197 protein-coding genes, 3 tRNA genes, 1 rRNA gene, 1 other RNA gene, 4 pseudogenes and 1 riboswitch are annotated in these 215,172 nt (G+C 63.5%); of the genes and pseudogenes, 169 read left to right on the top strand and 37 right to left on the bottom strand.

Translation table 11 applies throughout. The features are described from left to right. Positions 1–5: 5 nt before the first annotated feature. From rrf to ACR0R4_RS03845, 21 genes and pseudogenes are all read left to right on the top strand, one after another. Positions 6–122, top strand: a 5S ribosomal RNA gene (gene rrf, locus ACR0R4_RS03945). 135 nt (positions 123–257) lie between these two features. Further along, entirely contained in the window at positions 258–1,250 is a 993-nt protein-coding gene (locus tag ACR0R4_RS03940; RefSeq protein ID WP_433646037.1) for a hypothetical protein, read from the top strand. Between the two features lie 14 nt (positions 1,251–1,264). Next, complete coding sequence (locus ACR0R4_RS03935; protein ID WP_433646036.1) at positions 1,265–2,005, top strand: tetratricopeptide repeat protein; 741 nt, start codon at positions 1,265–1,267, stop codon at positions 2,003–2,005. Then, positions 2,005–3,045: an HAD-IIA family hydrolase gene (locus ACR0R4_RS03930; RefSeq protein ID WP_433646035.1), complete on the top strand. Its 1,041-nt coding sequence runs from the start codon at positions 2,005–2,007 to the stop codon at positions 3,043–3,045. Before ACR0R4_RS03935 ends, ACR0R4_RS03930 begins: the two co-directional genes overlap by 1 nt. A gap of 10 nt (positions 3,046–3,055) precedes the next feature. Next, the gene (locus ACR0R4_RS03925; protein ID WP_433646034.1) at positions 3,056–3,226 is read left to right on the top strand and encodes a hypothetical protein; all 171 of its coding nucleotides are present in this window, start codon (positions 3,056–3,058) and stop codon (positions 3,224–3,226) included. An 11-nt stretch (positions 3,227–3,237) separates the two neighbouring features. Continuing rightward, positions 3,238–4,125, top strand: a complete 888-nt coding sequence (locus ACR0R4_RS03920) for a TlyA family RNA methyltransferase (protein ID WP_433646032.1) — start codon at positions 3,238–3,240, stop codon at positions 4,123–4,125. Continuing rightward, positions 4,122–5,078, top strand: a complete 957-nt coding sequence (locus tag ACR0R4_RS03915; RefSeq protein WP_433646031.1) for an NAD kinase — start codon at positions 4,122–4,124, stop codon at positions 5,076–5,078. The genes ACR0R4_RS03920 and ACR0R4_RS03915 overlap by 4 nt, the downstream gene beginning before the upstream one ends. Then, positions 5,075–6,763, top strand: coding sequence for a DNA repair protein RecN (gene recN / locus ACR0R4_RS03910; protein WP_433646030.1), 1,689 nt, complete (start codon positions 5,075–5,077; stop codon positions 6,761–6,763). The genes ACR0R4_RS03915 and recN overlap by 4 nt, the downstream gene beginning before the upstream one ends. A 29-nt stretch (positions 6,764–6,792) precedes the next feature. Further along, positions 6,793–8,061 (top strand): AI-2E family transporter, encoded by a 1,269-nt coding sequence (locus ACR0R4_RS03905; RefSeq protein WP_433646029.1) that lies wholly within the window; start codon positions 6,793–6,795, stop codon positions 8,059–8,061. Positions 8,062–8,126: 65 nt separating this feature from the next. After that, positions 8,127–9,803: a CTP synthase gene (gene pyrG / locus ACR0R4_RS03900; RefSeq protein ID WP_433646028.1), complete on the top strand. Its 1,677-nt coding sequence runs from the start codon at positions 8,127–8,129 to the stop codon at positions 9,801–9,803. 11 nt (positions 9,804–9,814) lie between these two features. Beyond that, complete coding sequence (locus ACR0R4_RS03895; protein ID WP_433646027.1) at positions 9,815–10,813, top strand: site-specific tyrosine recombinase XerD; 999 nt, start codon at positions 9,815–9,817, stop codon at positions 10,811–10,813. A gap of 83 nt (positions 10,814–10,896) precedes the next feature. After that, entirely contained in the window at positions 10,897–11,751 is an 855-nt protein-coding gene (locus ACR0R4_RS03890) for a ParA family protein (protein WP_433646026.1), read from the top strand. Between the two features lie 7 nt (positions 11,752–11,758). After that, positions 11,759–12,613, top strand: a complete 855-nt coding sequence (locus ACR0R4_RS03885; RefSeq protein ID WP_433646025.1) for a segregation and condensation protein A — start codon at positions 11,759–11,761, stop codon at positions 12,611–12,613. Next, the gene (gene scpB / locus ACR0R4_RS03880; RefSeq protein ID WP_433646024.1) at positions 12,606–13,181 is read left to right on the top strand and encodes an SMC-Scp complex subunit ScpB; all 576 of its coding nucleotides are present in this window, start codon (positions 12,606–12,608) and stop codon (positions 13,179–13,181) included. The genes ACR0R4_RS03885 and scpB overlap by 8 nt, the downstream gene beginning before the upstream one ends. A gap of 94 nt (positions 13,182–13,275) precedes the next feature. After that, positions 13,276–14,025: pseudogene (locus ACR0R4_RS03875) on the top strand (pseudouridine synthase); the annotation flags it as partial. Positions 14,026–14,192: 167 nt separating this feature from the next. Continuing rightward, on the top strand, positions 14,193–15,293 hold the full coding sequence (locus tag ACR0R4_RS03870) for a prephenate dehydrogenase (RefSeq protein WP_433646023.1): 1,101 nt from the start codon (positions 14,193–14,195) through the stop codon (positions 15,291–15,293). Beyond that, entirely contained in the window at positions 15,290–16,018 is a 729-nt protein-coding gene (gene cmk, locus ACR0R4_RS03865) for a (d)CMP kinase (RefSeq protein ID WP_433646021.1), read from the top strand. The genes ACR0R4_RS03870 and cmk overlap by 4 nt, the downstream gene beginning before the upstream one ends. A gap of 122 nt (positions 16,019–16,140) precedes the next feature. After that, positions 16,141–17,556, top strand: a complete 1,416-nt coding sequence (gene der, locus ACR0R4_RS03860; RefSeq protein WP_433646044.1) for a ribosome biogenesis GTPase Der — start codon at positions 16,141–16,143, stop codon at positions 17,554–17,556. Positions 17,557–17,856: 300 nt separating this feature from the next. Beyond that, positions 17,857–18,339 carry a hypothetical protein gene (locus ACR0R4_RS03855; protein ID WP_433646019.1) on the top strand — a complete coding sequence of 161 codons (483 nt, stop codon included), beginning with the start codon at positions 17,857–17,859 and terminating at the stop codon, positions 18,337–18,339. 13 nt (positions 18,340–18,352) lie between these two features. Further along, on the top strand, positions 18,353–19,948 hold the full coding sequence (locus tag ACR0R4_RS03850) for a serine hydrolase (protein WP_433646018.1): 1,596 nt from the start codon (positions 18,353–18,355) through the stop codon (positions 19,946–19,948). A 9-nt stretch (positions 19,949–19,957) separates the two neighbouring features. Next, entirely contained in the window at positions 19,958–20,317 is a 360-nt protein-coding gene (locus ACR0R4_RS03845; RefSeq protein ID WP_433646017.1) for a hypothetical protein, read from the top strand. 9 nt (positions 20,318–20,326) lie between these two features. On the opposite strand, the gene ACR0R4_RS03840 is transcribed toward ACR0R4_RS03845, so the two are convergent. Both ACR0R4_RS03840 and ACR0R4_RS03835 read right to left on the bottom strand, forming a co-directional pair. Continuing rightward, positions 20,327–21,868: an MFS transporter gene (locus ACR0R4_RS03840; RefSeq protein WP_433646016.1), complete on the bottom strand. Its 1,542-nt coding sequence runs from the start codon at positions 21,866–21,868 to the stop codon at positions 20,327–20,329. Then, positions 21,865–22,503 carry a TetR/AcrR family transcriptional regulator gene (locus tag ACR0R4_RS03835; protein ID WP_433646015.1) on the bottom strand — a complete coding sequence of 213 codons (639 nt, stop codon included), beginning with the start codon at positions 22,501–22,503 and terminating at the stop codon, positions 21,865–21,867. The genes ACR0R4_RS03840 and ACR0R4_RS03835 overlap by 4 nt, the downstream gene beginning before the upstream one ends. A gap of 162 nt (positions 22,504–22,665) precedes the next feature. On the opposite strand from ACR0R4_RS03835, the gene rraA reads away from it, so the two are divergent. Next, positions 22,666–23,139, top strand: coding sequence for a ribonuclease E activity regulator RraA (gene rraA, locus ACR0R4_RS03830; RefSeq protein WP_433646014.1), 474 nt, complete (start codon positions 22,666–22,668; stop codon positions 23,137–23,139). A gap of 116 nt (positions 23,140–23,255) precedes the next feature. Here the strand turns inward: rraA and ACR0R4_RS03825 are convergent, their stop codons facing one another. Next, on the bottom strand, positions 23,256–24,137 hold the full coding sequence (locus ACR0R4_RS03825; protein WP_433646013.1) for an NUDIX domain-containing protein: 882 nt from the start codon (positions 24,135–24,137) through the stop codon (positions 23,256–23,258). Positions 24,138–24,323: 186 nt separating this feature from the next. On the opposite strand from ACR0R4_RS03825, the gene infA reads away from it, so the two are divergent. The 13 genes from infA (at position 24,324) to ACR0R4_RS03760 (ending at position 34,413) form a co-directional block, all read left to right on the top strand. Continuing rightward, the gene (gene infA, locus ACR0R4_RS03820; protein ID WP_025133723.1) at positions 24,324–24,545 is read left to right on the top strand and encodes a translation initiation factor IF-1; all 222 of its coding nucleotides are present in this window, start codon (positions 24,324–24,326) and stop codon (positions 24,543–24,545) included. 69 nt (positions 24,546–24,614) lie between these two features. Continuing rightward, a complete protein-coding gene (gene rpmJ / locus ACR0R4_RS03815) occupies positions 24,615–24,728 on the top strand; it encodes a 50S ribosomal protein L36 (protein WP_009199219.1) in 114 nt (37 codons plus the stop codon). Positions 24,729–24,889: 161 nt separating this feature from the next. Next, positions 24,890–25,258, top strand: a complete 369-nt coding sequence (rpsM, locus tag ACR0R4_RS03810) for a 30S ribosomal protein S13 (protein WP_433646012.1) — start codon at positions 24,890–24,892, stop codon at positions 25,256–25,258. Between the two features lie 45 nt (positions 25,259–25,303). Further along, complete coding sequence (rpsK, locus tag ACR0R4_RS03805; protein WP_218114936.1) at positions 25,304–25,702, top strand: 30S ribosomal protein S11; 399 nt, start codon at positions 25,304–25,306, stop codon at positions 25,700–25,702. Between the two features lie 132 nt (positions 25,703–25,834). Continuing rightward, the gene (locus tag ACR0R4_RS03800) at positions 25,835–26,821 is read left to right on the top strand and encodes a DNA-directed RNA polymerase subunit alpha (RefSeq protein WP_433646011.1); all 987 of its coding nucleotides are present in this window, start codon (positions 25,835–25,837) and stop codon (positions 26,819–26,821) included. Between the two features lie 46 nt (positions 26,822–26,867). Beyond that, entirely contained in the window at positions 26,868–27,434 is a 567-nt protein-coding gene (gene rplQ / locus ACR0R4_RS03795; RefSeq protein WP_433646010.1) for a 50S ribosomal protein L17, read from the top strand. 102 nt (positions 27,435–27,536) lie between these two features. Next, on the top strand, positions 27,537–28,376 hold the full coding sequence (gene truA, locus ACR0R4_RS03790; RefSeq protein WP_433646009.1) for a tRNA pseudouridine(38-40) synthase TruA: 840 nt from the start codon (positions 27,537–27,539) through the stop codon (positions 28,374–28,376). A 136-nt stretch (positions 28,377–28,512) separates the two neighbouring features. Next, a complete protein-coding gene (gene rplM / locus ACR0R4_RS03785; protein ID WP_433646008.1) occupies positions 28,513–28,959 on the top strand; it encodes a 50S ribosomal protein L13 in 447 nt (148 codons plus the stop codon). Between the two features lie 34 nt (positions 28,960–28,993). Continuing rightward, the gene (rpsI, locus tag ACR0R4_RS03780) at positions 28,994–29,470 is read left to right on the top strand and encodes a 30S ribosomal protein S9 (RefSeq protein ID WP_433646007.1); all 477 of its coding nucleotides are present in this window, start codon (positions 28,994–28,996) and stop codon (positions 29,468–29,470) included. Positions 29,471–29,484: 14 nt separating this feature from the next. Then, a complete protein-coding gene (gene glmM / locus ACR0R4_RS03775) occupies positions 29,485–30,834 on the top strand; it encodes a phosphoglucosamine mutase (RefSeq protein WP_433646006.1) in 1,350 nt (449 codons plus the stop codon). A 7-nt stretch (positions 30,835–30,841) separates the two neighbouring features. Then, positions 30,842–31,387, top strand: coding sequence for a hypothetical protein (locus ACR0R4_RS03770; RefSeq protein ID WP_433646005.1), 546 nt, complete (start codon positions 30,842–30,844; stop codon positions 31,385–31,387). 3 nt (positions 31,388–31,390) lie between these two features. Continuing rightward, on the top strand, positions 31,391–33,538 hold the full coding sequence (locus ACR0R4_RS03765) for an ATP-binding cassette domain-containing protein (protein WP_433646003.1): 2,148 nt from the start codon (positions 31,391–31,393) through the stop codon (positions 33,536–33,538). Beyond that, positions 33,535–34,413 carry an ECF transporter S component gene (locus ACR0R4_RS03760; RefSeq protein WP_433646002.1) on the top strand — a complete coding sequence of 293 codons (879 nt, stop codon included), beginning with the start codon at positions 33,535–33,537 and terminating at the stop codon, positions 34,411–34,413. The genes ACR0R4_RS03765 and ACR0R4_RS03760 overlap by 4 nt, the downstream gene beginning before the upstream one ends. A gap of 86 nt (positions 34,414–34,499) precedes the next feature. On the opposite strand, the gene metH is transcribed toward ACR0R4_RS03760, so the two are convergent. Together metH and coaA are read right to left on the bottom strand one after the other, a co-directional pair. Beyond that, positions 34,500–38,063: a methionine synthase gene (gene metH / locus ACR0R4_RS03755; protein WP_433646043.1), complete on the bottom strand. Its 3,564-nt coding sequence runs from the start codon at positions 38,061–38,063 to the stop codon at positions 34,500–34,502. 45 nt (positions 38,064–38,108) lie between these two features. After that, entirely contained in the window at positions 38,109–39,077 is a 969-nt protein-coding gene (coaA, locus tag ACR0R4_RS03750) for a type I pantothenate kinase (RefSeq protein ID WP_433646001.1), read from the bottom strand. A gap of 31 nt (positions 39,078–39,108) precedes the next feature. On the opposite strand from coaA, the gene glmS reads away from it, so the two are divergent. The 6 genes and pseudogenes from glmS (at position 39,109) to tsaD (ending at position 45,461) form a co-directional block, all read left to right on the top strand. Further along, positions 39,109–40,959: a glutamine--fructose-6-phosphate transaminase (isomerizing) gene (gene glmS / locus ACR0R4_RS03745; protein ID WP_433646000.1), complete on the top strand. Its 1,851-nt coding sequence runs from the start codon at positions 39,109–39,111 to the stop codon at positions 40,957–40,959. 6 nt (positions 40,960–40,965) lie between these two features. Next, a pseudogene (locus ACR0R4_RS03740) lies at positions 40,966–41,316 on the top strand (holo-ACP synthase); the annotation flags it as partial. Positions 41,317–41,450: 134 nt separating this feature from the next. Then, positions 41,451–43,118, top strand: a complete 1,668-nt coding sequence (gene alr / locus ACR0R4_RS03735; protein ID WP_433645999.1) for an alanine racemase — start codon at positions 41,451–41,453, stop codon at positions 43,116–43,118. Then, the gene (gene tsaB / locus ACR0R4_RS03730; RefSeq protein WP_433645998.1) at positions 43,118–43,912 is read left to right on the top strand and encodes a tRNA (adenosine(37)-N6)-threonylcarbamoyltransferase complex dimerization subunit type 1 TsaB; all 795 of its coding nucleotides are present in this window, start codon (positions 43,118–43,120) and stop codon (positions 43,910–43,912) included. The genes alr and tsaB overlap by 1 nt, the downstream gene beginning before the upstream one ends. Next, on the top strand, positions 43,909–44,385 hold the full coding sequence (rimI, locus tag ACR0R4_RS03725; RefSeq protein WP_433645997.1) for a ribosomal protein S18-alanine N-acetyltransferase: 477 nt from the start codon (positions 43,909–43,911) through the stop codon (positions 44,383–44,385). Before tsaB ends, rimI begins: the two co-directional genes overlap by 4 nt. Next, on the top strand, positions 44,382–45,461 hold the full coding sequence (gene tsaD / locus ACR0R4_RS03720) for a tRNA (adenosine(37)-N6)-threonylcarbamoyltransferase complex transferase subunit TsaD (protein WP_433645996.1): 1,080 nt from the start codon (positions 44,382–44,384) through the stop codon (positions 45,459–45,461). Before rimI ends, tsaD begins: the two co-directional genes overlap by 4 nt. A 66-nt stretch (positions 45,462–45,527) precedes the next feature. On the opposite strand, the gene ACR0R4_RS03715 is transcribed toward tsaD, so the two are convergent. Beyond that, a complete protein-coding gene (locus ACR0R4_RS03715; RefSeq protein ID WP_433645995.1) occupies positions 45,528–45,935 on the bottom strand; it encodes an arsenate reductase ArsC in 408 nt (135 codons plus the stop codon). A gap of 12 nt (positions 45,936–45,947) precedes the next feature. Beyond that, a complete protein-coding gene (locus tag ACR0R4_RS03710; RefSeq protein WP_433645994.1) occupies positions 45,948–46,943 on the bottom strand; it encodes a metalloregulator ArsR/SmtB family transcription factor in 996 nt (331 codons plus the stop codon). A 197-nt stretch (positions 46,944–47,140) separates the two neighbouring features. On the opposite strand from ACR0R4_RS03710, the gene ACR0R4_RS03705 reads away from it, so the two are divergent. Further along, a complete protein-coding gene (locus ACR0R4_RS03705) occupies positions 47,141–47,845 on the top strand; it encodes an MIP/aquaporin family protein (protein ID WP_433646042.1) in 705 nt (234 codons plus the stop codon). Between the two features lie 193 nt (positions 47,846–48,038). Here the strand turns inward: ACR0R4_RS03705 and ACR0R4_RS03700 are convergent. Beyond that, a tRNA-Arg gene (locus ACR0R4_RS03700) sits at positions 48,039–48,111 on the bottom strand. A gap of 82 nt (positions 48,112–48,193) precedes the next feature. Here ACR0R4_RS03700 and argS point away from each other — a divergent pair. From argS to ACR0R4_RS03660, 8 genes are all read left to right on the top strand, one after another. Continuing rightward, complete coding sequence (gene argS / locus ACR0R4_RS03695; protein ID WP_433645993.1) at positions 48,194–49,855, top strand: arginine--tRNA ligase; 1,662 nt, start codon at positions 48,194–48,196, stop codon at positions 49,853–49,855. A 2-nt stretch (positions 49,856–49,857) separates the two neighbouring features. After that, positions 49,858–50,643, top strand: a complete 786-nt coding sequence (locus ACR0R4_RS03690; protein ID WP_433645992.1) for an LmeA family phospholipid-binding protein — start codon at positions 49,858–49,860, stop codon at positions 50,641–50,643. 42 nt (positions 50,644–50,685) lie between these two features. After that, positions 50,686–52,083, top strand: coding sequence for a diaminopimelate decarboxylase (gene lysA / locus ACR0R4_RS03685; RefSeq protein ID WP_433645991.1), 1,398 nt, complete (start codon positions 50,686–50,688; stop codon positions 52,081–52,083). 60 nt (positions 52,084–52,143) lie between these two features. Beyond that, on the top strand, positions 52,144–53,484 hold the full coding sequence (locus ACR0R4_RS03680) for a homoserine dehydrogenase (RefSeq protein ID WP_433645990.1): 1,341 nt from the start codon (positions 52,144–52,146) through the stop codon (positions 53,482–53,484). Further along, positions 53,481–54,404: a homoserine kinase gene (gene thrB / locus ACR0R4_RS03675; protein WP_433645989.1), complete on the top strand. Its 924-nt coding sequence runs from the start codon at positions 53,481–53,483 to the stop codon at positions 54,402–54,404. The genes ACR0R4_RS03680 and thrB overlap by 4 nt, the downstream gene beginning before the upstream one ends. A gap of 192 nt (positions 54,405–54,596) precedes the next feature. Continuing rightward, complete coding sequence (gene rho, locus ACR0R4_RS03670) at positions 54,597–56,639, top strand: transcription termination factor Rho (RefSeq protein ID WP_433645988.1); 2,043 nt, start codon at positions 54,597–54,599, stop codon at positions 56,637–56,639. A 42-nt stretch (positions 56,640–56,681) separates the two neighbouring features. Next, positions 56,682–57,755: a peptide chain release factor 1 gene (gene prfA, locus ACR0R4_RS03665; protein WP_433645987.1), complete on the top strand. Its 1,074-nt coding sequence runs from the start codon at positions 56,682–56,684 to the stop codon at positions 57,753–57,755. A 76-nt stretch (positions 57,756–57,831) separates the two neighbouring features. After that, complete coding sequence (locus ACR0R4_RS03660; RefSeq protein ID WP_433645985.1) at positions 57,832–59,235, top strand: MFS transporter; 1,404 nt, start codon at positions 57,832–57,834, stop codon at positions 59,233–59,235. 25 nt (positions 59,236–59,260) lie between these two features. Here the strand turns inward: ACR0R4_RS03660 and cysE are convergent, their stop codons facing one another. Next, on the bottom strand, positions 59,261–59,830 hold the full coding sequence (gene cysE / locus ACR0R4_RS03655) for a serine O-acetyltransferase (RefSeq protein WP_433645984.1): 570 nt from the start codon (positions 59,828–59,830) through the stop codon (positions 59,261–59,263). Between the two features lie 100 nt (positions 59,831–59,930). Continuing rightward, positions 59,931–60,866, bottom strand: coding sequence for a cysteine synthase A (cysK, locus tag ACR0R4_RS03650; RefSeq protein ID WP_433645983.1), 936 nt, complete (start codon positions 60,864–60,866; stop codon positions 59,931–59,933). A 127-nt stretch (positions 60,867–60,993) separates the two neighbouring features. Between cysK and ACR0R4_RS03645 the strand changes: the two genes are divergently transcribed. From ACR0R4_RS03645 to ACR0R4_RS03580, 14 genes are all read left to right on the top strand, one after another. Continuing rightward, positions 60,994–61,968 (top strand): N5-glutamine methyltransferase family protein, encoded by a 975-nt coding sequence (locus tag ACR0R4_RS03645; RefSeq protein ID WP_433645982.1) that lies wholly within the window; start codon positions 60,994–60,996, stop codon positions 61,966–61,968. Between the two features lie 42 nt (positions 61,969–62,010). Next, on the top strand, positions 62,011–62,676 hold the full coding sequence (locus ACR0R4_RS03640) for an L-threonylcarbamoyladenylate synthase (protein WP_433645981.1): 666 nt from the start codon (positions 62,011–62,013) through the stop codon (positions 62,674–62,676). A gap of 1 nt (position 62,677) precedes the next feature. Next, the gene (locus tag ACR0R4_RS03635; RefSeq protein ID WP_433645980.1) at positions 62,678–63,847 is read left to right on the top strand and encodes an MraY family glycosyltransferase; all 1,170 of its coding nucleotides are present in this window, start codon (positions 62,678–62,680) and stop codon (positions 63,845–63,847) included. Next, complete coding sequence (locus tag ACR0R4_RS03630; protein WP_433645979.1) at positions 63,844–64,311, top strand: Cg1360 family ATP-synthase-associated protein; 468 nt, start codon at positions 63,844–63,846, stop codon at positions 64,309–64,311. The genes ACR0R4_RS03635 and ACR0R4_RS03630 overlap by 4 nt, the downstream gene beginning before the upstream one ends. Positions 64,312–64,494: 183 nt before the next feature. Continuing rightward, positions 64,495–65,316, top strand: coding sequence for a F0F1 ATP synthase subunit A (gene atpB / locus ACR0R4_RS03625; protein WP_433645978.1), 822 nt, complete (start codon positions 64,495–64,497; stop codon positions 65,314–65,316). Between the two features lie 49 nt (positions 65,317–65,365). Then, the gene (gene atpE / locus ACR0R4_RS03620; protein ID WP_433645977.1) at positions 65,366–65,590 is read left to right on the top strand and encodes an ATP synthase F0 subunit C; all 225 of its coding nucleotides are present in this window, start codon (positions 65,366–65,368) and stop codon (positions 65,588–65,590) included. Between the two features lie 37 nt (positions 65,591–65,627). Beyond that, positions 65,628–66,179 carry a F0F1 ATP synthase subunit B gene (locus ACR0R4_RS03615; protein ID WP_433645976.1) on the top strand — a complete coding sequence of 184 codons (552 nt, stop codon included), beginning with the start codon at positions 65,628–65,630 and terminating at the stop codon, positions 66,177–66,179. Next, a complete protein-coding gene (locus ACR0R4_RS03610) occupies positions 66,179–66,958 on the top strand; it encodes a F0F1 ATP synthase subunit delta (protein ID WP_433645975.1) in 780 nt (259 codons plus the stop codon). Before ACR0R4_RS03615 ends, ACR0R4_RS03610 begins: the two co-directional genes overlap by 1 nt. A gap of 54 nt (positions 66,959–67,012) precedes the next feature. Further along, the gene (gene atpA, locus ACR0R4_RS03605; RefSeq protein ID WP_433645974.1) at positions 67,013–68,641 is read left to right on the top strand and encodes a F0F1 ATP synthase subunit alpha; all 1,629 of its coding nucleotides are present in this window, start codon (positions 67,013–67,015) and stop codon (positions 68,639–68,641) included. A gap of 84 nt (positions 68,642–68,725) precedes the next feature. After that, positions 68,726–69,616 (top strand): F0F1 ATP synthase subunit gamma, encoded by an 891-nt coding sequence (locus ACR0R4_RS03600; RefSeq protein WP_433645973.1) that lies wholly within the window; start codon positions 68,726–68,728, stop codon positions 69,614–69,616. 24 nt (positions 69,617–69,640) lie between these two features. Then, positions 69,641–71,086 carry a F0F1 ATP synthase subunit beta gene (gene atpD, locus ACR0R4_RS03595; protein WP_433645972.1) on the top strand — a complete coding sequence of 482 codons (1,446 nt, stop codon included), beginning with the start codon at positions 69,641–69,643 and terminating at the stop codon, positions 71,084–71,086. 3 nt (positions 71,087–71,089) lie between these two features. After that, on the top strand, positions 71,090–71,359 hold the full coding sequence (locus tag ACR0R4_RS03590; RefSeq protein ID WP_433645971.1) for a F0F1 ATP synthase subunit epsilon: 270 nt from the start codon (positions 71,090–71,092) through the stop codon (positions 71,357–71,359). Positions 71,360–71,436: 77 nt separating this feature from the next. Continuing rightward, the gene (locus ACR0R4_RS03585; protein ID WP_433645970.1) at positions 71,437–72,246 is read left to right on the top strand and encodes a YaaA family protein; all 810 of its coding nucleotides are present in this window, start codon (positions 71,437–71,439) and stop codon (positions 72,244–72,246) included. Positions 72,247–72,281: 35 nt separating this feature from the next. Further along, the gene (locus ACR0R4_RS03580; protein WP_433645969.1) at positions 72,282–73,157 is read left to right on the top strand and encodes a PP2C family protein-serine/threonine phosphatase; all 876 of its coding nucleotides are present in this window, start codon (positions 72,282–72,284) and stop codon (positions 73,155–73,157) included. Here the strand turns inward: ACR0R4_RS03580 and ACR0R4_RS03575 are convergent. After that, entirely contained in the window at positions 73,154–74,488 is a 1,335-nt protein-coding gene (locus ACR0R4_RS03575) for an aminotransferase class III-fold pyridoxal phosphate-dependent enzyme (RefSeq protein WP_433645968.1), read from the bottom strand. The genes ACR0R4_RS03580 and ACR0R4_RS03575 overlap by 4 nt on opposite strands. Before the next feature lie 76 nt (positions 74,489–74,564). Between ACR0R4_RS03575 and ACR0R4_RS03570 the strand changes: the two genes are divergently transcribed. The 11 genes from ACR0R4_RS03570 (at position 74,565) to ACR0R4_RS03520 (ending at position 86,093) form a co-directional block, all read left to right on the top strand. Continuing rightward, a complete protein-coding gene (locus ACR0R4_RS03570) occupies positions 74,565–75,032 on the top strand; it encodes an OsmC family protein (RefSeq protein WP_433645967.1) in 468 nt (155 codons plus the stop codon). A 42-nt stretch (positions 75,033–75,074) separates the two neighbouring features. Next, entirely contained in the window at positions 75,075–76,652 is a 1,578-nt protein-coding gene (gene metG / locus ACR0R4_RS03565) for a methionine--tRNA ligase (protein WP_433645965.1), read from the top strand. Next, positions 76,649–77,560: a TatD family hydrolase gene (locus tag ACR0R4_RS03560; RefSeq protein ID WP_433645964.1), complete on the top strand. Its 912-nt coding sequence runs from the start codon at positions 76,649–76,651 to the stop codon at positions 77,558–77,560. Before metG ends, ACR0R4_RS03560 begins: the two co-directional genes overlap by 4 nt. Continuing rightward, positions 77,557–78,417: a 16S rRNA (adenine(1518)-N(6)/adenine(1519)-N(6))-dimethyltransferase RsmA gene (gene rsmA / locus ACR0R4_RS03555; protein WP_433645963.1), complete on the top strand. Its 861-nt coding sequence runs from the start codon at positions 77,557–77,559 to the stop codon at positions 78,415–78,417. The genes ACR0R4_RS03560 and rsmA overlap by 4 nt, the downstream gene beginning before the upstream one ends. Before the next feature lie 30 nt (positions 78,418–78,447). Further along, positions 78,448–79,377 (top strand): 4-(cytidine 5'-diphospho)-2-C-methyl-D-erythritol kinase, encoded by a 930-nt coding sequence (locus tag ACR0R4_RS03550; RefSeq protein WP_433645962.1) that lies wholly within the window; start codon positions 78,448–78,450, stop codon positions 79,375–79,377. A gap of 73 nt (positions 79,378–79,450) precedes the next feature. Further along, positions 79,451–80,128, top strand: a complete 678-nt coding sequence (locus ACR0R4_RS03545; protein WP_433645961.1) for a DsbA family oxidoreductase — start codon at positions 79,451–79,453, stop codon at positions 80,126–80,128. Positions 80,129–80,235: 107 nt separating this feature from the next. Beyond that, a complete protein-coding gene (locus ACR0R4_RS03540; RefSeq protein ID WP_433645960.1) occupies positions 80,236–80,421 on the top strand; it encodes a hypothetical protein in 186 nt (61 codons plus the stop codon). A 69-nt stretch (positions 80,422–80,490) separates the two neighbouring features. Next, a complete protein-coding gene (locus tag ACR0R4_RS03535; protein WP_433645959.1) occupies positions 80,491–82,338 on the top strand; it encodes an ABC-F family ATP-binding cassette domain-containing protein in 1,848 nt (615 codons plus the stop codon). A gap of 88 nt (positions 82,339–82,426) precedes the next feature. Next, a complete protein-coding gene (locus ACR0R4_RS03530; RefSeq protein ID WP_433645958.1) occupies positions 82,427–83,479 on the top strand; it encodes an extracellular solute-binding protein in 1,053 nt (350 codons plus the stop codon). Positions 83,480–83,535: 56 nt separating this feature from the next. Continuing rightward, positions 83,536–85,071: an ABC transporter permease gene (locus ACR0R4_RS03525; protein WP_433645957.1), complete on the top strand. Its 1,536-nt coding sequence runs from the start codon at positions 83,536–83,538 to the stop codon at positions 85,069–85,071. After that, positions 85,068–86,093 carry an ABC transporter ATP-binding protein gene (locus tag ACR0R4_RS03520; protein WP_433645956.1) on the top strand — a complete coding sequence of 342 codons (1,026 nt, stop codon included), beginning with the start codon at positions 85,068–85,070 and terminating at the stop codon, positions 86,091–86,093. The genes ACR0R4_RS03525 and ACR0R4_RS03520 overlap by 4 nt, the downstream gene beginning before the upstream one ends. A 9-nt stretch (positions 86,094–86,102) precedes the next feature. On the opposite strand, the gene ACR0R4_RS03515 is transcribed toward ACR0R4_RS03520, so the two are convergent. Continuing rightward, a complete protein-coding gene (locus tag ACR0R4_RS03515) occupies positions 86,103–86,786 on the bottom strand; it encodes a TetR/AcrR family transcriptional regulator (protein ID WP_433645955.1) in 684 nt (227 codons plus the stop codon). A gap of 176 nt (positions 86,787–86,962) precedes the next feature. Between ACR0R4_RS03515 and ACR0R4_RS03510 the strand changes: the two genes are divergently transcribed. Beyond that, positions 86,963–88,186 carry an acyl-CoA dehydrogenase family protein gene (locus tag ACR0R4_RS03510; protein WP_433645954.1) on the top strand — a complete coding sequence of 408 codons (1,224 nt, stop codon included), beginning with the start codon at positions 86,963–86,965 and terminating at the stop codon, positions 88,184–88,186. 36 nt (positions 88,187–88,222) lie between these two features. Here ACR0R4_RS03510 and ACR0R4_RS03505 read toward each other — a convergent pair whose 3' ends face one another. Next, positions 88,223–88,735, bottom strand: coding sequence for a MarR family winged helix-turn-helix transcriptional regulator (locus tag ACR0R4_RS03505; RefSeq protein WP_433645953.1), 513 nt, complete (start codon positions 88,733–88,735; stop codon positions 88,223–88,225). 64 nt (positions 88,736–88,799) lie between these two features. Between ACR0R4_RS03505 and ACR0R4_RS03500 the strand changes: the two genes are divergently transcribed. The 6 genes from ACR0R4_RS03500 (at position 88,800) to mfd (ending at position 96,651) form a co-directional block, all read left to right on the top strand. Beyond that, positions 88,800–88,871, top strand: a tRNA-Gln gene (locus ACR0R4_RS03500). A gap of 229 nt (positions 88,872–89,100) precedes the next feature. Next, entirely contained in the window at positions 89,101–90,534 is a 1,434-nt protein-coding gene (glmU, locus tag ACR0R4_RS03495) for a bifunctional UDP-N-acetylglucosamine diphosphorylase/glucosamine-1-phosphate N-acetyltransferase GlmU (protein WP_433645951.1), read from the top strand. Further along, positions 90,531–91,508 (top strand): ribose-phosphate diphosphokinase, encoded by a 978-nt coding sequence (locus ACR0R4_RS03490; RefSeq protein ID WP_433645950.1) that lies wholly within the window; start codon positions 90,531–90,533, stop codon positions 91,506–91,508. Before glmU ends, ACR0R4_RS03490 begins: the two co-directional genes overlap by 4 nt. Positions 91,509–91,754: 246 nt before the next feature. Beyond that, positions 91,755–92,339, top strand: a complete 585-nt coding sequence (locus ACR0R4_RS03485) for a 50S ribosomal protein L25/general stress protein Ctc (protein ID WP_433645949.1) — start codon at positions 91,755–91,757, stop codon at positions 92,337–92,339. An 89-nt stretch (positions 92,340–92,428) separates the two neighbouring features. Beyond that, complete coding sequence (pth, locus tag ACR0R4_RS03480) at positions 92,429–93,049, top strand: aminoacyl-tRNA hydrolase (RefSeq protein WP_433645948.1); 621 nt, start codon at positions 92,429–92,431, stop codon at positions 93,047–93,049. Continuing rightward, a complete protein-coding gene (mfd, locus tag ACR0R4_RS03475; RefSeq protein WP_433645947.1) occupies positions 93,046–96,651 on the top strand; it encodes a transcription-repair coupling factor in 3,606 nt (1,201 codons plus the stop codon). Before pth ends, mfd begins: the two co-directional genes overlap by 4 nt. A gap of 37 nt (positions 96,652–96,688) precedes the next feature. Here the strand turns inward: mfd and ACR0R4_RS03470 are convergent, their stop codons facing one another. Then, complete coding sequence (locus tag ACR0R4_RS03470) at positions 96,689–97,192, bottom strand: hypothetical protein (protein WP_433645946.1); 504 nt, start codon at positions 97,190–97,192, stop codon at positions 96,689–96,691. Between the two features lie 85 nt (positions 97,193–97,277). Between ACR0R4_RS03470 and ACR0R4_RS03465 the strand changes: the two genes are divergently transcribed. The 6 genes from ACR0R4_RS03465 to ACR0R4_RS03440 all read left to right on the top strand — a co-directional run bounded on the left by ACR0R4_RS03465 (position 97,278) and on the right by ACR0R4_RS03440 (position 103,257). Then, a complete protein-coding gene (locus tag ACR0R4_RS03465) occupies positions 97,278–98,015 on the top strand; it encodes a MazG nucleotide pyrophosphohydrolase domain-containing protein (protein ID WP_433645945.1) in 738 nt (245 codons plus the stop codon). 6 nt (positions 98,016–98,021) lie between these two features. Continuing rightward, positions 98,022–99,323: a histidine--tRNA ligase gene (hisS, locus tag ACR0R4_RS03460; protein ID WP_433645944.1), complete on the top strand. Its 1,302-nt coding sequence runs from the start codon at positions 98,022–98,024 to the stop codon at positions 99,321–99,323. A gap of 75 nt (positions 99,324–99,398) precedes the next feature. Next, positions 99,399–100,682, top strand: coding sequence for a phosphopyruvate hydratase (eno, locus tag ACR0R4_RS03455; RefSeq protein ID WP_433645943.1), 1,284 nt, complete (start codon positions 99,399–99,401; stop codon positions 100,680–100,682). 60 nt (positions 100,683–100,742) lie between these two features. Next, positions 100,743–101,255 carry an FtsB family cell division protein gene (locus ACR0R4_RS03450; RefSeq protein ID WP_433645942.1) on the top strand — a complete coding sequence of 171 codons (513 nt, stop codon included), beginning with the start codon at positions 100,743–100,745 and terminating at the stop codon, positions 101,253–101,255. Beyond that, positions 101,252–101,758, top strand: coding sequence for a DUF501 domain-containing protein (locus tag ACR0R4_RS03445; RefSeq protein WP_433645941.1), 507 nt, complete (start codon positions 101,252–101,254; stop codon positions 101,756–101,758). The genes ACR0R4_RS03450 and ACR0R4_RS03445 overlap by 4 nt, the downstream gene beginning before the upstream one ends. A gap of 167 nt (positions 101,759–101,925) precedes the next feature. Beyond that, the gene (locus ACR0R4_RS03440; protein WP_433645940.1) at positions 101,926–103,257 is read left to right on the top strand and encodes an NAD(P)/FAD-dependent oxidoreductase; all 1,332 of its coding nucleotides are present in this window, start codon (positions 101,926–101,928) and stop codon (positions 103,255–103,257) included. 11 nt (positions 103,258–103,268) lie between these two features. On the opposite strand, the gene ACR0R4_RS03435 is transcribed toward ACR0R4_RS03440, so the two are convergent. Further along, the gene (locus ACR0R4_RS03435; protein ID WP_433645939.1) at positions 103,269–104,738 is read right to left on the bottom strand and encodes a helix-turn-helix domain-containing protein; all 1,470 of its coding nucleotides are present in this window, start codon (positions 104,736–104,738) and stop codon (positions 103,269–103,271) included. 139 nt (positions 104,739–104,877) lie between these two features. Here ACR0R4_RS03435 and ACR0R4_RS03430 point away from each other — a divergent pair, with 139 nt between their 5' ends. The 7 genes from ACR0R4_RS03430 (at position 104,878) to ACR0R4_RS03400 (ending at position 112,829) form a co-directional block, all read left to right on the top strand. Continuing rightward, the gene (locus ACR0R4_RS03430) at positions 104,878–106,701 is read left to right on the top strand and encodes a phosphoenolpyruvate carboxykinase (GTP) (RefSeq protein WP_433645938.1); all 1,824 of its coding nucleotides are present in this window, start codon (positions 104,878–104,880) and stop codon (positions 106,699–106,701) included. Positions 106,702–106,936: 235 nt separating this feature from the next. After that, positions 106,937–107,010, top strand: a tRNA-Leu gene (locus ACR0R4_RS03425). A 168-nt stretch (positions 107,011–107,178) separates the two neighbouring features. Next, positions 107,179–108,429 (top strand): alanine racemase, encoded by a 1,251-nt coding sequence (locus tag ACR0R4_RS03420; RefSeq protein ID WP_433645937.1) that lies wholly within the window; start codon positions 107,179–107,181, stop codon positions 108,427–108,429. Beyond that, on the top strand, positions 108,426–109,727 hold the full coding sequence (locus ACR0R4_RS03415; RefSeq protein WP_433645936.1) for a D-arabinono-1,4-lactone oxidase: 1,302 nt from the start codon (positions 108,426–108,428) through the stop codon (positions 109,725–109,727). The genes ACR0R4_RS03420 and ACR0R4_RS03415 overlap by 4 nt, the downstream gene beginning before the upstream one ends. Before the next feature lie 57 nt (positions 109,728–109,784). Next, positions 109,785–110,354 carry a LemA family protein gene (locus ACR0R4_RS03410; RefSeq protein ID WP_433645935.1) on the top strand — a complete coding sequence of 190 codons (570 nt, stop codon included), beginning with the start codon at positions 109,785–109,787 and terminating at the stop codon, positions 110,352–110,354. 12 nt (positions 110,355–110,366) lie between these two features. Further along, positions 110,367–111,233 (top strand): M48 family metallopeptidase, encoded by an 867-nt coding sequence (locus ACR0R4_RS03405; protein ID WP_433645934.1) that lies wholly within the window; start codon positions 110,367–110,369, stop codon positions 111,231–111,233. A 132-nt stretch (positions 111,234–111,365) separates the two neighbouring features. After that, the gene (locus tag ACR0R4_RS03400) at positions 111,366–112,829 is read left to right on the top strand and encodes an aspartate ammonia-lyase (RefSeq protein ID WP_433645933.1); all 1,464 of its coding nucleotides are present in this window, start codon (positions 111,366–111,368) and stop codon (positions 112,827–112,829) included. Between the two features lie 12 nt (positions 112,830–112,841). Here ACR0R4_RS03400 and ACR0R4_RS03395 read toward each other — a convergent pair. Beyond that, positions 112,842–113,690: pseudogene (locus ACR0R4_RS03395) on the bottom strand (fumarylacetoacetate hydrolase family protein); the annotation flags it as partial. Positions 113,691–113,853: 163 nt separating this feature from the next. Between ACR0R4_RS03395 and ACR0R4_RS03390 the strand changes: the two are divergent. The 12 genes and pseudogenes from ACR0R4_RS03390 to ACR0R4_RS03335 all read left to right on the top strand — a co-directional run bounded on the left by ACR0R4_RS03390 (position 113,854) and on the right by ACR0R4_RS03335 (position 125,433). Beyond that, the gene (locus ACR0R4_RS03390) at positions 113,854–114,225 is read left to right on the top strand and encodes an FKBP-type peptidyl-prolyl cis-trans isomerase (RefSeq protein ID WP_433645932.1); all 372 of its coding nucleotides are present in this window, start codon (positions 113,854–113,856) and stop codon (positions 114,223–114,225) included. 148 nt (positions 114,226–114,373) lie between these two features. Beyond that, positions 114,374–115,214, top strand: a pseudogene (locus ACR0R4_RS03385) (solute carrier family 23 protein). A gap of 72 nt (positions 115,215–115,286) precedes the next feature. Next, positions 115,287–116,009: a GntR family transcriptional regulator gene (locus tag ACR0R4_RS03380; RefSeq protein WP_433645931.1), complete on the top strand. Its 723-nt coding sequence runs from the start codon at positions 115,287–115,289 to the stop codon at positions 116,007–116,009. Then, positions 116,006–117,544: an MmgE/PrpD family protein gene (locus tag ACR0R4_RS03375; protein ID WP_433645930.1), complete on the top strand. Its 1,539-nt coding sequence runs from the start codon at positions 116,006–116,008 to the stop codon at positions 117,542–117,544. Before ACR0R4_RS03380 ends, ACR0R4_RS03375 begins: the two co-directional genes overlap by 4 nt. Positions 117,545–117,554: 10 nt before the next feature. After that, a complete protein-coding gene (gene prpB, locus ACR0R4_RS03370) occupies positions 117,555–118,454 on the top strand; it encodes a methylisocitrate lyase (protein WP_433645929.1) in 900 nt (299 codons plus the stop codon). Between the two features lie 19 nt (positions 118,455–118,473). Continuing rightward, a complete protein-coding gene (locus ACR0R4_RS03365; protein ID WP_433645928.1) occupies positions 118,474–119,592 on the top strand; it encodes a bifunctional 2-methylcitrate synthase/citrate synthase in 1,119 nt (372 codons plus the stop codon). 210 nt (positions 119,593–119,802) lie between these two features. After that, a complete protein-coding gene (locus ACR0R4_RS03360; RefSeq protein WP_433645927.1) occupies positions 119,803–121,182 on the top strand; it encodes a trimethylamine monooxygenase in 1,380 nt (459 codons plus the stop codon). Positions 121,183–121,200: 18 nt separating this feature from the next. Continuing rightward, entirely contained in the window at positions 121,201–121,350 is a 150-nt protein-coding gene (locus ACR0R4_RS03355) for a hypothetical protein (RefSeq protein ID WP_433645926.1), read from the top strand. Positions 121,351–121,431: 81 nt separating this feature from the next. Continuing rightward, entirely contained in the window at positions 121,432–122,556 is a 1,125-nt protein-coding gene (locus ACR0R4_RS03350) for an ABC transporter substrate-binding protein (protein WP_433645925.1), read from the top strand. 69 nt (positions 122,557–122,625) lie between these two features. Beyond that, positions 122,626–123,462, top strand: coding sequence for an ABC transporter permease (locus ACR0R4_RS03345; protein ID WP_433645924.1), 837 nt, complete (start codon positions 122,626–122,628; stop codon positions 123,460–123,462). After that, positions 123,450–124,313, top strand: coding sequence for an ABC transporter permease (locus tag ACR0R4_RS03340; RefSeq protein WP_433645923.1), 864 nt, complete (start codon positions 123,450–123,452; stop codon positions 124,311–124,313). Before ACR0R4_RS03345 ends, ACR0R4_RS03340 begins: the two co-directional genes overlap by 13 nt. Next, complete coding sequence (locus ACR0R4_RS03335; protein ID WP_433645922.1) at positions 124,306–125,433, top strand: ABC transporter ATP-binding protein; 1,128 nt, start codon at positions 124,306–124,308, stop codon at positions 125,431–125,433. Before ACR0R4_RS03340 ends, ACR0R4_RS03335 begins: the two co-directional genes overlap by 8 nt. Here ACR0R4_RS03335 and ACR0R4_RS03330 read toward each other — a convergent pair. Genes ACR0R4_RS03330 through ACR0R4_RS03320 form a run of 3 tightly spaced genes read right to left on the bottom strand, consistent with a single transcriptional unit; the run spans position 125,430 to position 127,517 of the window. Further along, entirely contained in the window at positions 125,430–126,701 is a 1,272-nt protein-coding gene (locus tag ACR0R4_RS03330; protein ID WP_433645921.1) for a THUMP-like domain-containing protein, read from the bottom strand. The two genes, ACR0R4_RS03335 and ACR0R4_RS03330, sit on opposite strands and share 4 nt — an antisense overlap. 4 nt (positions 126,702–126,705) lie before the next feature. Next, on the bottom strand, positions 126,706–127,137 hold the full coding sequence (locus ACR0R4_RS03325; protein ID WP_433645920.1) for a DUF4190 domain-containing protein: 432 nt from the start codon (positions 127,135–127,137) through the stop codon (positions 126,706–126,708). A gap of 35 nt (positions 127,138–127,172) precedes the next feature. Continuing rightward, the gene (locus ACR0R4_RS03320) at positions 127,173–127,517 is read right to left on the bottom strand and encodes a DUF4190 domain-containing protein (RefSeq protein ID WP_433645919.1); all 345 of its coding nucleotides are present in this window, start codon (positions 127,515–127,517) and stop codon (positions 127,173–127,175) included. 296 nt (positions 127,518–127,813) lie between these two features. Here ACR0R4_RS03320 and groES point away from each other — a divergent pair, with 296 nt between their 5' ends. The 8 genes from groES (at position 127,814) to guaA (ending at position 136,872) form a co-directional block, all read left to right on the top strand. Further along, positions 127,814–128,110: a co-chaperone GroES gene (gene groES, locus ACR0R4_RS03315; RefSeq protein WP_433645918.1), complete on the top strand. Its 297-nt coding sequence runs from the start codon at positions 127,814–127,816 to the stop codon at positions 128,108–128,110. Between the two features lie 91 nt (positions 128,111–128,201). Beyond that, positions 128,202–129,155 carry an EamA family transporter RarD gene (rarD, locus tag ACR0R4_RS03310; protein ID WP_433645917.1) on the top strand — a complete coding sequence of 318 codons (954 nt, stop codon included), beginning with the start codon at positions 128,202–128,204 and terminating at the stop codon, positions 129,153–129,155. A 113-nt stretch (positions 129,156–129,268) separates the two neighbouring features. Further along, a complete protein-coding gene (guaB, locus tag ACR0R4_RS03305) occupies positions 129,269–130,771 on the top strand; it encodes an IMP dehydrogenase (protein ID WP_433645916.1) in 1,503 nt (500 codons plus the stop codon). 42 nt (positions 130,772–130,813) lie between these two features. Beyond that, positions 130,814–131,935, top strand: coding sequence for a GuaB3 family IMP dehydrogenase-related protein (locus ACR0R4_RS03300; protein WP_433645915.1), 1,122 nt, complete (start codon positions 130,814–130,816; stop codon positions 131,933–131,935). A gap of 5 nt (positions 131,936–131,940) precedes the next feature. Further along, on the top strand, positions 131,941–133,668 hold the full coding sequence (locus ACR0R4_RS03295) for a glycerol-3-phosphate dehydrogenase/oxidase (protein WP_433645914.1): 1,728 nt from the start codon (positions 131,941–131,943) through the stop codon (positions 133,666–133,668). Between the two features lie 211 nt (positions 133,669–133,879). Then, on the top strand, positions 133,880–134,740 hold the full coding sequence (locus ACR0R4_RS03290) for an SURF1 family protein (RefSeq protein ID WP_433646041.1): 861 nt from the start codon (positions 133,880–133,882) through the stop codon (positions 134,738–134,740). 45 nt (positions 134,741–134,785) lie between these two features. Further along, the gene (locus tag ACR0R4_RS03285) at positions 134,786–135,289 is read left to right on the top strand and encodes a DUF3817 domain-containing protein (RefSeq protein WP_433645913.1); all 504 of its coding nucleotides are present in this window, start codon (positions 134,786–134,788) and stop codon (positions 135,287–135,289) included. Then, positions 135,286–136,872: a glutamine-hydrolyzing GMP synthase gene (guaA, locus tag ACR0R4_RS03280; protein ID WP_433645912.1), complete on the top strand. Its 1,587-nt coding sequence runs from the start codon at positions 135,286–135,288 to the stop codon at positions 136,870–136,872. Before ACR0R4_RS03285 ends, guaA begins: the two co-directional genes overlap by 4 nt. A gap of 220 nt (positions 136,873–137,092) precedes the next feature. Here guaA and ACR0R4_RS03275 read toward each other — a convergent pair whose 3' ends face one another. Continuing rightward, the gene (locus tag ACR0R4_RS03275; protein ID WP_433645911.1) at positions 137,093–137,932 is read right to left on the bottom strand and encodes a Bax inhibitor-1/YccA family protein; all 840 of its coding nucleotides are present in this window, start codon (positions 137,930–137,932) and stop codon (positions 137,093–137,095) included. A 158-nt stretch (positions 137,933–138,090) separates the two neighbouring features. Between ACR0R4_RS03275 and ACR0R4_RS03270 the strand changes: the two genes are divergently transcribed. Then, complete coding sequence (locus tag ACR0R4_RS03270; protein WP_433645910.1) at positions 138,091–139,128, top strand: glycerophosphodiester phosphodiesterase family protein; 1,038 nt, start codon at positions 138,091–138,093, stop codon at positions 139,126–139,128. Here the strand turns inward: ACR0R4_RS03270 and ACR0R4_RS03265 are convergent. Then, positions 139,125–140,123 carry an asparaginase gene (locus tag ACR0R4_RS03265; protein ID WP_433645909.1) on the bottom strand — a complete coding sequence of 333 codons (999 nt, stop codon included), beginning with the start codon at positions 140,121–140,123 and terminating at the stop codon, positions 139,125–139,127. The genes ACR0R4_RS03270 and ACR0R4_RS03265 overlap by 4 nt on opposite strands. Before the next feature lie 62 nt (positions 140,124–140,185). Here ACR0R4_RS03265 and ACR0R4_RS03260 point away from each other — a divergent pair, with 62 nt between their 5' ends. From ACR0R4_RS03260 to ACR0R4_RS03200, 13 genes are all read left to right on the top strand, one after another. After that, positions 140,186–142,783, top strand: a complete 2,598-nt coding sequence (locus ACR0R4_RS03260; RefSeq protein ID WP_433645908.1) for an ATP-dependent helicase — start codon at positions 140,186–140,188, stop codon at positions 142,781–142,783. 155 nt (positions 142,784–142,938) lie between these two features. Further along, positions 142,939–143,973: a GGDEF domain-containing protein gene (locus ACR0R4_RS03255; RefSeq protein WP_433645907.1), complete on the top strand. Its 1,035-nt coding sequence runs from the start codon at positions 142,939–142,941 to the stop codon at positions 143,971–143,973. Further along, complete coding sequence (locus ACR0R4_RS03250; protein WP_433645906.1) at positions 143,970–144,983, top strand: GGDEF domain-containing protein; 1,014 nt, start codon at positions 143,970–143,972, stop codon at positions 144,981–144,983. Before ACR0R4_RS03255 ends, ACR0R4_RS03250 begins: the two co-directional genes overlap by 4 nt. Before the next feature lie 111 nt (positions 144,984–145,094). Continuing rightward, positions 145,095–146,258: an ADP-forming succinate--CoA ligase subunit beta gene (gene sucC / locus ACR0R4_RS03245; protein WP_433645905.1), complete on the top strand. Its 1,164-nt coding sequence runs from the start codon at positions 145,095–145,097 to the stop codon at positions 146,256–146,258. Between the two features lie 31 nt (positions 146,259–146,289). Continuing rightward, the gene (gene sucD, locus ACR0R4_RS03240) at positions 146,290–147,192 is read left to right on the top strand and encodes a succinate--CoA ligase subunit alpha (RefSeq protein ID WP_433645904.1); all 903 of its coding nucleotides are present in this window, start codon (positions 146,290–146,292) and stop codon (positions 147,190–147,192) included. A gap of 96 nt (positions 147,193–147,288) precedes the next feature. Continuing rightward, positions 147,289–148,821: a cell division protein PerM gene (locus ACR0R4_RS03235; protein ID WP_433645903.1), complete on the top strand. Its 1,533-nt coding sequence runs from the start codon at positions 147,289–147,291 to the stop codon at positions 148,819–148,821. A 5-nt stretch (positions 148,822–148,826) separates the two neighbouring features. Further along, positions 148,827–148,939, top strand: a riboswitch (TPP riboswitch). Between the two features lie 18 nt (positions 148,940–148,957). Then, on the top strand, positions 148,958–150,079 hold the full coding sequence (locus ACR0R4_RS03230) for a thiamine ABC transporter substrate-binding protein (RefSeq protein ID WP_433645902.1): 1,122 nt from the start codon (positions 148,958–148,960) through the stop codon (positions 150,077–150,079). Then, positions 150,055–151,761 carry an ABC transporter permease gene (locus ACR0R4_RS03225; RefSeq protein WP_433645901.1) on the top strand — a complete coding sequence of 569 codons (1,707 nt, stop codon included), beginning with the start codon at positions 150,055–150,057 and terminating at the stop codon, positions 151,759–151,761. Before ACR0R4_RS03230 ends, ACR0R4_RS03225 begins: the two co-directional genes overlap by 25 nt. A gap of 2 nt (positions 151,762–151,763) precedes the next feature. Next, entirely contained in the window at positions 151,764–152,456 is a 693-nt protein-coding gene (locus ACR0R4_RS03220; protein WP_433645900.1) for an ABC transporter ATP-binding protein, read from the top strand. Then, the gene (locus ACR0R4_RS03215) at positions 152,453–152,989 is read left to right on the top strand and encodes a nucleoside/nucleotide kinase family protein (protein WP_433645899.1); all 537 of its coding nucleotides are present in this window, start codon (positions 152,453–152,455) and stop codon (positions 152,987–152,989) included. Before ACR0R4_RS03220 ends, ACR0R4_RS03215 begins: the two co-directional genes overlap by 4 nt. A 9-nt stretch (positions 152,990–152,998) precedes the next feature. Continuing rightward, positions 152,999–153,607, top strand: a complete 609-nt coding sequence (purN, locus tag ACR0R4_RS03210) for a phosphoribosylglycinamide formyltransferase (RefSeq protein ID WP_433645898.1) — start codon at positions 152,999–153,001, stop codon at positions 153,605–153,607. 81 nt (positions 153,608–153,688) lie between these two features. Further along, positions 153,689–155,347, top strand: coding sequence for a bifunctional phosphoribosylaminoimidazolecarboxamide formyltransferase/IMP cyclohydrolase (gene purH, locus ACR0R4_RS03205; RefSeq protein ID WP_433645897.1), 1,659 nt, complete (start codon positions 153,689–153,691; stop codon positions 155,345–155,347). A gap of 19 nt (positions 155,348–155,366) precedes the next feature. Next, positions 155,367–155,720, top strand: a complete 354-nt coding sequence (locus ACR0R4_RS03200) for a hypothetical protein (protein WP_433645896.1) — start codon at positions 155,367–155,369, stop codon at positions 155,718–155,720. Positions 155,721–155,781: 61 nt separating this feature from the next. On the opposite strand, the gene ACR0R4_RS03195 is transcribed toward ACR0R4_RS03200, so the two are convergent. Next, positions 155,782–156,156 carry an META domain-containing protein gene (locus tag ACR0R4_RS03195; RefSeq protein WP_433645895.1) on the bottom strand — a complete coding sequence of 125 codons (375 nt, stop codon included), beginning with the start codon at positions 156,154–156,156 and terminating at the stop codon, positions 155,782–155,784. Positions 156,157–156,198: 42 nt separating this feature from the next. Further along, positions 156,199–157,719: an aldehyde dehydrogenase (NADP(+)) gene (locus ACR0R4_RS03190; RefSeq protein ID WP_433645894.1), complete on the bottom strand. Its 1,521-nt coding sequence runs from the start codon at positions 157,717–157,719 to the stop codon at positions 156,199–156,201. Positions 157,720–157,942: 223 nt separating this feature from the next. On the opposite strand from ACR0R4_RS03190, the gene ACR0R4_RS03185 reads away from it, so the two are divergent. The 4 genes from ACR0R4_RS03185 (at position 157,943) to ACR0R4_RS03170 (ending at position 162,285) form a co-directional block, all read left to right on the top strand. Further along, complete coding sequence (locus ACR0R4_RS03185) at positions 157,943–159,067, top strand: LLM class flavin-dependent oxidoreductase (protein ID WP_433645893.1); 1,125 nt, start codon at positions 157,943–157,945, stop codon at positions 159,065–159,067. Then, positions 159,067–159,549, top strand: coding sequence for a MarR family winged helix-turn-helix transcriptional regulator (locus ACR0R4_RS03180; protein WP_433645892.1), 483 nt, complete (start codon positions 159,067–159,069; stop codon positions 159,547–159,549). The genes ACR0R4_RS03185 and ACR0R4_RS03180 overlap by 1 nt, the downstream gene beginning before the upstream one ends. Positions 159,550–159,930: 381 nt before the next feature. After that, positions 159,931–161,427, top strand: coding sequence for an APC family permease (locus tag ACR0R4_RS03175; RefSeq protein ID WP_433645891.1), 1,497 nt, complete (start codon positions 159,931–159,933; stop codon positions 161,425–161,427). Between the two features lie 72 nt (positions 161,428–161,499). Next, on the top strand, positions 161,500–162,285 hold the full coding sequence (locus ACR0R4_RS03170; protein ID WP_433645890.1) for a gamma-glutamyl-gamma-aminobutyrate hydrolase family protein: 786 nt from the start codon (positions 161,500–161,502) through the stop codon (positions 162,283–162,285). Between the two features lie 155 nt (positions 162,286–162,440). Here the strand turns inward: ACR0R4_RS03170 and ACR0R4_RS03165 are convergent, their stop codons facing one another. Both ACR0R4_RS03165 and ACR0R4_RS03160 read right to left on the bottom strand, forming a co-directional pair. Next, positions 162,441–162,899: a flavodoxin domain-containing protein gene (locus tag ACR0R4_RS03165; protein WP_433645889.1), complete on the bottom strand. Its 459-nt coding sequence runs from the start codon at positions 162,897–162,899 to the stop codon at positions 162,441–162,443. A 45-nt stretch (positions 162,900–162,944) separates the two neighbouring features. After that, positions 162,945–164,219: an FAD-dependent oxidoreductase gene (locus ACR0R4_RS03160; RefSeq protein WP_433645888.1), complete on the bottom strand. Its 1,275-nt coding sequence runs from the start codon at positions 164,217–164,219 to the stop codon at positions 162,945–162,947. A gap of 219 nt (positions 164,220–164,438) precedes the next feature. Between ACR0R4_RS03160 and ACR0R4_RS03155 the strand changes: the two genes are divergently transcribed. From ACR0R4_RS03155 to ACR0R4_RS03135, 5 genes are read left to right on the top strand one after another with little or no spacing between them, the layout of a single operon-like run. Beyond that, a complete protein-coding gene (locus ACR0R4_RS03155; protein ID WP_433645887.1) occupies positions 164,439–165,659 on the top strand; it encodes a cytochrome P450 in 1,221 nt (406 codons plus the stop codon). 56 nt (positions 165,660–165,715) lie between these two features. After that, positions 165,716–167,137 (top strand): glutamine synthetase family protein, encoded by a 1,422-nt coding sequence (locus ACR0R4_RS03150; RefSeq protein ID WP_433645886.1) that lies wholly within the window; start codon positions 165,716–165,718, stop codon positions 167,135–167,137. Further along, positions 167,134–167,841, top strand: coding sequence for a substrate-binding periplasmic protein (locus tag ACR0R4_RS03145; RefSeq protein WP_433645885.1), 708 nt, complete (start codon positions 167,134–167,136; stop codon positions 167,839–167,841). Before ACR0R4_RS03150 ends, ACR0R4_RS03145 begins: the two co-directional genes overlap by 4 nt. A 2-nt stretch (positions 167,842–167,843) precedes the next feature. Continuing rightward, positions 167,844–168,557, top strand: a complete 714-nt coding sequence (locus ACR0R4_RS03140) for a gamma-glutamyl-gamma-aminobutyrate hydrolase family protein (RefSeq protein WP_433645884.1) — start codon at positions 167,844–167,846, stop codon at positions 168,555–168,557. Continuing rightward, positions 168,554–169,282 (top strand): type 1 glutamine amidotransferase, encoded by a 729-nt coding sequence (locus ACR0R4_RS03135; RefSeq protein ID WP_433645883.1) that lies wholly within the window; start codon positions 168,554–168,556, stop codon positions 169,280–169,282. The genes ACR0R4_RS03140 and ACR0R4_RS03135 overlap by 4 nt, the downstream gene beginning before the upstream one ends. A gap of 52 nt (positions 169,283–169,334) precedes the next feature. Here ACR0R4_RS03135 and ACR0R4_RS03130 read toward each other — a convergent pair whose 3' ends face one another. From ACR0R4_RS03130 to ACR0R4_RS03120, 3 genes are read right to left on the bottom strand one after another with little or no spacing between them, the layout of a single operon-like run. Next, positions 169,335–170,075 (bottom strand): cache domain-containing protein, encoded by a 741-nt coding sequence (locus ACR0R4_RS03130; protein ID WP_433645882.1) that lies wholly within the window; start codon positions 170,073–170,075, stop codon positions 169,335–169,337. Continuing rightward, the gene (locus ACR0R4_RS03125; RefSeq protein ID WP_433646040.1) at positions 170,072–170,842 is read right to left on the bottom strand and encodes a FadR/GntR family transcriptional regulator; all 771 of its coding nucleotides are present in this window, start codon (positions 170,840–170,842) and stop codon (positions 170,072–170,074) included. The genes ACR0R4_RS03130 and ACR0R4_RS03125 overlap by 4 nt, the downstream gene beginning before the upstream one ends. Before the next feature lie 36 nt (positions 170,843–170,878). Continuing rightward, positions 170,879–174,619: a multifunctional oxoglutarate decarboxylase/oxoglutarate dehydrogenase thiamine pyrophosphate-binding subunit/dihydrolipoyllysine-residue succinyltransferase subunit gene (locus ACR0R4_RS03120; protein ID WP_433645881.1), complete on the bottom strand. Its 3,741-nt coding sequence runs from the start codon at positions 174,617–174,619 to the stop codon at positions 170,879–170,881. A 233-nt stretch (positions 174,620–174,852) separates the two neighbouring features. On the opposite strand from ACR0R4_RS03120, the gene ACR0R4_RS03115 reads away from it, so the two are divergent. After that, entirely contained in the window at positions 174,853–176,226 is a 1,374-nt protein-coding gene (locus ACR0R4_RS03115) for a hemolysin family protein (RefSeq protein WP_433645880.1), read from the top strand. Next, positions 176,223–177,269 (top strand): hemolysin family protein, encoded by a 1,047-nt coding sequence (locus tag ACR0R4_RS03110; protein ID WP_433645879.1) that lies wholly within the window; start codon positions 176,223–176,225, stop codon positions 177,267–177,269. Before ACR0R4_RS03115 ends, ACR0R4_RS03110 begins: the two co-directional genes overlap by 4 nt. A 16-nt stretch (positions 177,270–177,285) precedes the next feature. Here ACR0R4_RS03110 and metX read toward each other — a convergent pair whose 3' ends face one another. Together metX and ACR0R4_RS03100 are read right to left on the bottom strand one after the other, a co-directional pair. Continuing rightward, positions 177,286–178,491 carry a homoserine O-acetyltransferase MetX gene (gene metX / locus ACR0R4_RS03105; RefSeq protein ID WP_433645878.1) on the bottom strand — a complete coding sequence of 402 codons (1,206 nt, stop codon included), beginning with the start codon at positions 178,489–178,491 and terminating at the stop codon, positions 177,286–177,288. A gap of 129 nt (positions 178,492–178,620) precedes the next feature. Continuing rightward, positions 178,621–179,946 (bottom strand): bifunctional o-acetylhomoserine/o-acetylserine sulfhydrylase, encoded by a 1,326-nt coding sequence (locus ACR0R4_RS03100; RefSeq protein ID WP_433645877.1) that lies wholly within the window; start codon positions 179,944–179,946, stop codon positions 178,621–178,623. A 304-nt stretch (positions 179,947–180,250) separates the two neighbouring features. Here ACR0R4_RS03100 and ACR0R4_RS03095 point away from each other — a divergent pair, with 304 nt between their 5' ends. The 5 genes from ACR0R4_RS03095 to ACR0R4_RS03075 all read left to right on the top strand — a co-directional run bounded on the left by ACR0R4_RS03095 (position 180,251) and on the right by ACR0R4_RS03075 (position 184,379). Further along, positions 180,251–180,634 carry a PLDc N-terminal domain-containing protein gene (locus ACR0R4_RS03095; protein ID WP_433645876.1) on the top strand — a complete coding sequence of 128 codons (384 nt, stop codon included), beginning with the start codon at positions 180,251–180,253 and terminating at the stop codon, positions 180,632–180,634. A 290-nt stretch (positions 180,635–180,924) separates the two neighbouring features. Next, on the top strand, positions 180,925–181,854 hold the full coding sequence (locus tag ACR0R4_RS03090; RefSeq protein ID WP_433645875.1) for a DUF559 domain-containing protein: 930 nt from the start codon (positions 180,925–180,927) through the stop codon (positions 181,852–181,854). 237 nt (positions 181,855–182,091) lie between these two features. Beyond that, the gene (locus ACR0R4_RS03085) at positions 182,092–182,877 is read left to right on the top strand and encodes an SDR family oxidoreductase (protein ID WP_433645874.1); all 786 of its coding nucleotides are present in this window, start codon (positions 182,092–182,094) and stop codon (positions 182,875–182,877) included. Positions 182,878–182,898: 21 nt separating this feature from the next. After that, positions 182,899–183,582, top strand: coding sequence for a uracil-DNA glycosylase (locus ACR0R4_RS03080; RefSeq protein WP_433645873.1), 684 nt, complete (start codon positions 182,899–182,901; stop codon positions 183,580–183,582). A 38-nt stretch (positions 183,583–183,620) separates the two neighbouring features. After that, a complete protein-coding gene (locus ACR0R4_RS03075) occupies positions 183,621–184,379 on the top strand; it encodes an enoyl-CoA hydratase/isomerase family protein (protein ID WP_433645872.1) in 759 nt (252 codons plus the stop codon). Between the two features lie 13 nt (positions 184,380–184,392). On the opposite strand, the gene ACR0R4_RS03070 is transcribed toward ACR0R4_RS03075, so the two are convergent. Continuing rightward, complete coding sequence (locus ACR0R4_RS03070) at positions 184,393–185,040, bottom strand: antibiotic biosynthesis monooxygenase (RefSeq protein ID WP_433645871.1); 648 nt, start codon at positions 185,038–185,040, stop codon at positions 184,393–184,395. Positions 185,041–185,157: 117 nt separating this feature from the next. On the opposite strand from ACR0R4_RS03070, the gene coaBC reads away from it, so the two are divergent. Together coaBC and ssrA are read left to right on the top strand one after the other, a co-directional pair. Next, a complete protein-coding gene (coaBC, locus tag ACR0R4_RS03065) occupies positions 185,158–186,432 on the top strand; it encodes a bifunctional phosphopantothenoylcysteine decarboxylase/phosphopantothenate--cysteine ligase CoaBC (protein WP_433645870.1) in 1,275 nt (424 codons plus the stop codon). 93 nt (positions 186,433–186,525) lie between these two features. After that, positions 186,526–186,897: a transfer-messenger RNA gene (gene ssrA / locus ACR0R4_RS03060) on the top strand. 104 nt (positions 186,898–187,001) lie between these two features. Here the strand turns inward: ssrA and ACR0R4_RS03055 are convergent. Continuing rightward, positions 187,002–187,781: a TIGR00645 family protein gene (locus tag ACR0R4_RS03055; RefSeq protein WP_433645869.1), complete on the bottom strand. Its 780-nt coding sequence runs from the start codon at positions 187,779–187,781 to the stop codon at positions 187,002–187,004. 220 nt (positions 187,782–188,001) lie between these two features. On the opposite strand from ACR0R4_RS03055, the gene ACR0R4_RS03050 reads away from it, so the two are divergent. The 8 genes from ACR0R4_RS03050 to ACR0R4_RS03015 all read left to right on the top strand — a co-directional run bounded on the left by ACR0R4_RS03050 (position 188,002) and on the right by ACR0R4_RS03015 (position 196,548). Further along, positions 188,002–189,045 (top strand): TerC family protein, encoded by a 1,044-nt coding sequence (locus ACR0R4_RS03050; protein ID WP_433645868.1) that lies wholly within the window; start codon positions 188,002–188,004, stop codon positions 189,043–189,045. A gap of 221 nt (positions 189,046–189,266) precedes the next feature. After that, entirely contained in the window at positions 189,267–190,736 is a 1,470-nt protein-coding gene (leuC, locus tag ACR0R4_RS03045) for a 3-isopropylmalate dehydratase large subunit (RefSeq protein WP_433645867.1), read from the top strand. 2 nt (positions 190,737–190,738) lie between these two features. After that, positions 190,739–191,341 carry a 3-isopropylmalate dehydratase small subunit gene (gene leuD / locus ACR0R4_RS03040; protein WP_433645866.1) on the top strand — a complete coding sequence of 201 codons (603 nt, stop codon included), beginning with the start codon at positions 190,739–190,741 and terminating at the stop codon, positions 191,339–191,341. Positions 191,342–191,347: 6 nt separating this feature from the next. Beyond that, a complete protein-coding gene (gene murA / locus ACR0R4_RS03035; RefSeq protein WP_433645865.1) occupies positions 191,348–192,769 on the top strand; it encodes a UDP-N-acetylglucosamine 1-carboxyvinyltransferase in 1,422 nt (473 codons plus the stop codon). Between the two features lie 98 nt (positions 192,770–192,867). After that, complete coding sequence (locus ACR0R4_RS03030; RefSeq protein ID WP_433645864.1) at positions 192,868–193,572, top strand: lysophospholipid acyltransferase family protein; 705 nt, start codon at positions 192,868–192,870, stop codon at positions 193,570–193,572. Next, positions 193,569–194,690 carry an NAD(P)H-dependent glycerol-3-phosphate dehydrogenase gene (locus ACR0R4_RS03025; protein ID WP_433645863.1) on the top strand — a complete coding sequence of 374 codons (1,122 nt, stop codon included), beginning with the start codon at positions 193,569–193,571 and terminating at the stop codon, positions 194,688–194,690. Before ACR0R4_RS03030 ends, ACR0R4_RS03025 begins: the two co-directional genes overlap by 4 nt. Next, complete coding sequence (locus ACR0R4_RS03020; RefSeq protein ID WP_433645862.1) at positions 194,687–195,808, top strand: D-alanine--D-alanine ligase family protein; 1,122 nt, start codon at positions 194,687–194,689, stop codon at positions 195,806–195,808. Before ACR0R4_RS03025 ends, ACR0R4_RS03020 begins: the two co-directional genes overlap by 4 nt. After that, the gene (locus ACR0R4_RS03015) at positions 195,805–196,548 is read left to right on the top strand and encodes a gamma-glutamyl-gamma-aminobutyrate hydrolase family protein (RefSeq protein ID WP_433645861.1); all 744 of its coding nucleotides are present in this window, start codon (positions 195,805–195,807) and stop codon (positions 196,546–196,548) included. Before ACR0R4_RS03020 ends, ACR0R4_RS03015 begins: the two co-directional genes overlap by 4 nt. Here ACR0R4_RS03015 and ACR0R4_RS03010 read toward each other — a convergent pair. Next, positions 196,545–197,027 carry a DUF3515 family protein gene (locus ACR0R4_RS03010; protein WP_433645860.1) on the bottom strand — a complete coding sequence of 161 codons (483 nt, stop codon included), beginning with the start codon at positions 197,025–197,027 and terminating at the stop codon, positions 196,545–196,547. The genes ACR0R4_RS03015 and ACR0R4_RS03010 overlap by 4 nt on opposite strands. A 64-nt stretch (positions 197,028–197,091) precedes the next feature. Here ACR0R4_RS03010 and thiL point away from each other — a divergent pair, with 64 nt between their 5' ends. Beyond that, positions 197,092–198,246, top strand: coding sequence for a thiamine-phosphate kinase (thiL, locus tag ACR0R4_RS03005; protein WP_433645859.1), 1,155 nt, complete (start codon positions 197,092–197,094; stop codon positions 198,244–198,246). A 120-nt stretch (positions 198,247–198,366) separates the two neighbouring features. Here thiL and ACR0R4_RS03000 read toward each other — a convergent pair whose 3' ends face one another. Then, positions 198,367–199,950 (bottom strand): PucR family transcriptional regulator, encoded by a 1,584-nt coding sequence (locus ACR0R4_RS03000; protein ID WP_433645858.1) that lies wholly within the window; start codon positions 199,948–199,950, stop codon positions 198,367–198,369. A 197-nt stretch (positions 199,951–200,147) separates the two neighbouring features. Here ACR0R4_RS03000 and gabT point away from each other — a divergent pair, with 197 nt between their 5' ends. Together gabT and ACR0R4_RS02990 are read left to right on the top strand one after the other, a co-directional pair. Further along, entirely contained in the window at positions 200,148–201,494 is a 1,347-nt protein-coding gene (gabT, locus tag ACR0R4_RS02995) for a 4-aminobutyrate--2-oxoglutarate transaminase (RefSeq protein ID WP_433645857.1), read from the top strand. Between the two features lie 74 nt (positions 201,495–201,568). After that, the gene (locus tag ACR0R4_RS02990) at positions 201,569–203,035 is read left to right on the top strand and encodes an NAD-dependent succinate-semialdehyde dehydrogenase (protein ID WP_433645856.1); all 1,467 of its coding nucleotides are present in this window, start codon (positions 201,569–201,571) and stop codon (positions 203,033–203,035) included. 389 nt (positions 203,036–203,424) lie between these two features. Here the strand turns inward: ACR0R4_RS02990 and rsmD are convergent, their stop codons facing one another. Then, on the bottom strand, positions 203,425–203,997 hold the full coding sequence (gene rsmD, locus ACR0R4_RS02985; protein WP_433645855.1) for a 16S rRNA (guanine(966)-N(2))-methyltransferase RsmD: 573 nt from the start codon (positions 203,995–203,997) through the stop codon (positions 203,425–203,427). A 114-nt stretch (positions 203,998–204,111) separates the two neighbouring features. Between rsmD and ACR0R4_RS02980 the strand changes: the two genes are divergently transcribed. The 7 genes from ACR0R4_RS02980 (at position 204,112) to mutM (ending at position 210,575) form a co-directional block, all read left to right on the top strand. Further along, positions 204,112–206,454, top strand: a complete 2,343-nt coding sequence (locus tag ACR0R4_RS02980; RefSeq protein ID WP_433645854.1) for an ATP-dependent DNA helicase RecG — start codon at positions 204,112–204,114, stop codon at positions 206,452–206,454. A gap of 58 nt (positions 206,455–206,512) precedes the next feature. Continuing rightward, positions 206,513–207,010, top strand: a complete 498-nt coding sequence (gene coaD / locus ACR0R4_RS02975) for a pantetheine-phosphate adenylyltransferase (protein ID WP_433645853.1) — start codon at positions 206,513–206,515, stop codon at positions 207,008–207,010. Between the two features lie 25 nt (positions 207,011–207,035). Continuing rightward, positions 207,036–207,968, top strand: coding sequence for an NYN domain-containing protein (locus tag ACR0R4_RS02970; RefSeq protein WP_433645852.1), 933 nt, complete (start codon positions 207,036–207,038; stop codon positions 207,966–207,968). Between the two features lie 61 nt (positions 207,969–208,029). Further along, positions 208,030–208,572 (top strand): YceD family protein, encoded by a 543-nt coding sequence (locus ACR0R4_RS02965; RefSeq protein WP_433646039.1) that lies wholly within the window; start codon positions 208,030–208,032, stop codon positions 208,570–208,572. Positions 208,573–208,585: 13 nt separating this feature from the next. Next, positions 208,586–208,789: a 50S ribosomal protein L32 gene (rpmF, locus tag ACR0R4_RS02960; RefSeq protein WP_433645851.1), complete on the top strand. Its 204-nt coding sequence runs from the start codon at positions 208,586–208,588 to the stop codon at positions 208,787–208,789. 109 nt (positions 208,790–208,898) lie between these two features. After that, the gene (gene rnc, locus ACR0R4_RS02955; RefSeq protein ID WP_433646038.1) at positions 208,899–209,594 is read left to right on the top strand and encodes a ribonuclease III; all 696 of its coding nucleotides are present in this window, start codon (positions 208,899–208,901) and stop codon (positions 209,592–209,594) included. Between the two features lie 3 nt (positions 209,595–209,597). Then, positions 209,598–210,575: a bifunctional DNA-formamidopyrimidine glycosylase/DNA-(apurinic or apyrimidinic site) lyase gene (gene mutM, locus ACR0R4_RS02950; protein ID WP_433645850.1), complete on the top strand. Its 978-nt coding sequence runs from the start codon at positions 209,598–209,600 to the stop codon at positions 210,573–210,575. A gap of 52 nt (positions 210,576–210,627) precedes the next feature. On the opposite strand, the gene ACR0R4_RS02945 is transcribed toward mutM, so the two are convergent. Continuing rightward, entirely contained in the window at positions 210,628–211,917 is a 1,290-nt protein-coding gene (locus ACR0R4_RS02945) for a hypothetical protein (RefSeq protein ID WP_433645849.1), read from the bottom strand. Positions 211,918–212,134: 217 nt separating this feature from the next. Between ACR0R4_RS02945 and ACR0R4_RS02940 the strand changes: the two genes are divergently transcribed. From ACR0R4_RS02940 to ACR0R4_RS02925, 4 genes are all read left to right on the top strand, one after another. After that, a complete protein-coding gene (locus ACR0R4_RS02940) occupies positions 212,135–212,383 on the top strand; it encodes a type II toxin-antitoxin system Phd/YefM family antitoxin (RefSeq protein WP_433645848.1) in 249 nt (82 codons plus the stop codon). After that, entirely contained in the window at positions 212,380–212,634 is a 255-nt protein-coding gene (locus tag ACR0R4_RS02935; RefSeq protein WP_433645847.1) for a type II toxin-antitoxin system RelE family toxin, read from the top strand. Before ACR0R4_RS02940 ends, ACR0R4_RS02935 begins: the two co-directional genes overlap by 4 nt. Positions 212,635–212,643: 9 nt before the next feature. Continuing rightward, on the top strand, positions 212,644–213,333 hold the full coding sequence (locus tag ACR0R4_RS02930) for an SDR family oxidoreductase (RefSeq protein ID WP_433645846.1): 690 nt from the start codon (positions 212,644–212,646) through the stop codon (positions 213,331–213,333). A gap of 106 nt (positions 213,334–213,439) precedes the next feature. Then, entirely contained in the window at positions 213,440–213,673 is a 234-nt protein-coding gene (locus ACR0R4_RS02925) for a type II toxin-antitoxin system ParD family antitoxin (RefSeq protein WP_433645845.1), read from the top strand. Positions 213,674–213,811: 138 nt separating this feature from the next. On the opposite strand, the gene ACR0R4_RS02920 is transcribed toward ACR0R4_RS02925, so the two are convergent. Next, positions 213,812–215,059, bottom strand: a complete 1,248-nt coding sequence (locus ACR0R4_RS02920) for an IS256 family transposase (protein ID WP_433645844.1) — start codon at positions 215,057–215,059, stop codon at positions 213,812–213,814. Between the last annotated feature and the right edge of the window lie 113 nt (positions 215,060–215,172).

Raw genomic sequence — 215,172 nt, 5'->3', positions numbered from 1 at the left:
AGTGTTACGGTGGTTATAGCGTCAGGGAAACGCCCGGTTACATTCCGAACCCGGAAGCTAAGGCTGACTGCGCCGATGGTACTGCACTCGGGAGGGTGTGGGAGAGTAGGACACCGCCGGACCTCTTCATAGAGAAGGGTCGTTCAGAGAGAAGTTACCAAAGTTGGTGCTTCGATCTGGGCGGCCCTTTTCGCATTTAAACTTCAAATCTGAATAGTGATACTGGGCACCCGCCCACCCAGGAGGAAATAGTATGAGTGACCGTTTCGAGTCGAACCGCGAAGGCAGTGATCGCGGACGCAGCGGTCGCGATGACCGCAATCGTGGGGGGCAGGGAAACCGAGACCGCAGTTCACGCAATCAGGGTGACGATCGCGCGCGTCGTGATGGTGGGTACCAGGGTCGGAACGATACTCCGCGTCGTGAAGGTTCCGGTTACCAGGGGCGTTATGACGGACCGCGTCGTGAGGGTGGGTACCGGGGTCGGAGCGATGCTCCGCGTCGTGAGGGTTCCGGATACCAGGGTCGTAACGATGGGCCTAAGCGTGAGGGTGGCTACCAGGGGCGTAATGACGGACCGCGTCGTGAGGGTGGCTACCAGGGTCGTAATGATGCTCCGCGTCGTGAAGGTTCTGGGTATCAGGGTCGTAACGATGGGCCTAAGCGTGAGGGTGGCTACCAGGGGCGTAATGATTCCCCGCGTCGTGAGGGCGGCTACCAGGGCCGTAATGACGGACCGCGTCGTGAGGGCGGCTACCAGGGTCGGAAAGATGCTCCGCGTCGTGAAGGTTCTGGGTATCAGGGTCGTAACGATGGGCCTAAGCGTGAGGGTGGCTACCAAGGTCGGAACAATGCCCCGCGTCGTGAGGGCGGCTACCAGGGCCGTAATGACGGACCGCGTCGTGAGGGCGGCTACCAGGGTCGGAACGATGCTCCGCGTCGTGAAGGCTCCGGGTACCAGGGTCGTAACGATGGGCCCAAGCGTGAGGGTGGATACCAGGGTAGAGAAGGTCGGCCTGAGCGAACAGGGAAAGATCTCGGGCGCGGGGGTACCCGAGGCGGCGGTCGCAGCGACCGCGGCGGTGCCGATCGCGAGTTTACCGACGCAGAGCGTCTGGCTCACGAGCTTCGACCGGTGCGCACCGAGCACTTTGATCCCGAGATTCCCGACGATGTCCGTGCCAAGGACCTGCACCCTTCAGCTCGGAATGAGCTCAAGACTCTGCAGGAGGCTGTTCAGGAACGTGTAGCCAGGCATCTGGCGATGGTTGGCCAGCTCATTGACACTGACCCGGAGCTCGCTCACCAGCACGCGATTTCAGCAAGCCGGAGAGCTGGGCGGATCCCAGTTGCTCGCGAGACGCTCGCTATTACTGCATACCGAACCGGCGACTTTGCTCTTGCTCTGCGCGAGCTGCGAACCTACCGCCGACTCAGCGGCTCTCATGGGCATCTCGCGCTGATGGTCGATTGCGAACGCGGACTGGGCCGTCCCGAGAAGGCGATCGAGACCGGTCTCGACGCCGACGCACAAAATCTTGACACGGAACAGCGAGTGCTTCTTGCCATTGCGATGTCAGGTGCCAGGCTCGACCTCGGTCAGACACAGCAAGCGCTCTTCGAATTGGAGATCCCCGAGCTCGATCCCAAGCGTGCATTCAGCTGGAGTCCCGATCTCTTCACCGCATACGCGAATGTGCTTGAAGACCTCGGTCGTGACGCCGAGGCAGCCACATGGAGTGCTCGTGCGGCCCAGGCAGATGTGGCGCTTCAAGAGCACTACGGCGCCGACGGTTCAGAAGAGGTCTTTGAAGTCTGGGAGGAGCCAGGTGAGGCTGATTCAGACGAATTCGATGCCAACTACTTTGAGGCAGACGCAGATGCAGATGCAGACGCAGACGCAGAAGCGAAGGTCGAGAATACGGTGACCCACGTGGACGAGTCAGATGCCCAGCCGAACGACGTGGTGTCGAACGAAAGTGGGCCAGAGGGCGGCGAGCGCTAATGGCGTGGTTCGGGAAGCGAGGGACTGCTCTCGGCCCGGCCCCACTGTCGGGCCGGGAGCTTCTCCTCGTCGACCTCGATGGGGTTGTCTACCGTGGCGAGGGTGCGATCCCTGGCGCGATTGAACACCTCAATCGAGCTGGTCGGGATGCGCAACTTGGGTACGTCACCAATAACGCTTCCCGAACCGATCGCGATGTTGCCGCGCACCTGCGCGGCCTCGGGCTTGAGGCCAGCCCTGAACACATTGTGACCTCCCCGCAGGCTGCGGTGCAGTTACTCGCCCGAACGGTACCCGCTGGATCACTGGTGCTCGTTGTGGGTGGTGATGGCCTGGTCGACGAACTCGAGAAGGCCGGCTTTGGCATCACCAGGAGCGCCGCAGACGCCCCCGCCGCAGTGGTGCAGGGGTTCGCACCGCACGTCGGGTGGGAACACCTCGCTGAGGCTGCTTTTGCGCTTGCGGAGCAGCCTGGGGGTGAGGTGCTTCCGTGGATCGCGACGAATACCGATTGGACGATTCCGGTGGCGCGCGGTCTCGCGCCGGGAAACGGCACACTCGTGTCCGCGGTACACACTGCTGTGCAGCGGCTTCCGGTGTTTGCGGGCAAGCCAGAACCCGCGATTTTCGAGACCGCTTTCGGTCGATTCGGCACACGCAATGCGTTGATGATTGGCGACCGTCTCGACACCGATATCAAGGGGGCGGTGGCCGCCGGGATACCTGCGCTACACGTGTTGACAGGCGTGGATCGCCCGAAGCAGCTCGTTGCCGCCAGTGCTGACATGCGCCCCGATTTCATTGTGGCCACGCTTGCAGAGCTGCACGAGCAGTACCCTGCCACCGAGGTCAGCTCCGACGGTACCGCGCGGGTCGGTGCGGCGCGAGTTCGCATGACTGGCAATGTTGTTGAGATTGTGGATCGCGGCCCTTCGCCCATCGATCTGCTCCGTGCTGGCTGTGCGGCGATCTGGGCCTCCGGCCTCGCGATCTACGGACTCCAGGTTCCTGCAGAACTCTACGAAGACCACTGGCGGTAGTCTGAATCGCATGAGCGAGAGGCAAGCGAATACTGATGAGGGAAGTCTGCTGGGGCGCATCGAGGTCATCGAGGCACAGCCGCTCGAGCGGCGATCCACTGGGTACGACCAACTCGCTGAGGAGTTGCTCTCAGAACTGCAGCGAAGCGACCACGAACCTGGGTTGAGCGACTCAAGGTGAGCGATATTCCGATGGAATCGGGACGTGCCGCAAGGTGGTCCGGTGAGCGCTCGCGCTTGGACCTGGTGTTGCCTGAACTCGGACTCGCGCGTTCGCGAAGTCAAGCCGCAGAGTTGATTTCCGCGGGTGTGGTGCGGGTGGACGGCACGCAGGCCGCGAAGGCAGGGCTCCGAGTGGCCGCGGGATCCACTGTTGAAGTCACACGGCCAGACCTCTACGTGAGCCGTGCGGCACACAAACTTATAGCCGGGCTTGACGAGTTCGACGTGCAGGTGAGGGGCAAGCTGGCGCTTGACTTGGGGGCATCTACTGGTGGGTTTACTCAGGTGCTGCTTGAGCGGGGAGCCCGCGAGGTATTCGCGATTGATGTCGGCCACGGGCAGCTCGTTGCGGAGCTTCGCGCAGACACGAGAGTGCAGGTCGTGGAGGGATGCAACGCACGCGAACTCACCCCAGACACTCTTGCCGCGGTCACCGGGGGTACTGAGAAGCCGCAGGTGGTGGTGGCGGATCTCTCGTTCATCTCACTGACGCTGGTACTCCCGGCAATTGCAAGAGTTTCCGACCCTGGCGCCGACCTGGTGCTGCTCGTAAAGCCGCAATTCGAGGTCGGTCGACAGGGAGTGCGTGACGGCATTGTTGTCGATCCCCGTGCCGCGGCTTCCGCGGTGCTCGAGGTACTCCGGGCTGCGGCGGAGCTCGGGTTTGTCACTCGCGGACTCATTCCGTCGCCGATTACGGGCGGCAGCGGGAACCAGGAATATGTTGTGCATTTCGGGGCGGGTGAACCTGCCGATCCGACAGAATGGGAACAGCGGATACGTGAACTCACCATGGGCGCAGCCCGAGAAGAGGCCACGGAGAAACTCACGACCGGACTCAACGGGGGAGATCGATGACTGAGGGCAGTGCTGAGACCAGGCGGATCCTGGTTGTATCGCATACGGCGCGTCCCGAAGCCATCGCCGCAACGGTGAGTGTGGTGCATCGGCTTCGTGAAGCCGGGGTCATCGTGGTCATGCCAGCGAGTGACCGCGAGGACTTCGAGCCGCATCTCGACTCGGCGCTCACGGCCAAGCTCGGACGCGATGTCGCGCCGGACACTCTTGAGATCGCGCTGGTACTCGGGGGTGATGGAACGATTCTTCGCGCCGCTGAACTCCTGCGAGGAGTCTCTTGCCCCATCCTGGGGGTGAACCTCGGTCACGTCGGCTTTCTCGCTGAGACCGAGTCGCACAGCCTCGATTTCACGGTTGAACGAGTACTCGCCGGGGCATACACCGTGGAGGAGCGGTTCACCCTCGACGTTCGTGCGACAGCCGACGGGGAGCTACTCGCCGAGACCTGGGCCCTCAACGAAGCCAGCGTAGAGAAACGGCAACGCATGTTGGAGGTCGCGATCGGAGTGGACGGGCGTCCGCTGTCGTCGTTCGGCTGCGACGGTGTCGTGCTCGCGTCCCCCACGGGATCGACCGCGTACTCATTTTCGGCTGGCGGTCCCATTGTCTGGCCGAGTGTGCAAGCGATGCTTCTCGTTCCTATTGCGGCGCATGCACTCTTCAACCGCCCGCTCGTGGTCGGTCCTGATTCGGTGCTGACGGTCGAAATCTTGCCCGAAAACGTGGGACTGGGCGTGCTGTGGTGTGATGGACGACGTCGCACGGAGTTGCCCGCCGGAGCGGTGGTGCAGGTGAGCCGGTCAACGCTCCCTGTGCGGCTTGCGCGCATCGACAAAGCGGTATTCACAGAGCGTCTCGTGAACAAGTTTCACCTTCCCGTCGCCGGCTGGCGCGGGAGTCGTGCGTCTTCGACCCAGGAAGCATCCTCCCCGAACGAGAAGGCGGCACCGTGATCGAAGAGCTGCGCATTCGGGATCTGGGAGTCATCGCTGACGCCACGCTTGAGCTTGGCCCCGGGTTCACCGCAATCACTGGCGAGACCGGTGCGGGAAAGACGATGATCGTCACCGCACTGGGGCTCCTCATGGGTGAGCGCTCTGACGCGGGCGCGGTCCGCACCGGCGCTGACGCGGCACGCGTGGGCGGTCTCATTCGCACCGCTGATCCATTCGTTGCGAAGCTTGTGGAGGATATCGGCGGAGACATCGCAGACGGAGACCTTGCGCTCACTCGAACAGTAAGCTCCGAGGGCCGTAGTCGTGCGAGTGTGGGAGGGTCGGCGGCACCAGTCGGGGCGCTCACCAGGCTAGCTGAGCGGCTGTTTGCCGTACACGGGCAGAGTGAGCAACTGCGGCTTCGCAGCGCGGCGGCCCAGCGGGAGATGGTCGATCGCTTCGGCGGCGGGGAACTGCAGGCTCTGCTTGCTGAATTTCAGGCTGCGCACGCAAAGCGGCGCGAGCTCGCTGCCGAAGTCGCCGATCTCACGGCATCGCGAGATGAGCGTTCCCGGGAGGCGGCCCAGCTGCGCGAGGAACTCGAAGAGATCGCCTCTGTTGATCCTCAGCCAGGAGAAGAAGACGAGTTACGGCGACACATCGCCAGGCTGAGCAATCTTGAGGAATTGCGATCAGCCACCGCGGCTGCCAATCTCGCGCTCTCCGCAGATTCGAGTGACCCGTTCGGAGCAGACGCAAGTTCGCTCATCGATACCGCTCTGCGGCAGCTCGACCGAGTCTCTGCGAGCGACGCGCAGCTCTCCTCGCTCGCAGACACGCTTCGCAGCTTGAGCGCGCAGGTCAACGACGCGGCCAGAGAACTCGCGGTGTACGCCAGCGATCTCGATCAAGAGGGTCCGGGGGAGCTTGCTCGGGCGAACGAGCGACTCGCGCTACTTCACGGGCTCCTTCGCAAGTTCGGCACCGATGCGGCCGGGGTAATTGCGCACTCGCGAGCGGGAATAGAGCGTCTCACCGAGCTCGAGGGCGACGACGAACGCATCGACCAGCTCCAGGAGCGCGCGCGCGAGCTCGGCGCGAGGGAACAAGAGTTGGCGCAGGCGCTATCGGCCGCCCGGCATGCCGCGGGATCCACCCTCAGCGAATTGGTCAGCAAAGAACTGCGCGAACTCGCACTTCCTGATGCCCGGTTCATTGTCGAGATTATTCCCGCAGAGCCCAGCCGGACCGGCGCAGACGAGGTGCAACTCTTGTTGCAGCCACACCCAGGGGCTGCCCCGCGGCCGCTCGCTAAGGGTGCCTCAGGTGGCGAACTTTCTCGAGTCATGCTGGCTCTCGAGGTGGTTGTGGCGGCCGTGGATCCGGTGCCCACGTTCGTGTTTGACGAGGTGGATTCGGGGGTTGGAGGAGCCGCGGCTATCGAGATTGGCAGGCGCCTTGCGCGGCTTGCGCAAACCTCTCAGGTGATCGTCGTGACGCACCTCGCTCAGGTCGCGGCGTTCGCAAACAACCACTTACAGATTGCGAAGGATTCTTCGGGCGGGTTCACGGAGAGTTCGTGTCGCCGACTGAGCGGAAATGAGCGACTTGCCGAAATGGCGAGGTTGCTGTCGGGCCTCTCGGATTCCCAGAGCGCGCTTGAGCATGCCGCCGAACTGCTCGAACTGGGTACCTCCGTCTGAATGACTGAGGGCGGTGCTACGCTCCCAACATGAAGATGTTTTGGCGCCGCGAGCGCGGTGCAATCGGGCTCGGCGGCGAACTTCCTGTGACGGCTGAGGAGCGTGCCGATTATCTCGACACCCACCCAGATGTGGTGCACGCAGATCTCGAGCAGCTCGATGCAGAAACGCGTGCGCTGTATCGCGATGCGCGGGCTGCGGCCAAGGAAGACGCGGAGGGCGAGGCTGGGCGGCAGGTGAACGTGCGTGAGTTTGTCGTGCGCAGCCCATTCCAACTCGGTTTCGTGATCACCCTGGGTGCTCTCGTGGCAATTCTGTTCGGTCAGATGATCGGGCAACTCAGCGTGATCATCATGTATGTGGTTGGTGGTCTCTTTATTGCTCTGGCTCTCGACCCTGTCGTGCGCTGGCTCGAGAGGCGGAAGGTCAAGCGTCCCCTCGGTATCGGAATCGTATTTGGCGGGTTCCTCTTGGTCGTGGGCGGAATCCTCGCCGCGGTTATCCCGATGCTGGCGACTCAGATTGGGCAACTTGTCAGGACCGCTCCCAGCTACTTCGTTGACGTGCAGAATCAGGAGTGGTACCTCACCCTGCAAGACACCTTCGGGGCGTACGTCGATTTCGAGGGACTGCTCGGCATGGCACAGGACTTTGTTGGGAAACCTGAGAACTGGGCGCAGGTTGCGGGGGGAGTTTGGGAGGCCGGTATCGGAATCGCCAATGGATTGACCGCCATGATCGTGGTGCTCATTCTGAGCCTGTATTTTCTTGCGTCTTTGCATGCAACGAAGCGCGCCTTCTACAACATCGTTTCGCGAAGCAACCGCGCCAAGGTGATTGACATCACTGAACAGATCACCAAGTCCGTCGGCGGATATGTGAGTGGCATGGTTGTTCTGGCGCTCACAAACTCAATTCTCGGTTTCGTCATGATGTCAATTGTCGGAGTGCCCTTCGCAGGACTCGTCGCGGTGGGTGTCTTCTTGCTCGCCATGATTCCACTCATCGGTTCTGTGATGGCGACCATCTTGGTCTCGACTGTGGCGCTCTTCGAATCGCCCACCACCGCACTCATCGCCGCGATCTACTACCTCATCTACATGCAGATTGAGTCGTATGTGCTGACCCCGCGCATTATGAATCGCGTCGTCTCGGTGCCGGGTTCGCTGGTGGTCATCGGTGCACTGGCGGGCGGCACCCTGCTCGGTCTGTTGGGGGCTCTCATCTCGATTCCCGTCACCGCGATGGTGCTGATGATCATCAAACAAGTGTGGGTGCCGAGGCAAGAACTCAAGTAGACCACAGGTCTGGGTTCTGTGACTTGGCAACCGGCGGCGCATAAGGAGTGATAGGATTGAAGCCCGTGGGAGTAGAGCGGAATACAGCCGGAATAACGAAACATATCTTCGTGACCGGGGGTGTGGTCTCCTCTCTTGGCAAAGGGTTAACGGCGGCGAGTCTCGGCAATCTGCTGACAGCTCGAGGTTTGCACGTCGTCATGCAGAAGTTGGATCCGTATCTCAACGTCGATCCAGGCACGATGAACCCGTTCCAGCACGGAGAGGTTTTCGTGACCGACGATGGGGCAGAGACCGACCTTGACATTGGCCACTACGAGCGTTTCCTCGGAATCAATCTCTCGCAGGCGGCGAACGTCACGACCGGTCAGATTTACTCGACGGTGATCGCCAAGGAGCGTCGAGGGGAGTATCTCGGCGACACCGTTCAGGTGATTCCGCACATCACGAACGAGATCAAGCGACGCATGCGCCTGCAGTCGGAAGAGACTCCGCAGCCAGATGTCATTATTACCGAGATCGGTGGCACGGTCGGCGACATTGAGTCGCAGCCGTTTCTCGAATCAGCCCGTCAGGTGCGCCACGAACTCGGACGTAAGAACGTCATCTTCGTTCACGTCTCTCTGGTGCCCTATATGGGGGCCTCGGGCGAGCAGAAGACGAAGCCCACGCAGCACTCGGTGGCGGCGTTGCGCTCAATCGGCATCCAGCCAGACGCGCTCGTGCTTCGCAGCGATCGGCCCGTCACGCAAGACAATCTCCGAAAAATTGCTCTGATGTGTGATGTCGATGAAGCGGCGGTGGTGAATGCCATCGATGTGAAGAGCATTTACGACCTGCCAAAGCTCCTGAACGACCAGGGACTCGATCAGACGATTGTCGAGCATCTCGAACTCACCGATCGCGTCACCGAGGTCGACTGGTCTGGTTGGCAGCCGGTGCTTGACGCTGTTCATCACCCCAAGGGTGAGGTGACCATTGCCCTCGTGGGCAAGTACATCGATCTTCCAGATGCCTACTTGTCGGTCACCGAGGCACTCCGGGCAGGGGGCTTCGCGCACTCGACCAAGGTCAACATCAAGTGGGTGGCCTCCGATGACTGCGAAACGGTTGAAGGTGCCCGTGCCGCACTCGGCGATGTCGACGGCATCTGTGTTCCCGGTGGGTTCGGCATTCGAGGAATTGAAGGAAAGCTCGGGGCCCTTCGATTCGCGCGCGAAAACGCCATCCCGACTCTGGGTCTCTGCCTCGGGCTACAGTGCATGGTCATCGAGTACGCCAGAAACGTCGCTGGCCTCCCTGGAGCCTCCTCAACCGAATTTGATCCCGACACAGACGTGCCAGTTATCGCGACCATGGCCGAGCAAGTTGAGATCATCGACGGCGGTGATCTCGGCGGCACGATGCGCTTAGGCCTGTATCAGGCGCGGCTTGCAGAGGGATCGCTGGCGGCCGAGCTGTACGGGGCAAACAGTTCCGAAGAGCGCCACCGTCACCGCTACGAGGTGAACAACCGCTATCGCGACGAGATTTCTGCCACAGGTCTCGTATTCTCGGGCACGAGCCCCGACGGTCAACTCGTTGAATACGTTGAGCTGTCACGCGAGGCGCACCCTTTTTATATTGCTACGCAGGCACATCCTGAACTTCGTTCGCGGCCAGGCACCCCGCATCCGCTCTTTGCGGGTCTCGTTGATGCCGCGATCACGCGCCGAGAATCCACTCGGCTGTTTGACGCCTAGGGCGAAGCGGAATGCGGCCGGAAGCGGGATCCGCCCGCTACTTGCGCCACATCACCATTGAGCGCGGACTTTCTCAGAACACACAACAGGCCTACCGACGCGACCTTGCAGCCTACGGGGCCTGGCTTTCGGGGAGAGGCATCGAGAGCCTCGAACAGGTGACCCCTGACACGCTTGCCGACTACGTAGCCGAGCTCAACGGCGGCGAGCGACAGCGCGGGCTCGTGGGGGAGGACGTTTCGCCTGCCCACACACGTGCGCTCTCTGTGGGAACGATTACCCGACGCCTGTCGACCGTGCGAGGGATGCACCGCTTTTTGTTTGAAGAAGGGGATCTGCAGACTCACGCAGCTCGCGGGGTACGCACACCCAAGCCGGGCTTGCGGCTCCCGAAGGCGCTCTCGATTGAGCAGGTAGAGGCGTTGCTTTCTGCCACAGTGGGAGAGGGCGTAGTTGAACTCCGGGATCGTGCCCTGCTCGAACTCCTCTACGCAAGTGGGGCGCGCATCAGCGAAGTTACCAGCCTCGATGTGGATGATCTCTTGGCAGCGTCCGGTGAGGGGGATGCCTGGGCGAACCCAATGCAGGCACTCGAGGGTGGTGGGTTGCTCCGCGTATTGGGTAAGGGATCGAAGCAGCGAATCGTGCCCTACGGGAGCTACGCGGGCCGCGCGCTCTCGGCCTACCTCGTGCGTGCGAGGCCCATCATGATCGCCGCGGGGAAGGGCACACCTGCCCTCTTCGTCGGGCCGCGAGGGGGGCGACTCTCAAGGCAGAGCGCCTGGCTTGCGATTCGTGCGGCCGCTGACCGGGCACAGATCTCGGGCGACGTGTCACCACACACGCTCCGGCATTCGTTTGCCACCCACCTCTTGGCAGGCGGTGCCGACGTGCGCAGCGTGCAGGAACTGCTTGGTCATTCCTCGGTGACCACCACCCAGATCTACACTCACGTCACCGCAGAAACGCTTCGAGAGCACTATTTGTCTGCGCATCCGCGGGCGAGATAGGGGTGTTACGTGACACGAAGTTCTGACGAGGGCCCGGCGCGATAGGATTGCGTGTTAGGGCAGCGAACGAAAGGGGCACCCGGGTGGCACAGAGTGCGTCAAAGCTGGGACCGACAGGTCGGCCCGAGCGCTTCTTCCCGGTACCGAAAACGCTTGATCGCCACGGGCCAGCGCGCATCATCTCGATGTGCAACCAAAAGGGTGGCGTGGGGAAGACCACAACAACGATCAACCTCGGCGCAGCCCTCGCGCGATACGGTCGACGAGTTCTGGCGGTGGATTTCGACCCGCAGGGTGCCTTGTCCGCAGGTCTGGGCGTTGCCGCGCACGACGTGCCGACGATCTACGACCTGATGCTGGGTCACGAAAAGGATCCGTCGGTCGTGATTCAGCGCACCGAAACTCCGAACCTCGACGTGATTCCGGCGAACATCGATCTCTCTGCCGCGGAGGTTCACCTGGTCAGTGAGGTGGCGCGGGAGCAGATCCTCGCGAGCGTATTGCGCAAGGTCGCTCCTGACTATGATGTCATCCTGATCGATTGCCAGCCGTCGCTCGGCCTCCTCACCGTCAACGCACTTACGGCCAGTCACGGGGTTCTCATTCCGCTGGCCTGTGAGTATTTTGCCCTGCGCGGGGTGGCGCTGCTGATCGAAACGATTGAGAAGGTCAAAGACCGCCTCAACCCGCAGCTTGAGCTCGATGGCATCGTCGCAACCATGTACGACTCACGAACCCTGCACGCGCGCGAGGTCTTGGAACGGGTAGTCAACACCTTCGACGACAAAGTCTTCGACACGGTGATCGGGCGCACGGTCAAACTCCCCGATGCCTCTGTGGCTGCGAAGCCGATCCTCGACTACGCGCCCAGTAACCCGGCCTCTGAGGCGTATCTGCAGCTCGCTCGTGAGTTGGTTGCTCGCGGCACGATTGCCTGACTCTGTCATGACCGCGCTATCAACGGATCTCGAAGAGCCGGGCGCGCACGACGCGCACGACGGCTCAGGACTGCCCGAGGATGCCTTCCGGGTGTCGCTTGAGGTCTTCGACGGCCCATTCGATCTCTTGCTGAATCTCATCTCGAAGCATGAACTCGACATCACTGAGGTATCGCTCAGCCTGGTGACGGACGAGTTCATCGCATACCTCTCTGACATTGAGGGGAGCGATCTGTCGCAGCTTGATCGGGCCTCCGAGTTTCTCGTTGTCGCCGCGACGCTGCTTGATCTCAAGATCGCGAGCCTGCTGCCGCAGGGAGAAGTCGTCGATGCGGAGGACGTGGCGCTCCTCGAAGCCAGGGACCTGCTCTTCGCGCGGCTGCTCCAATACCGAGCTTTCAAACAGGCGAGCGATTGGTTCAAAGCGCGACTCGAGGCTGAGGAGGCGCGTCATCCTCGGCAAGTGCCACTTGAGGCTAAATTCCGTCGGCGCGGCCCCGAGCTCAGGTGGACCCTTTCAGTCGAAGATTTCGCGGCCCTCGCGCTTCTGGCATTCACCCCTCGTGAGATCCCGATGGTCGGTCTCGATCACCTGCATGCCCCGCTCGTGTCGATCCGCGAACAGGCGGCGATTGTGGTCTCATTGTTGCGCACGGGTGGCGCACACACCTTCCGCGAGCTCGCCTCGGGAGTGACCGAGCGCGGAGTCATCGTCGCGCGGTTCCTTGCGATCCTCGAGCTATATCGGCGCGATGCCGTGATGTTCGAGCAGGCTGAGCCGCTGGGTGAACTGCGTGTCGAGTGGGTTGGCGAGAGCTGGTCGGACGACGAGTTGGCAACGCTGGGTGGAGACTATGACTAAGAACGACGATCATACGCTTCACGAGCAGTTAGAGGCACTACTGCTTGTCACCGACGAACCGCTCAGTGTGGTCGCGCTTGCCACCGCGACCGATCGCCCGGTTCGTGAGGTTCGGGAGGCCATCGCTACCCTGGTGGCCGACTATGACGGGCGAGGGGAAGGCCCGCGGCGGGGCTTTGAACTCCGCGAGATCGCCGGTGGCTACCGCTACTTCGTGCGAGAGTCTCTCGACGCTGTCGTATCGAACTTTGTGGATCAGCACAGCCCGCAGAGGCTGTCACAGGCTGCGCTCGAAACTCTTGCCGTGATCGCCTACCGGCAACCGGTTTCTCGCGGTGCCATCGCCTCTATTCGTGCGGTCAATGTCGATTCTGTTGTGCGAACGCTTGTCAGCCGCGGGCTGATTACCGAAGCCGGGCATGACTCGGAAACCGGGGCAGTTCTGTACGGCACAGGCGACGCGCTGCTTGGTCACCTGGGAATCGCGAGCATCGACGAATTGCCGCCGATCGCTCCGTTCCTGGACGACCCGAACGAAGGGTTTGAGAGTGAACAATTCAGAGCGTGATTCTGGCCGCGAGTCGGTGGGATTCGGCGGATCCTTCTCGGTTGACGGGCAGTCGGTCGAGATTGATCTCGCCGAGTTTGGTTGGGATCGCCCGGTGTCTGGCGGATCCACTGATTTTGACGACGACGGACGTGTGCGGCTGCAGAAGGCGCTCGCACACGCTGGCGTTGCCTCGCGGCGAGCCTGCGAGGCGCTCATCACTGGAGGGCGGGTGACGGTCAACGATGAGGTTGTGCGCGAGCTCGGCACGCGCATCGATCCGGAGCTTGACGTCGTGAGTGTCGACGGCGTTCCCGTGCAACTTGACGTATCGAAACTGTACTTTGTGCTGAACAAACCGCGCGGTGTCGTCTCCACGATGTCTGACGAGCAGGGTCGGCCAGACCTCCGCGAATTCGTTGAGATCGTTGGTGAACGGCTCTACAATGTGGGGCGTCTCGACACAGATACCTCAGGTTTGCTTGTGCTGACGAATGACGGCGAGCTCGCACATCGGCTCGCTCATCCGAAGTTCGGCGTGCAGAAGACCTACATTGCGAAGGTGCGCGGACTCGTGACCCCGGCGACGATCCAGAAGCTGCGCGACGGCATCGAGCTCGATGATGGCCCAATCAAGGTCGACTCCGCAAAGCTGTTGCCCGGAGCGGGTCCGAAGCATTCGCTGGTGGAAGTCACACTTCATTCCGGGCGAAATCGGATTGTTCGTCGCATGCTCGCCGACGTCGGCCATCCGGTCGAAGAACTGGTGCGGCGGCAGTTTGGGCCACTGCACCTGGGCACACTACGCGTGGGCGACATGCGTGAGTTGTCGCACGCCGAGCGAGGAGCCTTGCTCAACGCCTCTGTGGGTGGCAGCGAATCAGTGACAGGTGGTCGCCCGGGCGACGGGAAGGGAGCCCGCGGTATGCGGGGAGTCGCCGCGAAGGGCAACCCGCACTCGCGCGCCTCGCGTGCGGGTGCCGGTAAGGGCCAGAAGGGCGGCACAGCTGGCCGCGGTGTGGAAGGGAAGCGATGAGTTTTGGAGGCGAAGGACTAGCCAGCCGGGTGAACGGGCAGGTGCACGTCATCGGTGCAGGCCTGCTTGGTGCCAGTATCGGCCTCGGGCTGCGTGACCGAGGGGTCACGGTGACGCTTGAGGATGCTTCGCCGACCACCGTCGCGCTGGCCACCGACTACGGTGCCGGGCGTGCTCGCCTCCCGAGCGACCCTGAGCCCGCGTTGGTTGTGGTCGCAACTCCGCCCGATGTCACCGCGGACGTGATCGAACGCGCGCTTCGCACGTTTCCCACCTCAGTGGTCACTGACGTCGCGAGCGTCAAACTCGCTCCGTTCGTCGATTTGCAGCGACGGGGTGTGGATCTCACCCACTACGTGGGTTCCCACCCCATGGCAGGCAGGGAGCGTGGCGGCGCAATTATGGCTCGCGCCGATCTGTTCACCGCGAGGCCATGGGTGATCTGTCGGGATGAGGAGACGCCTCCCGAGGCGCTCGCAATTGTTGAGGCCGTGGCGCTCGAACTCGGGGCCACCCCCATCGAGATGACCCCACAGGAACATGATCTTGCGGTAGGTCTGGTGTCTCATCTCCCGCAAGCCGTCGCGAGCCTCCTTGCCGGTCGGCTCGTTTCTGCGAGTGAACAGGCGATCGGGCTCGCCGGTCAAGGGTTGCGAGACACCACTCGGATCGCCTCGGGTCAGCCAGAATTGTGGGTGCAGATTCTGGGAGCCAACCGGGGCCCAGTGGTTGAGGCACTTGACGCGTTTCGCGGCGATCTTGATGCCTTCACCGAGGCTCTTCGCGCGCCGGATAAGCCAGGAGCGAGACGCCAGCTCGCCGATCTTCTCGCAGCCGGAAACCGTGGGGTCGCGCGGATTCCCGGAAAGCACGGCTCAAGCGACCGATTCGTGACGCTGACCGTGCTGATTGACGATCGGCCCGGTCAACTTGCCAGCCTTCTCACCGAGCTCGGAGACCTAGGCATTAACATGGAAGACTTGCGCCTCGAGCACTCGCCGGGCGCCCAGATCGGCTTCGCCGAGATCGCGGTTTTGCCCGACGTGGCCGAACAAGCCATCACTGACCTGACCGAGCGCGGCTGGAGGACGCTATGAACGCTGCGAACACAGCACCACCAGCCCCGATCCTCGTGGCGATCGACGGGCCCGCAGGGAGCGGAAAGTCGAGCGTTTCGCGAGAAGCCGCCAAGAGACTCGACTTTGGGATTCTCGATACCGGCGCGGCCTATCGTGCGTTGGCCTGGGCCGCTCGTGAAGGGGGGCTTGACCTTGACGATGAGTCGGCGCTTGCAGAACTGTTAAACGGATGGAAGTTCTCCATCACGATGCGGGGGGAACCGCGAGTGGCGGTCAGGCTGCCGGGATCGAGGGACGACAGCGATGTGACTGCGGCGATCCGCGATCCGGATATCACGAGTCGAGTGAGTCAGGTCTCGCGGCACCCGAGGGTCAGGGAAATGCTGAATGAGTTGTTTCGGCACATCGTGGCGACATCTGGGCTGCCAGGGGTAGTGATCGAGGGGCGCGACATCACCACCGTCGTGGCTCCCCACGCGCCCGTGCGCCTACTCCTCACCGCGGCACCGGAGGTACGCGCGGCCCGTCGCGCGGGCGAGCTCGCGGGTGCATCGCTCGAGCAAGTATTGAAAGATCTGCGCGTGCGTGACGCGAAGGATGCCCTGGTGGTTGATTTCCACACTCCCGCGGCCGGCGTGACGCAGATCGATACGAGCAACTTGGATTTTGGGCAGTCGGTACAGGCTGTCATTGATGTGGTTACTTCGGCGCATGCCGTGGCCACGGGAGGAGCATCGCGATGAGCGAGCACAACGACAACGGAATTTCAGATGAGGAATTCGACCCTGAGTCATCCCCAATGATCGGGGAAGACGCTGGGGTCGTCATCGACGATGGCGTGACAGACGAAGAGCGACTGAGGGCGATGAAGTCGAACCTCGATGCTTTCGAGCTTGAAGATGAGGATCTCAACCTCATCGGCGAAGACGGGGAGTTTCTCGGTTTCACCGAGTCGCAGCCTGAGGCGCTCCCGGTGGTGGCTATTGTCGGCAGGCCGAATGTCGGAAAATCCGCTCTCGTAAACCGGATCATCGGGCGACGAGAAGCGGTCGTTGAAGACGTTCCGGGCGTGACTCGCGACCGTGTCAGTTATCCGGCTGAGTGGAACGGCACACGCTTCACGCTCGTCGACACCGGCGGCTGGGAGCCGGATGCAAAGGGCATCGATGCGTCCGTTGCCGCTCAGGCTGAGGTCGCAATCGAACTGTGCGATGCCGTGATGTTTGTCGTGGATTCCAGAGTTGGGCCGACTGCAACTGACGAGCGAGTCGTGCAGTTGCTTCGTCGCACAAACAAACCGGTGTTCCTGCTCGCCAACAAGGTTGATGACGCGGTGCTGGAACCCCAGGCTGCGGCGCTGTGGTCGCTGGGCCTCGGCGAACCGTACCCGGTTTCTGCGCTGCACGGACGTGGTGTCGCAGATCTGCTCGACGTAGTTCTGAAGGCATTGCCTAAAGAGTCAGCTGTGGCGAAACCAAAGCTCGACGGCCCCAGGCGTGTGGCTATTTTGGGCCGACCCAACGTTGGCAAATCGAGCCTCCTGAATAAGGCTGCAGGCGAAGAACGGGTGGTGGTCAATGACATCGCTGGCACTACCCGTGACCCGGTTGACGAACAGATCGAGCTTGCTGGCAGGGTCTGGACGTTTGTTGACACCGCTGGAATTCGTCGTCGCGTGCACATGCACCAGGGCGCTGATTTCTACGCGTCACTGCGCACCGCCGCGGCGCTCGAAAAAGCAGAGGTCGCAGTCGTCATGCTCGACGTGACCGAGCCGATCAGTGTGCAAGACGTGCGCATCATCGATCTCGTTCTTGAGTCGGGGCGCGCTCTCGTGCTCGCATTCAACAAGTGGGATCTGCTTGATGATGAGCGTCGTCGCGACCTGGAACGTGAAATCGAGACTGACCTGGCGCACATCGCGTGGGCTCCGAGGGTCAACATATCTGCGCGCACCGGCCGTCATCTCGAAAAACTCGTTCCTGCACTCGAGACCGCCCTCAACTCATGGGACACCCGCATTCCGACGGCGAAATTCAATGCCTTCATTGCCGAGTTGGTGCAGGAGCATCCACACCCACTGCGTGGTGGAAAGCAGCCACGGATCCTCTTCGGCACTCAGGTGCAGAATCGTCCGCCGACCTTCGTGCTCTTCACGAGCGGCTTCCTCGATCCGGGCTACCGCCGGTTCATCCAGCGTCGGCTTCGCGAGCGCTACGGATTTGAGGGCAGTCCAATCGTTCTCAACATGCGCATCCGGGAGAAGCGTCAGCGACGCTGATGCTTCTCTGAGGAAGCCATTTCTGGCTTCCGAAAGGATGCGCGGCGCGGCTCTGTCCGCGCTGTGAGTTGTGCGACGACCGCGGGTCGGAGTAGCTCCCGTGATTCCGGGAGAAGCGTCAGCGACGCTGATGCTTCTCTGAGGAAGCCATTTCTGGCTTCCGAGAGGATGCGCGGCGCGGCTCTGTCGGTGTTCCCACGGGCTCATCGTTCACAAACCGTTATCGGCCCGGACTGTCCGAGGCCTGGACTGGCTGGCATGATGTGACTCAGACAGGTCCATGTTGAGACGGAGTTCACAATGCAGGCTGCGCGATTCACCACATTTCTTGCCTCTGCGACAGTTGGTTCACTCCTACTCCTGGGGCTCACGGGCTGCGCCAACCCCATAGATCAGTTGGTACAACAGGGCACTGAACAGGCGATTGAGCGCCTCGCTGAAGAGTCAACCGGTGGGCAGGTCGATATCAATACCGGGGGCGGCGCGGCACTCCCGGAGGGATGGCCAGACATTCCCACTCCTGACGGTGAAATCCAGATGTCATTGAAGTCGGCAGACACCATGACGGCAACCTTCCTCACTGACCAGGCCGAGGTTGACCGGTTGCTCGAAGAATTTCGCTCAGCGGGGTACGAGGGTGAATCCACGATGGACATGGGGGACATGAAGGTGTATTCCTTCACCGGCCAAGAGTGGTTTGTTGGCTTTACTGTCATCGTCGACTCGGACGACAGCTCGAAGGTCTCGGTCTCGTACGTCGTTAGTCCGGCAGCCGGGCAGTAGCCTCGTCCTGAAATTGCGTATCCGTCCGGCATTTGCCGTTACCATCCTTGTCGCACTCGTGCTGACCGGCTGCGGATCACCGGCCACGAGGCCCGTCGCGGTGACCGTCGGAGACACGCCCAGTTCTGACGCGGTCACTCTCCCGGGCGCGCTCGACGAACAGGTTCAGCGTGCGCTCGAGCAGCTTCCAGAGATCGCGCAGCAGGGGCTGGACGCCACAGGTGTTCCGGGCATGTCAATTGCCGTCGTGTTTCAAGACGAGGTGGTCTTCGCTGACGGATTCGGCGTGCGCGAGGTTGGATCGAACGAGGAGATCACCCCCGATACCGTCTTCCAGATTGCTTCTCTGTCGAAACCGCTGTCGGCGACCGCTGTCTCGGCAGCAATCGCCGAGGGTGATGTCTCGTGGGAGACCCCAATTCGTACGTTCTTGCCCGAATTCGAGTACTCTGACCCCACGCTGACCGAGCTGGCCACCATTGGTGATGCGTTTTCGCATCGAACGGGACTCATCACGGGCGCGGGCGACGATCTCGAGGATCTGGGTTTTGACCGAGACACGATTTTGCAGCGCCTCCGTCTACAACCCCTTGACGACTTCAGATCCACCTATCACTATTCGAATTTTGGCCTCACCGTTGGTGCCGAAGCTGTCGCGGCCGCCCGCGGCCAGGAATGGGAGGAGCTCGTCGCCGAGCTCGTATTTGACCCGATCGGCATGGAATCGACGAGTGCCCGCCACGACGACTTTCTCTCGCACCCCGATCGTGCCCTCTTGCATGCCGTGATTGATGGCGAGTATGTCGCTGAGTTCGATCGCGACCCCGACGCTGAAGCTCCCGCAGGCGGAGTCTCGTCGACCGCAAACGACCTCGCACAGTGGCTGCGAGTACTGCTCGGCGAAGGTGAACTTGAGGGCACTCAGATCGCGGATCGCGAGGCACTCATCGCTGCGATGAGCCCGCAGATCGTGTCGAGTCACCCGGCCACGGGCATTGAGCGCCCCGCGCACTACGGCCATGGTTTCAACGCGTCGCCACTGGTGAGTGGCCGGATGTCCATCTCTCACTCAGGGGCATTTGTGCTGGGTGCCGCAACGAATTTCCAGGTCGTTCCCGAACTCGACCTGGGCATCGTGGTGCTCACGAATGGAGCCCCGATCGGTCTGCCCGAGGCAGTCTCCGCCTCATTCCTCGACATCGTGCAATTCGGAGATGTGACCCGCGACTGGGTCGCCGATTTTGGGGCCTTCTTCGGACCAATGATGGGACCGGTTGGCGATTTGGTCGATGTGGATCGCCCAGCGAACCCTGAGGCGGCCCCGTCAGACGCGAGTCTGATCGGCGACTACGTGAGCCCCTATTTCGGGCCACTCACGGTTGAACGTGACGGCGAAATGTTGATGGCGCGGCTCGGTGTCGACGGGAGCGTCGCGCTCGAACTCGAGGAATGGGACGGCGCGACGTTTGCCTACTCGCCAATTTCGGAAAGTGCTCCGTGGGGTTCGCGAGCCACTGCGACCTTTGAAGTCGGTGGCGACGGGGCGGCATCGCGACTGCGGCTCTCCTCGTTTGACGGCACGGGGCTGGGCACCTTCACCCGGATATAGTCTGAATCTATGACGTCGACTGCGCCGCTGACCCACGTTCCCCAAGCGCCTCCCTTTCGCGGGCTGGGGATCACGGCCCTCACCATGGGAATCATCGCGTTCGCCGTGCCGGTGATTGCGATCGGACTGGGGCTGCTCTCAGCGGCGAGCGGGGATCCCGGGTGGTCGATGGTGACAGCTCTTCTCGTGTTACCCGTAGCGGGGATAGCTGCGGTGCTCGTGGGGCTCGTTGCGGTCATCCTCTCGATCGTGTTGCTTATTCGCTCCCACGCCAAGAATCTGCGGTGGATCCCGGCACTCGTGCTTGGGATTGTGGGTGCGGTCACCATTCCCGGATTTATTTTGGTGCTCAGCGGCACGAACTTCTAGCCACTCACCTCATGCGTGACGCACCGCTGACACGTCGGTGCCACGTGGAGTCAGTGCAAAGGTTGTTGCGGCAATTCCGAGCATGATACAACCGCCGACGAGCCCGGTCAGTTGCAGCGCGTGGGTAAACGCGATACCCGCATCGGTGGCGAGAGATTCCAGCCCGAGTTCCCGGCTGATGGCGACGGCAGAACCGAGTGATTCAGCTGCACTTGCCGCTAGCGCGGGGTCGATGGGCGTTGCCGCGAGCACTCGTGCAAACTCGGCGCGATAGAGCAGCGCCGCGATACTTCCGAGGACCGCCACTCCCAGCACGCTGCCGAGTTCGTAGGAGGTCTCCTCCAGGGCCGCGGCGCTTCCGGCCTTCTCCTCGGGGGTCTCATACATGATCATGGCAGAGCCGATTGCCAGGGCTCCGGAACCCGCGCCGATCAGCACGAGGGCGACAAACACGGTGCTCTGAGACAGAGCGCCGGGCTGCAGGCCCACGGCGATGAGGCCGAGCCCCGCTGCGGCGACACCGCCGGAGAGGACGGCCCGGGCCCCGATCCTCCGTGCGACAGGTGGGGCCGCAAGCGAGGCGACGGCACCGGCGATTGCGGCAGGAAAGAGGCGGATGCCAGCCTCGACCGGGCTGGTCCCGTCGACGAGTTGCATCCACTGCGCAAGGAGCAGGAGGGCCGCTCCCATCGCGAACATGGAACCCAGCGCCGCAATGATTCCTGCCGAAAACGTCCGGCTGCGAAACAGTCGCATGTCGAGCAGCGGATCTGCGCGACGCAAGCATCGCGCGCCGAACCAGGCGAGCAGCGCCACCCCGGCGAGCAGCGCGATCCACCCCTCGAGAGCCAGAAAGCTCGCAGCTTTGCCGAAGATCTTGATGGCCCAGACCAGCAGGATCATGCCTGAAAACGAGAGGATTCCCCCGATCCAGTCCCAACGCCCGGGCTCGGCAACCCGAGATTCCGGAAGGAGCCATAGGCCTGCGATGAACGCAATGAGCATGAGTGGGACGTTGACCAGGAACGCCGCATGCCAGCTGAAGTGCTCGAGGAGCAACCCGCCCACGAGCGGGCCCACCGCGGCCCCGAGTGAGGACACCGCAGCCCAAATACCGAGTGCCGAGGCCCGCTCGCGCGGGTCGGTGAAAACCACGCGGATGAGCGAGAGGGTCGTGGGCATGATCATGGCACCCCCCACCCCCAGGAGCGCACGCAGGGCGATGACAGTCTCAGCGGATGTCGCCCACAGAACGAGAGCGGAGGTGATGCCGAAGAGGACATAGCCGAGCATGAGCATCCGCTTGCGCCCCCAGCGGTCGGCAACGGCGGCCCAGGAAACCAGGAGTCCGGCCAGAACCAGGGAATAGATGTCGACGATCCACAACAGTTGGTCGGATGTGGGCCGGAGAGATGCTGCCATGTCTGGAATTGCGATGTTGAGGATCGTCATATCCATCATGAGTACGAGCAGACTGGCGGTGAGCACCGCGACAGCGGCCCAACGCCGCACACGAGAACCACGGACAATCTTAAGCGAGGGGAAAGTCATGATGGGGAAGCCTCCGTCGGGGCCTTCTCCTGTGTGTCAGCTGCCAGGGGGGCAGGCTCGGGCATGCGGGCGATGGTGCGAAACAGGCGTGCGAGCTGCTCAGCGCTCAGCGGAACGTCGTGCAACGCTGCGTGCATCGTGGCGCCGTCGAAGAAGATAGCTGCGAGCTCTGCGCGCTCCGGTCCGAGGTGGGCGGACAGGAGTTCGACCAAGCCGTCGTACCAGCGCAGTGCAATGGCACGCAATCGCGGATCTTGGGTGGCGCTCGTAACGAGGGCCATGTCGGCGTGAACCTGCCTGGGGTCGCTCAGAAAGCGATGCATGAGCTGAGCGAGTTGCTCTGGCGCCGAATCGAACTCGGCGAGGGCCGACTGTGCCTCGACGAGGCCCTCCTCGATTTCGTCGGCCAGGAGTCGAAGCGCAGCCTCCCTGAGCTCATCAATCGAGACAAAGTACTGCGTCGTGGAGCCCAGCGCGACCCCCGCCCGTGCCGCGACCATCCGGTGAGTGAGTCGTGAGGGCCCCACCTCCACGATCAGTTCAGCGGCAGCAGCAACGATCGCCTGGCGGCGCGCACGTGGATCTCGGCGATGCGGACGAAGCGGTGCGGGTTCTGGGGCGGTGAGCGCAGCCATCGGAAATGTCGCCTTCGAGCTCGGAACGGAGTGATGTACATTTGTACATGTACAGATGTACATCATAAGTGGGCGCTTCTGCAACTCGGCCGATCAGGCACTGTAACGTGGAGCTGGCGGCCCGAGGACTTGGACCGCGGTCCGAAGAAATGGGGTACCCGAGTGAGCGACACAATCAGCACGGCCGATCTGTATGACGAGCGGGGGGAGCAGTTGCAGTCCGTATCGCTACAGTTTCGAGATTTTGGAGGTGTGACTGGCTTTGCCGGCCCCATTCGCACGGTCAGCTGTCACCAAGACAACGCGCTCTTGAAGTCCGTGTTGGCGACCCCGGGCGAGGGGGCGGTGCTGGTCGTTGACGGTGGCGGATCGCTTGCCACCGCGCTGGTCGGGGATCTGATCGCCGCGCTTGCCGTCGATCACGGCTGGTCTGGTGTGATTGTCAATGGTGCCATTCGCGACAGCGCCGCCATCGGCACGCTCCCGCTTGGCGTGAAGGCTCTCGGCACGAACCCGGCAAAGTCGACGAAGACTGGCAGTGGGGCCAGCGATATTGTCGTCACTTTCGGGGGAGCGTCATTCCGCCCCGGCGCTTGGGTCTGGTGCGACGGAGACGGTATCTTGGTCGAACGCTGAGTCTGCTCGGCGCGCGCCGAGGATCACGAGGTCAGGACGGCGCCGTTCGAGTAAGGAAGAGCGAGATGGCCCGACTGTAAATTGCGCGCTGCGTGCGCGAGCAAATTTTGGGAAGGTCACGCCGGGAGGTGTCGCAGAAGCGTCTGTGGGCTCCGCAGGATAGCGCCCGCAGCGGACACCCGTTCCCGGAGTTCTTCGTCGGCGGTTACCACGGTGACACGGCGCCCTTCCGCGATGAGACGGCACGTCTCGGCGACGATGGTGTCGTCGCCGAGGAGTGGTGCGTCAACGAGGTTGACCCCGGGAACCGACGGTACGCCGCGTGCGCCACCTTCCGATACCAGTGTCCATAGCGGGAAAACACGATCGATTCCTGGGTAGTCGCTCTGCGTAAGGGCGAGCATGCCCGCCGGAATTCCCGTTCCTAGAACATTCGCCACGCGATCGCGCAGCCGCTCCTGTGCACCTCGTCGATCCTTCCACCAGCCGTTCGGCACTGAACCGATGACATTCGCCGAGTCAACGACGATGGCGGGGCGGTGTCCGACGAGAGATTGCAAAAACCTCCAGCTCTGTGCAAAACCCGGGTGCAGCGGGTACGCGCCGACCTGATTGAGCGCGACCCACCTGAGCTCGTGGCTCTCGGCATCGGTGATCTCCGGCTCAAACGGCCTGGTGACCTCTGCGATGACTGTCGTGTACCTCCACCCGCCGCGATCGAGCACGTGCGTGAACATTGCGGCAGTTGACTGAATGGGTGCCCCGGCTTCTTCGAGCGACTCGCGTTTGGCGCCGTCGATAGCGCTTTCGCCCTCGTGTCTTGCGCCGCCTGGGATTCCCCAGGTGCCCCCGTGGTCACTCCAGTTCACGCGATGCTGCAGCAAGATGCCCTTGCTGGGATCGTACGCAAGCAGCCCCGCAGCACCGAAGCGCCCCCAGTAGCGCTGCCCGTCAGCCGCGGTGACCCAAGCATCCCCCGTGTTTCTCGTGTCACTCATAAACTTCAGCGTATCGGGCACCATTGGAGATCCGGGTGAGTGATTGTGCGATGCTTCAGCTTGAAATTCAGCGGGAAGCGAGATAGGATTTCTCTTTGGTGCTTTGCGCCTGTTTTCGCGTTCCCGCGAGGAGGGGTCTGAGCATTCGCAAGATCAGCATTCACCCACTGAAGCGATAGTGAGGCTATGGCCAAGAAAGACGGCGTCATCGAGATCGAGGGCCAGGTAGTCGAGGCTCTTCCCAACGCGATGTTTCGCGTTGAGTTGACCAACGGACACAAGGTTCTCGCCCACATTTCGGGCAAAATGCGTCAGCACTACATCCGTATCCTCCCTGGAGACCGCGTGATCGTGGAGTTGACCCCCTACGATCTGACCCGTGGCCGTATCGTCTACCGCTACAAGTAGGTCGCTGAAAAGTAACGGCCCGCGGCATCCCACGGGTACGAGGACAGCGAACACACAGAAGGAAACATCATGAAGGTCAAGCCCAGCGTTAAGAAGATCTGCGACAAATGCAAGGTCATCCGCCGCCACGGTCGTGTCATGGTGATCTGCGAGAACCCGCGTCACAAGCAGCGCCAGGGCTAAGTCCCTCGTTCTGCCGGGTGCGGGGCCGTAGGCCCGATCCACAACTGAATATCTGAATCAGCGCATCGAAGAACCCACAGTCGCAGACTGAGGGGGACACCTCGGGCGGAGGCCCGAACCCCCGGTGCGCACCACACCTCCACACCACGCAAGGAGCCAGAATGGCACGTCTCGCAGGAGTAGACATCCCACGCGATAAGCGCGTTGAGATTGCACTCACTTACATCTATGGCGTTGGTCGCACCAGCGCACTCAAGACTCTCGCCGATACCGGCATCGACGGGAATATCCGCGTAAAAGATCTCACCGACGAGCAGCTCGTAGAGTTGCGCGATTACATTGAAGGCAACTTCAAGGTAGAGGGCGATCTGCGACGCGAGGTCGCCGCAGACATCCGTCGCAAGGTCGAGATTGGAAGCTACCAGGGTCTCCGCCACCGCAAGGGGCTGCCTGTGCACGGTCAGCGCACCAAGACGAACGCTCGTACCCGCAAGGGACCGAAGCGCACCGTCGCCGGTAAGAAGAAGTAACCGTAGGTTCCGCGACCACTACACAGAGCTTTCAGGAGAACATAAATGGCTGCACCAAAAAGCGCGGCGCGCAAGCCGCGTCGTAAGGACAAGAAGAACGTTGCTGTGGGCCAAGCCCACATCAAGTCGACGTTCAACAACACGATCGTTTCGATTACTGACACCACCGGTGCCGTAATCAGCTGGGCATCGTCGGGTGGCGTCGGCTTCAAGGGCTCGCGTAAGTCGACCCCCTTCGCCGCTCAGCTCGCTGCAGAATCCGCCGCGCGCAAGGCGCAGGAGCACGGCATGAAGAAGGTCGACATTTTCGTCAAGGGTCCGGGATCGGGTCGTGAAACCGCGATCCGTTCGCTGCAGGCTGCTGGGCTTGAGGTCGGTTCTATCACCGATGTGACGCCACAGACGCACAACGGTTGCCGCCCGCCCAAGCGCCGTCGCGTGTGAGTTTTTCGACTGCGCATCACCGAGGCCGTCTCGGCCCCGGTGATGCGCAGTCGAAACTCCATAAGCAGTTACACCCCACCTCCCCACACCGCATGAGTCATATAGCGGACTCCAGCGAAAGGAACCACCACAGTGCTCATTGCACAGCGCCCCACTCTGACGGAAGAGTCAATCTCCGAGTACCGCTCGCGCTTCGTGATCGAACCCCTTGAACCGGGTTTTGGCTACACGCTCGGCAACTCCCTCCGTCGCACCCTCCTCTCATCGATCCCTGGCGCCGCTGTAACCAGCGTCCGCTTCGAGGGCGTCGCACACGAGTTCAGCACGATCGCCGGTGTCACCGAAGACGTCACCGAGATCATCCTGAACATCAAGGCGCTTGTCGTCTCGAGCGAGCACGACGAGCCGATTACTGCGTACCTGCGCAAGACCGGTGCAGGTGAGGTCACCGCGGCCGACATCTCAGCACCCGCTGGCGTCGAGGTCCACAACCCGGAACTCGTGATCGCCACTCTGGGGGACCAGGCTCAGTTCGAGCTTGAGCTCACCATTGAGCGCGGTCGCGGCTACGTCTCCGCAGCGCAGAACCGAAACGAAGATGCCGAGGTCGGCCGGATTCCGGTTGACTCGATCTACTCGCCCGTGTTGAAGGTCACCTACCGCGTGGAGGCCACGCGTGCCGGTGAGCGAACCGACTTCGACCGCCTGGTGGTCGACGTTGAATCGAAGCCCGCCATCACGCCGCGCGACGCCATCGCTTCGGCCGGTTCCACACTGGTCGAACTGTTCGGCTTGGCGCGCGAACTCAACACCGCAGCAGAAGGCGTCGAGATTGGCCCGGCTCCGGCAGAGGTTGTCGTTGATGGAGAGCTCTCAATCCCCATTGAGGATCTCGACCTTTCGGTTCGCAGCTACAACTGCCTGAAGCGTGAAGGTATCAACACGGTCAGCGAGCTCGTTGCACTTTCCGAGGCCCAGCTGATGAACATTCGTAACTTCGGCCAGAAGAGCGTTTTCGAGGTGCGCGACAAGCTCACCGAGATGGGCCTTTCGTTGAAGGACGCCGTGCCCGGCTTTGACGGTGCACAGTTCTACAGCTACGAAGACGACGTCAACTAGTACTCGGTCGTTTTCGACCCACACTTTTCATTCAACGGAGTAAACAATGCCAAAGCCCAACAAGGGGCCCCGCCTCGGAGGCGGACCCGCCCACGAACGCCTGCTGCTCAACCAGATGGCTTCACAGCTGTTCGAGCACAAGCGCATCCAGACGACCGAAACGAAGGCGAAGCGGCTGCAGCCCGTCGCTGATCGCTTGGTGCAGTTCGCCAAGCGTGGTGACTTGCACGCTCGTCGTCGTGTCATGCGACAGATTCTCGATAAGTCGATCGTGCACGAGCTCTTCACTGAGATTGCGCCGCTGGTTGAGCACCGACAGGGTGGGTACACTCGCGTCATCAAGACCGGATTCCGCAAGGGTGACAACGCCCCGATGGCCGTGATCGAGCTGGTGCTTGAGCCCGTCAACCCGAAGCCCAAGAAGGCCAAGAAGGAAGAGTCGGCCGAGGCCGTCTCGCCCGTCGAGGTCGAAGAAGTTCTCGAGGCCGAAGAGGCCGAGGCGCCCGCTGCGACGGACGAGGCCGAGGTCTCGGAGGCTGAAGCTGGCGAAGAGACCGCTGCTGCTGAAGCTGCGTCAGACGCTGCCGAAGAAGCTGCAGCTGACAAGAAGTAATTCCACTTGGCGAAAGCCGAACGCTCCGAGGGTGCTTGCGCCCCGGGGCGTTCGGTGTTTCTAGGCGCGGAAGATGACCACGGACGGAAGGGAGCGCCGGTAGTGCATCGCAACGGCAATAGCGTTCGCCTCAGACTAGACATTGGATACGACGGCGCCGATTTTCACGGGTGGGCAGCGCAGCCTGGGCTGCGCACGGTGCAGGGGGAGCTGGAGTCGGCGCTGGCCGTTGTGCTTCGCCTGTCTGAACAGTTCGTCGCCCTCACTGTCGGTGGGCGCACTGACGCTGGGGTACACGCCCGCGGCCAGGTCGCTCATATCGATGTTCCGCACGAACTCGCAGATGGGCTTACCGAGCGGAGGCTCAACGGTGTGCTTCGGCGCGGTGCCCCAGACATAGCGGTCCATGCAGTGCGTGAGGTGCCGTCTGTGTTCGACGCGCGTTTCTCGGCACTCCGCCGTCGCTATGAGTACCGCGTGCGCGACCCGAGAGTCAGGCGTGATCCACTGACCGCTCGATTCACCGCAGACGTATCGCGACCGATCGATCCTGCGCTGTTGCAGGTTGCCTCGGATGAGTTGCTCGGGCTCAATGACTTCACCTCCTTCTGCAAGGCACGTGAAGGTGCCACTGCGATTCGCGAATTGATCCAGTTCGACTGGAGTCGTGCCGACGATGGTGTTTTCGTCGCTCGGCTCGAGGCTGATGCGTACTGTCACTCAATGGTGCGATCTCTGGTCGGGGCCGTGGTCGCTACCGCGAGCGGGCGCATCGGCATCACGGAGCTCGTGGAGTTACGAGAGGCCCGGGCGCGCACGAGTCGGTTTACCGTCATGCCAGCCCACGGACTCAGCCTGGAGGAGATCAGCTATCCGGCCGACGCCGATCTCGCAGCCAGAGCAGCGCTCACCCGCGCGAAGCGTGATCCACTGGAGAACTGAGCTGTGCTAGAGTTGATCTTTGGTGCGTCAGCATCCGAATTGTTGAGCCCTCCACGGTCGCTGAACTCGGGAAATCGAGACAGGGCATCGGAGCGGGATTCACGACACCTCCATTTCGATAGAAAGCAGCACGCTAGTGACTCGTACGTATTCGCCGAAGGCCGCTGAGCAGAAGCACGACTGGCTCATTATTGATGCCACCGACGTGGTTCTCGGCCGCCTCGCTTCCCAGGCAGCTGCGCTTCTGCGCGGCAAGCACAAGACCACCTTTGCTCCTCACATGGACATGGGTGATCACGTGATCATCATCAACGCGGCGAAGGTCGTGCTGACGGGCAACAAGGCAGCTCAGAAGAAGGCTTACCGTCACTCCGGTTACCCCGGTGGCTTGCGTTCGGTGACCTACAGCGACCTGCTCGAGAAGAATCCTGATCGCGCGGTCGAGAAGGCCATCCGCGGCATGCTTCCCAAGAACTCCCTCGGGCGTGACCAGTTCCGCAAGCTGAAGGTCTACTCGGGCCCTGAGCACCCGCACGCGGCGCAGCAGCCGACCCCCTTCACCATCGGCCAGGTCGCGCAGTAACGCGGCTCGAAAACTTTAGAAAAGAGAACTTCAAGTGACTGAAGAGACTGTGGCCGTCGAGAGCTACACCACCGAAACACCTGCAAACCAGGCTGCCGAGAAGGCACCCCGCCCCGCACTCACCGTTCCCGGTGCAGCCGTGGGTCGCCGTAAGCAGGCAATCGCTCGCGTTCGCCTCATTCCCGGTGCGGGCACCATGACCGTCAACGGGCGTGAACTGGCCGAGTACTTCCCGAACAAGCTGCACCAGCAGCTCATCACCGACCCGTTCACCGTGCTTGATCTCGTCGGCTCGTACGACGTGATCGCTCGCATTGATGGCGGTGGCCCCTCCGGACAGGCAGGTGCACTGCGCCTCGCCATTGCCCGCGCGCTCAACGAGATCGACGCAGAGCACAACCGTCCGACGCTGAAGAAGGCTGGGTTCCTCAGCCGCGATGCGCGCGTGATCGAGCGTAAGAAGGCCGGCCTCAAGAAGGCTCGTAAGGCTCCGCAGTACTCGAAGCGTTAGTCAACGCCCGAACTATGGTTCGCCTATTTGGCACGGACGGGGTCCGGGGCCTGGCTGGGGTCGATGTGACCGCCGAGCTGGCCCTGGGCCTCGCTCAGTCTGCGGCATTCGTGCTCGGTCGCGCCGCGCGTGCGGAAAGCCGCCGCGCGGTCGCCGTTGTTGCCCGCGACCCCCGAGTCTCGGGCGAGTTCATTTCAGCCGCGGTGGCGGCGGGGCTCGCTTCTGCGGGCGTCGATGTGCTCGAGGCTGGCGTGATTCCAACCCCCGCTGCGGCATACCTGGTCGCAGACTCTGGGGCTGACTTTGGGGTGATGGTTTCGGCCTCCCACAACCCGGCGGCAGATAACGGGATCAAATTCTTCGCCGCGGGCGGGCGCAAGCTCGCCGACGAGGTGGAAGACGAGATCGAAGCCGAGTTGGGGCGCCCGCACGGAGGATTCACTGGCCGCGAGGTCGGGCGGATCCGCCGATTTGCAGATGCCGAGGACCGCTACCTGGTGCATCTTCTGGGCACACTGGATGGTCTTAGCCTGGCAGGCATTCACGTGGTGCTCGACTGTGCCCACGGAGCAGCCGCAGGCATCTCACCCGATGTCTTCACTGACGCGGGTGCTCGCGTCACGGTGATCGGCAACGCCCCTGATGGTTTCAACATCAACGATGGGATTGGTTCCACCCACCTCGGCCCACTGATCGCCAAGGTTCGCGAAACCGGTGCCGACCTCGGGATCGCACACGACGGCGATGCAGATCGGTGCCTTGCTGTTGACGCCGATGGTGAAGTGATCGACGGTGACCGAATCATGGCGATTCTTGCCCTTTCCATGGCAAGCCGCGGCAAGCTCGTGCAGAATACGTTGGTCGCCACGGTAATGAGTAATCTTGGCCTCAGACTCGCGATGGCGAACAACGGCATTGACGTGGTCGAGACCGGGGTCGGTGATCGATACGTGCTCGAAAAACTGAACGCGCACGGCTATTCGCTGGGCGGTGAGCAGTCCGGACACGTCATCATGAGTGACTACGCCACCACCGGAGATGGGATCCTCACCGGTCTTCACCTTGCCGCGGAGATCGTGCGCACCGGAAAGACGATCGCCGAGCTGGCAGGCTGCATGACCGTGTACCCCCAGGTTCTTGTGAACGTACGCGGGGTGGATCGCAGCAAGGTTTCGGCAGATGACGTGCTGCAGCGAGCGGTGACGCAAGCAGAGATAGCGTTGGAAGGTCGAGGTCGCGTTCTGCTGCGCCCCTCGGGCACCGAGCCCGTTGTGCGCGTCATGGTCGAAGCAGAGAGCGAGTCGCAGGCACAAGAGCTTGCCGACGACCTCGCCGAGATCGTTCGTACCCGTCTCGCAATCTAGGAGAACCATGACCACCTCATCTTCGCGGCGCCCCTATCGGGTATTCGGTGCCGTTGCACTTCTCGGGGCATCTCTTGCGCTGACGGGCTGTGGCGCGGGCTCTGCTGGGGTGACCGCTGACTCCGAGCCCATCTCAACGACCGGGCCCGCAACCGAGGAATGCGCAGGTGTCTCGGTAGTTGTCGAATTTGGCAGCCTCGACATCGACGGCATCACGGAATGCGTTGATACCGACGAGCCCATTACCGCGGTGCAGGCATTCGAGCTTGCAAGCGTCGAACTCACTGAGGGTCAGGCATTTCCCGGATCGATTTGTCGAGTCGGAGGCGCGCCCGCGGCTGACCTTCAGCTGAGCTATTCCGGGCAAAGCTATACCGAGGACTGCACGGCCATGGGTCCGGTGTGGGCCTACTGGGGCCTATTTGTGGATCTGGGCAATGGGTGGGATTACGCGCAGGAGGGCGCCGCAACCCAACAGGTCGAGCCGGGCCAAGGCATCGCATTCTCGTGGCAGTTCGGTGACACCACCGAGCCGCAACTTCCCGCAGCCTAGGTGATGCGCGCCTCCCCGGCTGTCGATACTGGCGCGGGGTCGCTGCCTCCACGCGGCGCCGAATTGGCCCGACCCGGGCTCATCTGGGCGCTGGCTACGTTCGTCGCAGTCGCAGGTGCGATCGCACCCGTGCCCTGGTGGCAGCTCGGCATTATCACTGTCGCCCTGCTCGCGTGCCTCGCCACCGGACGAATTCACGCCCCCGCGCTCAGGCTCGGCGTGTGGGGTGCGATTATCTTTGTCGCTCTGCGGGTTGCCTACCGAGTGCTGTTCGCTCCAGTTCTGCCGCCGCCCGAATCCGCGATCGTGCTGCTCAGCCTCCCGGTGATCCCACTCGGAGGGCCGTTTGCGGGTGTCTCGCTCTTCGGTGCGCTCACGCTCGACCAACTCCTCACCACATTGACCGATGCGACTCGATTCGCCGTGGTCTTTGTGGTCTTTGGGGCGGCCAATGCGCTGGCAGATGCGCGCACTCTCCTGGCACGCTCGCCGCAAGCGTTCGTGCCGATCGCTACCACGCTTGCGCTTGCCCTCGGCAGTGTGCCAGCTCTGCTGGTCGCAGGTCACCGAGTGGATCGTGCAGCTCGCATGCGGGGGGAGCGACGGGGGCCGAGACTGCTCATTCCTGTGCTTGAGCAGGCGGTCGAGCGTGCGACCACCCTGGGTGCCTCGATGGAGCTGCGCGGGTACGGGGCAAAGCCCCGTTCTCTAGTCCGAGCTGAGCAAGGTGTTGATCCGCTCGTGGCCGTCGAGGAGGTCAGTGTGCGGTATGGGGAACGGGAAGTTCTCGTTCGGGCCTCACTTGAGCTCCGCGCGGGGGAGCTCACCTTCATCACCGGGCCCACGGGGTGCGGAAAGTCGAGTCTTCTCGCGGTGCTTGCTGGGCTCACTCCCGGCTACACCGGCGGCGAGGTCACGGGGACCGTGCGTATTGCTGGTGTCACCGTGCTGGGCGAAGGAGTGGATCCGCGCCCCGCCCGGGTCGCGGGGGACCTCGCACACGTGCCGCAGCGTGTTGAACACTCGTTTCTCGCGGAGACAGTGCGAGCTGAGTTGGAATTCGGCCCTCGAAGCCAGGGCCTCACTGGTGCCGCGCTTGCGGAGGCAGTCAACTCGTCACTGGGCCTGTTCGGGCTTGAGCCTTTGTCTGGACGAGAACCGGGTACGCTCAGCGCGGGTGAGGCGACGCGACTCGCGCTTGCCGCTGCGGTGGCGGTCAGGCCGCGGGTGCTCGTGCTCGACGAGCCAATCGCCGACCTCGACCCGCACTCGGTCACAGTGGTGCGGAGCGCGTTGCATGCGCTGCTCGGGCAGGGGTGCGCGGTGCTGATTGCCGAGCACCGCCAGGCCGCCCTCGCTGATCTCCCGACCGCGATGCCTACACAGTGGCTTCGCCTTGACCGCGGGCGGGTGGTCGCCGTGAAGCCTGGTCTCAGTTCTGCCGATTCGGCGCAGATGGCTGACCTCGTTGTGCCGACTGCGGGCCCGAGCGCTTCGGGTGCCGCGAGTATGGGTAACGCCCCACCTCGACTTGATCCGATCCTACTCGCGCGCGACCTGGTGGTCTCGCGCGGAGGGAACGAGTTGTTCCGACTTGACGACCTCGCCGTGCACCCGGGTGAAATCGTCGTATTGCGGGGCGCGAACGGGAGCGGGAAGACCAGTCTGCTCGAAGACATCGCACTTCCGCCGGGGGCACGCGGCGGCAGTCGGGCGGCCGGTGTCGCCCTGGTGCCGCACCGGGTCGATGACCTCCTGATTCGTGAGACCATCGAAGCCGAGTGTGACTTTGCTGATCGTCGAGCGGGTGCGCCGCGGGGCACCACATCGCGCCGATTCGCCGCGCTGATTGCCCGGCCCGCGGTGCCCCCCGCGCCTCACACCCACCCTCGGGACGCTTCGGCGGGTACCCGGCTCGCCTTGGCCATTGCGGTGCAACTCTCTGCTGCGCCGCGAGTGCTGCTGCTCGATGAGCCGACGCGCGGTCTTGATCTTGCCGCTCGGCGACGTCTGGCCGAACTCCTGACAGCGCACGCCTCCACGGGCGCCGCGGTGCTCCTCGCGACCCACGACGACGAATTCGCAGGCTTGCTGGCACGCGCTGGGGCCTCGGTTCGCGGGCTGCGCCTGGCTGACGGGAAGATCTCGTGAGCGGCCGCGTGCCCGAGGCCTCGTCAACGGAGAAGCCGCTGCGGGGCCGACACGCCTCTGGCCGTCGGGCACCGGGCGCTCGCACCTTCAGGCACCCCCGGCCGCTATCTCGGGTGTTTGCCGCAGCGCTCCTCGTGCTGGTCAGTCTCGGTGCACTGGCCGCTTTCACCTGGCCGTTTCTGGCGGCGGCCGTGCCCGGAGACGCGCGTGGCGCGATCCCTGCTCTCGCACTTGCCATGATTGTCGTGCTTGCGGCGGCGGTGATCGTTGCGCTATCTGACGGTGCCTCCGGCGCGATGTTCGTTGCCATGCTCGGAACCCTGACCGCGGTTGGGATGGTCATGCGTTTCCTCGGAACAGGGTTCGGTGGTTTCGAGACCGCTCTCATCCTGCTGATTCTGGCTGGCCGCGCGTTTGGGCCCCGCTTTGGGTTTCTCCTCGGAGCCACAGTAATGATGGGCTCATCGCTGCTATGGGGTGGTGTCGGCCCGTGGCTGCCGTTTCAGGTGTTTGCCGCAGGCTGGGTAGGGGCAGTCGCGGGCCTGATCCCCGGCGGGCGGCGGTTCGCCGGATCCCGCACCAGGTGGCCGGAACTAGCCTTGCTCGCGACCTACGGGGTACTCGCCTCATACGCTTTTGGGCTACTCATGAATGTTTGGTTCTGGCCCTTTGCGGTAGGCAGCGACACGAGCATTTCGTATGTTTCGGATGCTGGGGCCGGTGCCAATCTGGTGCGGTTCCTGAGCTACTCGTTCATCACCTCCACGCTGACGTGGGACACGGTGCGCGCGATCACCACGGCCGTGGGCATTCTTCTGATCGGTCGTCCGGTGCTGGCGGCACTGCGCCGCTCCGCACTCGCACGGCGACAGTAACGCCGTCGCTCACATTCTCCCGGTGCCTTGTTCTTCCCAGGGTGCCCTATTTGCACAAATAAGGCACCCTGAGACGAAGATGGGGCTTAGACCGAGAAGTACTTCGCCTCGGGGTGGTGAAACACGAATGCGTCCGTCGACTGTTCGGGGTGCAACTGCAGCTCTTCAGACAGGGTGACGCCGATACGCTCCGGGCGCAGCAGTTCGACGACCTTGCGCCGATCCGCCATATCGGGGCACGCCGGGTAGCCCAGCGAAAACCGGGCACCCCGGTAGCGCAGTTTGAAGTACCCCTCGATGTCGGTGGGTTCTTCCGACCCGAAGCCGAGTTCGGTGCGCACCCGGCTGTGCCAGTACTCGGCGAGCGACTCGGTGAGTTGAACGGCGAGGCCGTGCAGCTCCATGTACTCGCGATACTTGTCGCCCGCGAAGAGCTTCGCCGTGTGCTCGTCGACGCGCGCTCCGACCGTCACGAGCTGGGCGGAGAACACGTCGGTCTCGCCCGATTCCTTCGACCTGATAAAGTCCGCGAGACACAGGTGACGATCTCGCCGCTGCCTCGGGAACGTGAAGCGCAGCCGTTCGGCTCCGGGGGTCCCGCCTGATCCACCGTCGGGGGCCAGCACGCCACCCTGCTCACCGTGATGCAACACCACCACGTCGTTTCCCTCGCTGTAGGCCGGGAAATAACCGTAGACCACCGAGGCATCGAGCATGCCCTCGGTCTGCATGCGGTCAAGCCAGGATCGCAGCCTGGGCCGGCCCTCGCGGGCAACCAGCTCGTCATAGCTCAGACTGCCCTCACCGCGGCCGGACTTCAGGCCCCACTGGCCCATGAACACCGCGCGCTCGTCGAGCAGGGCAGCGTAGTCAGCGAGCGAAACGCCCTTCACGATGCGGGTGCCCCAGAACGGCGGCACGGGCACCGGATTGTCGGTGGCGACATCGCTGCGGGTGGGGAGGTTTTCGGGCTCGGTCAGGGTGAGCTTTGACCCGGCGCGGTGGATCCGCTTCTTCAGAGGTGGGAGCCCGACCTCGCCGGCATCCTCGCCGCGGGCGACACGCACGAGCGGCGCCATGAGATCGAGCCCCTCAAAGGCATCCTTCGCGTATCGCACCTCGCCGTCGAAGAGCTCCGCGAGGTCATCCTCGACGAACGCGCGGGTGAGTGCCGCACCGCCGAGGATCACGGGCCAACGCTTCGCAAGACCGCGAGAATTCAATTCCTGCAGGTTTTCCTTCATCACGACGGTGGACTTCACGAGCAGGCCGCTCATGCCGATCACATCGGCATCGTGCTCTTCTGCTGCCTTGATGATCTCGCTGATCGGCTGCTTGATGCCCAGATTAATGACCGTGTAGCCGTTGTTTGTCAGGATGATGTCGACGAGGTTTTTCCCGATGTCGTGCACGTCGCCCCGCACGGTCGCGATCACCATCGTGCCCTTGGACTGTGCCTTTTCGCCAGCGTCGAGCTTCTCCATGTGCGGCTCAAGCAGCGCAACCGACTTCTTCATCGTCTCAGCCGACTGCAGTACGAACGGCAACTGCATTTCTCCCGCGCCGAAGCGCTCACCGACGGTCTTCATGCCCGCGAGCAGGGTGTCGTTGATGATGCCGAGCGCGGTCTGTCCCTCGGCGAGTGCCAGCTCAAGGTCGCCCTCGAGACCCTTCTGGTCTCCGTCGATGATGCGACGTTCGAGACGTTCGGTCACCGGAAGTGCGGCGAGCTCGGCTGCGCGCTGGTCGCGCATGGAGGCGAGATCCACATCGGAAAAGAGGTCGAGCACGCGCGACAGCGGATCGTAGGTGAGGTTGCCCGCGTCGTCGTATCGACGACGGTCCCAGACGAGGTCGAGCGCGGCCTCGCGCTGCGCCTCGTCGATCTGCGCGAGCGGCACGATCTTCGCCGCGTGCACGATCGCCGAATCGAGCCCGGCCTGCACCGCCTCGTGCAGGAACACCGAGTTCAGCACCACGCGGGCGGCGGGGTTGAGCCCGAACGACACGTTCGAGACCCCGAGCGTCGTGTGCAGCCCCGGGTATTTTGCGGTGAGTTCGCCGATCGCCTCGATCGTCTCGATCGCATCGCGTCGCGTCTCCTCCTGCCCGGTCGCAATCGGAAAGGTCAGCGCATCCACAATGATGTCTCCGACCCGCATGCCCCACTGGCCGACCAGAGTGTCAATGAGCCGCGACGCGATGCGCACCTTATCGGCGCGGGTGCGCGCCTGCCCCTCCTCGTCAATGGTGAGCGCGATAACCGCCGCCCCGTGTTCCTTGACGAGTGGCATGATGCGGGCGAAGCGACTCGTGGGCCCCTCCCCGTCTTCGAAGTTCACCGAGTTAATGACCGGGCGGCCACCGATCAGTTCGAGCCCCGCCTGCAAGACCGCGGGCTCGGTCGAATCCATGACGATCGGCAGCGTCGACGCGCTCGCCAGACGCGACACCACGGCGCGAGCGTCGGCGACACCATCGCGGCCGACGTAGTCGATACACACGTCGAGCAGGTGCGCTCCGTCGCGGATCTGCGCCTTCGCAATCTCGACGCACTCATCCCAGTCCTCGGCGAGCATGGCTTCACGGAACGCCTTCGAACCGTTCGCGTTGGTGCGCTCGCCGATCGCGAGGAACGACGCATCCTGTCTGAGCGACACCGGTTGGTAGAGGCTCGCCACCTCGTCCTCGTGCGTGACCTCGCGAGGAGTCGGGCGCTCGCCGCCGAGCCGTTCGACGACCGCGCGCATGTGCGCCGGAGTGGTGCCACAGCACCCGCCCACGAGGCCGAGCCCGAACTCGCGCACGAACTGCTCCTCGGCGACCGCCAACTCGTCGGGAGTGAGGGGGTAGACGGCACCGTTCGGGCCGAGCTGGGGGAGCCCCGCGTTGGGCATCGCCATCACCGGGATGCCCGCGTGCTTGGACAGATACCTCAGGTGCTCGCTCATCTCGGCGGGGCCGGTGGCGCAATTCAGGCCGATCGCGTCGATGTCGAGCGCCTCGAGCGTCGCGAGGGCAGCGCCGATCTCGCTGCCCATCAGCATCGTGCCAGTGGTCTCGACCGTCACCTCGACGAAAATTGGTAGCCGCACACCGGTACGCTCGATCGCGAGCTTGCACCCGTTAACCGCGGACTTGGTCTGCAGCAGATCCTGGCTGGTTTCAATGAGAAACGCGTCGGTGCCGCCGCGGATGAGTCCCTCCGCCTGCAGCGCGAACGTTTCCTTCAGGTGAGCGTAGGTCGTGTGCCCGAGGCTCGGGAGTTTCGTACCCGGTCCCATCGATCCGAGCACCCAGCGCACACGGCCATCGGCCGCTTCGGCGTGATCCACAGCTTCTCGGGCAATGCGTGCGCCCGCCTCGGCGAGCTCCTCGATGCGATCGTCGATGTCGTAGTCGCTCAGATTCGACCAGTTCGCGCCGAAGGTGTTCGTCTCCACCGCGTCGATGCCGGTGGCGAGGTAGGCATCGTGAATCCGGCGGATCATGTCTGGGCGAGACACGTTCAGGATCTCGTTGCACCCCTCAAGCCCCTGAAAGTCCTCGAGGGTGGGGGCCTCGTCTTGCAGCTGTGTGCCCATCGCGCCGTCGGCAATCACGACCCGGCTGTTGATCGCTTCGATCAAGGCGCTGGATCGTGCGGGCATCTGCGGGGAGGAGTCAATCACCCTGCAAGTCTAGGCTGGTGCCGCTCAGAGCTTACGAAGTAAGACCTTCTGCACTCGGTGGTCGGGTTCCTTGCGAAGCACGAGTGAGGCCCGGGCCCGTGTCGGGCGAATGTTCTCGATGAGGTTCGGTTCATTGATGTTCTTCCAGAACTCAAGCCCCACCGCCCGGGCCTCGTCTTCCTCGAGCCCCGCGTACTGCCGAAAGCGCGAGTGGGGGTTTCGAAATGCGTCTTCCTTGAGTCGCAGAAAGCGTTCGACGAACCAGTGCTCGATGTCGACGGTGCGCGCATCGACGTAGATCGAGAAGTCGAAGAGGTCGGAGACCGCGAGCGGGTGCTGCATCGAGGCTGGTTGCAGCACATTGAGTCCCTCGACGATGAGGATGTCTGGGGAGAGCACCGTCGTAAACTCACCCGGAACGATGTCGTAGATCAGATGGCTGTAGTGCGGGGCCCTGGTTTCAGGAAACCCGGCCTTCACCTGCGAGACGAACCGCAGCAGCGCTCGCCGGTCGTAGGACTCGGGAAACCCCTTGCGATGCGAGATCCCACGGCGCTCAAGTTCGGCGTTGGGGTAGAGAAACCCGTCGGTCGTCACCAGCTGAACGTTCGGGGTCTCGGGCCAACGCGCGAGGAGGTCGCGCAGGATGCGTGCGACGGTCGATTTTCCGACCGCGACTGAACCCGCAATGCCCAGCACGAACGGGGTCGGCTGGTCGTTTCCCCGCCCCAGAAACCGGCGCGTACGTTTGTGGCCCTTGCGCGCGGCGATGGCGTACTGGTTGATGAGTCGGCTCAGTGGTCGATACACCTCGCTCACCTCGGCCATGTCAAGCGGCTCGCCGAGCCCCCGAAATGCGGAGACTTCGGCCTCGGTGAGTGGCATCGGAGTCTCACCTGCAAGCCTCGCCCATTCGTCGCGTCCGATCTCTATAAAGGGAGAGATCCCGTCGACCCGTGTCAGGGCGTGAGTGTCGTTGTTGTACTCAGTCATCGCTCCTCATCGTGCCACTAAACTGGGGCGCATGTGTGGAATCGTGGGATATGTCGGCCTGGGCGACACCGTTGAGGTGCTCGTCAACGGACTGAGGCGTCTTGAATATCGGGGCTATGACTCGGCGGGCATCGCCGTGCTTGATGCCGACGACGAGCTGTTGGTGCGCAAGCGTTCGGGCAAGCTTGCGCGACTGGTCGAACTCCTTGATGAGAATCCGGTGCAGGCGGCGGCCACGGGTATCGGGCACACCCGTTGGGCTACACACGGGGGGCCGACCGATGTGAACGCGCACCCGCACCTGGGTGACGGCGGCAATCTGGCGCTGATCCACAATGGAATCGTTGAGAACTTTGCTGAGCTTCGCGCCGAGGTCGAGACGGACGGCATCGAACTGCTCAGCGAGACAGACACCGAGGTTGTTGCGGCGCTGCTGGGTCGCGAGATTTCTCGAATTGGTGACCTTGAGCTGGCGTTCCGTAACGTGGTCGCCCGTTTGCACGGCACCTTTACACTGCTCGCCATGCACCGAGACACCCCTGAGACCGTGATCGCGGCGCGGCACAACTCTCCGCTGGTGGTCGGGCTCGGCGACGGAGAGAATTTCCTGGGGTCTGATGTTGCCGCGTTTGTGAGCTACACCAATCGTGCGGTGGCGATCGACGAAGACAACATCGCGATCATCACGCCGCAGGAGGTGCGGATCACCGACTTCGCCGGGAACGCCGTCGAGTTCTCGGAGTACGAGGTAGCCTGGGATGCGGGAGCTGCCGACAAGGGTGGCTGGTCCTCGTTCATGGCGAAGGAAATCACCGAGCAGCCGGATGCCGTTGCGAATACGATTCGCGGTCGCGTGGTGGACGGTCACGTCGAGATCCCTGAACTCACTGAGCTGGGCAGCGATGTCCTCACGGGCATCGATCGCATCGTGATTATTGCGTGCGGTACTGCCTCATACGCGGGTCAGATCGGTGCCTACGCGATCGAGCAATGGGCGCGGGTGCCCGTCGAGGTGCAGCTCAGCCATGAGTTCCGATACCGTGACCCGGTGCTAACCTCGCGCACCCTGGTCATCTCGGTCAGTCAATCCGGTGAAACGATGGACACGCTGATGGCGGTCAAGTACGCGAAGGAACGTGGCACGGTCAACGTTTCGGTCTGCAACACGCAGAGCGCTACGATCCCGCGTGAGAGCGACGCGGTCGTGTACACCCACGCGGGCCCCGAGGTCGCCGTCGCTTCGACGAAGGCGTTCACGGCCCAGATCACGGCGCTGTACCTCATCGGGTTGCACCTGGGGCGCGTGCGCGGGGTGCTGTCCGAGATCGATGAGGCCGCCGCTGTGTCACAGCTTGAGCAGTTGCCCGAGCGGATCCGCGAGGCGGTCGACACGCATGAGCAGATCGCTCAACTTGCACACTGGATGGCAGACACCCGCTCGGTGCTCTTCCTTGGCCGACACGTGGGGTACCCCACGGCACTCGAAGGCGCGCTCAAGCTGAAGGAGATCGCCTACATTCACGCGGAGGGATTTGCTGCGGGGGAGTTGAAGCACGGACCCATCGCGTTGATTGATCACGGCCAGCCCGTATTCGTGCTCGTGCCGAGCCCACGCGTGTCACCCATCATGCACTCGAAGGTCGTCTCGAACATTCAAGAGATTCGGGCGCGCGGTGCCCGCGTGATTGCGATCGTGGAGAAGGGGGACACCGCGGTGCTGCCCTACGCCGACGACGTGATTCGCCTGCCGCTCACCGACGCGCTATTCGAGCCGCTGGTGCAGGTGGTGCCGCTGCAGTGGTTCGCGCTTGAACTCTCGACAGCCAAGGGGCTCGATGTCGACCAGCCGCGCAACCTCGCGAAGTCGGTCACGGTCGAATAGCGTCCGATGATCCGCGGCATCGGCGTCGACACCGTTCAGATCGATCGATTTGAGCGGCAGCTTGCGCGCACGCCGGCGCTGGTGGATCGCCTCTTCGTTGGTGAGGAACGAGGCCTGGGGGTGCGCTCGCTCGCGGCGAGGTTCGCGGCGAAGGAGGCCCTCATCAAGGCTCTGGGTGGGTCTGCTGGCCTGAGCTGGCAGGACATGGAGGTGCGGCGAGGGGCAGAGCGCGCGCCGTATTTCCTGCGCACCGCGGCCCTCGAACGTGCGCTGCACGTGCGCGGGGCGCACCGCATTCACCTGTCACTGACACACGACGCGGGGGTCGCCACGGCCTTCGTGGTGGTCGAGTCGGATCTCGAAAGTGGTGGGTCGACGCTGGCCGTCTCGGACGGAGCGAGTACTCTCGAAACACCGAAATCGACATCGAGCCTGGTGTCGACATCAGATACTCCAGAGCACCTGACAATAACCGATCGCGAGGGGGCTGCGTGAGAACCGGCTCAATGCGCACCGCAGAGGTCTCCTTGCCGGCGATTCGGCATAACGTTCGCCGGATTCGCGAGTTCACGGGCGGTCAGGTGATCGCGGTGATCAAGGCCAACGGCTACGGCCACGGATCCGAAATCGCCGCGCGCGCCGCAACCGAGGGCGGCGCGGCGCTTCTTGGGGTCACGGATCTCGAGGAGGCGCTCTCGCTGCGCGACCTCGGGATCGATGCGCCGATCCTGTGCTGGTTACATGGGGTGCGTGCGAACTACGATGCCGCGCTCGAGGGCGACATCGAGATCGGCGTGAGTCACATCTCGCAACTCGAGGCGCTTGCCGCAGCAGCGGAGCGCTCTGGTCGCGTCGCCACCCTGCAGTTCAAGGTCGATACCGGCCTGAGCCGAAACGGCGCATCTGCAGATGAGTGGGAGGCGCTATTCGCGCGGGCTGCCGCGTTGGAATCTGAGGGGCTCGTTCGGGTGAGAGGAATCTTCAGTCACCTCGCGAACGCCGGGGAAGAAAGCGACCGCTCCCAGGCCGCGCGATTCGATCTGGCCATCGAGATGCTGCGCCAGGCGGGGTGCGAACCCGAGCTGATACACCTTGCGGCCTCTGCTGCGACCTTCTCATCTCCGCATCTCCACTACAACACGGTGCGCGTGGGGGTCACGGTCTTCGGGTTGAGCCCATTTGCCGATCGGACATCGGCAGATTTGGGGTTGATCCCGGCGATGACGCTGAAATCTGAAATCGTGGGATTGCGGCCGGTGACCGCGGGGACTGGAGTATCGTACGGGTACAACCACGTGGTGCAGGGCGACACGACGCTCGCACTCGTGCCCGTCGGGTACGCGGACGGTATGCCTCGCGCGCTCAACGGGGCAGGTGCCACTGTCGCGATCGCGGGGCAGCACTGCCCGATCGTGGGCCGAATCGGAATGGACCAGTGCATCATCGATCTCGGAAGCCTCGCCCGGAAGGTGAGCGTGGGAGAATCCGTTGTGTTTTTCGGTGACCCGAGCACCGGCGTTCCTCCGGTGGAGATTTGGGCCGAGCTGATGCGCACCATTAATTACGAGATCATCGTCGGGATAGGCTCCCGCGTGGTGCGCGTCGCCCTGGACGACGTACCCGGCACTGCGGACGAGGACATCTTGGTGCCCAGCGGCCGGGCGGCACTGGTACCCGGCCCAACCTCGCGCCGATTCGAGATCGCCGACCCAGACGACATGCACGCGCTCGGGATGCGGCTGGGTGGGCAACTCGCAGCGGGCGATCTCGTGATCTTGACCGGACCGCTCGGGGCCGGGAAGACGACGTTGAGCCGCGGCATTGGCGAGGGCCTCGGAGTGCGCGGCCCGGTGACCAGCCCCACCTTTGTGCTCGCTCGCACACACCCGTCGCTTATCGGTGGCCCCCCGCTGGTGCACGTCGACGCATATCGGCTCAGCGATGCCGCCGAACTCGATGACCTCGACCTCGATTTTGAGCGATCAGTCGTGGTCGCCGAATGGGGGGCTGGAATGCTCGAGGATCGCGACTCCTGGGTTGAGGTGCTCATCGAGCGCCCTACCGGGGCAGGTGCCGGCGAATGGGACGAATCGGGGATAGAGCCACGCGTCGTTACGGTGACCGGCTACGGCGACCGGTGGAAGGCAGGGGTGTGCTGATGTGCGGGTATGTACCAGGTGTCAATGATCTGGAACCGCTCGATGGCAACACTGACCTCGCCGCACGCACCACGGAATCCGGCAGCCGTGGGTCGAGTTCGATGCCCGCGGAGCTCAGTTCGGCCTCGCCCTCTGAGCGAGTGATCGAAGCGCCCGAGGTCGGCGATCGAGTGCTTCTGGCGATTGACACCTCGCTGGGCACCTCGGTCGCAGTGAGTCACGCGGGTCGAATCGCCGAGGTCGTGAGCGACGATGCCCGCGGCCATGCCGAGGTGATCGGTACCCTGATTGCTCGTTCGTTGGAACTTGCTGGGGTGCGTGGATCCGAAGTAACAGGGGTCGTGGCTGGTATGGGCCCCGGGCCCTTTACCGGCTTGCGCGTGGGGATTGCGGCGGCGCAGGCGTTCGCGGTTGGTCGCGGGGTGCAGCTCTTGCCGTTGCTCGGCCACGAGGCCGTCGCGCTCTCGGTGTTGCAGCTAGGTGCGACGGCATCTGTGCGCGTGGTGCAGGATGCGCGTCGCCGGGAGCTGTTCGTCACGGACTATGGTGTGCTCGACTGGGTCGGGGTGCCGGTGCGCAGGGGAGAGCCATATCTGGTCACCCGTGCCGCGCATGAACCGGTCGCGGGCGAGATCTGGCCCGAGCGGATCCCCGCGGCCAGGCTCGTGCAGCTTGCCGCGCGGCGGCTGGCGAGCGGCCGGGACTTCGAAGCGGATCGGGCCGTCTACCTGCGCGCACCCGATGTGAAACCCTCAGCCGGACCAAAGAGAGTGTCTGGGCTGGCGACACAATGAGCGATGAGCGGCCCGCGGCCTGCACATTACGTGCTGCCAGTTTGGCGGATCTCGACGAGATCTGGGCGATCGAGGCGGCCGTCTTCGGCGACGATGCGTGGAGCCGTGAGCTCATGCGCGAGGAGCTGACCGCAGATCACCGCGCGTACCTGGCGCTGGTTGACGATTTGGGTGTGGTGGTCGGGTATGGCGGGCTGCTGGCGGTCGGAGCAGACGCTGACATTCAGACGATCGCGGTGGTGCCAGGCGCGCGAGGCAGCGGCCGTGGGCGACGCCTCATGGATGCCCTTCTGCGGGCCGCGAGTGAACGCGGAGTGCGTGAGGTATTTCTCGAGGTGCGTGCTGACAACCCCGTCGCGCGCGGTCTGTATGAGTCACTCGGCTTTGAAGAAATCGGTGTCCGGCCCCGCTACTACCAACCAGGCAATGTTGATGCAATTGTGATGCGACGAACGGAACGGGGGAGCGCGTGAGCGTGGCAGAGCCACTGGTGCTCGGTATCGAAACAAGCTGTGACGAGACCGGGGTGGGGATCGTGCGCGGGCGCACGCTGCTGGCCAACACCATCGCTTCCTCGATGGACGAACACGCGCGCTTCGGCGGGGTCGTGCCGGAAGTGGCGGCTCGTGCCCACCTCGAGGCGCTACGGCCCACGATCGAACAGGCCGTGGCCGAAGCGGGGATCCGCCTGGAAGATATCGATGCTGTTGCGGTGACCGCCGGGCCAGGTCTCGCCGGTGCGCTGATGGTGGGTGTTTCTGCTGCGCAGGCCCTTTCGATCGCGCTTGGGAAGCCGATCTACGCGGTGAACCACCTGGTCGGACACGTGGGAGCAGACCTCTTGCAGGGTGAGGGGCTGCGTCAGGTCGCGGGGGCCGTGGGCGAACTCGAGCTGCCGACCGTGGCGTTACTCGTCTCGGGTGGGCACACCTCACTGCTCGTCGTGCGCGACCTCGTGAGCGACGTGGAGCTTCTGGGCGAGACCATCGACGATGCCGCGGGCGAGGCGTTTGACAAGGTCGCGAGGCTCCTCGGTCTGCCCTACCCGGGCGGGCCCCACATCGATCGGGTCGCGGCCGACGGCGATCCTTACGCCATCAGGTTTCCTCGTGGGCTGACCTTGCCGAAGGACCTGGTGAAGCACCGCTACGATTTCTCGTTCTCGGGGCTCAAGACCTCGGTTGCCCGCTGGGTGGAGAAGGAGCAGGACGCGGGAAGGGATGTCCCTGTCGCTGATGTCGCCGCGAGCTTTCGCGAGGCGGTCGCCGACGTGCTCACCGCAAAGGCCATCGACGCGTGTCGCAATCTCGGCGTGCCCCGATTGCTGCTGGGCGGTGGAGTCGCCGCGAACGCTCGCGTGCGCACGCTCGCGGCCGAGCGCGCGGCTGCGGCCGGTGTCGATCTGCGTGTGCCGCCGCTTTCGCTGTGCACCGACAACGGCGCGATGATCGCCTCCCTCGGGGCGCAACTCGTTGCGGCGGGTCACGAGCCGTCAGGCCTCGGTTTCGGCGCCGACTCGACGCTGCCAGTTACCCAGGTGCAGGTATAGCAAAGCGGGGCTGGGATGACCCGGCCCCGCTTTGCTCGAACACTCGGTGAGTGTGCCCCGACGTTCTTACGCGCCTAGGATCTCGGACACGAGCTGGGTGATGCGCGCACGAATGTCGTCGCGGATCGGTCGCACGGATTCGATGCCCTGCCCTGCCGGGTCCTCGAGCGACCAGTCTTCGTAGCGCTTCCCTGGAAAGACCGGACAAACGTCTCCGCAGCCCATGGTGATGACGACATCCGATTCCTGCACGGCTTCGGTGGTCAGTACCTTGGGGGCTTCCGAGGTGATGTCGATGCCCTCCTCACGCATGGCTTCGACCGCGACCGGGTTGATCTGTTCGGCAGGAAGGGATCCTGCGGAGAGCACCTGGATTCGGTCTCCTGCCAGGTGGCGCAGGTAGCCGGCGGCCATCTGAGAACGGCCCGCGTTGTGCACGCAGACGAAAAGAACGGTGGGGGTGGATGTGCTCATTGCGTTGCTTTCCTAATCGTGAGTGGTGAGGGTTGAAATAAGCGCCTGTGCGCGGGCCGCGATATCGTCGCGGATCGCCGCGACGCCCTCGGGAGAGGCGAGGGCCGGATCGCCCACAGCCCAGTCTTCATAGCGAACGCCCGGAATGATGGGGCAGACATCACCGCAGCCCATCGTGACCACGACATCGGCGGCACGCACAGCATCGTCGGTGAGTGGCTTGGGAAATCGCTCATCGGCTCGAACGCCCTCGATCTCCACCAGGAGGTCGTGCACGTGCGGATGGACGTGAGCGGCCGGCGCCGACCCTGCGGAGCGGGCGACCACTTTTCCGGCCGAGAGCTGGTTCACGAGGGCCGCGGCAAGCTGCGAACGGCCTGCATTTTGCACGCAGACGAACAGTACTTGCGGACCGGAATGCTCACGGTCTCGATGCAGATCGGCGATCCGCTGCTTGGCGAATCGTTCGGTGAGGGGAATGAGGTGGGTGGCGACCCGTGCTGTGCGGGCGAGCGAGGCATAGGACTCACGAACGAGCCACAGCACTTCGCTGCGTGGGAGGTCGGGGTGGGCCGATGCGAGCTGCTCTGCGAGATGAGTGACTCGCTCGTCAAGATTCGGCAGGGCTGCCTGGGCATGGGAGCGGGAATCGTCAGCCACCGCAGCCGGCGCAAATGAGTCGAGTAGTGCGGTGACGGCAGTGCGGCGGTCTGCGGGGATGCGGTACCACACCCAGGTGCCGCGGCGGTCGGATTCAAGTAAACCGACATCCTTGAGCACCTTGAGGTGGTGCGAGACGGTGGGCTGCGCGACACTACTGAGTTCTGCGAGATCGCACACGCAGGATTCCCCACGCGGATCTGCGGCAATTGCAGACAGCATCCGTAGCCGCAGCGGATCAGCCAGTCCTTTGAGGGTGGCCGCAAGTGACTGGGCCGCCTCCGTGCCCATGGCGTGCGACTCGGTCGGCGAGCAGGCGAGGTTGGTCTCGGTCGGTGTGGTGCTCATGAGGTGCCCCCTACGGATGCCTGGGTGTGAATGCCAACGCCGCGACGAAGTTATATCGAGATTCGTCTATATCGACACTTATCGATTATAGTCACATGCGTCGCCACACGTCGAAACATCGATGATGCCTACCGTCAAGGTGGGTCGGCGAGACAGCCGCGACCCAGTGAATGAGTATCGACGTGAGTGAGCACAACATGACATCTCTATCTGTCCCATCGCTCTGGCGGCGGCTGCTGGCAGAATTCCTCGGCACCGGACTGCTGGTGACTGTAGTGGTCGGCTCCGGAATCGCGGCCAGCGAGTTGTCGCCGAGTGACATCGGGCTGCAGCTCCTTGAGAACAGCTTCGCTACCGCGCTCGGCCTGGCCGTGCTGATAGTCATCCTTGCATCGGTCTCGGGGGCCCATTTCAACCCGGTGGTCACACTCGCCGACTGGTTTGTTGGTCGTCGCGCTCGGGGCGGGTTTGCGGGTCGGGATCTTGCTCCGTACGTGCTGGCACAGGTCGTCGGAGGCATCGGGGGAGCGGTGCTCGCGAACCTCATGTTTGATCTGCCGACCAGCCTTTCCGCTACCGATCGGGTCACCCCGGGAACACTGCTCGCCGAGGTTGTGGCCACCGCGGGCCTCGTGCTTTTGATCTTTACCCTTGCCCGGTCAGGGCGTGGACCACTCGTCATCGGCCCGGCCGTCGGCGCGTATATTGGCTCGGCCTACTGGTTCACATCTTCCACGTCGTTCGCAAACCCCGCGGTGACGATTGGCCGAATGTTTTCCGACACGTTTGCGGGGATTGCGCCAGTCTCTGTGCTGCCATTCATCGTTGCGCAGCTTGTGGGTGGAGTGGTGGGGGTGTTGTTGGTACTGGCGCTGTTTCCGCAGCGCAGCCCGAGCCGCTGACGGCAGATGCCCGTGGGCCCCACCGCGCGCTTCGCTCCGTGGGCAATCGCAGTGGCGATTGGGTGCACTTCGCGCACGAAGCCATGCTTCGTGCAAATGCTCAGTGCCCCACCGGGCGCTTCGCTCCGTTGGCTGCCGTCGTGGACGGCACGGGACCCTGAATGCGCAGAGCGATGCTCTGCGCATAATTCAGTGCCCCCGGAGGGATTCGAACCCCCGACCTACGGTACCGGAAACCGGCGCTCTATCCCCTGAGCTACGGAGGCGACCTGACAATCCTAGCGCAATTGGAGACCCCGTTTCACGCTCGGAGCTTCCGTCGCGATGCCGCACGTAGAATGGTCACTCGTGACCCCCCAAGAACTTGCCAGCGCTCTCGCCCGTATCCTGAACGATCTCCTCGCCGAACGCGGTGTCGAGATCGTTGTGACCGAATCGGACGCTGAACCAGAGCGACCCAAGAACCGCGAGCACGGTGACTGGGCTTCGAACCTCGCGATGAAGTTCGCGAAGCGGATCGGCACGAACCCGCGTGAACTTGCCGCCGAGATCGTGCAGCGCATCTCCGAAATCGACGGCATCGCGAAGGCCGAGATTGCCGGGCCTGGCTTCATCAACATCACCCTCGATGCGGCCAGCGCGGGCGAGACTGCGCGTCGAATCCTCGAGCAGGGTGAAGGCTACGGGCGGGGCACCGTTCTTGCCGGCCAAAAGATCAACCTCGAGTTCGTCTCAGCGAACCCCACCGGCCCGCTGCACATGGGCCACACTCGCTGGGCTGCGCTTGGCGATTCGCTGTCTCGTGTCCTGCGAGCAGCCGGGGCCGAGGTCACCAACGAGTACTACATCAACGATGCCGGTTCGCAAATGAACAAGTTCGGTCGATCGGTTCTGGCGGCGGCGCTCGGTGAGCCCGCTCCTGAGGATGCCTACCCGGGTGAATACATTCAGTCACTGGGCGCGCACGTGCGCGGCGAGATCCCGAATCTCGCGGATCTGCCGCGAGACGAGGCACTCGAATTGGCGCAGGAAACTGCGTATCAGCGACAGCTCGCTGAGATCAAAGACTCGCTTGAGCGCTTCAACGTGCACTTTGATGTCTTCTTCTCTGAGCGCACCCTGCACACACCCGGCGCGAACGGGGAGCAGAGCCCCATCGAGGCCGCGGTCGACCGGCTGCGCGAGCAGGGGCACGTTTTTGAGGCAGACGACGCGATTTGGGTGCGCACCACCGACTTCGGAGACGACAAGGATCGCGTGTTCACCCGCGGCAACGGCATTTACACCTACTTCGCCGCGGATGCCGCCTACTACCTCACGAAGAAGGATCGCGGCTTCGGCGAGAAGATCTATCTTCTGGGAGCCGACCACCACGGCTACATTGGCCGCCTGACTGCGCTCGCGGGAGCTGCGGGCGACAACATCGAGACCGACATCACGGTCCTCATCGGTCAACTGGTCAACCTCAACGGCGCGAAGCTCTCAAAGCGGGCGAACAACATCATCGAGCTTGACGACCTGCTCGAGTGGCTCGGCAGCGACGCGCTGCGCTACTGGCTCGCGCGCTATCCGGCTGACTCGCCGCTCTCGCTCGAGGGTGAAAAGCTGCGCAGCCGCACGAACGACAATCCGGTGTTTTATGTGCAGTATGCCCACGCGCGCACCTGCGCGGTGGATCGCAACGCCGTTCTCGCGGGTGTGGATCGGAGCACCTTTGAGCCTGCGCTGCTCACCCATGACACCGAGTCAGATCTGCTCGGCAAACTGCAGGAGTACCCGCGCATCGTCGCTGGTGCCGCCGAGCTGCGTGAGCCGCACCGGGTGGCGCGCTACCTCGAGGAGCTGGCGGCCGCCTATCACCGCTGGTATGACAACTGCCGGGTGATTCCGCTCGGCGAGGAGCCGGTGAGCGACCTGCATCGCACGCGCCTGTGGCTGAACGACGCGGCCGGTCAAGTGATCCGCAACGGTCTCGATTTGCTGGGTGTCAGCGCGCCGGAACGGCTCTAGCAATGACCGCGGCTGCGACTGCGGAAACGGCACCACGGAGACCGCGCTGGGCACTGCGGGTGCTGGGTATCGTGCTGGTACTCGCGGCGCTCGCGGGCGCGGCCGAGCTTGCGCTCAGGCTCATTGTTCCCGGCATCGTCGCGAGTGCGGTGAGAGACAGCTTCGGCATGACCGTCGACCACCCAGTCGACGTAACAGTCGAAGGGTCGGCGTTGCTGAGCGCACTCGCGGGCAACGTTGGCGACGTGTCGATCCGGGTGCCGCAGGTGACAGTACTCGAAGGCATCACCGTGACGGTGGCGGCATCGGCCCAGGCTCTGCCGTACGACGCGACTGGTCGCCCAATGGAAGCGGCCGACGCGTCGGTCACGATTCCCGCAGATCAGTTGGGCTCCGTGATCGCGCTCGTGACCTCGGGTGTCGCGAATACGGGCGGAGTCACTGGCGGTGAGCTCCGGCTTGGACGAGACATTTCCATGTTTGGCGTGAGGATACCCATCGAGGCGAGTCTCGCTGTTGCGGTGAGCGATGGCGATCTCCTGGTTGAGCCCACCGCGGTGAGTGCGGCGGGGGCGGATCTCACTGCCGAGCAGATTCGCCAAATCGCGGGTACCTCCCTCGACGGGATACTGAAGCCGCATTCGGTGTGTGTGCGCGACCAACTCCCCGCGGGAGTCACCCTCACTGAGATTCGCTTCTCGTCGACGGGCGCAGTGACCGTGGCCGCGAGCCTCGCTCCTGACATCATCGCGAACCCCGCGCAACTCGAGCTCGGCACCTGCGCGTAGCCGGTCCACGGGGGAGTATGCCGAGGGCGGTAAGCTTGTGGGGTGAGTGCTGCCGTCGACCCGAACGCGATCGATCCACGTGTCTACCCGCCAACTTCGCGTCGAGGGCGCGATTGCGGGAGACTGAAACTTGGGAATCTCACGGCGACTGATCTCGTGGAAGAATATGGATCACCGCTCTACGTCATCGACGAGAACGCGGCCCGGCTCCGGGCCCGTGAAGTGCGCGCCGCGTTGCAGAGAGAATTTGCCCGCGTCGGCACCGAGGCGACTGTTTACTACGCGGGTAAGGCGTTTCTCTGCGTCGAGGTCGCCAGGTGGATGACGGAGGAGGGCCTCAACATCGATGTTGCGAGCGGCGGGGAACTCGCGGTGGTGCTCGCCGCCGACATAGATCCGGCGCGCATCGGTTTCCACGGGAACAACAAGTCGGTCGCCGAAATTGAGCGCGCGGTAGGCGCTGGCGTGGGCACGATCGTGCTCGATAGCGAGCAGGAGATCGAACGGGTAGCGCGGGCCGCGGCAGCCGCGGGGATTCGCCAGCGCGTTCGTCTGCGCGTCAACAGCGGCGTGCACGCCGGGACGCATGACTACCTGGCTACCGCGCACGAAGACCAGAAGTTCGGCCTGCCGCTCCCTCGAGCGACCGAGCTCGTGCGGGCCATCGTCAGCCACGAGAGCCTCGATTTCATGGGCCTGCACTGCCATATCGGATCACAGATTTTCGCGACCGACGGGTTTCGCGAGTCTGCAAGGCGCCTCATCGGTGTATACGCGGACCTGGCGGGTATCACCGGCACCCCGATTGCAGAGCTCAACCTCGGCGGAGGGTTCGGCATCGCCTACACCTCAGCACAGGCGAGCGAAGCTCCAGATGTTGCCACAATCGCGCGGGAACTCGCCGACATCGTGGCAGATACCTGCCGCGCCGCGGGCATCGCGATTCCGAAGCTCGCCTTTGAACCAGGTCGGTCGATCATTGGGCAAGCGGGCATCACCCTCTACACGGTGGGCACGACGAAGCCGGTGCAGCTCGCGGGCAGCGACGCTGAGCGAGAGAGCCTGGATCTGGGTTCTGCCGAGCGGCTGTACGTCAGCGTCGACGGGGGGATGAGCGACAACCCTCGTCCGGCTCTGTACGGTGCCGACTATCAGGTGCGCCTTGCGAACCGGCGCAGCGATGCCGAGCCCGCGCTCGTGCGCGTAGTGGGCAAGCACTGCGAGTCGGGCGACATCGTCGTGAACCGTGATCTGCTTCCCGGTGACGTTGCCCCGGGCGATATCCTTGCGGTGGCAGCGACCGGGGCCTACTGTTGGTCGATGTCGAGCAACTACAATTACGTGCCGCGGCCCGCGGTGGTTGCCGTGAGAGACGGTACATCGCGAGTGATCGTGCGTGGCGAAACCGAGGCCGACCTGCTCGCGCGGAGTGTGTTCTAGGGCGCTCGCACGGAGCGCCGCGCGGCGATTCGCGATCCACCACTTTCCTCGACATCACACATGCCACAACAAATCGAACGGAGTAACGAAGTGAACGGTTACCGCGATCTTCGCGTTGCGCTCCTGGGCTGCGGCTCAGTGGGCGCTCAAGTTGCGAGGCTTATCCTCGACCATGGCGACGAGTTGGCGGCCCGCATTGGGGCCAATCTGCAGCTCACCGGTATCGCCGTGCGCGACATTGACGCGCGACGCGACGTGGAGTTGCCCCGTGAGCTGTTCACGACCGATGCCGAGCAACTGGTGCTCGGTGCTGATGTGGTCGTGGAGCTGATGGGCGGCATCGAGCCCGCTCGCTCGTTGATCTTGCGCGCGATTGAGGGCGGAGCCGACGTGGTTACCGCAAACAAGGCGTTGATTGCCGCGCACGGCCCCGAACTGAGCGAGGCGGCCGAGCAGGTCGGTGCCCAGCTGTCTTACGAGGCTGCGGTTGCTGGCGCGATCCCGATCATTCGTCCGCTGCGTGAGAGCCTCGCGGGTGACCACGTTACTCGGGTGTTGGGTATCGTGAACGGGTCGACGAACTACATTCTCGATCGGATGGATCGCTTTGGCGACAGCGCCGAGGACGCGATGCGCGTGGCTGCCGAGCTCGGCTATCTCGAGGCGGATCCCACGCTTGATGTCGAGGGCTATGACGCGGCGCAGAAGGCGACCATTCTCGCACGCATCGCCTTTCACACTGAGGTGCCTGTCGACTCCGTGTACCGCGAGGGCATCACGCGGGTAACCCTGGCACAGGTCGAAGCGGCTAAACACGCCGGCTATGTGATCAAGCTTCTTGCCATCGCTGAGCGACTCACTGCGGCGGATGGTACCGAGGGTGTCTCCGCGCGGGTCTACCCGGCGCTGATCAGCCGCGATCACCCGCTTGCAGCGGTGCACGGCGGGAAGAACGCGGTCTTCGTCGAGGCAGAGGCGGCCGGGGAACTCATGTTCTATGGCGCCGGCGCCGGCGGTGTCGAGACGGCCTCCGCGGTACTCGGCGACCTAGTCTCGGCCGCGCGCCGGCACGTGGTGGGTGGGCCTGGTATCCCGGGATCCGCGCACGCCGACCTGCCCATTCTGCCGATTGGCGAGGTGACCACGAGCTACCAGATCATGCTCGAGGTGCGTGACGAAGCTGGGGTTCTCGCGACCATCGCCGGGATTCTCGCACAGCACGGTGTTTCCGCGTCGAGCGTCGAACAGTCAGTACCCGAGGGCTCGCGCGGCACCGCGTCGCTCGTTATCGGTACACACCGGGCGCGCGAGGCCGACCTCGCGGCGACCGTCGAGGAGTTGCGCGACAGCGAGGCGGTCACGGCTGTCACGAGTGTGCTGCGCCTTGAGGGCAACTCATGACGCGACTGCGGGTGCACGTACCGGCCACGAGCGCCAACCTCGGTCCAGGCTTTGACACGCTGGGAATTGCGCTGTCACACGGAGACGAGCTCACCGTAGCGACCCGTGATACCCCGGGCGTCTCTGTAGCGGTAAACGGAGTGGGTGCGGGGGAGGTTCCCACCGACGAGACGAATCTCGTGGCCCGCTCGGTACGGCACGTCTTTGACCGCTTGGGCCGCACCATGCCCGGTATCGATATCGTGGCGCACAATCGCATTCCACACGGCCGCGGTATGGGGTCGTCGGGGTCGGCGATCGTGGCAGGTGTGATGATCGCCGCCGGCCTCCTCGCGCACGATGCCACAGACCCGGTGCGCCTCGGCGACGACCAACTCTTGCGATTTGCGACTGAGCTCGAAGGTCACCCAGATAATGTCGCGCCTGCGCTCTTTGGTGGGCTTACCATTGCCTGGACCAATGCCGAGGGTCCGAGGTTCAAGCGGCTCATGGTGCACCGGGGTGTCTCGCCGCTGGTGCTCGTGCCCGATTTCACCATGTCAACCGAGCTTGCCCGCAGCCTGCAGCCGGCACAGGTCCCGCATGAAGACGCGGTGTTCAACGTGTCTCGTTCTGCGCTGCTCGTCGCGGCCCTCACGCAGAGCCCAGAGCTGCTGTTCGAGGCAACCGAAGATCGGCTGCATCAGAACTATCGCGGGGAAGCCATGCCGCTCACTCGCGACCTCATCGGTGCACTTCGTGCGGCGGGGCACGCTGCAGTCGTTTCCGGTGCGGGGCCCTCGATCCTCGTGCTCGCGAGCGGGCCTGCCGAGCGACTCGCGGCAGCGAAGGTGGCAGAGGCTCACGGCGGCAGCTGGCGCGCGTTGTTCCTGGCTGTTGATATCAAGGGTGCTACAGTAGAAGAGATTCCCGCCGCGTAGCCGTGGTTCTCCCGCGTGTGTGAAAGAGTGGATCTCCACCCCGAATGTTATGGGTTGTGGTGAACCCTCCCGGTGGTGGATCGTTTCCTCGCCCGCTTCGTCGGGCGATCCTGACGCACACTCGTGCATCGCCGCGAACATCAGAGCATTGTATCTGAGAGTTCCCGTGGCACCTCTCCCGAAAGGATGACCGTGGAGCACATCTCCAACGAGACCAACGCACCCGCAGCTGGTGCAACCCTGGCTACTTCTGCGCAGGCAGCAGACCAGCCTACGAACGCCGAGGCAGCCCCAGCGCGCCGTCGATCGCGCCGGGCGACCGCAGCTACCGGCGAGGCGGTTGCCCCTCCCGCGGCACAGGCCAACGAGGCATCTGAACCCGCTTCCGAGAACCGTGCCGCTGAAAAGCCTGCCGCCCAGAAGCGTGGCGCTGAGAAGACGGCCGCAGAGAAGCCACGTGCGGCACGTGCGTCGAGCGCCGAGGCCGTTGAAGTTCCCGTAGCAGAAGAGGCGGCAGCGCCGAAGAAGCGTGCGACGCGCAGTCGCAAGAAGCCGGTCGAGGCCGAGCCCCAGGCTCAGCCCCAGTCCAACGAATCCGTGGACGATGGGCAGGCCGCGACAGCTTCCCCAGATGAAGCATCTGCTGATGCCGAGGCTCCCGTCGCGCCCAAGCGTCGTGCGACGCGCAGTCGCAAGAAGCCCGTTGAGGCTGATGCACCCGTTGCCGATGCGCCGGCAAGCGATGCGCCACAAAGCACAGAAGCCGCTCAGTCTGAGCCCGTGCCAGCGGCAGTGACGCAGCCGGAGTCAGATCCCGAAGCGGAGGCTGGCCAAGGCCGGTCGAGTAATCAGCGAGGCCAGGGGAATCAGAAGACCCAGTCAAACCAGCGCAGTCGCTCACGCAACGGTCAGTCGCGCCGCCCCGCCGAGCCCAGTGAGACCGAAGATGGCGAGCAGCAGTCAGAGGGCGCCGAGAGGGGCGGAAGTGACACATCGTCCGCCCGCAACGGGGAGGCTCCTGCGCGGTCGAGTCGCACCCGTCAGCGCGAGCGCAAGCGCCGCGGCCAGCCTGACGATCTTGAGCCAGAAATCACCGAAGACGACGTGCTGCTGCCCGTCGCCGGCATTCTCGACGTGCTCGACAACTACGCTTTCGTGCGCACGAGCGGGTACCTCCCGGGAACGAACGACGTGTATGTTTCACTCGGTCAAGTCAAGAAGTACGGCCTTCGCAAGGGCGACGCAGTTGTCGGCGCGATCCGCCAGCCTCGCGACACCGATGGTGGAGGTCGTCAGAAGTACAACGCGATCGTCAAGGTAGATACGGTCAACTCGCGCCCCGTCGAAGACGAGCAGAATCGAGTCGATTTCCAGGATCTGACACCGATCAATCCCGATCAACGGCTTCGACTCGAAACCGGCAAGGCTGAGCTCACTCAGCGCCTGATTGATCTCTTCACGCCGATCGGGCTGGGGCAGCGCGGTCTCATCACGGGAGGCAGCGGGTCGGGCAAGACTCAGGCTCTCCGGCACATTGCCGCCGGAGTGGCGCACAACCATCCCGAGGCGCACCTCATGCTGGTGCTGCTTGATGCCCGACCCGAAGAGGTCACCGAGCTGCAGCGCAGCATCAACGGCGAGGTCATCTCAGCAACCTTTGATCGTGCTGCAGAAGACCAATCGACCGTTGCCGAGCTCGCGGTCGAACGCGCAAAGCGACTCGTTGAGTTGGGACACGACGTGGTCGTCCTGCTTGATTCGGTGACCGGTTTGGGCCGGGCGCACCACCTCGCGAGTCCTGCTGCGGCCCGCCTCGCAGGCGGCATTCTCGACCCGTTGGTTCTCGCGCCGGTGAAGCGTCTGTTGGGAGCTGCACGCAATCTGGAAAACGGTGGATCGCTGACCATCATCGCCACGGCGAATGCACATTCAACCTCGCGCACCGACGAGCTCATCCTTGAGGAGCTTGCTGGTGTCTGGAACATGGAGCTTCGTCTCGTGGACGAGCTGGCCGCGCGACGCACATTTCCCGCGATCGACCTCGTCAGCTCGGCAACGCGGCGGGAAGAGCTCTTGACGAGTGAGGCCGAGGCAGATGTGCTGGGCCAGGTGCGTCGCTCCGTGGTCGAGTTGGGTCAGCAGAACGGCCTTGAGATGGTCCTGAACAAGCTGCAGGAGACGTCGACGAATGTTGAGTATCTTGCGCTGGTACAGCGCACCTCAGTGCGCGCCTGACGGCACGGCTGAACGCGACGAGTTTCAAGCAGCGGAGGAAAGATGTTCGAACAGGTGGAGTCACTCCTCAGCGAGTTGACGCAACTGCAGGATGAATTGGCCGACCCGGCCCTGCACGCTGACCCTGCTCGCGCGAAGAAGGTGAATAGGCGATATGCGGAGCTCAGCAAGATTAAGGCCGCCCACGAATCGTGGCTGCACACTGCTGACGATCTTGCTGCTGCGCGCGAACTCGCGAAGGAGGACGAAGCCTTTGCCGAAGAGGTTCCCGCCCTCGAAGAGGCCCTCGCAGAGGCTCAGGAGAAGGTGCGGCGGCTCCTCATCCCGCGCGATCCTGATGACGCGCGCGATGTGATCCTCGAGATCAAGGGCGGCGAAGGCGGCGCTGAGTCGGCGCTCTTCGGGGCCGACCTGCTGCGCATGTACATGTACTACGCGGAAAGCAAGGGCTGGAAGACAGAGATCCTCGAGAAGGATGAGAGTGATCTGGGCGGTTACAAAAACGTGCAGGTCGCTATCAAGTCAAACGCCACTGACCCTTCACAAGGAGTTTGGGCGCATCTCAAGTACGAGGGTGGCGTGCACCGTGTGCAGCGCGTGCCCGTCACCGAATCACAGGGTCGTATCCACACCTCTACCACCGGTGTGCTGGTGTACCCCGAGGTAGATGCACCCGACGAGATCGAAATCAATCAGAACGATCTCAAGATTGATGTGTACCGCTCAAGCGGGCCGGGCGGGCAATCCGTCAATACGACCGACTCCGCCGTACGCATTACTCACTTGCCGACCGGCATCGTGGTGGCCATGCAGAACGAGAAATCGCAGCTGCAGAATCGCGAAGCCGGAATGCGGGTGTTGCGCGCGCGCATCCTTGCGAAGCGGCAGGAAGAGGTGGATGCTGAGGCAAGCGCCCACCGCTCGAGCCAGATCCGCACAATGGACCGATCCGAGCGAATTCGCACGTATAACTTCCCAGAGAACCGTATTGCGGATCACCGCACCGGGTACAAGGCCTACAACCTTGATCATGTGATGAATGGGGCGTTGGAGCCAGTCATTGAGTCGTGCATTCGCGCCGACGAGGAAGCTCGGCTCGCAGATCTGAGTTCGTAGCAGAGCGAACCACAGGGCTCTCCGGGCACGTTTCGCGACGCTCAGACCGCCCCCGCGCGGACGATACCATGGCACTATGCGCCGCTCTCATACATTCCTGCCGTGGCTGGTGTGGGGAGTCGCTGCACTGGCGTACGCCGTTGCGGTCATTAATCGATCGTCGCTGTCTGCGCTCGGCCCCGCGGCCCAGGAACACTTCGGCGTAGATGCCACCACGCTTGCGACGTTCGGTACCCTACAACTGGTGGTCTATGCCGGGCTGCAGATCCCGGTCGGTCTCTTCCTAGACCGCTTCGGGCCGACCGCGATGATCCTCACGGGCGGTGTGTTGATGCTCGCGGGGCAACTTCTCATGGCGACAGTCGTTGACGTGTCGTTCGCGATCCTTGCTCGCGTGCTGGTAGGGGCCGGAGATGCATGCACGTTTATAAGCGTCATGCGCATGTTGCCTGCCTGGTTTGCGTTGCGCCAACTCCCGATCGTTGGTCAGGCGACCGGACTCATTGGTCAGACGGGCCAGCTAGTCTCGGTCATTCCCCTCGCGCTCATCGTTGGAGGGCTCGGGTGGATGCCCGGGTTCCTCGGCGTCGCGGCCATCGGGTTTCTCGTAGTGCTGCTTGGCGTGTTTGTGCTTCGCGACTACCCGCACGCGGGTACCGTCTTTGAGCGGGTCACCGGGAGACTGGGGCGTACTAGCAGAGAAGCCAGATCACTTGGCGGCACCGAAAACACCTCAGAACTCGCCGCGCTGGCGCCCCCGGCAACCGCGATGATGGCAGTGGTGGATCCGGGGAAAACGCGACGTGTTCCTGGGCTCGGGTTCATCGACAAGAGTCGTCGGCTGCTGAGTATTCCCGGAGTCAGACTGGCCTACTGGGTGCACTTCACTGCGCCGTTTGCGGCTAACGCTTTCGTGCTGCTCTGGGGTACCCCGTTTCTCACCGGAGGTGTGGGCCTGACCGCGGCAACTGCCTCTGGCCTGCTGAGCTTGATGATTGTATCGTCAATGCTGGGCGGGGTGGTCCTGGGGCCGCTCAGCTCGCGATTTGTTGAACGGCGGGTCCGCATGGTCATGGCTATAGCGGTGACGATTGCGCTTGCCTGGGTGGTCACCTTGCTCTGGCCCGGCACCCCGCCCGTGTGGCTGCTGGCCAGTCTCATGTTCATCATCGCCGTCGGCGGGCCAGCCTCTATGATCGCGTTCGAAGTTTCACGTTCTCATACACCGCGCAGCTTCGCTGGTTTCGCGACCGGGCTTGTGAATACTGCCGGTTTCACCTCGTCGCTGCTCGTGATTTTCCTCATCGGTTTCACCTTGGATGTACAAGGAGCCGGCTCACCCTCCTCTTACTCGCTTGATGCGTTCCGGTGGGCGTTTGCCGTGCAGATCCCCTTTTGGGCCGTGGGCATCACGATGATGCTTATCGAACAGCGACGAACAGCAAGATGGATGCAGCAGCACGGTCGACGCCTGAGCTAGCGGGTGGAAACCCCGTGGGGAAAGCTTAGATCACGTAGAAATCGGCCGTGTCGGGAAGCTCGGCGCGCGGTGCGCCACGGCGCGGTCGCGACACCGCCGGGATACCGGTCAATGTGCTCCAAGGAGGTGCCGAGCTCACCACGACAGCATTCGCTCCAACCGCGCAATCGTCTCCGAGAGTGATATTGCCGAGGAGCTTGGCCCCGGCCCCAATGACCACGCGATTCCCAATAGTGGGGTGCCGCTTTCCTCCGTGGTGTCCCGTGCCACCAAGCGTCACGCCGTGATAGATGAGCACGTCATCGCCGATCACCGCGGTTTCGCCAATGACCACGCCCATGCCGTGGTCGATGAAGAGTCGCCGACCAATCCGTGCACCCGGGTGGATCTCGATTCCGGTGAAGAAGCGGGTGAGCTGAGAGATCGCGCGTGGGGCGAAGCGGAGCCCCCGCTGCCACAGTGCGTGCGACAGGCCGTGCCACCAGACGGCGTGAAGGCCCGAATACACGAAAAACACTTCAGCGGCGCTCCGTGCCGCCGGATCATGGCGCTTCGCTGACTGAATGTCTTCGCGCATTCGGGAAAAGAGACTCACCGTTCAATTGCTTTCGTCGTGTGTGGCCGGGGAAATGCGGCTGCGGGTACGCATCGTTAAACGATGCACACCCGCAGCTGCGGCATGGGAACCGGGCGGGTCAGTCGTTCAAGTCTTCAAACAGAACGGTTGAGAAGTAGCGCTCTCCGAAGTCAGGCACAATGACCACAATCTTCTTGCCAGCGTTTTCGGGGCGTTTCGCGACCTCAATCGCTGCCCAGACGGCCGCGCCCCCGGAGATGCCCGTGAGGATACCCTCGTCGGTGCCGAGCGCGCGCGCCTTCGCGATTGAATCGGGGAGTGAGACATCGATCACCTCGTCGTACACCTCCCGATCGAGGATGTCGGGAACGAAGTTCGCGCCGAGCCCGTAGATCTTGTGTGGCCCAGCGGTGCCTTCTGACAGGAGCGGAGAGTCGAGAGGTTCCACCGCGACAACCTTGACGTTCGGGTTCTGCTCCTTCAAGAAGCCGCCCGCGCCGGTGATCGTGCCGCCAGTGCCGATGCCAGCGACAAAGATGTCAACCTGTCCGTCGGTGTCGTTCCAAATCTCCGGGCCAGTCGTCTTGCGGTGAATGGCCGGGTTTGCCGCGTTGCCGAACTGATTTGCGAGGATTGCACCGGGAGTGCTGGCGACGATCTCCTTCGCCTTATCGACCGCGCCGCGCATGCCGAGGGGACCCTCGGTGAGCACAAGCTCCGCGCCATAAGCCCGCAGCATCTTGCGACGCTCAATGCTCATGGTTTCGGGCATCGTGAGCACGACCCGGTATCCGCGCGCCGCGCCGACTAGGGCGAGGGCGATGCCCGTGTTTCCGCTCGTGCCCTCGACAATTGTGCCGCCCGGCTTGAGTGCGCCCGACTGCTCAGCGGCATCGATGATTGCGACACCAATACGATCTTTCACGCTGCCGGCGGGGTTGTAGAACTCCAGCTTGGCGAACACCTCGGCCTCCGCGCCGTCAGTGACGCGATTCAACCGCACAAGCGGCGTGTTTCCGAGGGCCTCGGTGATGTTGTTCAAAGTGCGTGCCATGGGTATCTTCCTCGCGAATCCTCGTGGTCGTACAAGTCCACATGAAACTATACTCCTTCGTTATCTGACCCCTTTCCGGGGCTTATGAATGTGAAGTGATGTTTCGCAAATGTGCCACAGTGGTGGAATGATCACGGTTGGGGAGTTGCTGCGCGATATCCGAGACACACTCGAGGCCGCTGGCATCGAGCATCCCGGAGGAGACGCGGAGCTCATCGTGGCCCACGTGCTGGGTGAATCGCGCGGTCGCGTGCAGGCGCTCGCGCTGCTCGGGGCTGAGGTCGCTCCCGAGGATCGCGAAGTGATCCTTGATCTCGCCTCAGAGCGGGCCAGGCGAGTCCCACTGCAGCACCTCACCGGGCGGGCCCCGTTTCGCAGCCTGGAACTCCACGTTGGCCCCGGGGTCTTTGTGCCGAGGCCCGAGACCGAAGTCGTGGCTCAGTTTGCGATCGATGCCCTGCAGGCCGTGCCCGATCCACACCCGATCGCGGTGGATCTGTGCACCGGCAGCGGCGCGATTGCTCTCGCTCTCGCAACAGAGGTGCCGACCGCAACCGTCTGGGCCGTGGAGAAGAGTCGCGAGGCACACGCCTGGGCGACTCGCAACGTGGAACTCTTTGGCGATGGGCGAGTCGAGCTTGTGTTGGGCGATGTCGCCGATCTCGATCCGCTCGGGGATGCCCGAATCCCGATTGGCGACGAAACGCGTGCCGAGAGGGCGCGATTCCACCAAGACGAGGGCGTGCGTGGTGGACTTGCGACTCCTCGGACCCTCGAACACGTGCAAGCGCTCGCGGGTCTCGTGCACGTGCTGATCTCGAACCCGCCGTACGTGCCCGACTCGATGGTGCCCCGAGACGCAGAGGTGCGCGATCACGACCCGGCGCTCGCCCTCTACGGAGGGGCAGACGGCCTCGACGTCGTGCGCGTGATCAGCCGGGTGGGCAGAGAGCTGGTGGTGGAAGGCGGCACCCTGGTGCTCGAACACGCGGAAAGTCAGGGAGCGGCGATCCGCTCGCTGCTCGCAGCCGATGGCTGGCGACAGGCCGCGACGCACCAAGATCTCACGCGTCGCGACCGGGCGACCACAGCGATCCGCTGAGGCCCAGCCCAGAAAGCCTCGGGGAGAGTAAGATTCTCGGTTATGGCTTTGGTCTTTGATTGTTCCGACAGCGCCCAGCTGCTCGCGGCTGCGCGCAGTGCGCGACAGGCGCTCGGTAGGGGGCAACTCGTCGTGCTGCCCACCGATACGGTGTACGGGGTCGCGGCCGATGCGTTCGCTCCAGAAGCGGTGCAGCGATTGCTCGACGCAAAGGGGCGCGGCCGGCAGTCGCCTCCACCGGTACTGATTCCGAACACCGCCACGCTTGACGCGTTGGCTGCAGAGGTAGTGGATCCGGTTCGTGCGCTCGCCGATGCGTTTTGGCCGGGTCCGCTGACCATCGTGCTTACGGCCCAGCCGTCGCTGAGCTGGGATTTGGGGGAGACGGGGGGCACCGTCGCGTTGCGCATTCCCGATCTGCCGCTGACGCTTGAGCTGTTGCAGGAGACTGGCCCCCTCGCAGTCTCGTCAGCGAACTCCACCGGCGAACCGGCTGCGCGCGTCATCACCGAGGCGCAAGACATGCTAGGAGATGCCGTGGCAGTGTATCTCGACGCAGGGCCCGTCGCCGGCGACGGCACCGCATCGACGATCGTTGACGTCACGGGTGTGACGAACGAAGGCGGCATCCTCCGTATCCTGCGCGCTGGTGGTGTCTCGCGGGAGTCGATCGCGACGTTACTGCCTCAGGTGACGATCGAAGGCTGAGATGCTGCCATTCCTGGTGGTCACCGCCGTCGCGGCAGGAGTCACCGCTGTCGCCTCAGCCGGAGTGTTGCGACTGAGTCGGAGATTTGGGCTCGCGCCCGAGGTGCGAGAGCGAGACGTGCACAGCGCTCCCACGCCGAGGCTGGGGGGCGTGGCGATGTATCTCGGCATCCTCGCGGCTGCCTTGGTCGCGGCATTTCTCGTCAATTTCGACGAGGTCTTTGCCGAGACGACGCAACTCTGGGCTCTTCTGGGTGCCTGCACCATCATCGCTGTGGTGGGCGTGCTTGACGACCTCCTCGATCTTGACTGGATGGTGAAGCTTGCGGCTCAGCTTGCCGCGGCAGGTCTGCTCGCTTGGCAGGGTGCGCAAATTGTCTCGCTGCCTGTCGGAGACACGCTTATCGTGGGCTCGCCGACGGTGAATTTCATCCTCACGGTCTTCCTCATGACGCTGGTCATGAATGCGGTGAACTTCGTCGACGGCCTCGACGGGCTTGTCGCCGGCGTGGCCATCATCGCAAACTCCGTGTTCTTCATCTATACGCAACTCCTCGTCGCGAGGACGGGAGCTGACCCCTCCATTTCACTCGCCGCGCTCATCGCGGCAATCGTCGTGGGGATTGCGGCGGGCTTTCTCCCGTTTAACTGGCATCGAGCGAAGATGTTCATGGGCGACACGGGCGCCCTGTTGATCGGGCTTCTGATGGCCACCTCGACGGTGTCGGTGACGGGTCAGCTGAACCCAGGTCAACTCGACCAGAAGCTGGTGATTGCCAGTTTCATTCCCATCATTCTTCCCGTCGCAGTGCTCGCGCTCCCGCTCGCCGATTTTTCACTCGCTGTGTTCAGGCGGCTTCGTGCGGGCAAGAGTCCGTTCACGGCGGATCGGCTTCACCTCCACCACCGCCTGCTGAACATGGGCCATTCACCCGTGCAGGCAGTCATCATCTTCTATCTCGGAACGGTGGTCGTCTCGGTGGCGTGCCTGATGGTCTTCACCATGCAGGACTATTTGTGGCCGGCGCTCGTCGCGATCTTGGGGACAGCGCTCTGTGTGGTGGTGACGCTCCTACCTGTGTCACGAATACGTGCAATTCTCATCCAGCGCGGCTTGCTACGGTTGTCGCAGGCAGAACGCGCCACCAACGAGAGGACCACAGTCGAGTGAGTGACGAGACCACGCTTCCCGAAGATCGACGCTTGCCTACCTCTCAGCCCGTACTGCTGAAGGCGCTGGGGTTGGGTGCAATCGCAACAGGTGTGCTCATGGCGGGATTCGGTGCCGTCGGATACTTCGTGTCGGGGGCACCGGGAGCCCTGGGCGGAGTGCTGGGAGCTACGCTTGCGTTTGTGCTCCTCGGGCTCACGATTGGCAGCATTGCCTTCGCGAACGCGAAGTTCATCAACAGTGAAAACTTCGTAGTCATCTTCTTCGCGATCGTCATGGGCGCATGGCTGCTCAAACTGGTGGCATTCATCGTCGTCGTGATCCTCCTCCGTGACGCCACCTGGCTTGACACCAGAATTCTTTTCTTCTCCCTGATCGCGGGGGTGCTTGTCTCGCTCATTATTGACGTGTTGATCGTCACACGCACACGGATGCCCTACGTTTCGGACGCCCGCGGCGCGTGAGCGGCAGCCGCGAGGTTTCTGTGCTGAGCTTCGAATCCGGGGCCTCGGTTTCGCCGAGGGAAGAATCCTTGATAGGATCGTTACGTTCCCTGCCGGGTCGCTATTGGTGCGTGCCTGTGCGTTCTGGGGGCACGACCATCGTTCGCCGCTGTGTGGATGCAATTCACACCCCGAATCAGGAGAATGGCGCTGTTCGCTAACGCTGTGCAACTCGTGACCCCGACCCTCAACTTTATGGCGGATGAATTTCATGCTCCGTCGATTTCGGAGTTTTTTCCCGACATCGTTCTGTTTGAGGGCACACCGTTTGCGATGAACCGGATCATGATGATTCGCGTTCTCATGACCGTGCTGCTACTGGTGCTGTTCTGGCTGGGTACTCGCAAGATGCGAGTCATCCCGACCAGAGGCCAGTCGCTCACTGAAATGGCGCTCGACTTCGTCCGCGTCAATATCGCAGAAGACCTTCTTGGCAAGGTAGATGGTCGCCGCTTCTTGCCGATCCTCACCGCGATGTTCTTCACCGTTCTGGCGTTTAACATCACCGGCATTGTCCCGGGCCTCAACATTGCCGCTTCGGCGGTGATCGGCTTGCCGCTCGTGCTGGCGCTCGTCTCGTACGTCACCTTCATCTACGCCGGAGTAAAGAAGAGCCCCAAGAAGTTCTTCAAGAACTCGCTCTTCCCCGCCGGGGTACCGAAGCCGATTTACATCATCGTGACTCCGATCGAGCTCATCTCGACCTTCATCATTCGCCCAGTCACGCTGACGTTGCGATTGCTGATGAACATGATGGTCGGCCACCTGCTGTTGGTGCTGCTGTTCGCCGCAACTCAGTTCTTCCTCTTCTCCGGAGAGGGATTCTTCAAGCTGTTCGGTATCGGAACCTTCGCCTTCGGCTTTGCGTTTACCCTTTTCGAGATCATGGTCGCAGCTCTGCAGGCCTACGTCTTCACTTTGCTCACCGCTGTCTACATCCAGCTCGCGCTGGCTGAAGAGCACTAATACGGGTTCGGCAACCGCCGCACTCACCATACGGAAGGAAACACCTACTGTGTCTGTTCTCGCTGAAATCTCGGGAAACATCGCGACCGTCGGTTACGGCCTCGCTGCCATCGGCCCCGCCATTGGCGTGGGTATCGTTGTCGGCAAGACAATCGAGGGCGTCGCACGTCAGCCCGAGCTGGCCGGCCGTCTGCAGGTGCTGATGTGGATCGGTATCGCGTTCACCGAGGCACTCGCGTTCATCGCGATTGCAACGCCGTTCATCTTCGTCTAAGCCACTCACCTTTCCTTAGTCTCGAAAGGGAGGCTCGATGATTAACGCAGTGTATGTCGCTGCCGAGGAAGGCGCGACGCAAAATCCGCTCATTCCCGCGACCTACGACATCGTATGGTCGGCAGTTGTCTTCGCGATCATCCTCATTGCATTCTGGAGGGTTTTTCTCCCGAAGATGAAGACCATGCTCGACGAGCGTGCGGCCGCAATTGAGGGCAACATCGCAAAGGCTGATGAGGCTCAGGCAAAGGCCGAGGCTGCGCTGCAGGAGTACAACGCTCAGCTCGCCGGTGCCCGTCAGGAAGCTGGCGATATCCGAGACGCTGCTCGCGCAGATGCCTCGAAGATCGTGGCCAAGGCAAAGGAAGACGCAGTGGCCGAGGCTGCTCGCGTGACCCACGCCGCACAGTCGCAGATCGAAGCTGAGCGCCAGAGTGCCGTTGTGTCACTCCGCCGCGAGGTGGGAACATTGGCTATCGACCTCGCCTCTGGCGTGGTGGGCGAACAGCTGTCGAACGATCAGAAGGCTTCGGCACTGGTCGATCGCTTCCTCGCCGAACTCGAGGCCTCTGAGAAGGCAGCGAACTAGTGGGAAGCGCGTCACGCGAAGCATTGGCACGCGTCAAGTCGACGCTCGGAACCGAGCTGCTTGGCGCTGAGGCTGGCGGAGAATTGCTCTCTGCCTCGGCTCAGATCGACTCGGCTCGGGCACTACTCGCAGCGCTCGCAGATGCCTCGGCCCCCGCATCGGAGAAGGCAAAGCTCGTTGAGCGATTGTTCTCTGCAGCGTCCCCAGGCGCCCGGTCGGTTCTCTCGTCCGCGGTGTCACAAACCTGGTCGACACCGGCAGAGTTTGTTGCGGGCCTCGAAGAGCTCGGGCTTCGCGCGATTGCGAATTCCAATGCCGCGCTCGCCGACGAGTTGCTTTCGGCCGCGGGCGTGGTCGACTCGAGCCATGAGCTTGAGCTCAGTCTCGGCAACAAATTGGGTGATCCGTCGGCCAAGATCGTGTTGGTGGATCGCCTGTTTGCTGGCAAGCTCTCGAACTCCGCACTGAACGTCGTTCGCCACCTGGTGGCGAACCCGCGTGGCCGCAAGCTCAGCGCGGCACTTCGCTCCAGCGCGCGAGTGGCAGCAGACCAGGGTGGAAACGAACTGGCCACTGTGACGATTGCGGCCCCACTGAGTGATGCTCAGCAGGAGCGACTCTCGGTGTTGCTCGCGCAGAACGCTGGCCGTCCGGTTCGTGTGACGACGGTTCTCGACCCCTCGCTGGTCGGAGGAGTCCGTATCCAGATCGGTAACGACGTAATTGACGGCAGCGTCCGCTCACGTCTCGCCGACCTCCGACTCAAGCTCGCAGGCTAGAGCACAACTTTTCACTCCGGGGCCGGCGGCTTCGGTACAGACAGAGGAAACGAAATGGCAGAACTCACAATCAGCCCAGACGAGATTCGCGATGCTCTCAAGGACTTCGCCTCCTCGTACGAGCCGTCGGGTGCAGCGACGACAGAGGTCGGCAGCGTCATCGACGCAGCAGACGGGATCGCCCACGTCTCGGGTCTCCCTGGCGTCATGGCAAACGAGCTGGTGCGCTTCGCAGATGGCACACTCGGACTCGCCCAGAACCTCGAGGAGCACCAGATCGGTGTCGTCGTGCTCGGTGAGTTCACCGGCATCGAGGAGGGCCAGCAGGTTACTCGGACCGGTGAGGTGCTCTCAGTGCCCGTGGGCGAGGGATACCTCGGTCGCGTAGTCGATCCGCTCGGAAAGCCCATTGATGGTCTCGGTGAGATCACCAACGTTGAAGGGCGCCGCGCGCTCGAGTTGCAGGCACCCGGTGTGATGCAGCGTAAGTCGGTTCACGAACCGCTGCAGACTGGCATCAAGGCAATTGACGCGATGATCCCGGTCGGTCGCGGTCAGCGTCAGCTGATCATCGGCGACCGACAGACCGGTAAGACCGCAATTGCTATCGACACGATCATTAACCAGAAGGCCAACTGGGAATCCGGTGATGTCAATAAGCAGGTGCGTTGCATCTACGTTGCCATCGGACAGAAGGGCTCGACGATCGCCTCCGTAAAGGGAGCGCTCGAAGAGGCAGGCGCGATGGAGTACACCACGATCGTTGCGTCGCCCGCTTCTGATCCCGCTGGATTCAAGTACCTGGCCCCCTACACCGGTTCCGCCATTGGTCAGCACTGGATGTATGGCGGCAAGCACGTCCTCATCATCTTTGATGACCTGTCGAAGCAGGCCGAGGCCTACCGGGCAGTCTCACTCCTCCTGCGTCGTCCACCGGGGCGCGAGGCTTACCCGGGCGATGTGTTCTACCTGCACTCCCGTCTGCTGGAGCGTTGTGCGAAGCTCTCCGATGAGCTGGGTGCAGGATCGATGACCGGTCTCCCGATCATTGAAACCAAGGCGAACGATGTCTCGGCCTACATCCCGACGAACGTGATCTCGATCACCGACGGACAGATCTTCCTCCAGTCGGACCTCTTCAACGCGAACCAGCGTCCCGCGGTCGACGTGGGCATCTCGGTGTCTCGCGTCGGTGGCGACGCGCAGGTGAAGTCCATCAAGAAGGTTTCGGGCACGTTGAAGCTCGAGCTTGCGCAGTACCGCTCGCTCGAAGCATTCGCCATGTTCGCCTCTGACCTTGATGCGGCAAGCCGTCGTCAGCTCGACCGCGGCGCGCGTCTCACCGAGCTGCTCAAGCAGCCGCAGTACTCGCCGTACCCGGTTGAAGAGCAGACCGTATCGATCTGGGCCGGAACCAAGGGTCACCTTGATGATGTTCCGGTGGTTGATATTCTTCGCTTTGAGCGCGAGTTCCTCGACTACCTCGGTCGCAATTCCGAGGCGTTGAACACGCTCTGCGAGACCAATGTGCTCGACGACGCGGTACTCGCTGAGATCGAGGCGAAGATCGCAGCCTTCAAGCTGGAGTTCCGCACCTCGGCTGGCCAGGCTCTTCACGAGCAGTTCGATGAACTGCCCGAGGAAGAGATCAAGCAGGAGCAGCTGGTCGTTTCCAAGAAGTAGCGGACGCGGTTGGGGGTCGCCCTTCGGCCCCCAACCATCCAGTCGGAACCAGATCACGCCAGACTTACCAGACACAGGAGAGACATGGGAGCGCAACTTCGGGTCTACCGGCAGAAGATTAAATCTGCCCAGACGACCAAGAAGATCACCCGTGCGATGGAGCTGATCGCGGCCTCTCGCATTCAAAAGGCGAAGGCGCGGGTCGAGGCGACCTCGCCCTACACCAACGCGATCACCCGCGCTGTCTCGGCAGTCGCCACGCACTCGAATTTCGATCACCCGCTGTTGACCGAGCCTGAGACGATTACCCGTGCTGCGGTCGTGATCTTCACCTCGGATCGCGGCCTCGCCGGCGCGTTTAACTCGCAGGTTCTGCGAGAGGCCGAAGAGCTCAGCGAATTGCTGCGCTCCGAAGGAAAAGCCGTCACGTATTACCTCATTGGCCGGAAGGCGCAGGGATACTTCAAATTCCGTAACCGCGCCTCCGAGAGGATCTGGAGTGGCGGAACGGAAAGCCCCGTATTCGAGACTGCGAAGGAAATCACTGACGCTCTGCTCGAGGCGTTCAACACTGACGCAGCCGAGGGCGGGGTCGATGAGATCCATCTCGTATTCAACCGCCTGATCAGCATGGTCAGCCAGGTGCCCCAGGTTCATCGCCTGCTTCCCCTGCAGGTTGTCGAGGGCGTCGCTCAGGCCGAAACGGGCCCGACATCGCTGTACGAATTCGAACCCGACGCGGAAACCGTGCTCGATCGTTTGCTCCCTGCGTACATTGAGTCACGCATCTTCAACGCCCTGCTTGAGTCGGCTGCCGCAAAGCATGCTGCGACGCAGAAGGCGATGAAGTCGGCCAGCGACAACGCCGACACCCTGATCCGCGATTACACCCGCCTTGCAAACAACGCGCGCCAGGCGGAGATCACCCAGCAGATTTCCGAGATTGTTGGCGGCGCAGACGCGCTGTCTGACTAGCCACGCCACGAAGAAAGAGAAACCATGACCGATCAGGCCACCACCAAGGTTGCCGGGCGCATCGCTCGCGTTACCGGCCCCGTCGTTGACATCGAGTTCCCGCATGATGCGATTCCCGGGGTGTACAACGCTCTGCAGACCACGATCGATTTCGGCGATGGACAAGAGCCGCTGAAGCTCGTGCTCGAGGTTGCCCAGCACCTGGGCGACAACGTCGTTCGCGCCATCGCGCTGAAGCCGACCGACGGCCTCGTTCGCGGCCAGGAAGTCTTTGACACCGGCGAGTCGATCACCGTACCCGTGGGTGACGTCACCAAGGGCAAGGTCTTCAACGTGACCGGAGACGTGTTGAACCTCGGCGAGGGGGAGACCATTGAGGTCACCGAGCGCTGGGGCATCCACCGCACGCCGCCCGCCTTCGATCAGCTTGAGTCGAAGACTCAGCTGTTCGAAACCGGTATCAAGGTGATCGACCTTCTGACCCCCTACGTGCAGGGTGGCAAGATCGGCCTCTTCGGCGGTGCCGGTGTGGGCAAGACCGTCCTGATCCAGGAAATGATCCAGCGCGTAGCGCAGGATCACGGTGGTGTGTCGGTGTTCGCCGGTGTGGGCGAGCGCACCCGTGAGGGCAACGACCTGATCCACGAGATGGAAGAAGCTGGCGTCTTCGACAAGACCGCCCTCGTCTTCGGCCAGATGGATGAGCCGCCGGGAACGCGTCTGCGCGTGGCACTCTCGGCCCTGACCATGGCGGAGTACTTCCGCGACGTGCAGAAGCAGGACGTGTTGCTCTTCATTGACAACATCTTCCGCTTTACCCAGGCCGGTTCTGAGGTATCGACCCTGCTGGGTCGCATGCCCTCCGCCGTGGGTTATCAGCCCAACCTCGCCGACGAGATGGGTGTGCTCCAGGAGCGCATCACCTCGACCCGTGGCCACTCGATCACCTCGCTGCAGGCTATTTACGTTCCTGCAGACGATTACACCGACCCGGCTCCCGCGACGACGTTCGCCCACCTCGACGCGACCACTGAGCTCTCACGTGCGATCGCTTCAAAGGGCCTGTACCCGGCTGTGGATCCGCTGACCTCCACCTCGCGTATTCTCGACCCCCGTTACTTGGGCGAGGATCACTACCGCGTCGCTACCACCGTGAAACAGATCCTCCAGAAGAACAAGGAACTGCAGGAAATCATCGCCATCCTTGGTGTCGATGAGCTTTCTGAGGAAGACAAGATCACTGTGGCACGCGCACGTCGTATCGAGCAGTTCCTCTCACAGAACACCTACATGGCGAAGAAGTTCACCGGTGTTGAGGGTTCGACGGTTCCGCTCAAGGAGACCATTGAATCCTTCGACGCGATCGCCAAGGGTGAGTTCGACCACGTGGCAGAGCAGGCATTCTTCAACGTCGGTGGGATCAGCGACGTTGAAGAGAAGTGGGCGCAAATCCAGAAGGAGAACGGCTAAACCATGGCCGAACTACAAGTCAGCGTCGTCTCAGCCGACCGCGAGATCTGGTCAGGCATCGCCTCGCAGGTCATCGCGAAGACGGTCGAGGGCGAAATCGGTATTCTCGGCGGTCATGAGCCCCTGCTCGCCATGCTCGCTCAGGGTGAGGTTCGCGTCACCACGAGCGGCGGCGAAAAGGTTCGGGTCGACGCAGAGGGCGGGTTTCTCTCGGTCGATCACGACGTGATCACCATCGTGGCAAGCCAAGCTTCGATCGTGGCGAACGCCTAGCGTTTCGATTGAGCGTAAGAGGCCGGTCGTAGCTCGTTGAGCAACGGCCGGTCTTTTCGCGTGCCGAGGGGGAATCCATGCAGGTGTTCTTGCCGCCTTCCGAGACCAAGCGGGCTGGAGGTTCGGGGCGTTGGGCAAGCTCAGCGCTCACTCACGCGTCAGTGCTCGCACCCGCGCGGGACCTGGTGATGCGTGCACTTCGCGAGCTGAGCGTTGACGAGGATGCCGCGATCCGCGCACTGAAACTCGGTGCGAAGTCGCGGGCTGAATTGGCGCACAATTTGGAGCTTGAAAGCTCGGGGATGCTGCCGACGATCGAACGATACACCGGAGTGCTCTACGACGCGCTTGACGTGAGCGATCTCGATGGCGCCGCGCGCCAGTGGATCTCGGCGCACGTGTCGGTACAGTCCTCGCTCTTTGGCCTGATCGGCGCCGATGACCCGATTCCTGCGTACCGCCTCTCTGCGAGCTCGCGATTGCAGGTCGATGGTGGCGCATCCCTGCAAGCGTTGTGGCGATCTGCGCACGAGTCTATTGACTGGGGTGGTTTGGGCTGGATCCTTGACCTTCGGTCGAAGGACTATGCCGCACTCGCGCCGTTGCCGCAGGGTTCGGGTGCCACACTGCAGGTGGTTCAGCGTTCCGAGAGTGGTGTGATCAGGGCACTGAACCACTTCAACAAGGCGGCGAAGGGCGATCTGGTGAGGCGACTGGCAAGCACCCAGGCACAACCCGAGAGCGCCGCCCAGTTTGTCGACTGGGCAACCGAGAACGGACTTGAGCTGCGCCTCGGGAGTAATTCTGCCGAGCTGATCCTGGTGACCGACCTGCGTGCCGGGGGCGCTCGCTCTCAGGCGCAGCGTTCGGCACTTCGCGCAGGGTAGGCTGAACAAGTGAATTTTGAGGGAACCCTGTGAGTGTGAGGGGCGCAAGCGCAGTTCGGCGGCGGGTCTCCTATTTCGAGGATGCCGGGTCGTTGATCGAACTGTCGTGGCACGGTCTCACCCACGTGGGGCACCGGCGAGAGGTCAACCAAGACAGTCTCGTCATGTCACCGCCAATTTTTGCGGTCGCGGATGGCATGGGTGGCCACTCGGCCGGCGAAGTGGCATCAGCCGCAGTTGTGCGGCGATTGGCAGAACTTGGCGGCACGGTCTCGATCACTGAGTCTGACATTAACGGCGCGCTCAGCGACGCGGTCGACGACATCGAGCTTGACGCGGGCGAGACCGATCTCGGTGCGGGCACGACGGTCACCGGCGTCTCGCTCGGCGCACTGGGGAACAGCCCAACCTGGAAGGTCTTTAACATCGGCGACTCGCGCGTCTACCAATACTTCAAGGGTGCGCTCACGCAACTCACGGTGGATCACTCCGTGGTGCAGCACCTGCTTGATACGGGCGCGATCACGGCCGAAGAGGCTGAGATCCACCCGCACGCGAATGTGATCACCCGTGCCGTTGGTTTCAATGAGCAGCCAGCCCCCGACTACACCCAATTGGCGGTGGTCGCCGGTCAGCGACTGCTGCTGTGTTCAGACGGACTCACGAAAGAGCTGACCGAGGTGGGGATTCAGCATTTCTTGGCGACGGCCGAGAGTGCCGAAGAAGCCGCACACCAGCTCGTCCAGCGCGCGCTCGACAACGCCGGGCGTGACAATGTCACCGTCATCGTCATCGACGTGCACGCGGTTGGGGATTCCCGAGACACCAGCGACCAGGCGAGCCTGTCAGCGTCGAACCGCGACACGAATTCGAATCGCGATGCCGACACCGCAGAGATTCCGACGCTCTAAGCTGCCTCCGCGGCAAACGCTTCGTCGAGCACTCGCAACACGGTCGCGATGAGCTCATCGGTGAACTGCAGGGAAGGCAAGAACCGAATCACGTTCGAGTAGATACCCGCGCTCAACAGCAGCACGCCCTGCCCCATGGCCCGATCGATTACTCGCGAGACCAGCTCGGGGTCATGCTCAAGTGTGCCCGGCTTCACGATCTCGATCGCGAGCATCGCACCCTTGCCGCGCACCTCAGCGATCGCCGGGTGCTGGGCAGCGAGCTCTCGGAGCCCGGAACCAAACACCTCTTCGATGTGCTGTGCACGTGCAAGCAGACCCTGCGCTTCGATTTGTTCGAATACCGCGACGGCCGCGGCGCAGGACACGGGGTTGCCGCCGAAGGTACCGCCGAGACCGCCGGGTTGCGAGGCATCCATGATCTCTGCGCGACCGGTGATTCCGGCGAGCGGCAACCCACCAGCGATGCCCTTGGCGGTGAGAAGGATGTCGGGCTGTACGCCGAAGTGCTCGATCGAGAAGACTGCCCCAGACCTGGCAATTCCGGCCTGCACTTCATCGGCGATGAACACGATGCCGTTGCTGCGGCACCACTCGGCGAGCGCGGGCAGGTAGCCGTCGGCTGGCACCACAAAGCCGCCCTCACCCTGAATCGGCTCGACGACGAGGCACGCGAGATCTTCGGCCCCGGCCACCTTTTCGAGGTACGCAATCGTGCGAGCGGCGGCCTCGGCACCACTCAGACCGTCTCGCAGGGGGTAGGAGTTCGGCGCCTTGTAGATGTCGCCGACGCGCGGGCCGTAGCCAGCAGCGTATGGGGCACCCTTGAAGTTCATGCTTGAGGTCAAGAGTGTGCGGCCGTGATAGGCGTGCTCGAGCACGGCGACCCCGGGCCTCCCCGTGTACTTGCGGGCGATCTTGACACCATTCTCGACTGCTTCAGCCCCGGAGTTCATCAGCAGCGTCTTGTACTGGCCCTCGCCGGGCACGTGCTTCGCAAGATACTCCGCGACCGCGATGTAGGGCTCGTAAGGCGTCATGGTGAACAGTGTGTGCGTCACCTTGTTCAGCTGGGCAGTCGCGGCGGCGACCACTGCCTCATCCGTGTGGCCAATGGTCGTCACGCCGATTCCACCGCACACGTCAATGATGTGGTTCCCGTCGACATCAACGAGGATCGAGCCGTGGGCGCGCTCGATGTAGACGGGCATCACGCTGTGCACCCCCGGGGGTACAACTGCCTGGCGCCGCACGTGCAGTTCACGGCTGCGCGGGCCGGGAATTTCGGTGACAATGCGGGGTTCCTGAGCGATGGCAGTATCAGCAGACATGTGAACGAGTTTACTCCCGTTCAGGTTTCAACTCCGTTACCGGTCGGCGCGAGATGCGCCCGCGTACACTCGACACATGGGTGACACGCATGAGTATCGGGTGGGCATCGAGTGGCAGGGTAACCGTGGCCGGGGCACCAGCGGATACCGGGACTACGGCAGGCAATTGGTGATCCGCGCCCCGGGAAAGATCGAGTTGCCCGGGTCTGCAGACAAAACTTTTCATGGCGATGCTGACCGCTGGAATCCCGAGGAACTGCTCGTCGCTGCACTCGCGCAGTGTCATATGCTCTCGTACCTCCACATGGCGGTTCGTGCCGGCGTGGTCGTGACGGCCTACACTGACGACGCGCTCGGGGTGATGCGCCAAGAGGGGCTCGGTGGGGCCTTCGAAGAGGTGCTGTTGCGGCCGCTGGTCACGGTAGCGGAGGCTTCGATGGTGGATCGCGCCCGCTCTGCCCACGCTGAGGCCTTCACGCACTGCTTCATCGCCAACTCGGTGAACTTTCCTGTCAGGCACGAGCCCACGATTCGCGTCGGCTGAGCGTCGGGGTGGGCATGTCCGAATCGAAGTAGAATGGAATCCATGGCCAAGTCCCCGTCGTTCTCCATTTCCACGCCGATCTTCTATGTGAACGATGCACCCCACATCGGGCACGCCTACACGGAGGTTGCCGCAGATGTGCTGGCACGGTGGCACCGCCAGGCGGGTGACGATACCTGGTTCCTCACCGGTACCGACGAGCACGGTCAAAAGATCTTGCGCACGGCAACCGCGAACGGTGTCGAGCCCAAGGAGTGGGCGGATCGTTTGGTTGAATCGGCCTGGAAACCCCTGCTCGACACCATCAACATCTCAAACGACGACTTCATTCGCACCACCGACGAGCGCCACGAGCATGGTGTCAAGGTGTTTCTGCAGAAGCTCTACGATGAGGGCCACGTCTACGCCGGCGAGTTCGAGGCGTTGTACTGTGTCGGGTGCGAGGAATTCAAGCCAAAGAGCGAGATCGTCGACGGCGAGGGAGCGTTTGAGGGGGAGAAGGTCTGCGCGATCCACTCGAAACCTCTGGAACTGTTGCAGGAGAAGAACTATTTCTTCAAGATGAGCGCGTTCCAGGAGCGTCTGCTCGCGCTCTATGAGGAGCGCCCAGATTTCGTGCAGCCGGCGAGCGCGCGCAACGAGGTTCTCGCGTTTGTGCAGCAGGGTCTCGACGACCTCTCCATTTCGCGCACCTCGTTCGATTGGGGTATTCCGATTCCGTGGGATAGCTCGCACGTTACCTACGTGTGGTTTGACGCGCTCCTGAACTACATCACGGCCCGTGGCTATGGTGAGGGAGAGATTCGGCACTGGCCCGGCGTGCAGATCGTTGGGAAAGACATTCTGCGCTTTCACGCGGTGATTTGGCCGGCGATGCTGATGGCAGCGGGGCTTGAGGTGCCCCAGCACGTCTTCGCGCACGGGTGGCTGCTCGTCGGCGGCGAGAAGATGTCGAAGTCAAAGCTCACCGGCATCGCGCCGAACGAGATCACCGACACCTTTGGCAGTGACGCGTTCCGCTACTACTTCATGCGAGCGGTGTCGTTCGGGCACGACGGGTCATTCAGCTGGGAAGATCTGTCGGCGCGCTACCACTCGGAGCTGGCCAATGGCTTTGGCAACCTGGCGAGCCGCGCGCTCGCGATGAACAAGAAGTACTTTGCCGGGGTCATGCCGGAGGCGGGTACCGAAGAAGCGCCGGATACCGACATTCGTGAGCTCGCCGCGCGGGTCTCGCGCCTCGCCGACGAACGCATGGAGGCCTTTGCCATCCACGAAGCCATTGCCGAAATCTGGCAGCTCGTCGATGCGCTCAACGGGTATATCACCGACCAGGAGCCCTGGGTGCTCGCGAAAGACGAGGCCCGGCGCGAACGCCTCGCCACGGTGCTCGCCACCGTGACTGAGGGCCTGCGCGTGTTGGCGGAGTTGTTACATCCGGTCATTCCGGAGGCGACCGCAAAGCTTTGGGCCGCGCTCGGCGCGGAGGATGCCCTGGGCTCGCTTGAGGCTCGGCCGCTTCGCGAGGCTGGCGAGTGGGCACAGCTACCAGCGGGCACCGCCCAGCAGCCACTCGCGGCGCTCTTCCCACGCATCGAAACCGAGGGCGCCAAACAGTGAGCGACGCTGCCCCGAGCGGCGGGTTGCGCGCCCGCAGCGCGAGCCCGGGCCGCGATCTCACGAGGCCTCCGGCACCCGAGCCGCTGCCCGTAGCGCTCTACGACAATCACACTCACCTCGAATTTGAAGACGGGGTGGATCAGCTCGACCCGATCGAGTCTCTGGAACGTGCCACGGCTGTCGGTGTGCGCGGTGTCGTGCAGGTGGGTACCGACCTGGAGACGAGTCGTTGGGGTGCGCGCCTGGCGGCGACCGATGCACGCGTGCTTGCGGCCGTGGCGCTGCACCCGAACGAGGCGCCCAAGCTCGCCGCTCAGGGACTGCTCGATGAGCACCTGCGCGGGATAGCTGCGCTCGCCGCCGAGCCGCGCGTGCGCGCGATCGGAGAGACGGGACTCGACTTCTTTCGCACCGGAGAGGATGGCCGCGCAGCGCAGGCTCGTGCGTTCGAAGCGCACATCGAAATCGCGAAGGAGCACGGCCTCGCCTTGCAGATTCACGACCGAGATGCCCACGACGAGGTTGTCGCCACCCTGCTGCGGGTGGGTGCCCCGGAGGGAACGGTGTTCCACTGTTTCTCGGGCGATGCGGCGCTTGCTCGGATCTGCAACGATCACGGCTGGTACCTGTCCTTTGCCGGCACCATGACGTTCAAGAATGCGCCAGCCCTGCGGGATGCACTTGCGGTCGCCGATCCCTCGCGGGTGCTCGTCGAGACTGATGCGCCGTTTCTGACACCCGAGCCGCTTCGGGGTCGCCCAAACGCCCCGTACCTGTTGCCCCACACGGTGCGCCGGATGGCGGAGGTGCTGGGTGATCCGCTCGAGGAACTATGCGGGCGGCTCGCGGAAAACACTGAGCGCGTGTACGGACAGTGGTCGTCAGATACCGAAACGGTGACCCCGTGAGCCTGCTCGGGCCCGCCGAGGTACGGGAACTCGCTGAGCGGCTGGGGGTGACGCCGACGAAGAAGCTGGGCCAGAACTTTGTGATCGACCCCAACACGGTGCGCAAAATTGTGCGTCTGGCGGGTGTGGAGAAGGATGACCGGGTGATCGAGATCGGGCCCGGACTGGGGTCGCTGACGCTCGGAATCACCGAGACCGGGGCCGATCTCACCGCGATCGAGATAGACCATCGGCTAGCGGCAGAGCTCCCGGGAACCGTGGCCGCGATGCAACCGGAGGCGGCTGGCCGCTTTCGTGTCGTGCGCTGCGACGCGCTCGAGCTTGGCCGCGAACACCTGGGCGAACTTCCCGGGGCACCCGAGGTGCTCGTGGCGAATCTGCCCTATAACGTGTCGGTCCCGATCCTGATGCACCTGCTTGAGTTGATTCCCGAGCTTCGCGCGGGCCTCGTGATGGTGCAGGCGGAGGTCGGCCATCGCATTGCCGCGGGTCCCGGGTCGCGCATGTACGGCAGCCCGAGCGCGAAGGCAACCTGGTACGGCGACTGGTCGATTGCGGGCAACGTGAGTCGGCGCATTTTTTGGCCCGTACCGAACGTGGATTCGGTGCTGGTGTCGTATCGGCGGCGCGAAATTCCTTTGGGCAGCGAGGCAGATCGAGTTGCCGTGTTCGACCTCGTGAACGCCGCGTTCGCGCATCGACGCAAGATGCTGCGGCAGTCGCTACAGCCGGTGCTGGGAGATCTTGACCGGGCGACCGCGGTCATGGAGGCTGCGGGTGTGGATCCCACGACCCGCGCTGAGCAGCTCAGCATTCACGATTTTCTGTCGATTTCGCGCGCGGCAGCTGCGGTGTGACGCGCGCGCCAGTTCTAGTACGTTAGAGGCATGGTGGAGACACGTTCGGTGACGGTGCGAGCACCCGGAAAGATCAACGTGTATTTCCGCGTCGGTGCACTACAGGATGACGGCTATCACGAGGTCGCATCGCTCTACCAGGCAGTGTCGCTCTACGAGGATGTCACTGCCGAGCCAGCCCCGAATTTTTCCGTGCGTTTTGTGGGGCCGATAGACACCTCCGGGCTGCAGATCGATGAGTCGAATCTCGCGATCCGTGCGGCCAGGCTCCTCGCCGAACACACCGGGTACACCGGTGGTGTGCAGCTCACCGTGCACAAGCGCGTTCCGATTGCGGGTGGGATGGGGGGCGGATCCGCTGACGCGGCGGCGACACTTCTCGCGTGCGACGAGCTCTGGGGCACCGGGGTGGGCCGTCATGGGCTCGTTCCGCTCGCCGCGCAGCTCGGCGCTGACGTGCCCTTCGCGCTCGAGGGCGGCACCGCGGTGGGCACCGGCCGAGGTGACGAGCTGAGCCCCGCGCTCGCACGCGGCAGCTTTCACTGGGTGCTCGCGTTTTCTGACGCGGGCCTGAGTACCCCCGTGGTATACCGCACCCTTGACCAGCATCGCGCCGATCACGTTGCCGATCTTGCACCCGCGCCCGCTCAGGTGAGCGTCGACACGGCAGTGCTGCAGGCGGTGCGGGCCGGTGACGCAGAGACGCTCGCCGACTCGATGCACAATGACCTCCAGGCGGCCGCGCTCAGGCTCGCGCCCGAACTCACCGAGTTGCTCGAGCTGGGGGAGTCCCGTGGAGCGCTCGCTGGCATCGTCTCTGGCTCCGGGCCGACGGTGGCATTCCTCGTGGCCTCGGCGGTCGCCGCAGCCGAGCTGCAATCGATGCTGACACGAGCGGGAGTGCGCTCGCTCGCGGTGACGGGCCCCGTTGCCGGTGCGCGCCGACTCGACGCGTCGTGATCCACTTCCGCCATGCGGTTCGAGATCTGCAGCGAGAGGGAATACCCGCGCCCGTCGTGTGGTTCACCTTGGTGTGAGTGAAACTATCCGCGTAGATATTTGGTCTGATATAGCTTGCCCGTGGTGCTACATCGGGAAGCACCGATTCGAGGCGGGCGTCGCGGCGTTCACCGCGCAGTATCCCGACGTTGAAATTGAGGTCGAGGGGCACAGCTACGAACTGGCGCCAGACACCCCGGAGAATTTTCAGGGGAGCGAGATCGACTTCCTCGCAAAACACAAGGGCATGCCGCGCGAGCAGGTGGAAGACATGCTCGAGCAGATGACAGGCCTGGCTGCTTCCGAGGGGCTCGTGTTCGACTGGGAGAAGCTGCGCCACGCGAACACCAGTCGCGCGCACCGGGTGCTGCACCTCGCGAAAGAGCAGGGTTTGCAGCTCGAGACGCAGGAGCGGCTGTTTCGGGCCTACTTTTCTGAGGGTGCCGAGATCGCCGACCCCGACACGCTTGCCGCGCTCGGCGAAGAGGTGGGCCTGGACGGCGACGAGGTGCGCGATGCGCTGGAGGACGAGGATTACGCCGACGCGGTGGATCAGGACATCACCCGCGCACGCATGCTCGGCGTCAACGGCGTGCCATACTTTCTCCTCGAGGGGAAGTACGGGGTGTCGGGGGCGCAGTCGGCCGACACGTTCCGCAGCGTGCTCGAACGGGTGCTGGAATTCCAGCGGACCGGCACTGAGCCGGAATAAGCGCACCTGAGCATGCGTCACCTCGGAAGCTGAGTAGAGCAGACGAGGTGGTGGGAGTGACCGTCAGGATCATCCGTTACATTTTCCGTATCAACCAAGGAGTGACCATGTCAGAGCGCATCACCGAGCCCCAGATCCCCACTGAGCAGGCTGAGAGTTTCGAGCAGACCGTGCCCGCCTCGTTCACCGGAGCCGCTTCGTTCGCCGACGCGGAGAGCCGGGAGATTCTGAATCTCTTGGGAGAGGGCGACTCTGCTGGCGCGTGCTGTGGTGGCAGCTGCTGTGCTGCGTAGCGAGTAACGACGCGGCTTCTGCTGCGCTTCGATTCTCGGCACAGGTGGAACGCCTACACTTGAGAGGTTATGGCACATTTGCTTGGGGCTGAGGCCCTCCATCTCGAAGTTCCGACCAAGGTCGTCTTCGATTCCGTCACACTAGGAATCGCCGAAGGCGATCGCATTGGCATCGTCGGCCGCAACGGCGACGGCAAGTCAAGCCTGCTGATGATGCTCGCGGGGAGGCGAAGCCCAGACGGCGGCAAGGTGACCGTGCGCAGCGGCACGACGATAGGCGTGCTCGATCAGGCCGACGTGTTTGCTCCGGGCGAGACTGTCGGCAACGCGGTCGTCGGCAATCTCCCTGAGCACGAATGGGCGGGGAATCCGCGGGCGAGAGATGCCATTGCGGGACTGGTCAGTGACCTAGACTGGGATGCGCCACTCGATGAACTCTCCGGAGGACAGCGCCGCAGGGTCGCCCTTGCCCGGCTGCTCGCTGGCGACTGGGACATTCTCGCGCTTGATGAACCAACGAACCACCTCGATGTCGAGGCGATCGCTTGGCTCGCAGAACATCTGAAGCGGCGGTGGCCGAAGAACCAGGGTGCGCTCCTGGTCGTCACCCACGACCGGTGGTTCCTTGACGAGGTGTGCAACACGACCTGGGAGGTGCACGACCGTATCGTTGAGCCCTTCGAAGGCGGGTACGCGGCCTACATCCTGCAGCGCGTCGAGCGCGATCGGCAGAATGCGACGATCGAGCAGAAGCGCCAGAATCTCGCGCGCAAGGAGCTCGCCTGGCTTCGTCGTGGCGCCCCGGCGCGTACGACGAAACCGAAGTTCCGTATTGACGCCGCAAACGAACTTATCTCGGATGTCCCCGAGATTCGAGACACGGTGGCACTGCAGTCGCTCGCGGTGACGCGACTCGGTAAAGAGGTCGTCAACCTGCTCGACGCGGGCGTAAGTTACGGTGAGCGGGAGGTACTGCGCGACATCGAATGGCGACTGGCACCGGGCGAGCGCACGGGCATTCTCGGAGTCAACGGAGCCGGGAAGTCCACGCTCCTCGGCCTGATTTCGGGGGCAGTGGATCCCACCTCCGGGGTCGTGAAGCGTGGGAAGACGGTGCAGGTTGCCACGCTCACCCAGCGACTCGACGAACTTGAGGCGCACCTCAACGAACCGGTGCGTGAGGTCATCTCTCGCCTGCGCACGAGCTTCGTGGTGGGCAGTGGCTCAAAGGCGCAGGAACTCACCCCGGGGCAGCTCCTTGAACGAATGGGATTCACGAACGCACAGCTCTCTACCCCCGTGAAAGATCTGTCGGGTGGCCAGAAGCGTCGACTGCAGTTGCTCTTGATCCTGCTGTCCCAGCCCAACGTGTTGATCCTTGACGAGCCCACGAACGATCTCGACACCGACATGCTTGCAGCCATGGAAGATCTGCTGGACTCGTGGCCGGGCACCCTCATCGTTGTCTCACACGATCGCTACTTCCTCGAGCGTGTGACCGATCAGCAGTACGCCATCCTCGGCGGGCGTCTGCGTCACCTTCCCGGAGGGGTGGATGAGTACTTGAAGCTTCGGGGTGCCGAGGACCGCGCGCGCGAAGCAGGGGGTGCTCCTTCCGCCACGTTGCGGTCGTCGCAGTCTGATTCGATGGCGGCCGCTGGAGGTGTCTCTGCTCGCGCAGCGGGTTCTGAGCTGAGCGGAGCCGAACGGCGCGCGGCCGAGAAGGAAGTGCAGTCCATCGAGCGCCGTCTCGCAAAGCTTGACAAGCTCATTGCGTCGGTGCACGTGCAGATGGCTGGAGCGGACCCGAGCGACTACGAAGCAGCTGCGCGACTCGGCGACGAGGTCGCGCGGGCAACGTCAGAGCGCTCCTCTCTTGAAGAGCGCTGGTTCGAGCTGTCAGAGCTCACCGGCTGATCCGGGCGCACGCATGCGAGTAAGGTAATCCTTAACTAGTTTTTTCTCTCGGGGCGTGCGCCTCGTTTCTGAACCACGGAGTGTGCTCATGCGCCAGAATCGTCGCCTCCCTCAGATCGTGGCGGCTGCCAGCACCGCCCTCCTCCTCGTCGGATGCGGTACGGGAGCGAGCGGGGGATCCGCCCCCGTGACTGGGGAGCCGGTGAGTGACGGCGTGTTCACGCTCTATTCGGGCCGGAGCGAGTCTTTGGTGCAGCCCCTGATTGACCTGTTTGAAGCGCAGAGTGGGATTTCCGTTGAGGTGCGCTACGGCGACACCGCCGAGCTTGGGGCTCTGCTCCTCGAAGAGGGGGAGAGCTCTCCGGCGCAAGCATTCCTGTCACAGGATGCCGGCGCGCTGGGGGCCCTCGCAGAGGCCGATCTCTTCGCCCCCTTACCATCCGAGATTGCGGATCGGGTTCCCGCAGGTTTCACCTCAACCGATGATTCGTGGGTCGGTGTCACCGGGCGGGCACGCGTGATCGTCTACGACAGCGACGTACTCACGTCAGAACAGGTACCCGCGAGCGTGGAGGCGTTTGCTGCACCGGAATGGTCCGGCAGGCTCGCCATCGCGCCCTCCAACGCGAGCTTTCAGTCGTTCATCACCGCGTACCGGGTGCTCAAGGGAGAATCTGTGGCCGACGAGTGGGTCGCCGCTGTCGCGGCAAATGATCCGCAGCTGTTCGAAAACAACGGCGCGATCCTGACCGCTGTGAACGACGGTGTGGCCCCGGTGGGTCTTATCAATCACTACTACTGGTACAGGCTGGCATCAGAAGTCGGCGACGACCAGATGCGTGCCCAACTTTCGTTTCCGCAGGCTGGCGATCCCGGATCGATTGTGAACGTCACCGGTGCGGGCCTCTTGCGATCAGGTGCCACCGATGCCGATGCACTTGAATTCATCGATTTTCTGGTCTCTCCTGACGCGCAGCAGTACTTCGTCGACGAGACGTTCGAGTACCCGCTGATCTCCGGGGTCGCGGCTCCTGAGGGCTTGCCCAAGCTTGATTCTTTGCTCAATGAGGATCTCGACCTCGCTGATCTGCGGACCCTTGAGGTCACGCAGGCGCTGCTTGCAAAGTACGGTCTCATCTAACGCATGTTGGGTTATCGGGTCGTCTCGTGACGCTGGCGAGAGGTGGGAGGTCTCGCGTGCGGCTAATCTCTCGCGGCGTGGCAAGGCCTCCGCTGTGGCTGCTGGGGTTAGCCACTCTCTGCGCCGGGGCTGCGGCGATCCCACTGGTCTACCTGATTGTTCGTGCCGCGGATGCCGGATTTACAGAGTTTGTCGACACGCTGTTTCGCGCGCGAGTTCTGCAACTTACGCTGAACTCGGTGGCTCTCACCCTGGCGGTGACCGGGACATGCCTCGTGATCGGCATAGCGGTCGCGATCGCACTCAATCGAATCCATCTTCCCGGAGGGCGTGCGTGGGTGCTCGCTGCGGCACTCCCGTTGGCAGTACCTTCCTACCTCGCGGCCTACGGCTGGCTGGTGTTGGCCCCCGCGTTCAACGGATTCTTCGCGAGTTGGCTCGTCATGTCTGCGGTGTGCGTGCCGTATGTGGTCTTGCCAGTGGCTGCGGTGCTCAGAAACACCTCCGGAGATCTCGAAGCGGTGGCTCGTTCGCTCGGGCGCGGTGCGGTCGGTGCCTTCCGCGCCGCAACGTGGCCGAGGGTGCGGGCGGCCGCACTTGCCGGCGCGCTCCTGGTTGCGCTGTACACGCTGTCGGATTTTGGTGCCGTGTCGATGCTGCGTTTTCAGACGCTGACTTGGGGTATCAAATCGGCGTATGGGGCCAGCTTCGATCGGCACCAGGCGGCAATCCTTGCGCTCGTGCTCGTCGCACTCGCACTCGCCGTTGTTGTCGCTGAACGACGAACCCGCAAGCCAGCAGCCTCGGCAGCCGGCCGGAAGATGCCAGTGCGGAAGGCACGCGCGAGCTGGTTGTCGCTTGTACTTGCTCTGGTGCTCCTGTCTCCGATCTCTGCTGTGGGAGTGCCAATGAGCGGGCTCATCATGCAACTCGCGCAGGCGGAAACCATTCGCCGGATCGACGGGCCACGTCTGCTTGAAGCAATCGGTATGACCGTTGCGCTTGCACTCGCTGGCGCGATAGTGGCGGTCGCTCTCGCTCTCCCGATCGCGGCGCTCGCAGCGAGGTACCGCGGGCGCCTGGTCAACACGATCGAGTCCATCGGATATCTCGGGCACTCGTTGCCCGGAATTGTGGTCGGTCTCTCGCTGGTGTTCTTCTCGCTATCAGTGATTCCCGGCCTGTACCAGACCGCTGTCATGTTGGTGTTTGCATATGCGGTGCTCTTCATGTCGAAGTCCATAGGATCCGCGCGCAGTGGGCTCGCGGCGGTTCCCGAGAGTCTCACCGATGTCGCCCGGACCCTCGGACTTTCCGCGCGTGCGGCGTGGTGGCGGGTGACCTGGCGACTCGCAGCCCCGGCAATTGGGGTGGGTGCGTTGCTCGTAGGGATTGCCATCATGAAGGAACTCCCCGCGACCCTGCTCCTGCGCCCGACGGGGATTTCGACGCTCGCCGTCGAATTGTGGAATCGTACCGGTGTGCTCGAATTTGGCAGTGCCGCGCCGTATGCGGCCGCACTGGTGCTGCTTGCGGCAGTGCCAGCGTTTTTCCTGTCGGGTGTTCGGGGCGCGCAGATGGAGGAGACATGAGCTGGGTCACGGTCGAAGGTGTTCGTGTGAACTATGGCCGCCACGCGGTGCTCGATGGGATCGATGTAACCATTCCACAGGGTGAGATCGTCGCGGTACTCGGCCCGAGCGGATGCGGCAAGACGACCCTGTTGCGCTCGATCGCAGGGTTACTCCCGGTCTCTGAGGGCAGCATCTCTCTCGGGGGCCGGGTGATGTCGTCTGCAAAACTCAACGTGGCTCCAGAGCGCCGCGGAATAGGGTGGGTGCCCCAGGACTCATCACTGTTTCCGCACCTGAGTGTTGGTGAAAACATCGGATTTGGCATCCCCCAGGGGAGTGATCGAGCCAGCCGCATCGCGACTCTCGCGGCAATGGTCGGGCTCTCGGAGCACGTGGATCGGGCACCATCTCAACTCTCCGGGGGTCAGGCGCAACGGGTGTCACTCGCCCGCGCACTCGCCATTCGGCCAGCGGTGCTCCTGCTCGACGAACCCTTTGCGGCTCTCGATCCGATGCTTCGCTCGTCGCTGCGCACAGAGGTCGCGGAGTTGCTGCGCAGCCAGAATTCAACCGCCATTCTGGTCACGCACGACCAGGAGGAAGCGCTGTCACTGGCGGATCACGTCGCAGTGATGATGGGCGGGCGAATATTGCAGTGGGGGACGCCGGTGGAGGTGTACGAGCGACCAGCCACCCCGTGGGTTGCGCGCTTCGTTGGCAACACCGTCGAGCTCGCCGGTCGCTGGCTTGGTGGGGAGGTTTCGTGCGCTCTTGGGAACCTTCAAGCGGTGCTCATGGACGAGGAAGTTACGGAGGGCGAGCCCGTGCGTGTCGTCGTGCGACCGGAGTGGATCACCATTGGCGAGGGAGGCGTTGAATCCGTGGTGACTTCTGTCTCGTATTCGGGCCACGATGGAACCGCCACCCTGCAGCTGCCAGATGGCAGCCGAGTGCGGTCACGTCTGGCAGCAACTGAGCTTCCCGTTGTGGGTGATCGCGTCAAGGTATCAGTACGGCGGGGCGCACTTGCCTATCGGTGAACCAGCGCGTCACGCACGTGACTCGAGGGTTCTGCGGAGCGCGTCGATGATCTCATCCGTGCTTGCCTCCGAATCAAACGCGGTCACAACGACGCAAGAGGGAGGGGAATCGGGGGCGCCAAACCATGGTGCGTAGAGCGCTACCAGCTGCCGTAGCTCGGCATCGAGCCCCGCGACGATGCGAGGGTCGGGATCGCGAAGCCACCGCCGAAGCGCGGCGTTGTGCACGGCAACCACGCTCGCCGCAAGCGCAAATGGTGCCCAGCTCGGAGCGCTGGAGGCAGCGATCCCCGCGAGATACTCGGCGAAGACGCGCTCGTAGCGGTGGGAGATAACCAATTCGCGCTCGCGCAAGGAAGGTGTCTGGCGGAGCAGCTCCGATCGCAATCTCGCTGCTTCGGAGTCTCGGGTGAGCAGGAGCAGCACACCGACGGTCGCGCGTCCGATTGCCTCGGCGGGCACAGCGGCACTCCGACCCAATTCCTGGGTGAGTCTCTCAAGGGCGAGGTCGTGATCGATGAAGATGATGTCGTCTTTGCTGCCGAAGCGGCGAAAGAAGGTGCTGCGACTGATGCCGACGGCATCTGCCAAGTCACCCGCCGTCGTTGACTCGTAGCCGCGCTCTGCGAGGAGACGAATGGCGGCCGCGCCGATCGCGGTGGCCTCGGTGCCGAGAGGATGCTGCATACCCATACGGTGAAAGCTACCATCTCGGGTCATTGGTACCGAGTCTCTCGGCAAAATATCAAGCTATTGTGTCAATTACTGTCGATTATGTGGAAATTCGCACTTGCGCTGACACTCGGTCTCAGGCACACTCATGAGGGAACGCGGCCACGACCGGGGGTGCGTTGATCGGAGGGAACCCCATGGGAGAACGAAATCAGCACGTAAGTCTCGGCACCGAGGAGCCGGAGTACGATCTGTGGGAGCCGCTCGATCCAGACGTCGCGGGAGTGTTTCGTGGCCTTTCGGCACCCGACCTGGAGTATCGGGATCGGGCGCGAGCCTTTGTGCAAGACGAAGTCCGGCCGGTCATCGATGGGTACTGGGACCGTGCCGAGTACCCGCTGCACCTGGCGAAGCGACTGGGCGATCTCGACCTGCTGCGTGATGGGATCGACGTGCCGGGGTTTCCCGAGCAAAGCCTTCTGGCGGCGAGCCTCACCACTATGGAGCTCGCCCGCGGTGACGGATCGATCTCGACCATCGTGGGAGTGCAGGGGGCGCTCGCGCTGCGATCCATCGCTTTCTGCGGTTCCGACGAGCAGAAGCAGCGCTGGCTGCCCTCGCTTGCGCGAGGAGAAGAACTCGGCGCGTTTGCACTCACCGAGCCGACACACGGCTCCGATTCCGTGAGTCTCGAAACCAGTGCCCGTGCGGACGGAGACGAATTCGTCATTCACGGGCACAAGAAGTGGATCGGGTCTGGCAGTGTCGGGCAGATCGCAGTGGTGTGGGCTCGAGGTGACGACGGCCGAGTGCAGGGGTTCTTGGTGCCACAGAATGCACCCGGGTATCACGCCATCACAATTGAAGGAAAAATTTCGCTTCGCGCGATCTGGCAGGCTCACATCGAGTTCGACGGTGTGCGGGTCGGCGCTGACGCGAAGCTGCCGGGCGCGAATAGCTTCGCAGACACCGCTCGCGTGTTACAGGCGACGCGGCTCGGGGTCGCTTGGGCAGCTCTCGGACACGCGACCGCTGTGTACGAGACGGCGGTGCACTACGCGAATCAGCGGGTGCAGTTCGGGCGTCCGCTCGCTGCCTCGCAGGTCGTGCAGGGTCGGCTCGCAGAGATGCTGAGCCAGCTCACCAGCCTGCAGACCCTCCTCATGCAGCTCACTCGCGCCGAGGAAACGGGCGACCTCACCGGACCCGGTGCCTCGTTGGGCAAGTACACGGCGACGCGCACCGCTCGCGCCATGGCAGCCCAGGCACGCGACATGCTGGGCGGCAATGGGATCCTGTTGCAGCACCGCGTTGCGCGACACTTCGCCGATATTGAGGCGATCCACACCTATGAGGGCACCGAAACGGTGCAGGCACTCATCATTGGCCGAGAGATCACGGGGATCTCGGCATTCGTGTGAGCCGTCTTGGTGAAGCCTGTCGCTCGTGGGCAGGCTTCACTCGTCGCCGGGACTGAATCTATCCACGCTCAGCGCGAGCTTGCGCAGAAGTGTCGCGAGGCGATCCCGCTCGGCGCGGGGAACGCCGCCGAGTAACTGCTCCTCCGCATCACTCAAACGAGTCATGGCCGCATCGACGAGCGTCTGGCCCTGTTGCGTCATTTCGACGAGCACTCCGCGACCGTCGTTCGGGTCGGTGAGTCGACGCACGAGGCCGCGATTCTCCATACGGTCGATTCGGTTCGTCATCGTGCCGCTGGAGACCATGGTCTGCTGCACCAGGACTTTCGGGCTTTGCCGGAACGGGGCTCCGCTTCGCCGCAGCACCGCTAAGACATCAAACTCCCATGAGGCGAGCCCCGAGCGCTCGAATGCGTGGACACGTGCGCGGTCAATGTGCTTCGTGATTCGTGTCATGCGTGAGAACACTGCCAGTGGGGCCAGATCAAGGTCGGGCCGGGCAGTTGACCAGTCCTGCAGAATACGGTCGACCTCGTCCTCATGCTTCATCCTTCCATTATGGCGCGAGCACCCCTCTCGATCTGGCAAACTAGACGGGTGCCGCACGGCACGATCCGCCTTGGTGTAATGGCAGCACGACAGCCTTTGGAGCTGTTAGGTCCAGGTTCGAGTCCTGGGGGCGGAGCGACCGAAGCAAAGCGTAGCTTTGCGCGGTTGCTCCGAAAGCGGCGCTCACCAGCGCCGTGGAGAACTGAAAAGCGTAGCTTTCCTGTTTAAATGGGAGCGACCGAAGCAAAGCGTAGCTTTGCGCGGTTGCTCCGAAAGCGGCGCTCACCAGCGCCGTGGAGAACTGAAAAGCGTAGCTTCTCGGTCTGTCGGGAGCGAGGAACACGTCTGCAGGAAGGACCGCACCCATGGCAGGACGTTCACTGGCGGTAGTCATACTGGCCGCGGGGCAAGGCACCCGCATGAAATCCGCGCTTCCCAAAGTGTTGCACCCGATCGGGGGTCGGCCGCTCATCTCGCATGTGCTGGATGCCGCAGCGGGCCTGAGCCCCGAATCGATCATCGCGGTCGTGCGTCATGAGCGGGCGAGGGTGACCGAAGTCATCACCAGTCATGCGCCGCACACGACCATCGTCGAGCAAGACGAGGTGCCCGGGACCGGGCGCGCGGTTGAGCAGGCGCTCGCCGCATTACCCGCAAGCTTTGATGGCTCAGTGGTCGTCTTGTCGGGAGATGTTCCGCTCATCGATGTGGCGACGCTCGAGAGACTGACTCGCGGGCACGTCGAGCACGGGCGCGGCATGACGCTTCTGTCGGCGGTCTCCGAGGATCCGACCGGACTCGGGCGCATCTTGCGCGATGGGAACGGCGCGATGCTCGGCATCGTCGAAGAGAAGGATGCCAGTGATGCGCAGCGTCGCATCACCGAGATCAATGGTGGAATCTACGTATTCTCTCGCCGTGCGCTCCAGCGGGCGCTTGCCGAAATCGATACGAACAACGCGCAGGCGGAGAAATACCTCACCGATGCCGCCGCGCGAATTCTCGCGGCGGGAGGCGTGGTTGACGCAGTCGCGACCGATGATCCGTGGTTGATTGCGGGAGTGAACGATCGGGTCCAGCTCGCCGATGCTGGTCGAGAGCTCAACCGCCGCATCATTGAGGCCCATCAGCGCGCCGGTGTCACGATTCAAGATCCCACCACGACGTGGATCCATGCCGATGTCACCATTGAGCCTGATGTCGAGCTGTTGCCGGGCACATACCTACACGGCGCGACGAGCATCGCAACGGGTGCCATCATTGGGCCCGACACAACGCTCGTCGACTGTGAGGTTGGCGAAAACGTGCGTATTCGCCGGAGCGAGGCCACGCTCGCCGTCTTTTCTCCCGGTGCGCAGGTCGGCCCGTTCAGCTACATCCGTCCGGGAACGGAGCTTGGTGCCGGCGGCAAGATCGGCGCGTTCGTGGAAACGAAAAACGCGAAGATCGGTGATGGCAGCAAGGTTCCACACCTGAGTTACGTGGGGGATGCCACGATCGGTGCGGATTCGAACGTCGGTGCCGGCACCATCTTTGCGAATTACGACGGTGTGGCGAAGCATCACACGGAGGTCGGCGATGCCGTGCGAATCGGGTCGAAGAACGTATTGATCGCTCCAGTTACGATTGAGGATGGCGTATATACCGCGGCGGGGACTGTGGTGCGCAAGGACGTGCCCTCGGGTGCACTCGCCATGAACGTGGCGCCGCAGCGCAATGTTCATGGTTGGGTCGCCGAGAATCGCCCTGGAACAAGCAGTGCACAGGCAGCGGAATCGAATGGGAAAGAGCGGGCATGAGCGCAATTCAGATGGTCGGGCAGAAGAAACTGGTCCTCGTGTCAGGCCGGGCGTACCCCGAGCTTGCCGAGCGCGTCGCAGAGGAACTGGGCGCGGAACTCGTACCCACCGATGCGCGTACCTTCGCAAACGGGGAAATTTATGCTCGCTATGACGAGAGCGTGCGAGGCTGCGATGCCTTCGTGATTCAGTCGCACACGCACCCCATCAATGAGTGGCTCATGGAGCAACTCATCATGGTGGACGCGCTGAAGCGGGCCTCCGCAAAACGCATCACCGTCGTCGCGCCCTTCTATCCTTACTCACGTCAAGATAAGAAGGGGCGAGGGCGCGAGCCGATTTCGGCCCGACTCGTCGCCGATCTGTTCAAGGCAGCGGGTGCGGATCGCATCATGTCCGTGGATCTGCACGCTGCGCAGATCCAGGGGTTCTTTGATGGCCCAGTGGATCATCTCTTCGCGATGCCCGTGCTGCTCGAGCACTTCAAGAAGACGATCGATCGCGACGATCTCACGGTGGTCTCGCCCGACATGGGGCGCGTACGCGTGGCAGACATCTGGAGCGACAAGCTCGGCGCCCCCCTCGCGATCATTCACAAGCGGCGCGACCCGTTGGTGCCGAATCAGGTGTCTGTGCACGAGATTGTCGGCGAGGTGAAGGATCGCTGGTGCGTCGTTGTTGACGACATGATCGACACCGGCGGCACGATCGCCAAGGCTGCTGAGGCGTTGAAGGCCGCTGGTGCACGTGGGGTCACCATCGCCTGTACTCACGCGATCTTCTCGGGGAAAGCCACGGAGTACCTGTCGCAGGATTTCATCGACCAGGTGGTCGTGACCGATACGCTGCCCATCCCGCCGGAAAAGCGTTTCGAGAAGCTCACCGTGCTCTCGATCGCCCCGCTGCTCGCGCAGGCGATCCACGAGGTGTTCGAGGACGGTTCCGTAACCTCCATGTTCGAGGGCGCGGCGTAGCCAAAACGCATCGCGTTTTTGCAAGCCGCGGTGCCGCCCTCGGCGGCAGCCCTCGGAGCGTAGCGCGGGGTGGCAGCCTGGAGCGTGTAGACTTACTAGCTGTACTTCGGCGAGGGATGCGCACGCATCCGTAATCGACGCGGGCGAGCCTCCAGTGAGGCCTCTTGCTGCGTCAACTCGGCAAGACATCACACACTGGCGGGTTGCCCCGCCTCGTTTGGGCGAGAGCCCGCAAGGAGAACACTGATGAGCGAGACCTTTAAGCTTGAGACCGTCGCCCGCGAGACCTTCGGCAAGGGAGTCGCCCGTAAGCTTCGCGCTGCCGGTCGCACCCCCGTGGTTGTTTACGGTCACGGCACCGAGCCGATCCACCGTTCGGTTGAAACCCACCCGCTGGGCCTGATCGTTCGCCACTCGAACGCGCTGATCGAGCTCGACATTGACGGTGCGAAGCAGCTCGTTCTCGTCAAGGACGTGCAGAAGGATCACGTGCGTCAGATGATCGAGCATGTCGACCTGGTTGTCGTGAACCAGGGCGAGCGGGTCGAGGTTGAGATCCACCTGAGCATCGTGGGCGAGCCCTTCGCTGGCGCGAACGCGCTGCAGGAGATGAACACCCTGCGTCTGAGCGTAGCCGCAGTTTCCATCCCCGAGTCGCTGGAGATCAATGTCGAGGGCCTCGAAGACGGCACCCAGATCCTCGCCGGTGGAGTGATCCTCCCCGAGGGCGCTGAGCTGCTCGACGACCCGGAGCAGCTCGTGGTAAACATCGTGTCGCCGCGCACGGCTGCCGAAGATGAGGCAGCCGAGGCCGCAGCCGCAGCTGTGTAGCACATTCCGCTTCGCGGGAAACCTCGAGCCCGCCGGGCGACCACACGGTCGATTCCGGCGGGCTCGGTTCGTTCAGTAGGAGAATTGTGATGTGGTGGCGCAAGCACAAAATCGAGGGGGAAGAAGTGTCTGACGCGTGGCTGGTTGTTGGGCTTGGAAACCCGGGCGCGAAGTACGAGGCAACCCGGCACAATGTCGGGCAGATGGTGCTTGATGTGCTTGCCGCGCGCGCGGATGCCCGTTTCGTCTCGCATCGTACGAACTCCCGCGTGGCTGAGGGGCGGGTCGCGCCTGGCGGCCCGAAGCTGATCTTGGCAAAGTCAAACGGTTTCATGAATACCTCTGGCGGCCCGGTGAGCGGGTTGGCCCGGTATTTTGACATCCCGGCCGATCGCACGGTCGTGCTTCATGATGAGCTTGATCTGCCTTTCGATACGGTGAAGGTCAAACAGGGCGGCGGCCACGGGGGCCACAATGGTCTGCGTGATATCGCGAAGGCGCTGGACACCCCCGAGTTCTTGCGCGTACGAATCGGGATCGGCCGCCCGCCCGGTCAGCAGGATCCCGCAGATTATGTGTTGAAGCCCTTTGCCTCTTCCGAACGTGATCTGCTCGCAGTGCTACTCGAAGACGCGGCAGACGCGGCCGAGATGCTGACCACCGATGGCCTGTTGGCGACACAACAGAAGTTTCACGGGAGGGCGAAGTGAGCCTCGCGGGTCTCGAGCGGCTGCTCGAGCGCTCAGAGTCCTTCGTTCGTGCGCTGAACTACGCTGACCGCGACGCGGAATTCGCGATCAGCGAGTCGCTCCGGCCGGCGCTCCTCGCGGGGTTACTGCATCGTAAGCGAGAAAGCGGCGGCTTTGGGCCGCTTCTGCTCATCGCCGCGACCAGCCGCGAGGCAGACTCGCTCCGCGCCGCACTTGCGTCGATCATGCCGGAGGCGCAGACCGTCGAGTTTCCCGCATGGGAGACGCTTCCGCACGAGCGACTCAGCCCGAGCGCGGAGACCGTGGGGAGGCGTGCGATCGTGCTGCATACGCTGCGCGAGCACGATGGCACCCGGCCACTCGTAATCGTCGCCTCGGTGCGCGCGGCGCTGCAACCCGTGTCGCCGCATGCCGCGCACGCGGATCCGATTGTGCTGCGTGCGGGCGAGGAGTCGCTCGGCCTTGACTCCATCTCCCGCGCCCTGGTCGACAGTGCCTACACCCGGGTCGACATGGTGACTCGCCGGGGGGAATTTGCGGTGCGCGGCGGGATCCTTGACGTGTTTCCACCGACGCTTGACCACGCGGTGCGCCTCGATTTCTTCGGAGACGAGATCGACCAGATCCGTCGCTTTGCGGTCTCCGATCAGCGCAGCGCGGGTGAGGCGATCGCCGAGGTGGAATTGTGGCCTGCGCGCGAGCTGCTGCTGACCGATGATGTGCGCGAGCGTGCGGCTGCGCTGCTGCCGCAGTTCCCTGCCCTGAGTTCGCTGCTCGAGAAAGTGAGCCAGGGAATCGCTGTCGAGGGCATGGAGAGTCTCCTGCCCCAACTGGTTCCCGAACTCTCGCCATTCACGGCACTCTTGCCCGCGGGATCCGCTGTGGCGGTCATTTCGCCCGAGCGTGTCGCGACCCGCGCCATCAGCCTCGTTGAGACCAACCGCGAGTTCCTGGAGGCGGCCTGGACGGCCGCAACAGCGGGTGGTGAGGCGCCGGTGCCTACCGATGACCACGGCATGCTCACGATGCGTGAACTGCGAGATGCTGCGGGAGAGAACTCCTGGTGGACACTGTCGAGCTTCGAGCAGGATGAATCGGTTGACTTCAGTCTCGTCACGGTGCGCAGCGAGCAGCTCCCGCGGCCGGTTCCCGGAGCCGAGGCGACAGCCTCGGCGATCCACCATCTGAGCGAACGTCTTGGCGAGGGCTGGACGGTGATCGTCAGTGCACAGGGCGTGGGCCTCGTCGAACGCGCACGCGACGTGCTCGCCGACGCAGGCATCGCCGCACGCATGGTCGATGAGCTTCCCCCGGAGCTGGACGAGCGCGTTGTCTATGTCGTGCCGGGCACGGCCTGGGCCGGCTTCGAAAGCGCCGAGGCGCGGGTGCTCTTCTCGACCGAGGTGGAGTTCTTTGGACGTGCGGTGAGTTCGCAGCAAGGAGCCGGGCAGAAGCTCCCGAAGCGCCGCACGAAGAACGTCGTCGACCCGCTGAAGCTTGTCGCTGGCGACTACGTGGTGCACGAGACGCACGGTATCGGCCAGTTCGTCGAACTGACGCAGCGCATGGTGCCGACCGGCATGGGTCGCGACGCGGGGAAGGCACTGCGGGAATATCTGGTGCTCGAATACGCTTCCTCCAAGCGAGGGATGCCCAGAGACAAGCTCTACGTGCCGACCGACCAACTCGATCAGCTGTCGCGATACGTGGGCGGTGAGGCACCGCCGCTGTCGAAGATGGGCGGAAGCGACTGGTCAAACGCGAAGAAAAAGGCACGCAAGGCGGTTCGCGACATCGCGGTGGAGTTGGTCAAGCTCTACTCCGCGCGTGTGGCTGCGGGCGGCCATGCCTTTTCGCCCGACACGCCCTGGCAGCACGAGCTCGAAGAGGCGTTCCCGTACGTTGAGACAGTGGATCAGCTCACCACGATCGACGAGGTGAAACGTGACATGGAGCGACCGATCCCGATGGATCGACTCGTCTCTGGCGACGTCGGCTTCGGGAAGACCGAGATCGCGATCCGCGCCGCGTTTAAGGCAGTGCAAGACGGCAAGCAGGTAGCGGTGCTGGTTCCCACCACCCTCCTCGTCAAGCAACACCTCGAGACCTTTCAGGATCGTTTCGCCGGGTTCCCGGTGCAGCTGCGCGCGCTCAGCAGATTCCAGACGGAGAAGGAATCGAAGGACACGATCGAGGGGCTCGCCGCGGGCACCGTCGACGTGGTCATCGGAACCCACCGATTGCTGACCGACACAGTGCGCTATAAGGATCTCGGTTTGCTCGTGATTGACGAGGAACAGCGGTTCGGCGTGGAGCATAAGGACAAGCTCAAGAAACTGAAGACCGGTGTCGACATTCTCGCGATGAGTGCCACCCCGATCCCGCGCACCCTGGAAATGGCCGTCACCGGCATCCGTGAGATGTCTACTCTTGCCACGGCGCCGGAAGATCGGCACCCGATTCTCACCTTCGTGGGCCCACGCAGTGACAAGCAGATCACCGCCGCGATTCGTCGTGAGCTCATGCGTGAGGGTCAGATCTTCTTCGTGCACAACCGGGTGCAGTCGATCAATCGCGTGGCAGCTCAGATCTCGGAACTCGTGCCCGAGGCGCGAGTGGCGGTTGCGCACGGCAAGCTCGGTGAGGCACAACTTGAGCAGATCGTGGTCGACTTCTGGGAGCGGAAGTACGACGTGCTCGTCTCGACCACCATCATCGAGACCGGTCTTGACATTGCCAACGCGAACACCATCATCATCGACGCGGCCGACAAGTACGGCCTGAGCCAGCTGCATCAGCTGCGTGGACGCGTCGGCCGCAGCCGGGAGCGGGCCTACGCCTACTTCCTCTACGACCCCGATCGTCCGTTGACCGAACACGCGCACGAGCGGCTCGAGACGATCGCCACGAATAACGAGCTCGGTTCGGGCATGCAGGTGGCCTTGAAGGATCTCGAACTGCGCGGCGCAGGAAATCTGCTGGGCGGTGAACAATCCGGCCACATCGCGGGGGTGGGGTTCGACCTGTACCTGAGAATGATTGGCGAGGCCGTGGCGACGTTCAAAGGCGAGGATGTCATCGGGGCGACAGAGCTCGTGCTCGAGCTGCCGGTCGACGCGCACATCCCGGAGGACTACGTCGAGAGCGAGCGACTTCGACTTGAGGCGTACCAGAAGTTCTCGGCAGCGGCACATCCGCAAGCACCCGAAAACCACGTCGCACTCGTCGTCGAAGAACTCACCGATCGCTACGGGGAGCTTCCCGCAGAGGTGCAGCGACTCGCCGCGGTGTCCGCCCTCAGGCGACGAGCTGCGCGACTCGGCCTGACGAAGGTCGTCGCGAGCGGATCCGCACTGCGTCTCGAGCCGGTGACGCTGATCGACTCACGGCGCATGCGCATGAACCGCATGTACCCGGGTTCGCGTTACACGGAGGCGACAAAGAGTCTGCAGGTGCCCCTGCCTGGCGGCACCGCATCAGCGCGGAGCCCGCTTGCCGGGGTAGGGCAGAAACACATGGGTGACGAGGGCGACATTGCTGCGTGGACCGGTCGCGTGCTCGCCACGCTGCTGGAACCCGACGCTCAGGCGTCTGCGGGGTAGCCGTCTCCCGAGGATGAGCCCGGCCTTTCACAGCTCGCTACTGGAAGTTGCAGAGCGTGCGGAGGTCTTGCCCAGCCTCGGTGAGTGCAGCCAATTGGCCGTTGAGCGCCGCGAGGTAGGCGGGCACCCCCAGAATCGAACCTGGTTGTTCGATGTCTTGAAATCCCGTGAATCCGTCTGTGATCCGCCCGATCGCCGCGGAGACTTCTGAGTTCGTGATGGTCTCTTGCGTCAGCTCAAACGATCCAGACACAGACTGCGTGAGGAAACCAAACGATGGCATTTCGCCGCGCAGGAGATCTTTGCCAGCCTCTTCCAGGCCGGCCTTCACTGATTCCTCCGCCATTACCACCAGACGATCCACTTCGTCGCGAGAGAGCCCGCAAGCCTCACTCACCGACTGCTCGGGGGCCATGGTTGGTGCCTTATAGGGTGCCGCCTCCTGTGCGGCTGGCTCGGCGGCACAGGCCGACACCGACGCGACGAGGGACACCGCAGAGATCGCGAGGGCGAGCCGCGCCACGTTCATTCCCTTGACCATATGGTGATCCTAACGAGCGAAAGATGGCGTTCGCTGAGTGCCCGATGCCACGCGAAGGTGGGTGTGCAGGCGGTAGGGTGCCGCTATGGGCACGCCACAATCCACCCCTGAAGTTCCACCACCCAGTGCCGAACTCGGCGGCATTCGCGCAACCATCCGACAGCTAGTGTGGCCGGGTGGGTGTGCCTGGCACGCCACACAGACTCACGAATCGCTCAGTCCGTTTCTCGTTGAGGAAACCGCGGAGCTGATTGACGCAATCGATCGTCAGCTCCCGCCGAGCGAAATAGCAGGTGAGCTGGGCGACGTGCTCTACCAGGTGTTGTTTCACGCAGCCATCGCCGAGCGAGACGGTGAGGGATACGACTTCGACTCGGTTGCGCAGGCGCTGAACGAGAAGCTCATCGCGAGGCACCCCCACGTGTTTGGTGATCGAGGATACATGTCGGTTGAGGAACTGAACGCCGAGTGGGAGCGCCTGAAGGAGGACGCCGTGGGGGAGCGGCGCGGTTCGCGTGGTGCGCTCGACGGCATCCCCCGTGACATGCCGACGCTGGCCCGCGCCGCGAAGGTGGTGGAGCGGCTGAAGCGCGCTCGATTGTTCGACCCCGGCAGTGCGGTCGCGATCCACACCCCTGCGATGACGGTAGAAGGCTCTGAACCGACGCGAACTGCCGATTCGGTGGATCGCGACGACTCGGGCATGGAGATCGGCGACGCGCTGCTTGCGCTGGTCGTTCGGGCGAACGCGGAGGGGATTGACCCCGACCGTGCGCTGCGGCTCGCGACCGCGCGGCTTGTCGACCGGCACGTGGGAGAATAGGGAACCATGGCCACACAGGTAAACCCGCCCCGCGGGATGCGCGATTTTCTGCCCGCAGATAAGGCGCGGAGGGAGCACGCGCTCGGCGTGATTCGCGGGGTCTATCGCGCCCACGGATTCGACGAGATCGAGACTCCCGTCGTGGAGGACTGGGCGCGCCTACACGCGGGGCTCGGTGGCGACAACGAGAAGCTGTCGTTCTCCATCCTCAAGCGGGGCATCACGTCTGACGCGCTCGCCGCAGCGGCATCGATGGGCACCCCGGATGATCTCGCGGACCTCGGCTTGCGTTTTGACCTCACCGTGCCGCTCACACGCTTCTACGCAAGTCATCGAGCCGAGTTGCCACCAGTTTTTCGTGCCATTCAGATCGCGCCGGTGTGGCGTGCTGAACGGCCGCAGAAGGGGCGATACCGGCAGTTCGTGCAGGCCGACATCGACATCATTGGCGAACCGGGCATGCTGGCCGAGGTCGAACTCATCACGGCCACCTCGCAGGCTCTCTCGGCGCTCGGTCTTGAGGGGTGCGTGATTCGAGTGAATGACCGACGCATTCTGTTTGGTCTGCTCGACTACTGCGGCTTTGCCGCTTCGCTGCATGACCGGGCACTCATCAGTATCGACAAGCTCGACAAGATCGGTACCTCAGGGGTCATCGACGAGCTGACTGAACTTGACGCGACCGGTGCGGCGGCACTGGGTACCGTGCTCTCGCGGGTCGAACCGCTGCTTGCTGGCGACGGTATTGCGTTGACCCGCGAGTCGATTTCATCCGCGTTGCCCGAGGGGGCCGCGCAGGCAGGGGTCGACAATCTGGCCGCGATCGGCGATGCGCTCGTGGGGGCGCTGCCCGTAGGGGTCGAGATTCGCTTCGACCCGACGCTCGTGCGAGGGATGGGGTACTACACGGGCACGATTTTCGAGGTCGCGCACCCTGGGTCGGGGAGTTCCGTCGGTGGCGGAGGTCGCTACGACGGAATGGTGGGTCGCTTCCTCGGTCAGGACGTTCCCGCGGTCGGGTTCTCCATTGGGTTTGAACGAGTCGTCGACCTGATTGAGCTGCCCGAGCACGAGGGGCCCGAGTCGGTTGCGCTCGTCTTCGACGCTGATGCCAATCCGGCCGACCTGTCCGCGTTGAAGCGTCAGCTCATCAGCGAGGGGCATCGGGTGCGGCTGGAGCGTCGACAGAAGAACATGAAGGCGCTGCTCGACCGGCTCTCAGGTGAGGGCTTCACGCGCTTCGCCAACGTCCGGGCGGGCGAGCGTGAACGTGATTCGTTGGAGCTACGCGAGCTTGGGCGCGGTTAGACTTACTCCCGGCGCGCACGCGCCACTGGCTTTGATACACAACGCAACAGCAGCTCAACATGCAAGGAGTGCACGGTGGCATTTATCGACGCGGTAATCGCTCGCGAGATTCTCGATTCGCGCGGCAACCCGACTGTGGAGGTCGAAGTTGGCCTGACCGATGGCTCAGTGGGCCGCGCGGCAGTGCCATCGGGCGCCTCAACCGGAGCCTTCGAAGCGTACGAACTACGTGATGGCGACCCAGCCCGCTACCTGGGTAAGGGCGTCACCCAGGCCGTCGATGCCGTGTTCGACGAGCTCGGCCCGGCGATCGAGGAGCTTGCCGCCGACGATCAGCGGCTGATCGATCAGGCGCTGATGGAGATCGATGGCACCGAGAACAAGCAGCGTGTTGGCGCAAACGCGATTCTCGGCGTCAGTCTTGCCGTGGCGCATGCCGCAGCTGATTCGGCCGATCTGCCGCTGTACCGCTACCTCGGTGGCCCGACCGCACACACCCTGCCCGTGCCGCTCATGAACATCATCAATGGTGGCGCACACGCCGACACCGGTGTCGACATTCAGGAGTTCATGGCGGTGCCCCTGGGGGCAGACACGTTCTCGGAGGGCCTGCGCTGGGGTGTAGAGGTGTACCACTCGCTCAAGGCGCTACTGAAAGAAAAGGGATACGCGACCGCACTCGGTGACGAGGGTGGATTCGCGCCCGACCTGCCACACAACTCCGCAGCCCTCGACCTCATCGTCGAGGCAATCGAACGCGCCGGCTACGTGCCCGGCCGCGACATCGCACTTGCGCTGGATGTGGCGTCGACTGAGTTCTTTGAGGGAGGCACCTATCGCTTCGAGGGTCAAGAGCGCAGCGCCACCGACATGATCGCGTACTACGCAGATCTCATCGAGCGGTACCCCCTCGTGTCGATTGAGGATCCGCTTGCAGAAGACGACTGGGAAGGCTGGCGCCAGCTCACCGCTGAACTCGGGGATCGGGTTCAGCTGGTCGGAGACGACCTGTTCGTGACGAACCCGGCCCGACTGGCCGACGGCATCGCACAGGGCTGCGGAAACTCACTCCTGGTGAAGGTCAACCAGATTGGCACGCTCACCGAGACGCTCGACGCCGTGAAGCTCGCGCAGCGGTCGGGGTACACGGCGATCCTGTCGCATCGCTCGGGCGAAACTGAAGACGTGACCATTGCCGACCTGGCGGTGGCGACCGATTGCGGTCAGATCAAGACCGGGGCTCCCGCGCGCAGCGAGCGTGTGGCCAAGTACAACCAGCTGCTGCGCATCGAGGAAGAGCTTGGTTCCGCGGCACGCTACGCCGGTCGGGGTGCGTTCCCGCGCTTCACCGCGAAGTAACTGGCGGCGGGCCGGTTCACGAAAGCGGCACACAGGATGGTGTGGCGAATATTCGATGAAGTGGGGGACTGGGTTGCCAGTCTCCGCTTCAGCGGGTTCACGATATTGATCGTCGCGTTGATCGCGGTCGGTGCCATTATTGTGAGCCCGACGCTGTCCACCTATGTGCAGCAACAGCGAGAACTTGCCGAGTTGCGCGAGAGCGTCAGACTCAGCCGTGATGCTGTGGCTGAGGCAGATGCCGAGCGTTTGAAATGGCAAGATCCAGCGTATGTGCGCTCGCAGGCGCGAGGGCGCTTGTTCTACGTCATGCCGGGTGAAACTCAACTGAACGTCATCGACGACGTTGTGATTCCCGCGGACTCGGTCGAGGAGACGAGCGAGAAGCTCACACGCATCGAGCGCAACTGGGTGAGTTCGCTTGTCTCCTCGACGCTCATCGCGGGTACGACGAGCGCGAGTCCCGCGGACTTGCCCGGCGCACAGGCGGACCCGGTAGCTCCGGCCGTCACTATTGCACCCGCCGCAGAGAACCCCGCACCACTACCAACCGAAGAGGAGAGTGTCGAGTGAGTCGGCCACCATACACCGAGCCCACAGAGACCGACATTGCCGCGGTGAGCGAGCAGCTCGGCCGCGAGGCGCGCGGGGTTGTGGGAATCGCGGCCCGGACTGCTGACGGAAGCCCCACGGTGGTCGCGACCGCTCCGCGGCTCCAAGACGGCAGTCCGTTCCCCACGTTCTACTACCTGTGCCACCCCGAAGCGGTCGCAGCGGCCTCTCGGCTTGAGGCGGTCGGGGTCATGAACGAGTTCAATGACCTGCTTGCCGAGGACGAGGCCATTCGCGCTCAGTACGCGCGCGCCCACGAGCAATACATTGAGGATCGCAACAGCGTCGGGGAGGTGCCGGAACTCGCGGGGGTGAGCGCGGGCGGGATGCCGAATCGAGTGAAGTGCTTGCACGCGCTGATCGGACACGCTCTCGCGGCAGGACCAGGGGTGAATCCGATCGGTGACCTCGCGCTCGAACGGTGCGGCTGGTCGCCTTCCGCAGAACCTGCGGTCACTGCCTAGGCAGATGTCAAAATCACGCGAATGGTGCAGGCTTGCCGCAGCTTCGGTCGGGACCTCGCGGCAATCGTATTAAGATGTGTGAGTCGGGTGAATGTCGCCCGAATTTTTCTGTGCCCGAAGGCAGTCGGGCACTGATCCTCTGCATCGCGCTCTAGGGAGACAGCTTCGTGGCGAAGAAGATTTTGATCGTTGGTGGCGGATACGCCGGGTTCTACACGGCGTGGAAGCTGGAGAAGTTGTTGCGTGCGGGTGAGGCCGAGGTGACGATTGTGGATCCGCTGCCGTACATGGCGTATCTGCCGTTCCTGCCCGAGGTGGCTTCGGGTTCGATCGAGCCGCGGCACGCGGTCGTCGCGCGGCGTCGGCACCTTGCCAGCACGCACAACATTGCCGGCAAGGTCACTGCGATCTCGCACGCGGCGAAGACCGCGACGGTGACCCCCGAGGTGGGGGAGCCGTTCGAGTTCGCCTATGACCACATCGTGGTCACGACAGGGTCGGTCTCTCGCACCTTCCCGATTCCCGGGGTTGCCGATCAGGCGATCGGGATGAAGACGATTGAAGAAGCGGTGGCTGTGCGCGATCGCATGGTGGGCAACTTCGAGCGTGCAGCGTCACTGCCCAAGGGTTCCGCGGAGCGCGATCGCCTCCTCACCGTCACCGTTGTCGGCGGCGGGTTCGCCGGAATCGAGACGATCAGCGAGCTGCGGTCATTCGCCACGTCGCTGTTGCGCCGGTACCCCGAGATCACGTTTGACGAGACGAAGTTCCACCTCGTCGAGGCCATGGGGCGCATCATGCCCGAGGTGTCGCTCGAAACGTCGGAATGGGTGATCAAGGATCAGACCCGTCGCGGGGTGAACATTCACCTCGACACGCAGCTCTCGAGCGCTCTGGACGGAAAGATCGAGCTCTCCACCGGCGAGTCGTTTGAGAGCGATTTGATCGTGTGGACGGCTGGTGTCATGCCCCGTCCGTTCTTGCGGGGAACCGATCTGCCGATCGGGCCGCGCGGTCACGTGGTGGCGAGCCCGAACCTGAAGATCACGACCGAAGACGGCGCTGAGCTTGCGGGTGCGTGGACCGCGGGCGACACGTCGCAGGTGCCGGATACGTCGGCGACGCCGGGCCCTGGCGGGTTCTGTGTTCCGAACGCGCAGCACGCGGTGCGTCAGGGCAAGCTCCTCGCGAAGAACATTGTCGCGGATCTCCGTGGTGAGGGTGTGCGTGAGTACAGCCATAAGAACGCGGGTGCGGTCGCGGGCCTGGGTATCAACACGGGCGTCTTCCAGTCAGGGAACTTCGCGATGAAGGGCTACTTTGCGTGGCTCGCGCACCGCTTCTATCACGGTCTTGCGATTCCGTCGTGGGAGCGGAAGTGGCGGGTGTTTGGTGGCTGGGCCTCGCACTTCTTCCTGGGTCGCGACGTGGTGAATATCGAAGCGGTGACCGAGCCGCGGGCGATCTTCGAGGAGTTCGCCTCCCGCCCGAAGGCGTAACCCGTTCTGCGTTAGCCCTGGGGCGCGTGGTTGCTCAAGAACTCGTACATCTCGGTGTCGTCGACACCAGGGAAGGTGCCTGTGGGGAGCGGCGAAAGCACGTGGGCGTGCATGCGGGCACTCGGCCACGCCTTGCCATCCCAGCGTTCGAGTAGCTGGCTATCTGGCGTGCGACAACACGTGGGGTCGGGGCAGGTCGACCTGGTGCGGGCAGTGGTGTCGCGCCCACGAAACCACTTCGCGTCGTTGAAGGCCACCCCACAGGCGATCGAGAATTGCCCCTGAGCGGTGTCGCCCGACTGCACGCTCGACCAAAAGGTACCGACCGGGGTATCCGTGTACTGATAGAACTCGCTCGTGCGATTGGTGCGGTCGAACGCGGTGCGGCCCGCCCAGTTGCGGCAGACGACCTGGCCCTCCACCGCTCCGGTATTGTCTTCGGGGAAGGGCGTGCCGTCGTTCTCATAGCCCCGCACGAGCACCCCCGCGGTATCGAGTCGATAGTGGTGCACCCTAAGTCCGAGATGCTTCGTGGCGAGGTTCGTGAAGCGGTGCGCGGCCGCCTCATGGGTGACCCCGAATGCGTCGCGGAGATCCTCGATTGCCAGATTTCGTTCACGCTTCGCGTCTTGGAGAAACGCCGCGGCGTGAGTCTCGGGCAGCAGGCAGGCAGCAGCAAAATAATTGATTTGCAGTCGCTGCTCGAGAAATTCGGCGTAACTTGACGGCCGGTCATGCCCAAGCACCCGGTGCCCCATTGCCTGAAGCGCGAGCGAACGCAGCCCATGGCCTCCTGGAATCGAGGCCGGCGGGAGATAAATTCGACCATTTTCGAGGTCGGTAATGCTGCGGGTATTCGAGGGAAGATCATCGGCAAAAATAAGTGTGAAACCGAGTCGTTCGGCGAGTACCGCAACCTCGCGGTGGGTGACCGCGCTCGTCGAGTGGCCAATGCTCGCCATCAGCTCCTCAGCCACACGCTCGATATCTGGCAAGTAGTTGTCACGCTCACGCATGTGGAGGCGGATCTTCGTGTTCGCACGCCGCGCCTCCTCGGGAGTCGCGGCTGCCGCGCGAGAACGACGGGCGAGTTCCCGATGCAGCCCAACAATTGACTCGAGCGCCTCATCACTCAAGGTTCGCGGTGCCCGCACGTGCGGGAGATTGAGCTGCAGGTACGCCGGTGTGGTCTGCGCTCGTTCGAGTTCGATCTCAAGGGCACTTCGGTGATCTGGCGCCTCCTCCCGGAGCAGGTCGGAGCTGTCGACCCCGAGTTCGCGCGCGATGCTTTGGAGGAGCGTCAGCCGCGGCTCGCGCCGCCCGTTCTCCACCAGGGAAAGCTGACTGCTTCCCACGCCGACCCGCTCGCCAAGCTGGTCAAGAGTGAGGCCCGCGTGAGTTCGAAAATGGCGGATCCGTTTTCCAATGATCAGCCGCTGGAATGCATCATTTCCGAGGTTCGGGGTCGACTCAGGTGCCATGTATTGACTATAAGTCAAAAAAGCCAATTCTTTACTCACTGAATTCACGGGGGAGACACCCGCAGTTCACCCAGAATGGAGGAACAGCAGTTTCTTATCAAGGAGAACGAACGTTATGGGCAGCGCCTCGACTCTCGAGATGAACGATTCGATCGCCGAAAAGGTGGCCGAAGGAGCAACCACTTCCAACCCAGAAGTGGTGCAGTGGGTGACTGAAGTCGCCACGCTGACGCAACCAGACGCGATCGTGTGGTGTGACGGTTCGCAGGACGAGTGGGATCGTCTCACCGCGGAGATGGTCGAAGCTGGATCCCTGATCCCGCTCAACAAGAACCTGCGACCGGGGAGCTACCTCGCGCGGTCTCACCCTGGCGATGTCGCTCGCGTGGAGGATCGCACCTTCATCTGCACCGAGAACGAGGCTGACGCCGGACCCACGAACAATTGGCGCACGCCGGCTGACATGAAGGCCGAGATCATGCCGCTATTCACTGGTTCGATGCGCGGCCGCACCCTCTACGTGGTTCCCTTCTCGATGGGCCCGGTGGGTGGCGCGATTACCCAGCTCGGCATTCAGATCACTGATTCGCCGTATGCCGTGCTGAACATGCGGATCATGACCCGCATGGGTCAGGCCGCCCTCGATGGAATCACGCCGGGCAGCCTGTGGGTGCGCACCGTTCATTCGGTTGGTGCCCCGCTGCTTGACGGCGCGGAAGACGTCGCTTGGCCCTGCAACGACACGAAGTACATTACGCACTTCCCCGAGACGCTTGAGGTGTGGTCGTACGGTTCGGGGTACGGCGGCAATGCACTGCTGTCGAAGAAGTGCTTCGCGTTGCGGATCGCAAGTGTGATGGGCAAGAACGAGGGGTGGCTCGCCGAGCACATGCTGCTCCTGAAGCTCACCAACAGCGACACCGGAAAGTCATACCACCTCTCCGCGGCGTTCCCGTCGGCGTGTGGCAAGACGAACCTCGCGATGCTGCAGCCCACGATACCCGGCTGGACGGTCGAGACGATCGGTGACGACATTGCCTGGCTGCGTCCCGGAGCTGACGGTCGTCTCTACGCGATCAATCCTGAGGCGGGATTCTTCGGCGTCGCACCGGGAACTGGTGAATCGACCAATCCGGTCGCGATGGAGACCCTCTGGGGAAACACCATCTACACCAACGTCGCGCTCACGGACGACGGCGATGTGTGGTGGGAGGGGAAGACCGACTCGGTGCCCGAGCACCTGATCGACTGGCGGGGCAACGAATGGACTCCAGAGTCCGGTCGGGTCGCCGCACACCCGAACTCTCGGTTCACCGTGCCAATCCAGCAGACCCCCACGCTCGCCGATGCCTGGTTCGAGCAAGACGGTGTGCCCATCGATCTCATTCTCTTCGGTGGTCGCCGCGCAACGAACGTACCGTTGGTGGCTCGTTCACTTTCGTGGGAGCATGGCGTCTTCGTGGGTGCGACGATTTCGTCCGAGAAGACCGCCGCTCAGGAGGGAACAGTTGGTGAACTCCGCAGGGATCCCTTCGCTATGCTGCCGTTCTGCGGCTACAACATGGCCGACTACTGGGGTCACTGGCTGAAGATGGGCGAGACGCTCGGCGAGAACGCCCCGAAGATCTTCCAGGTCAACTGGTTCCGTAAGGGCACCGACGGGCGCTACCTGTGGCCAGGCTTCGGTGACAACTCGCGCGTGATCGACTGGGCTATCCGGAGCCTTGAGGGAGAAGTCACCGGTCGCGAGACCGCAATCGGCCTGCTGCCCGCGGAGGGCGAGTTGAACCTTACCGGGATCGAAGAGGTGGCGGAAGATCTAGACGAGATCTTCGCGATCGATCGACAGTCGTGGCTTGATGAGTGCGCGCTGACCGAGGAGTTCTTCGAGCAGTTCGGCGACCGACTCCCGGAGCAGCTCCGCACCGAGCTCCACGCGCTGCGGGAGCGGCTCGGAGCCTAACCAACGCTCGCCATCGCGAGCCCACAGACTGTGGATCCTGGTATCTGCCCAGGTCAGGATCCACACCACGCCGTGAGCCCCGAGTTCTGCCCAACTCGGGGCTCACTTGTGCCCAGGGTAGCCGCAGTTGGTAGGCTCTGAGCTGGCCCGTGCGGTTCGAATGGCACTTCGGGGTGATTGCGACTGATCACCCCCCCCGGCACATTGCACTCGGGTGTTGCGTGAGGCCGAGTTTCCCCCTGTAGCCCAATTGGCAGAGGCAGACGACTTAAAATCGTCGCAGTCTGGGTTCGAGTCCCAGCAGGGGGACTCGCATGATCGAGTCAAACCTCACCGGGTAAGTTGTGAACGTGGCCTTTGCAAAACTCGTCCTCATTATCGTCATCCTGGTGGTCGTCGTGCTTGCGCTGTACCTTCGCGTGCGGCGCTTCCGCGCGCGCCGAGGTCGCCGCGACTAGCCGGTATTAGGCTGCAGGCATGACTGTTGATCTCGCGGCTCCCAGCTTGCGAGCGGTGGCATCGCGTCGCATGTGGACCCGTCCGGCGGAGTTTTGGCAGGGCCTCACCTCGGCAACAGCGCACCTGAGCGCCCCGGTTGTTGCGCTCAGCCTCGACGCGCTACATGCGAATGCGACAGACCTGACGCGGCGGGCCGGCGGTCTGCCGATCCGTATTGCTTCGAAGTCGATCCGGGTGCGGGGAGTGCTCGAGGCTGTACTCGCACTGCCGGGCTATCGCGGCGTGCTTGCCTACACGTTGCCAGAAGCACTCTGGCTCGCCGAGACTATCGACGATGTCGTGCTCGGCTATCCCACAGTGGATCGCGCGGCGATCGCCGCGCTCGGTACCGATGCCCGCGCTGCCAGCAGGGTGACGGTGATGATCGACAGCCTCGAACAGCTCGACCTCATCGATGCCGTCGCCCCCCATCACAAGCGAGCAGAGCTTCGCGTTTGCCTCGATTTTGATGCCTCGTGGGAGGCTCCTCTCCTCGGACACGTCGGGGTGCTGCGTTCTCCGGTGCGAACGGCGGTGGCACTGCGCGAACTCGCCGAACAGGTCGTGAGGCGACCTGGCTTCCGACTTGTGGGGATCATGTCATACGAGGCGCAGATTGCCGGGGTCGCAAACGCCCCGGCTGGTCGTCCACTCCTCGGCACCTTACTCCGTGAAGTGCAGCGTGCAAGTGGCACCGAGCTTCGGGAGCGACGAGCGCAGGCCGTCGCGGCCGTGAGTCAGATTTCCCCGCTTGAATTTGTGAATGCCGGTGGCACCGGCTCGCTTGAGCGCACGGCTGCCGAAGAAGTCGTCACAGAGGTCGCGGCCGGAAGTGGTCTTTTCGGCCCGCATCTCTTTGATCACTACCGCGAGTTCGCGCCTGCGCCCGCCGTGGCATTTGCACTCGACGTTGTGCGCAGGCCACGCGCAGATACCGTCACTCTTCTCGGGGGCGGGTGGATCGCATCCGGACCTCCTGGGGCCGACCGACTACCGCAGGTGGTGTGGCCACAGCACCTGCGGTTTGCACCGCGTGAGGGCGCGGGTGAGGTGCAGACCCCGGTGAGTGGAGCGGCCGCCCGTTCTTTGGCCATCGGCGATCGCGTGTGGTTGCGACACACCAAGTCAGGAGAACCCATGGAACATGTCGATGCGGTGGTGCCGGTGTGCGCTGGGGTCGGGGGCGATCCACTGGCGACTTATCGTGGCGAAGGGCGGTCATTTCTGTGAGCCGGTATTGGACCAATTGGGCGAGAAGCGAACGCTCGGAGCCCGCGCTCGTGGTCGCGCCGCGCAGCGTGGAACAGGTGCGACTCGCGGTGCTGCGCGCACTCGAGACCGGGCACACGATTAAACCCATTGGGGCCTCCCACAGCTTCAGCGGAATCGGCGCGACCGACGGCATCCGCCTCGATATGAGCCGCATGCGCGGGCTCGTTGATGTCGACCTTGAGCGCGGCCAGGTCACCCTGTGGGCGGGCACGCACCTGTGGGAGCTTCCCGCGATTCTGAATCCGCTCGGTCTCGCCCTCGAAAACATGGGCGATGTGGATCGGCAGACCATCACCGGGGCAACGCAGACCGGCACGCACGGCACAGGTTTGCGCTTCGGTGGAATTTCCACACGCATTGTGGGTGCGACGATCGTCACGGGAATCGGCGAGGTGCTTTCGGTGAGTGAAACGCAGCACGCGGAACTGCTTCCGGCCATTGCCCTTGGTCTGGGCGCGCTCGGGGTGGTGGTGACGGTGACCGTGCAGTGTGTGCCGCGCTTCCTGCTGCGCGCGGTTGAGGCACCGGTGCCGCTCGCTGAGGTGCTCGACGCGTTCGAAGAGCGAAACCGGGAGGTGGATCACTTCGAGTTCTACTGGTTTCCGCACACCGAAGGCACGCGCACGAAGACGAACCATCGGATGCCAGTAGAAGATGTTGCCAGGCCACTCACGTCAGTTGCTCGATTTGTCGATGAGGAGTTCGTGAACAACTTCGTGTTCGGCACCGTCGTCGCCGCCGAGCGACGAGTGCCGAGCGCAATCCCCACTTTGAATCGGACAATTCAGTCAATCTCGAGCCGTCGTGACTACAGCGACGAATCCCATCGAATCTTCACCACGCGCAGAAGAGTGCGGTTTCGTGAGATGGAGTATGCCCTTCCGCTCGCAGAAGTTCCCGCGGCGGTGCGCGAGCTACAGACCATGATTGAGCGGCAGAGATTCCGGGTGTCGTTTCCGATCGAGGTTCGATCCGCCGCCGACGACCTATGGATGTCGACGGCGCACGGCCGTGACAGCGGCTATGTGGCGATTCACCGCTACTGGAAAGAGCCGTTTCAGGAATATTTCCGCGCAGCTGAAGCCATTCTTGTTGCTCACGGCGGCCGACCGCACTGGGGCAAGATGCACACGCGAGATGCAGCTCAGCTTTGTGAGTGTTACCCGAGGTTTGAAGATTTCGCTCAGGTTCGCGATCGGCTCGATCCCGAACGGGTGTTCACGAATCCGACCCTAGATCGCACCCTCGGCACGTAGGGTCGGGACAGCCCGACACACAGCGAATTCGGGGAAGACACAGATAGGATTCCGACCATGAGTGGCTCACTGATCGCAATCCTTGTCGCCGTCGGAATCATTGTGATTCTGGGCATCTATGTTTGGGCAACGTATAACTCGCTGGTCACCCTGCGCGTTCGGGTCGACGAGGCGTGGAGTGACATCACGGTGCAGTTGAAGCGTCGTGCCGATCTGATCCCCACCCTCGTTGAGACGGTCAAGGGCTACGCGGCTCATGAGCGGGGCGTTTTCGAATCGGTCACCCAGGCTCGGGCCGAGACGATCTCGGCGCAGGGCCCGGCAGAGGCCTCGGTCGCAGAGGGTCACATGCAGCAGGCCTTGAAAAGCATCTTCGCAGTGGCAGAGGCCTACCCGCAGTTGCAAGCGAGCCAGAACTTTCTGCAGCTCCAGAGCGATCTCGTCGACACGGAGAACAAGATTCAGGCGGCTCGCCGATTCTTCAATGGCGGCGTGCGTGAGCTGAACACGAAGATTCAGATCTTTCCCAACAACATCTTTGCAAAGATGTTTGGCTTCACGGCGCGCGAGTTTTTCGAGGTCGAAGATGTCGCGGCAATTTCGGAACCGCCGCGTATCCAGTTCTAAGCGGAGGCCGCGGTGTATCGCGCAATTCGGCGCAATAAGATCAATAGCGTCCTCATCATTCTGCTTTTCCTCGTAATTATCGCCGGGCTCGGTCTTCTCGCGTCGCACATCTACAACTCGGCAGCAATCGTGATCTGGGTGGTGCTCTTCGCGGGCGGCTACGCGGCCTTCCAGTACTTCTCGGCGGGCAAGCAGGCGATCGCGATGAGCGGCGCTCGGCAGATCACCGAGGCAGATAACCCGAGGCTTTACCGCATAGTTGAGAACCTGGCTATCACCACGGGCACTCCGATGCCGGAGGTCTACCTGGTCACTGACCCGGCACCAAACGCCTTTGCGACGGGCAGAAATCCCGAGAACGCCATGGTTGCGGCGACCACCGGGCTGCTTGAGATCATGACCGATGCCGAGCTTGAAGGCGTCATGGCGCACGAACTCGGTCACGTGCGCAACTATGACATTCGTGTGTCGATGATCGTCTATGGGCTCGTTGTGGCGGTGGGCATGCTCGCAGACATGTTTGTTCGAATTGCCTTCTTTAGCCGCAACAACAGCAACCCGGTGGTCTTGATATTCGGGCTTGTCGCCATGGTCGTAGCGCCGATCGTCGCGAGCATGGTGCAGTTGGCAGTCTCCCGACAACGCGAGTACCTGGCTGATGCAACCGGCGCGCTCACCACGCGCAATCCCGAGGGACTCGCAAGTGCCCTACACAAGCTCTCTGAATACGGGCGACCGCTGCAAAAACAGAGCAGCAGCATGGCTCACCTGTGGATCGCGGACCCGCTGAAGCCCGGGCTCGCGCAGCGGCTGTTTGCGACCCACCCGCCGATTCCTGATCGAATCCGTCGACTGCTCGACATGGGTGGCAAGTTCTAGCATTCTCCCGCGCCAAGTAGTGCTCGGAACAGGCCGCGCGCATGCCCAACTCGGCACCGGAGCCGGGTAGGCTTGGTGCCGTACTGCGGCGGCTCGTTCCGCCGCTCACGTCTATCTTCGGAGCCGAATACCGTGAGTGACTTCCTGTCATCCCAGACCCGCACTGAAACCGACTCGCTTGGCAGTGTTGAGGTGCCCTCCGCCGCGTACTGGGGGGTGCACACCGCGAGAGCGCAAGAGAACTTCTCCATCGCTCGCCGCCCGATCTCGGTCTATCCAGACTTTGTGCGCGCGTTTGCGTGTGTCAAGCAGGCTGCGGCGCGGGCCAACCTCGAGATCGGCGCACTGGACGAACAGCGGGTCACCCTGATTGATCGCGCCTGCGAGGAAGTGAAGAGCGGCATGCTGCTCGATCAGTTCGTCGTTGGAGTCGTGCAGGGCGGTGCCGGCACCTCCACCAACATGAACGCGAACGAGGTCATCACCAACCGCGCGCTCGAGCTTGCCGGCCGTCAGAAGGGTGACTACTCGTTCATTAACCCGAACGATCACACGAACCACAGTCAGTCGACGAACGATACGTACCCCACCGCGATCAAGATCGCGCTTGCTTTTTCCCTCACGAGCTTGCTCGACGAACTTGCACTTCTGGCAGATTCGTTCGCCGCAAAGGGTCGTGAATTTGCCCACATCATCAAGGTTGGTCGCACCCAGCTGCAAGATGCCGTGCCGATGACACTGGGACAGGAGTTCAACGCGTTCGCGGTGACGCTGCGCGAGGACATCGATCGGCTCAGGGAAGCTGTCACCCTCCTGCTCGAGGTCAACATGGGCGCCACCGCAATTGGCACGGGAATCAACGCACCCCGTGGATACAAGGAAGCCGTCGTGCGCCACCTTCGAGACATCACGGGCCTCGAGCTTGTCAGCGCGGGCGACCTTGTCGAATCGACGAGCGACACGGGCGTGTTCATTACCTTCTCTGGTGCGCTCAAGCGCAGCGCACTGAAACTCTCGAAGATCTCGAACGACCTTCGGCTCCTCTCCTCCGGGCCGCAGGCCGGATTCGGTGAAATCAACCTTCCGGCGCGTCAGGCGGGCTCGTCGATCATGCCAGGCAAGGTCAACCCGGTGATCCCGGAAGCCGTCTCTCAGGTGGCCTACTCCGTTGCTGGTGCCGATGTCACCATTTCCATGGCGGTGGAGGCAGGTCAGCTGCAGCTCAATGCGTTCGAGCCGATCATCGCTCACTCGCTCTTCCAGTCCATCACCTGGCTTGAGCGCGCGTGCCAGACGCTCCGAGTCAACTGCGTCGACGGCATCACCGCGAATGAAGACCATCTGGCCGACACCGTCGCTCGCTCGGTCACGGTCATCACCGCCTTGGCACCCGTCATCGGGTACGCGGAAGCTTCGAAGCTCGCAAAGGAAGCTCTCGCCACGAACGCGAAGGTCGCCGAGCTCGTGATCTCACGCGGTCTTTTGAACGCCGAGCAGCTGGCCGAGATCCTGCAGCCAGCCCGCCTCGCGGGGCTCGAGCCTGCTCCAGAGACCGGACCCATCCCGCACATTGAAAGCGAACGCGGCGAGGTCTAACCGCGCACGCACGCAGTGCGAGGTCAGCGAGCCGATACCTTCAATGGTGACGGTCACCTCGGTGCCTGGCATGAGGTACAGTGGCGGCTTGCGCGAGCGGCCTGCACCACCCGGCGAACCCGTCGAGATGAGCGTGCCGGGCAACAGTGTCAACGACTGCGAGATCGCGGCGATGAGCTGGGGGATTGAGCGAATCATGAATTCGGTCGTGGAATCTTGCACCCGCAACCCGTCGACATCTGTGGTGAGGTGCAGCGCATGCGGATCTGGGATCTCATCTGAGGTCACCACGACCGGCCCAACAGGAGAAAAGCCGTCAAACGACTTGCACCGCGACCACTGCGGCTCGGAAAACTGGATGTTTCTGGCGGTGATGTCGTTCACGACGGTGTATCCGAACACGTAGTCGAGCGCATCCTCAACGCGAACGTTCTTCGCCGCTTTCCCGATAATGACCCCGAGTTCGCCCTCGTAGTCCACCTCTTCGCTTAAGTGGGTGGGGATCGGAACATCCTGCCCGTGACCATTCAGCGAATTGGGAAACAGGGAAAACAGCACGGGGCCGGAATCATTGTCGAGGTTGAGTTCGCTCGCGTGCTCGTCATAGTTCAGCCCTACGGCCAGCACGATGGGGGGATCCAGCACCGCGGATGCAAAGGACGCATCGCCGAGCGGCGAGGCAGCGGGAGACTCCGCGGCGCGCGCGCGCACTCGACTCCACGCCTCTGGACCTGCCTCGATCAACTCCTGCAGCGTCGAAAACGGCTCTTCCATATCTTTCATCGCGACGAAACGATCACCTGAAACGATGACGAGTTCCGGCTGACGACTCCCTGCCCGGGTCACATGCGCAAACTTCACGTCCTCAGGCTATTGCATTCGGATGAGAGCCACTTGGTGAACAGGCACTATGGATACCTCACATCGTGTGTGGTTGGCGACAATGGGAAGGACACTCCCGGGCAACTTTCCCTGACAGCGAACGTTCGCCCCGCGATGGTCGGAAACCGGACAGAATGGATGCATGAGTGATTCAGCCTTGACCAAGCCCGAAATCGAGTTTCCCAACGGGCCCGCGCCCACTGAACTGCAGATCATCGAAGTTGTCGAGGGGAACGGGGAAGAGGCGCTCGCCAGTTCAACCGTAGACGTGCACTACCTCGGTGTCGACTTTGAATCGGGCGAAGAATTTGACAGTTCATGGGGTCGTGGCGAATCGATCAATTTCCCCCTCCGTTCTCTGATCCAGGGGTGGCAGCTCGGCATCCCCGGCATGAAGGTGGGTGGCCGACGCAAGCTCATCGTGCCTCCCGCTCAGGCCTATGGTGCCACCGGTGGTCACCCGCTCGCGGGCAAGACCCTCATCTTCGTCATCGATCTGCTCGGTGTGAGTTAACGCAGACCTGTCTCGACGTGTGCCCGCTGCCTACTTGGTGGCGGGCATTCTGCGTTCCAGGGCGTGCACTGAGTGATACCGTCGAATCCTTGACCGGCGGAACTGGGAAACGGGAATTGAAGTGGCAGAGACTGAGCCCACGGCTGATATGCAGGCGGAGACCGCGCTGCCTGGGGATGCCCGAACGGGGCAACTGCGGCAGTCGGGAGGCGTGATTGACCGCTATTTCGAAATCACCGCCCGCGGCTCGACAATCGGGCGTGAGGTGCGCGGTGGCCTGGTCACATTTGTCGCGATGGCCTACATCGTCATCTTGAACCCCATCATCCTTTCTAGCGGTGTCGACATCAACGGAGATTCGTTGCCGTTCGCCGCGGTCAGCGCAGTCACTGCGTTGACCGCAGGGGTGATGACGATCCTCTTCGGTCTCGTCACTCGACTTCCGTTTGCGTTTGCGGCTGGCCTCGGTATTAACGCGTTTCTGGCTTTCTCGGTGGTGGGGCAGGTGACGTGGCCGGAGGCGATGGCGATCGTCGTGATCAACGGCCTGCTGATTGTGTTGCTCGCCGTCACCGGCCTGCGCCGGATGATCTTTGACGCGGTGCCCGTCGAGCTGAAGCTTGCGATCACCGTGGGTATCGGTTTGTTCATCGCATTCATCGGCTATGTTCTTCACGCCGCTCACGCAGATCGTTCCGACCGAGGTTGCGGCGGCGGCGCTCGTGATCGTCGGCGCGATGATGATGTCTCAGATCACTCACATCAAGCTCACCGATTTCACTGTGATGCTTCCCGTTTTTCTCACGATCACCGTCATGCCGATGACCTATTCGATCGCCAACGGCATTGGCGCGGGGTTTGTCTCGTGGGTGATCATCAACGCGCTGTCAGGCAAGTCACGCCACGTGCACTGGCTGCTGTGGGTGGTGGCGGCAGGTTTCGTCGTCTTCTTTGCTCGTGGGCCGATTGAGTCGCTGGTCGCAGGCTGAGCGCACAGGCTCTTGTATACATGGGTAGTCATTTAGTTTGACTAAAGCGACTTTTTGAATCACCATGTATACATGGGACGAGAATTGGCCGAGCGTGCGAGCGATCGCGCCTACCGCATGCTGCGGCAGGAGATCCTCGAACTGGCGCTCTCGCCTGGCGAGGTGATCGCCGAGGTTGAGACCTCAGCCCGGTTGGGGGTCTCCCGGACACCGCTGCGCGAAGCAGTCGGAAGGCTCCTGGCCGACGGACTGATCGTGCCGGAGGGGGCGCGCGGCGTGGCCGTCGCGCCGATTTCGCCGGAAGATGTCACCGCGCTGACTGAACTGCGTGAGGGTCTCGACACCCAAGCTGCCCGGCTCGCCGCACTCCGCGGCGATCCCGAGACCTTCACGCGGCTCGCTGACGAGTTCGCGGTGCTTGCCGCGTCTCTTCCCGGGCCCGATGGTGCGATGGCCGATCGGGAGGCCACCTATGGTCTCGCAGCGCGACTCGACCTGGCGATCGATGCGGCTGCCGCAAGCCCCGCGCTGGCCGCCTCGCTCGCCCAGGTACGGCTGCGGCTTGCCCGGGTACGTCGGCTGGCGCAGGATCGGCCCGCGCGCCTCGCCGAGTCGGCGAGCGAGCACCGTCAGATCGCCGAATCTATCTCGTGGCGCGATCCCGAGCTCGCAGCGAACGCGGTGCGTGTGCATCTGCATCGAAGCCTGGACCACGCACGGAAACGTCTCGCCGAACGGGAAGCCGAACTCTCGTCAGATCACACCACTCTCACCTCTGCAAAGGAATCAGCATGACCGAACTTCACCCCGTGCGCGTCTACCGCAGCGAAGAATCCCTGCCGCGAACCGAACAGCTGGCCTGGAAGATCGCGGAGGTGGCCACGGACCGCGCTCCGCTCGACCCTGAGGCGGTCGACATGGCGGTGAACCGGGTGATTGACAACGCATCGGTGGCAGCAGCATCGCTCACTCGATCTGCGCCCAGCGCAGCGCGCCAGCAAGCGCAGCAGCATCCCGCATCGACGGGTGGATCGGGATCCACTATTTTTGGCCTCGCAGCCAGCGACCGGCACTCGCCCGAGTGGGCAGCGTGGGCGAACGGTGTGGCGGTGCGCGAGCTCGACTACCACGACACGTTCCTGGCGGCCGAGTACTCGCACCCGGGCGACAACATTCCGGCGATCGTCGCCGTCGCCCAGCACCTGGCGGAGGCGCGGTCGCTGACCGGGCTTGACGTCGTGCGCGGAATTCTCACCGGATACGAGATTCAGGTCGACCTTGTGAAAGCGATCTGCCTGCACGAGCACAAGATCGACCACGTGGCCCACCTTGGGCCCTCGGCCGCGGCCGGCATCGGCACCCTGCTGGGCCTCGACACCGAGATCGTCTTCCAGGCGATCGGTCAGGCGCTGCACACCACGACGGCTACCCGGCAGTCACGCAAGGGCGAGATTTCGTCGTGGAAGGCCCACGCACCAGCGTTAGCCGGCAAGGTCGCGGTGGAGTCTGTCGACCGGGCGATGCGTGGAGAAACCAGCCCGACCCCAATCTATGAGGGAGAGGACGGCGTGATTGCCTGGCTGCTGGGCGGCAAGGATGCGCGATACGAGGTGCCGCTCCCGGTGAAGGGTGAAGCGAAGCGCGCGATCCTCGATAGTTACACCAAGGAGCACTCGGCCGAGTATCAGGCACAGGCGTGGATTGACCTGGCGCGGAAGCTGCATCGCGAGTTCCCCGAGATCAGCGACCCGGCGAACGTCGACCGCATCGTGATTGAGACGAGCCACCACACCCACCACGTCATTGGCTCGGGTGCAAACGACCCGCAGAAGTACGATCCGACGGCGAGCCGCGAGACGCTCGATCACTCAATTCCTTACATCTTCACCGTCGCCCTGCAAGACGGCGAGTGGCATCACGAGCGCTCCTACGCTCCCGAGCGCGCGGCACGCCCCGACACCGTTGACCTGTGGCATAAGACCACCACCATTGAGGCCAGCGAATGGACGCGACGTTACCACTCGCTCGACATTGCCGAGAAGGCATTCGGTGGGGCAGTAGAGATTGTGCTCACCGACGGTCGCGTGATCCGCGATCAGATCGCAGTTGCCGACGCACACCCGCTCGGCGCCCGGCCCTTCGCACGCGAGCAGTATGTGCAGAAGTTCCGCATGCTCGCAGAAGAGGTGCTGGAGCAGTCAGAGATCGAGCGCTTCCTCGACCTCGCGCAGCGGCTCCCTGAACTCACCAGCGCTGAGTTGGGCGGTCTCACGATCCAGGCGCGCCCGGGGCTCCTTGACACCGTTCGATCCACTGTCGGAATCTTCTAGGGAGCCACACGTGCTGTATTCAACTCACACAGCCGAGGCCAAGCGGGCGCGGTTTCGCGAGGAGCTTGCGAGTGGGACGCTTTTGCGAGTGCCCGGTGCCTTCAATCCGCTTTCGGCGAAGCTCATCGAGCAGAAGGGTTTCGACGGTGTGTACATCTCAGGTGCCGTGCTCTCGGCCGATCTTGGGCTACCCGACATCGGCCTGACCACGCTGACGGAGGTCGCGGGAAGAGGCGCGCAGATCGCCCGCGTGACCGAGCTGCCGACGCTGATCGATGCCGACACGGGGTTTGGGGAACCGATGAACGCGGCCCGGACGGTGCAGGAGATGGAGAACGCCGGCATCTCGGGCCTCCACATTGAGGATCAGATCAACCCGAAGCGTTGCGGGCATCTCGACGGGAAAGAGGTCGTCAGTATCGATATCGCCGTCCGCCGCATTCGCGCGGCGGTGGAGGGGCGGCGGGATCCGAACTTCCTCATCATGGCGCGCACCGATGTGCGGGCGGTCGACGGGTTGGCCGCGGCGCAGGATCGCGCGAAGGCGCTCGTCGACGCGGGCGCAGACGCAATCTTTCCCGAAGCCATGCGGTCGCTCGAGGAGTTTGCGGCGATTCGTGCGGCGGTCGATGTACCGGTACTCGCGAACATGACGGAATTCGGCAAGAGCGATCTCTTCACCACCGATCAGCTCGGATCGGTGGGCATCAACCTGGTGATCTATCCCGTTTCGCTGCTGCGGATGGCGATGGGGGCCGCTGCGCGTGCGCTCGATACGATCACCGTGGAGGGGTCGCTCACCAGCCGACTCGACGAGATGCAGCACCGCGCTGATCTCTACGAGCTCATCGAGTATGAGAGCTATGCCGGCTTCGACGCGAACATCTTCACCTTCTCGGTCGAAAAATAGGGTTCAAGGAGGAACTGCAATGACTGAACATGCGACAGAAATCAGAAAAGGCCTCGCCGGGGTGGTCGTCGACGAAACGGCGATTTCGAAGGTGAACCCTGAGAGCAACTCGCTGCTGTACCGCGGGTACCCCGTGCAGGAGTTATCGGCCAAGTGCTCATTTGAGGAGGTCGCGTGGCTGCTCTGGCGCGGGGAACTGCCGAGCGCCGACGAGCTTTCCGCGTTCACAGCACGGGAACGTGCGATGCGCGCCCTCGATCCCGCGGTGAAGGCCACGATTGACCTGTTGCCGATTCAGGCGCACCCGATGGATCTCACGCGCAGTGCAGTTAGCGCGATCGGGTCGCTCGACCCTGGCGCAAACGCGGAAGGGCAGGAAGTGAACCTCGCGAAGGCTGAGCGGCTCTTTGCGCAACTCCCGGCCATCGTCGCGTACATTCAGCGCAGGCGTCGGGGGCTCGAACTGGTCGACCCTCGCGACGACCTCGACTACTCGGCTAATTTCCTGTGGATGACCTTCGGTGAGCTCCCGTCCGCCGCGGCGATCGATGTGTTTCGGGTCTCGATGGTGCTCTACGCGGAGCACTCCTTCAACGCGTCGACGTTCACCGCGCGCGTCATCACCTCCACCACGTCCGATCTCTACTCGGCGGTTACCGGGGCGATCGGTGCGCTCAAGGGCGCACTGCACGGGGGAGCGAACGAGGCCGTCATGCACATCTTCACCGAGATTGGCGCAGCCGAGAACGTGAAGTCGTGGCTCGACGAGGCGCTCGCTGCGAAGCGCAAGATCATGGGTTTCGGTCACCGGGTGTACCGTAGCGGTGACTCCCGGGTGCCAACCATGAAAGCTGCGCTTGACGTGCTGATCGCAGAGCGCGGCGCAACCGAGCTGATCGCCCTCTACGACGCACTCGAGGCCGATTTCGTCGCACGCAAGGGGATCTATCCCAACCTCGACTATCCATCGGGCCCGGCCTATCACTTGCTGGGCTTCGATACGGAGGTCTTCACGCCGCTCTTCGTGGCGAGCCGCGTCACCGGCTGGACCGCGCACATCATCGAGCAGCAAGGATCAAATGCGCTGATCCGCCCACTGTCTGCCTATAACGGGGTTGCCGAACGTCACCTCGGGTGACTGCTCTGACCGCGGAGCCATGCTGTGCGTCTGCAGGCACAGTATGGCCCCGTGGTATCCTGGGTATACATGCAGAACAGTACCGAAGCCTCCTAGTCCGCACCCTCGAGTTCTTTGTCGAGGGTTTTTTTGTGCCTCAGCGGTGCACACGGCTCCGGGCTACGCTGCTTCTGCATGCGGACATTGGATACGGAATCGGAGTGAAGTTACGTGAAAAAGCGTGTAGCAATCATCGGAGCAGGCCCGAGCGGAATGGCTCAGTTGCGGGCGTTCGAATCAGCCGAACGGAACGGCCACGACGTGCCAGAGATCGTCTGTTTTGAGAAGCAGTCTGACTGGGGCGGCCAATGGAACTACACGTGGATGACCGGCCTGGACCAGCACGGCGAGCCGGTGCACTCAAGTATGTACCGCAACCTTTGGTCTAACGGGCCGAAGGAAGTGCTGGAGTTCGCAGATTACACCTTCGATGAACACTTCGGCCGCGCGATTTCCTCATACCCGCCGCGCCCAGTGCTATGGGATTACATCTCCGGTCGCGTCGAAAAGACCGACGTGCGGAGGCTTGTGCGCTTCGAGACCGTCGTGCGACTCACATCGTTTGACGAGGATTCGGGCATGTTCACTGTCACCAGCGAACACCTGCCCAGCGGCGAAACCACCGTTGAGGAATTTGATCACGTGGTCGTTGCCAGCGGGCATTTTTCATTCCCCCGAATTCCTGAATTTGCCGGCATCGAGACCTTTCCGGGGATCGTCGGCCATGCGCACGATTTCCGTGGCGCGGAATCACTTGTCGGACAGGACGTGTTGCTGATTGGTGCGAGCTACTCAGCAGAAGACATTGGCTCGCAAATGCACAAGATGGGTGCCCGACAGGTCACCATGAGCTACCGGTCAGCACCCATGGGCTATGACTGGCCCGAGGGCATGGAAGAGAAGCCGCTGGTGGAGCGCTTCGACGGCAACACGGTGCATTTCATCGACGGCACGAGCCGAGTGGTTGCTGCGGTCATTTTGTGCACTGGTTATCAGCACAATTACCCATTCCTTGCAGATGATGCGGCACTCGATTCACCGAACAACGTGTATCCCGCGGGGCTCTACAAGGGCGTGGTGTGGAATGAGAATCCTGCACTGTTCTACCTGGGTGCTCAAGATCAGTGGTTCACCTTCAACATGTTCGATGCGCAGGCCTGGTTGGTGCGTGATTTCATCACAGGGGAGCGCGACATGCCCGCACGTTGGGCTCGCGATGCTGACATCGCCGAGTGGATGCAACGGTTTGAAGCGATTCAGACACCGGCTGATGAGATCCGTTTCCAGGCTGATTACGTGCGCGATCTCATTGAGGCAACCGATTACCCGATGTTCGATCTCGAGCGGGTTGTGGAAATCTTCCTCGCGTGGAAGGCAGATAAGAAGCGCGATATTCTTCGCTATCGAGACGAGGTCTACCGCTCGGTCCTGACGGGAACGCTGGCGGCCAAGCATCACACCCCGTGGCTTGCGGAACTCGATGACAGCGTCGAGCGCTACCTGTCGACTCCAGAGCCGGACGGTGAGAAAAGCAGCCTGAAGGCCGCCTGACATCACGAGACTGCAGACGTGACGAAGTCGCATGATGCGTGTCTGCAGTCTCGGGTGATTCTCAGTGCTGCGTCGCCTGAGCCCGCAGCCTCGCACGGGTGGGCGGCATTCAGATGTCGTTCACTCTTGCGTCAGGTGCAGGCCATGTCGGGGTGGTCGTTCGTTTGATCGGGATCCCTAGGCTCACTCTGGTGCTCGACCCTTTGAGCTTGCGAATCGGCGGGCGGGGCGGGCCACGAGAGGACTACCGTGATTCGTCGCAATCTCATCGCTACCGGAGTAATCGCCACAGTGGCGCTGCTCGGCCTGAGCGCCTGCAGCTCGGGGTCGACCGAGACGCCCGATGCCGGGGCCACCGTCGATGCAGCCACTGCCACGAGCGCCGAGGACTTCGGCGGCTTTGAGGCCTTGGTCGCCGCGGCGCAGGCCGAGGGCGAACTGAATGTGATCGCGCTTCCCGAAAACTGGGCCAACTACGGCAAGATCATCGCCGCGTTCGAGGACGAGTACGGAATCACCGTGAACTCCGCCTCACCCGACGTTTCAAGCGCTGAGGAGATTCAGGCCGCCGAGAACCTCAAGGGTCAAGACACCGCCCCCGACGTGTTCGACCTCGGCACGGCTGTCGCGCTCGACAGCCTCGACTACTTTGCCCCGTACCAGGTGCAGACCTGGGACGACATTCCCGCTGAGAACAAGGAAGCCACCGGCCTCTGGGTAAATGACTACACGGGGTTGATGTCGATCGGCTACAATGCAGATCTGGTCGATGCCCCGGCATCACTCGATGACCTCCTGGGCGAGGGCTACAAGGGTGCCGTGGCGCTCAATGGCGACCCGACCCAGGCCGGAGCCGCGTTCGCGGGTGTGGGCCTCGCCACCGTGCAGGGCGGCGGCAGCCTCGACGACTTCCAGACCGGCATCGACTTCTTCGCCGATCTGAACGCTGCAGGCAACTTCCTGACAGTCGATCCGACCCCCGCGACGATCGCCTCGGGTGAGACCCCAGTGGTATTCGACTGGTCGTACAACAACATCGCCGAGAAGCAGAACGTGCCCACCTGGGAGAACCTGGTGTTGCCCGGTGCTGCGTACGGTGCCTACTACAATCAGGCGATCAACATCGACGCGCCGAACCCGGCTGCTGCCCGCCTATGGCAGGAGTGGATCTTCAGCGACACCGTGCAGAACCTCTACCTCGAAAGCGGCGCCTTCCCGGTGCGTCTTGCCGCGATGGAAGCAGCTGGCTCGGTTGATGCAGACATCCTGAAGGCAGTTGGTGGTCTTCCAGAGGAACTCGTGAGCGCGGATGAGGCGCAGACCACCGCAGCGAACGAGTTGCTCGCCGCTGCGTGGCCCGGCGTTATCGGCTAACTTGCCGAATCGGGATCCTGGTGCCGGGCATCGCCCGGTGCCAGGATCCACCCGCGATTGGACACGCTCATGAAATGGCTTGGTCTTACGCCGTTCGCGCTCTACGTGCTCGTCTTTCTGGCGCTCCCCGCGACCCTGGCGATCGGCACTGGATTCTTCGACTCGGACGGCGAAGTGACGCTCGACAACTTCGCGGTGCTCCTCGAGCCTGCGGTTCAGCAGACCTTCTGGGCATCGATCTGGGTAAGTGCACTCACAGCGCTGCTCGGCGCATCGCTGGGGGCGCTGCTCTGCTATGCCCTGCTTGGCGCGAGAGAGGGCGGTCCGCTGCGTCGTGCGATCGACGCCGCATCCAGCGTGCTTGCCCAGTTCGGCGGGGTCATGCTGGCGTTCGCGTTCATCGCGACTATCGGCATCCAGGGGATCCTCACCGTGTTGCTGCGTGATCAGTTCGGTCTCGATATCTTCGAGAACGGCGTGTGGCTCTACCAACTTCCCGGCCTGATTCTGCCGTACCTCTACTTTCAGGTTCCCCTCATGGTCATTGTGTTTTTCCCGGCGATGCAGGGGCTGCGGCGAGAGTGGGCGGAGGCGAGTGCCACGCTCGGCGGTGGATCGCTGACCTACTGGGGCCGCATCGCGGGACCGATCCTCGCGCCGTCGTTCCTGGGTTCGCTGCTGCTGCTGTTCGCAAATGCCTTTTCGTCGTATGCAACCGCGGCAGCGCTGATCAGTCAGGGCGCTCAGATCGTTCCCCTGCAGATTCGCGCCGCGCTTATCGCCGAGACCGGGGTCAACCGTGCGAACTCGGCTGGCGCACTGGCGCTCGGTATGTTGCTCGTCATGCTCATCGTCATGGTGGGCTACTCCGCGCTGCAGCGCCGCGCCGCGAGGTGGCAGGGTTGAGCGCCGCGACCACCTCCCGCGTGGCAAGATCAGTAAGCGGACTGCCTGCGCCGTGGCTGCGACGCACGATTCTCGTGCTGATCTGCGGGGTGTTTCTCGTTCCGATCGTGTCGATGCTGTGGTTCACCTTCCGGCTGCAGGGTGGCGGCATTGGGGGTGACCATTGGGTGGCGCTCTTCAACCCGGAGAATGAACGCGCCTACCGCAACCTCGTGACGGGCATCACCAATTCGCTCATTCTCGCGTTGATCACCATCGCGATCGTGTGGCTGCTTTTTCTGCCCACCATCGTGCTCGTGCACCTGCAGTTTCCGAAGCTCGCGCGGGCGTTCGAACTGCTTACCGTGCTGCCAATCGCGATTCCTGCCATCGTGCTTGTCGTCGGATTTGCGCCGCTCTACCGGGCCATCGCGCAGGTGGTGGGCAGCGGTGTGTGGACGCTCAGTCTCGCCTACGGCGTGCTGGTCTTGCCCTTCGCCTACCGCGCTATCGCCTCCGATCTGCAGAGCATGAATGCGCAGACCCTTGCTGAGGCTGCCCGCACCTTGGGGGCGAGCTGGCTGACCGTGCTCACACACATCATCGCCCCGGGCTTGCGCTCGGGGCTCACGAGCGCAACCCTGATCACGGCGGCCGTGGTGTTGGGCGAATTCACCGTATCTTCCCTCCTCAACCGCGTCACCATGCAGGTGGCGCTCGTCGAGGTATCCAAGAGCGACCCGTATGCGGCGGTCATCACCTCGCTGCTGTCGCTCATCATCGTTTTCGCGCTGCTATTCACGTTTGCGTCGCTGAACTCAGCGCGCGGCAGGCGAAGAATTCGACCCCAGGAGGTTGGCACGAATGGCTGACACAGCTGCAGCGCACATGCTGAAGGGTACCCGGATCACTTTTGCCGGGGTGACCAAGGCCTACGGCTCGAATACTGTCCTCAATCGAATCGATCTCGACGTGCAGCAGGGCGAGTTCGTCGCGTTGCTCGGCCCCTCGGGTTGCGGGAAGACGACGATGCTGCGCTGCCTCGCCGGGCTCGAGGCGGTCACGAGCGGCGGGATTGCCATTGACGGCGCCGACATCGCCCGAGTCCCGGCCAACAAACGCGACATGGGTGTGGTGTTCCAGGCATATTCGCTTTTCCCGCACATGACCGTCAGGCAGAACGTCGAATTTGGTTTGCGCATGCGCAAGGTCGCTGCGCAGGAGCGCGGAGCCAGGGTGCAGGAGTCCCTCGAACTTGTGGGGCTTGCGCACCTCGGTGGTCGATATGCGCACACGCTCTCTGGCGGTCAGCAGCAGCGAGTTGCGCTCGCCCGCGCGCTCGTTACCAGGCCTCGTGCCCTGCTCCTCGACGAGCCGCTCTCCGCGCTCGATGCCAAGGTGCGGGTGCGTCTCAGAGATGAGATCAAGGCGATTCAAACCGAGCTGGGTATCACCACGATATTCGTGACCCACGATCAGGAGGAAGCGCTCGCTGTCGCCGATCGGGTCGCTGTCATGAAAGACGGAGTGATCGAACAGCTCGGTGCACCGGAAGAACTCTATCGGCGCCCGGCAACCCCGTTCGTCGCTCGCTTTATCGGAGAATCCAACCGCATGCAGGGGACGCTCGCTGGCGACGGTGTGCAGATGCTTGGCACTCAACTCCCGGTCATCGCTCACTCCGGTCTGCGCGAGGGATCCGCTGTACACGCATTTGTGCGACCCGAGCAGTTGTTATTAACGAGGGTACCTGCGGGCGAAGACGCGGGGGATCGGCAGGCACCCCTGGGGCACGGCACCGCCGCGGTCGTGGTCTCGAGCGGTTTTCTCGGTGCCCAGAGACGAACCGTCGTTCGACTATCGACTGGAGAGCTGGTGACGGTGCAGCACCCGGCCAGCGAGAGCTTCTCCGTGGATGACCAGGTCAGTGTTCGACTCGTTGGAGACCCGGTCGCAGTGGAACGCGCTGAGCCTGACCCATCGGCTGTTTAGGCGAGATCGCAGCGTTCCGCGAGCAGCGTGACGTGGCGGCCCTGTGTCCGAGTCAGGATCAGCGTGGCTCGATTTGGCCCGCGGAGCTTGAGTCGAGTGCGCAGGGCTGCCGGGTCAACGTCGGCCCCACGCTTCTTGATTTCGAGAGCACCGATGCCGCGTTCGGAGAGGGCTCGGCGGAGGTGTTTCTCCTGGCCGGGCAGCTCTTCGAGCACGCGAAATGCCTGCGCGAATGGGGTGGCCCGCAGCGAGTCGGCCGTGAGATAGGCAATCCCGTCACTCACCATGCCAGCATCGAGCTGCTCCGCGAGCAAGCCAATCAGTCGCGCCCGAATCACCGCACCGTCTGGCTCGTACAGAAACGCTCCGAGTTCACGCGTCTCGGCATCGGGGAAATCGACTGCCGCTGTGAGCTCGTGCTGCCGGCCGCCGCGCACCACGAGCGCAGCGCGGCCCACTCCCGGGCGAGCGACAGCCCCGAACCACAGCCCGGTCTCGACCACTTGGCCGTCAACCGAGACCCACTGCGCTTCCGCGGACGGCGGAATGAGTTCTCGATCGAATCCCGGGCCTAGCTTCACGCCGGTAGGGAAACGGTCGGAAAGGCCGAACGCGAAGTCAAGCGAGGGGGAATAATCGTCGGGGGAGGAGAGCCTGCGGGTGTCGCGGTGCCCCGCGGTGCGGCGGGCGGGATCCAGGAAGACACCATCGACACTGGTGAGGCTCACCATTTGCGCGTCGGTTACGGAAACCCGAGGGGGCAGTGTTGCGTGAGCGTCGGATGCGATGGCGAGGTTGTGTTCGGCAACCCGGGCAGTGAACGGGTCGATTTCCACGGGCCGCACCTGGACTCCTGCGGCCACGAGTGCGAGTGATTCCGCGCCAATGCCGCAGCCGAGGTCAGCAACAACGCGACAGCCCGCAGTCGCGAAGCGCTGTGCGTGGGTATTTGCCACGACGGCGCGTGTCGCCTGCTCAAGTCCCGCGGGAGTGTAGAGGTAGCGCCTGGCGTGCTCGCCGAATTTCAGGGTGGCCTTCCGGCGCAGATCGGCTTGGCTGAGTAGGGCGGCAGATTCGTCGGGAGGTACTCCCTGAGAGCGTAGCCGCGCTCCCAACTCAAAGGCACCCGATCCGCTCTCAAGCGCACGTTCTACCTCGGCGAGGCGCTCAAGGCCGAGGGAGGTGAAAAGTGTCGACCACCCCGGTGGTGCCTCACGTGAAGCGGGCCCCGGGGTGTTCCCCCGGGGCCCGCTTGTGAATGCTGTCATCCGTTTAGAACGAGTTATCGAATTCGGAAGGATCGAATTCGGAGAAGGCGGCGCCCATGGTTGCGATCATGATGATGATGAACGCAAAGTAGGAAACGACCGCGAGAATCACACCTGCAACCATCACATAGCCGACGATGAGCGCGGTGAGCGCCACACCTCGTCCGGTATCACCGTTGCGCTTGATCTGGCTCATCCCCATGTGGCCAAAGACAATGCCAGCGATTGGCTGCACGAAGGCCAGCACGATGGCGATGAGCGCGAATGCGTTCATGTGAGCCAGCGTGGTGGGTCGAGCTGGAAGCACCGGTTCGGGCTGGTAACTGGCCTGCTGCTCCGAAGCCACCACGGGGGAGCGCTCGTTGCTCTGAAACGGGTCGGTGTCGGGCAGCACCGTGGTGGGCTGTTCCGTTCCGGGCGGGGTGGGTGTTGACATGACTTCTCTCTATGGTTGTGTGGCCAGTGATTCGACTAGTAGCTGACGCCGCTCATGCCAATCGACGCGATGACCGCGATCCAAATGAAAATGCCGATTACCCAGGCGGCAACACCGATGTAGCCGATGATGAGTGCGGCGATCGCGAGACCACGCCCGCCCTCACCGGTCTTCTTGATCTGATTCAGTGCGATGTGACCCAGAATGACACCAACCAAACTCACAATGATCGACGCGATCAGTGCGATGATCGCCATCGTGTTGGTGGGGCGAGGTGCGGGTTGTTGGGGTGCCGCGTACTGCTGCGGTGCCGCGTACTGCGGGGCGGCGGGCTGCTGCGGGGGCACAGGCTGCTGGTTGGGGTCATAGGGGGTCGTCATGTGGGACTCCTCGAATCAAGCTGACGGGCTCTGTTGCCCCGGTCAGTCAGTCATGATTATCCCATAGGGGAGCCAAATATTGGGCGAATTTCAGGGGTGAGGCATCGGAACTTTCAGGGGTCTACTGAGCGGAGTGAGTGGGAAGGAAACGCTACGTCAGTGTTCGCCCGCGGCGATACGAGCCCGCAATGCTGGCACTCACCTTGCGAGAGTGCTAGCGGAGACCATAGAATTCCAACAGGGCGCCCGACCTTGGGCGCAGGTCCAGTTTTCCCGCTTCAAGAAAGAGGTCACCCGTGTCGGTCTCCATCAAGCCGCTCGAAGATCGCATTGTTATCAAGCAGGTCGAAGCAGAGCAGACGACCGCTTCAGGTCTGGTCATTCCCGACAGCGCCAAGGAGAAGCCCCAGGAGGGCGAGGTCGTGGCTGTGGGCCCCGGTCGCATTGATGACAAGGGCAACCGCGTGCCGCTCGACGTCTCCGTGGGCGATATCGTGCTCTACTCGAAGTTCGGTGGCACCGAGGTGAAGTACGGGGGCGACGAGTTCCTCGTGCTCTCCGCTCGCGACATCCTCGCGGTGGTTGTGCGCTAATTTCGCGCGTTACGAGAAGGGCCGGTGCAGTGTACCGGCCCTTCTTTTTTCCCGGAGCGATCGGGCTGTGATCTGGTACTAGGCTGGCGTGGTGACGAATCGTTCGGGCTACTTCTACGGGGTCGCCGCGTACCTGTGGTGGGGTGCGTTCCCCCTCTTCTTCAGCTTGTTGAGCCCGATCAACCCCCTCGAGATCGTGCCCTGGCGCGTGCTGACTGCGGTTGCCTTTTGTGTCATCGCGATCGCGGTCATGCGGTCGTTCGGCCCCGTTGCACGCATTCTTAAGTCCCCGAAACAACTGACATGGTTCGTGGTTTCGTCGATCCTGCTGTACGCCAACTGGCAGATCTTCGTGATCGCGATCGTCACAGGGCAGATACTGGAAGCCTCGCTCGGGTACTTCATCAACCCGCTCATGACGGTGCTGATTGGTGTGCTCGTGCGGCGAGAGAAGCTGCGGTCGGCCCAGTGGGTGGCAGTCAGCATCGCCGGCATCGGGGTGATGATCGGCGCGATTGCCTACGGAACTTTCCCCTGGCTTGCGCTCGGAATAGCGTTGACGTTCGCCCTCTACGGCGCGGTGCGCAAGCAGGTCAGTGAGGAAATTGACCCGCTCTCTGGTCTCACCGTCGAGACCATCATTGCGCTGCCAGTTGCCTTGGCACAGCTTCTCGCGCTCTTCCTCCTGGGCGGGTCGCTCACCGCTTTTACTCACGGTTCAGCAGTGACAATTCCCCTGTTGCTGAGTGGGGTTGCAACCGCGATTCCGCTGCTCCTCTTTGGAGCGGCGAATCGTCGACTCCCGTTGACGCACCTGGGGTTCATTCAGTTCTTGACACCAATCCTGGGTTTTCTCAGTGGGTATTTCATTTTTCACGAAGAAATGCCACTGACGCGCTGGATTGGTTTTGTCGCGGTGTGGATCGCGCTCGTGATCCTCGTGACCGATATGGTCGTGGCGAGTAGGCGCATGCGAGCCCAGTCGCGGGTCAGTATCGAGCCTCCCGCAACCACAGCTCCAATTACCACTCATCCTGCAGCGTAGCCATCCCGGGAACAACCAGCGGGTCGCTGCGATTACACTGGTGACACGGCCACACCCCGGCCACAGGACGGCGTCGTTCGCTCCCACCGCACCGATCTGCAGAAGAGGTCTTCATGGAACAGCGTGATCCGTTCGCCTTCACCGGGCTCACCTACGATGATGTGCTGCTGCTTCCAGCGCACACCGACGTGATTCCCAGCGAGGCGGATACTTCAACGCAGCTAACTCGTCGCATTCGGCTTGGCATGCCCCTCGTCTCAGCTGCCATGGACACGGTGACCGAGACGCGGATGGCCGTGGCGATGGCACGAAACGGTGGCATCGGTATTCTGCACCGCAATCTTTCGATTCAAGATCAGGCCGAAATGGTTGATCGGGTGAAGCGCAGCGAAGCCGGGATGATCACGAACCCGGTCACCACCCATGTCGATGCGACCGTCGCTGAGGTTGACGCGGTGTGTGGTGAGTACCGAGTATCCGGACTTCCGGTGATCGACAAACAGGGCACGCTCGTGGGCATCATCACCAATCGCGACATGCGTTTCATCGATCCGGCGGAGCGTGCGACGCTGCGCGTCGGCGAGGTCATGACTCGCATGCCACTCGTCACCGCACCCGTCGGTATTTCGCGCGCTGCGGCGGCGGAGATCTTTAACAAGCACAAGATAGAGAAGCTGCCGCTCGTGGATGCAAGCGGTAAGCTCACCGGCCTCATGACGGTCAAGGATTTCGATAAGGAAGAGCAATACCCCAATGCCACGAAGGACGATGCCGGGCGGCTCCGCGTGGGTGCCGGTATCGGCTTCTTCGGCGATGCGTGGAAGCGCGCAGGTGAGCTGCTTGAAGCCGGAGTCGATGTGCTTGTCGTGGATACCGCGAACGGCGACAGTCGGGGCGTGCTCGACATCATCTCAAAGCTCAAGGCCGACCCGGCCTTCGCGGCGATCGATGTCATTGGCGGAAACGTTGCGACATATGCTGGCGCGCGCGCCATCGTTGAGGCGGGTGCCGACGCAGTGAAGGTGGGGGTGGGGCCCGGTTCAATTTGCACAACTCGGGTGATCGCCGGGGTCGGGGTTCCGCAAGTCACCGCCGTGTATGAGGCGGCAAAGGCGGCGACGCCAGCGGGTGTGCCCGTGATTGCTGACGGCGGCCTGCAGTATTCTGGCGATATCGCGAAGGCCCTCGTTGCGGGTGCGTCATCGGTCATGCTCGGTTCGCTCTTCGCCGGTACCGATGAGAGCCCCGGTGACCTGGTCTTTGTGGGTGGAAAGCAGTACAAGAGCTACCGTGGAATGGGTTCGCTCGGAGCGCTGCAGACGCGAGGCGAGCGCACCTCCTACTCGAAGGATCGCTATTTCCAGGCCGACGTGCCGAGCGATGAGAAGCTCATCCCCGAGGGCATCGAGGGTCAGGTGCCCTACCGTGGCCCAGCCGGCGCCGTTGCACATCAGCTCATCGGTGGCCTGCGCCAGTCGATGTTCTACGTCGGGGCGCGAACGATCGATGAGCTCAAGGAGCGCGGCCAGTTCGTACGCATCACCGCAGCGGGCCTGAAGGAAAGCCACCCGCACGATGTGCAAATGGTCGTTGAGGCACCGAACTACAAGCGGTAGTGAGTTCACCTCGATGTCACACCGAGCCGGTAGGCTGGTGTGGTGAGTAACGAGATCGAAATCGGCCGCGGAAAGCGCGCGCGACGCGTGTACACCTTCGACGAGATCGGCATTGTGCCGACGCGCCGGACGCGCGACCCCGAGGTGGTCTCGACCCAGTGGTCGATCGATGCGTTCCAGTTCGAGATCCCGGTGCTGGGTGCGCCGATGGATTCCGTCATGTCGCCCCAGACCGCTATCGCGCTGGGGCACCTCGGCGGGCTTGGCGTGCTGAACCTCGAAGGGTTGTGGACGCGGTACGAGGATCCGCAGCCACTGCTTGACGAACTGGCGACGCTGGGCGATGATGCCGAGACGGTCAAGCGCATGCGGGAGATGTACGCTGCGCCGATCCGCCCCGAGCTGATTCGTGACCGACTGGGCGAGATTCGCGCTGCTGGGGTCACGGTCGCGGGTGCACTGTCCCCGCACCGCACCGCAGAGTTTCACGACACGGTGATTAAGGCAGGCGTCGATCTCTTTGTGATCCGCGGCAACACCGTATCTGCCGAGCACGTGTCGGTCGACGGGCGCGAGCCGCTGAATCTCAAGCAGTTCATTTACGAACTCGACGTTCCCGTGATCGTGGGCGGTGCGGCGACTTACCAATCGGCACTGCATCTGATGCGCACGGGCGCGGCCGGTGTGCTCGTCGGTTTCGGTGGTGGCGCATCATCGACCACGCGGGCCACGCTGGGCATTCGCGCACCGATGGCATCGGCGATTGCTGACGTTGCGGGCGCACGATCCGACTATCTTGACGAGTCGGGCGGACGATACGTGCACGTGATCGCTGACGGTGGGCTGGGCACCTCTGGTGACCTCATCAAAGCGGTCGCGTGTGGCTCTGATGCGGTGATGCTCGGTGCGACGCTTGCGCGTGCGACCGACGCCCCCGGGCAGGGTTGGCATTGGGGCCAAGAGGCCCACCACGAAGATCTTCCGCGCGGGAAGCGGATGCGCGTGGGCGGGGTTGCGCCGCTCTCCGAAGTCATCGCGGGGCCCGCGCATGTCGCAGATGGCACGGCGAACCTGATGGGTGCGCTGCGACGGGCGATGGCCACCACGGGCTATTCCGAGTTGAAGGAATTTCAGCGCGTCGGCATTGTGTACGCAGAGCGGTAGGCATCATGGCGCAGCAGGACTCACGAAGTACCGATCGGCTCGGGCCTGCTGAGCGCGACGCAGCGCTCGCCACGCTTCGTGACCCCGAACACGAGCTCGATGTGCTCGTCATCGGTGGAGGCATCACCGGTACAGGGGCTGCGCTCGACGCGGTGACGCGCGGGCTCTCCACGGGAATGGTCGAGTCGCGCGACTGGGGATTCGGTACCTCCAGCCGGTCCTCGAAGCTTGTACACGGCGGGATCCGCTATCTCGAGCAGATGAACTTTTCGCTGGTGCGCGAGGCTCTCATTGAACGCGGCCTACTGCTGCAACGGATCGCGCCGCACCTCGTGCGTCCCGTGCGCTTCCTGTACCCGGTCACGACCCCCGTCATCGAGCGCGTCTACGTGGGTGCCGGAATGATGCTGTACGACCTGTTCGCGCGTTCAGGTGGGCGAGCGCCGGGGGTACCGTGGCATCGCCACGTCTCGCGCAAGGGGTTGCAGCGCGATGCGCCGGGCCTGCGGAGGGGCGCGTTTCGCGGGGGGCTGAGTTACAGTGACGCGCAGGTCGACGATGCCCGATACGTCGCGATGCTCGCGCGGACGGCGGCCTCGTACGGTGCGCACATCGCGAGCAGGGTTCGTGTCGAGGGATTCCTGAAGGTTGGCGAGCGCGTGGTTGGTGTCACCGCGCGCGACCTCATGACCGATGAGACGTTCGAGATTCACGCCAAGCAAGTGGTCAATGCCACGGGTGTGTGGACGAGCGATCTGCAGAAACTCGTGGGGGAGCGCGCCACGTTTTCGGTGCGGTCGTCAAAGGGGATCCATCTGGTCGTGCCGCGCGATCGCTTCCGCTCGAAATATGGTTTGCTGTTGCGCACGGCGAAGAGCGTGCTGTTCGTGATCCCGTGGGGTCGACACTGGCTCATCGGCACCACCGACACTGATTGGGAGCTCGACAAGGCCCACCCCGCGGCGACTGCGGCCGATATCGACTACCTGCTCGAGCAGGTCAACCGTGTGCTGAAGACTCCACTGACCCGCGACGATGTCGAGGGTGTGTTTGCGGGGCTGCGCCCGCTCCTCGCCGGTGAGAGCGATGAAACCTCGAAGCTCTCGCGCGAGCACCTCGTGGCGCAACCGGTGCCTGGTCTGGTGATGGTCGCTGGAGGGAAGTGGACGACCTATCGCGTGATGGCGAAGGATGCCATCGATGCTGCGGCGGACGCGCTCGATGGTCGCGTGCCGGAGTCAATCACGCATGACGTGCCGCTTCTGGGCGCGGAGGGCTACAAAGCGGCCTGGAACCGCCGCAGCCGCGTCGCGCGCGCCTTCGACGTGCACCCCACGCGAATCGAGCACCTGTTGCGCCGGTACGGCTCACTCACCGGTGAGCTGCTTGATCTGATCCGGGAGCGACCCGAGTTGGCGGACCCGCTGCCCGGTGCTGATGACTACATCGGGGCGGAGGTGGTGTACGCGGCGAGTCACGAGGGTGCCCTGCACCTTGACGACGTGCTCGCCCGGCGCACCCGCATTTCCATTGAGGCTTGGGATCGCGGGGTCTCAGCGGCTCCGGTTGCCGCCTCGCTCATGGCGGGGGTGCTGGGCTGGTCGAGGGCTCGCACCGAGACCGAAATTGAGCGTTATCGAGCCCGGGTTGAAGCCGAACTCGCGAGCCAGCAACAACTCACGGACGTGGCGGCGGATCGCGTGCGCCTCGGCGCTCCAGAGCCGTCCGCCTGAGCCCTCCGTCCGTCTGAGCCCTCCGTCCACCTGACTGAGGCCACCACCAGATTCGGTTCAGCCTCGCGGGCTACAATTTGGGGGTGCCGCGCCCCACTTGTGGCGCGCGGAATCCGCACCAGTCCCATTCAAGGAGCGCTGCACCATCAGCACCACACTGCCCGCCTCCCGGCGCCCCCAGTACGCGGGGAAGCCCACACTCGGGCAGGTGATGCGCAGACCACAGTGGATCGGCGCGCTCCTGTTGGCGCTCGTCGTCGCGGGCGCGTTCGCCTGGCTCGGGCAGTGGCAGTTGAGTTTTGCCGTACAGGCAGAGAACGATGACGCAGCGAGCAGCGAGATTGCGCGCCCCATATCCGAGGTGACCGATGCCGGCACCTCGGTAGCCGACACCGCCGCGGGCATGGTCGTGACCACCTCAGGCGAATTCGTGCCCGGCGATTTTCAGATCATTGAGCAGCGAATGCACGGCGGCGAGCTGGGTGTATGGGTGAGCGGTCACCTCGCTTCTGATGAGGGGCACCTTGCCGTTGCGCTTGGGTGGGCGCGAACCGATGCCGATGCCGCGCGAGCGATCGACGCGCTTGATGCCCTCAGTGCCGAGTCGGGATTGAGCGTCGGGGTTGAAGGGCGGTATATGCCTCCCGACGGGGCGATGCTACCGAGACCGGACGAAGACCCAATGAGCATCACGAGCATGGCCCCGGCGCAACTTGTCAATCTTTGGCAACCCTTCGATGGGTCCGCCTACGCGGGGTTCCTCGTCATGCATCCAGGGGAGGGTGAGAGCCCGATCGACAGCTCGACGATGACGAAGCTCGGTCTCGTCGCGATCGATTCGGTTCCGCCGCTTCCCGTGGAAAAGATCAACTGGCTCAACCTCTTCTACGCAGTCGAGTGGGTCGTGTTCGCGGGCTTCGCGATTTTCTTCTGGTACCGACTCGCCCGCGACGCATGGGAGAAGGAGCACGAGCTTCGACTGCTTGCCGCAGCCGGGCCGGATGCCCACGAAGCCGGGATCCGCGGAACGGGCGCCTCGAGCGGGTCACCGGCCGAACAGGGTTCGCCCTAGTGCAACCGCCGATCCACCATCTCGCACTCGAATAGAATGGACCCCATGGTTCTGCAGCCCAAGCCAGCCGACTACCCGCGGATTCGTCGGGCGCTCAAGGTCTACAAGGTCACGTCGGTGATCACCGGCACAATGCTGTTACTGCTGTGCGCAGTGATGGTCATGAAGTATGCGTTCCAGGTGCAACTGTTTCTGTTTACACCAGAAGGCTTTGCCTCGTTCGAGCCGCTTGCGCCCGAGGGTGTGGAGAGCGATTATCAGCCAGCCGGGTTCGACCTCTTTAAGGCGATTCTGATCGCGCACGGCTGGTTCTATGTCGTGTACCTGATCTCGAATTTCATGCTGTGGAGCCCGATGCGCTGGAACTTCACGAAGTTCCTGGTGCTCGCGCTCGGAGGCGTCATTCCGCTCATGTCTTTCTTTCTTGAGGTGCGCGTGGCCCGCCAGGTCAACGCATTCCTCGACTCCCACGGCGACCCGTCACACCCCCAGATTTCACCGGACACCCCCGCGGCCGAAGCCGCCCATTCCTCGGAAGGCCGCCCATGACCGAAAATACCCAAACCTCGCACCAGCCGGTTCTCGTTGTTGACTTTGGCGCTCAGTACGCGCAGCTGATCGCGCGTCGCGTTCGTGAGGCTGGAGTGTTCTCCGAGCTGGTGCCGCACACCATTTCGGCGGCAGAAGTTGAGGCGAAGCGGCCACTCGCAGTGGTGCTGTCTGGCGGGCCCTCGTCGGTCTACGAAGCGGGTGCCCCGCAGTTTGACGCGAGCATCTTCGAGCTGGGCATTCCCGTGTTTGGTATTTGCTACGGGTTCCAGGTAATGGCACGCGCACTGGGCGGCGAGGTTGGGAATACGGGCGACCGCGAATACGGGGCCACGACCACGACGGTGCACGGTGGCGGTGGCGCGATCCTTTCGGGGCAGCCCGCCGAGCAGAACGTGTGGATGAGCCACGGCGATGCCGTGCAACAGGCGCCTGAGGGTTTCGATGTGTTGGCCTCGACGTCGGTGACCCCCGTCGCCGCGTTCGGTTCCGCCGAGCGCAAGATGTATGGCGTGCAGTGGCACCCCGAGGTGCGGCACAGCGATTTCGGTCAGCGCGTGCTCGAAAACTTCCTCCACGAGGTCGCTGGCATTCCCGCCGACTGGAACGCCGGAAACGTCATCGCCGAGCAGGTGGATCGCATCCGCGCTCAGGTGGGCAGCGGCAAGGTGATTTGTGGGCTCTCGGGCGGCGTTGACTCCGCGGTGGCCGCGGCTCTGGTGCAGAAGGCAGTCGGCGAGCAACTCGTGTGTGTCTTTGTGGATCACGGCTTGCTGCGCCAAGACGAACGACGCCAGGTGGAGGAGGACTTCGTCGCCTCCACTGGCGTGCGTCTGGTGACCGTTGACGCGCGGGCCCAGTTCATGTCTGCGCTTGCGGGAGTGACCGACCCCGAGACGAAGCGAAAGATCATTGGCCGCGAGTTCATCCGCACCTTTGAGCAGGCCGAGGCTGAGCTCATCGCGGAGGCCGCTGAAGGTGATGGCGAGCCGATCCGTTTCCTGGTGCAGGGAACGCTGTACCCCGACGTGGTCGAGTCGGGCGGAGGATCGGGCACCGCGAATATTAAGAGCCACCACAATGTGGGGGGACTTCCCGAGGACATGAACTTCGAACTGGTCGAGCCGCTGCGCGATCTGTTCAAGGATGAGGTGCGGGCGATCGGACGCGAGCTCGGGTTGCCCGAGGAGATCGTTTCGCGCCAGCCGTTCCCCGGACCGGGCCTCGGTATTCGGATCATCGGCGAGGTCACGGAGGAGCGCCTGGATATTTTGCGGGCGGCCGACGCGATCGCTCGTGAGGAGCTCACGGCGGCCGGCCTCGACGGTGAGATTTGGCAGTGCCCGGTCGTGCTGCTCGCCGATGTGCGTTCGGTGGGCGTGCAGGGCGACGGCCGCACGTACGGGCATCCCGTGGTGCTGCGCCCGGTGTCGTCGGAGGACGCGATGACCGCCGACTGGACGCGCGTGCCCTACGACGTGCTCGCGCGCATCTCGAACCGCATTACGAATCAGGTGCCGGAGGTCAACCGCGTGGTGCTCGACGTGACGTCGAAGCCACCCGGCACAATTGAATGGGAGTAGGCGTGAAACGAGAGGCCATTTCTGGCCTCTCGTAGCCTACTCCGAGGCCGTCTCGGCCTCGGTTGAGTCGTGACTTGGCGTGAAACGAGAGGCCATTTCTGGCCTCTCGTAGCCTACTCCGAGGCCGTCTCGGCCTCGGTTGAGTCGTGACTTGGCGTGAAACGGGTGAGGGGCGAGCACCATTGGCGCTCGCCCCTCACCCGTTGATCCGCCAGCGAGATTAGTCGCCGCGCAGGATCGCGAGGATGCGCAGGATCTCGAGGTACAGCCAGATCAAGGTGACGGTCAGGCCAAACGCGGCCGACCAGCCGTAACGCTCGGGTACGCGGTTGCGCACGCCGTTCTGGATCAGCTCGAAGTCCATCACGAGGGAGTACGCGGCGAGAAGCACTGCCAGGCCGCCGATCAGCAGGCCGAGCGGAATGCCGAAGACGGTTGCGCCGCGCATGCCCCACGGGTCGTCGGTAGCGCCGAACATCATCATGCCCACGTTGACGAGCGAGAAGACGAGGTAGCCAACCATGGCGACCAGGAAGATCTTGGTCATCTTCGGGCTGGTGCGCACCTTGCCGCTGCGGAAGAGCAGGAGAGTGACACCGAAGACCGAGAAGGTGCCGATGATGGCCTGCGTGACGATGCCCGCCCACTGCGCTTCGAAGATGCCGGAGATGCCGCCCAGGAACAGGCCCTGCGCCGCGGCATAGCCCACGATGAGGGCAACATTCGGCTCTTTCTTGAAGGCGTTGACGAGACCCAGCACGAGCCCCACGAGCGCGCCCGGGATCATGAGGATCGGGACGAACCATCCGACCGCCGCGGTAGCGAGTACCACGATGAAGAGCATGACTGTCTTCGAGATCGTGTTCTCGTAGGTCATCGGCTTGTCGCTGCCCACAACGGGGGGCAGCTGTGCGCCGCCGGCGACAGGGGGGCTTGCCGGCTGATCTACGCCTGGCCGCTGCAGGGAGGCGGCTGGCTGGTCGTAAATGCGGCGCAACTCATCGGCAGTGAGGGTCTTGCCATTCAGCGCCGGGTTGTTGGATAGTGCGGGGTTACTCATTCGTCGGGCTCCTTTGCGGGGCGGACTGGATAATCCAACTCTATCTGGGCGTCCTTTTCTGCGGGCTGTGATTCTGCCGTGGCACGGGGTCGTTCGCTCTGAGCGTGCCGGGCGCCTCTTGCGTATGGTGTGCGCCGACCGGGCGCTACAGTTCCCTTATGCCTCACGACTCAGCACGCCCCGCAGCCCGAGACGCGGCCCGCAGTCCGCTCATCATCGGTCACCGGGGAGCCTCGGGGTACCGACCCGAGCACAGCCCCTCGGCCTATCGGCTCGCGTTCGCACAGGGGGTCGATGCGGTGGAACCCGACATCGTGGCGAGCCGGGATGGCGTGCTCGTCGTGCGTCACGAGAACGAAATTTCGGGCACCACTGACGTGGCCTCCCGACCCGAATTTGCAGAACGCCGCACCACCAAGACGGTGGACGGGGTGCGACTCACCGGCTGGTTCACCGAAGATTTCACTTGGGCCGAGCTGCAGACGCTGCGGTGCAGGGAACGTTTGCCCCGGCTGCGTTCCGAGAACACACGATTCGATGGGATCGAGCCCATTCTGAGGCTCTCTCAGGTGCTCGAGCTGATCGACGACGAGGGGCGGTCGCGGGGCACCAAGGTCGCGGCGGTGGTGGAGATCAAGCACGCCCACTATTTCCTCGGCATCGGTCACGACCTCGGTGAGCTTCTCATCGCCGAGCTTGAAGCGGCCGGGTGGGCCGACCGAGAAGACCAGCTCATCATCGAGAGTTTTGAGCTTGGCGTGCTCGACCGGTTGCAGGCGACCGGGGTGAAAGCTCAACTGGTGTTTCTCACTGAGACCAACGGCACTCCGGCCGATGAGGTGGCGCTCGGAACCGGCGCGCACAGCTGGCCCTGGTATCGCAGCGACGAGGGTCTTGATTTGCTCGTGGGGCGGGTGCACGGGATCAGTGTGGCGAAGGCTGATCTGTTGGCGTTCGATGGCCGTGGCCGGAAGACCGGTGCGACCGATCTGGTACAGCGCGCCCACGAGCGCGGTCTCATCGTGTACACCTGGACCCTGCGGCCCGAGAATGCGTACCTCAACGCGGCGCACACCCGGGCGGGCGGCAAGGGCGCAGCCGGGGACTGGCGCACCGAATGGGCGCAGGTGATCGCGACCGGAGTTGACGGAATCTTCGTCGACCATCCGGATCTTGCCCGAGGGTTGCTGACTTAGGCGCTCCGCTCGCCGACGAGATTCGCTTCCATGAGGGCGCGCAATGCGGTGCCGGAGGCACCGCGATCCACTGCGAAGGCGAGTTTGGCCAGCGCGGATTCGAGCGTCATGTCACCGCCATCGATCACGCCGGTCGCGGCCATCTGGCGGCCGACCGCGTAGCGTTCGAGGTCGATACCCCCGGTGGCGCACTGGGTGATGGCGACCACAGGAAGCCGCGCCGAGACATCACGCAACGCCTCCGTCATGCCCGGGCGCGACATCGGGGCGTTGCCGCTGCCATAACACTCGAGCACGAGGCCGTCGGGTCGTGCGCTCGCCGCCGCGCGCAGGTCGTCAGCGGTCACCCCGGGCACGAAGCGAAAACTCACCACGCGTGCCGATTCTGTGGGGGAGTGGTCTTCCCCGAAATCGAGGCGTGGAATGCCGGTGGCACCCGGCCCCAGCGGGCGCTCCGCGCGAAAGGCTTCGCGCGCGTCCGTTTGATACTTTGTGGCGCGTACCGCGGGAACGAGCGAACCACCAAAGGCCACCGATGCCGGAGCGGTCGAAGCCGCGCGTACCGCCGCCGAGATGGCGAGCGCGAGATTGGCGGGGGCATCGCTGCCCGGGGCTCCGTGTGGCAGTTGACTGCCCGTGATCACGACCGGTGCGCCCAGGTGCGCGAGTTCAAACGCGAGGCGCGCGCCGGTGTAGGCAAGCGTGTCGGTGCCGTGCGTGATCACCACGCCGCGAGGTCGGTGCGTGTTGATCCGCGCGCGGACGGCGCGTGCGATTCGGGGTGCCGTTTCGGCATCTGCGTTCGCGCTGTCGATGGGCGGAGTGAGATGGTTGATGCGAAAGTCCACTCCGCTCCTGGCGCAGATACCGGCGACGAGCGTTTCGAGGGCCTCCGGGAAGTCGGGGTCTGGAACGAGACCTCGACCAGAATCGTGCATCCCGATCGTGCCGCCGGTGGCGAAGACGAGAACTGAGGGGCGTTGAGAGGGGGGCATCCCTCCATTCTCTCGGACTTGTTGAGGTTCGTGTCGGTGGCGGCTTCTAGACTTAACCCACGATGAGTGACTTCGAACTGATTGCGCCAGATGGCACCAACCTCGACAGGCCTGGCGATGCCCGGGCCACCACAGGAAACGGTGGCGAAGACCCCCTGCTCGCCGGGCTCAACCCGCAGCAGCGACGGGCCGTGGAAGCGCGTGGGCAGGCACTGCTGATCGTTGCCGGGGCAGGCAGCGGCAAGACGCGTGTGCTCACGCACCGTATCGCACAGATCATTCGAAACAGGGAGGCCTGGCCAAGTCAGATCCTTGCGATCACCTTCACCAACAAGGCCGCCGCCGAGATGCGTGAGCGGGTACAAGAGCTGCTTGGCGACGCAGCCGAGGGCATGTGGATCTCGACCTTCCACTCGGCGTGCGTGCGCATTCTGCGCCGGGAGGCGGAGAAATTCGGCTACGTCTCCGGGTTCACAATCTACGACTCGGCCGATTCGAGAGCCCTGCTCAAGCGCTTGATCAAAGACTTGGAGGCCGATACCTATGGCTTCACCCCCGCGAACACCGGTGCCAAGATCTCGAAGCTGAAGAACGAGCTCGCCGACGCCGACTCGTATGCTTCGACCGCAAGTTCGAGCGATCCTCGAGACCGGCTCTTTGTCGAGATCTTTCGCGGGTATGAGCAGGCACTCCGTAAAGCACATGCGTTCGACTTCGACGACCTCATTGGGCAGACGGTGCATCTCTTCCGATCCCACCCCGAGGTTGCCGCGGTCTACCAGCGCAGGTTTCGTCACCTCTTGGTCGATGAATACCAAGATACGAACCACGCACAGTATTCGCTGATTCGCGAGTTGACCCTGCCCGTCGAGAGTTCTCTAGCGGATCGCCTCCAGCCGCCCGTGCGGGAGTCGGAGGTAGATGCGACTGGCCGGATTCCTGGGGCGAGTCTCACGGTGGTGGGTGACAGCGACCAATCGATCTACGCGTTCCGTGGCGCCGACATTCGCAACATAGTGGAGTTCGAGCGCGACTTTGCCGACGCCGAGGTCGTCAAGCTGGAGCAAAACTATCGCTCGACGCAGAACATCTTGAGCGCCGCAAACGCGGTGATCGGCAATAACTTCGACCGTCAGGAGAAGAACCTCTGGACCGCGGAGGGGGATGGCGAGAAGATCATCGGGTTCACCGGCTATTCGCAGCACGACGAGGCGCGATTTGTGGCGGAGGAGATCGAAGACCTCCACCGATCCGGCATGGCGTACGGTGACATTGCCGTGTTCTACCGCACCAATTCCCAGACGCGTGCGTTGGAAGAGCTCCTCATTCGATCCGCCGTCCCGTACCGTGTGCTCGGCGGCACGAAGTTCTACGATCGCGCCGAAATCAAAGATGCCATGGCGTATCTCACGAGTCTCGCAAACCCATACGACCCGATTTCGTGGTCGCGACTCATCGCGACCCCCAAACGAGGAATTGGTCCGATGGCAGAGGCGCAACTCGCCAACTTCCAGGAGGCTGAGGGCATCTCGTTTCATGACGCGATGTTGCGTGCCGACGATCTCGGGTTCGGGCCGAAGGTGCGCGGGTCGATCCTCGCCCTCGGCGATCTCTTGCTTCGGGCCGCGCGCATGGCGGCCGGGGGAGGCGGCACGGACGACACGGCCTCACCCAAGCAACCGGCGCCGGTGGCTGACGTGCTGAAGCTGCTGCTTGATGAAACGCAGATGATTGAGCGACTCCGGGAAAAGCGCGATCCGCAAGACGAGGCGCGAGCGGAGAACCTGGAAGAACTCGTTGCGGTTGCCCGTGAATTTGACGTCAAGAATCCGGGCGCGGGGCTGCTCGAATTTCTCACACAGGTGAGTCTCGTGGCTGCGGCTGACGACCTTGACGATGCGAGCGGAACGGTGTCGCTCATGACGCTGCACACCGCCAAGGGGCTCGAGTACCCGGCGGTGTTCATCACCGGGGTCGAGGAAGGCCTGCTGCCTCACCAGATGTCGGTCGATGAGGTCGGTGGTATCAGTGAAGAGCGGCGCCTGATGTATGTCGGCATTACGCGGGCGCGCAGGTTGCTGTACGTCACGCTGGCAAGCACCCGCGCCACCTACGGCGACATCTCGGTGGCGATGCCCTCGCGTTTCCTGCAAGAGATTCCTGAGGGGCTCATTCAATGGCGGCAGTCGCCAGGCGAGGTGACGGGGCGCGGGGGCACCGAATCCCGGGCACTCAATGCCCCGCGATATTCAGCCTCGGGTGGCCGAAACCCGCGGCAAGTCGGCGGGCGAGGAAGCGATTCGTCGGTCTCGTTTGGTGGCGGATCCGCATCCTCCAGGGGCCTAGCTGGCTCCGCGACTGTCTCGGAACCAGCCAGTGGAAACATGCAGTCGGCGCTTGATAAGTGGCGCGAACGTAAGCGTCTGGCGAAGGAGTCGCAGCGCTCCGGAGCGGGCTTCCCCAATCTGATCGGCCCTGGCGCGCGCGACAACGGCGATCTGCACCTGGTAGCAGGAGACCTGATCCGCCATGAGGAATACGGGGATGGTCGTGTGACCGCAGTGACCGGTGAGGGGTCGAAACAAGTCGCTCACGCGGTGTTTGAGTCTGTTGGCGAAAGAAAGCTGTTGATCAAGCTTTCCCCCATTGAAAAACGATGACTTTCCTCAGGTAATTTCACCGAAGTGCATGGCAAAGTGTTTCCCAGAGTGTCGTTCGTGCGTGTTAGGCTGCGCATAATTGTGATCTGGGGCTGGTCATTTCGACTGCATGCACCTGCGATGTGCGGCTCGGAGGCATACGCAAGGCGTCTGAGGTGGCTGAAGACAAGAACGGTGTAAGCAGAGACGTGCTGAATAGTGCCGCAGAATCCCGTGATGAGTTGGGGCGAGGTGAGCGAGGCCCCAGCTCCGCTTTTCGAGCCCGGCAGGATTCGCATTCCTTGTTTCTCATTGCCGCCGGCATTCTGCTTGCGTCTACGCTCGTCTTCGATTTTCTGCTCCATCGCGAAGACCTGGATCCCGTGGTGCTCTCGATACTCATGTTCGTTGCCTTGGCTCTTGGCACTTTCGCGGTGATTCTAGGGAAAAACTTTCCGCATTCGCTCGGGCTGTGCTGCGTCGCAGTGCTTGCTCTCGCAAGCGTGTACTTCATCAGTCCCCTCGGTGATGAACAGTCGGCGGTGTCGAGCATGCAAGAACTGCCCATTCTGGCGCTCTACCTCGCGTGGTTTGTGAGGCGCCCACTTAACCGGGCGCTCCTGTTGGCAAGTCTGGCGCTTATCGCACTGATGATGCTTTACAACCCGGAATTCCATTTCGCCGGTAACCTCGGGGTTGCCGTGGCGATTCAGGCGATCATAGCCACGGTTTTCTGCTTCGAGGTCGGCCAAGCGCTTTGGCGCCGGTCAGAGCACGAGGTCACCACCGATGCACTCACCGGAGCCCTAAACCGCTCAGGTTTCATGAAGCAGCTCCAAGAGGAGATCGCGCGATCATTGCGGTTCAACAGCCCACTCACTCTCGTGGTGATTGACTTTGACTACTTCAAGCAGTTGAACGACCGTGGCGGGCATGCGGCGGGTGACCAGGCTCTCATCGACACGGTGCAGCTCTGGAAAATGGGTCTGCGGTCTCGAGATCTCATTGGTCGCACCGGCGGCGACGAGTTTGCGATCCTGTTGGACCGCACGGATGCCACTGCTGCCCAGCAAACGATGACTCGTCTGCGGGAGCGATCTCCGCACGCGTGGTCGTGGGGAGTGAGCCAGGCTCGGGAGGGCGACACCATTGAGTCGATGTTTGACCGAGCGGATCAGAAGCTCTACACGGTGAAGCGAGCGAGAGCGTGAACCGCAGCGGAGATGCCGGCCGGATTGTCGTCCTGGCGCAGCGCGTGCGCGATTTAGGCGTGCGACTGGCGCGTCGGCAGTCGGACTTCTCTGCGGTCAGCGCCGTCCTCACAGCGGCCTTGGCGCTCACGCTTCTGATCGAGGTTGTGGTCGGTCACGCCCATCTTGATCGACTGGTCGTGCTGTGCTGCCTCATCGGTTTTGCGCTCCTCAGTGTGATCCCACTTTGGGCAGGTCGGCGCTATCCTGGCTGGGCAGGGATCGCCGTGACCAGCGCGCTCGCGCTGTGGTCTGGCTCTTTCGTTTTCCAGACTACCCACGCGCACACCGAGCTCAGTGCGCTGATTGAGCTCACCATGATTGCGCTGTACTTGGGGTGGTTTTACCGGCCAGCGTTGGCCAGGAGCGCGTTGCTCTTCAACGTGCTCGTGATTCTCGGGGCACTGCTCTGGCGCCCCGAGCCTGCCTCGAGTGGTTATTCCTCGGCAGTAGCCTTTGCCTACGCGGTGATTGTCTCGGTCTTCTGTCTGGAGGCCGGATCCTACTTGCGCCGGCGAGCCCTAGCTCGCGCGAGTTTCGATCCGCTGACTGGGGTGCTGAACCGTCGGGGTCTGGCCCGACGCGCGAAACGGATGATCGCAGAGGCGCATCGATCCGGCGCTCCGCTCACGGTTGCGGTGGTTGACTTCGACGACTTTAAGGCGGTCAACGACGAGGGTGGACACGCTGCGGGGGATCGTGCGCTGCGCGCCACGGCGAACGTCTGGGTGACGGGCCTGGGCAAAAATGATCTGGTGGCAAGGACTGGCGGGGACGAATTCTTACTCCTGATCCACGCGGATCGGGAAACGGCGCATGCTCGGCTGCAAGAGATTGCACTCGATGCCCCCTACCCCTGGACCTGGGGGCTCACCCAACTGCGCAAGGAAGACACGTTGGATGATCTCATGTCACGGGCAGACAGCCGAATGTACGACGCGAAGGATCAGCGCGAGCCGGGCCATCACTAGGCAAGTTCAGCTGCCGCATCGCGGGTGGTAGGCTGTTGAACTGGTCGAACTATCTCGACATCGAGACTTTTCAGCCACGCCAAATCACTCCCAACACTCTAAGGAATGCACGTGGATCTGTACGAGTACCAGGCACGCGATCTGTTCGAGAAACACGGGGTGCCGGTGCTTGCCGGCATCATCGCAGACACTCCGGAGGAGGTGCGTGCGGCGGCCGAGAAGATCGGCGGCGTCGTTGTGGTCAAAGCCCAGGTGAAGACCGGTGGCCGCGGCAAGGCTGGCGGCGTCAAGGTCGCGAAGACTCCCGACGAGGCGTTTGCCGCGGCTGAGTCGATTCTCGGTCTGGACATCAAGGGTCACGTTGTGAAGCGCGTGATGGTTGCAGCTGGCGCTGACATCGCGCAGGAGTTCTACTTCTCCGTCTTGCTCGACCGCGCGAACCGCTCGTACCTGTCGCTGTGTTCGGTTGAAGGCGGCATGGAAATCGAGCAACTTGCAGTGGAGAAGCCGGAGGCGCTGGCGCGCATCGAGGTGGATCCGATCGTTGGGATCGATGCCGTGAAGGCCGAAGAGATCGCTCGTGCGGCGAACTTTCCCGAAGAGCTCGTCGGCAAGGTCGTCCCGGTCTTCCAGAAGCTCTACGAGGTGTACACGAAGGAAGACGCGACGCTTGTCGAGGTGAACCCTCTCGTGCTCACCGGCGCCGGTGAGATTGTGGCACTCGACGGCAAGATTTCGCTCGATGAAAACGCGGCATTCCGTCAGCCAGGTCATGAGGAGCTGACCGATAAGGCAGCTGAAGATCCGCTCGAGGCCAAGGCCAAGGCGCAGGATCTGAACTACGTGAAGCTCGACGGAGAGGTCGGGGTCATCGGAAACGGTGCCGGGCTTGTCATGTCGACGCTTGATGTGGTCGCCTACGCGGGCGAAAACCACGGCGGCGTGAAGCCCGCCAACTTCCTCGACATTGGGGGCGGTGCCTCAGCCGAGGTCATGGCTGCGGGCCTTGACGTGATTCTGGGTGATCCTCAGGTGAAGTCGGTCTTTGTGAACGTTTTCGGCGGCATCACCGCGTGCGACGCGGTAGCAAACGGGATCGTCGGTGCGCTCGCGAAACTCGGAGACGCGGCGAACAAGCCGCTGGTCGTGCGTCTCGACGGCAACAATGTCGAGGAGGGTCGACGGATCCTTGCAGAAGCCGCACACCCACTGGTGACACTGGCCGCCACGATGGACGAGGGCGCCGACAAGGCTGCCGAGCTGGCCAACGCCTGATCACCCACGAGACTGACGAGAGAGTAGAGATATGTCGATCTTCCTGAACAAGGATTCCAAGGTCATCGTGCAGGGCATCACCGGCGCGGAGGGCACGAAGCACACCGCACGTATGCTCGCAGCCGGTACCCAGATTGTGGGTGGTGTGAATGCTCGCAAGGCGGGCACCACCGTCTCGCACGTCGATGCATCAGGCAACGCGCTTGAGCTTCCGGTGTTCGCAACTGTCGCAGAGGCGATGGCCGCGACCGGTGCCGACACCTCGATTGCGTTCGTGCCGCCAGCCTTCACGAAGGATGCCGCGATCGAGGCTATCGACGCCGGAATCGGGCTTCTCGTGATCATCACCGAGGGCGTGCCGGTCAGAGATTCTGCGGAGTTGTGGGCTCACGCGAAGGCCACCGGCAACCAGACCCGAATCATCGGGCCAAACTGCCCCGGCATCATCACCCCGGGTGAGTCGCTTGCGGGCATCACGCCGGCAACCATTGCGGGCAAGGGCCCGATCGGTCTGGTGTCGAAGTCGGGCACACTGACGTACCAGATGATGTTCGAGCTGCGTGACCTGGGCTTCTCCACCGCGATCGGGATCGGGGGCGACCCCATCATTGGCACCACGCACATTGACGCGTTGGCGGCATTCGAAGCTGACCCCGAGACGCTTGCGATCGTGATGATCGGTGAGATCGGCGGCGACGCTGAGGAACGTGCAGCCGAGTTCATCAAGGCCAACGTGACGAAGCCGGTTGTCGGCTACGTTGCGGGCTTCACCGCCCCAGAGGGCAAGACGATGGGCCACGCCGGTGCGATCGTTTCGGGCTCTGCGGGAACGGCGCAGGCCAAGAAGGAAGCGCTTGAGGCTGCTGGCGTCAAGGTCGGCAAGACTCCGAGCGAGACCGCGCGGCTGTTGCGCGAGGTCTACGCCGCGCTGTAGTTGTCGCGAGTGGATCAGGGAGGCGGGCACCAGCGGTGCCCGCCTCCCTTGCGTGTGAGCTGACGGTTGTCGGGATCGATCGGTAGCCTGGAGAGAATGAAAGCCACACTGACGGCGGTGATCGCCGCGATCGAAGCCGCTGCCATCGCACTCGCGGTGTTTGTTGCGGTCGGCATACCCGGCGTGCTGGTCTGGTGGCTCGCACTTGACCTGGCGGGTGACCCGAGCCAGGCGGTTGCGGGCATCGGCGGGGTGTGGCTGCTCGCACACCTCGTGCCCCTGACGTTTTCACTCACGCCCGACTCCGCACTGGCCCTCGGGCTCGAACCGCAGGCGCTGAGCTTCGTCATCTCGCTCGCGCCCTTGACGCTGTCGTTCCTCACGGCACTGTTGGCGTTCCGATCCGGGTGGCGCTTAGGCAATCGAGGCGGCAGTGGGGTGGCCGCACCACTGGGCGGTGCGGCGGGCTTCGCGGCGGCGGCAGGCGTCGTGGCGTTGATCGCGACACCAGTGGTCGCAGCACCTGTGTGGGTGGCAATACTGGTACCCGCACTCTGGTTTGGGGCGTGGTCGACGTGCGGTTTTGTTGCCCGCACAGCGGCGAGTGGGCATGACTGGTGGCGATCCGCTGTGCGTCAACTGCAGCGTCGACTCCAGCCGCTGAGCCCACTCGGTGCGGCAGTCCTCCCGACACGCGCGCGGGAAGTGGTGCGGCAGGCAGCCGCCAGCTTTGCGGCTCTGTTGGGCCTCGGCGCGCTCGGCCTCGCGGGCGCGATCGTGGTGGGATACGTCGAGATCGTGACCCTCAGCCAGGGGCTCCAACTGGATCTTTTGGCTAACCTGCTCGTCTTCTTGGCGCAACTTGCTGTGCTTCCGGTGGCGTGGGCTTGGGCGGTCGCGTGGTGTACCGGTGCTGGGTTCGCGATCGGAACGGGCACGTCGGTGACTCCCTTCGATACCCTCCTTGGGCCGTTGCCGTCTCTGCCGCTTCTGGGAGCGATTCCGCAGGCCTGGGGGAACGCGGGAGCGCTAGCTCCGGCACTCGTCGTGCTCGCTGGCGTGTTGGTGGGAGCGCTCGCCGGGGGCAGTCGCGAGTTTCGCCGTGTGCCACTGCTCTCTGCAATCCTGGTACCCGTGTTCGCTGCGGCGTTCACCGGGCTTGCGGTGGTGGGGTTCTCTGCGCTCGCTTCCGGGGCGATTGGGCCGGGCCGCCTCTCCGAAGTGGGCCCAGCGCCGTGGCTTGTCGGAGGTCTTGCTGCGGCTGAACTGGGGGCCGGGATCTTGTGTGGGGTGCTTGCCAGACGGATCGACCATGCCCGATTACTCGAGAGGGTTCCGCGGCTTCGCCTGGGCGAGCGTGAGAAGCCCACCGAGGCGGCTGACACGCTGCCCCTCACCCCGCTGGTGGTTACGCCCGTCGAAGAACCGGCCGTGTCGCAAGCGCCGACCTCTGCGCTGACGCCGGCTCCTGCCACCGAAATTTCGGCTGTGCCGATCCCGCCTTCGGACGAGAGCGACGAGGAGTCTCTCATGCGGGAATACGCATGGGAAAACGGGGCGCAGCGCATCGACTCGGCCACCCCGAGCGCCCGAACCTCGCGTTGGCGCCGCTGGTTGCCGAAGGGATAGACTGGCACTTCATCCACGGGAGCCCGATCGTCGACGGGCTGAGAGTGAACTGCGCGAGTTCTCACCGTTACACCTGATCTGGGTAATACCAGCGGAGGAAAGGAATCATATGATTACGCCTGCCCACAATGAACAATTGACGCGCACGAGTCGCGTGCTGGGGGTATCGGGGCGATCGTCGAGCACCGGCACCGGCACCCGCGCGGCAGGGCGCCGGGTCGCGCACCTCACGGTTGCAGCGACTCTCGGCCTGACACTCGCGGGGTGCGCTGGAGGAGCGACCGACACCGGATCCACTGATGCATCGCGCACCGTCACGCTGGTGACACACGAGTCTTTTCCAGGAGACGCTTTCGCAGCGGCTGCCAGCGTGGCCACGGGATACGAGGTCGAGGTCATCACCGCCGGTGACGGCGGCGAGCTGACCAACAAGCTGGTGCTGACGCAGGGTGCACCGATCGCCGACGCGTTCTTTGGTGTCGACAACGTATTTGCCTCCAGACTGGTTGACCACAACGTTGTAGAGCCCTACCTCTCGGAGGCATTGCCCGCGCGGGCGGCGGAATTTGCGGTAGACGGCGTCGGCTCGCTCAGCCCCGTGACCTTGGGTGCGACCTGCGTCAACATCGATCCTGCGTGGTTCGCCGAGCGGGGTCTCACCGAGCCCGAGGGCTATGACGACCTGACCGATCCCGCCTATGCGGGGCTGACGGTGCTGCTCGACCCGACCTCCTCGTCAACAGGCGCATCCTTCCTTGTCGGCACGGTCGCGGCTTTCGGTAAAGACGGGTTCGCGGAGTATTGGGCGAGCCTTGCCGACAACGGTGTGCGCATCGAACAGGGGTGGACTGAGGCCTACAACGGCCAGTTCACGCAGGGCGGCGGCGAAGGCACCTTCCCGATTGTGCTCTCGTACAGTTCCTCGCCCGCCTGGACGGTCACCGAAGACGGCGCAGCCACAACAACCCGAGCGTTGCTCGATACCTGCTCGTCGCAGGTCGAGTATGCGGGTGTTCTGGCTGGCGCCGAGAACCCGGAGGGTGCCCGCGCAGTGGTCGACTACCTGCTGTCTCGCGAGTTTCAAGACACGATCGCCGACACCATGTACGTATACCCGGTCGATCCCGAAGCGTATGTGCCCGACGACTGGCAGCAGTTCGCTCCGATGCCCGAGGCACCGAACGACCTGACTCCGGCTGAGATTGGGGCCGGGCGAGAAACCTGGTTGAAGGCGTGGAGCGAAGCGACGGGCTGGTAGCAGGGCCGCGCGCCGCCGCGGCGAGATGGCCCGGCCGATGTGGTTGGGCCATCGCCGCGGCGCTACCCCTGGGTTTTCTCGCCCTCTTCTTTGTGTGGCCGGTTCTCGCGCTCGTGGCAACTGGCCTGTTCGACAGTGGATCGCCCGGTGCTGTGGCACCGGGTTCGGTGTTCGCTGAACCGCGCACCTGGCGTGTCATTGGTCAGACTCTGACGCAGGCACTCCTCGGCACCGCGCTGTCGGTGCTGCTTGGCCTGCCTGCCGCCTTTGTCCTGTACCGGCTAGAGTTTCGCGGGCAGTCGATGCTGCGCGGGCTGGCTACCGTTCCGTTCGTGCTGCCCACCGTGGTCGTCGGCGTGTCCTTCACGGCGCTCCTGGGCCCAGGAGCGCCGCTTTCCTGGCTGGGCCTTGATCAGACGCTCACCGCAATCGTGCTGGCGCTCGCGTTCTTCAACGTGACGGTGGTATTGCGCACCGTGGGCGGCTTCTGGGCACAGCTCGATCCCAGGCCCGAGGAGGCGGCGCGCATGCTGGGTGCCGCACCCGTGCGAGTGTTCCTGACAATCACCCTGCCGGCCCTCGCCCCAGCGATCGCGTCCGCGGCCGCACTGGTGTTCCTGTTCTGCGCAACATCGTTTGGGGTCGTGCTCATCTTGGGGGGGCGTCAGTTCTCCAACATCGAGACCGAAATCTATCGCCTGACCGTGCAATTCCTCGACCTGCGATCGGCGGCGACGCTCTCGATCGTTCAGTTTGCGATCGTTGCCGCGGTGCTGTTGCTCTCCGCCAGGCTGCGCAAAGGGCGAGATCGGGCCGTGGCGCTTCGTTACACGAGGCGAGGAGCCATCCGTCCCACGCGCGCCCACGCGCCCGCGATTGCGGTGTTTGCGGCGACAGTGTTGGGCCTGCACGTGTTGCCGATCCTCGCCCTCGTATGGCGTTCGCTTCGGGGCGTAGATGGCTCTCTGAGTTTGGAACACTATGCACACCTGCTCTCGCCACCGGAAGGCTCGCGGCTGGACGGTACCGTCTTCGACGCAGTGTGGCTGTCTCTGCAGACGGCGACCGCGGCAACCGCGATCGCGATGGTGCTGGGCGTGCTCACGGCGCTCGTCGCGTCGCGCCAGCCGCGCAGCCCGCACCTGCGCTGGGCCACACGCACCTTCGACGGTTTTGTCATGCTGCCACTCGGGGTCTCGGCCGTGACCCTCGGATTCGGTCTGCTCCTCACGATGCACGCCCCGCTCGGCATCGGCTTCGATCTCCGCACCTCGGTGGTGCTGATCCCAATCGCCCAGGCGTTGATCGCTCTGCCACTCGTGGTGCGCACGCTGCTGCCCGTGCTGCGCGGCATCGACCCTCGATTGCGCCAAGCCGCAGCCACGCTGGGAGCCTCCCCGCTACGGATTTTGGCGACCATCGATCTGGCGATGCTTGGGCGCTCCGCGGGCCTCGCCCTCGGGTTTGCGTTCGCGACATCGCTCGGCGAGTTCGGGGCCACGGCCTTCCTGGTTCGCCCGGGTGACCAGACGCTCCCGGTGGTCATTGCTCAGCTCATCGGCCAACAGGGGGCCGAGAACTACGGCATGGCGCTCGCCGCGGCGGTGGTGCTTGGGGCTTTGACCGCAGGCGTCATGCTGGTTGCCGAGCGGTGGCGTGGTGAGGTGGCAGGAGAATGGTGAGCATGACAGAACGAACGGCGACCGAAGCGGGGCTTGATGTCCGCGAGGTAACGGTGCGCCACATGGCATCGTCCCGAGGTGAATCTGGTGGACCCGCCGCGGTCTCAGGTGTCACATTCTCAGTGGATCGTGGGGAGGTCGTGGCGCTTCTCGGCCCGAGTGGGTGCGGCAAATCGACGCTGCTACGGGCCATCGCTGGGCTACAGCCGCTGAGCGGAGGCTCGGTGCAGTGGTCGGGCGACGACCTGGCACGCGTGCCGCCGCATCAGCGAGGGTTCGGGCTCATGTTCCAGGATGCACAACTCTTCGCGCATCTCTCGGTGGCGAAGAACGTCGCGTACGGCCTCAGTGCGCAGCGCGTGCCCCGTGCGGATCGCGCCGCTCGGGTGGCCGAGCTCCTCGAACTGGTCGGGCTCCCGTCATCTGGCGAGCGGCCGGTGACGGAGCTCTCGGGTGGGGAACAGCAACGGGTTGCACTCGCACGCTCACTCGCGCCCAGGCCGCGGCTGCTCATGCTCGACGAGCCGCTCTCGGCGCTTGATCGTGGGCTTCGGGATCGGCTGGGGGAAGACCTTGCGCGCGTGCTGCGTGCCACCTCGACCACAGCGATTCTCGTCACCCACGATGAGTCGGAAGCCGCCGCAATCGCCGACCGCACGCTGCGGATGCGCGCGGGAAAACTCGTTGATTCGTGAGGCCTGAGTCGACCGCGCGGCGCGTTCTCGCCCAAGGAGGAGCCCTCGTTCCGGCCGTGATTCTGCTCGACGGGCGCTCCGGCTCGGGAAAGACGGTGCTCGCAGAATCGCTGTGCGCGTTGTCGCAGGGCACCATCCTGCACCTTGATGATCTCTACCCGGGTTGGGACGGACTTTCTGCGGGGTCGAGAGCCGTGGCGACGGCCCTGCAGACGGGAACCTATAGCCGCTTCGACTGGGACTCGATGCAATCCGCCGAGCAGATGTCGCTCTGCCGGCACGGCCCGCTCATCGTCGAAGGGTGTGGTGCGGTGACCGCGCGAAACCTGCACGCAGCTCGTGCATGGGCAGCGGGTTCGCCCGTGCACAGCATCTGGCTAGAGTGTCCCACGGATGTTCGTCAGGCGCGCGCACTCTCACGAGACGGTGATATGTTTCGGCCGCACTGGGAGGCCTGGGCCTCGCAGGAGGAGGCACACCTTGCGGTCGAGCGTCCGCTCGCGCTCGCAGCCGAGGTGATTCACTGCCGGTAGACTGGTGTGGTGCTGAAAATCGCGGTCCTCATCTCCGGTGGGGGCAGTAATCTCAAAGCGCTGCTTGACGCGGCGGCGGAGCCGGGGTTTCCCGCTCGCATCGTCGCGGTCGGTAGCGACACGCAGGCGACCGGTCTCGCCTACGCGCAGGCCGCGGGAGTGCCCACCTTCGTTGTTCGACCGAGCGATTACGGCTCGCGCGAGGAATGGGGCCAGGTGCTCGCGGCGGCCCTGCAAGAGCACGGCGTGGGCACGGGCCCAGATCCGGGCCTCGTGGTCAGCGCTGGTCTCATGCGCGTTCTTCCCGCTGGCTTCGTACGGCTGTTCTCGCCCCGCCTCATCAACACCCACCCCGCCCTCCTCCCGCTGTTTCCCGGCGCTCACGCCGTGCGTGACGCGCTCGCCGCGGGGGAAACGGAGACGGGGGTCACGGTGCACGTCATTGACGAGGGCGTTGATACCGGCCCAGTGCTCAGACAGGCTCGAGTGGCCATCCTCCCCGGCGAGACCGAGGCGGACCTGCACGAGCGCATCAAACAGATCGAACGGCCGCTCCTCGTTGAGACCGTGCGCGAGATCGCCGAGGGCATCCTCGTGCTTCCCGGCGAGCTCGGCTGACGCCGATTCACTCCCGATTCACCCATCCGACAGTCGATCACCCGAGAAGCGGCAGCTGCCGCGTCACGAAGGAGCCCTTTCATGGCAGTTCAGAGCCACGACCCCAGCCTGTACGAGCACCGCGACACCGTGCCGGTGCGCCGGGCACTGATTTCTGTCAGCGACAAGTCGGGCCTGCTCGAACTTGCCTCGGCGCTCGCCGAATCGGGGGTCGAGATCGTGTCGACCGGTTCGACGGCACTGACGATTCGCGAGGCTGGGTATCCAGTCACCGATGTCGCCGAGGTGACTGGCTTCGCCGAGGCGCTTGACGGTCGCGTCAAGACGCTCCATCCGGCCGTCCACGCGGGCCTGCTCGCTGACCTGCGCCTGGCGGATCACCGCGCGCAGCTCGAACAGCTCGGGTTCGCGGCGTTCGAGCTCGTCGTGGTGAATCTGTATCCCTTCGAGCAGACGGTCGCCGCGGGCAAGCCTGCCGCTGACGTGATCGAGAACGTCGACATCGGGGGCCCCGCGATGGTGCGCGCGACCGCCAAGAATCATCCCAACGCGGCGATCGTTGTCTCGCCCGCGCGATATGACGAGGTGATTGCCGCCATCCGTGCGGGAGGCACAACGCTTGCCCTGCGCCGCTCGCTCGCCACCGAGGCGTTTGTGCACACCGCGCAGTATGACGCGGCGGTCGCGAATTGGTTCCTCGATCAAGAAGATGGCGGCTGGGGCGAAGTCGTCGTCGATGTCGATGCCGAGGCCGATGCTTCGGTCGACAGTATCTTCGCCGAGAGCGATGGCTACGTCGGCTACGAAATGTTTGGCCTGCGCGAGCAGGTGCTGCGATACGGAGAAAACAGCCATCAGCGTGCGGCGCTCTTCAGCGAGACCGAAGGCGCGGGAATCGCGCAGGCGACACAGCTGCACGGCAAGGAAATGTCGTACAACAACTTTGTCGATGCCGATGCCGCGTTGCGCGCAGCCTTCGATCATGAGCGGCCGGCGGTCGCGATCATCAAGCACGCGAATCCCTGCGGTATCGCGGTCGCGCCCGAGGGTACTTCCGACCCGATCGCTGCGGCTCACGATCTCGCTCACGCCTGCGATCCGGTCTCAGCATTCGGGGGAGTCATTGCGGCGAACCGCATCGTGACGGCGAAGATGGCAGAAACCGTCGCCGAAATCTTCACCGAGGTGGTGGTCGCGCCCGGATTCGAGCCCGAAGCCCTTGCGATCCTGACCCAGAAGAAAAACGTGCGACTGCTGGTGCTGCCCGCGGACTTCGCTCCGAACCCGGTTGAGCTACGTCAGGTTTCCGGTGGCTTCCTGCTGCAAGACGCAGACCGCGCCTTTGCCGCGGCGAGCGAGTGGCAGCTGGCCGCCGGAGAAGCTGCTGATGCCCAGACACTCGCCGAGCTTGAGTTCGCGTGGCGCGCGTGTCGTGCGGTGAAGTCAAACGGCATCATCTTGACCGCGAACGGTGCCTCGGTGGGCGTCGGCATGGGCCAGGTCAACCGAGTTGACTCGTGCCGCCTCGCGGTGAGTCGTGCGGGTGAGCGCGCGAAGGGAGCGGTCGCCGCCTCAGATGCTTTCTTCCCCTTCGCGGATGGCCTGCAGGTGCTGCTCGACGCTGGCGTGCGCGCGGTGGTGCAGCCGGGCGGATCGGTGCGAGATGCCGAAGTGATCGAAGCGGCTGTGGCGGCTGGAGTGACCATGTACTTTACGGGCGAGCGGCACTTCTTCCACTAAGCCGGATAGCATTAACCTCATGGAAATTGTTAAGGGAATACTGGTCGTTCTACACATCGTCGGCTTCGCTGCCGTGTTCGGCAGCGTGATGGCTCAGATGCCTGCAGTGAAGCGTGGTCGTGCGATCATCACGAACGGGGTGATCCACGGCCTCAGCACCATGTTCGTCACGGGCCTGCTGCTCGTCGCAATGAAGTACATGCTTGACGAGCCGGTGAACAACTTCAAGATCACGGTCAAGCTCGCGGTGCTCATCGCGATGGTCGTCATCGTGCTGATCAACCGCAAGAAGGAGAGCGTTTCTGCGGGCGTGCTGGGCGCTGTTGCTGGCCTCAGCGTCGTCAACGTGGCACTCGCAGTGCTCTGGCACTAGTCGCACAGCACAGAGGGGGTGGATCACACAACGTGATCCACCCCCTCTGTGCTGTGCGCGGCTACTTGGTGCGCTCGAGCGTTCCGATCTCTTGCGAATCAGCGTTCATCACCGTCATCGTGTTGTCGTCGATGCGCGCCGTGGCGGCGTCAGACAACCAGGTGTCGACGCCCTCGCAGAACATCAGGGTGGAGCCCATGTCACCGAGTGTGACCGTGTCGCCCGACATCGTGTACGCGCCGAAGATGCCGTTGCAGCCGTCGGAGCCATTGAAGCTTCCGTCTGCTTCAAGAACGAGCCACGGCTCCCCGGTCACATTGGCGGTACCCCAGGTGCCCTGCGCCTTCGAGGTGTCGCCTGAGGCGCAGCCGACGAGGGTGAGAGCTGCGGCTGCGAAAGCGGCGGCGGTCAGCAGTGACCTGAGCGTGTGATTCATGTCCACAGACTACCTTCTCGCAGGTGAACAACGGGTGCCGTTTTAGCGCCAGCGGGCACCCCAACCCTGAGATTCACCCGCGGGTGAAATCGCCTGGGAGACGCCGAGTGGATTATCATCGCGCAGCGCCGCTGGGAGGAAGGCGGCCGGGGCGTTCTGGTACGCGACAGGGCGCAAGAACCGCGTGATGGCCGCGGTTCCCACCGAGGTGCTGGAGTCGTTGGTGGTCGCGGGCCACGGGCCCCCGTGCTGCTGTGCGGGGGTGACGGCGACACCGGTTGACCACCCGTTGAAGAGCACCCGACCCACCTGCTGAGTGAGGGCGGCGACCAGCGCCTGCAGCTCCGATGCGTTCTCGGTGTCACCTGCGCCCTCGGCGCTGCTCAGGTGCACCGTGCCCGTCAGGTTGCCCTCGTAGAACTCGGGCATGAGTGCGGCCAGATCGGTTCCGGCGGGTACCTCGACCAGGATCGACAGGGGGCCGAAGGCCTCTTCGACCAGGGCGTGAGTGCTCGTCCGGAAATCTTCGAGGGAGACCGCCACGATGGTGGGCGTCGCCCACCCCTGCTGCTCCTCGTCAAAGCGGATCCCGCCCGCAAGCACCGGACGTACGCCGGGGGACGCGAGGATCGCGTCGCGGCGTTCGGCAAACGACTGAGCGATGCGAGGGCCGAGCAGCCGGTGCTCGGGGAGCTCGCGGCCCGCGGCCCGGATCGCCTCGTCGAGCGGTGATCCTTCGGGAATGAACACGAAGCCGGGCTTCGTGCAGAGCTGACCCGCCGAGCCGGAGACACTCGTGAGGTATCCGGCCGCGATTTCGTCGACGCGCTCATCAATGGCTCCAGCGGTAATGAAGACCGGGTTGACGCTTCCGAGCTCGCCATAGAACGGGATCGGGGCGGGACGGGAAGCCGCAATATCGGCGAGCAAGCGACCCACGGCGATGGAACCAGTGAATGAACCAGCCTTGATGCGCGGATCCTTGAGTACCTCAACGCCAGCCTGCTGGCCGTGGATCAGGTGAAAGACTCCCTCGGGCATATCCGACTTCGCGAGGGCCTCGCGAGCAACTTCGGCGGTTGCATCCGAGAGCTCGGGGTGGCCGGAATGCGCCTTCACGATGAGCGGGCAGCCGGCGGCGAGAATCGCTGCGGAATCACCGCCGAGTACCGAGAATGCGAACGGGAAGTTCGAGGCCGAGAAATTGATGACGGGACCGAGCGGCAAGAGCACTCGACGGATGTCGGGGCGCGGGCCCAGCACAAAGGCGGGGTCGGCGTGGTCGATGCGTGCATCGAGGTAGTCGCCCGCGGTGAGAGCCTCGGCAAACAACCGCAGTTGCACGGCGGTGCGCTTCACCTCACCGGTGAGCCGCGCTTCGGTGAGCCCGGTCTCCCGCATCGCGATCTCAACGAGCTGAGGGCTCGCTTCCTCAAGCGCGTCGGCGACGGCGACAATTGCGCGGGCGCGAGCCTCCGGTGCGGTGGCGGCGAACGCGGGCGCTGCCGCAGCGGCCCCGGCGACGACTGCCTCGAGTTCGGGGGACAGGGTGGACTCGACCATGAGCTGATTCCTTTGCGGAGGGGGAAGTGAAGTGGCTTCTTGTGGCCACGAACGACTCGACCATTCTTCCACCACTTCGAACGGGGATGTGACAGGGCAGATCCTGAGAATCCTCGATCTCATTTACTTGAAAGTTTGCGTAAATAGATTCAATCGAATATAGTTGAGGCATCACCCACACTGCGTCGGCACGACGCACACGGTCAACCACTCAGGGAGCATCATGGAATTCGGAGTCTTCTCGGTCGGCGATCTCACGCTCGATCCCACCACCGGAATCATGCCGACCGAACACGAGCGCATCAAGGCGCACGTCGCAATCGCGAAAAAGGTTGAAGAAATCGGCATGGATGTCTTTGCGACCGGAGAGCATCACAACCCGCCATTTTTCCCGTCATCACCGACCACCTCTCTCGCCTACATCGCCGCGGTGACCGAGCGGATCACGCTCTCGACCGCGACGACCCTCATCACGACAAACGACCCCGTGAAGATTGCCGAAGACTATGCAACCCTGCAGCACCTGGCCGATGGCCGAGTTGACCTCGTCATGGGGCGCGGGAACACCGGCCCCGTCTATCCGTGGTTTGGTAAGGACATCCGCCAGGGGATTCCGTTGGCGATCGAAAACTACGCCCTGCTGCGTCGTCTCTGGGATGAGGACGTGGTCGATTGGGAGGGTCAATTCCGCACCCCGCTGCACGGATTCACATCTACGCCGAGACCCCTCGATGGCTTGCCGCCGTTTGTGTGGCACGGGTCGATCCGCAGCCCCGAAATTGCGCACCAGGCGGCCTTCTACGGAGATGGATTTTTCGCGAACAACATCTTCTGGCCCAAGGAGCACTACCAGCGTCTGATTGCGATCTACCGTGAGCGCTACGAGCACTACGGGCACGGCAAGGCGCACCAGGCGATCGTTGGCCTCGGCGGACAATTCTTCATGGCGAAGAATTCGCAGGACGCGGTCAAGCAGTTCCGGCCGTACTTCGACAACGCCCCCGTCTACGGGCACGGCCCGCGGATGGAAGACTTCATGGAGCAAACCCCGCTCATCGTGGGGAGCCCGCAGGAGGTTATCGATCGTACGCTGTCATTCCGCGAGTGGGCGGGCGACTACCAGCGCCAACTCTTCCTCATCGATCACGCGGGCTTGCCGCTGAAGACCGTGCTGGAACAGCTCGACATGTTCGGAGAGCTCGTGCTACCCGTGCTGCGGGCAGAGTTTGCGAAGAACCGGCCGGCAGATGTGCCAGAGACCCCCACGCACAGGTCTCGGCTGGCAGTGAGCAGGGCGGGGCAGCCAGAGGAGCTGCGGGTCCCGTCTCTGGAAGCACGGGCCGCCTGATGAATGCGGATTCGAGTGGGCAGTCCGCGGCAGCAGTCGAGGCTTGGGAGGCACTTTTTCGCGCACAATCGACGCTATTTCGCAAGTTCTCGGATGCGCCCGTCTGGCACGGGCGGACGACCCGGGAGTACGACATTCTTTACCAACTGGGTCGAACTGGCGGAGACGGCATGCGCCAGCGCGACCTCACCGATCGCCTGTTCATCTCGCAACCGTCGCTCAGTCGAATGATCGAGCGGCTCGTGAATGAGGGGCTGATCGACCGATGCCCCGACCCGAGGGACGGGCGTGGTGCGATCCTGAAGCTCAGCGACGCTGGCCGGGCGCTGCAACGGCAGATCGGGTCGGGCCACGCGGCCGACATCGCCCAGACGATGCGCGGTCGACTCAGCGAGTCTGAGTTGCGTACCTTGAAGGAACTGGCGGAGCGGCTTGCGCCGCCCGTTGGACCGGACACCGGAGACAGTGACGTCAGATCATGAGCGAGAGAACCGCCCGAAACATGGTTCGACCTCTTGCGGAATCGGGTGGGTGGTGATCTCTGCGCGGGCATGAGCCCACGACACGTTCGTCAGCGACCAGCGATGTGGCGACTGCATCGCGGGACTCGGCCGAACACAGTGCCGAGAACACGGAGTTTGTCTGGTTGGTGGCCAACCACGCCCGCACTGACACTCCGTGAAACCAAATTGAAATAATTCATTTATCCGTGCATGAATACGCGGCATAATCCGGAAGTGACCTTCGGTCGAGACATTACTTGGCTTGATCAAGAAAACATCTAGATGTAGGTTGTATGTATTCGCTCACATCCGGTGGACGAATGTGTCTCTGGCGAATGTACGAGGGAGTACGGAGCAACCATGGCAGAAACAACGCCCGCAGTCGACCACGATGAGGATGCCGCACACCTGGCATCACTCGGGTACGACTACGACACCACCTTTAAACGCGAGATGAGCTTCTTCGGCAACGTCTCGCTCGGCTTTACCTACCTCTCGCCGATCGCAGGCGTGTACTCGATGTTCGCGATCTCGCTGGGTACCGCAGGCCCCCCGATGGCCTGGGCGCTCGTGATCGCGCTGGTCGGCCAGTTCCTCGTGGGTCTGATTTTTGGCGAGGTCGTTTCCAACTACCCGGTTGCTGGCGGGGTATATCCCTGGTCGCGTCGTCTGTGGGGCCGTAAGTACGCCTGGATGAACGGGTGGATCTACGTGGTCGCGCTCGTCGGCACGATCGCCGCGGTCGCATACGGCGCCGCGCCCTTCGTCGGCTCGCTCTTTGGCGCCACATTAGATTCGGTGGGCACCGTACTCATCGCGCTGGGCACCCTGGTCATCGCGACGATCCTGAACTTCTCCGGCACGAAGGTGCTCAGCGTCGCGGCCATGGTCGGCCTCATCGCCGAGCTCATCGGTGCGGTAGTGATTGGGGTCTACCTGATCTTCTTCGGTCGTCAGCACGAGTGGTCGATCTTCTTCGACAATCAGGGCATCGGTAACGATGCGCCTGGTGGCTACCTCGGGGCATTCGCGGCGGCGGCTCTGATCGGTATGTTCGCCTACTACGGCTTCGAGGCAAACGGCGACGTCGCTGAGGAAATCAAGGATCCGAGTCGGCAGGTGCCGAAGGCGATGCGCATGACCCTCTACATCGGTGGCTTCGCGGCGAACCTCCTTGCTTTCTCGCTCGTACTTGCGGTTCCCGACTTCCAAGCGGTTGCCGATGGAACGGTCACCGACCCAATCGGCGAGTTGCTGATGGCGAACTTCGGCCCGATCTTCCCGATCGTGATGCTGATCATCGTCATCGCGTTCATCTCGTGCATCACCAGCCTGCAGGCAGCCGCCAGCCGTCTGATCTATTCGATGGCTCGAGACGGATTCCTGCCAGGCTCCGAGAAGCTCGCGAAGTTCAACGAGAAGCGCCACGTGCCGAACAACGCACTGCTCGTCGCGGCAATTGTTCCGGGCCTGATAGTGATTCTGTCCCTGTTCCTCGTGCAGGCACTGTTTGCCCTCGTCGGCTTCGGCACCGTGGGAATCTATGTCGGCTTCGGCATGGTGGTGCTCGCCGCACTGCGTGCGCGCATCAAGGGCTGGAAGCCGGCTGGTAAGTTCACGCTCGGTGCCTGGGCTTACCCGGTGAACATCCTGGCGCTGATCTGGGGGGCCGTTGCAGTGATCAACATCATCTGGCCACGTCCCACGGGCGGCACCTGGGTCGAGGACTACCTGCTGATCATGACCACCGTTGGTGTCATCGCCATTGGTTGGATCTACATGCTGGTCTCGAAGGCATACCTTCGCGGTAACGCTCCGGCAGCTGACGCAAGCGGTCCCATCAAGACCATGGTCTAATCACGCACGTTCGCGCGGGCGGCCGACTCTTCGGAGACGGCCGCCCGTCCGTATGTCTAGGAAAGGAAGCCCATGCCAGATCTCGCCGTTGATCCCACCGCGTTTGTGCACGGTGCCGAGGAAGCTTCCGGGCCACTCATCCCGGTTGTTGTCTCCCTGACCTTTCCGAACATGGGGGAGGTGTCCCACCAACTCATGTCTGACTTCACGCGGATCGCGTTCGAAGCCGTGCGGGAGGCCGGTGGTCGCCCACGGCTGGTTGATTCCTCAGCCGCCACATTTCACTCCGCAGACGAGGTGTTTGCGGGTGCCGATGCCATCCTGTTCCTCGGGGGTGGCGATGTTGACGGAGCACTCTATGGAGTTGACGTTCCGCCAGCCAACTCCTATGGGGTGGACCGCAGGGCAGATGACTATTGCATCGATCTACTGAGGGAATCAATAGCACGAGATCTTCCCACGCTTGCGATCTGTCGTGGATCTCAGTTGCTCAATGTTGCCTGTGGAGGCACGTTGATCCCCGACATTGAAAACTACGGACTACACCGTGGCGGGCCGGGTTCTCCCATGTTTCTCGACGAGGAAGTCGTGCTGGAATCGGGTAGCGAGATCGCCAGGATTCACGAACGCACCGAGGTGACGGTGCGTTCTGGGCACCATCAGGCAGTGGCAGAGGTAGGGCCGGAGCTTCGGGTTACGGCTCGCGCTCACGATGGAGTGGTTGAAGGGACCGAGCATCGCACGGCGAGCTGGGTGCTTGGAATTCAGTGGCATCCGGAAGAGCCTGATGCCGACGCGAGCGATCGCGCGCGTGTCTTCGGTGCCTTGGTTGAGCGAGCACGCCAGCAGCGGGATTGAGCCAGGAGCAAACGCCGCGTACATGCGTGTGACAGTTCGTTGCTACGGATTCTCACACGGAGGCAATCTTCGACCGGCAGTTTGACCTTGCCCCGGAGGTTTGCGCTGCAAACTGCCGGTTTGTGGAGAAACTGCCGGTCGAAGGTGGGGCAGAACTAGGCGGGGACTCCCGCAGCATCGAGCACACCCGGAAGCCACTCGAGTGCCACATCGCTCGGGAGATCCCACGAGGACGCATCGTGCCGGCCGTAGTCGCCCACGCGAACGGCACCCTGCGCGGTGAACCGGCGATCAATGTGCTCGCTGCCCTGGCTGTAGGTCTCTTCGTAGAAGGTGTCACCGAGGCCGAACATGGCATAACGCACGCCGGTGAGGTCGGGCAGGGCCGCGTCGAACGCCTCGGCGAAGGGGATCGCGGTGTTCGGGAGGTCGCCCTCACCATGGGTGGAGCACACCACGACATAGAACGAATCAGGCGTGATCGACTGTGGATCGAAATCTTGCAGGTCGGCCACAACGACCTCGTCGGTCGTCTCGCGCAGTTTTGCGCCCAGATCTTCCGCGATCAATTCTGAATTTCCTGATTCGGTGCCGTATAGCACTGTGAACTTCACAGCTGGTGTCCTCTCGGTCGTGGGTATCGGGTGTGCAGCAAGGGGCTAGCCCTCACCGCGAGCGACCGCAACCATGCGGTCGTGATCTGAGATCTTGCGTCTGACACGATCGGGAGCCGCTGACTCTCGTTCGTGGGTATCGAGCACGAGCCATTGCGAGTAATCGACGGACTTCGCTTGCGCGGCCACCGGTAGGCCACCAAAACCAAGTTTATCTTCCGAAACCGAGAGCTCGCCCGCTTGCAGGTCGGCGGTGATTTCATCGCTGACCGACTTCGCGCACGCACGGTTCTCAGGGATCGCGCCCTGAGGCCCCCGCTTGGCCCAGCCGGTGCGGTAGAGCCCCGGTTCGATTCTGCCGGTCTCCGCTCCCTGGGCGATCAACGGTTCCAATTCGCCCGATCCGGCTGCTGTAAAGCCGATTGCGGTGATGACGCTGGTTGCGGGGATCGTCACGAGGTTCGACCCGTCGGTGAGCTCAATGCCGGTGACGTGATCGTCGCCGAGGATGCGCACGGGGGCGAGTGAGAATCGAAGGTTCACCTCCGGGCCGGGGTGATTCGGCCGATCCGCCGAGACCATTTCGGTGATCGCGGCGAGCCGAGCCGTCTGGGTGCGATCCAGAACGGATCCTGACCCCGTGAGATCGTCGGGGCAGCGATACACGGCCCGCTCCAACGCGGCGAGTTCCTTCAGCATCTGTGGGTCGCCCTTTGAATCCGCGGCTCCCGAACGGCTTACCAGAGTGACGCGTTCCGCGGGATGCGAGAGATACCGCTCCAAATTGGCATCGGCGATGTCGCTCGCCGAGTACCCGGCCCGGTCTTTGACAAGGAAACGAAGGATGTCGAGGGCAACGTTGCCGGCACCAATGATCACGACATCACTCCCCAACTGGGGAAGCTCGTCGCCCCCGCCGGGATGGCTATTGAGCACGCGCGTAATGGTTCCTGCTCCGACCACGCCCGTGAGATCGCCGCCGGGCAGTGCCAGCTCGCGGTCAGCAGCAAGGCCGGTTGCCAGCACCACCGCGTCAAAGCAGTCGCGCAAGTCACCCAAACTGAAGTCTGTGCCCACCTCGAGATTTCCCGCGAACCGCACACCCGGTGCCTGGAAGAGGCGTTCAAACTGTCGCGTGATGGCCTTCGTGTGTTGGTGGTCTGCGGCGACGCCATAGCGGATCAACCCGAACGGAGAGGCCAAGCGATCGATGATGGTGATCTGGCAGTCGGGCTGCGCACGCAGCAACGCCTGGGCAAGGTAGCAGCCCGACGGGCCGCTCCCCACAATGGCAATCTGTGGCCGAGTTGGGTCGGTCATGCCAGCTCCTTTGCGTGATGGGTAGCCTCCGGGAACGAGGTGCCTATTCAGCATATTCTACGCATAAAACTTCACCTCGTGAATGTTTTATTTCCCTAATGTTTCATTGTCAAAAATTCACAGCTTGTCGACTTGTGAAATAAATCATTCATGTATAGCTTATTTCCCAAGCGCCACTCGCATCCGTGAGCGCGCGTAGGATTCGACAAAGGAGTACGGATGTCCGCAGAGACCGCGCCGGTCGAGGTTCCCTACCTCGATATTGCCTCACCTAGTTTTGCAATGAGCTCCGAAGAAGTTCGCGATGCGCGCGAACGCAATTGGTACGCAAGAACCAACTACGGGTACGGCATCCTGCGTTACAAAGAGGTCACCGAGCTACTCAAGCACCCGAGTCTTAACCAGGGCAGCGCCAAGTGGCCCGAGCACAATGGTGTGCACTCCGGCGTGTTTTACGAGTGGTGGTCGAAGAACCTTCTCGTGCTCGAAGGTGAAGAGCATCACCGCATCAGGCGGCTTCTGAACCCCGCCTTTTCGCCGACGGCCGCGCGCAAGCTTGAGCCGGAGTTCGCCGAGATCGCAAACGATCTCATCGCGGGCATGAAAGCGAAGCACGCACGAGGCGAGCAGGTCGAGTTTGTTGCCGATTTCTCCGAGCCGTTCGCCACCCGCGCGCTGTGCACCATGATGGGGCTCTCGCACGATCACTGGCCATTCATCGCCGATCGTGCCAACACGGTGGGCTATGCACTGAGCGTCTCCATCAAAGAAGACATCGAGCGGATCGACGTTGCGGTGACGGAACTGTATGACTTCGTCGACAAGCTCATCGCCGAGCGCAAGGCGGAACCTGGCCAGGACGTGGTCTCGCGCCTCGTGCAGTTCTCTGAGGCCGGCGACAAGCTCACCGACGCGGAGTTGCGTAACGCTCTCGTGCTGATGCTGTTCGGCGGCATGGACACCACGCGAAACCAGATCGGACTCATTCTGCAGACCTTTATGCGTAACCCCGATCAGTGGGATCTGTTGGCACAGAACCCCGAGGAGCTTGCGAAGCCCGCGCTTGAGGAGGCGCTGCGCGTGAACCCGACGACCCGATGGGTGACGCGCGAGGCGAACGAAGACTTCGAGTTTCAGGGTCTCGCGATCGAAAAGGGAACCACGGTGCACCTATTCACGATGTCGAGTGGCACCGACCCCGAGGCGTACCCCGACCCGGACATCGATATTCAGTCTGAGGATCGCAAGCCGCACCACACCTTCGGTGGCGGGGTACACCATTGCCTCGGTCACTACATTGCCCGTGCCGACATGAGCGTGGCACTGCCGCTGCTTGCACAGGCCTTCGGCGACATCACGTGCCCCGGCGGTGACGAGTGGTTGCCCGACTCAGGCAACCACGGGCCGGTGCGACTGCCCATCACCTTCAGCGTGCGCTAGTTCACGCCGATCCACTGTCAATTCACGAACGACACAGCCGTCAACGAGAGGAAATCATGACCGATCTGAGCACAGGAGGGCGCTTCGGCGCGGCCCTGCGTGAGCTGCTGGAAGACGATACCGCCTTCTCGCGCCACCAGGAGGCCAACCTTCGCCCCGAGGTAGTCGAGTCACTGCGCAAGGCGATCGAGGAATCCGGCGTCAAGTACATCTACTACATGCTGCCAACCGTGGGCGGCCGCACGGTCGCCAAGGTGGTGCCCGCCGAGCACTACGATCGCATGCTGAAGAAGGGCATCGCCTTCCACCGCACCGCGCTCACTGACCTGCAGACCAGCCGCGAGGGCGAGCTCATCGGCGGCGGCGTCGATGCGCACGAGTTCTGGGGCCTTCCCGAGCCCGAGACGTTTCAAGTGCTGCCCTGGGACAACGAGGTGGGCCGGATCTTCTGCACCGCCTACGATCCGCCGCACTTGGGCGCCGGCGGCGGCCGCCTGATTCCGCTCGACACACGTGCACTCTTCCGCGCAGCACACGCCGGATTCACCGAGCGCACCGGGTTGGAACTGCGTAGCGGCCTCGAGCCCGAAATGTCGTGGGCAGGCCCCGGTATGGAGGTCAACACCAAGGATGACCAGAGCCCGGCCTACCAGGTGGAGAACCTGGAGCGCATGCGCCCCGTCTACAAGAAGGTCTACAGCTACTCCAAGGCGCTGGGTTTCAACATGATCCAGGGTGACTACGAGGATGATGGCCAGCTTGAGCTGAACTGGGAGTATGACCGCGCCGAGCACACCGCGCAACGCATGACGGTCTACCGTCAGGTCTGCAAGCAGGTTGCCCGCGAGCTGGGGCTGCAGACCAGCTTCATGCCGAAGCCCTCCAACGGCAAGATGGGCAACGGTTGCCACCACAACCTCAGCCTGTGGCGCGGCGATGAGAACGTCATTGAAGACGGTCGGGTTGAATTGCACGTCACCGAGACTGCGCGTCACGCGATCGGCGGCATGCTCTTGCACACCCCCGGCTCGATGCTCATCATGGGTTCGACCGTGAACTCGTACAAGCGCTTCTGGGACGCCGGTCAGTTCGCGCCCTCAGGAGCGGACTGGGGCCTCGACACCCGTGGCGTTGCGATCCGCATCTCCGCGAACGGTCGCATGGAGTACCGCCTGCCCGACGCGAGCGTCAACCCCTACCTGTCGCACCTGTACCTGCTCGCCGCGATCGAGCACGGCTTGGAAGCGCAGCTTGATCCGGGTGATCCCGACGCGCCGAGTTCGGTAATCAGCGACCTCGTGGTGCCGAATACACTCGGCATGGCCATCGAGTCATTCGAGGCCGATGAGTACCTCATGGGCGCGATGCCCAAGGAACTCACCGACATCTACCTCAAGCTCAAGCGAGACGAATGGGCGCGCTACTGCGGCCAGATCTCGCAGTGGGAGTTCGATCAGTACTGGGAGGCAATTCCGTGACCCGCACCATTCGTTTGGCCTGCATCGATTCAGAGGCCCTGCCACTCTTCGCGAAGAGCCCCGACGGGGTCACCCGCGACGGGTACGAACCCGAGGCGGCGAAGCTGGTCTTCGACCGTATCGGTGCGAAGATCGAGTGGATCATGGTGCCCTGGGAAGACATGATCCCTGCGGTGCGCCGCGGCGATGCCGATGCCGTGTGGTGTGGTCAGGGCATGACCGCGGAACGCGCGGCACAGGTCGATTTCACGCACCCGTATGCGGTCTTCAACGAGACCCTCATCGTGCGCGCTGATGACCCGGCTCGCACACCCGAGCAGCTCGCTGGCTACAAGATCGGGGCCATCGCGAACTCGACGAACATGAAGCTGGCCGAGACATTCCCCGGAGTGGAACTGGTGAGTTTCGGTGCGAGCGATGACGTCTTCAGCGACATGATCGAGGCGACCCGCTCTGGCGCGGTCGACGGATTTGTTGACGACGACGTGGTGATGATTCCGCTCGCGGAGGAGGACCCCGATTTTGTGGTCGCCTTCAACGTTGAGACCCGCAACCGCTGGGGAATCGGTGTCGCACCAGGCAACGACGCGCTGCGGCTCGAAATCAACGCGGCGCTCGAGGCGGTGCTCGCCGATGGCTCACTCGAGCAGGTGTGGAAGAAGTGGATGCCACTGCTTCCGTTCCCACTGCAGGGGGAGTTCTAAGCATGACCGCACCGCGCATTGGGGTGACCGGCATGTGGTCGAACCAGATTCACGGTCTGCGCTTTGACGGCAGCGCGGTGGCTTCGGCGGTGCTGCGCTCGGTGATTCGCGCGGGCGGTGAGCCCCTCACGCTGTTTGCGGAGAGCTCACTGCCCGCTGCCGAGCGGCTGCGCGGACTCGACGGGTTGCTTGTGCCAGGTGGCTCGGACATCGATCCGCGGCGATACGGTCAAGAGCCTATCGAGACCACCTCGACCGCGGATTTTGCGGCTCAGGATCAGTTTGAGGCCGACATGATCGCTGCGGCGATCGAGATCGGCCTGCCCGTGCTCGCGATCTGTCGGGGCTTCCAACTGCTGAACGTCGAACACGGCGGCACCATGGTGCAAGACGTTGAATCCGACAGCATCCATCGCAACAGCATTCACGATGTGTCGATTGAGGCCGGTTCTGCACTCGCCGAAGCTGTCGGAGGTATTCACCTTCCCGTGTCGTCGTACCATCACCAGGCGGTCGATCGCGTTGGTGAGGGTCTCCGAGTTGTGGGCACCGCGCCAGACGGCGTGGTTGAAGCACTCGAACACCCGACCGCAGACCTGCTTGCGGTGCAGTGGCACCCGGAAGATAACGCCGACGTCGATGAGCGCCAGCACGCCATCTTCCAGTGGTTAGTGGATCGCGCGCGCGAGCGCGCTGCGCTGGAGGTTGCTGCGTGAGCGGGCCGCGGGTTCTCGTCGTTGAGCATCAGAGTGATGCAGGGCTCGGACTCGTCGGAGAACGGCTGCGCGACAGTAAAGTCGAGATCGTCACGGTCGGGCCGGACGCGGGGGAGTCGGTTCCCGACTCACTGGAGGGCTTCGAGGGATTGATCGTGCTCGGTGGATCCATGGGGCCCACAGAAGACGGAGTGGCGCCCTGGCTCCCGGCGACTCGGAAGCTGCTTGCAGAAGGCGTGGTACAGGGTGTCCCCACCCTCGGGATCTGCCTCGGCGCACAGCTGCTCGCCACCGCGACCGGTGGTCACGTGCGCAGCATGCCGGGTGGCCCCGAGGTTGGGGTGCACGGCGTGCAGTTTCACGACAGTGCAGCCCAGGATCCACTGTTTGCTGGTTTTGCGGGGGCGACCCTGCCCGCGGTGCAGTGGCACTGGCTGGAGGCCGACCAGCTCCCCGAGAACGCGAGCGTGCTGGCATCAAACGGAGCGTGCCCGAACCAGGCGTTTCGCATCGGAGATCGGGCCTGGGGTGTGCAGTTTCATCCTGAGGCTCTCGGCGACACCGCCCAGGATTGGGCGGACGATGGAGAGGGTGATTTGGACGAAATCGGGCTCGAGCCCGACGCGGTCGTACGTTCGGTTCGGGCGGCCGAGCCCGACCTCCGGGAGGCCTGGTCTCAGGTGGCCGACCGTTTCGTGGAGATCATTCGGGAAACCAGTCGCTAAGACGCCGAATTCTCGAACGCGTGAGCCGCTGTACTCGAATACTGTGTCGAGTTCAGCGGCTCTCGCCCAGCGGGACGAGGAGTTGCACGTCTCGTGACCCGGGCATGAGCTGAATTCGTCGAAACTTGAGCGAGACGTCGGTGACGTGCTCGCCCGGCAGGAACAGCGACGTGTTGCTGAGAAGCACATTGTCATGGCGACCAACGAGTACCAACTCGTCGGCGCAACTGAGCAGGGTGGGCAGGAGTTCCGCCTCAAGGTCCTCGGCCTGTATGTCATTGCCGACCGCGCCCACGCGTTTGCCCTGCACATCTGCCGGAACGGTGAGTGTCAAGACGTACGCCTCGACACCCAGGTAGTCGATGTACGGCCCGACGAGTGCAGGAATGCCCTCGCTATACGCTCGAATGAACCACTCATGCTGCTCATAGTCGTAGTATCGGTCGGCTCCGGGCACGACCCCAAAAGAATACCGCGCGAATCGGGTCTCATCTTCCCGTACCCACCACTCGAGGTGGCCATTGGGCGTGCCGAGCGCAGAGTGCGCAAAGATGAGGCCGCACCCGTCAACAACAAGGTTGTCAGCCAGGTGATGCGCCGCGATCCCTTTGAGCTTGCGACGACTCGTCTCGGAAAGATCCAGCAGCCCGCTCTCATCGAATCGCAACAGTTCAGTGAGACGAGTGGCAAGGCCCTGCAGGCTGACAAACCGGTCGTCGAACCAGCGAGCGAGGGTCTCGACGACGGTCTCAAGCGTCTGCTGTGTAAGTCCCGGTACCGGATTCGCATTCATTGGACGCCTCCAGCTTCGGGCGCGCGCTCTCGGGGAGACGTGTGATGGGGTAACTCGAGCTTCGCGTCGATGATGCTGCGCACGTTACGCATGGCGTGTTCCTCGGCAAGTCGTTGCGCCTCGGATGGCTTCTGCTGTTCGATTGCCATGATCAACGCGAGGTGCTCGTTGAAGGCCTCTTGTGACGAGGCGTGCGATGTCTCTGTGCACCACAGGAGTGGCCCAATCTCAGTTTGCAGCCGCTGCTCGGCGGTTAAGAGACGTTGAGATTGACTCAGTACCGCGATCTCGACGTGAAAGCGATTGTCGGTGAGCGAGAGTTCCTGCGCGCCTCGTGACTCTCGAGCGCGAAACGCGAGTTCAGCGAGACGAGTGTGTTTTCCGGGCGGGATGCGCTCGGCAGCGAGCCTGGCTACCATTCCAGAGATAGCCCCATGCTCGTCAGCGAAGTCGCGCAGCTGCACCACGCTGATGCGGTGAAGCGCAGAAATCAGGGTGTCGGAGGAGGGAAAGAGCGCCTGCACCACGAACGTGCCGCCGTTGCGCCCGCGCCGGGTTTCGACCACACCCTGAGCGCGCAACTGAGCTAAAGCCTTGCGCAGGGTCGCAACCGCGATCCCGAACTGGCTCGCCAGCTCAGCCTCGGGTGGTAGCCGTTCGCCCACCCGCAGCATGCCGAGCGAGATCGCCGACGAAATGCGTTCAGCAATTCCCCGGACCTGATGCCCGGGCTGCTCGCCTTCTGCGTGGAGGTCGGCGCTGCTCAGCAGCGGCTGCTGGACGGAGATGGTCGGGCCTTCCTGCTACTCCGACCCGAGGTGCAGAGCGCGCTGTAGCAGACTTTCCTGCTCCACCGCGTGCACCTTTGCCGACCCCGTTGACGGGGCTGCCGAGGCTGGTCTGGACACCACGCCGATCCTGTCGCTTGCCAGCTGCTTGGAGAGCGCGAGAGAGAAGAAGGGCCAGGCGCCCTGGTTCTCGGGTTCGTCCTGCACCCACACCACTTCCGCTCCTGCGTAGCGTTCCTGCCCAAGCGTGCGGACCAGTTCCGCGACCGGAATCGGGTAGTACTGCTCGATCCGAACAATCGCGATGCGCGGGTCCGGGTTCTTTTCGAGCGCCGCGCGGAGATCGTAGTACACCTTGCCCGAGGTGAGCAGCACCCGCTTGACGCCCGAGTCCGCCGCCTGCGCATCGTCAATCACGGTCTGGAACCCGCCCGTGGTGAAGTCCTCGACGCTCGATGTCGCGCCACGCAGACGCAGCATTGACTTTGGCGTGAACACGATCAGCGGCTTCCGAGGACGGGCGTAGGCCTGCCGGCGAAGCAGATGAAAGTAGTTTGCAGGGGTGGACGGGCGCGCCACGATCATGTTGTCTTCTGCGCACAACTGCAGATACCGCTCGATGCGCGCCGACGAGTGATCTGGCCCCTGGCCCTCGTAGCCGTGGGGGAGCAGCATGACCACCGAGGATTGCTGGCCCCACTTCTGCTCTGCGGCACCAATGTACTCGTCAATGACGCTCTGGGCACCGTTGGCGAAATCGCCGAACTGCGCTTCCCAGAGCACGAGTGCGTCCTCGCGCTGCAAAGAATAGCCATACTCGTATGCGAGCGCGGCGTACTCAGAGAGGAATGAGTCGTAGATCCAGAATCGGCCCTGATCTTCCGAGAGGTTGAGCAGCGGGAGCCATTCTTGACCGTTGGCGCGGTCGTGGAAGACGGCGTGACGCTGCGCGAAGGTGCCGCGCCTCGCGTCCTGACCCGCGAAGCGCACCGAGGTGCCTTCCATGAGCAGGGACCCGAGTGCGAGTAGTTCGCCGTATCCCCAGTCGATCCCACCCTGTTTGCTCATCTCGGCGCGCTTGTTCAGCAGCTGCTGCAACTTCTGGTGCACAGTAAAGCCCTCGGGCGGATGAGCGTGCGCCTCACCGATGCGCTCAATCACGCTGCGATCCACTGCCGTCTCAAGGCTCTGGATGACGGGGATCTCAGAGGTAGCCGGCCCACCGATGCCGCTCTGATCAATGATCGGAATGGCGCCAGTCTGCGCGGCGTGCGTCTCCATGAAGGCCTGCTCCAGGCGGCTCTGGAAATCCTGCTTCGCCTTGTCGTACTCTTCCTCGGTGATGTCGCCGCGACCGACCAAGCCCTCGGTGTAGAGCTTTCTCGTCGACCGCTTCGCCTCGATGAGGTCGTACATCAGTGGCTGCGTCATCGAGGGATCATCGCCCTCATTGTGTCCGCGGCGCCGGTAGCACACCAGGTCGATGATGACGTCGCGATGGAACCGCTGCCGGTACTCGTAGGCGATCTTGCCTACCCGAACGACGGATTCAGGGTCGTCGCCATTGACATGGAAGATCGGTGCCTGCACGACCTTGCCTACATCAGTTGAGTAGATTGCCGTGCGAGAATCCTGCGGCAAGGTCGTGAACCCGACCTGGTTGTTGATGACGATGTGGATCGTGCCGCCCGTGCGGTAGCCGCGCAGCTGCGACATCTGCAGCGTCTCGTAGACCACGCCCTGGCCAGCCATCGCTGCGTCGCCGTGGATGAGGATCGGCAGCGTCGTGAACGAGCCGATGGGCTTGAGGTCTTGCTTTGCGCGCACGATGCCTTCGAGCACGCCGTTGACCGTCTCGAGGTGCGAGGGGTTTGCTGCCAGATGAACGGGCACCTGGGTGCCGTTGGGTGCGGTGAAGACTCCCGAAGTTCCGAGGTGATACTTCACGTCACCAGAGCCGCCCTTGGCGGATTGCGTGCCCTCGAACTCACGGAAAATCTGACCGTAGGTCTTTCCGGCGATGTTGCTGAGAACGTTGAGTCGACCGCGGTGGGCCATACCCATGTCGACGCTGTCGACGCCATCTTCTGCGGCATCGATCAGCATTGCATCCAGCAGCGGGATGACCGATTCGCCACCCTCGAGGCTGAATCGCTTCTGGCCGACGTATTTCGTCTGCAGGAAGGTCTCGAATGCTTCGGCCTCGTTGAGCTTCTCGAGGATACGCATCTGCTCGTCATGGCCAGGCTTCGCGTATGGAACCTCAATCTGCTCACGGAACCATGCCCGCTGCTCGGGATCTTGAATGTGCATATACTCGATGCCGATCTTGCGGCAGTAGGAGTCGCGAAGCACACCGAGGATGTCGCGCAGTCGCATGGTCCGCTTGCCGCCAATGCCGCCGGTGACGAATTCGCGATCAAGATCCCAGAATGTCAGGCCGTGATTCTCGATCTCGAGATCGGGGTGCGTGCGCTGGACATACTCAAGTGGATCGATGTCTGCCATGAGATGACCGCGAACCCGGAAGGAGTTGATCAGCTCTTGCACGCGAGCAGATTTGTCGACCTGACCCGACACATCGACGTGAATGTCGCTGGCCCACTGCACCGGCTTGTAAGGGATTCGCAGGGCGGCGAAAATTTCTTCGTAGAAGCTGTGTCCGCCAATGAGGCGCTCATGCACCTTCTTCAAGAACTCGCCGCTGCCAGCGCCCTGTATCACTCGGTGATCGTAGGTGCTGGTGAGAGTGATGGTCTTTGAGATGCCGAGATTTGTGAGGGTCTCTTCCGCGGCACCCTGGAACTGGGCCGGGTATTCAAGTGCGCCTGCACCGATGATGGAGCCCTGCCCCTGCATCAGTCGAGGAATCGAGTGAACCGTGCCAATTCCACCAGGATTGGTGAGCGAAATCGTCGTCCCCTGGAAATCCGCCGCTGCAAGTTTGCCATCGCGGGTGCGCTTGACGAGATCTTCGTAGGCTGCCAGGAACTCGTTGAAATCGAGCGTTTCAGCGCGCTTAATCGAGGGGACGAGAAGTGCGCGGGTACCATCCGGCTTCGGCACGTCGATCGCGATCCCGAGTCCGATGTGCGCCGGCACCACGATGGAAGGCTTGCCGTCTACCTCTTGGTATGACACGTTTTGGCTGGGGAATGTCTTCAGCGTCTGGATCAGCGCCCAGGCAATGAGATGGGTGAAGGACACCTTGCCGCCGCGGCTACGACGCAGATGGTTGTTGATGACAATTCGGTTGTCGATCAGGAGCTTCGCGGGTACCGTGCGCACGCTCGTCGCAGTCGGAACGAGGAGGCTCTGATCCATGTTCTTAGAGAGCGTTCGCGCCATGCCCTTGAGGGGCGTGATCGTGTCTTCTTCGGTCTGCGTCGCGATCGCCTCGGTAATCGGCGCCTTTCGCGGTGCGTCGGCTGGAATCGGCGCGGAGCGTGGGGCCACATTCGTTGTTCGAGAGGGTTGCACGGTCGCCGTAGTGCCCGTCACCGGAGCTGCGATATCGGGCTGCTCACCGGAGTCAGGAAGCGGTGCCGCGTGCGCAGGGGCCTGAACCGGGGCGCTTGCAGGCACGTTCTCTGAGGTTGTGGTTCCCGCGTACTTTTCAAGCACCGGCCACCAGGAGCGATCGACCAGGTTCTTGTCGATTGAGTACTGTTTGAACAGCTCATCGACCAACCAAGCATTCGCACCAAACTCTTCTGCGGAGCCTCCGTTGCCAGAGACGTGGGTCCGCTCAGCCAAAGCGATGTCCTCTCATAGTGATGACGCGCGGGAGTACCCGCTAGAGCACTCGCAGCCACACTGCACGCTCGGGGTCTAGCCTACTTCTTTTGGTTGAGTCGCGTGCGTTCCTTCGAGATACTCAGGGCCGTCGCTGCTAGAGTACAAACAATTATGGACGTACCCTCTCGAAGACCGTCGGACCCTCCGAGTACCTGCCGCGCTGACGCGCGGCATCTTGCACGGAGGCAGGAATGAACGAGTGGTGGCTGCTCGGCATCGGGCTGGTGCTCACCTTTGGCACAGGAATCTTCGTGGCTGCGGAGTTTGCCTTGGTGGGGCTGGACCGGCAAGAAATTGAGCGACGGCGCGACGCGGGTGAACTCGGCCTCGATCGAATCATCAAGGGCTTGAAGATCACGTCCACGCATCTGTCGAGCGCACAGTTGGGCATCACCCTTACTACGTTGCTCGCCGGCTATACCCTGGAACCCGCACTGAGCGCGTTTCTCTCGAGTCCGCTCGGCGCACTCGGTGTGCCGGAGGACCTGCGACGCACGATTAGTGCGCCTATCGCTATTCTCATCGCGACGCTCCTGTCGATGGTGGTGGGCGAACTCGTACCGAAGAATTTTGCACTCGCGAGACCGTTGCAGACCGCGAAAGTCGTCATGCCGGCTCAGGCCGTCTTTACCACGGTGTTCAAGCCGGCAATTCTTCTCCTCAATGGCAGTGCAAATGGCCTCCTGCGCTCCATCGGCATTGAGCCCAAAGAAGAACTGTCGGGAGCCCGCACCGCGGAAGAACTTTCGTCTTTGGTGCGACACTCAGCAAGTGCTGGCTTCCTCGAGGCCGACACCGCGACCCTGCTGGGCCGCACCCTTCGCTTCGCCGAACGTGCGGCAGTCGATGTCATGACGCCGCGAACACGCGTGGAGAGCCTGCACCGACTCGACCCCGCGCAAGCCGTGCTGGAGCTGTCCGGGCGCACGGGATTCTCAAGGTTTCCCGTGATTGACGAAGATCGGGACGATGTCGTTGGCGTGGTGCACGTGAAACAGGCGGTCGCGGTTCCGCGCGCCAAGCGGGCGGAGGTGCCGGTGGCCGCGCTCGTAGAGGAGGCGGTCCGTGTACCCGAGACGATGCGGCTCGACCAGCTCCTCGAGGAACTCCGCACCCGCGGGTTTCAGATGGCCATTGTTGTTGATGAGTATGGCGGAACCGCGGGCATCGTGACCCTTGAAGATCTCGTCGAGGAGATTGTCGGTGAGGTGGCGGACGAGCACGATCGTGCCCGTGCCGGTGTGGTCGGTACTGCCGCTGAGATGACGTTTCCTGCTGATCTGCGACCAGACGAGGTGCGCGAGCAAACCGGGATCGAAATTCCAGATGGCGACGACTACGACACCGCGGCAGGATTCGTGTTGATGACGCTGGGGCGCATCCCGGTGGCCGGAGACGAGGTCAACCTCGACGATGGGGCGAGGCTCCGCGTCGATCGAATGGAAGGTCGGCGTATCTCTCGTCTGCGATATCTGGGTGCGCCGGTTCCCCCTGACGCCGAAGAACCCTCGAGAGCTGTCGAGGCGCAGGCTGAGCCGCGCCCGCTCGAGGGAGGCACGCAATGAGTGACTGGCTGGGGATTTTTTGGTTAGTGGTGCTGCTCATCGCGAACGCATTCTTCGTGGGAGCGGAATTCGCGGTCATCTCGGCGCGGCGGTCGCAGATTGAGCCGAAGGCTGAGGCCGGCTCCAAACGTGCGAAAACGGCGCTGTGGGCGATGGAACACGCCACGCTCATGCTTGCGACGAGTCAGCTCGGAATCACTGTGTGTTCGCTGCTCATTCTGAATGTGTCTGAGCCCGCGATCCACCATCTGCTTGAGGGCCCACTTGCGTGGACCGGGCTCTCTGCGCAGGCCGTGAGCATCACCGCCTTCGTGATCGCCCTGCTCCTCGTGACCTACCTGCACGTGGTGTTTGGCGAGATGGTGCCGAAGAACGCGGCGTTTTCCATGCCCGATCAAGCGGTGCTCCTGCTTGCACCGCCGCTCGTTGCCGTCTCGAAGCTCTTTGGCATCGTGATCTCGGCACTCAACGCGATCGCCAACGGCGTGCTGCGCCTGTTTGGCGTCGAGCCGAAATCGGAGACGAACAGCACCTATACGCTCGAAGAAGTCGCGAACATTGTGAGCCACTCAACGCGCGAGGGAGTGCTTGAGGATCGAACCGGCGCGCTGATCGCTGCGTTTGAATTCACCACAAAGCGTGCGATAGATCAGGTGGTTCCTGCCGACCGACTGGTGGTCTTGCCCTGGGGGTCAACCCCCGAAGATGTCGAAGCCGCGGTCACACGGCACGGCTTTTCCCGCTATCCGATCGAGGACGCAGGGGGCGAGTTCATTGGGTACGTGCACATAAAAGACCTGCTGAGGCTCGGTGAAGAGCGGATCGCCGAACCGATCCCCCCGAAGCGGATCCGCGATATGCTCACCGTGCACGCCGAACTCGACCTCGAGGATGTACTCGCCCGCATGCAGGCCAAGGGGGTGCACCTGGCACGCGTGATCGACTCCGAGGGCACACTGCTCGGCATCATGTTTCTTGAGGACGTGATTGAGGAGCTCGTGGGCGAGGTGCATGACGCGACCCGGAGGCAACGCTTCCAATAACTGGGCTCAGGCCGGATCAAAGTGCTAGGAGCCGCCGGAGCTGCGCACTCACCAGCTCGTGCTCGATGAGGAAGGCGTCGTGACCAAAGGGCGAGTCGAGTCGTGTCGCGGTGTCACCATCGAGGCTGCCGGGGGCGTGCCGCGCGATCTGATCCTGACCTGCGATTGTGAAGAGTCGATCGCTTGGGATGCCGAGCACCAGGGTCGGCATGGTGAGCTGGCTGAGCGCGTCGACCACACCTCCACGGCCACGACCGACATCGTGCGAGTTCATCGCCTGTACTAGCGTGAGGTAGCTGTTCGCATCGAATCGTCGGGTGAACTTGTTGCCATGGAAATCCAGGTACGATTCTACGGCGAAGCGACCGCCACCCCCCAGCGGGCTGACTGCGGATTGCCAGGCCCGACCGAACCGTTCGTCAAGCTCGGTGTGGCTGCGATAATTCAGCAACGCGAGGCGACGCGCTGTGGCGAGGCCGTGGTGCGGGCCGACACCATCCGGCGCGTCATAGTAGTTCCCCCCGCGATACGCGGGATCTGAGCGGATCGCTTCTAGCTGTACCAGGTTCAACCCGATCTGGTCGGCTGTCGTGACTGGCGGGGCTGCGATCACCGCGAGTCGTTCCAGGCGATCGGGATAGATGAGCGCCCATTCCAGTGCGTGCATGCCACCCATCGAACCGCCGACGACCGAGTGGAAACGTTCAATTCCGAGTGTGTCGGTGAATGCAGCTGTGGCGTGCACCTGATCGCGAATCGTGAGGTACGGAAAGCGGCTGCCCCACTCATGACCGATGGGGTCAAGGCTCGCGGGCCCGGTCGAACCCTGGCAGCCGCCGAGCACATTGGGAGCGATCACGAAGTACTTGCTGGTATCGAGTGCCTTCCCCGGGCCGACAATCTCAGACCACCAGCCGTCGGTCGAATGCCCAGGGCCAGCCTGGCCCACCAGATGACTGTCTCCGGTGAGGGCGTGAAACACCAGCACGGCGTTGTCACGGGCGGCGTTCAGCTCTCCGAAAGATTCGTAGGCCATGCGCACGTGGGGGAGCTCTTGCCCGGCTTCGGTCTGGAATGCGCCAATAGACACGAACTGGCGCTCGCCCACGGGGTCGCCATCGCGCCAACCGCCGCTGATCGGCGGTCTGCCGTACAGCGCACGCAGCTGAGCGTCAGTGATGAAATCCGTCGGAAACGAATCCTCGGGTGTCTGCCAGTCCATAGCTCCCTATTCTGTCGGGGTTTCGTCGCCAGCGTCGCCACAGACGCCAAAGCGGGCGACTCCACTGGGGAGGCGCCCGCCCGAGGCATGCCAGCGGGTACCCGAAGGGATCCGCCGACTCTGAGTTACTTACGCGCCGGCGCGGGCCTCTGCAACTACCGCGCGAGCAGCGGCGAAGCCCTGCTCAAGATCCGCCTTCAGATCTTCGACGTTCTCGATGCCCACTGAGAGGCGGACGAGGCCTGGGGTCACGCCCGCGGTGAGCTGCTGCTCAGGGGTGAGCTGCGAATGCGTCGTGGATGCGGGGTGAATGATGAGGCTCCGCACGTCGCCGATATTGGCGAGGTGACTGAACAGCTCAACACTCTCGACGAGAGCCTTGCCCGCGTCAACGCCGCCCTTCAGCTCGAACGAGAGCACTGCGCCCACGCCCTTTCGAGCGTATTCGTTGGCTGCGGCGTACCACGGGCTTGAAGGGAGACCGGCGTAGAACACGTTGGCGACATCATCGTGGTTCTCAAGCCACTCGGCGATTTCCTGTGCGTTCTGCACGTGGCGCTCAATGCGCAGCGAGAGCGTTTCAATGCCCTGCAGCAGCAGCCAGGCGCTGTGCGGGGCGATCGCTGAGCCCAGGTCGCGGAGCAGCTGCACGCGAGCCTTGATGATGTAGGCGGCAGCATCGCCCACCGCGGCGGTGTAGCTCGCGCCGTGGTAGGAGGGATCGGGCTCGGTGAGACCTGGGAACTTCTCAACGTTCTTCGACCATTCGAACTTGCCGCCATCGATGATGGCGCCACCGAGAGTCGTGCCGTGGCCGCCGAGGAACTTTGTCACCGAGTGGATGATGATGTCGGCACCGTACTCGAAGGGGCGAATGAGGTACGGGGTAGCGATGGTGTTGTCGACGATCAATGGCACGTGGTTTTCGTGGGCCACGTCTGCGACCGTGCGGATGTCGAGAATGTTCACACGAGGATTTCCGACGGTCTCTGCGAAGAACAGCTTCGTGTTCGGGCGCACGGCGCGCTGCCACTCCGCGGCATCATCCTGGTTCTCGACGAAGGTGACCTCGATGCCGAGCTTCGCGAGGGTGTACTTAAAGAGGTTGTACGTGCCACCGTAGATCGAGCTTGATGACACGATGTGGTCACCCGACTCGGCAATGTTCAATACCGCGAAGGTCGAAGCGGCCTGCCCGCTGGCGAGCAGGAGTGCTCCCGTGCCCCCTTCTAGCGCGGCGAGGCGCTCCTCGACCACGGCCTGCGTCGGGTTCATGATGCGGGTGTAGATGTTGCCAAATTCGGTCAGCGCAAAGAGGTTCTTGGCGTGCTCGGTGCTGTTAAACACGTAGGAAGTGGTCTGATAGATCGGCACCGCGCGAGCGTTGGTCGTCGGGTCGGGCTGCGCACCTGAGTGCACCTGCTTGGTCTCGAAGTGCCAGTTCTGCTCAGTCATGGAAGCTCCCTAGAAGAAGAGTGGGTGAAGGATGGAAGACGGTGCCGGGAAATGATGGCCTCAGGCAAGAGTAGGAATCATCTGCACACGTGGCAAGGTGGTGCGACACGGAGTGTCACACACCGCTATTGTCGCGGTGAAGAATGACCCCGAGATTCACCCAAGAATTCACCCAAGAATTCACCCAAGAAATCGCCCGAAAAACTCGTGCGCGATCCGCTGAGGGGATCGCGAAAAGAATAAACTGCGAATGCCGCAACAATTTTGCCGCGCGGCCGGCACTTACCCTGAGGGGAATGCGACTATGTCGTTCTGGACAACAATTTGGGACACCATCTGGTGGTTCATCACATTCTTCATTTTCATCGCCTACCTCATGGCGTTGTTCTCGATCATCACCGACCTGTTCCGTGACCGGAAGCTCGGCGGGTTCGCGAAGGCGATTTGGTTCATCTTCCTCATCTTCCTGCCCTTCCTCACTGCGATCATCTACCTCATTGCCCGGGGAAGCGGCATGGGTGAGCGTGCACAGGCGCAGGCTCAGCAGATCCAGCATGCGCAGGAGGAGTACATCCGCCAGGTCAGCGGTGGTGCCGCAGCTGAGATTGCTGAGGCAAAACGTCTCCTCGACGCGGACGCCATCACCCCTGAGGAGTACGCCGCGTTGAAAGCAAAGGCGCTCGCATAGCGCATGCGGCACGCCGAGGAGTCGCATTTCCACCACGAGATGCAAGTTCATAGTGGAAATGCGACTCCTCGGATATGCCCCTCGACATGCATTCGCGAGAGAGGTATGTCAGAAGACGAAAGTGGGAAATTGGAGGGTAGGGACTTATAGACAAGTCCCCCCGAGGCGCATCATTGGCGTGGCCTCGATATTGCTGCTCACACATGAGGGTGAGGCGTATCTGCGGTCAAATTATCCACAGTTGACGGGAAGCCCAGCTGGCGAGGTTTCGCACCAAGCAGGCTGGCGGAATGACTCCGACTCAGCGCATTCTCCCTCCCGAACTCGGTTCCACTTTCACCGTTGCCGACGCGCTCACTCGCGGAGTGACCCGACGGCAGCTTGATCGCTCGGGCCTGGTCAGGGTGTTCCATGGCGTTCGAGCCCGTGAGGGCACTGAAGCTGATTCCCTGCCGCGTGCATTTGCCCCTCGATTGCGCACTGGCGAGTGCTTCAGCCACGTCACCGCGCTCACACTGCTTGGCTGTCCAGTTCGCGGCGGCGAATCCCTTCACGTGTGTGTGGCAGCCCCGCACACTCGTAACCGGACCCGAGGCATCATTGGCCACCGGCACACGGCTGGATTCATCCCGCACTTCGCCTCGGGTGGTCTCCCCGTCGTGCCGCCGCTGCTCGCGCTCCAGCAGAGTGCATCCTTGCTTGAACTCAAGGAACTGATTGTCGCGATGGATCACCTTGTCCTCGCAGGACCATATCGTGAGCCCACTCTTCGTGTGGAGGAGATTGCTGCCGTGATCGAGCGTTCCTCAGCGCGTGGCGTGCGGCAGCTGCGCCGAGCCCTGGAACTCGCCCGTGTCGGAGCTGAATCACGGATGGAGACGTTGACGCGGCTACTCCTCGCCGCATATGGGCTCGACACTTTCTTCGTGCTGCAACAAGAGGTCTTTGACCAGGCCGGATTCATCGGCAGATTCGATCTCGTCGATGAGGATAGAAAGCTGATCATCGAGTATGACGGTGAGCAGCACCGTCTGAACAGGGTTCAGTACCTGAAAGACGACGAGAGGCTGGAGCGTGCCCGTGCCGCGGGGTATAGAGTCATTCGATTGCGCTTTGAAGATGTGGTTCGGTACCCATCTCGGACTGCCGCAAGGATCGCGACTCACATGGGGCTTGAAGTGAGGCTTCGGCGCGATGCGAGAGAACTGCTCCTGTCATAAACCTCCTGAGTGCTTCCCGTAGGTGCTTCGCCCGCGATGCTGTGCAGCTCCTGGGTGCTGCGGCAGCTGCGGTAGCCAGGCAATTTGCCCGGCACGAAGGGTGGAGAGTTCATCGAGGAGTCGCATTTCCACCAGGAGCCTTCGAAAGATCGTGGAATTGCGACTCCTCGGTGAGTGAGGTGCGCGGTACGCTGCACGAAAGAGACAGCGGATCGAGATCTTTGGGCGGGGATGCGAATGGGCAATCAAGTCAAGCGAGTGGTGGTCACCGGGGCGAGTTCGGGTATCGGTGCGGCGGCTGTGCGTCGCTTCTCGGAGCATGGGTGGCAGACCGTCGCTGTGGCCCGCCGAGCCGATCGGCTGGCTGATCTTGCCTCGGAGACCGGGGCGCATGTCATCGTGTGCGATGTGACCGATGAGGCGCAAGTGGATCGCATGGCCGCCGAGGTCGCTGCGACCGGGGGCGCGGACGCACTCGTGAACAACGCCGGGGGAGCACTCGGGGTGGACTCGATCGAGCGGTCATCCAACGAAGACTGGCGAAAGATGTTCGAGGTGAACGTGATCGGGCTGCGCACGGTCACCGCGGCACTCCTTCCGGTGCTCCGCGACGCGGCGCGCTCACACGGTTGGGCCTCGATCCTGAACGTCACCTCTACGGCCGGGCATGATGCCTACCCAGGAGGTGGCGGCTACAACGCCGCCAAGTTTGCCGCTCACGCGGTCACCGAAGTGTTGCGGCTGGAACTCGCGGGCGAGCCCATTCGTGTCATGGAGCTCGCCCCCGGCCTCGTGCACACGGAGGAATTCACCCTGAACCGGGTGCGCGGGGATGCCGAGGCAGTAGCCCGAACGTACGCCGATGTCATCCCACTCTCGGCCGAGGAAGTCGCACGTGTTCTGGTGGGCGCATTCGAGCAGCCTCCGCACGTCAATCAAGACCTGATCGTGCTGCGCCCTGTCGCGCAGTCCAGTGTCTTTCACACGCACCGCGGAGAACTCGTCCCGCGATCCACCCAGTGACGGTGAAACTGTCTGACCTGGTTGCCGAGGGGGGGTATCGCCGAAGACTGGGCTGCGGCTCTTGCCCCCGTCGCGAAGGAACTTGATGACCTCGACGTGTTTGTTCGTCAAGAACAGGCGGCGGGACATCAGGTTTTGCCTGCACCTGAGCGGATCATGGCCGCGTTTCGGCAACCTCTCGCCCAAGTGCGTGTGCTCATTGTGGGGCAAGACCCGTACCCCACGCCGGGGCACCCGATCGGGTTGTCGTTTGCGACCGCTCCCGACGTGCGTCCCCTGCCTCGCAGCCTCGCCAACATCTATCGCGAGCTTCGCGACGACCTGGGTATCGAACCCGCACCGCACGGAGACCTCACCCCGTGGGCAGAGCAGGGCGTGATGCTGCTGAATCGCGTGCTCACCGTGAGCGCGGGTGCCGCGGGATCGCACCGCGGGAAGGGATGGGAGGCGGTCACAGACTGTGCGATCCGTGCCCTGGTCGCCCGTCACGCCCCGCTGGTCGCGGTGTTGTGGGGAAACGATGCGCGGCGGATCAGCCCGCTGCTTGGCGACACCGCGCGAATCGAGAGCGCGCACCCCTCACCGCTGTCGGCCGCGCGGGGCTTCTTCAGGTCGCGACCGTTCAGCTGCGTGAATGAGTCCCTTGTGCGGCAGGGCACCAATCCCATCGCGTGGGGGCTGCCTGAACGTGCGCATCAGCAATGAGCGGGTGCGGTGAGAGCGCGAGTGGTTATGATCGCGGCATGACTGATGCAGTGCTGCTCGAAATCGACCATGGCCTCGCCCGGATCACCCTGAGCCGCCCGGACCGGCTGAACGCATTTCACGCCGACATGGCCGAGGGGTGGGCCCGGGCAACCCGCGAGGCGGTGGCCCGAGAAGACGTCCGTGCGATTCTGGTGCGGGCAGAGGGTCGCGCTTTCTGCGCGGGTGGAGATGTCAAAGCCATGGCGGAGATGGCGGATCGTGGCGAGCAAATGACGGCCCTCGCTCGACGCATTAACGATGGGATCCGTGCGCTGGTTGAGTCGTCGGTTCCGGTCGTCGCGGCGGCTCAGGGCACCACCGCTGGTGGTGGGCTGGGCATTCTGCTTGCGAGCGACTATGCAGTCACTGGCATGAGCTCAAAGATCGGCAGCCTGTACGCCAACGTGGGGCTGTCTCCCGATCTGTCGGTATCGGCGCTGCTCGGGCGCGCGGTGGGTGAGCGCCGTGCGCTCCAGCTCACCCTGCAGGAGCGACTCCTGTCTGCCCAGCAGGCGCTCGACTGGGGCCTCGTCGCAGAGGTGGTCCCAGACGACGCGGTGAGCGCACGTGCGGAGGAGATCGCCAGCCACTGGGTTCAAGGCGCGGCAGACGCGTTCGGGCAGGCGAAGCGGTTGCTTCGCGCCGCTCCCGACCGCGCATTTGCCGCGCAGCTTGACGATGAGGCGATGACGATCGGGAGGTTGTCTCTCGGCCCAGAAGCCGAGGCCCGCATTACGGCATTCGCGAAGCGATAGGTTCCCGGAAGAGTTAGCCGAGCGGCGTGCGAGAGTTCAATGCTTCCAGGAGCGCTCGCTCGCTCTTGATCGTTCCGGGATTTCGTCTGAGCCACGGGCGGAGCACGCGGGTCACGAGCGGCATCATGAAAAACGTCATGATCGGCACCAGCAGGGTGACAGTGAGAACGGACCGCAGAGGAATCGCGAGATCGTCCCACCACCCCAACTGTGAGACGGCGAGGGAGACCAGCAGGTTCAGAGGAAACATGCCCAGCCAAATGGCCACGGCCTGTTTCCATCGCAACGGCGCGGAGCGCACCCCAATCGTGCGCACGGCTCCGGTCTGCACATCGACCGAGTGGCGCAGCTCGGGCCCGTCAAACCACCCCTCGATGCCAGTTCGGCTTTGAACCGTTGCGTCAAGCACGAGTGGATCGCCGCTCCGCAGCCACTTCTGTCGCTCACGGGAGTGCTCCCAGTCAGTGAGCGACTCTTCGTCGCTGAAGCGATAGGTCATGTGCAGCACGTTTTCGTTCTCGGCATCTCGCATGACGCCGACCCCCAGGCAGCCGTGATGCCTTCGCGCGAGGCTGAGGCCCTGGTCGATCCACGCCACCCCGTCTCCCAGGGAGGTGGGGGAGAGCTCTCGCCTGACCGAAACTGTCACTGGATTCGCCATGACCTCATTGCACCGCACCCGTGTGTCGTGCAGGTTTCAGCGTGTATCCAATGCGTGACTCCGGGGTTACGTTTGCGGGTCGCTCCGCTTCGCGGCGCAGGGTGCGAAGATGGTGTCGTGAATATTGTGCTCGGGGTGACCGGCGGCATCGCCGCATACAAGGCCGTATTGCTCGCTCGGTTGTTCGTTGAGGCCGGTCACGAGGTACACGTGGTGCCGACGGCCGACGCCCTGCGCTTTGTCGGGCTTCCGACCTGGGAGGCGATCAGCCGCCACCCGGTGACGTCGTCGGTGCACGACGATGTTCCCGAGGTGCGCCACGTCGCACTCGGACAGCGGGCCGACCTGGTGGTCGTGGCCCCCGCAACCGCGAACACGCTCGCTCGCATGGCGGCTGGTCTTGCCGACGACCTCCTTGGCACCACCCTGCTCGCCACCACGGCCCCCGTGCTCGTCGCGCCGGCGATGCACACCGAGATGTGGCAGCACGCCGCAACCCAGCACAACGTCGAGACGCTCCGCGGCAGGGGCATCGCGTTTGTCGGCCCAGACAGCGGCCGACTCACGGGCGACGACAGCGGCCCGGGTCGCATGAGCGAGCCGACGCAGATCTTTGCGGCGGCACAGTCTCTCTTGGCGGGTCGGCATCCACACGCCTCCGAGTCGCAGATCATAGTGGATCAGCCCACCTCCGATCTCGCGGGCCTCACGGTGCTCGTCAGTGCCGGGGGCACCCGCGAGCCGATCGACCCGGTGCGCTACCTCGGCAATCGCTCAAGTGGCCGGCAGGGCGTGGCGATCGCCGCCGCCGCCGCGGCTCGGGGCGCGCAGGTGGTGCTCCTCTCCGCAAACGTTGACGCTTCCGTGCTTGGCGAGGTGGGGGATCGATCCACTACGCGCGTCGTTCCGGTCGGCACGGCCGCAGAGCTCGAGGCCGCTGCGCGCAAGGAGGCTGCCGGCGCAGACGTGATCATCATGGCAGCCGCAGTGGCCGACTATCGGGTGGCCGAGGTGTCGGAAGGGAAACTTCGCAAGGAGGACACGGGCGGCACGCCTCCCACACTCCAGCTGGTTGAAAACCCAGACATCCTGCGGGGTTTGGTCGTCTCCCGGGCCCCGGGCCAGACGATCGTGGGTTTCGCCGCAGAGACTGTCGAGGGTGAGGATGAGTTGCTGGAGCGTGGGCGGCGCAAGCTCGCACGAAAGGGCGTGGATCTGCTCGCGGTCAATGCGGTGGGGTGGAGTGAGGGGTTCGAGTCGGCAGGCAATGCCCTCCATATTCTGGACCGAACTGGCGAAGTGGTGCGTCGAATCAATGGCACCAAACGCGAGACTGCAGATGGACTGCTCGACGCGGTCTTGGCAGTGCGTCTCGCACGTGATATTCTGTAAGGCCGGGCTCGCCCGGAATTGATAATTCCATAGTGTGTGATGTGAATGCCTCGCGAGGCCAGAAACACTCCGGTGTTTGGGTCTTGCACTCAGGGGGCCGATCGGTTTCGACACGTCGTTTTGAGACTGTGAGAAGCGGGTCGAGGACGCGGAGTTATCTCGTAAACGCCCTTCGCAAACTATAGGTGCCAACGTTAAGCGCACCGACTTCGCTCTCGCTGCCTAAGCACGAGACCGAGTCCGTCAGGCCGGGTGTGCCTCCGCCCCGGTTTCCTGACGTCATTTAGGGGGCTTGCTGGTGCGTTGCGTTTCAGGGCGTACCGGGACTTTTACTGTGACTGGGCCCGTCGCACTAGGTGTTCGTGACAAAGAGCGGGGCCGAGTAGAACGTCTGCACGAAATACACCCGTAGAAGGCATGGAATCATCGAAGTGGACCGGGGTTCAATTCCCCGCGGCTCCACGAGCTTCACATCACACGCTTGGGAATTGGAAATAGGTGAGGGGCCACCCAGTGGGTGGCCCCTCACCTATTTCACTGCCGCGCGGGTCAACCGCCTACCCTGTAGGTCAGCGATCCACGATCTCCGCACCCTCGGGAAGCTTCGCGCCGAGCGGCAGTCGTACGGTCACGAACTGCTGCCCCGCTGCGTCGGGTGCTGGCTGCGTGGCAGTGGCTTCCGACGGCGCAGGTGCTGCTGGCGAGTGATTCTGATCCGTTATTGGAGCGACGGCGCGCTTGACCACCCTCGGCGACGCGTGGCCCATCTTGTCGATCCAGGCGAGCGCGAGCGCTGAGACGATGAACGCCAGGTGGATCGCGACCTCCCACATCACGCCCTCGCCGGAGTAGATCACGCGGCCATCGGCACCGGTAACGATTCCGCCGTCCATACGACCCACCTCGATGAAGGTCTTCAGGAGGTGAATCGAGGAGATCGAGATAATCGAGACGGCGAGCTTGACCTTCAGGAGGTTCGCGTTGACGTGCGACAGCCAGTCGGGCTCGTCATGGTGGCCAGCAACACGGATCTTTGAGACGAACGTCTCGTAGCCGCCGATGATCACCATGATGAGCAGGTTCGCGATCATCACGATGTCGATGAGCGCGAGCACGCTCAGCATGACCTCGGTCTCGGTGAAGTGGCCGTTTATGATCGCGGTTTCGATGAGGTGCCAGAGCTCGACGAAGAAGAGCACCACGTAGATGGCCTGAGCGATGATCAGTCCCAGGTACAGGGGCGCCTGTAGCCAGCGACTCGCGAAAATGAATCCGGCAAGGGTGCGCGAGGCTAGGCCCGGGCCGGGTAAGGCCGTATCACTGGCGGATGAGGTGCGAAACTCGCTCACTGGAGTCCTTTCGATGCGGATGACGGAGATAAGCGTAGCGACGCGTATCTCGGGGTTGCCTGAGCAAGTTAGACTTACCGCTGCGAAGGGGAGTATTCCGTTTTGCTCGTATCGTCATCACGCTGGGCTCCGTAGCCCTGCCGGTGCGGGCTCGGCTTCTGCCGGGAAGAGACCTTCGGTCATTCGCGCACCACCCACACCGAAGGTGAACCACCCGATAGTGACTACCGTTCTTCCGCTCTGGTTTGAGATCGGCTCGATGATCGTGCTCGTTGCGATCCTCCTCATCGATCTCCTGCTCATCATTCGACGCCCGCACGCCCCATCGATGAGAGAGGCGAGCCTGTGGGTGGGTTTCTACGTGTTGCTTGCGCTCATCTTTGCCGGTGCCATGTTCATTCTCGGCGATGTGCAGCACGGCACCGAGTTTCTGGCGGGTTGGCTGACCGAGTACAGCCTGTCGATTGACAACCTCTTCGTCTTCGTGATCATCCTGACCCGATTCGGGGTGCCCATTGCGTACCAGCAGCGTGCCCTGATGATCGGCATCATTCTGGCACTGATCTTCCGTGGCGTCTTCATTTTGGTGGGTGCCGCGCTGATCGAGAACTTCAGCTGGGTCTTTTACATCTTCGGCGCCTGGCTCATCTACACCGCGTGGCAGCAGGCGAGCCACGACGATGGCGAGGGGGACGGCGAGAGCTGGTTCGTGCGGCAGATCAAAAAGGTTGTGCCGTTTTCTGACCACTTTGACGGCGGCAAGCTGCGTACAACCGTCGATGGCAAGAAGATGTGGACGCCGTTCCTCCTGGTCCTCATCGCCCTGGGCACCACCGACCTGCTCTTCGCGCTCGATTCGATCCCCGCGATCTTTGGCATTACCCAGAGCCCGTTTATCGTGTTTACCGCGAACCTCTTCGCGCTCATGGGGCTGCGCCAGCTCTACTTCCTCCTGGGTGGCCTACTCGATCGCCTGATCTACCTGAAGTACGGCATCGCCTTCATTCTCGCCTTCATTGGCGTGAAGCTCGTGCTGCACGCCATGCACGTGAACGAACTCCCATTCATCAACGGTGGCGAACACATTGAATGGGCACCCGAGATCAGCACCTGGGTGTCGCTCGGCGTAATCGTCGCCGCGATGGCGGTCGCGACGGTCGCGAGCCTCCTGAAGATTCGTCGGGATGCGCTCGCATCGGGTGAGCGGCGAGTGCCACGCGGTGCCCCGGTGCAGCCGAAGCAAGACGACGGCGCACAGCACTAGCCCGTGGATCGTGTGCCGCCGCACCGGGTGCGGCGGCACACGCCGGGGCTCGCTGCGATCCCGCACGGCACCCGGTGATAGACTCTCGGCATGCGTACGCGGCAGCTCCTCCTTCCTTGCCGCGACGGGGTGTAGCTTTCGGCCCTCCCGTCGCGGAGTTCAGGCATGGCCGACCCATTCGCGCAGTTGCGCACCGAGCCACGAAGTAGAGATGCACATTCATGACTGAGCAACAGACCAACCCCCGCCCCCGCACCCTGGCAGAGAAGCTGTGGGACGACCATGTGGTCGTGAAGGGCGAAAACGGTGACCCCGATCTGATCTATATCGATCTGCACCTCATTCACGAGGTAACGAGCCCGCAGGCCTTTGACGGACTGCGCGTGGCGGGTCGCCCACTACGGCGTGTCGATCTCATGATCGCGACGGAGGATCACAACACTCCAACCCTCAATATCACGCGCCAGATCGAGGATCCCATCAGTCGCCTGCAGATCGAAACGCTGCGTCAGAACGTCGCCGAGTTCGGCGTGCGTGCCCACCCGCTGGGCGACAAAGAGCAGGGCATCGTGCACGTCGTCGGGCCGCAGCTGGGCCTCACGATGCCGGGCATCACCGTGGTGTGTGGCGACAGCCACACGTCGACGCACGGCGCGTTTGGCGCGCTCGCCTTCGGGATCGGCACGAGCGAGGTCGAGCATGTCATGGCGACGCAGACGTTGCCGTTGAAGCCGTTCAAGACGATGGCGATCAACGTCGAGGGCGAGTTGCGCCCCGGTGTCACCGCGAAAGACATCATTCTCGCGGTCATCGCGAAGATCGGTACCGGCGGCGGTCAGGGCTACGTGCTCGAGTACCGGGGGAGCGCGATTCGTGGCCTGTCGATGGACGGGCGGATGACGATCTGCAACATGTCGATCGAGGCCGGCGCCCGCGCCGGAATGGTTGCCCCCGACGAGACGACCTTCGCCTATCTCGAGGGTCGCCCGCACGCGCCGAAGGGCGCGGACTGGGACGCTGCGGTCGAGTATTGGAAGACGCTGCCCACCGACGAGGGCGCCGTGTTTGATGCCGAGGTCTTCATCGATGCGAACGAGTTGGAGCCCTTCGTGACGTGGGGCACGAACCCGGGCCAGGGCGTGCTGCTGAGCGATCGGGTGCCCAATCCGGCGGACATCGCTGATCCGAATCAGCGCGCCGCGGCCGAGCGTGCACTCGAGTACATGGATATTGCGGCGGGCACCCCAATGAAGGAAATCGCGGTCGACGCGGTCTTCATGGGGTCGTGCACGAACAGTCGCATGGATGATTTGCGCGAGTTCGCGAGCATCATCAAGGGCAAGCAAATAGCCGACGGCGTGCGTCTGATGGTGGTGCCCGGCTCTGCGCGGGTGCGACTGGAGGCAGAGGCTGAGGGGATCGACAAGATCGTCGAGGACTTCGGCGGAGAGTGGCGATTTGCCGGGTGCTCGATGTGTCTCGGGATGAACCCCGATCAGTTGGCGCCGGGTGAGCGGTGCGCGTCGACCTCGAACCGCAATTTCGAGGGGCGCCAGGGCAAGGGCGGGCGGACGCACTTGGTGTCGCCGCTAGTCGCAGCGGCCACCGCCATTCGCGGCACGCTCTCGAGCCCGTGGGATTTGCAGTCAGACGAAGCGCGCGGTATCACGCACGACAAGGTAGGGGCGTAATCATGGAGAAGTTCACGACGTTGACCGGCGTTGCTGTTCCGTTGAAGCGCTCGAATGTTGACACCGATCAGATCATTCCGGCGGAGTTCTTGAAGCGCGTCACGAAGACGGGGTTTGAAGACGCGCTGTTCTTTCACTGGCGTCAAGACCCGGATTTTGTGCTGAATCGGCCCGAGTATTCGGGTGCCGAGGTGCTCGTCGCAGGTGCTGATTTTGGTACGGGTTCCTCGCGGGAGCACGCGGTGTGGGCCCTGCGCGACTATGGCTTCAAGGTCGTTATTTCGCCGAAGTTCGCGGACATTTTCCGCGGGAATTCAGGCAAGCAGGGTTTCCTGGCCGCGGAGGTCGAAGAAGCCGACGTGCAGCGGATCTGGGAGTTTCTCGACGCTCACCCGGGTGCGCCGGTGACGGTGAGCCTGGAAGATCGCACGGTGACCGCGGGCGAACTCACGGTTCCGTTCCAGATTGATGACTACACTCGGTGGCGGCTGATCGAGGGGCTCGACGATATCTCGTTGACCCTCCGCGACGAGCAGGCGATCACGGATTTCGAGGCGAAGCGTCCGGCCTGGATGCCCACCACACTTCCGGCACACACGGCCTAATTTCGAATGAACGGCGGCGACACCATCGAAGACAGCGCGATTTCACAGACTGACGCTGACGAGGGCCTAAAACAGGACGCTCGGAAGGCGGGTGCCCGGGTGGGCCTGACCTCTGACGAGATCATCATCAAGGGTGGGCGGCCACTGAAGGGTCGCATTGAGGTGCGCGGAGCCAAGAACCTCGCCACCAAAGCGATGGTTGCGGCGTTGCTCGGAAAGTCACCCAGCGTGCTGCGCAATGTGCCAAATATCTCGGACGTGCGCGTCGTCGCCGGTCTGCTCGCCCTCCATGGCGTGCTCATTACTCGGGGCGAAGACCCGGGTGAATGGCGCCTCGATCCCTCGAACGTCGAGCAGGCGCATCATGCCGACATCGACGCGCACGCCGGCTCGTCGCGTATCCCGATCCTCTTCTGCGGGCCGCTGCTGCATCGACTCGGGAAGGCCTTCATTCCTGACCTCGGCGGTTGCCGCATCGGGGATCGTCCCATCGATTTCCATCTCGACGCGTTGCGACAGTTCGGTGCGGTCATCGAGAAGCTGCCCAGCGGGATCAGCCTCACCGCCCCCGGCGGACTCAAGGGTGCGAACATTGAGCTGCCCTATCCCTCCGTGGGAGCGACGGAGCAGGTGCTGCTGACCGCTGTGCTCGCCGAGGGGCAAACGGAGTTGCGCAACGCCGCCATAGAGCCTGAGATTGTCGACCTCATCTGCATTCTCCAGAAGATGGGCGCAATCATCTCGATGGAGCCCAACCGAGTGATCTTCATCGAAGGTGTCGAGGAGCTTCAGGGCTACACGCATCGTGCGATCTTCGACCGCAACGAGGCCGCCAGCTGGGCGGCTGCCGCGCTGGCCACCAAGGGCGACATCTTCGTCGGCGGTGTCGAACAAGAAGAGATGATGACCTTCTTGAATGTGTTCCGCAAGGTCGGCGGAGCGTTTGACGTGCAAGACGATGGCATTCGCTTCTGGCACCCGGGTGGTGTGCTGAAGCCGGTTACGATCGAGACTGACGTGCATCCTGGCTTCATGACCGATTGGCAGCAGCCGCTCGTGGTCGCGCTGACTCAGGCCGAGGGAGTCTCGACGATCCACGAGACCGTCTACGAGAACCGGTTTGGGTTCACGGATGCGCTCAACACGATGGGCGCGAACATCGTGGTGTATCCGGACGGACTTGCCCATGAGGATCGCCGCGTGCTGCGCCGTGAGTTTGAGCAGGCCGCGGTCATCACCGGCCCCACCCCGCTGCACGGTGCCGACATTGAGGTGCCCGACCTGCGCGGTGGGTTCAGCCACCTCATCGCCGCTCTGACTGCAGAGGGGCAGAGCAAGGTCAGTAATCTCGGCATCATTTCGCGCGGGTACGAGAATTTCATTGAGAAGCTGCGCCTCCTCGGTGCCGACTTCGTGTTCGAGAGCTGAGTTCGCGCGTCCATGCACGCAGATTCTGGGAAGATGAGACTATGCGTGACACCGTAAAAATACGAAGCCGCTCCTCTGCTGAGAAACGGCGCCCCAGCATGTTCTGGGTGCTGGCTTCGCTCATTCTGCCGGCCTGGTCGTGCATGGTGCGGTATCGTTTTACCCCCGATTCACAATTACCCAACACCGGGCCGTTCATCCTGTCGCCGAATCACTACAGCGAAATCGACCCCATCGCGGTCGGTGCGGGCGTGTGGCATCTCGGTCGACTCCCGAGGTTCATGGCCAAGGCGAGCCTCTTTCGAAATCCGCTCATTGGGTGGGTGTTCCGTTCCACCGGACAGGTGCCGGTAGAGCGTGTGGGGCCTGCGGGTGCGAGCGCGTTGGGCGCGGCCGGGGAATTGATCCGCAATAACTCCGGGGTGATTGTGTATCCCGAGGGTTCCCTCACTCGCGATCCGGACCTGTGGCCGATGCGCGGAAAGACCGGGGCGATCCGCCTGGCGCTCGAATCTGGAATCCCAGTGATCCCGATGGCGCACTGGGGCACGCAAGAGCTGATGCCAAGGTACGCGAAGCGGATCCACCCCATCCCGCGGAAGACCATTCACGTCGCGGTGGGCAAGCCCCTCGACCTCTCTCGTTTTCAGGGTCGCGAGATCGATCAGAAGACGGTCACCGAGGCCACCGAGGTGTTGATGACCGAGATCACCAGGCTTCTCGCGGGACTGCGCGGGGAAGAACCGCCCACAGAGCGCTGGAATCCGGGCAAGCACCAGCAGAGCGAAACGGGGCGCTTTTGACGACCCGTCCCATCGATATCGTCACCGCGAACCTGCGGCGCAATCGCGGGCGCAAGGTTGCCGTGATCGGGGCGGGCAGCTGGGGTACCACCTTCGCGAAGGTGCTCGCCGATGCGGGTTGTGACGTGACCGTGTGGGCGCGCAGGCCCGAGCAGGCGCAGGAGATTCAGGTTGCCAAGCGCAACTCGCAGTACCTGCCCGGCATCAACCTGCCGAAGTCGCTGAAGGCGACCAGCGAGGTGGATCAGGCGCTGCGCGGCGCGAAGCTCGTATTCTTGGCTGTGCCGAGCCAGACGCTACGCGAAAATCTCCGTGACATTGAGCCGCATCTCGAACGCGGCAGCGTGCTCGTCAGCCTCGTGAAGGGGGTGGAACGATCCACCACCATGCGCATGTCGGAGGTGATTGCCGACACCCTCGATATCGGTCCTGAGCGAATCGGGGTGCTCTCGGGCCCGAACATTGCGCTCGAGATCGCGAAGGAGCAGCCCACTGGCGCGGTGGCCTCGAGCGGATCGATCGAAGTGGCGCTCGAGATCGCGACCGCATGCTCAGCCAAATACTTTCGCACGTATGTGAATACCGACGTGGTGGGTACCGAGCTCGGCGGCGTGCTCAAGAACCTCATCGCGCTGGCCATCGGCATCGTCGATGGGGTGGGCTACGGCGAGAACACAAAAGCCGCGATTATCACCCGCGGTCTCGCCGAGATGACGGAATTTGCGGTGGCATCGGGGGCGGATCCGAGCACGCTGGCCGGGCTCGCCGGCCTGGGCGACCTGATCGCGACCTGCCAGTCGCCGCTCTCGCGCAACAACACCGCGGGGCGATTAATCGGGCAGGGCTTTTCGCTCGAAGAAACGAAGCAGCAGATGCAGCAGACCGCCGAGGGCATCACGTCGGTGGCCTCGGTGCTCGAGCTCGCGCATGAGCGCGGGGTGCCGATGCCGATCGTCGAGCAGGTGCAGATGGTGCTCAGCGGCACCATGGCACCGAAAGACCTGGGGCCTCACCTTGCCACCGAAGACGACGTGCCCAAGCCCGAGCTGAGCCTCGGCGGCGAGAAGCCGGGCGCCTGGCGCCGATTTGTTGACCGATTGAAGGGAACCCCCGCGTGAGCGCAGAAGACCTGTGGCCCAAGAAGCGCACCGTCGTGTTGCTGTTCGGCGGCCGCTCCAGCGAACACGAGATCAGCTGTGTTACCGCTGCCGGGGTGCTGCGATCCATCGATCGTTCGCGGTTTGACGTGATCCCGGTCGGTATCTCCAAGCGCGGGGCGACGGTGCTGCTCGGCGAGGAAGAGCTGTCGAGCTACCGGCTGGAGGCGGGCGCGTTGCCCGAGGTTCCCGAAAATGGCACCCGGGTGCTCTGGCCTGCGTCGACCGAGACGAGCACCCTCACCGTCATCGAGCAAGACGGGCACCTGCGTTCGCTCGGTCACGTCGACGTCGTGCTGCCCATGCTGCACGGCACATTTGGCGAGGATGGCACCGTGCAGGGCATGCTCGAGCTGGTCGACCTTCCCTACGTCGGAAGCGGTGTGCTCGGCTCTGCGCTGTGCATGGACAAGCACGCGGTGAAGACCGTGCTCGCCGACGCAGGCATCGCCGTGGCGCCGTGGCGGATGGTAACGCGCGAGCAGTTGGAGCGTGATCCCTATCTCGCAGACAGTCTCGCCGATGGCCTCACCTACCCGCTCTTTGTGAAGCCGAACCGAGCGGGGTCGAGCGTCGGTGTGAGCCGCGTCACCGAGCCGAGCGGCCTGGGCCCGGCCCTCGAGCTCGCCTTCGCGGAGGACCGCGTGGTGCTCGTGGAGTCGGGGGTTGCCGGGCGTGAGGTCGAGATCGGGGTGTTGCAGGGCCGAGACGGCGCGCTGCCGCGCACGAGCGCGGTCATCGGCGAGATCGTGTTCACCGGCCGTGACTTCTACGACTACGAGGCGAAGTACCTGGGGGCAGCGGGAATCGAACTCGCACTGCCCGCGAAGGTGACCGACGGGGAGTTTCACGCGATCCGCGATGCCGCCGTGCGCGCCTTCGAGGTGACCCAGTGTGCGGGGCTTGCCCGCATCGACTTCTTCCTCACCGAAGCAGGCCCGGTCTTGAACGAGATCAACACGCTGCCCGGTTTCACTCCCATCTCGATGTACCCGCGGCTGTGGGAGGAATCGGGAATGGGTTACACGGCGCTCATCACCGAACTCATCGAGCTCGCACTCGAACGGCGCACGCGATGAGTGGCGAAAAGCCCGGCACCGAGGTACTCGTCTCCTACGTGCACGGTGGAGCGGGTATGCCCGAGGGGTTTCGACAGGGGCTCACCGACTCTGCCGAGCGCGTCAGTGGGCTGCTGCGCGAGCGCGGCCTGTCGGTGCGCATCATCGACGCGGCAGAGCCGGGTGTCGCGCCCGCTGAGGCGCTCGCGGGAGTCTCGGGACTGATCGTGTTGGGCGGCGGTGATGTCGCACCCGAGGTGTACGGTCAGGCTGCCCTGGTCGACAACCTCTACTACGTCGATGCCGCCGCGGATCGTTTCGAGATCGAACTCGTGCGCCGTGCCTCGGAAGCGGGCACCCCGGTGCTCGGGATTTGCAGAGGGTCTCAGGTCATCAACGTCGCCTTCGGCGGCTCACTCGTGCAAGATCTCGGCCCGGGCCTGCATAATCGCGAGGTCGTCGGCGACCCGTGGACCGATCACGATGTCGCGCTCGAAGCCGAGACGCGGGTGGCTGAGCTGTTCGGTGAGGAGCGGGTCACGGTGCGTACGGGGCACCATCAAGCAGTGGATCGCCTCGGCGAGGGTCTCCGCGTCGCCGCCCGAGCCGACGACGGGGTGGTCGAAGCGACGGAAGGAATCGATCGCTGGATCGTCGGGCTGCAGTGGCATCCCGAGGAGGCGCAGGGCGATCCGATAGCACTCGAACGGTTCTTTGACGGATTCTCTGCCGCGGTGCGCGAGGACTCGCTCGAAGGCTAGTCGAAGTCGAGCGTATCGGTGAGGCTCGTGCACTGCCTGGTCTGCGGAAGCAGCTTCGCGACCGCGCCGAGATCCACTACCGTCTCGGTGCCACTGGCCTTCTCGGAGTCAACGATCACGGCGAGACCCGGGCTGCGACCGTAGGCCTCGAACTTGTAGAGCGGCGCGTTGTCTCGGTTGATGACCCAGTCGACCCCGCTGACGTTGACGCAGTCGTCGGTGGTGGGGCCCGTCGGCTCGATGCCGCAATACAGCAGCACGCCAGCGGGATCGCCCCACGCCCCGGTGGACTGGGCGTTCGTGGTGCGCCGCTCGAGATCGGCGACCGTATCGGGAAGGCGCACGATGACATCGGCACACGCGGGGTCGTTCGCGTCGGGCGCCGGGTCCATGGGCACGATGCCCGAGCATCCGGTGAGTGTGCCCGCGAGGATCAGCGTGGCAGCTCCGACGGCGAGGGCACGTAGACGAATCGACACGGCTCTAGCTTATCGCCGGGTGCCTGGGGGCTGGCCTCGCCTCTGCGACGGTAGGTTGGTGGGCATGGGTGAGCGGCAGACAGTGGATCACGGCCAGACCGTTGGCGAGATCGGCGAATCGGGGGCGCTGGCGGCGATCCTCGCGCGGCTGCGACCGGCTCGCTCGGCGACCGTCGGCCCGGGCGACGATGCCGCGGTGCTCTCGAGTCGCGGGGACACGGTGGTCACCACCGACACCATGATCGAGGGGCCCGACTTCCGGCTCGCCTGGCACTCCGGCTATGAGCTCGGGTGGAAGCTCGCCGCGACGAACCTGTCTGATGTCGCCGCAATGGGCGCACGCCCGACCGCGCTGACCGTTGCGCTGGCGTGCCCGCGAGAGACTCCGGTTGACCTACTGTCTGAGATCTCACGGGGCCTCGATGCCGCGTGCGAGAATCTCGCCCCCGGGTGTGGTGTGGTCGGCGGCGATCTGGGCCGCGCGCCGGTAGTGACCGTGGCGATTACCGCCCTCGGCGACCTCGAGGGCCGCAGCCCGGTGCTGCGATCCGGCGCGCGACCCGGCGACGTTGTGGCGTACGCGGGGGATCTGGGTCTCTCGGGAATCGGCCTCTCTGCCCTGTTTGGGCTTGCCGAGGCATCGGAGTCGAGTGAAGCAGTGCGCCTCGCGGAGCGCCCCCCGACTGATCCTGTTCGAAATCAGACGAGTGACGCAGTGCCCGATGTGAGCTCGGAGCTTGCCCTGCTGCGCGAGCGACACCCAGCTGCCCTCTCGGCGCACCTGGCACCGATTCCGCCGATCCACCTGGGAATCGTTGCCGCCAACGCGGGTGCGACCGCGATGCTCGACGTGTCAGACGGGCTGTCGCTCGATGCGGCCAGGCTCGCGCGCGCGAGTGGGGTCACCCTGGCACTCGACGCGAACCTGCTCGCGACGCACTTCGGCCTGCAGCGCGGTGAGATCGTGTCGCTTGAGGCGATGCTCACGGGTGGCGAGGATCACGGGCTGCTCGCCACGTTCCCGACCGTGGCGACCGCGGAAATTCCTGAGGGGTTTCGCGTGATCGGCGAGGTGGTTGCGACGTGTAGTGAGGGCCCGCTACTGGTCGGTGGATCACCGTATGAGCCGCGCGGATGGGACCCCTACGTCATCGGGGCCTCGCCCTCGAGGGGCTGGGACCCCAGTGTCGAGGCCCCGCCCCTCGGGGGTGGGCGCTAGTGGCTCCTTCGTCCCGTGGGAAGGGGCCACAGTCGCCCACCCGGGGTCTTGATGCTGCGTCTTGACGCCGCGACGGGGCTGCCAGCATGCGGTGTCGATGTCTCTGTGTGCGGTGCCGGCTCAGGAACCCGCGGCGAGCCGCAGCGCGGCCCACAGCTCCGCACGAGTGCCCGGGTCATCCAGATCGCGCTCCACCAAACTCGCGGCGGTCTGCATGCGCGCGCGCAGCGTGTGCCGGTGCACCCCCAACGCGGCGGCGGCGGGGCTGGTCTGACCGTGGTGAGCGAGCCACACCTCGAGGCTGTGCGCGATCGCGTCACCGTGCCGCTGATCGTGCTGGCGGAGCGGGGCGAGTAGCCCGAGTGCACGTCGTCGCGCCTCCGGCTCGGCCGCGAGCAGGTCGAACAACCCCGCGTGCATGCTCGGTTGATAGTCGACTGGGCCCGGGGTGGTCTCGCCCGCCTTGCCTGGCGCCTTCGCGCGTTCAAGTGCGAGTTCGGCCTGTTCGATGAGTTCGGCCAGGTCGTCGAGTGACCCGCGGGTGCTTACCCCTGCGGGCACATGGTGATCCACCAGCACGCGACGCACGGACGCGACGAGCGTCGCGTCGCAGATCAGCACCGCTCCCACGCCGAAGGGTGCCGTGAGGAGCCCCGCGCTGCTGCCGGCGAGCGAGCGCAGGTCTTCGGTGAGTTTCGCTCCGAAGTCGGCAACGCGGTCGATACGCACCGCCGCCACCCGGCCCCGGGGGAGGCGCGAGAGCACCCCGCGTGCGACCCGTTCGGCGAGCTCGGTCTCGCCCGCGAGCAGCAGCTGCACGACGGCTGACCGCAGCGCCACCTCGGCCTCACCGAGCCCCGTGCGGTGCTCCAGTTGCACCGTCGCGAGCGATGCCACGAGCCCAATCAGGGTGCGCTCGGCGTGGTCGGGGGTCGTGCTCGCCGGGGTCACGAGCACTCCCAGCAGGTGCCCGCTGCGACCGAGGGTTTGTAAGTGGATCGGCACGTCGCCTAGGCTCCTCACTCGACTGGCGCGAGTGCCGCGTTCGATCAGGTCGCGCGACTCTCGGCGGATCCACTCGGCCTGTGCCGAATTTCGCTCAGTGCGCGGCGCGAAGTCGATCAGCCTGCCGGTGCGGTCGGCGATGGCGACCCACCTGCCGAGGCGGGCTGCGGCTTCGCGCACCGCCGCGGCGATGCCGTCGCGCTGCAGTGCCGCGCTTGCCACGGCGCGTTGCGATTCGAGTGCCCAGGCATCGCGTGCGTGAGACTGCGCGTCGAGGAGCCTGGCCGCGGTCTGCACGATGGCGATGAACGGGGTCTCGTAGGGCACGCGAAACAGCGGGAGACGGAGCTTCTCGCAGGCCTCGATCAGCAGAGGTGGGGTGCGCTCCCACACGATGCCCACACCAAAACCGAGCGCGGCGACACCCGCCGACTGCAGACGCTCGACGTAGGCATCTGCCTGTTCGGTGGTGAGGCTCGCGGAAAACTGGTTGCCGGTCGTGAGGAGAACCGTGCGCGGAGTCAGGAAGGGGGTGGGATCGTGCATGTCGCTGCCATGCACCCACTGCACGGGGAGCTCGGCAGTTGCCTCTGATGCCTGCTCAGAACTGCCCGCGATGAGCACTAGCCCAAGCGGGTATTGGCGGATGAGCGTGCCCAGCTCGATCGTGGGGTGCAGTGGGAGTGAGGGGGTGTTCACCGATACCTCCATTGGGTTGGGTCTGCCCGAGAGTCATGCTTGCCAGAGTGGCGAAACTTACCTCTGGAAATCACCATAGTGGCAAATTGTTGGCGGTGGCTGCGAGCCTATGCTGGGTGCAGGATCCACCGGCGTTGGTGCTAGGGATCGAACCATCGCGACTGCTCCGGCAGCGCACACCAGAAGGAGAAGTTTCGATGTCAGATGTCACTCTTCAGGGCGGCCCCTCGCTGCCACAGGAGCGCAAGCTTGTCACTGCTATCCCCGGCCCCAAGTCACAGGAGCTCACGGCACGCAAGAACGCGGCCGTTGCCTCAGGCGTGGGCGTGGCGCTGCCCGTCTCTATCGTGGCTGCCGGCGGTGGCGTCATGGTCGATGCCGACGGCAACTCGCTCATCGATCTGGGCTCGGGCATTGCGGTCACGGGCGTCGGCAACTCGGCTCCCGCGGTGGTCGAAGCAGTGGTGAATCAGGTGCAGCAGTTCACCCACACGTGCTTCACCGTCACCCCGTACGAGGGATACGTCGCGGTCGCCGAGAAGCTCAACGAATTGATCCCCGGCGATCACGAGAAGCGTTCCGCGCTGTTCAACTCGGGTGCCGAGGCCGTCGAGAACGCGATCAAGATCGCACGCCACTACACCAAGCGCAACGCAGTGGTCGTCTTCGACCACGCGTACCACGGTCGCACCAACCTCACCATGGGCATGACCGCCAAGAACATTCCCTACAAGGATGGCTTTGGCCCGTTTGCTCCCGAGGTGTACCGGGTTCCGACCTCGTACCCGTACCGTGACGGGCTCACGGGTGCTGAGGCCGCCGCGATCGCACTGACACAGATCGAAAAGCAGGTCGGAGCATCGAACCTTGCCGCGATCATCATTGAGCCCATCCAGGGCGAGGGCGGCTTCATCGCTCCCGCCGAGGGCTTCCTTCCCGCGTTGAGCGAGTGGGCAACCAAGAACAACGTCGTCTTCATCCTCGATGAGGTGCAGACCGGCTTCGCCCGCACCGGCGATCTCTTCGCCGCGAACCACGAGGGTGTCGTCGCAGACCTCGTGACCACGGCGAAGGGCATTGCGGGCGGACTCCCGTTGTCGGCAGTTACCGGTCGGGCCGAGATCATGGATTCCGCTCACGCCGGTGGCCTGGGTGGAACCTATGCGGGCAGCCCCATCGCCTGCGCGGCTGCGCTCGCCACGATCGAGACCTACCAGGCCGAGAACCTTGCGGAGCGTGCGCGCGAGATCGGCGCGATCATTGACGAGTTCTTCACCGAGCTGCAGAAGAGCGACGATCGTATCGGAGACATCCGTGGGCGCGGCGCGATGAAGGCGGTCGAGCTCGTTGAGTCCGGCAGCACCAATCCGAACGCCGCGCTGACCAGCGCGATCGCCAAGTTTGCCGGCGAGCAGGGTGTCATCCTCCTCACCTGCGGCACCTACGGCAACGTGATCCGCTTCCTGCCCCCGTTGTCGATCGGCGACGAACTGCTGCGCGAAGGCCTGCAGGTCGTGGCAGATGCGCTCAAGGCCTCGGCCTGATCCACCTCTGATCAACTGAATTGCGGGGCTCGAACGGCGCACGTTCGAGCCCCGCTCACGAAAGGAAACGACTCATGGCACTGAAGCCCAACGAGCAAGAGCTGCTCGATAGCGTCCAGTCCGGCCTCGGTATCGGCGGCACCTGGCAGCCCTCCGCAACCGGCGCGACCTTCGGCGTGCAGGATCCGGCAACCGGCGAGACCATCAAGGAGATCGCTGACGCGACGGTCGAGGACGCCGTGCGTGCCCTCGACGCAGCCGTCGCCGCTCAGGATGCCTGGGCCGCAACCCCGTCGCGCGTGCGCTCGAACATCTTGCGTCGCGCCTTCGACCTGCTCATGGAGCGCAAGGAAGACTTCGCGCTGCTCATGAGCATGGAGATGGGCAAGCCCATCGCCGAGGCTCGCGGCGAGGTCAACTACGGCGGCGAGTTCCTCCGCTGGTTCTCCGAGGAAGCCGTCCGCGTGCGCGGCGACTACCGCGAGAACCCCGAGGGCACCGGCCACATGGTCGTCTCGCACATTCCGGTGGGGCCGACCTACTTCATCACCCCGTGGAACTTCCCGCTCGCGATGGCCACGCGCAAGATCGCTCCGGCGCTCGCCGCCGGCTGCACCGTGGTCATCAAGCCCGCGGCACTCACCCCACTCACCACGATCTTCTTCGTGCAGTTGCTCGAAGAGGCGGGCCTGCCCGCTGGCGTCGTGAACGTGGTGCCGACCTCGAAGTCGAGCGCACAGTCGAGCGCGCTGCTGAGCGACACCCGTCTGCGCAAGCTCTCGTTCACCGGTTCCACTCCTGTCGGCGTGAAGCTGCTCGAGGCCGCCGCGCAGAACGTGCTGCGCACCTCGATGGAGCTCGGCGGCAACGCCCCGTTCGTGGTCTTCGAAGACGCCGATCTCGACCGTGCGGTCGAGGGTGCGCTGCTCGCGAAGTTCCGCAACATCGGTCAGGCATGCACCGCGGCGAACCGCATCATCGTGCACGAGTCGGTCGCCGACGAGTTCGCTCGTCGCGTGGGCGAGCGCGTCGCGCAGATGACCATCGGTCGTGGCGCGGAAGAGGGCAACGACATCGGAGCGCTCGTCGACGACAAGGCCGTGGCTAACACCGCGCGCCTCGTTGCTGACGCGGTCGAGACCGGCGCCACCATCGTTACCGGTGGCGAGTCCATCGACGGCCCGGGCCACTTCTTCCAGCCCACCGTGATCGACAACCTCAGCCCGCAGTCGGCGATCATGCGCGAAGAGATCTTCGGGCCGGTGCTCGGCATCATCCGCTTCTCGACCGAAGAAGAAGCTGTCGAGATTGCAAACAGCACCGAGTACGGTCTGGTCAGCTACGTGTTCACCGAGAACATCCACCGTGGCCACCGCATGATTGAGAAGCTCGAGACCGGCATGATGGGCCTGAACACCGGCCTGGTCTCGAACGCTGCGGCCCCCTTCGGTGGCATCAAGCAGTCGGGTCTCGGCCGCGAGGGCGGCTTCGAGGGGATCCACGAGTTCCTCTCGACGAAGTACACCCTGCTGCCGCGATAGGTATTGTCGCGTCGCACGATCCGCACGATCCGCACGATCGGTGCGCCCCGTGCGTCCCGTGCGCGAACCGGCCCCGTCAGCTTCGGCTGGCGCGGGCCGGTTTTGCGTTTCCGGGGTCGAGTGTGGTCGCCGAGTGGACGCTCGCGCAGGGTTCAGAGGCTCGAAAGCGTGCGCGGAGGTCCACCCGAGGGTGACCGGTGAGGTCGGTGGTTGTGCGGCTGACGCTCGCGCAGGGTTCGGACGGCGGGAACCCTGCGCGGGTGTCCACGCGAGCGTGAACGATGTGGACGGTGGCTGAGTCAGAGCGGCAGAACTCGCAAAACGCGGTGCGTTTTTCCTGAGCGAGCCGCCTGTCGGCGACAGAATCTGCGCAACGCTGTGCGTTGCAATCAAGCAGATTCTGCCCACCACAGCGCGGTCTCGCCGTAACGCTTCTCCTTGATGCGTGCGAGACCCGCCGGCCACGTCGGCTCGGGCGAGCGCGTACTTCGCTCCACCAGCACGACCGCATCCTCTGCGAGAAGGGGCACCACCGCAGTGAGATTCGAGGTGAGTTCCTCCTCACCCAACTCATACGGCGGATCCAGCATCACGACATCCCATTTCACCAGTGGATCCAGGCCCTCCAGGAACGCCTGCACCGATTGGCGCGCAACCGTAACTCGGGGGGCCTGACTCTTGGTGAATGCCGCAGTTACGGTCTTCGCGTTCCGCGCCGCAACCTGGGCGGACTGCGGATGCTTCTCGACGAGCGCGACCTCGCTGGCACCGCGGCTCGCAGCCTCGAGACCGAGGGCCCCCGAGCCGGCATACAGGTCGAGGACTCGGGATCCACTGTCGAGACCCCACGACCTAAGGGTGGAGAAGATCGCCTCGCGTACGCGGTCGGTGGTCGGGCGCGTGCCAGATTTTGGTACCTCGAGCCGGAGAGACCCGGCCACGCCCGCGATGATTCTGGTCACCCACCCAGGATATCGGGCCTTGGCGCATGGCAGACGGGCTGTAGCTGTAGCTGTAGCTGTAGCCGTGGCTAGGGGATGGGTGAGCGTGTCGGCACCGGGCGCTAGCCTGGGTGCATGAGCACGATCACCCTCGACACGCGCCTCGATGGCGTCGTCGGTGGGCGCACCGCGAAGGCCCTGGAGAAGGCCTTCGACATGCACACGGTGCGCGATTTGCTCTGGCATTTTCCGCGCCGCTACTCCAACCGCGGCGAGCTGACCCCGCTTGTGGGCCTCCCCATCGGCGAGCACATCACGGTGTTGGCCCAGGTGCTCGATGTGCGTCAGCGCACGATGCAGCGCCGGGGTGGCAGCTTACTCGAGGTGCGTATCACTGATGGTGTGGGCACGCTGCAGCTCACCTTTTTCAATCAGCCGTGGCGGGCAGGCGATTTGCACGCTGGGGTGCGTGGCATTTTCGCGGGCAAGGTGAGCGAGTACAAGGGTCAGCTGCAGTTGCAGAACCCCGATTATCAACTCTTTGCCGATCGTGAGGAGGCTGCGGCAAACGGCTTTCCCGGCGGATCACAGGGTGAACTCGATGGCCCCAGCACCCCTCGTGCCATCGGTGCCCCCGGGCCCCTTGATGACCCCGGCGAGCAACCGGGTGAACGGCCGGGGCAGCTCGAAGTTGCGACCGACAAGTTCGACGAGGCCGCAGCCCTTGCCTTCGCCGAGCGCCCGGTGCCGATCTACCCGGCAACATCGAAGCTCGCGAGCTGGGTGATCCAGAAGGCGGTCGAGATGGCGCTCGATGCGCTCGACCCACAGCTCACGGTGGCGGATCCGCTCCCGCCCGAGGTGCGCGAAGCAGGCGCAGCGATCAAGTTGGGCGTGGCGCTTGAGCTGATCCACCGCCCGGAGCGCCCCGCTGACTGGAAACTGGCGCGAGACAGCATGCGCTTTCGCGAGGCGTTCGACCTGCAGCTCGGGCTGCTCGACCGCAGGCGAAGGCTCGGCGAGGCCCCGAGCACGCGGCGTCCCAAGATTTCCGGCGGGCTGCTCGACATGTTCGACGCCGGGCTGCCGTTCGAGTTGACCGCCGGGCAGATCGAGGCGGGCGACGTGATCTCACGCGAACTCGCGCGCCCGCACCCGATGCACCGATTGCTACAGGGCGAGGTCGGGTCGGGAAAGACAATCGTGGCGCTCCGGGCGATGCTCCAGGTCGCCGAGGGCGACGGCCAGAGCGCCATGCTCGCCCCCACCGAGGTGCTCGCCGGGCAGCACTTCCGGAGTGTTATCGAGTCGCTCGGACCTGCGCTCACCGAAAAGCTCCACCCCGTGCTCCTCACGAGCAAGATGCCCGTCGCGCAACGGCGGAAGGCGCTCCTCGCGATCGCAAGCGGGTCGGCGCGCATCGTCGTCGGCACCCACGCGCTCATCAGCGAGCACGTCGCCTTCTACGACCTCGGGCTCGCGGTGATCGACGAGCAGCACCGATTCGGGGTGGAGCAGCGAGAGGCCCTGCGCCAGAAGGGCAACGAGCCGCACGTGCTCGCAATGACCGCCACGCCGATCCCGCGCACGGTCGCGCTCACCGCCTTTGGTGACCTCGAGACCTCCACCATGCGCGACCTGCCTCCGGGCCGGCAACCGATCGAGACGTTCGCGGTGCCGGTGCACGAGAAGCCCGGGTGGGCCGAGCGAGCCTGGGTGCGCGCCACTGAGGAGGTAGCCAAGGGGCGTCAGGTGTACGTCGTGTGTCCGGCGATCGCCGCGGGCAAGCGGGAAGAGGGCGATGACGAGCCTGCGCCAGAGCCAGATTCGGGGGGCGGATCGCGATCCACCCCCGATCCAAAGACCCTCGCAAGCGTCGAGCAGACCCTCGAAGAGCTCGCCGGGCGCCCCGATTTTGCTGGGCTGCGGCTCGCCGCGTTGACTGGTGCGATGAAGCCCGACGAAAAGGATCGGGTGATGCGGGCGTTCGCGGCCGGCGAGATCGACGTGCTCGTGGCCACCACCGTGATCGAGGTGGGGGTGAACGTGCCCAACGCCTCGATGATGATCGTGCGCGATGCCGACCGGTTTGGGGTGTCACAACTGCATCAGCTGCGCGGGCGAGTGGGCCGTGGGGAGCACCCGGGGCTGTGCCTCTTGCTGTCGGGGGCTGAGGAGGGGAGTCACGCGCGCGAGCGGATCGCCGCGGTCGCCGCGACCACCGACGGGTTCGCCCTCGCCGAGATCGACCTCGAGCTGCGGCGCGAGGGTGACATTCTGGGCACGGCGCAGTCGGGTGGGCGATCCACGCTGAAGCTGCTGCGGGTGGCCGAGCACGGCGAGCTCATCGTGCACGCGCGGGAAGTGGCGGCGGAGCTGCTGCGACGCGATCCACACTTAGAAACCGCGCCGCTGCTGCGGGAGGCGCTTGAGCGAGAGGCCGAGTTGCGGTCGCTCGACAACCTCGCGAAATCGTAGGGTCGACTTCTGAGGTGTTTTTCGGGCTTCGCCGGGGCGCACCCCATAGGCTTAGGGCATGAGCAGTATCGCCGTTGTGCCCGGTTCGTTTGACCCCGTGACTCTCGGGCATCTTGACGTGATTCGTCGGGCCGCCGCAATCTTCGACCAGGTGCACGTGCTGGTGGTGCACAATCCCGGCAAGAACGCGATGCTGCCGATCTCGGAGCGTATGAACCTCATTCAGAAGGCGATTGACGACGATCTCGAGATGCCGAAGGGCAAGATCATCGTCGCGTCGTGGTCGGTGGGTCTGCTCGTCGATTACTGCACCGAGGTGGGCGCGACGGTGCTCGTGAAGGGCATCCGCTCGCAGATCGACGTGGCATACGAGACGCCGATGGTGCTGATGAACCGCAGCCTGGCCGGTGTCGAGACGATCTTCCTCCTGCCCGATCCCGGGCATGCGCACGTGTCGAGCTCGCTCGTGCGGCAGGTGGCCGCGCTGGGCGGCGACGTGTCACCCTATGTCCCGCACGCGGTCGCCAACTATCTCGATACGACGCGTCCCGCCTAGCATGCGCGGCAGCTACGGCGCGTCCATGTCGCGCGAACCGCGGGTCGCGGTGTACTTTGATTTCGACAACATCGTGATCTCTCGGTACGACCAGATCAACGGGCGGCAGGCGTTTCGGCGCGACTTTCCGGGGGCCGCAGGCCGCGAGGCGATGACGCCAGAGGTGCGGGATCGCCTGCGTGCCGCGAACGTGAGCATCGACGCGGTGCTCGACTATGCGGCGACCTTTGGGGCGCTCGCCGTGTGCCGCGCCTACGCAGACTGGTCGCACCCGGTGAACGCCTCGTACCGAGGTGATCTGACGGCCAGAGCGGCCGATCTCGTGCAAATGTTTCCGCTGAGCGTGCGGCGCAAGAACGGGGCCGACATCCGCCTCGCGGTCGACGCGATGGAAGACCTGTTTGTGCTCGACGATGTGACGCACGTCGTGATCGTTGCCGGCGATTCGGATTTCGTGCCGCTCGTGCAGAAGACGCGCCGCATGGGTCGCTACGTCGTGGGCATCGGGGTGGCCGGGGGCACGAGCCGCATCCTTGCGGGTGCGTGCGATGAGTACGCCGACTATGACGCGCTGCTCACCGACGAAGATACTGAGCTCGACGAATCTGAGATCGAGGAAGATCCACTCGATGTGCCAGCGATCGTCAACACCGACATCACCGAGCAGCCGGTGGTGGATCGCCCAGCGCCAGAGGCCGCAAAGTCCGACGCAGCGCATCGGCGTCGTCCGGGGCCGCTGCTGCGCAAGGCGCTGCTGCTGCTCGAGACGAAGACCGACGAGGAATGGCAGCGCGCCTCGGACGTGAAGAACCAGATGCTGCGCATGGATCCCTCGTTCCAAGAGCGGGAGCTGGGCTTCTCCTCGTTCACCGAGTTCGTGAAGGCCTACCTGGGCATCGTCGAACTCGACCTGAGCAGCAGCCCGCACCTCATCCGCCGCAGGCCCGGCGCGCACTGACCGCAGCCCCACACACAGGCTGCATCGAGGAGGCAGCGGTTAGGCTGAAGCGGTGAGTAGCATGCGCCAGTACCAAGAGAACGTTCGCGACATCATGAACCGCCCGGGCGAGATGCGCGAGCGCGAGCGCACGTTCGCCGTACCAGAGGGGTTTGGAGAGGCGCTCGCGACGATTCCCGCGGGCGAGTCGCTCGACCTCGAGGTGCGCCTCGAATCCGTGCACGAGGGCATTTTGGCCTCCGCCCACGTCGCCACCACGATGCACGCGGAGTGCGGCCGGTGCCTCGAGAAGTTCACCGCTCCGTTCGAAGTCGAATTCCAAGAACTTTTCGCGTATACTCCTACGGAGGCCGACGAGTATGGGGTTCACGGTGATCACGTGGATCTTGAACCCCCGCTCCGAGACGCGGTAGTGCTTGCACTTCCGTTCCAGCCTGTGTGTCGCCCGGACTGCGCGGGGCTCGACCCCGAGTCCGGTGAGGTGCGTGATGCCAAGGTTGCAGCCGAGCCCAGTGCGCCGTTAGACCCCCGTTGGGCGGCGCTGGCCGGTTTGCTGGCCGAAAATAATGACGTGGATCGGCACACCGATCCTGGAAGCAAGTAGGAAAGAGAGCATCATGGCTGTTCCCAAGCGTAAGATGTCGCGCTCGAACACCCGCCACCGCCGTTCGGCGTGGAAGGCCGAAGCGCCAAAGCTGGTCAAGACCGTTGAGAACGGTCGCACCGTCTACAGCCTGGCGCACCGCGCCCGCGTAGTCGAGGATTCAAACGGCACCCCGTTGTTCCTCGAGTACAAGGGCCGCAAGGTCGCTGACGTTTAAGCAGTCTCGCGTGCACGCAGATCACACTCTGCACGGCACCGAGCAGCTGCAAGCTGAGCCGTCGGGATCGCCTGAGGGCGGCCCCGGCGGCTTTCTTGCGCGGTTCGACGTGGCCGTGACCCCCGAATTGCTCGAGTTGGCGCTCACGCACCGCTCGTGGGCCTACGAGCACGGCGGCGCGCCGCATAACGAGCGACTCGAGTTCCTGGGTGATGCGATCCTGGGCCAGGCGGTCACGGTGAAGCTCTACACCGACTATCCCGAACTCAGCGAGGGCGAGCTCGCCAAGCGTCGTGCGGCCCTGGTGTCGAGCGTCGCACTCGCGGAGGTCGCGCGCAGCATCGGGCTCGGCTCCGAGGTGAAACTCGGTGTCGGAGAAGAGCGCACCGGCGGCAGGCAGAAGGACTCGATCCTCGCCGATACCGTTGAGGCGGTCATTGGTGCGGTCTATCTGTCGACGAACACGGAGGTCGCTTCGGCGTTCGTGCTCGACCTCATCGAGCCGCTGCTTGCCGACCCCGAGCGCTTCACTGTCGCGCTTGATCCGAAGACTTCTCTGCAGGAAGAGGCGGCCGCACGCGGTCTGCCCCACCCGCCCTACGAGACGACTGGAGAAGGCCCGGATCACGACCGTCGGTACACCGCGCGTGTCGAACTCGCTGGTGTGACCGGTCAGGGCAACGGCACAAGCAAGAAGGTCGCCGAGCTGGCGGCCGCTCGTCACGCGGTTGAGCAGCTGCGCGCCGGCAGTGGTGCCCCGGCTTCTTCGGGTTCTCAGAAGAAACGCAAGCAGCCGGGCACATAACCCGTGCCAGAACTTCCCGAGGTCGAGGTGGTTCGTGCGGGCCTCGCGCCGGCGATCACCGGTGCGCGGGTCGTCGCGGTCGAGGTGGTGGATCCGCGCGCCCTGAAGCGGCACTTGCCCCTCGGCGGCGCCGAAGCCGCGGGGGTCGGGCGTCACGGGGTCAGCCTCGATGCCAAATCGGGTGCCCTGCGCGCCGCCGACTTCGAGCGACGCCTCACCGGGATGGTGCTCGGCGCTCCCGCGCGGCGAGGCAAGTTCCTGTGGGTGCCGTTCGCAGGCACCGGCGAGGCCCTGCTCGCGCACCTCGGCATGAGCGGCCAGCTGCTGCTGCGCGCGCACGAGGCACCCGACGATCGGTTTGTGCGGATCCACCTGTGGATCTCGCACCCCACGCACGGTGAGCTGCGGCTCGACTTCGCCGACCAGCGTCTCTTCGGGTCGCTTGCGATCGACGCGCTGGTGCCGACGCCAGACGGAAAGCCCGGCGGAATTGGCACGGATCTCGCCGCGATCCCGGGGCAGGCGCTGCACATTGCGCGCGATCCACTTGACCCGGCGTTTGACGACGCGGCGTTCGTGCAGGGCCTGCGAGCGCGCCGCAGCGCGGTGAAGGTCGCGCTGCTCGACCAGACCCTGGTGAGTGGCATCGGCAACATTTACGCCGACGAGGCACTGTGGCGGGCGCGAGTGCACCCCGAAACCCCGGCGTCGCTGCTCAGCGTGCGGAAGGCGCGCGAGTTGCTCGGGCGGACGCGCGAGGTGTTCGCGCAGGCCCTCGCCGAGGGTGGCACAAGCTTCGACGCGCAGTACGTGAACGTGAACGGGCAGGCGGGGTACTTCGCGCACTCACTGAATGCGTACGGGCGTACTGGGGCGCCGTGCCCGCGCTGCGGCACGCCGATCCGCAAGATCACCCTCGCGGGGCGTTCGTCGCACTTTTGCCCGAGGTGTCAGCGGAAGCGTGCGCAGCAGGGAACATGAAGTCGTTCACGGCTTCGTGCTCCTGTCAGACGGATACACCGCGGTGCTGGTCTCAATACCGGCGTCCGACGACCTTCGCTGAGACGAGCATCCATAGGGTGATCAGCAGTGCGATCGAGAATAGTCCCGTGAGCGAATACAGCAACACGGGTGAGTTTACTGCCGCGTCACCCTCCGACGGCTCTGGCGGTTCGCCTGAATCGATGAGGATTTCTCCCTCTGGCACACTTTCGCTGGTCGAGAGGTTCTGTGCGTCAATGAGCACTTCAACGCTCGTCGTGAGGCCAGCAGCAGTGAATTCAACCTGCACGTGATGCACCCCAAGCCCTAGCGCTGGCAATGCCACATGCGCGTGTCCATCTTGAACCTCAAGTTCCGTGTCCAGAATTGTGCCGTTCAGTGCTACCAAGCCGTCCCCATCAACCAGCTCTCCAGGGCTGGCTGCAGTTAACAACGAAGCGGTGGAAATGTTGGCCTCGCCTGCATTCGCGGGCTCGTCACAGGCATCGGCTGATCCACTGACTTCCGCCGGATGTGTCAACACACACAGATGAATGAGTACTGGAAAATCGGATGGCACGGGAACGACGTACCGCGGAATAGATCGAGATGGATCCAGTGTGCTGCCTTCGATAGCGTCCTCCGGGCAGTATTGCATGGTCACGGCTTCGCGGCCTTCTGGGTCGAGGCCGAGCGTGGCAAAACACTCTGTTGCAATATCGAAAGCATGCACGACTTGCTCTGGGAGATCCTCTGGGGAAGCCTGCTCGGAAAATTCCTCTAACTCGTCCTCTTCCCACAAAGGGACCGAGCCGGGGCGGTCGGGCGAACCGATGACCTTGCAGGCTCCCGTGAGCGGGATGCCGAAGCTTGATACACGATATTGGTAGGCCTCAACGAACACGGTGCCCGGAGGGCAGGTGGGTACGAGCGACGACTTCTGGAGCTCGTCGTCGGTCTCGTCCTCGAATGCGTGGTTCTGGAAGAGTGCAAGCAAATCGTCGTGACGGTCTTGGTCCCACAGTGTTGAGCGAGGCTTCGCCGCCAAGTACGTGCGAATGTCAGAGCAAGCGTCGACTTCCTGGGTAATGCACCAGTCAAGTGGATCAGCAGAGTCGGGCAGCAACGGATCCGAAGGCGACGTGTCAGCGGGATAACCCGAGGTCACCGTGAGTATCGCGGCCTCCAGATCACCGTGACTATGCGACTCGGTCACTGCTACTGCCGACTGCAGGGGCGATGCCATGGCGGGATCTGCCACACCGGTGGGAGCCACACCGACTGCGCCGGCAAGTGCGAGGGCCCCGAACAGTCGAAACATGCCGATGTGAATGGTATTCATACTTGCACGCTATCTCGCAAGAGCTGAGATGTCACCCTGGGTCATCTGACTCGCCACGCCGGAATGCCGTCAGCTCTTCAAGCTCGAGTGCCAACCGCTCCACCCGTTGCGTCGCCTCGTTGCCAGGGTGTTAGCACCGGCGGTGAGTGGCAACGCATGTGGCTTGCTTGCAATGAACCAGTTGTACAGTTGCGGAGTTCAAATGTACAATTTAAGGATGATTACTCTCGCTTCGTCAGACGCTCGAAAGAATTTTGCTGACGCTGTGCGCCAAGCCCAATCTGACCCGGTAATCATCGAAAAGCGTGGCCAACGGGAAGCGGTGATCATTGCGCCGGAACTGTTCGATCGTTTCGTGGAAGCTGCCGAGGAACTTGAAGATATCACTGCGTTTGATGCAGCGATGGAAGAAGAGGGGGACAACATTCCCTGGGATGAAGTGAAAGCAGAGTTGGGCTGGGTGTGAGCTATCGCATCGAAGTTCGCCCTGCCGCGCTGCGAGCACTTCGTAAGATTCACCCTGATGATCGCAAACGAATTCAAGGCGCGATCGCACTGTTGGCTCAGGAACCGAGACCGCCCGGCGCGACAAGTCTGCGCGGCCGCGATGGCATCAGAGTTCGCGTGGGTGACTATCGGATTATCTACACCGTTCAAGACGAAGTGCTGCTTGTCGTCGTCGTAGGCCTTGGGCACCGAAAAGAGATCTATCGTTAAGGTTGGGACATGGCTCTCCACTTCATTACCGGTGCCGGCTCAGGGATCGGCGAGGCGCTCGCCTCGCGACTTGTGGATCGCGGCGACGACCTCGTGCTGCTTGCTCGAAGCGAGGACCGCGCTCGCGAACTGCGCGAGCGGTTCCCAGGCACCACGACGGTCGTCGCGGACCTGGCGGAGCCCGAGCGGATCGCCGAGACGCTCAGCGGGCAGGAGCTCCCGGAGCGGCTGGACTCCCTGATCCACGTCGCGGGTGTCGTCGAACTCGGCCGGGTCGATGAGCTCTCGGTGGCGTCCTGGGCTTGGCAGCTCGGGGTCAACCTCATCGGGCCCGCGGAACTCACACGCATCTTGCTGCCCGCACTCCGAAGCGCGAGCGGACAGGTGGTCTTCGTGAACTCGGGGGCAGGGCTGCGCACTTCTCCCGAGTGGTCGGCGTACGCGGCATCGAAGCACGGCTTGAAGGCGCTCGCCGACGGGCTGCGCGCCGAGGAGGCCGCGCACGGCGTTCGGGTTTCGTCAATCTTTCCGGGGCGCACGGCGACGCCGATGCAGGCGCAGGTGCACGAACAAGAGGGGCGACCCTACGACCCCTCGGCGTTCATTGACCCCGAATCGGTAGTGACGGGAATCCTCACGATGCTCGATCTGCCGCGCGACGCGCAGGTCACCGAGCTGATGATGCGGCCGGGTATCTGATCCACAAGAGTCCGGAGGTCGCAACCGCGGCCTTGGCACAAGACTCTCGGGCAGATTGCGTCATCTCCTACCTGTGCAGCAGGCCGTTGTTACCAGTATTTGGTGCATGGGTACGAACACCTCGATCAGTCTGGACGAGCACTTTTCCGCGTTTCTCTCCCGCGAGGTGGCAACGGGGCGCTACCGATCGGCGAGCGAGGTCGTTCGCGCGGGATTGCGGCTGCTCGAAGATCAGGAGACTCAGATGTCAGCTCTGCGCGCCGCGCTGCTCGCGGGCGAAGCGAGCGGAAAGCCTGAAGCCTTCGACTTCGATGCGTTCATCACTGCGAAAAAACAGTGAGCGGTTACCGGCTCACTCCGGCCGCGCAACGTGACCTCTCCTCGATCTGGGATTTCACTCAGAAGCAGTGGGACATCCGTCAAACTGGGTCAAGTCCCGTGGAGTGGTGTAACGGTGTCGCTTCAAGAAGTGATCGAGTTACGCGCTTAACGCGAGTGGTAGCCCCGTCATCACCTCCTCGGAAATCTCTGGCACCAGGGTGAGCCGGCAACGGGCGAGAACTTCGAGACCGAGATATCGTCGCCCCTCAGCCCACTCGTCAGACTGCTCTGCAAGCACCGCCCCGACAAGCCGGGTGATCGCGGCCCGGTTCGGGAAGATCCCGACCACGTCAGTACGGCGGCGGATCTCACGGTTCAACCGTTCGTTCGGGTTGTTCGACCAGATCTGCTGCCACACGTCCTTCGGGTACTCAGCGAACGCGAGAATGTCAGCCCGGGCAGCATCGAGGTGTGCGTGCACATCGGGAAGTTTCTCGGCCACGTAATCCAGGAGCCTGTCGAACTGAGCCTCGACGCTCGGGGCATCGGGCTGATCGTAGACGGAATGCAGCATCGCTTTCACTGCCGGCCACATCGATTTCGGGCACACCGTCATCAGGTTCGCCGCGTAATGGGTGCGGCAACGCTGCCATGACGTCCCGGGGAAGTTCGCGCGCATGGCTTCCACGAGGCCCGCGTGCGCGTCAGAGGTGATGAGCTTGACCCCGGTGAGGCCGCGCGCGACGAGGTCCGCGAAGAACATGTTCCATGCCATCGCGGTCTCGCTGGTCGATACCTGCACACCGAGTACCTCGCGATGCCCGTCATGGTTGACGCCGGTCGCGACGAGCACGACGGTACTCACGACGCGACCGCCTTCGCGGACCTTCATGGTGAGAGCGTCACACGCGACGAATGTGAACGGTCCTGCCTCGCCCAACGGGCGGGTGCGGAACTCGTGTACATGCTCGTCCAGCTCGCCCGCCATGCGGGAAACCTGTGATTTCGAGAGTGAGTGAATGCCGAGGGTCTTGACGAGTTTGTCCATGCGGCGTGTAGAGACGCCGGCGAGGTAGGCATCAGCGACGACGGTGATCATCGCTGACTCTGAACGCTTGCGGCGTTCCAGGAGCCACTCGGGGAAATAGGTGCCCTGCCGCAGTTTCGGGACTCGCACATCGATCGTTCCCACTCGGGTATCGAGGTCACGGGCCCGGTAACCGTTGCGAGAGTTGGTGCGCTCGGGTGAGGGCTTGCCGTATTCGGCGCCGCAGATAGCGTCTGCTTCGGCTGAGAGGAGGGTGTTGATCATGGTTTGCAGCAGGGTGCGCATCAGATCGGGCGACGCGTCGCTCAGGGCTTGGGTGAGGACGCTGGCAGGGTCGACAATAGAGGCAGTGGTCATCGGTGCGATGCCCTTTCGAGTGAGAGTTAGAAGGCTTCTCGAAGGTGTCCCCGGTGGCCACGCTGGTCTTTCAGCGGGCCGGGGCGCGTTACACCACTCTACGGGGCACTACT

Origin of the sequence: Leucobacter fengyongliangi, assembly GCF_050971685.1 — a bacterium.
Taxonomy (GTDB): Bacteria; Actinomycetota; Actinomycetes; order Actinomycetales; family Microbacteriaceae; genus Leucobacter.
This window is presented reverse-complemented; position numbering and strand designations above follow the sequence as displayed.

Coding starts and splice junctions, on each gene's coding strand:
- ACR0R4_RS03600 (WP_433645973.1), top strand. CDS start 68,726: ATGGGAGCGCAACTTCGGGTCTACCGGCAGAAGATTAAATCTGCCCAG.
- ACR0R4_RS03660 (WP_433645985.1), top strand. CDS start 57,832: ATGCGCCGCTCTCATACATTCCTGCCGTGGCTGGTGTGGGGAGTCGCT.
- ACR0R4_RS03130 (WP_433645882.1), bottom strand. CDS start 170,075: ATGAATGCGAATCCGGTACCGGGACTTACACAGCAGACGCTTGAGACC.
- ACR0R4_RS03855 (WP_433646019.1), top strand. CDS start 17,857: ATGCAGGCTGCGCGATTCACCACATTTCTTGCCTCTGCGACAGTTGGT.
- leuD (WP_433645866.1), top strand. CDS start 190,739: ATGGAGAAGTTCACGACGTTGACCGGCGTTGCTGTTCCGTTGAAGCGC.
- ACR0R4_RS03645 (WP_433645982.1), top strand. CDS start 60,994: ATGATCACGGTTGGGGAGTTGCTGCGCGATATCCGAGACACACTCGAG.
- thrB (WP_433645989.1), top strand. CDS start 53,481: ATGACGCGACTGCGGGTGCACGTACCGGCCACGAGCGCCAACCTCGGT.
- ACR0R4_RS03905 (WP_433646029.1), top strand. CDS start 6,793: ATGAAGATGTTTTGGCGCCGCGAGCGCGGTGCAATCGGGCTCGGCGGC.
- ACR0R4_RS03925 (WP_433646034.1), top strand. CDS start 3,056: ATGAGCGAGAGGCAAGCGAATACTGATGAGGGAAGTCTGCTGGGGCGC.
- ACR0R4_RS03470 (WP_433645946.1), bottom strand. CDS start 97,192: ATGGTCAAGGGAATGAACGTGGCGCGGCTCGCCCTCGCGATCTCTGCG.
- ACR0R4_RS03530 (WP_433645958.1), top strand. CDS start 82,427: ATGCGCCAGAATCGTCGCCTCCCTCAGATCGTGGCGGCTGCCAGCACC.
- rpsK (WP_218114936.1), top strand. CDS start 25,304: ATGGCTGCACCAAAAAGCGCGGCGCGCAAGCCGCGTCGTAAGGACAAG.
- ACR0R4_RS03200 (WP_433645896.1), top strand. CDS start 155,367: ATGGAAATTGTTAAGGGAATACTGGTCGTTCTACACATCGTCGGCTTC.
- ACR0R4_RS02930 (WP_433645846.1), top strand. CDS start 212,644: ATGGCTCTCCACTTCATTACCGGTGCCGGCTCAGGGATCGGCGAGGCG.
- ACR0R4_RS03375 (WP_433645930.1), top strand. CDS start 116,006: ATGACCGAACTTCACCCCGTGCGCGTCTACCGCAGCGAAGAATCCCTG.
- atpD (WP_433645972.1), top strand. CDS start 69,641: ATGACCGATCAGGCCACCACCAAGGTTGCCGGGCGCATCGCTCGCGTT.
- ACR0R4_RS03635 (WP_433645980.1), top strand. CDS start 62,678: ATGCTGCCATTCCTGGTGGTCACCGCCGTCGCGGCAGGAGTCACCGCT.
- pth (WP_433645948.1), top strand. CDS start 92,429: ATGTGGTGGCGCAAGCACAAAATCGAGGGGGAAGAAGTGTCTGACGCG.
- ACR0R4_RS03515 (WP_433645955.1), bottom strand. CDS start 86,786: ATGGGTATGCAGCATCCTCTCGGCACCGAGGCCACCGCGATCGGCGCG.
- ACR0R4_RS03185 (WP_433645893.1), top strand. CDS start 157,943: ATGGAATTCGGAGTCTTCTCGGTCGGCGATCTCACGCTCGATCCCACC.
- guaB (WP_433645916.1), top strand. CDS start 129,269: ATGGAACAGCGTGATCCGTTCGCCTTCACCGGGCTCACCTACGATGAT.
- ACR0R4_RS03235 (WP_433645903.1), top strand. CDS start 147,289: ATGAAAGCCACACTGACGGCGGTGATCGCCGCGATCGAAGCCGCTGCC.
- ACR0R4_RS02990 (WP_433645856.1), top strand. CDS start 201,569: ATGGCACTGAAGCCCAACGAGCAAGAGCTGCTCGATAGCGTCCAGTCC.
- sucD (WP_433645904.1), top strand. CDS start 146,290: ATGTCGATCTTCCTGAACAAGGATTCCAAGGTCATCGTGCAGGGCATC.
- ACR0R4_RS02965 (WP_433646039.1), top strand. CDS start 208,030: ATGCGCCAGTACCAAGAGAACGTTCGCGACATCATGAACCGCCCGGGC.
- ACR0R4_RS03540 (WP_433645960.1), top strand. CDS start 80,236: ATGTCAGAGCGCATCACCGAGCCCCAGATCCCCACTGAGCAGGCTGAG.
- ACR0R4_RS03485 (WP_433645949.1), top strand. CDS start 91,755: ATGAGCGAGACCTTTAAGCTTGAGACCGTCGCCCGCGAGACCTTCGGC.
- ACR0R4_RS03640 (WP_433645981.1), top strand. CDS start 62,011: ATGGCTTTGGTCTTTGATTGTTCCGACAGCGCCCAGCTGCTCGCGGCT.
- ACR0R4_RS03680 (WP_433645990.1), top strand. CDS start 52,144: ATGCCACAACAAATCGAACGGAGTAACGAAGTGAACGGTTACCGCGAT.
- rpmF (WP_433645851.1), top strand. CDS start 208,586: ATGGCTGTTCCCAAGCGTAAGATGTCGCGCTCGAACACCCGCCACCGC.
- ACR0R4_RS03170 (WP_433645890.1), top strand. CDS start 161,500: ATGCCAGATCTCGCCGTTGATCCCACCGCGTTTGTGCACGGTGCCGAG.
- ACR0R4_RS03885 (WP_433646025.1), top strand. CDS start 11,759: ATGACCGCGCTATCAACGGATCTCGAAGAGCCGGGCGCGCACGACGCG.
- rimI (WP_433645997.1), top strand. CDS start 43,909: ATGAGCGATGAGCGGCCCGCGGCCTGCACATTACGTGCTGCCAGTTTG.
- glmS (WP_433646000.1), top strand. CDS start 39,109: ATGTGTGGAATCGTGGGATATGTCGGCCTGGGCGACACCGTTGAGGTG.
- coaA (WP_433646001.1), bottom strand. CDS start 39,077: ATGACTGAGTACAACAACGACACTCACGCCCTGACACGGGTCGACGGG.
- ACR0R4_RS03110 (WP_433645879.1), top strand. CDS start 176,223: ATGAGTGACTGGCTGGGGATTTTTTGGTTAGTGGTGCTGCTCATCGCG.
- ACR0R4_RS03585 (WP_433645970.1), top strand. CDS start 71,437: ATGCAGGTGTTCTTGCCGCCTTCCGAGACCAAGCGGGCTGGAGGTTCG.
- ACR0R4_RS03535 (WP_433645959.1), top strand. CDS start 80,491: ATGGCACATTTGCTTGGGGCTGAGGCCCTCCATCTCGAAGTTCCGACC.
- ACR0R4_RS03390 (WP_433645932.1), top strand. CDS start 113,854: ATGAGTGATTCAGCCTTGACCAAGCCCGAAATCGAGTTTCCCAACGGG.
- ACR0R4_RS03090 (WP_433645875.1), top strand. CDS start 180,925: ATGACTCCGACTCAGCGCATTCTCCCTCCCGAACTCGGTTCCACTTTC.
- ACR0R4_RS03410 (WP_433645935.1), top strand. CDS start 109,785: ATGAGTGGCTCACTGATCGCAATCCTTGTCGCCGTCGGAATCATTGTG.
- ACR0R4_RS03085 (WP_433645874.1), top strand. CDS start 182,092: ATGGGCAATCAAGTCAAGCGAGTGGTGGTCACCGGGGCGAGTTCGGGT.
- ACR0R4_RS03715 (WP_433645995.1), bottom strand. CDS start 45,935: ATGAGCACATCCACCCCCACCGTTCTTTTCGTCTGCGTGCACAACGCG.
- ACR0R4_RS03325 (WP_433645920.1), bottom strand. CDS start 127,137: ATGTCAACACCCACCCCGCCCGGAACGGAACAGCCCACCACGGTGCTG.
- leuC (WP_433645867.1), top strand. CDS start 189,267: ATGACTGAGCAACAGACCAACCCCCGCCCCCGCACCCTGGCAGAGAAG.
- ACR0R4_RS03150 (WP_433645886.1), top strand. CDS start 165,716: ATGACCGATCTGAGCACAGGAGGGCGCTTCGGCGCGGCCCTGCGTGAG.
- ACR0R4_RS02925 (WP_433645845.1), top strand. CDS start 213,440: ATGGGTACGAACACCTCGATCAGTCTGGACGAGCACTTTTCCGCGTTT.
- ACR0R4_RS03285 (WP_433645913.1), top strand. CDS start 134,786: ATGGTTCTGCAGCCCAAGCCAGCCGACTACCCGCGGATTCGTCGGGCG.
- ACR0R4_RS03365 (WP_433645928.1), top strand. CDS start 118,474: ATGACTGAACATGCGACAGAAATCAGAAAAGGCCTCGCCGGGGTGGTC.
- ACR0R4_RS03930 (WP_433646035.1), top strand. CDS start 2,005: ATGGCGTGGTTCGGGAAGCGAGGGACTGCTCTCGGCCCGGCCCCACTG.
- ACR0R4_RS03265 (WP_433645909.1), bottom strand. CDS start 140,123: ATGCCCCCCTCTCAACGCCCCTCAGTTCTCGTCTTCGCCACCGGCGGC.
- ACR0R4_RS03510 (WP_433645954.1), top strand. CDS start 86,963: ATGGGAGAACGAAATCAGCACGTAAGTCTCGGCACCGAGGAGCCGGAG.
- ACR0R4_RS03330 (WP_433645921.1), bottom strand. CDS start 126,701: ATGACAGCATTCACAAGCGGGCCCCGGGGGAACACCCCGGGGCCCGCT.
- ACR0R4_RS03380 (WP_433645931.1), top strand. CDS start 115,287: ATGGGACGAGAATTGGCCGAGCGTGCGAGCGATCGCGCCTACCGCATG.
- glmU (WP_433645951.1), top strand. CDS start 89,101: ATGGCAGGACGTTCACTGGCGGTAGTCATACTGGCCGCGGGGCAAGGC.
- ACR0R4_RS03550 (WP_433645962.1), top strand. CDS start 78,448: ATGGTGGAGACACGTTCGGTGACGGTGCGAGCACCCGGAAAGATCAAC.
- ACR0R4_RS03835 (WP_433646015.1), bottom strand. CDS start 22,503: ATGGCTGCGCTCACCGCCCCAGAACCCGCACCGCTTCGTCCGCATCGC.
- ACR0R4_RS03465 (WP_433645945.1), top strand. CDS start 97,278: ATGGGCACGCCACAATCCACCCCTGAAGTTCCACCACCCAGTGCCGAA.
- ACR0R4_RS03160 (WP_433645888.1), bottom strand. CDS start 164,219: ATGACCGACCCAACTCGGCCACAGATTGCCATTGTGGGGAGCGGCCCG.
- ACR0R4_RS03140 (WP_433645884.1), top strand. CDS start 167,844: ATGACCGCACCGCGCATTGGGGTGACCGGCATGTGGTCGAACCAGATT.
- ACR0R4_RS03320 (WP_433645919.1), bottom strand. CDS start 127,517: ATGACGACCCCCTATGACCCCAACCAGCAGCCTGTGCCCCCGCAGCAG.
- ACR0R4_RS02940 (WP_433645848.1), top strand. CDS start 212,135: ATGATTACTCTCGCTTCGTCAGACGCTCGAAAGAATTTTGCTGACGCT.
- ACR0R4_RS02945 (WP_433645849.1), bottom strand. CDS start 211,917: ATGAATACCATTCACATCGGCATGTTTCGACTGTTCGGGGCCCTCGCA.
- ACR0R4_RS03270 (WP_433645910.1), top strand. CDS start 138,091: ATGCCTCACGACTCAGCACGCCCCGCAGCCCGAGACGCGGCCCGCAGT.
- ACR0R4_RS03070 (WP_433645871.1), bottom strand. CDS start 185,040: ATGGCGAATCCAGTGACAGTTTCGGTCAGGCGAGAGCTCTCCCCCACC.
- ACR0R4_RS03920 (WP_433646032.1), top strand. CDS start 3,238: ATGGAATCGGGACGTGCCGCAAGGTGGTCCGGTGAGCGCTCGCGCTTG.
- metX (WP_433645878.1), bottom strand. CDS start 178,491: ATGGACTGGCAGACACCCGAGGATTCGTTTCCGACGGATTTCATCACT.
- cmk (WP_433646021.1), top strand. CDS start 15,290: ATGAACGCTGCGAACACAGCACCACCAGCCCCGATCCTCGTGGCGATC.
- cysK (WP_433645983.1), bottom strand. CDS start 60,866: ATGGCACGCACTTTGAACAACATCACCGAGGCCCTCGGAAACACGCCG.
- rplQ (WP_433646010.1), top strand. CDS start 26,868: ATGCCAAAGCCCAACAAGGGGCCCCGCCTCGGAGGCGGACCCGCCCAC.
- gabT (WP_433645857.1), top strand. CDS start 200,148: ATGTCAGATGTCACTCTTCAGGGCGGCCCCTCGCTGCCACAGGAGCGC.
- tsaB (WP_433645998.1), top strand. CDS start 43,118: ATGTGCGGGTATGTACCAGGTGTCAATGATCTGGAACCGCTCGATGGC.
- ACR0R4_RS03220 (WP_433645900.1), top strand. CDS start 151,764: ATGACAGAACGAACGGCGACCGAAGCGGGGCTTGATGTCCGCGAGGTA.
- ACR0R4_RS03935 (WP_433646036.1), top strand. CDS start 1,265: ATGGTTGGCCAGCTCATTGACACTGACCCGGAGCTCGCTCACCAGCAC.
- rpsM (WP_433646012.1), top strand. CDS start 24,890: ATGGCACGTCTCGCAGGAGTAGACATCCCACGCGATAAGCGCGTTGAG.
- ACR0R4_RS03710 (WP_433645994.1), bottom strand. CDS start 46,943: ATGAGCACCACACCGACCGAGACCAACCTCGCCTGCTCGCCGACCGAG.
- ACR0R4_RS02980 (WP_433645854.1), top strand. CDS start 204,112: ATGAGCACGATCACCCTCGACACGCGCCTCGATGGCGTCGTCGGTGGG.
- ACR0R4_RS03345 (WP_433645924.1), top strand. CDS start 122,626: ATGAAATGGCTTGGTCTTACGCCGTTCGCGCTCTACGTGCTCGTCTTT.
- ACR0R4_RS03290 (WP_433646041.1), top strand. CDS start 133,880: ATGCGCAGACCACAGTGGATCGGCGCGCTCCTGTTGGCGCTCGTCGTC.
- ACR0R4_RS03260 (WP_433645908.1), top strand. CDS start 140,186: ATGAGTGACTTCGAACTGATTGCGCCAGATGGCACCAACCTCGACAGG.
- ACR0R4_RS03030 (WP_433645864.1), top strand. CDS start 192,868: ATGTTCTGGGTGCTGGCTTCGCTCATTCTGCCGGCCTGGTCGTGCATG.
- ACR0R4_RS03870 (WP_433646023.1), top strand. CDS start 14,193: ATGAGTTTTGGAGGCGAAGGACTAGCCAGCCGGGTGAACGGGCAGGTG.
- glmM (WP_433646006.1), top strand. CDS start 29,485: ATGGTTCGCCTATTTGGCACGGACGGGGTCCGGGGCCTGGCTGGGGTC.
- ACR0R4_RS03100 (WP_433645877.1), bottom strand. CDS start 179,946: ATGACTGAGCAGAACTGGCACTTCGAGACCAAGCAGGTGCACTCAGGT.
- ACR0R4_RS02970 (WP_433645852.1), top strand. CDS start 207,036: ATGTCGCGCGAACCGCGGGTCGCGGTGTACTTTGATTTCGACAACATC.
- ACR0R4_RS03840 (WP_433646016.1), bottom strand. CDS start 21,868: ATGACTTTCCCCTCGCTTAAGATTGTCCGTGGTTCTCGTGTGCGGCGT.
- ACR0R4_RS03420 (WP_433645937.1), top strand. CDS start 107,179: ATGACTGTTGATCTCGCGGCTCCCAGCTTGCGAGCGGTGGCATCGCGT.
- atpB (WP_433645978.1), top strand. CDS start 64,495: ATGGCGCTGTTCGCTAACGCTGTGCAACTCGTGACCCCGACCCTCAAC.
- hisS (WP_433645944.1), top strand. CDS start 98,022: ATGGCCACACAGGTAAACCCGCCCCGCGGGATGCGCGATTTTCTGCCC.
- metH (WP_433646043.1), bottom strand. CDS start 38,063: ATGCCCGCACGATCCAGCGCCTTGATCGAAGCGATCAACAGCCGGGTC.
- ACR0R4_RS03015 (WP_433645861.1), top strand. CDS start 195,805: ATGAGTGGCGAAAAGCCCGGCACCGAGGTACTCGTCTCCTACGTGCAC.
- ACR0R4_RS03615 (WP_433645976.1), top strand. CDS start 65,628: ATGATTAACGCAGTGTATGTCGCTGCCGAGGAAGGCGCGACGCAAAAT.
- ACR0R4_RS03845 (WP_433646017.1), top strand. CDS start 19,958: ATGACGTCGACTGCGCCGCTGACCCACGTTCCCCAAGCGCCTCCCTTT.
- ACR0R4_RS03435 (WP_433645939.1), bottom strand. CDS start 104,738: ATGGCACCTGAGTCGACCCCGAACCTCGGAAATGATGCATTCCAGCGG.
- ACR0R4_RS03095 (WP_433645876.1), top strand. CDS start 180,251: ATGTCGTTCTGGACAACAATTTGGGACACCATCTGGTGGTTCATCACA.
- ACR0R4_RS03175 (WP_433645891.1), top strand. CDS start 159,931: ATGGCAGAAACAACGCCCGCAGTCGACCACGATGAGGATGCCGCACAC.
- ACR0R4_RS03895 (WP_433646027.1), top strand. CDS start 9,815: ATGCGGCCGGAAGCGGGATCCGCCCGCTACTTGCGCCACATCACCATT.
- ACR0R4_RS03765 (WP_433646003.1), top strand. CDS start 31,391: ATGCGCGCCTCCCCGGCTGTCGATACTGGCGCGGGGTCGCTGCCTCCA.
- atpA (WP_433645974.1), top strand. CDS start 67,013: ATGGCAGAACTCACAATCAGCCCAGACGAGATTCGCGATGCTCTCAAG.
- purH (WP_433645897.1), top strand. CDS start 153,689: ATGGCAGTTCAGAGCCACGACCCCAGCCTGTACGAGCACCGCGACACC.
- thiL (WP_433645859.1), top strand. CDS start 197,092: ATGGGTGAGCGGCAGACAGTGGATCACGGCCAGACCGTTGGCGAGATC.
- ACR0R4_RS03430 (WP_433645938.1), top strand. CDS start 104,878: ATGAACGATTCGATCGCCGAAAAGGTGGCCGAAGGAGCAACCACTTCC.
- scpB (WP_433646024.1), top strand. CDS start 12,606: ATGACTAAGAACGACGATCATACGCTTCACGAGCAGTTAGAGGCACTA.
- ACR0R4_RS03335 (WP_433645922.1), top strand. CDS start 124,306: ATGGCTGACACAGCTGCAGCGCACATGCTGAAGGGTACCCGGATCACT.
- ACR0R4_RS02920 (WP_433645844.1), bottom strand. CDS start 215,059: ATGACCACTGCCTCTATTGTCGACCCTGCCAGCGTCCTCACCCAAGCC.
- ACR0R4_RS03075 (WP_433645872.1), top strand. CDS start 183,621: ATGACTGATGCAGTGCTGCTCGAAATCGACCATGGCCTCGCCCGGATC.
- ACR0R4_RS03115 (WP_433645880.1), top strand. CDS start 174,853: ATGAACGAGTGGTGGCTGCTCGGCATCGGGCTGGTGCTCACCTTTGGC.
- ACR0R4_RS03690 (WP_433645992.1), top strand. CDS start 49,858: ATGACCGCGGCTGCGACTGCGGAAACGGCACCACGGAGACCGCGCTGG.
- ACR0R4_RS03490 (WP_433645950.1), top strand. CDS start 90,531: ATGAGCGCAATTCAGATGGTCGGGCAGAAGAAACTGGTCCTCGTGTCA.
- rpmJ (WP_009199219.1), top strand. CDS start 24,615: ATGAAGGTCAAGCCCAGCGTTAAGAAGATCTGCGACAAATGCAAGGTC.
- infA (WP_025133723.1), top strand. CDS start 24,324: ATGGCCAAGAAAGACGGCGTCATCGAGATCGAGGGCCAGGTAGTCGAG.
- ACR0R4_RS03155 (WP_433645887.1), top strand. CDS start 164,439: ATGTCCGCAGAGACCGCGCCGGTCGAGGTTCCCTACCTCGATATTGCC.
- ACR0R4_RS03575 (WP_433645968.1), bottom strand. CDS start 74,488: ATGTCTGCTGATACTGCCATCGCTCAGGAACCCCGCATTGTCACCGAA.
- murA (WP_433645865.1), top strand. CDS start 191,348: ATGAACGGCGGCGACACCATCGAAGACAGCGCGATTTCACAGACTGAC.
- guaA (WP_433645912.1), top strand. CDS start 135,286: ATGACCGAAAATACCCAAACCTCGCACCAGCCGGTTCTCGTTGTTGAC.
- ACR0R4_RS03825 (WP_433646013.1), bottom strand. CDS start 24,137: ATGAGTGACACGAGAAACACGGGGGATGCTTGGGTCACCGCGGCTGAC.
- prfA (WP_433645987.1), top strand. CDS start 56,682: ATGTTCGAACAGGTGGAGTCACTCCTCAGCGAGTTGACGCAACTGCAG.
- ACR0R4_RS03570 (WP_433645967.1), top strand. CDS start 74,565: ATGGGTGACACGCATGAGTATCGGGTGGGCATCGAGTGGCAGGGTAAC.
- ACR0R4_RS03590 (WP_433645971.1), top strand. CDS start 71,090: ATGGCCGAACTACAAGTCAGCGTCGTCTCAGCCGACCGCGAGATCTGG.
- ACR0R4_RS03705 (WP_433646042.1), top strand. CDS start 47,141: ATGACATCTCTATCTGTCCCATCGCTCTGGCGGCGGCTGCTGGCAGAA.
- ACR0R4_RS03275 (WP_433645911.1), bottom strand. CDS start 137,932: ATGAGTAACCCCGCACTATCCAACAACCCGGCGCTGAATGGCAAGACC.
- coaD (WP_433645853.1), top strand. CDS start 206,513: ATGAGCAGTATCGCCGTTGTGCCCGGTTCGTTTGACCCCGTGACTCTC.
- ACR0R4_RS03180 (WP_433645892.1), top strand. CDS start 159,067: ATGAATGCGGATTCGAGTGGGCAGTCCGCGGCAGCAGTCGAGGCTTGG.
- metG (WP_433645965.1), top strand. CDS start 75,075: ATGGCCAAGTCCCCGTCGTTCTCCATTTCCACGCCGATCTTCTATGTG.
- ACR0R4_RS03190 (WP_433645894.1), bottom strand. CDS start 157,719: ATGGTCGAGTCCACCCTGTCCCCCGAACTCGAGGCAGTCGTCGCCGGG.
- ACR0R4_RS03915 (WP_433646031.1), top strand. CDS start 4,122: ATGACTGAGGGCAGTGCTGAGACCAGGCGGATCCTGGTTGTATCGCAT.
- ACR0R4_RS03195 (WP_433645895.1), bottom strand. CDS start 156,156: ATGAATCACACGCTCAGGTCACTGCTGACCGCCGCCGCTTTCGCAGCC.
- ACR0R4_RS03770 (WP_433646005.1), top strand. CDS start 30,842: ATGACCACCTCATCTTCGCGGCGCCCCTATCGGGTATTCGGTGCCGTT.
- ACR0R4_RS03505 (WP_433645953.1), bottom strand. CDS start 88,735: ATGAAGCATGAGGACGAGGTCGACCGTATTCTGCAGGACTGGTCAACT.
- der (WP_433646044.1), top strand. CDS start 16,141: ATGAAGTCGAACCTCGATGCTTTCGAGCTTGAAGATGAGGATCTCAAC.
- ACR0R4_RS03295 (WP_433645914.1), top strand. CDS start 131,941: ATGGCGCAGCAGGACTCACGAAGTACCGATCGGCTCGGGCCTGCTGAG.
- ACR0R4_RS03520 (WP_433645956.1), top strand. CDS start 85,068: ATGAGCTGGGTCACGGTCGAAGGTGTTCGTGTGAACTATGGCCGCCAC.